This window comes from Streptomyces sp. NPDC004838 (assembly GCF_053600955.1).
In genome coordinates this window covers 324,208-548,000 of sequence record NZ_JBSGAW010000001.1, presented here as the reverse complement: position 1 = coordinate 548,000, position 223,793 = coordinate 324,208, and the positions used below count along the sequence as shown (strand labels likewise).

General features: G+C 70.3%; 187 protein-coding genes, 2 tRNA genes, 4 pseudogenes and 1 riboswitch (1 of these 194 running past the window's edge). Of the genes and pseudogenes, 110 read left to right on the top strand and 83 right to left on the bottom strand.

Going from position 1 to position 223,793, the window contains the following annotated elements; genetic code table 11:
- Positions 1-109: 109 nt before the first annotated feature.
- Complete coding sequence (glpX, locus tag ACWEFL_RS02280) at positions 110-1,141, bottom strand: class II fructose-bisphosphatase (RefSeq protein ID WP_451706128.1); 1,032 nt, start codon at positions 1,139-1,141, stop codon at positions 110-112.
- A gap of 130 nt (positions 1,142-1,271) precedes the next feature.
- On the opposite strand from glpX, the gene ACWEFL_RS02275 reads away from it, so the two are divergent.
- Positions 1,272-1,817: a DUF4245 domain-containing protein gene (locus ACWEFL_RS02275; RefSeq protein WP_451706197.1), complete on the top strand. Its 546-nt coding sequence runs from the start codon at positions 1,272-1,274 to the stop codon at positions 1,815-1,817.
- Between the two features lie 77 nt (positions 1,818-1,894).
- Here the strand turns inward: ACWEFL_RS02275 and ACWEFL_RS02270 are convergent, their stop codons facing one another.
- The 4 genes from ACWEFL_RS02270 to ACWEFL_RS02255 all read right to left on the bottom strand — a co-directional run bounded on the left by ACWEFL_RS02270 (position 1,895) and on the right by ACWEFL_RS02255 (position 5,809).
- The gene (locus ACWEFL_RS02270; RefSeq protein ID WP_451706125.1) at positions 1,895-2,485 is read right to left on the bottom strand and encodes a malonic semialdehyde reductase; all 591 of its coding nucleotides are present in this window, start codon (positions 2,483-2,485) and stop codon (positions 1,895-1,897) included.
- A gap of 155 nt (positions 2,486-2,640) precedes the next feature.
- A complete protein-coding gene (locus tag ACWEFL_RS02265; RefSeq protein WP_451706122.1) occupies positions 2,641-2,880 on the bottom strand; it encodes an exodeoxyribonuclease VII small subunit in 240 nt (79 codons plus the stop codon).
- A 77-nt stretch (positions 2,881-2,957) separates the two neighbouring features.
- Complete coding sequence (gene xseA, locus ACWEFL_RS02260) at positions 2,958-4,166, bottom strand: exodeoxyribonuclease VII large subunit (RefSeq protein ID WP_451706119.1); 1,209 nt, start codon at positions 4,164-4,166, stop codon at positions 2,958-2,960.
- Positions 4,167-4,420: 254 nt separating this feature from the next.
- A complete protein-coding gene (locus ACWEFL_RS02255) occupies positions 4,421-5,809 on the bottom strand; it encodes an APC family permease (RefSeq protein ID WP_451706116.1) in 1,389 nt (462 codons plus the stop codon).
- Between the two features lie 139 nt (positions 5,810-5,948).
- Between ACWEFL_RS02255 and ACWEFL_RS02250 the strand changes: the two genes are divergently transcribed.
- The gene (locus ACWEFL_RS02250; RefSeq protein ID WP_451706115.1) at positions 5,949-6,962 is read left to right on the top strand and encodes a 4-hydroxy-3-methylbut-2-enyl diphosphate reductase; all 1,014 of its coding nucleotides are present in this window, start codon (positions 5,949-5,951) and stop codon (positions 6,960-6,962) included.
- 30 nt (positions 6,963-6,992) lie between these two features.
- Positions 6,993-7,736 carry a polyphosphate--glucose phosphotransferase gene (ppgK, locus tag ACWEFL_RS02245; protein WP_451706113.1) on the top strand — a complete coding sequence of 248 codons (744 nt, stop codon included), beginning with the start codon at positions 6,993-6,995 and terminating at the stop codon, positions 7,734-7,736.
- 400 nt (positions 7,737-8,136) lie between these two features.
- On the opposite strand, the gene ACWEFL_RS02240 is transcribed toward ppgK, so the two are convergent.
- Positions 8,137-8,733 (bottom strand): DUF6542 domain-containing protein, encoded by a 597-nt coding sequence (locus tag ACWEFL_RS02240; protein WP_451706110.1) that lies wholly within the window; start codon positions 8,731-8,733, stop codon positions 8,137-8,139.
- Between the two features lie 243 nt (positions 8,734-8,976).
- On the opposite strand from ACWEFL_RS02240, the gene ychF reads away from it, so the two are divergent.
- Positions 8,977-10,065, top strand: coding sequence for a redox-regulated ATPase YchF (gene ychF, locus ACWEFL_RS02235; RefSeq protein ID WP_451706107.1), 1,089 nt, complete (start codon positions 8,977-8,979; stop codon positions 10,063-10,065).
- A 183-nt stretch (positions 10,066-10,248) separates the two neighbouring features.
- On the opposite strand, the gene ACWEFL_RS02230 is transcribed toward ychF, so the two are convergent.
- From ACWEFL_RS02230 to ACWEFL_RS02210, 5 genes are all read right to left on the bottom strand, one after another.
- Positions 10,249-10,830: a Uma2 family endonuclease gene (locus ACWEFL_RS02230; RefSeq protein ID WP_451706105.1), complete on the bottom strand. Its 582-nt coding sequence runs from the start codon at positions 10,828-10,830 to the stop codon at positions 10,249-10,251.
- A 497-nt stretch (positions 10,831-11,327) separates the two neighbouring features.
- The gene (locus ACWEFL_RS02225; RefSeq protein WP_451706102.1) at positions 11,328-11,912 is read right to left on the bottom strand and encodes a dihydrofolate reductase family protein; all 585 of its coding nucleotides are present in this window, start codon (positions 11,910-11,912) and stop codon (positions 11,328-11,330) included.
- A gap of 84 nt (positions 11,913-11,996) precedes the next feature.
- Positions 11,997-13,091, bottom strand: a complete 1,095-nt coding sequence (locus tag ACWEFL_RS02220; RefSeq protein WP_451706099.1) for an RNA polymerase subunit sigma-70 — start codon at positions 13,089-13,091, stop codon at positions 11,997-11,999.
- 7 nt (positions 13,092-13,098) lie between these two features.
- On the bottom strand, positions 13,099-13,446 hold the full coding sequence (locus ACWEFL_RS02215) for a DUF4326 domain-containing protein (protein ID WP_451706097.1): 348 nt from the start codon (positions 13,444-13,446) through the stop codon (positions 13,099-13,101).
- 280 nt (positions 13,447-13,726) lie between these two features.
- On the bottom strand, positions 13,727-14,845 hold the full coding sequence (locus tag ACWEFL_RS02210) for a pyridoxal-phosphate dependent enzyme (protein WP_451706094.1): 1,119 nt from the start codon (positions 14,843-14,845) through the stop codon (positions 13,727-13,729).
- Between the two features lie 197 nt (positions 14,846-15,042).
- Between ACWEFL_RS02210 and ACWEFL_RS02205 the strand changes: the two genes are divergently transcribed.
- Together ACWEFL_RS02205 and ACWEFL_RS02200 are read left to right on the top strand one after the other, a co-directional pair.
- Entirely contained in the window at positions 15,043-16,626 is a 1,584-nt protein-coding gene (locus tag ACWEFL_RS02205; RefSeq protein WP_451706092.1) for a S8 family peptidase, read from the top strand.
- A 309-nt stretch (positions 16,627-16,935) separates the two neighbouring features.
- Positions 16,936-18,129: a DUF4190 domain-containing protein gene (locus ACWEFL_RS02200; protein ID WP_451706090.1), complete on the top strand. Its 1,194-nt coding sequence runs from the start codon at positions 16,936-16,938 to the stop codon at positions 18,127-18,129.
- Between the two features lie 305 nt (positions 18,130-18,434).
- Here the strand turns inward: ACWEFL_RS02200 and ACWEFL_RS02195 are convergent, their stop codons facing one another.
- Entirely contained in the window at positions 18,435-19,823 is a 1,389-nt protein-coding gene (locus ACWEFL_RS02195) for a glycoside hydrolase family 18 protein (protein WP_451706088.1), read from the bottom strand.
- A gap of 310 nt (positions 19,824-20,133) precedes the next feature.
- On the opposite strand from ACWEFL_RS02195, the gene ACWEFL_RS02190 reads away from it, so the two are divergent.
- The 5 genes from ACWEFL_RS02190 to ACWEFL_RS02170 all read left to right on the top strand — a co-directional run bounded on the left by ACWEFL_RS02190 (position 20,134) and on the right by ACWEFL_RS02170 (position 25,337).
- A complete protein-coding gene (locus ACWEFL_RS02190) occupies positions 20,134-20,886 on the top strand; it encodes a GntR family transcriptional regulator (RefSeq protein ID WP_451706085.1) in 753 nt (250 codons plus the stop codon).
- Between the two features lie 521 nt (positions 20,887-21,407).
- A complete protein-coding gene (locus ACWEFL_RS02185) occupies positions 21,408-21,587 on the top strand; it encodes an SPOR domain-containing protein (RefSeq protein ID WP_451706082.1) in 180 nt (59 codons plus the stop codon).
- A gap of 19 nt (positions 21,588-21,606) precedes the next feature.
- Complete coding sequence (locus ACWEFL_RS02180; protein ID WP_451706080.1) at positions 21,607-22,023, top strand: (deoxy)nucleoside triphosphate pyrophosphohydrolase; 417 nt, start codon at positions 21,607-21,609, stop codon at positions 22,021-22,023.
- A 125-nt stretch (positions 22,024-22,148) separates the two neighbouring features.
- Positions 22,149-22,565, top strand: coding sequence for an ATP-binding protein (locus ACWEFL_RS02175; protein ID WP_451706194.1), 417 nt, complete (start codon positions 22,149-22,151; stop codon positions 22,563-22,565).
- 147 nt (positions 22,566-22,712) lie between these two features.
- Entirely contained in the window at positions 22,713-25,337 is a 2,625-nt protein-coding gene (locus ACWEFL_RS02170; protein WP_451706077.1) for a SpoIIE family protein phosphatase, read from the top strand.
- 316 nt (positions 25,338-25,653) lie between these two features.
- On the opposite strand, the gene ACWEFL_RS02165 is transcribed toward ACWEFL_RS02170, so the two are convergent.
- The 5 genes from ACWEFL_RS02165 to ACWEFL_RS02145 all read right to left on the bottom strand — a co-directional run bounded on the left by ACWEFL_RS02165 (position 25,654) and on the right by ACWEFL_RS02145 (position 31,763).
- A complete protein-coding gene (locus tag ACWEFL_RS02165) occupies positions 25,654-27,576 on the bottom strand; it encodes a TPM domain-containing protein (RefSeq protein WP_451706075.1) in 1,923 nt (640 codons plus the stop codon).
- A 367-nt stretch (positions 27,577-27,943) separates the two neighbouring features.
- Entirely contained in the window at positions 27,944-28,717 is a 774-nt protein-coding gene (locus tag ACWEFL_RS02160; RefSeq protein WP_451706072.1) for a succinate dehydrogenase/fumarate reductase iron-sulfur subunit, read from the bottom strand.
- Complete coding sequence (locus ACWEFL_RS02155; protein ID WP_451706070.1) at positions 28,714-30,669, bottom strand: fumarate reductase/succinate dehydrogenase flavoprotein subunit; 1,956 nt, start codon at positions 30,667-30,669, stop codon at positions 28,714-28,716. Before ACWEFL_RS02155 ends, ACWEFL_RS02160 begins: the two co-directional genes overlap by 4 nt.
- A 1-nt stretch (position 30,670) precedes the next feature.
- Entirely contained in the window at positions 30,671-31,492 is an 822-nt protein-coding gene (locus ACWEFL_RS02150) for a hypothetical protein (protein ID WP_451706067.1), read from the bottom strand.
- A 10-nt stretch (positions 31,493-31,502) separates the two neighbouring features.
- Positions 31,503-31,763, bottom strand: coding sequence for a hypothetical protein (locus ACWEFL_RS02145; RefSeq protein ID WP_451706065.1), 261 nt, complete (start codon positions 31,761-31,763; stop codon positions 31,503-31,505).
- 329 nt (positions 31,764-32,092) lie between these two features.
- On the opposite strand from ACWEFL_RS02145, the gene ACWEFL_RS02140 reads away from it, so the two are divergent.
- The 8 genes from ACWEFL_RS02140 to ACWEFL_RS02105 all read left to right on the top strand — a co-directional run bounded on the left by ACWEFL_RS02140 (position 32,093) and on the right by ACWEFL_RS02105 (position 46,658).
- A complete protein-coding gene (locus tag ACWEFL_RS02140; RefSeq protein WP_451706062.1) occupies positions 32,093-34,939 on the top strand; it encodes an ABC transporter family substrate-binding protein in 2,847 nt (948 codons plus the stop codon).
- Positions 34,940-35,217: 278 nt separating this feature from the next.
- Positions 35,218-37,119, top strand: a complete 1,902-nt coding sequence (typA, locus tag ACWEFL_RS02135; RefSeq protein ID WP_451706059.1) for a translational GTPase TypA — start codon at positions 35,218-35,220, stop codon at positions 37,117-37,119.
- A gap of 1,360 nt (positions 37,120-38,479) precedes the next feature.
- Positions 38,480-39,511 carry an ABC transporter permease gene (locus ACWEFL_RS02130; protein WP_451706056.1) on the top strand — a complete coding sequence of 344 codons (1,032 nt, stop codon included), beginning with the start codon at positions 38,480-38,482 and terminating at the stop codon, positions 39,509-39,511.
- 100 nt (positions 39,512-39,611) lie between these two features.
- On the top strand, positions 39,612-41,405 hold the full coding sequence (locus ACWEFL_RS02125) for an ABC transporter substrate-binding protein (protein WP_451706054.1): 1,794 nt from the start codon (positions 39,612-39,614) through the stop codon (positions 41,403-41,405).
- 107 nt (positions 41,406-41,512) lie between these two features.
- Entirely contained in the window at positions 41,513-42,490 is a 978-nt protein-coding gene (locus tag ACWEFL_RS02120) for an ABC transporter permease (protein WP_451706051.1), read from the top strand.
- 10 nt (positions 42,491-42,500) lie between these two features.
- On the top strand, positions 42,501-43,562 hold the full coding sequence (locus ACWEFL_RS02115) for an ABC transporter ATP-binding protein (protein ID WP_451706048.1): 1,062 nt from the start codon (positions 42,501-42,503) through the stop codon (positions 43,560-43,562).
- 14 nt (positions 43,563-43,576) lie between these two features.
- Entirely contained in the window at positions 43,577-44,683 is a 1,107-nt protein-coding gene (locus ACWEFL_RS02110; RefSeq protein WP_451706045.1) for an ABC transporter ATP-binding protein, read from the top strand.
- 349 nt (positions 44,684-45,032) lie between these two features.
- A complete protein-coding gene (locus tag ACWEFL_RS02105; RefSeq protein ID WP_451706043.1) occupies positions 45,033-46,658 on the top strand; it encodes a peptide ABC transporter substrate-binding protein in 1,626 nt (541 codons plus the stop codon).
- Between the two features lie 272 nt (positions 46,659-46,930).
- On the opposite strand, the gene ACWEFL_RS02100 is transcribed toward ACWEFL_RS02105, so the two are convergent.
- Positions 46,931-49,066, bottom strand: coding sequence for a prolyl oligopeptidase family serine peptidase (locus tag ACWEFL_RS02100; protein WP_451706040.1), 2,136 nt, complete (start codon positions 49,064-49,066; stop codon positions 46,931-46,933).
- A gap of 156 nt (positions 49,067-49,222) precedes the next feature.
- On the opposite strand from ACWEFL_RS02100, the gene ACWEFL_RS02095 reads away from it, so the two are divergent.
- From ACWEFL_RS02095 to ACWEFL_RS02080, 4 genes are all read left to right on the top strand, one after another.
- Positions 49,223-49,420 carry a hypothetical protein gene (locus tag ACWEFL_RS02095; protein ID WP_451706037.1) on the top strand — a complete coding sequence of 66 codons (198 nt, stop codon included), beginning with the start codon at positions 49,223-49,225 and terminating at the stop codon, positions 49,418-49,420.
- Between the two features lie 182 nt (positions 49,421-49,602).
- Entirely contained in the window at positions 49,603-50,493 is an 891-nt protein-coding gene (gene mshB / locus ACWEFL_RS02090) for an N-acetyl-1-D-myo-inositol-2-amino-2-deoxy-alpha-D-glucopyranoside deacetylase (protein ID WP_451706034.1), read from the top strand.
- On the top strand, positions 50,490-50,900 hold the full coding sequence (locus ACWEFL_RS02085) for a DUF6113 family protein (protein ID WP_451706032.1): 411 nt from the start codon (positions 50,490-50,492) through the stop codon (positions 50,898-50,900). Before mshB ends, ACWEFL_RS02085 begins: the two co-directional genes overlap by 4 nt.
- A gap of 373 nt (positions 50,901-51,273) precedes the next feature.
- Positions 51,274-53,460: a hypothetical protein gene (locus ACWEFL_RS02080; protein ID WP_451706029.1), complete on the top strand. Its 2,187-nt coding sequence runs from the start codon at positions 51,274-51,276 to the stop codon at positions 53,458-53,460.
- Between the two features lie 414 nt (positions 53,461-53,874).
- Here the strand turns inward: ACWEFL_RS02080 and ACWEFL_RS02075 are convergent, their stop codons facing one another.
- Entirely contained in the window at positions 53,875-54,756 is an 882-nt protein-coding gene (locus ACWEFL_RS02075; RefSeq protein ID WP_451706026.1) for a transglutaminase-like domain-containing protein, read from the bottom strand.
- Positions 54,757-54,792: 36 nt separating this feature from the next.
- The gene (locus ACWEFL_RS02070) at positions 54,793-55,848 is read right to left on the bottom strand and encodes a GNAT family N-acetyltransferase (RefSeq protein WP_451706024.1); all 1,056 of its coding nucleotides are present in this window, start codon (positions 55,846-55,848) and stop codon (positions 54,793-54,795) included.
- Between the two features lie 114 nt (positions 55,849-55,962).
- Between ACWEFL_RS02070 and fdxA the strand changes: the two genes are divergently transcribed.
- Both fdxA and dapC read left to right on the top strand, forming a co-directional pair.
- The gene (gene fdxA / locus ACWEFL_RS02065; protein ID WP_451706021.1) at positions 55,963-56,283 is read left to right on the top strand and encodes a ferredoxin; all 321 of its coding nucleotides are present in this window, start codon (positions 55,963-55,965) and stop codon (positions 56,281-56,283) included.
- Between the two features lie 199 nt (positions 56,284-56,482).
- Positions 56,483-57,577, top strand: a complete 1,095-nt coding sequence (gene dapC, locus ACWEFL_RS02060; protein WP_451706018.1) for a succinyldiaminopimelate transaminase — start codon at positions 56,483-56,485, stop codon at positions 57,575-57,577.
- Between the two features lie 106 nt (positions 57,578-57,683).
- Here dapC and ACWEFL_RS02055 read toward each other — a convergent pair whose 3' ends face one another.
- Together ACWEFL_RS02055 and ACWEFL_RS02050 are read right to left on the bottom strand one after the other, a co-directional pair.
- Positions 57,684-58,142, bottom strand: coding sequence for an ATP-binding protein (locus ACWEFL_RS02055; protein ID WP_451706016.1), 459 nt, complete (start codon positions 58,140-58,142; stop codon positions 57,684-57,686).
- Positions 58,143-58,438: 296 nt separating this feature from the next.
- Positions 58,439-59,416: a hypothetical protein gene (locus ACWEFL_RS02050; RefSeq protein ID WP_451706013.1), complete on the bottom strand. Its 978-nt coding sequence runs from the start codon at positions 59,414-59,416 to the stop codon at positions 58,439-58,441.
- 254 nt (positions 59,417-59,670) lie between these two features.
- Here ACWEFL_RS02050 and dapE point away from each other — a divergent pair, with 254 nt between their 5' ends.
- Positions 59,671-60,750 (top strand): succinyl-diaminopimelate desuccinylase, encoded by a 1,080-nt coding sequence (gene dapE / locus ACWEFL_RS02045; RefSeq protein ID WP_451706011.1) that lies wholly within the window; start codon positions 59,671-59,673, stop codon positions 60,748-60,750.
- A 71-nt stretch (positions 60,751-60,821) separates the two neighbouring features.
- A complete protein-coding gene (locus ACWEFL_RS02040; protein ID WP_451706009.1) occupies positions 60,822-61,571 on the top strand; it encodes an LOG family protein in 750 nt (249 codons plus the stop codon).
- Positions 61,572-61,749: 178 nt separating this feature from the next.
- On the opposite strand, the gene folP is transcribed toward ACWEFL_RS02040, so the two are convergent.
- Positions 61,750-62,610, bottom strand: coding sequence for a dihydropteroate synthase (gene folP / locus ACWEFL_RS02035; protein ID WP_451706006.1), 861 nt, complete (start codon positions 62,608-62,610; stop codon positions 61,750-61,752).
- 99 nt (positions 62,611-62,709) lie between these two features.
- Here folP and ACWEFL_RS02030 point away from each other — a divergent pair, with 99 nt between their 5' ends.
- Positions 62,710-63,063: a DivIVA domain-containing protein gene (locus ACWEFL_RS02030; RefSeq protein ID WP_451706004.1), complete on the top strand. Its 354-nt coding sequence runs from the start codon at positions 62,710-62,712 to the stop codon at positions 63,061-63,063.
- Entirely contained in the window at positions 63,060-63,653 is a 594-nt protein-coding gene (locus tag ACWEFL_RS02025) for a DNA-3-methyladenine glycosylase I (protein ID WP_451706001.1), read from the top strand. The genes ACWEFL_RS02030 and ACWEFL_RS02025 overlap by 4 nt, the downstream gene beginning before the upstream one ends.
- 144 nt (positions 63,654-63,797) lie before the next feature.
- Here the strand turns inward: ACWEFL_RS02025 and chcB are convergent, their stop codons facing one another.
- Positions 63,798-64,598 carry a 2-cyclohexenylcarbonyl CoA isomerase gene (gene chcB, locus ACWEFL_RS02020; protein WP_451705998.1) on the bottom strand — a complete coding sequence of 267 codons (801 nt, stop codon included), beginning with the start codon at positions 64,596-64,598 and terminating at the stop codon, positions 63,798-63,800.
- Between the two features lie 312 nt (positions 64,599-64,910).
- Here chcB and ACWEFL_RS02015 point away from each other — a divergent pair, with 312 nt between their 5' ends.
- Entirely contained in the window at positions 64,911-65,078 is a 168-nt protein-coding gene (locus tag ACWEFL_RS02015; RefSeq protein ID WP_003966491.1) for a DUF3117 domain-containing protein, read from the top strand.
- Between the two features lie 263 nt (positions 65,079-65,341).
- Here the strand turns inward: ACWEFL_RS02015 and ACWEFL_RS02010 are convergent, their stop codons facing one another.
- Complete coding sequence (locus tag ACWEFL_RS02010) at positions 65,342-66,043, bottom strand: O-methyltransferase (RefSeq protein ID WP_451706191.1); 702 nt, start codon at positions 66,041-66,043, stop codon at positions 65,342-65,344.
- 119 nt (positions 66,044-66,162) lie between these two features.
- Here ACWEFL_RS02010 and sigE point away from each other — a divergent pair, with 119 nt between their 5' ends.
- The 5 genes from sigE (at position 66,163) to ACWEFL_RS01985 (ending at position 71,534) form a co-directional block, all read left to right on the top strand.
- Positions 66,163-66,933 (top strand): RNA polymerase sigma factor SigE, encoded by a 771-nt coding sequence (gene sigE / locus ACWEFL_RS02005; RefSeq protein ID WP_451706188.1) that lies wholly within the window; start codon positions 66,163-66,165, stop codon positions 66,931-66,933.
- Positions 66,930-67,994, top strand: a complete 1,065-nt coding sequence (locus ACWEFL_RS02000) for an anti-sigma factor family protein (protein ID WP_451705995.1) — start codon at positions 66,930-66,932, stop codon at positions 67,992-67,994. The genes sigE and ACWEFL_RS02000 overlap by 4 nt, the downstream gene beginning before the upstream one ends.
- A gap of 90 nt (positions 67,995-68,084) precedes the next feature.
- Positions 68,085-70,088 carry a trypsin-like peptidase domain-containing protein gene (locus tag ACWEFL_RS01995; RefSeq protein ID WP_451705992.1) on the top strand — a complete coding sequence of 668 codons (2,004 nt, stop codon included), beginning with the start codon at positions 68,085-68,087 and terminating at the stop codon, positions 70,086-70,088.
- Positions 70,089-70,244: 156 nt separating this feature from the next.
- The gene (locus tag ACWEFL_RS01990) at positions 70,245-70,691 is read left to right on the top strand and encodes a sec-independent translocase (RefSeq protein ID WP_451705989.1); all 447 of its coding nucleotides are present in this window, start codon (positions 70,245-70,247) and stop codon (positions 70,689-70,691) included.
- A 156-nt stretch (positions 70,692-70,847) separates the two neighbouring features.
- Entirely contained in the window at positions 70,848-71,534 is a 687-nt protein-coding gene (locus ACWEFL_RS01985) for a hypothetical protein (protein ID WP_451705986.1), read from the top strand.
- A gap of 278 nt (positions 71,535-71,812) precedes the next feature.
- Here ACWEFL_RS01985 and ACWEFL_RS01980 read toward each other — a convergent pair whose 3' ends face one another.
- The 3 genes from ACWEFL_RS01980 to ACWEFL_RS01970 are packed head-to-tail and all read right to left on the bottom strand — an operon-like array spanning position 71,813 to position 74,904.
- Positions 71,813-72,946 carry an Mrp/NBP35 family ATP-binding protein gene (locus tag ACWEFL_RS01980; RefSeq protein ID WP_451705983.1) on the bottom strand — a complete coding sequence of 378 codons (1,134 nt, stop codon included), beginning with the start codon at positions 72,944-72,946 and terminating at the stop codon, positions 71,813-71,815.
- 43 nt (positions 72,947-72,989) lie between these two features.
- Positions 72,990-73,574: a DUF1003 domain-containing protein gene (locus tag ACWEFL_RS01975; RefSeq protein WP_451705980.1), complete on the bottom strand. Its 585-nt coding sequence runs from the start codon at positions 73,572-73,574 to the stop codon at positions 72,990-72,992.
- Complete coding sequence (locus ACWEFL_RS01970) at positions 73,567-74,904, bottom strand: magnesium transporter MgtE N-terminal domain-containing protein (RefSeq protein ID WP_451705977.1); 1,338 nt, start codon at positions 74,902-74,904, stop codon at positions 73,567-73,569. Before ACWEFL_RS01970 ends, ACWEFL_RS01975 begins: the two co-directional genes overlap by 8 nt.
- A gap of 201 nt (positions 74,905-75,105) precedes the next feature.
- Between ACWEFL_RS01970 and ACWEFL_RS01965 the strand changes: the two genes are divergently transcribed.
- On the top strand, positions 75,106-75,891 hold the full coding sequence (locus ACWEFL_RS01965) for a hypothetical protein (RefSeq protein ID WP_451705974.1): 786 nt from the start codon (positions 75,106-75,108) through the stop codon (positions 75,889-75,891).
- A 113-nt stretch (positions 75,892-76,004) separates the two neighbouring features.
- Here the strand turns inward: ACWEFL_RS01965 and ACWEFL_RS01960 are convergent, their stop codons facing one another.
- Complete coding sequence (locus tag ACWEFL_RS01960) at positions 76,005-76,517, bottom strand: hypothetical protein (RefSeq protein ID WP_451705971.1); 513 nt, start codon at positions 76,515-76,517, stop codon at positions 76,005-76,007.
- Positions 76,518-76,552: 35 nt separating this feature from the next.
- Complete coding sequence (locus ACWEFL_RS01955; RefSeq protein WP_451705968.1) at positions 76,553-77,668, bottom strand: magnesium and cobalt transport protein CorA; 1,116 nt, start codon at positions 77,666-77,668, stop codon at positions 76,553-76,555.
- Positions 77,669-78,206: 538 nt separating this feature from the next.
- On the opposite strand from ACWEFL_RS01955, the gene ACWEFL_RS01950 reads away from it, so the two are divergent.
- From ACWEFL_RS01950 to ACWEFL_RS01935, 4 genes are all read left to right on the top strand, one after another.
- Positions 78,207-78,851: a suppressor of fused domain protein gene (locus ACWEFL_RS01950; RefSeq protein WP_451705965.1), complete on the top strand. Its 645-nt coding sequence runs from the start codon at positions 78,207-78,209 to the stop codon at positions 78,849-78,851.
- 162 nt (positions 78,852-79,013) lie between these two features.
- Positions 79,014-79,652 (top strand): DUF6758 family protein, encoded by a 639-nt coding sequence (locus ACWEFL_RS01945; protein ID WP_451705962.1) that lies wholly within the window; start codon positions 79,014-79,016, stop codon positions 79,650-79,652.
- Positions 79,653-79,822: 170 nt separating this feature from the next.
- On the top strand, positions 79,823-80,692 hold the full coding sequence (locus ACWEFL_RS01940) for a PHP domain-containing protein (RefSeq protein WP_451705960.1): 870 nt from the start codon (positions 79,823-79,825) through the stop codon (positions 80,690-80,692).
- Between the two features lie 63 nt (positions 80,693-80,755).
- Entirely contained in the window at positions 80,756-81,361 is a 606-nt protein-coding gene (locus ACWEFL_RS01935) for a MarC family protein (RefSeq protein ID WP_451705957.1), read from the top strand.
- Between the two features lie 228 nt (positions 81,362-81,589).
- Here ACWEFL_RS01935 and ACWEFL_RS01930 read toward each other — a convergent pair whose 3' ends face one another.
- The gene (locus tag ACWEFL_RS01930) at positions 81,590-81,742 is read right to left on the bottom strand and encodes a hypothetical protein (protein WP_451705954.1); all 153 of its coding nucleotides are present in this window, start codon (positions 81,740-81,742) and stop codon (positions 81,590-81,592) included.
- Positions 81,743-81,928: 186 nt separating this feature from the next.
- On the opposite strand from ACWEFL_RS01930, the gene ACWEFL_RS01925 reads away from it, so the two are divergent.
- Positions 81,929-82,840 carry an NYN domain-containing protein gene (locus ACWEFL_RS01925; protein ID WP_451706185.1) on the top strand — a complete coding sequence of 304 codons (912 nt, stop codon included), beginning with the start codon at positions 81,929-81,931 and terminating at the stop codon, positions 82,838-82,840.
- Positions 82,841-82,961: 121 nt separating this feature from the next.
- Here ACWEFL_RS01925 and ACWEFL_RS01920 read toward each other — a convergent pair whose 3' ends face one another.
- Positions 82,962-83,846 (bottom strand): alpha/beta fold hydrolase, encoded by an 885-nt coding sequence (locus ACWEFL_RS01920; RefSeq protein WP_451705952.1) that lies wholly within the window; start codon positions 83,844-83,846, stop codon positions 82,962-82,964.
- 187 nt (positions 83,847-84,033) lie between these two features.
- The gene (locus ACWEFL_RS01915) at positions 84,034-86,265 is read right to left on the bottom strand and encodes a DEAD/DEAH box helicase (protein ID WP_451705949.1); all 2,232 of its coding nucleotides are present in this window, start codon (positions 86,263-86,265) and stop codon (positions 84,034-84,036) included.
- Positions 86,266-86,836: 571 nt separating this feature from the next.
- On the opposite strand from ACWEFL_RS01915, the gene ACWEFL_RS01910 reads away from it, so the two are divergent.
- Complete coding sequence (locus ACWEFL_RS01910) at positions 86,837-87,562, top strand: ferritin-like fold-containing protein (RefSeq protein WP_451705946.1); 726 nt, start codon at positions 86,837-86,839, stop codon at positions 87,560-87,562.
- A gap of 150 nt (positions 87,563-87,712) precedes the next feature.
- Here ACWEFL_RS01910 and ACWEFL_RS01905 read toward each other — a convergent pair whose 3' ends face one another.
- From ACWEFL_RS01905 to ACWEFL_RS01890, 4 genes are all read right to left on the bottom strand, one after another.
- Positions 87,713-87,982 (bottom strand): hypothetical protein, encoded by a 270-nt coding sequence (locus ACWEFL_RS01905; RefSeq protein ID WP_451705943.1) that lies wholly within the window; start codon positions 87,980-87,982, stop codon positions 87,713-87,715.
- Positions 87,983-88,366: 384 nt separating this feature from the next.
- A complete protein-coding gene (locus ACWEFL_RS01900; protein WP_451705942.1) occupies positions 88,367-88,594 on the bottom strand; it encodes a DUF3107 domain-containing protein in 228 nt (75 codons plus the stop codon).
- A gap of 466 nt (positions 88,595-89,060) precedes the next feature.
- The gene (locus ACWEFL_RS01895; RefSeq protein ID WP_451705939.1) at positions 89,061-89,708 is read right to left on the bottom strand and encodes a TetR/AcrR family transcriptional regulator; all 648 of its coding nucleotides are present in this window, start codon (positions 89,706-89,708) and stop codon (positions 89,061-89,063) included.
- Positions 89,709-89,888: 180 nt separating this feature from the next.
- Positions 89,889-90,158, bottom strand: a complete 270-nt coding sequence (locus ACWEFL_RS01890) for a hypothetical protein (protein WP_451705937.1) — start codon at positions 90,156-90,158, stop codon at positions 89,889-89,891.
- Positions 90,159-90,299: 141 nt separating this feature from the next.
- Between ACWEFL_RS01890 and ACWEFL_RS01885 the strand changes: the two genes are divergently transcribed.
- The 7 genes and pseudogenes from ACWEFL_RS01885 to moeZ all read left to right on the top strand — a co-directional run bounded on the left by ACWEFL_RS01885 (position 90,300) and on the right by moeZ (position 99,659).
- Positions 90,300-91,265, top strand: a complete 966-nt coding sequence (locus ACWEFL_RS01885) for an alpha/beta fold hydrolase (RefSeq protein WP_451705936.1) — start codon at positions 90,300-90,302, stop codon at positions 91,263-91,265.
- A gap of 9 nt (positions 91,266-91,274) precedes the next feature.
- Positions 91,275-92,768 carry a DUF3152 domain-containing protein gene (locus ACWEFL_RS01880; RefSeq protein WP_451705934.1) on the top strand — a complete coding sequence of 498 codons (1,494 nt, stop codon included), beginning with the start codon at positions 91,275-91,277 and terminating at the stop codon, positions 92,766-92,768.
- 232 nt (positions 92,769-93,000) lie between these two features.
- A pseudogene (locus ACWEFL_RS01875) lies at positions 93,001-94,743 on the top strand (DUF3492 domain-containing protein); the annotation flags it as partial.
- 434 nt (positions 94,744-95,177) lie between these two features.
- Positions 95,178-96,494 carry a hypothetical protein gene (locus tag ACWEFL_RS01870; RefSeq protein WP_451705932.1) on the top strand — a complete coding sequence of 439 codons (1,317 nt, stop codon included), beginning with the start codon at positions 95,178-95,180 and terminating at the stop codon, positions 96,492-96,494.
- Between the two features lie 141 nt (positions 96,495-96,635).
- Positions 96,636-97,613, top strand: coding sequence for an NAD-dependent epimerase/dehydratase family protein (locus ACWEFL_RS01865; protein WP_451705929.1), 978 nt, complete (start codon positions 96,636-96,638; stop codon positions 97,611-97,613).
- Positions 97,601-98,416: a spherulation-specific family 4 protein gene (locus ACWEFL_RS01860; RefSeq protein WP_451705926.1), complete on the top strand. Its 816-nt coding sequence runs from the start codon at positions 97,601-97,603 to the stop codon at positions 98,414-98,416. The genes ACWEFL_RS01865 and ACWEFL_RS01860 overlap by 13 nt, the downstream gene beginning before the upstream one ends.
- 64 nt (positions 98,417-98,480) lie before the next feature.
- Positions 98,481-99,659 (top strand): adenylyltransferase/sulfurtransferase MoeZ, encoded by a 1,179-nt coding sequence (moeZ, locus tag ACWEFL_RS01855; RefSeq protein ID WP_451705923.1) that lies wholly within the window; start codon positions 98,481-98,483, stop codon positions 99,657-99,659.
- Between the two features lie 274 nt (positions 99,660-99,933).
- Here moeZ and ACWEFL_RS01850 read toward each other — a convergent pair whose 3' ends face one another.
- The 3 genes from ACWEFL_RS01850 to ACWEFL_RS01840 form a co-directional block, all read right to left on the bottom strand.
- Positions 99,934-101,526, bottom strand: coding sequence for an alpha/beta hydrolase (locus ACWEFL_RS01850; RefSeq protein WP_451706182.1), 1,593 nt, complete (start codon positions 101,524-101,526; stop codon positions 99,934-99,936).
- A 133-nt stretch (positions 101,527-101,659) separates the two neighbouring features.
- Positions 101,660-103,261, bottom strand: coding sequence for an alpha/beta hydrolase (locus tag ACWEFL_RS01845; protein WP_451705920.1), 1,602 nt, complete (start codon positions 103,259-103,261; stop codon positions 101,660-101,662).
- 326 nt (positions 103,262-103,587) lie between these two features.
- Positions 103,588-106,722 carry a lysylphosphatidylglycerol synthase domain-containing protein gene (locus ACWEFL_RS01840; protein ID WP_451705918.1) on the bottom strand — a complete coding sequence of 1,045 codons (3,135 nt, stop codon included), beginning with the start codon at positions 106,720-106,722 and terminating at the stop codon, positions 103,588-103,590.
- Positions 106,723-106,946: 224 nt separating this feature from the next.
- Here ACWEFL_RS01840 and ACWEFL_RS01835 point away from each other — a divergent pair, with 224 nt between their 5' ends.
- The 5 genes from ACWEFL_RS01835 (at position 106,947) to nudC (ending at position 117,672) form a co-directional block, all read left to right on the top strand.
- Entirely contained in the window at positions 106,947-107,303 is a 357-nt protein-coding gene (locus ACWEFL_RS01835; protein WP_451705915.1) for an MGMT family protein, read from the top strand.
- Positions 107,304-107,494: 191 nt separating this feature from the next.
- Positions 107,495-111,061 (top strand): ATP-dependent helicase, encoded by a 3,567-nt coding sequence (locus tag ACWEFL_RS01830; RefSeq protein ID WP_451705913.1) that lies wholly within the window; start codon positions 107,495-107,497, stop codon positions 111,059-111,061.
- 277 nt (positions 111,062-111,338) lie between these two features.
- A complete protein-coding gene (locus tag ACWEFL_RS01825) occupies positions 111,339-115,100 on the top strand; it encodes a UvrD-helicase domain-containing protein (protein ID WP_451705910.1) in 3,762 nt (1,253 codons plus the stop codon).
- 10 nt (positions 115,101-115,110) lie between these two features.
- Positions 115,111-116,508 (top strand): dipeptidase, encoded by a 1,398-nt coding sequence (locus ACWEFL_RS01820; RefSeq protein WP_451705907.1) that lies wholly within the window; start codon positions 115,111-115,113, stop codon positions 116,506-116,508.
- 252 nt (positions 116,509-116,760) lie between these two features.
- Positions 116,761-117,672 carry an NAD(+) diphosphatase gene (gene nudC / locus ACWEFL_RS01815; RefSeq protein ID WP_451706180.1) on the top strand — a complete coding sequence of 304 codons (912 nt, stop codon included), beginning with the start codon at positions 116,761-116,763 and terminating at the stop codon, positions 117,670-117,672.
- A gap of 60 nt (positions 117,673-117,732) precedes the next feature.
- Here the strand turns inward: nudC and ACWEFL_RS01810 are convergent, their stop codons facing one another.
- Positions 117,733-117,990, bottom strand: a complete 258-nt coding sequence (locus ACWEFL_RS01810; RefSeq protein WP_451705904.1) for a glutaredoxin domain-containing protein — start codon at positions 117,988-117,990, stop codon at positions 117,733-117,735.
- A 291-nt stretch (positions 117,991-118,281) separates the two neighbouring features.
- On the opposite strand from ACWEFL_RS01810, the gene ACWEFL_RS01805 reads away from it, so the two are divergent.
- The 5 genes from ACWEFL_RS01805 to ACWEFL_RS01785 all read left to right on the top strand — a co-directional run bounded on the left by ACWEFL_RS01805 (position 118,282) and on the right by ACWEFL_RS01785 (position 122,243).
- Positions 118,282-120,513, top strand: coding sequence for an ATP-dependent DNA helicase UvrD2 (locus tag ACWEFL_RS01805; RefSeq protein WP_451705902.1), 2,232 nt, complete (start codon positions 118,282-118,284; stop codon positions 120,511-120,513).
- 165 nt (positions 120,514-120,678) lie between these two features.
- A complete protein-coding gene (locus ACWEFL_RS01800) occupies positions 120,679-121,017 on the top strand; it encodes a hypothetical protein (protein WP_451705899.1) in 339 nt (112 codons plus the stop codon).
- Between the two features lie 190 nt (positions 121,018-121,207).
- Entirely contained in the window at positions 121,208-121,576 is a 369-nt protein-coding gene (locus tag ACWEFL_RS01795; protein ID WP_451705896.1) for a WhiB family transcriptional regulator, read from the top strand.
- The gene (locus tag ACWEFL_RS01790; protein ID WP_451705893.1) at positions 121,573-121,896 is read left to right on the top strand and encodes a hypothetical protein; all 324 of its coding nucleotides are present in this window, start codon (positions 121,573-121,575) and stop codon (positions 121,894-121,896) included. The genes ACWEFL_RS01795 and ACWEFL_RS01790 overlap by 4 nt, the downstream gene beginning before the upstream one ends.
- A 146-nt stretch (positions 121,897-122,042) precedes the next feature.
- Positions 122,043-122,243 (top strand): hypothetical protein, encoded by a 201-nt coding sequence (locus ACWEFL_RS01785; RefSeq protein ID WP_451705890.1) that lies wholly within the window; start codon positions 122,043-122,045, stop codon positions 122,241-122,243.
- A 6-nt stretch (positions 122,244-122,249) separates the two neighbouring features.
- Here ACWEFL_RS01785 and ACWEFL_RS01780 read toward each other — a convergent pair whose 3' ends face one another.
- Together ACWEFL_RS01780 and ACWEFL_RS01775 are read right to left on the bottom strand one after the other, a co-directional pair.
- A complete protein-coding gene (locus ACWEFL_RS01780) occupies positions 122,250-123,767 on the bottom strand; it encodes an ABC1 kinase family protein (protein ID WP_451705889.1) in 1,518 nt (505 codons plus the stop codon).
- 63 nt (positions 123,768-123,830) lie between these two features.
- A complete protein-coding gene (locus ACWEFL_RS01775; RefSeq protein WP_451705886.1) occupies positions 123,831-124,985 on the bottom strand; it encodes a ThiF family adenylyltransferase in 1,155 nt (384 codons plus the stop codon).
- A 305-nt stretch (positions 124,986-125,290) separates the two neighbouring features.
- Between ACWEFL_RS01775 and ACWEFL_RS01770 the strand changes: the two genes are divergently transcribed.
- The 4 genes from ACWEFL_RS01770 (at position 125,291) to ACWEFL_RS01755 (ending at position 129,558) form a co-directional block, all read left to right on the top strand.
- A complete protein-coding gene (locus ACWEFL_RS01770) occupies positions 125,291-125,914 on the top strand; it encodes a M48 metallopeptidase family protein (RefSeq protein ID WP_451705883.1) in 624 nt (207 codons plus the stop codon).
- Positions 125,915-126,459: 545 nt separating this feature from the next.
- Entirely contained in the window at positions 126,460-128,103 is a 1,644-nt protein-coding gene (locus ACWEFL_RS01765; protein WP_451705880.1) for a TerD family protein, read from the top strand.
- A 14-nt stretch (positions 128,104-128,117) separates the two neighbouring features.
- Entirely contained in the window at positions 128,118-128,798 is a 681-nt protein-coding gene (locus tag ACWEFL_RS01760; protein WP_451705877.1) for an AIM24 family protein, read from the top strand.
- Between the two features lie 19 nt (positions 128,799-128,817).
- Positions 128,818-129,558 carry an AIM24 family protein gene (locus tag ACWEFL_RS01755; RefSeq protein ID WP_451705875.1) on the top strand — a complete coding sequence of 247 codons (741 nt, stop codon included), beginning with the start codon at positions 128,818-128,820 and terminating at the stop codon, positions 129,556-129,558.
- A 66-nt stretch (positions 129,559-129,624) separates the two neighbouring features.
- On the opposite strand, the gene ACWEFL_RS01750 is transcribed toward ACWEFL_RS01755, so the two are convergent.
- Positions 129,625-130,191, bottom strand: coding sequence for an NUDIX hydrolase (locus tag ACWEFL_RS01750; RefSeq protein WP_451705872.1), 567 nt, complete (start codon positions 130,189-130,191; stop codon positions 129,625-129,627).
- Positions 130,188-131,702 carry a zinc-dependent metalloprotease gene (locus ACWEFL_RS01745; protein ID WP_451705870.1) on the bottom strand — a complete coding sequence of 505 codons (1,515 nt, stop codon included), beginning with the start codon at positions 131,700-131,702 and terminating at the stop codon, positions 130,188-130,190. The genes ACWEFL_RS01750 and ACWEFL_RS01745 overlap by 4 nt, the downstream gene beginning before the upstream one ends.
- A gap of 192 nt (positions 131,703-131,894) precedes the next feature.
- Between ACWEFL_RS01745 and ACWEFL_RS01740 the strand changes: the two genes are divergently transcribed.
- The 4 genes from ACWEFL_RS01740 to ACWEFL_RS01725 all read left to right on the top strand — a co-directional run bounded on the left by ACWEFL_RS01740 (position 131,895) and on the right by ACWEFL_RS01725 (position 135,363).
- A complete protein-coding gene (locus ACWEFL_RS01740; protein WP_451705867.1) occupies positions 131,895-133,022 on the top strand; it encodes an SDR family oxidoreductase in 1,128 nt (375 codons plus the stop codon).
- A 206-nt stretch (positions 133,023-133,228) separates the two neighbouring features.
- Positions 133,229-133,687 carry a molybdenum cofactor biosynthesis protein MoaE gene (locus tag ACWEFL_RS01735; RefSeq protein WP_451705864.1) on the top strand — a complete coding sequence of 153 codons (459 nt, stop codon included), beginning with the start codon at positions 133,229-133,231 and terminating at the stop codon, positions 133,685-133,687.
- Positions 133,688-133,965: 278 nt separating this feature from the next.
- Complete coding sequence (locus ACWEFL_RS01730) at positions 133,966-134,157, top strand: hypothetical protein (protein ID WP_451705861.1); 192 nt, start codon at positions 133,966-133,968, stop codon at positions 134,155-134,157.
- Between the two features lie 117 nt (positions 134,158-134,274).
- Positions 134,275-135,363 (top strand): YlbL family protein, encoded by a 1,089-nt coding sequence (locus ACWEFL_RS01725; RefSeq protein WP_451705858.1) that lies wholly within the window; start codon positions 134,275-134,277, stop codon positions 135,361-135,363.
- 383 nt (positions 135,364-135,746) lie between these two features.
- Here the strand turns inward: ACWEFL_RS01725 and ACWEFL_RS01720 are convergent, their stop codons facing one another.
- Positions 135,747-136,370, bottom strand: a complete 624-nt coding sequence (locus ACWEFL_RS01720; protein ID WP_451705856.1) for a PPA1309 family protein — start codon at positions 136,368-136,370, stop codon at positions 135,747-135,749.
- Between the two features lie 167 nt (positions 136,371-136,537).
- On the opposite strand from ACWEFL_RS01720, the gene ACWEFL_RS01715 reads away from it, so the two are divergent.
- The 4 genes from ACWEFL_RS01715 (at position 136,538) to ACWEFL_RS01700 (ending at position 142,266) form a co-directional block, all read left to right on the top strand.
- A complete protein-coding gene (locus ACWEFL_RS01715; RefSeq protein ID WP_451706178.1) occupies positions 136,538-139,516 on the top strand; it encodes a UPF0182 family membrane protein in 2,979 nt (992 codons plus the stop codon).
- A gap of 143 nt (positions 139,517-139,659) precedes the next feature.
- Positions 139,660-139,733: transfer RNA gene (locus tag ACWEFL_RS01710), tRNA-Met, on the top strand.
- A 194-nt stretch (positions 139,734-139,927) separates the two neighbouring features.
- Positions 139,928-142,081 (top strand): sel1 repeat family protein, encoded by a 2,154-nt coding sequence (locus ACWEFL_RS01705; RefSeq protein ID WP_451705854.1) that lies wholly within the window; start codon positions 139,928-139,930, stop codon positions 142,079-142,081.
- Between the two features lie 111 nt (positions 142,082-142,192).
- Positions 142,193-142,266, top strand: a tRNA-Met gene (locus tag ACWEFL_RS01700).
- Positions 142,267-142,450: 184 nt separating this feature from the next.
- Here ACWEFL_RS01700 and ACWEFL_RS01695 read toward each other — a convergent pair.
- Positions 142,451-142,861, bottom strand: a complete 411-nt coding sequence (locus ACWEFL_RS01695; RefSeq protein WP_451705851.1) for a Fur family transcriptional regulator — start codon at positions 142,859-142,861, stop codon at positions 142,451-142,453.
- Positions 142,862-142,987: 126 nt separating this feature from the next.
- Here ACWEFL_RS01695 and ACWEFL_RS01690 point away from each other — a divergent pair, with 126 nt between their 5' ends.
- Complete coding sequence (locus ACWEFL_RS01690) at positions 142,988-144,457, top strand: catalase (RefSeq protein ID WP_451705849.1); 1,470 nt, start codon at positions 142,988-142,990, stop codon at positions 144,455-144,457.
- Positions 144,458-144,626: 169 nt separating this feature from the next.
- Here ACWEFL_RS01690 and ACWEFL_RS01685 read toward each other — a convergent pair whose 3' ends face one another.
- Together ACWEFL_RS01685 and hisN are read right to left on the bottom strand one after the other, a co-directional pair.
- Complete coding sequence (locus ACWEFL_RS01685) at positions 144,627-145,028, bottom strand: CBS domain-containing protein (RefSeq protein ID WP_451705846.1); 402 nt, start codon at positions 145,026-145,028, stop codon at positions 144,627-144,629.
- 157 nt (positions 145,029-145,185) lie between these two features.
- Positions 145,186-145,986, bottom strand: a complete 801-nt coding sequence (gene hisN, locus ACWEFL_RS01680) for a histidinol-phosphatase (protein ID WP_451705844.1) — start codon at positions 145,984-145,986, stop codon at positions 145,186-145,188.
- Between the two features lie 162 nt (positions 145,987-146,148).
- Here hisN and ACWEFL_RS01675 point away from each other — a divergent pair, with 162 nt between their 5' ends.
- On the top strand, positions 146,149-146,943 hold the full coding sequence (locus tag ACWEFL_RS01675; RefSeq protein ID WP_451705841.1) for a TetR family transcriptional regulator: 795 nt from the start codon (positions 146,149-146,151) through the stop codon (positions 146,941-146,943).
- Positions 146,944-147,042: 99 nt separating this feature from the next.
- On the opposite strand, the gene ACWEFL_RS01670 is transcribed toward ACWEFL_RS01675, so the two are convergent.
- The 4 genes from ACWEFL_RS01670 to ACWEFL_RS01655 form a co-directional block, all read right to left on the bottom strand.
- Positions 147,043-147,366, bottom strand: coding sequence for a DMT family transporter (locus tag ACWEFL_RS01670; RefSeq protein ID WP_389274647.1), 324 nt, complete (start codon positions 147,364-147,366; stop codon positions 147,043-147,045).
- 254 nt (positions 147,367-147,620) lie between these two features.
- Complete coding sequence (gene rsgA, locus ACWEFL_RS01665; RefSeq protein WP_451705838.1) at positions 147,621-148,634, bottom strand: ribosome small subunit-dependent GTPase A; 1,014 nt, start codon at positions 148,632-148,634, stop codon at positions 147,621-147,623.
- A 15-nt stretch (positions 148,635-148,649) separates the two neighbouring features.
- On the bottom strand, positions 148,650-149,972 hold the full coding sequence (gene aroA, locus ACWEFL_RS01660) for a 3-phosphoshikimate 1-carboxyvinyltransferase (protein ID WP_451705835.1): 1,323 nt from the start codon (positions 149,970-149,972) through the stop codon (positions 148,650-148,652).
- 195 nt (positions 149,973-150,167) lie between these two features.
- Positions 150,168-150,908, bottom strand: coding sequence for a M50 family metallopeptidase (locus ACWEFL_RS01655; RefSeq protein ID WP_451705832.1), 741 nt, complete (start codon positions 150,906-150,908; stop codon positions 150,168-150,170).
- Positions 150,909-150,957: 49 nt separating this feature from the next.
- Between ACWEFL_RS01655 and ACWEFL_RS01650 the strand changes: the two genes are divergently transcribed.
- The 8 genes from ACWEFL_RS01650 to def all read left to right on the top strand — a co-directional run bounded on the left by ACWEFL_RS01650 (position 150,958) and on the right by def (position 159,213).
- Complete coding sequence (locus ACWEFL_RS01650) at positions 150,958-151,773, top strand: SOS response-associated peptidase (protein ID WP_451705829.1); 816 nt, start codon at positions 150,958-150,960, stop codon at positions 151,771-151,773.
- A 185-nt stretch (positions 151,774-151,958) separates the two neighbouring features.
- Positions 151,959-152,735 (top strand): alpha/beta hydrolase family protein, encoded by a 777-nt coding sequence (locus ACWEFL_RS01645; protein ID WP_451705826.1) that lies wholly within the window; start codon positions 151,959-151,961, stop codon positions 152,733-152,735.
- A 256-nt stretch (positions 152,736-152,991) separates the two neighbouring features.
- The gene (locus tag ACWEFL_RS01640; RefSeq protein WP_451706175.1) at positions 152,992-153,687 is read left to right on the top strand and encodes a sigma-70 family RNA polymerase sigma factor; all 696 of its coding nucleotides are present in this window, start codon (positions 152,992-152,994) and stop codon (positions 153,685-153,687) included.
- Entirely contained in the window at positions 153,684-154,004 is a 321-nt protein-coding gene (gene rsrA, locus ACWEFL_RS01635; protein WP_451705823.1) for a mycothiol system anti-sigma-R factor, read from the top strand. The genes ACWEFL_RS01640 and rsrA overlap by 4 nt, the downstream gene beginning before the upstream one ends.
- A 222-nt stretch (positions 154,005-154,226) precedes the next feature.
- Complete coding sequence (locus ACWEFL_RS01630) at positions 154,227-155,651, top strand: HD-GYP domain-containing protein (RefSeq protein WP_451705820.1); 1,425 nt, start codon at positions 154,227-154,229, stop codon at positions 155,649-155,651.
- A gap of 317 nt (positions 155,652-155,968) precedes the next feature.
- A complete protein-coding gene (locus ACWEFL_RS01625; RefSeq protein ID WP_451706173.1) occupies positions 155,969-157,171 on the top strand; it encodes an HD-GYP domain-containing protein in 1,203 nt (400 codons plus the stop codon).
- 302 nt (positions 157,172-157,473) lie between these two features.
- Positions 157,474-158,478 (top strand): tetratricopeptide repeat protein, encoded by a 1,005-nt coding sequence (locus ACWEFL_RS01620; protein WP_451705818.1) that lies wholly within the window; start codon positions 157,474-157,476, stop codon positions 158,476-158,478.
- Positions 158,479-158,550: 72 nt separating this feature from the next.
- Positions 158,551-159,213, top strand: coding sequence for a peptide deformylase (def, locus tag ACWEFL_RS01615; RefSeq protein ID WP_451705815.1), 663 nt, complete (start codon positions 158,551-158,553; stop codon positions 159,211-159,213).
- A gap of 76 nt (positions 159,214-159,289) precedes the next feature.
- Here def and ACWEFL_RS01610 read toward each other — a convergent pair whose 3' ends face one another.
- On the bottom strand, positions 159,290-160,258 hold the full coding sequence (locus ACWEFL_RS01610) for a GlxA family transcriptional regulator (protein WP_451705813.1): 969 nt from the start codon (positions 160,256-160,258) through the stop codon (positions 159,290-159,292).
- Between the two features lie 94 nt (positions 160,259-160,352).
- On the opposite strand from ACWEFL_RS01610, the gene ACWEFL_RS01605 reads away from it, so the two are divergent.
- On the top strand, positions 160,353-160,676 hold the full coding sequence (locus tag ACWEFL_RS01605; RefSeq protein ID WP_451705810.1) for a hypothetical protein: 324 nt from the start codon (positions 160,353-160,355) through the stop codon (positions 160,674-160,676).
- 135 nt (positions 160,677-160,811) lie between these two features.
- On the opposite strand, the gene ACWEFL_RS01600 is transcribed toward ACWEFL_RS01605, so the two are convergent.
- From ACWEFL_RS01600 to ACWEFL_RS01590, 3 genes are all read right to left on the bottom strand, one after another.
- A complete protein-coding gene (locus tag ACWEFL_RS01600; RefSeq protein WP_451705807.1) occupies positions 160,812-161,864 on the bottom strand; it encodes a ribonucleotide-diphosphate reductase subunit beta in 1,053 nt (350 codons plus the stop codon).
- On the bottom strand, positions 161,864-164,242 hold the full coding sequence (locus tag ACWEFL_RS01595) for a ribonucleoside-diphosphate reductase subunit alpha (RefSeq protein WP_451706172.1): 2,379 nt from the start codon (positions 164,240-164,242) through the stop codon (positions 161,864-161,866). The genes ACWEFL_RS01600 and ACWEFL_RS01595 overlap by 1 nt, the downstream gene beginning before the upstream one ends.
- Positions 164,243-164,432: 190 nt before the next feature.
- Positions 164,433-164,558: riboswitch (cobalamin riboswitch) on the bottom strand.
- A 588-nt stretch (positions 164,559-165,146) separates the two neighbouring features.
- A complete protein-coding gene (locus ACWEFL_RS01590) occupies positions 165,147-165,911 on the bottom strand; it encodes a GntR family transcriptional regulator (protein ID WP_451705805.1) in 765 nt (254 codons plus the stop codon).
- 434 nt (positions 165,912-166,345) lie between these two features.
- Here ACWEFL_RS01590 and ACWEFL_RS01585 point away from each other — a divergent pair, with 434 nt between their 5' ends.
- From ACWEFL_RS01585 to ACWEFL_RS01560, 6 genes are all read left to right on the top strand, one after another.
- Positions 166,346-167,629 (top strand): extracellular solute-binding protein, encoded by a 1,284-nt coding sequence (locus ACWEFL_RS01585; protein ID WP_451705802.1) that lies wholly within the window; start codon positions 166,346-166,348, stop codon positions 167,627-167,629.
- Between the two features lie 83 nt (positions 167,630-167,712).
- On the top strand, positions 167,713-168,690 hold the full coding sequence (locus tag ACWEFL_RS01580) for a carbohydrate ABC transporter permease (RefSeq protein WP_451705799.1): 978 nt from the start codon (positions 167,713-167,715) through the stop codon (positions 168,688-168,690).
- Complete coding sequence (locus ACWEFL_RS01575) at positions 168,690-169,520, top strand: carbohydrate ABC transporter permease (protein ID WP_451705797.1); 831 nt, start codon at positions 168,690-168,692, stop codon at positions 169,518-169,520. The genes ACWEFL_RS01580 and ACWEFL_RS01575 overlap by 1 nt, the downstream gene beginning before the upstream one ends.
- A 5-nt stretch (positions 169,521-169,525) precedes the next feature.
- Positions 169,526-171,118, top strand: coding sequence for a glycoside hydrolase family 3 protein (locus ACWEFL_RS01570; RefSeq protein ID WP_451705796.1), 1,593 nt, complete (start codon positions 169,526-169,528; stop codon positions 171,116-171,118).
- An 83-nt stretch (positions 171,119-171,201) separates the two neighbouring features.
- A complete protein-coding gene (locus ACWEFL_RS01565; protein ID WP_451705793.1) occupies positions 171,202-172,272 on the top strand; it encodes an SIS domain-containing protein in 1,071 nt (356 codons plus the stop codon).
- 563 nt (positions 172,273-172,835) lie between these two features.
- Complete coding sequence (locus ACWEFL_RS01560; protein ID WP_451706169.1) at positions 172,836-174,326, top strand: sensor histidine kinase; 1,491 nt, start codon at positions 172,836-172,838, stop codon at positions 174,324-174,326.
- A gap of 146 nt (positions 174,327-174,472) precedes the next feature.
- Here the strand turns inward: ACWEFL_RS01560 and ACWEFL_RS01555 are convergent, their stop codons facing one another.
- Entirely contained in the window at positions 174,473-174,730 is a 258-nt protein-coding gene (locus ACWEFL_RS01555; protein ID WP_003953983.1) for a WhiB family transcriptional regulator, read from the bottom strand.
- A gap of 315 nt (positions 174,731-175,045) precedes the next feature.
- Positions 175,046-176,014 carry a diacylglycerol/lipid kinase family protein gene (locus ACWEFL_RS01550; protein ID WP_451705791.1) on the bottom strand — a complete coding sequence of 323 codons (969 nt, stop codon included), beginning with the start codon at positions 176,012-176,014 and terminating at the stop codon, positions 175,046-175,048.
- 395 nt (positions 176,015-176,409) lie between these two features.
- Here ACWEFL_RS01550 and ACWEFL_RS01545 point away from each other — a divergent pair, with 395 nt between their 5' ends.
- Entirely contained in the window at positions 176,410-176,826 is a 417-nt protein-coding gene (locus tag ACWEFL_RS01545) for a hypothetical protein (RefSeq protein ID WP_451705788.1), read from the top strand.
- A 204-nt stretch (positions 176,827-177,030) separates the two neighbouring features.
- On the opposite strand, the gene ACWEFL_RS01540 is transcribed toward ACWEFL_RS01545, so the two are convergent.
- From ACWEFL_RS01540 to ACWEFL_RS01530, 3 genes are all read right to left on the bottom strand, one after another.
- Positions 177,031-177,984, bottom strand: a complete 954-nt coding sequence (locus ACWEFL_RS01540) for an RNA polymerase sigma factor SigF (protein WP_451705785.1) — start codon at positions 177,982-177,984, stop codon at positions 177,031-177,033.
- Positions 177,981-178,394: an anti-sigma regulatory factor gene (locus ACWEFL_RS01535; RefSeq protein WP_451705783.1), complete on the bottom strand. Its 414-nt coding sequence runs from the start codon at positions 178,392-178,394 to the stop codon at positions 177,981-177,983. Before ACWEFL_RS01535 ends, ACWEFL_RS01540 begins: the two co-directional genes overlap by 4 nt.
- 265 nt (positions 178,395-178,659) lie before the next feature.
- Complete coding sequence (locus tag ACWEFL_RS01530; protein WP_451705781.1) at positions 178,660-178,920, bottom strand: UBP-type zinc finger domain-containing protein; 261 nt, start codon at positions 178,918-178,920, stop codon at positions 178,660-178,662.
- Between the two features lie 214 nt (positions 178,921-179,134).
- On the opposite strand from ACWEFL_RS01530, the gene ACWEFL_RS01525 reads away from it, so the two are divergent.
- The gene (locus ACWEFL_RS01525) at positions 179,135-180,736 is read left to right on the top strand and encodes a Na+/H+ antiporter (protein WP_451705779.1); all 1,602 of its coding nucleotides are present in this window, start codon (positions 179,135-179,137) and stop codon (positions 180,734-180,736) included.
- Here the strand turns inward: ACWEFL_RS01525 and ACWEFL_RS01520 are convergent.
- Positions 180,712-181,650 carry a 1-aminocyclopropane-1-carboxylate deaminase/D-cysteine desulfhydrase gene (locus tag ACWEFL_RS01520; protein WP_451705778.1) on the bottom strand — a complete coding sequence of 313 codons (939 nt, stop codon included), beginning with the start codon at positions 181,648-181,650 and terminating at the stop codon, positions 180,712-180,714. The two genes, ACWEFL_RS01525 and ACWEFL_RS01520, sit on opposite strands and share 25 nt — an antisense overlap.
- 380 nt (positions 181,651-182,030) lie before the next feature.
- Positions 182,031-182,624 carry an N-acetylmuramoyl-L-alanine amidase gene (locus tag ACWEFL_RS01515; RefSeq protein ID WP_451705776.1) on the bottom strand — a complete coding sequence of 198 codons (594 nt, stop codon included), beginning with the start codon at positions 182,622-182,624 and terminating at the stop codon, positions 182,031-182,033.
- A gap of 297 nt (positions 182,625-182,921) precedes the next feature.
- On the opposite strand from ACWEFL_RS01515, the gene ACWEFL_RS01510 reads away from it, so the two are divergent.
- The 4 genes from ACWEFL_RS01510 (at position 182,922) to ACWEFL_RS01495 (ending at position 186,675) form a co-directional block, all read left to right on the top strand.
- Positions 182,922-184,355: a family 2B encapsulin nanocompartment shell protein gene (locus ACWEFL_RS01510; RefSeq protein WP_451705774.1), complete on the top strand. Its 1,434-nt coding sequence runs from the start codon at positions 182,922-182,924 to the stop codon at positions 184,353-184,355.
- 200 nt (positions 184,356-184,555) lie between these two features.
- A complete protein-coding gene (locus ACWEFL_RS01505) occupies positions 184,556-185,587 on the top strand; it encodes a family 2 encapsulin nanocompartment cargo protein polyprenyl transferase (protein WP_451706167.1) in 1,032 nt (343 codons plus the stop codon).
- A gap of 222 nt (positions 185,588-185,809) precedes the next feature.
- Positions 185,810-185,962 (top strand): hypothetical protein, encoded by a 153-nt coding sequence (locus ACWEFL_RS01500; protein WP_451705772.1) that lies wholly within the window; start codon positions 185,810-185,812, stop codon positions 185,960-185,962.
- 272 nt (positions 185,963-186,234) lie between these two features.
- On the top strand, positions 186,235-186,675 hold the full coding sequence (locus ACWEFL_RS01495; protein WP_451705770.1) for a DUF6304 family protein: 441 nt from the start codon (positions 186,235-186,237) through the stop codon (positions 186,673-186,675).
- 212 nt (positions 186,676-186,887) lie between these two features.
- Here ACWEFL_RS01495 and snpA read toward each other — a convergent pair whose 3' ends face one another.
- Entirely contained in the window at positions 186,888-187,541 is a 654-nt protein-coding gene (snpA, locus tag ACWEFL_RS01490) for a snapalysin (protein WP_451705767.1), read from the bottom strand.
- A 249-nt stretch (positions 187,542-187,790) separates the two neighbouring features.
- Here snpA and ACWEFL_RS01485 point away from each other — a divergent pair, with 249 nt between their 5' ends.
- A complete protein-coding gene (locus ACWEFL_RS01485; protein WP_451705765.1) occupies positions 187,791-188,750 on the top strand; it encodes a LysR family transcriptional regulator in 960 nt (319 codons plus the stop codon).
- 264 nt (positions 188,751-189,014) lie between these two features.
- Here the strand turns inward: ACWEFL_RS01485 and ACWEFL_RS01480 are convergent, their stop codons facing one another.
- The 4 genes from ACWEFL_RS01480 to ACWEFL_RS01465 form a co-directional block, all read right to left on the bottom strand.
- Positions 189,015-191,051: a peptidoglycan recognition protein family protein gene (locus tag ACWEFL_RS01480; RefSeq protein ID WP_451706165.1), complete on the bottom strand. Its 2,037-nt coding sequence runs from the start codon at positions 191,049-191,051 to the stop codon at positions 189,015-189,017.
- Positions 191,052-191,484: 433 nt separating this feature from the next.
- Positions 191,485-192,039 (bottom strand): NUDIX hydrolase, encoded by a 555-nt coding sequence (locus tag ACWEFL_RS01475; protein ID WP_451705763.1) that lies wholly within the window; start codon positions 192,037-192,039, stop codon positions 191,485-191,487.
- Positions 192,040-192,219: 180 nt separating this feature from the next.
- The gene (locus ACWEFL_RS01470) at positions 192,220-192,639 is read right to left on the bottom strand and encodes a hypothetical protein (RefSeq protein WP_451705761.1); all 420 of its coding nucleotides are present in this window, start codon (positions 192,637-192,639) and stop codon (positions 192,220-192,222) included.
- A gap of 608 nt (positions 192,640-193,247) precedes the next feature.
- Positions 193,248-193,391, bottom strand: coding sequence for a hypothetical protein (locus ACWEFL_RS01465; protein WP_451705759.1), 144 nt, complete (start codon positions 193,389-193,391; stop codon positions 193,248-193,250).
- 137 nt (positions 193,392-193,528) lie between these two features.
- Between ACWEFL_RS01465 and ACWEFL_RS01460 the strand changes: the two genes are divergently transcribed.
- Positions 193,529-194,659: a DUF5677 domain-containing protein gene (locus tag ACWEFL_RS01460; protein ID WP_451705756.1), complete on the top strand. Its 1,131-nt coding sequence runs from the start codon at positions 193,529-193,531 to the stop codon at positions 194,657-194,659.
- A gap of 204 nt (positions 194,660-194,863) precedes the next feature.
- Here ACWEFL_RS01460 and ACWEFL_RS01455 read toward each other — a convergent pair whose 3' ends face one another.
- Both ACWEFL_RS01455 and ACWEFL_RS01450 read right to left on the bottom strand, forming a co-directional pair.
- Entirely contained in the window at positions 194,864-195,394 is a 531-nt protein-coding gene (locus ACWEFL_RS01455; RefSeq protein WP_451705753.1) for an NUDIX domain-containing protein, read from the bottom strand.
- Position 195,395: 1 nt separating this feature from the next.
- Positions 195,396-196,752: pseudogene (locus tag ACWEFL_RS01450) on the bottom strand (tetratricopeptide repeat protein).
- 223 nt (positions 196,753-196,975) lie between these two features.
- On the opposite strand from ACWEFL_RS01450, the gene ACWEFL_RS01445 reads away from it, so the two are divergent.
- The 5 genes and pseudogenes from ACWEFL_RS01445 to ACWEFL_RS01425 all read left to right on the top strand — a co-directional run.
- Entirely contained in the window at positions 196,976-197,725 is a 750-nt protein-coding gene (locus ACWEFL_RS01445; protein WP_451705750.1) for a hypothetical protein, read from the top strand.
- 76 nt (positions 197,726-197,801) lie between these two features.
- Complete coding sequence (locus ACWEFL_RS01440) at positions 197,802-198,713, top strand: phosphotransferase family protein (RefSeq protein ID WP_451705747.1); 912 nt, start codon at positions 197,802-197,804, stop codon at positions 198,711-198,713.
- Between the two features lies 1 nt (position 198,714).
- A pseudogene (locus ACWEFL_RS01435) lies at positions 198,715-199,404 on the top strand (class I SAM-dependent methyltransferase); the annotation flags it as partial.
- Between the two features lie 38 nt (positions 199,405-199,442).
- Positions 199,443-200,021, top strand: a complete 579-nt coding sequence (locus ACWEFL_RS01430) for an HAD domain-containing protein (protein ID WP_451705744.1) — start codon at positions 199,443-199,445, stop codon at positions 200,019-200,021.
- A gap of 118 nt (positions 200,022-200,139) precedes the next feature.
- Positions 200,140-200,454: pseudogene (locus tag ACWEFL_RS01425) on the top strand (tyrosine-type recombinase/integrase); the annotation flags it as partial.
- 7 nt (positions 200,455-200,461) lie between these two features.
- On the opposite strand, the gene sodN reads toward ACWEFL_RS01425, so the two are convergent.
- Positions 200,462-200,857, bottom strand: a complete 396-nt coding sequence (gene sodN, locus ACWEFL_RS01420; RefSeq protein WP_451705741.1) for a superoxide dismutase, Ni — start codon at positions 200,855-200,857, stop codon at positions 200,462-200,464.
- Between the two features lie 152 nt (positions 200,858-201,009).
- On the opposite strand from sodN, the gene sodX reads away from it, so the two are divergent.
- Entirely contained in the window at positions 201,010-201,429 is a 420-nt protein-coding gene (gene sodX, locus ACWEFL_RS01415) for a nickel-type superoxide dismutase maturation protease (protein ID WP_451705738.1), read from the top strand.
- On the opposite strand, the gene ACWEFL_RS01410 is transcribed toward sodX, so the two are convergent.
- The 4 genes from ACWEFL_RS01410 to ACWEFL_RS01395 all read right to left on the bottom strand — a co-directional run bounded on the left by ACWEFL_RS01410 (position 201,333) and on the right by ACWEFL_RS01395 (position 205,073).
- Positions 201,333-201,962, bottom strand: coding sequence for a CGNR zinc finger domain-containing protein (locus ACWEFL_RS01410; protein ID WP_451705736.1), 630 nt, complete (start codon positions 201,960-201,962; stop codon positions 201,333-201,335). The two genes, sodX and ACWEFL_RS01410, sit on opposite strands and share 97 nt — an antisense overlap.
- 362 nt (positions 201,963-202,324) lie before the next feature.
- Positions 202,325-203,086 carry an amino acid ABC transporter ATP-binding protein gene (locus ACWEFL_RS01405; protein WP_451705733.1) on the bottom strand — a complete coding sequence of 254 codons (762 nt, stop codon included), beginning with the start codon at positions 203,084-203,086 and terminating at the stop codon, positions 202,325-202,327.
- Positions 203,083-204,063 carry an amino acid ABC transporter permease gene (locus tag ACWEFL_RS01400; protein ID WP_451705730.1) on the bottom strand — a complete coding sequence of 327 codons (981 nt, stop codon included), beginning with the start codon at positions 204,061-204,063 and terminating at the stop codon, positions 203,083-203,085. Before ACWEFL_RS01400 ends, ACWEFL_RS01405 begins: the two co-directional genes overlap by 4 nt.
- A 26-nt stretch (positions 204,064-204,089) precedes the next feature.
- Positions 204,090-205,073, bottom strand: a complete 984-nt coding sequence (locus tag ACWEFL_RS01395) for an ABC transporter substrate-binding protein (RefSeq protein ID WP_451705727.1) — start codon at positions 205,071-205,073, stop codon at positions 204,090-204,092.
- A gap of 534 nt (positions 205,074-205,607) precedes the next feature.
- On the opposite strand from ACWEFL_RS01395, the gene ACWEFL_RS01390 reads away from it, so the two are divergent.
- From ACWEFL_RS01390 to ACWEFL_RS01375, 4 genes are all read left to right on the top strand, one after another.
- Positions 205,608-206,825 carry an NAD(P)-dependent malic enzyme gene (locus ACWEFL_RS01390; RefSeq protein ID WP_451705725.1) on the top strand — a complete coding sequence of 406 codons (1,218 nt, stop codon included), beginning with the start codon at positions 205,608-205,610 and terminating at the stop codon, positions 206,823-206,825.
- A gap of 368 nt (positions 206,826-207,193) precedes the next feature.
- On the top strand, positions 207,194-208,156 hold the full coding sequence (locus tag ACWEFL_RS01385) for a zinc-binding dehydrogenase (protein ID WP_451705722.1): 963 nt from the start codon (positions 207,194-207,196) through the stop codon (positions 208,154-208,156).
- A gap of 337 nt (positions 208,157-208,493) precedes the next feature.
- On the top strand, positions 208,494-208,703 hold the full coding sequence (locus ACWEFL_RS01380; protein WP_055624179.1) for a helix-turn-helix domain-containing protein: 210 nt from the start codon (positions 208,494-208,496) through the stop codon (positions 208,701-208,703).
- On the top strand, positions 208,703-209,257 hold the full coding sequence (locus ACWEFL_RS01375) for a Clp protease N-terminal domain-containing protein (RefSeq protein ID WP_451706163.1): 555 nt from the start codon (positions 208,703-208,705) through the stop codon (positions 209,255-209,257). Before ACWEFL_RS01380 ends, ACWEFL_RS01375 begins: the two co-directional genes overlap by 1 nt.
- A gap of 172 nt (positions 209,258-209,429) precedes the next feature.
- On the opposite strand, the gene ACWEFL_RS01370 is transcribed toward ACWEFL_RS01375, so the two are convergent.
- Together ACWEFL_RS01370 and ACWEFL_RS01365 are read right to left on the bottom strand one after the other, a co-directional pair.
- Entirely contained in the window at positions 209,430-210,416 is a 987-nt protein-coding gene (locus ACWEFL_RS01370) for a helix-turn-helix transcriptional regulator (RefSeq protein WP_451705718.1), read from the bottom strand.
- Between the two features lies 1 nt (position 210,417).
- Entirely contained in the window at positions 210,418-211,500 is a 1,083-nt protein-coding gene (locus ACWEFL_RS01365) for a DUF4097 family beta strand repeat-containing protein (protein ID WP_451705715.1), read from the bottom strand.
- Positions 211,501-211,672: 172 nt separating this feature from the next.
- On the opposite strand from ACWEFL_RS01365, the gene ACWEFL_RS01360 reads away from it, so the two are divergent.
- Complete coding sequence (locus ACWEFL_RS01360) at positions 211,673-212,503, top strand: hypothetical protein (RefSeq protein ID WP_451705712.1); 831 nt, start codon at positions 211,673-211,675, stop codon at positions 212,501-212,503.
- Between the two features lie 194 nt (positions 212,504-212,697).
- Here the strand turns inward: ACWEFL_RS01360 and ACWEFL_RS01355 are convergent, their stop codons facing one another.
- Complete coding sequence (locus ACWEFL_RS01355; protein ID WP_128557595.1) at positions 212,698-212,877, bottom strand: DUF6104 family protein; 180 nt, start codon at positions 212,875-212,877, stop codon at positions 212,698-212,700.
- A 179-nt stretch (positions 212,878-213,056) separates the two neighbouring features.
- Between ACWEFL_RS01355 and ACWEFL_RS01350 the strand changes: the two genes are divergently transcribed.
- Together ACWEFL_RS01350 and ACWEFL_RS01345 are read left to right on the top strand one after the other, a co-directional pair.
- Complete coding sequence (locus tag ACWEFL_RS01350) at positions 213,057-214,127, top strand: CU044_2847 family protein (RefSeq protein WP_451705709.1); 1,071 nt, start codon at positions 213,057-213,059, stop codon at positions 214,125-214,127.
- Positions 214,124-214,420: a hypothetical protein gene (locus tag ACWEFL_RS01345; protein WP_451705707.1), complete on the top strand. Its 297-nt coding sequence runs from the start codon at positions 214,124-214,126 to the stop codon at positions 214,418-214,420. The genes ACWEFL_RS01350 and ACWEFL_RS01345 overlap by 4 nt, the downstream gene beginning before the upstream one ends.
- 92 nt (positions 214,421-214,512) lie before the next feature.
- On the opposite strand, the gene ACWEFL_RS01340 is transcribed toward ACWEFL_RS01345, so the two are convergent.
- From ACWEFL_RS01340 to ACWEFL_RS01325, 4 genes are all read right to left on the bottom strand, one after another.
- Positions 214,513-218,316, bottom strand: a complete 3,804-nt coding sequence (locus ACWEFL_RS01340) for a multifunctional oxoglutarate decarboxylase/oxoglutarate dehydrogenase thiamine pyrophosphate-binding subunit/dihydrolipoyllysine-residue succinyltransferase subunit (RefSeq protein ID WP_451705705.1) — start codon at positions 218,314-218,316, stop codon at positions 214,513-214,515.
- 284 nt (positions 218,317-218,600) lie between these two features.
- A complete protein-coding gene (locus ACWEFL_RS01335; protein WP_451705702.1) occupies positions 218,601-219,707 on the bottom strand; it encodes a HAMP domain-containing sensor histidine kinase in 1,107 nt (368 codons plus the stop codon).
- Positions 219,704-220,444, bottom strand: a complete 741-nt coding sequence (locus ACWEFL_RS01330; protein WP_451705700.1) for a response regulator transcription factor — start codon at positions 220,442-220,444, stop codon at positions 219,704-219,706. The genes ACWEFL_RS01335 and ACWEFL_RS01330 overlap by 4 nt, the downstream gene beginning before the upstream one ends.
- 91 nt (positions 220,445-220,535) lie before the next feature.
- A complete protein-coding gene (locus ACWEFL_RS01325; RefSeq protein WP_451705697.1) occupies positions 220,536-221,318 on the bottom strand; it encodes a spermidine synthase in 783 nt (260 codons plus the stop codon).
- Between the two features lie 169 nt (positions 221,319-221,487).
- Between ACWEFL_RS01325 and lon the strand changes: the two genes are divergently transcribed.
- A protein-coding gene (gene lon / locus ACWEFL_RS01320; protein WP_451705695.1) for an endopeptidase La crosses the window boundary here: on the top strand, positions 221,488-223,793 show its 5' portion. Its footprint extends 109 nt past the window's final position; 2,306 of the gene's 2,415 nt are visible here — the first part of the coding sequence; the start codon lies at positions 221,488-221,490; its stop codon lies beyond the right edge, outside the window.

The window sequence follows — 223,793 nt, the reverse complement described above, 5'->3', positions numbered from 1 at the left end:
GCCGTTCTGCTGCTGCTCGCCTCGTTCATCATGCTCGCGGCCATGATCATCGCGTTCGCCGGGGCGGACGCCGTCCGGGGCAGAACCGAGCCACAAAAAAGGGAAATCCCTACTGCGCGCGGTCGAAGTCGATCTGGCTGTACGCGCGCAGCTTCGACAGGCGGTGCGTCGAGTCGATCTGACGGATCGTGCCCGACTTCGAGCGCATCACCAGGGACTGCGTGGTCGCCGTCTCGGCGCGGTAGCGGACTCCCCGCAGCAGTTCGCCGTCCGTGATGCCGGTGGCCACGAAGAAGACGTTGTCACCCCGGACGAGGTCGTCGGTCGTCAGGACACGGTCCAGATCGTGGCCCGCGTCGAGGGCCCGCTGCCGTTCCGCTTCGTCCTTCGGCCAGAGCTTGCCCTGGATCGTGCCGCCGAGGCACTTGATCGCGCACGCGGTGATGATGCCCTCCGGCGTGCCGCCGACCCCCATCAGCATGTCGACGCCGGTGCCGTCGCGTACGGCCATGATCGCGCCGGCGACGTCGCCGTCCGAGATGAACTTGATGCGCGCACCGGTCTCGCGGATCTCCTTGACCATGCCCTCGTGACGGGGGCGGTCGAGGATGACGACGGTGACGTCCTCGGGGGACGAGTTCTTCGCCTTGGCGACCCGCCGGATGTTGACCGAAACCGGGGCGTTGATGTCGACGAAGTCCGCGGCCTCCGGGCCGGTGACCAGCTTGTCCATGTAGAACACCGCGGACGGGTCGAACATCGCGCCGCGGTCGGCCGCCGCCAGGACCGCGATCGCGTTCGGCATGCCCTTGGCGGTGAGGGTCGTACCGTCGATCGGGTCGACGGCGATGTCGCACTCGGCGCCGGTGCCGTCGCCGATGTGCTCACCGTTGAAGAGCATCGGCGCTTCGTCCTTCTCGCCTTCGCCGATGACGACGACGCCGTTCATCGAGACGGTGTGGACGAGGGTCCGCATGGCCTTGACAGCCGCGCCGTCCGCGCCGTTCTTGTCACCGCGTCCGACCCACCGGCCGGCCGCCATGGCGGCGGCTTCGGTGACCCTGACGAGTTCCAGAGCGAGGTTGCGGTCGGGGGCCTCGGGGGAGACCTCCAGCTGGGACGGCATGTTGTGCTCGGTCATCGGAGCGCACCTTTCTGTACGACGACGGCCGGATGAGGGTGAGATGACTCTATCCGCAGGTCGACAAAATGAGCAGAGGGGCCCACGTTTGAGCGCGCGTGCCTGATGCGACCATGGGGGCGTGGCAGGTATGCGAGGCAGACAGACCGTACGGGACATGGTGCTGTCGATGGCGGTCATCGGAGCCGTCGTCGCGGTGATCTACATGTTCATTCCGCACGACGAGGATCAGGACCCGATCCGAGCGGTCGACTACCGGGTCGAACTGGTGACGGCCCAGCGGGCCGCGCCGTATCCGGTGCTCGCGCCGGAGGGACTGCCGAAGGGGTGGAAGCCGACCTCGGTCTCGTACGCGCGGGCCGACGGCAACGCCTGGCATCTCGGATTCCTCGACCCGAACCGCGAGTACGTCGCGATCGAGCAGTCGACCCAGCCCAGCGGCAAGTACATCCCGGCGGTCACCCGGCAGGCCGAGAACACCGGCGAGACGCACCTGGTGAACGGCGAGCCGTGGCAGCGCTGGGAGGGTGAGAAGTACGACGCCCTGGTGCGGGTCGCCGAGGACGCGACGACCGTGGTGACCGGGACCGCGCCGCTGGCCAGCCTGACGGAGATGGCGGAGGCGCTGGAGGCCGGGAAGCCGCCGTCGCCCACGCCGTCGCCCACCGGTTCGTAGGGCGTCCGGATTCCGTTACGCGAGCCGGCCGCCGCACTCCTCCGGGTGCGGTGGCCGGCTCGCGCGCCGTCGGACGGTCAGACGGTGGTCACCACGGACTCGTACGGGAGACGCGGCGAGCGCGGGAAGGCGGCGTCGGGGCCCGGCTTGCCGATGTTGACGATCATCAGCGGGGTGTGGTCGCCGTCGAGGAACTCCTTCTGCACGCCGACGGCGTCGAAGCCGGTCATCGGGCCGGCCGCGAGACCGGCGGCGCGGATGCCGACGATGAAGTACGCGGCCTGGAGCGCGCCGTTGAGGCCGGCGTTCTGCTCGCGGACCGGGCGCTCGGAGAAGAACAGCTCCTTGGCCTGCGGGAAGTGGGGGAGCAGCTCGGGGATGTCCTCGTGGAACTCGTTGTCGGCGGCGAGGATCGCCACCAGCGGGGCGGAGCCGGTCTTGGCCTGGTTGCCTTCGGACATGTGCGCCACCAGGCGCTCGCGGGCCTCCCCGGAGCGGACGAGGACGATGCGCAGCGGGTTCTGGTTGAAGGCGGTCGGCCCGAATTTGACGAGTTCGTAGATCGCCTGGACCTGCTCGTCCGTCACCGGCTCATCGGTGAAGGTGTTCGCGGTGCGGGCATCGCGGAACAGGAGGTCCTGGGCGGTGGGGTCGAGGACGAGGGTCATTCTGGCGGTACCTTCCGGGTCTGGAGCGTGGGGGGATCGAACGACGGATCCAACGCGCACCCAGTAGATTAAATTTCAACTATCCGGAAAGTGTGGATCACCTCACAGGGACCCCGGCAGGTGAGAGAAGGCCGGTCCTCCGCCGCCGACCCAGGTCAGTCCTCTTCCTCGCCCGCCTCCTGGCCGCCGTCCCCGCCCGCCAGCGCCGCGTCGAGCCGGGCGCGGGCGCCCTCCAGCCAGTGGCGGCAGACCTTCGCCAGCTCCTCGCCGCGCTCCCAGAGCGCCAGTGACTCCTCCAGCGTGGTGCCGCCGGCCTCCAGCCTGCGGACGACCTCGATCAGCTCGTCGCGCGCCTGCTCGTAACCGAGCGCCGGCCCGTCCGTCTTGGCAGCCATGTGATTCCTTCCTGTGACAGTGATGAGTGGGTTCCGGTGGGCGGGAGGCCCGGCGGGCTCCTCCATGCCCCGGCGGGCTACTCCATGACGCGTACCGCGAACTCGCCCTCGGACACCCTCGCCCGCAGTTCGTCGCCGGCCGTCACGTCCTGGGGCGAGCGCACCACGGCGCCGTCGGCGCGTTGGAGCACCGCGTACCCCCGCTCCAGCGTCGCCGCGGGCGAGAGCGAGACCACCCGCGCCCGTGTGTGGGAGAGCTCCGACTCCGCACGGTCCAGCAGATGCCCCAGCACCCTTCTGCTCCGGGCGGTCAGGGCGTCGATCTCCGCCTCGCGCTCGTCCACCATTCGTGAGGGCCGCTCCATCGACGGGCGGCCCAGCGCATGGGCCAGCCCACGCTCCTCGCGCTCCAGCATCGCCCGGACCGTCCGCAGCGAACGGTCGCGGAGCTGCCGCACCCGGTCCATCTCCTCGCCCACGTCCGGCACGACCTTCTTCGCCGCGTCCGTCGGCGTGGACGCCCGCAGATCGGCCACCAGATCGAGCAGCGGCGAGTCCGGCTCATGCCCGATCGCCGAGACCACCGGCGTACGGCACCCGGCGACGGCCCGCACCAGCGACTCGTCCGAGAACGGCAGCAGATCCTCCACGCTCCCGCCGCCGCGCGCGACGATGATCACATCCACGTCCGGCAGGTCGTCCAGTTCCTTGACCGCCTGGACGACCTGCGACACCGCGTGCATGCCCTGCACCGCGACATTGCGCACCTCGAAGCGGACGGCCGGCCACCGCCGCCGCGCGTTCTCCAGCACATCGCGCTCGGCGGCCGACGCCCGGCCGCAGACCAGGCCCACGCGCTGCGGCAGAAACGGCAGCGGCTTCTTGCGGTCGAGGGCGAACAGCCCCTCCGCGCCCAGCGCCCGCTTGAGCTGCTCCAGCCGTACGAGCAGTTCGCCGACGCCCACCGGCCGTATCTCCGCCGCCCGCAGCGACAGCTGCCCCCGTGGCGCGTACCACTCCGGCTTGGCGTGCACCACGACCCGCGCACCCTCGGACACCACGTCGGCGACGGCGTCGAAGACCTGCCGGAAGCAGGTGACGCTGACCGAGATGTCGTACGACGGATCGCGCAGGGTCATGAAGACGACCCCCTGGCCCGGCCGCCGTGACATCTGGGTGATCTGCCCCTCCACCCAGACCGCCCCGAGACGGTCGATCCACCCTCCGATGAGCCGGGACACCTCGCCGACGGGCAGAGGGGCTTCCGCGGACGTGTTGAGAGCCATACGGGGGAGCGTAACGGCCGGGTACGACAGCGGAAGCCCGGCGCGGCGTCCGCCGTTCCGGCGCTCCACCCCACCAGGCCCCTCGGACACCCGGGTCACGCCCGGCCGCGCGGATTCGGGCCGCCCGCCGGGAAACCGGGAGCCCGCAGGAACGCCGCGGAGCCCGCCGCGGAGCCCGCCGGGGAACACGTCCGGCGGGTTCCCTGGCGGGGTACGCGCTCCGCGCCCGGAACGCGTATCCCGCCCTACCCGCCCTACACAGGCGTGGCCCGCCGCTTCCTCTGCACCGCCAGGACCACCAGTCCCACAGCCAGCCAGACCGCGCCCACCACCTGCGCGGACCCCGCCGCCTCCACGATCACCGCGACCAGGATCGCGGCGCCCACGACCGGCACCACCAGATGGCGCAGCCACTCCGGCCGCCCCTCCATCCGCCGCACCACGAACCACCCGACCACGCTCGCGTGCAGCAGGACGAACGCCGTCAGCGCCCCGACGTCGACCACCGACACCAGATGGTCCAGCCCGTCGGGCCGCCGCGCCGCCCACACCGCCGCGACCAGGGTGACCACGGCCGCCAGCAGCAGCGCCCGGCGCGGAACACCCGAGTCCGTACGGGACAGGGCGCGCGGCAGCCGGCGGTCACGGGCCATCGCGAACAGCAGCCGACCTGCGGCGGCCTGCCCCGCCAGCGCCGCGAACGCCGCGCCGATCGCCTTGCTGACCGCGATCAGATCGTGCAGCCACGCCCCGACCGAGGCGTCCACGGCGTCGTAGAAGGCCGCGCCCTGCTTCTCGGGCCGCGCGGCCAGCTCCGCCGACGACAGCGGTTCCAGCAACGCCACGAGATACGTCTGCGCCACAAAGAGGAAGCCCGCGAGTACCAGGCAGAACAGCACCGCCCGAGCCACCTTCCGCGAACCACCCGTCACCTCCTCGGCGAAGGAGGCGATCGCGTCGAAGCCGAGAAACGACAGCACGGCCACCGACACCGCGCCCAGCACCGCCGCCAGGGAGAACGTCAGATCACCCGTCAGCGGCGAGAGCCAGTCCCGCTGCGCCCCGTTCCGTACGAGCACCGCCACCGCCGACACCATGAACACCAGCAGCACCAGGGTCTCCATCACCAGCACGGCGAAGCCCACCCGCGCGGCGGCCCGGACACCCCAGAGGTTCAGCAGCGTGGTCACCACCACCGCGATCGCGGTCCACACCCACCGGTCCACCTCCGGAACCAGCGCCTCCATCGCGATCCCGGAGAAGAGATACGCCACCGCCGGGATCAGCAGATAGTCGAGCATCGCCATCCACCCGGCGATGAAACCGGGCCCCTGCCCGAGCCCCTTGGAGGCGTAGGCGAAGACCGAACCGGCCTTGGGCGCGACCCGCACCATCTGCGCGTAACTCACCGCGGTGAACGCCATCGCGATCGTGGCCACGGCGTAGACGAGGGCGACGGCACCATGGGATTTCGCGTCGAGGGCGCCGTAGACGCCGACGGGCGCCATCGGGGCGATGAACAGCAGTCCGTAGACGACGAGGTCGCGGAAGCCGAGAGTCCGCCGCAGCCCGCCACCGCCGTCACCTGCGGCGGCTTCCCCGTTCCCGCTGTTCCCCGGCCCCGGGGCGTGCACCGTCGTCATCCGGCCCTCCGTCCGTCGCGTACCCCCGTGTACCCCCGCGCGGCAGCCCGCCGCCGCGCCCGCACGACCACCCGCACGGGCGTCCCGCATCAGTGTTCCCCCAGGTGGTGATCTTCCGCCTCTTCTACGCGGCCTTACGATGGGAGGCATGACTGCTACGCCTCCGGCCCGTCGCGTCCTGCTCGCCGCTCCTCGTGGTTACTGCGCGGGCGTGGACCGCGCCGTGATCGCCGTCGAGAAGGCCCTTGAGCAGTACGGCTCACCGATCTACGTCCGCCACGAGATCGTTCACAACAAGTACGTCGTACAGACCCTCCAGAAGAAGGGCGCGATCTTCGTCGAGGAGACGGCGGAGGTCCCCGAGGGGGCGATCGTCATGTTCTCCGCGCACGGCGTCGCCCCGGTCGTCCACGATGAGGCGGCCCAGCGCAGGCTCGCGACCATCGACGCCACCTGCCCGCTCGTCACCAAGGTCCACAAGGAAGCGGTCCGCTTCGCGAACGAGGACTACGACATCCTGCTGATCGGCCACGACGGCCACGAGGAGGTCATCGGCACCTCCGGCGAGGCCCCCGACCACATCACGCTGGTCGACGGCCCCGACGATGTGGCGAAGGTCGAGGTGCGCGACGAGTCGAAGGTCGTCTGGCTCTCCCAGACCACGCTCTCGGTCGACGAGACGATGGAGACCGTCGACAAGCTGAAGGAGAAGTTCCCCCAGCTGATCTCCCCGCCCAGCGACGACATCTGCTACGCCACCCAGAACCGCCAGATCGCGGTCAAGCAGATGGGCGAGGACGCGGACCTGGTCATCGTCGTCGGCTCGAAGAACTCCTCGAACTCCGTACGGCTCGTCGAGGTCGCGCTGGGCGCGGGCGCCGGAGCCGCCCATCTGGTCGACTTCGCGGACGAGATCGAGGAGTCCTGGCTGGACGGCGTTCACACGGTCGGCCTCACCTCCGGCGCGTCCGTGCCCGAGGTGCTGGTCGAGGGGGTGCTGGAGTGGCTGGCGCAGCGCGGGTTCGAGGATGTCGAGCTGGTGAAGTCGGCCGAGGAGTCGATCACCTTCTCGCTGCCCAAGGAACTGCGGCGCGATCTGCGGGCGGAGGCGTCGGCGCTGATGGCGAAGGCGGCAGGGGCCGTTGACGAGTGACGGTCGGCCGCTGCCCGTAACGTGGGGTCCATGAGCAACGTGTTCGGAGTGGACATCGGTGGATCGGGCATCAAGGGCGCTCCCGTGGACCTTGAGCGCGGCGAACTGACCCAGGAGCGCCACAAGGTACTGACCCCGCACCCGGCGACGCCGGACGCCGTCGCGGACGGCGTCGCCGAGGTGGTGAGGCACTTCGACTGGTCGGGGCCGGTGGGGATCACTTTTCCCGGCGTCGTCACGAGCGGTGTCACCCGCACAGCGGCCAACGTCGACAGGGGCTGGGTCGACAAGGACGCGTCCCGGCTGCTGAGCGACCGCCTCGGCGGTGTGCCGGTCACCGTGCTGAACGACGCGGACGCGGCCGGCGTCGCGGAGATGACCTTCGGCGCGGGCCGGGGCCGCAAGGGCACGGTGATGATGCTGACGCTCGGCACGGGCATCGGAAGCGCGCTCTTCATCGACGGCCGCCTCGTGCCCAACACGGAGCTGGGGCATCTGGAGCTCCACGGCCATGAGGCGGAGAAGCAGGCGTCCACCAAGGCCAAGGAGGACGAGAACCTCAGCTGGCACCACTGGGCCCACCGCGTCCAGAAGTACCTGGCCCACCTGGAGATGCTGTTCTCCCCGGAGCTCTTCATCCTGGGCGGTGGCGTGAGCCGCAAGGCGGACAAGTTCATCCCCCATATCGAGGGCGTCAGGGCGGAGATCGTCCCGGCGGAGCTCCAGAACAACGCGGGCATCGTGGGCGCGGCGATGGCTTCCACGAGCAGATAGGGCGATGGCTCCCAGGAGCGGATAGCCCGAGCGGATAGTCCGAGCGGGTGGCCACGCGCGGTTACGGCGCGTTCGGCGCGGATCCCGCTGCCGAGCGGCGAGCGCCGCGTCGGCGTCCTCGGGCCGTAAGGACATCGCACCAAGCCCGGTCAGCCCGCGCTCAGCCCGAGTGGACAGCCGCGCTCAGCCCGAGCGGACGGCCCCGGAGCCGCCGAGCCACCGCTTCTCCGCTCCGGCCTCCGCGGTCTCCGGCCCGTGGGGTGCGAACGGGAACGTGCCGTGCCACTCGCCCGTAACCCCATGAGCTACGAGCGAGGGCGGGCCCGCGGGAGCCGGGCAGCCGGGTCCGGAACCGGCCCCGGGGACGTGCCGGGGCCGGACCGATCCGGGGCAGAACGCGCTAGCGGCGGAACGACGGCGAATGGGACGGCGGCTGCGCCGAACGCATACGGCGCTTGCGGCGGCCCCTTTCGCGGATCTTGCGGACGCAGGTGATCACGCCCGCCACCAGCGTGCCGCCGTACAGCCAGCCCGCGTGCACCGCCAGCGCCGTCACCACCGCCATGATCTGACCGCCGATCCCGCCCTCGCCGCCCGAGATCGGAATGATCCCGATGGCGAAGGCGATCGGCACGCTGATCGGCGCCGTGACGAGATCCGCCTCGCGGACCCAGAGCGCGGTCAGCGCGCAGACGGGCACGAAGAGCACGCCGTACACGATGGGGGAGCCGTCGAACAGCAGCCAGTCCAGCGAACCGATCACCAGCATGACGGTGACGGCGAAGAGACCGCCGCCGAGCCCGGTCAGCCGGGGGCTGGGCAGCCTGCGGAAGGCCATGACGACGGGCGGCACGGTCCGCGGCGGCCGTGTCGGCCGCACCCCGTACACCGCCGGACGGTCGGCGAGGGCGCTCTGCGGGGAGAGGGGGCCCGGAGGTGAAAGAGGGGCCTGCGGCCGCTGGCGGCGCTTGGGGTGACTCGTCCTTGGCTGCTCCACCCGACCAACGTAGGTCGCGAGTGGGGAGGAATCCGGCACGGGACACGCGTTTTGGATGACCTTGCCGAAGAGTTCGACTCCTCGGCCCCTCCCGTGGCCTCTCTTCGGCCTACCTCGCCCCGTCCTCCCGCCGCGTCGTATGCCGTTACGGCGCGCTTCGGCCGGACCGTAAACTGGGGGATCGGCCCCCGTCCGGCCGGCCGCGAGTCTCATCACTCCTCACCTCATCAGGAAGTCGCCAACGTGTCGCTCACGATCGGAATCGTCGGCCTGCCGAATGTCGGCAAGTCGACCCTGTTCAACGCCCTGACCAAGAACGACGTGCTGGCGGCCAACTACCCGTTCGCCACCATCGAGCCGAACGTCGGCGTCGTCGGCGTCCCCGACCCCCGGCTCGCCAAGCTGGCGGAGATCTTCGGCTCCCAGCGGATCCTCCCGGCGACGGTCGACTTCGTCGACATCGCGGGCATCGTGCGCGGCGCCAGCGAGGGCGAGGGCCTGGGCAACAAGTTCCTGGCGAACATCCGGGAGTCCGACGCGATCTGCCAGGTCATCCGTGCCTTCAAGGACGAGAACGTCGTACACGTCGACGGCAAGGTGTCCCCGAAGGACGACATCGAGACGATCAACACCGAGCTGATCCTCGCCGACCTCCAGTCCGTCGAGAAGGCGCTCCCCCGGCTGACGAAGGAGTCCCGCCTCCAGAAGGACAAGGTCGCCGTCCTCGCGGCGGTCGAGGCCGCGCAGAAGATCCTGGAGTCCGGCGAGACCTTGTTCTCCGCGGGCGTCACCAAGGGCTCCGAGCAGGGCGACCTGCTGCACGAGCTGCATCTGCTGACGACCAAGCCGTTCCTGTACGTCTTCAACGTCGACGAGGACGAGCTGGTCGACGAGGACTTCAAGAACGAGCAGCGGGCCCTGGTCGCCCCCGCCGAGGCGATCTTCCTCAACGCCAAGATCGAGTCGGAGCTGATCGAACTCGACGACGACGAGGCCCTCGAACTGCTCCAGTCGATGGGCCAGGAAGAGCCCGGCCTCGCCACCCTCGGCCGCGTCGGCTTCGACACCCTGGGCCTCCAGACGTATCTGACCGCGGGCCCCAAGGAGACCCGCGCCTGGACGATCAAGAAGGGCGCGACCGCTCCCGAGGCGGCCGGTGTGATCCACACCGATTTCCAGAAGGGCTTCATCAAGGCCGAGGTCATCTCCTTCCACGACCTCGTCGAGACGGGCTCGGTGGCCGAGGCCCGCGCCAAGGGCAAGGCGCGGATGGAGGGCAAGGAGTACGTGATGCAGGACGGCGACGTGGTCGAGTTCCGCTTCAACGTCTGAGCGGATGAAGTGACACCACGCCGCTGACGTGGCAGACGTGCTGGTCAGAAGGGGTCGGGCTACTGGAAGCCCGACCCCTTCGTCGATCCCGTGCCGGACCTGCGCCGGATGCGACCTCAAAGAGGCATACGCGGGCTGCGGAGTCCGACTCCTTTTTCTCCCGTCGTCTCCCGTGCTGACGTCTCAGCTGCTTCGGGGCGGTGTGAGCTTGTCGAGGTCCAGGCTGATCTCGAAGGGCACCGGGCGCTGGAGGGTACCCCGGAAGATGCCGGCGGGCGCGTAGGCGCCAGTCGGTCGGTCGAGTTCGTAGACGTGCACCACGGGTGCCCCGTCCTCGTCCTCGATGCACCAGTAGTGCGGGATGCCGGCTTCCGCGTACTTGCGGAGCTTCACTGTGCGATCGCGGTGTGCGGATTCGGGGGCGACGACCTCGATGACGAGCTGGACGTCCTCCGGTGCGAACCAGGTGCGGTCACCGTCGAAGTCGGCCGTCGTCACCAGCAGGTCCGGTTCGGGACGGTTGCGCGGGTCGAGCTTGATGGTCATCTCGCGGCCGACTCTGCTGTCGGCGGGCACCTGCTCCATGAGCGCGACCGTGAGCATGGTGACGAGGTGGCCGTGCCACCACCTCTGGGGCGACAACATGAAGACGAGGGCTCCATCGATCAGCTCGGTGTGACGGGGTGCCTCGGGGAGGCGGTCGAGGTCCTCCGCGAACCAGCCTTCCGCGCGCGGCGGGCGCATCCAGTCGGGCAGTGCGGTCATGGCTTCACGTTAGCGGCCCACGGCTCAGGCTGGAGAGCCAACGGTCTCGGCCGGATGATATTCCGTGGCTTTCCGTGCTGTGAGCCGTTGGCCCGCCGCAATGCGTGTATCTCGGTCAGTCCTCCCCAGGCCACGATGGGGCCGAGCGGGCCGCGAAGCTCGATGGTGCTGTCGGCCCACCCGTCTCCACGCTGCCTCCTTGTGCTTCGGTCCCTTTCCCTATGCGCACCGACTCGGTGGAACCCGTCCTCCCCCAGAGCCCCCGGGGAGCCGTTGAGCGACGATGCCGATCACGTGCGACGGTTGTGCTCCCGTGCTGATTCGGTGCTGACTCAGCACGCCGGAATCGGCGTTTTAGCAGGTCACGGCGGTGTGGTCAACGTTTCGGTTCAACCGGTGAGCGGATGCAGTAGCGCCGCGTCGGGCGCCTGGCAATCATGCGGGTCGAAAGAGAGGCGGCGCGGTGCGGGCTCGCCGGGCCCGCCCGTCCCGTCCGCTCATGAACCCGCCGCGTACCGGATCAGGAGGTTGTCCGAGCCCTGTGCGGTACGGGTGGACAGGAGCCGCAGCGGAGGGAAGTCGGTCGTGGAGAACAGGGGGGTTCCGGCTCCGAGAGCGACCGGGCCGATCATCAGATGCAGTTCGTCGACCAGACCTGCGGCCAGCAGGTCGTTCCACAGGACACGGCTGCCGAAGGCGAGGATCTCCCGGCCCTCGCTCTTCCTGAGCGCGGTGACCTCCCGGTGCGCGTCGGCCCGGCGCACGATACGGGTGGTGGCCGGCCAGGGGTCCGTCGCCTGTGGTGTGAGGCTGTCGGAGACCACGACCTTCTCCATCGCGCCCATGAGCCGGGAGATCTCCCGCGAGCGCGCGGTGGCGTCCGGGAGGGTGGCCTGCGGCGGCCAGTAGGCCCGGAAGCCCTCGTATGTCCTCCGGCCGAGCAGCAGAGTGTCCGCGGCCTGCATGCGTTCGAGGTTGTGGATGTCGAAGCTCTCGTCCATGGGCATGACCATGACGTCCCCGCCGGGACCCTCGTAGTAGCCGTCCAGCGTGACGATGTTGGTGACGATCACCTTGCGCATGGTGGTGTCTCTCCTCGCGGTTCGCGTGGGCTCCTGCTGTCGCTCACGTCCTCTGCTGAATGAGAGACGGGCGCGGCGCGGAATTCATCGCTCGCCGCCGGGAATCCTCTCGGGGTGCTCTCCCGCGGGGTGCTTCCTGGAGGGGTGTGCTCCGGACTTCTCTTCGGGAAGCTCGGGCGGGAGTCCGAGACGGCGGTGCAGCTCCGGGTCGAGGAAGCCGGTGATCTCCGCGATCCGGCCGGAGCGGACGGTGAGGATGTTGACCGCGCCGATGCGGTACGCCGACGAGCCCCGCTCCCGCAGATAGCAGGCGAACCCCGGCTGGCCGTTCGCCCGCAGCGGCACCAGGCGCCAGGGCGTGGCGAAGACCCGTTCGGTGAGGAACCGTTCCACATCGTCCCGGCCGTCGAACCACGCGGGCAGCGGCGGCATGGTGAAACGCGCGTCCTCGGCGAGCAGCTTCAGCAGCGCGGGCACGTCCGCCCGCTCCCAGGCGGTCATGAACGCGTCCACCAGCTCCCGCCTCCCGTCGTCGCCGAGCGCGGCCAGCTCGGTCTGCTGGGTGCGGTCCGGGGTGAGCGGTCCGACCGTCCTGCGGGCCCGTTGCAGGGCGCTGTTGACCGACACGGGAGTCGTCTCCAGGACGGCCGCGGTCTCGGCGGCGGAGAACTGGAGGACCTCCCGCAGGATCAGCACCGCGCGCTGGGTGCCCGGCAGATGCTGGAGCGCCGCCACGAACGCCAGCTCCACGCTCTCGCGCCGCAGCCAGCTCGACTCGGGGTCGTCCGCCGCGGCGGACGGCTGCTCGTCGTCGGGCCAGGGCTCCAGCCAGACCGGTCCGGTCACCGGTTCTCCCAGGTCCGCCGTGTTCCGGCGCGGCGGACCGTATTCGGGCGACAGCAACCGCCGGGGACGGCGCGCCGCGAGGCGCAGACAGGCGTTGGTGCAGATGCGGTACAGCCAGGCGCGCGGCGAACTGCGGCCCTCGAAGCCGGAGAGCCCGCGCCACGCCCCGATGAGCGCCTCCTGGAGCGCGTCCTCCGCGTCCTGCACCGAGCCGAGCATGCGGTAGCAGTGGGCGTACAGCTCGCGGCGGTGGGCCGTGACCAGGGCTTCGAAGGCCGCCGCATCGCCTCGGCGGGCCGCCTCCATCAGTTCGTCCACCTCTGCGTCGCTCATGAGGGCATCATGCTGGCCGCCGGCCGTGCGGGTCCGGCTCTTCGCCCGGTCCGGCGTCGGCGAGTTCCGCGATCACCTCGGCATGACACTTCAGCGGTACGCACCGGCATCCGAGGCGGTGTCCGCGCGGCGCGGGCAGCATCTCCGGCAGGTCGGGGCGCGACAGCAGACAGGCCCGGTACCGCGTGACGACCTCCTCGCGGGTGCCGTCGGGCCCCGGGTGGTACGGGCACGCCGGCGGGGACTGATCGAGATGCCGGCCGCCCCGGTGCGTCGACCGGCCCACATAGACGACGTCCGCGTACTCCGGATCGTCGCGGTGGCCCTTCAGGTTGACCACGGTGGTTCGCTTCATGGGGTGGATCCTCCGGCCTCCGACGGCTCCCTGCCAGACGGGGCCCACCGGGTGGCGGATCAGGGGCCCGGACCGGTGACCGCCGGGTGGTGGATCGCCCGATGGTGGATCAGAAGAGGGGGCCGGGCCGTTCGGCGGTCCTCCACCGCGGGACGGCGGAGGGGCGCCGGACCATCGGCTGCGGGTCTGCGGGTCTGCGGGTCTGCGGGTCTGCGGGGCAGCCGGGGCGTGGGTTTGTCGGGTGATCAGGGCGCGGGGCTGTCGGGCGACCGGGCCATGGCTACCCGGCAGCCAGCCCCGTCTTCGGGCCCGCGCCGCAGAGCGGCACGACGGCCGTCCCTTCCAGCCGGTCGCCGGCGGCCGCCCAGCAGGCCACGCCCGTCGACTCCACGAACAGGCCACGGGCCGCCAGATCGAGCTGAGCCGACCGGATCTGTTCCTCCGTCACGGTGAGGAAGTGGCCGCCCGACTCGCGTACGGCCCGCAGAATCGCGCGGGCCCGCGGCGGCCTCGGGATGGCGATGCCCTCGGCGAGCGTCGGGCCGCCCGCCGGAAGGTCGTCCAGCAGATCGTCGGCCCCCGCGTGGAAGGCCGCGGCCAGGGGGGCGACCGCCGCCGCCTGGACCGCGACCAGCGCGGGACGGTGGTCGATCAGCCCGTGGCCGTACAACTCCCCGATGGCGAGCGCCGCGCCGAGCAGCAGGGTTCCGTTGCCGACCGGGACGACGATCGCGTCGGGGAGTGTTCCGCCCAGGTCCTCCCACAGCTCGTAGACGTAGGTCTTGGTGCCGTGCAGGAAGTACGGATTGTGGACATGGCTCGCATAGAACGTGCCGGGGGTGTCTGCGGCGGCGCGGGCGGCCGCGGCGGTGGCCTCGCGGTCGCCGGGAACGAGTTCGAGGCGGGCCCCGTGCGCCCGGATCTGCTCCGCCTTCTTCGCCGAGGTGCCCTCGGGGACGTACACCGTGCAGTCGAGCCCCGCCCGCGCGCAGTAGGCGGCCACCGCCGTGCCCGCGTTGCCGCTGCTGTCGGCGATCACCCGTCGGGGCCCCAGCCTCCGCGCCAACTCGGCCAGCATCACCGCGCCGCGGTCCTTGAAGGAGAGCGTCGGCATCAGGAAGTCGAGCTTCGCGGAGACGCTCGGAGTGAGCCGGACGAGCGGAGTGCGGCCCTCCCCGAGGGAGGCGGCGGGGGATGAGAGGGGCAGCGCCTCCTCGTAACGCCACAGCGAGTTCACCCGGCGGGGAAGCTCCGCACGCGCCACCGCGCCCGCCGTGAAGTCCAGGTCCCAGGGCCCGCCGCAGCCGGGGCAGCGCCAGGCCAACTCCTCGACGGAGGAGCGGATCGAGCAGCCGGGACAGTGGTACGGGGGAAGGTGCTCCGGGTTGTTCGAGGTCATGGTCCGTCAGCATGGCAGCCGGAAGGCTTGTATGGCTTCTGTGTTACGGCAACCCCCGGTCCTCTTGTGGGATTCCTATGGATCCGCCAATCTTTCGCTCGGCAGGTGCGGCATGGGCATGGCAGACCTGGTCGCCAGTCATTGTCATGCACCTGCTAATCATCGAAATGCGCAACCGATCGAGGAGGACCCCCCACATGTCGAAGACGCGTATCCCGCGCCGAAGACTCACTGCGATCAGCGCCACAGCCGTCGCCGCCCTGGCGTTCGGCACCGCCTCCGCGCTCCCGGCCGTCGCCGCCGACGCGGCCGACCGGGCCCCGCAAGGCGTTATCGAGAACGCCGGCGCGCCCGGCTCCGTCAAGGACAGCTACATCGTCACCCTCCACGAGTCGGCGGCCGACGCCGGCTCGCAGGAGGGCAAGGCGCTCGCCGCCGAGTACGGCGCGAAGATCAGGAAGACGTACAGCGCCGCCCTCAACGGCTACTCCGTCCAGCTCTCCGAGGCGCAGGCGAAGAAGTTCGCCGCGGACCCGGCCGTCGCGTCCGTCGTGCAGAACCGGATCTTCAAGGCGACCGGCACCCAGCCGAACCCGCCGTCCTGGGGCCTGGACCGGATCGACCAGAGAGCCCTTCCGCTCAACTCGGGCTACACCTACCCGGACAGCGCGGGCGAGGGGGTGACCGCGTACATCATCGACACCGGTGTCCGTATCACCCACAGCGATTTCGGCGGCCGGGCCTCGTACGGCTTCGACGCCATCGACAACGACAACACCGCGCAGGACGGCAACGGCCACGGCACGCATGTCGCCGGCACCGTCGCCGGTTCCGCGTACGGCGTGGCCAAGAAGGCCAAGATCGTCGGCGTACGCGTGCTGAACAACGCCGGCTCGGGCACCACCGAGCAGGTCGTCGCGGGCATCGACTGGGTGACGCGGAACGCCGTCAAGCCGGCCGTCGCCAACATGAGCCTGGGCGGCGGGATCGACACCGCGCTCGACACCGCCGTACGCAACTCCATAGCCTCCGGCGTCACCTACGCCATCGCGGCGGGCAACGACGGCGCGAACGCCTCCAACACCTCGCCCGCGCGGGTCGCCGAGGCCATCACGGTCGGCTCGACGACCACCGCCGACGCGCGCTCCGGCTTCTCCAACTACGGCAGCGTGCTGGACATCTTCGCGCCGGGCTCGTCGATCACGTCCTCCTGGCACACCGGGGACTCGGCGACCAACACCATTTCCGGTACGTCGATGGCCACCCCGCATGTCGCGGGCGCGGCGGCGCTCCACCTCTCGGCCAACAGGACGGCGACCCCGGCGCAGGTCGCCACCGCTCTGACCGGCGCGGCGACGACCGGCGTGGTGACCTCGCCGGGCACCGGCTCACCGAACCGGCTGCTGTACGTCGGCGGCGGCACCACTCCGCCGCCCGGCAAGCGGTTCGAGAACACCGGTGACTACACCATCAACGACAACGCCACCGTCGAGTCCCCGGTCACCGTCACGGGGGTGACCGGCAACGCGCCCGCGGCACTCAGCGTGCCGGTCGACATCAAGCACACCTACATCGGTGACCTGCGCATCGACCTCGTCGCGCCGGACGGGACCGTCTACAACCTGAAGGCGTACGGGACGGGCGGCAGCGCGGACAATGTGATCACCACCTATACGGTGAACGCGTCGTCGGAGACCGCCAACGGCACCTGGAAGTTGAGGGTCGGCGACAACGCCGCGCGGGACGTCGGCAAGATCGACTCATGGGCCCTGCAGTTCTGAGGTCCGGGGTTCCGAGGTCGCGGTCTCGGTGGCCTGGATTTCTAGATCTGAGGATCTGAACTCCTGGACTTCAGAACTCCTGGGGCCATGGGGTCATGGGGTCACGGGGTCATGAGGTCCGGGTCCGAGGGCCGGGATTTCGGATCCGAGGTCTTCCACGGCCTGATTCCTCGCGGAATCTGCTGAGGGGCGGTCGCCTGAGCGACCGCCCCTCTTCCCTTTTGATCACCGATGCGTGTACTCATCAGGGCAACTGTTTGTACGATTCCGCACTGATCCAGACGAGTTCCGACGAGGAGTACCGCACCTGTGGACCCGACACAGCCCGGCGGACAGCAGCCCCAGCAGCCGGACGGGCAGGGCGGACAGCCTCAGCCGTGGGGCGGGCCACCGCCCTTTCAACCGCAGCCGCCTTCGGGGCAACCGCATCCGGCGTATCAGCCGTACCAGCAGTTCCCGCCGTACCCCGTGCCGCCCGTCACGCCCCCGGTGAACGGTTTCGCCGTCGCCTCCCTCGTGACCGGGATCGTCTGCTGTCTGCCGCCGCTCGGACTGTTCCTCGGGCTCACGGCCTTCTCCCAGATCAAGAAGAAGCGCCATCGCGGCAGGGGTCTGGCCGTCGCGGGCACGGTCCTCTCGGCGATCAGCACGCTGCTGGTGGCCCTCGCGATCACGAGCGGTGCGGCGGGAGACGCGTGGACGGGGTTCAGGAAGAGCATGGACGAGGCGTCCCGCTACCGGGCCGTCGCGGATCTCAACAGGGGCGACTGCTTCAATCTGCCCGCCGGCGGGGCTCCGGAGGAGGGGGACAGTACCGAGGAGGTCGAGGTCGTCGACTGCGAGGAACCCCATGAGGCCGAGGTCTCCGGCACCTTCGAACTCACCGGGTACCGGCCGTATCCCGGTGACTCCGCCTTGGAGCCGGTGGTCGAACGCCGCTGCGAGGACATCGAGTTCGCGTACGCGATGGACTTCTGGGAAGTCCCGGACACGGTCGAGCCGTCCTACCTCGTACCGACCCCGGACAGCTGGAAGCTCGGCGATCGGGAGGTCACCTGCGCCTTCTCCACGGTCGAAGGCGATCGGATCACCGGGTCCGTCCGGAGCGACGCGACCAGTCTGAACCAGGACCAGAAGGTGTATCTGAAGGCGGAGGGCGAGGTGTTCCGCGCCGGCTTCGAAGAGCCCGAGAAGCGGTTCAGCGAGGCCCCCGACAGCAACCGTGCCTGGGCCAAGGTGATGTCCACGGCGTACGCGGACATGGGGAGGATGCTGCGCAAGCACACGTGGCCCACGGACGCGGCGAAGTCGGTCACCAAGCGGACCGACGAGTTCGACCGGGTGAGCGCCGAGTGGGACAAGGCGACGAGGGCCGAGGACGAGGCCACATTCCTGGAGCATGTGAGCCGTGCTGCGGGAGCCCTCGATTCCGGTACGGAGATCTCCATCCGGGAGGCCCTGGACCTCCAGACGACCCGTCCCGACTGGGTCGCCGGGCCCTGAGCTTCGCGAGGCCCTGAGCTTCGCCCGGCCCTGAGCTTCCCGAGGCCCCTCGCTTCGCCCGGCCCTGAGCTTCGCGAGGCTCTGGGGTCCGCGAGGCCCTGGGCCGGTGAGGATCGTCAGGCCCCTGAAGGACAGGCGGGGATCGCCGGGGCGGACAGGGAAGAGGCCGGTGACGGGGGCCACCGACAGCCCACCGTGCACCGGCCTCGACCCGGTCGCGACACCGGCCCCTGCCCGGTTCGCGCCCCGTCCGTCGGCGGTGGCCGGTTCCGTCTCGGGACCGGCCACCCTCCTCAGCCTCCGGATCAGTCCCGTGAAAGCCCGCGGTCGACGGCCGTCGTCAGCTCGCCGTCCGCCGTGTCCGCGTCCAGCGACCAGAACATCGCGCCGCCCAGACCCTTGTCACGGATGTACGAGGTCTTGGCGCGCAGCACCTGCGGGTCGTCGTACGTCCACAGGGTGCTGCCGTCGAACAGCCATGCGGAGCCGTTCTCGCGGTACACCTGGTACTGGCCCGAGGCCGCCAGCTTCTTCAGCGCCTTGTAGTCCTCGTAGCCCGCCGCGAACGTCGCCGGAGCCGGCCGTTCCGCCGGCTGGCCCATGCCGTCGCCGCCACCGGTCACCCCGGTCCAGCCCTGCCCGTAGAACGGCATGCCCATCACCAGCTTGTGCGCCGGCGCACCCCGCCGCAGCCAGTCCCGTACGGTCTGGTCGACGCTGAAGTCGTTCTCGGCGTACAGCGCGGACTGCTGGTTGGTGGTCTTCTCGCCGGAGACGTGGAAGTCGTAGCCCTGGAGGTTCACGAAGTCGAAGTCGCGCATGATCTTGCGTACTTCGAAGCCGGCGTCGATCTTCGCGGGCGCGGTCGGCACGTACGCGGACAGGTCGTAGTGCTTGCGCTTGCCGTGCCGCTGCTTCGCCTCGCTCTTCGCGTACGCGTCGAGCTGGACCCGGAACTCCCTCACCAGCGCGGTGAAGTTCTTCTTGTCCTCCGGCCGGAAGATCGTGTCGTCGTCGCCGGACGAACCGGGCCACTCCCAGTCGATGTCGATGCCGTCGAAGAGCCCGGCGGCCGCGCCCGCGCCACCGCGTGCGCCGTCGACGGGGAGGTTGCCCTTGATGTACAGGTCGATGCAGGAGGAGACGAACGCCTTGCGCTTGGCCTCGGTGAGGACGGCGTTCGAGAAGTGGGTGGACCAGCTCCAGCCGCCGAGCGAGATCATCACCTTGAGGCCGGGGTGCCTGGCCTTGAGTTCGCGCAGTTCGTTGAAGTTCCCCGCGAGCTTCTGGTCGGGGGAGTCGGTGACGCCGTCGACCGAGTCGGCGGCGGGCACCGGGCGGACGTAGTCGGCCCAGGAATCGCCTTCGCCCGCGGGACCGCCGATGAAGCACTTGCCGTCCGGGCTGACGTTTCCGAAGGCGTAGTTGATGTGGGTGAGCTTGGCGGCCTGGCCACTGGTGTCCATGTCCTTGACCTGGAAGTCCCGGCCGTAGATACCCCACTGGGTGAAGTACCCGATGCGCTTGTACGCGGGCTTGTCATCGTCGCTGTCGTCACGGTCCGCGGCAGCGGCAGCAGCGGCGGTGGACGAGAGCGATGTGGGGGAGTCCGCCGAGGCGGCGGGGGCGAGAGTGGCGATGAGCGAGAGCGAACCGGCTGCAACAGCCGTCCGGACAAGGCTTCTTCGACGCATGGGGGCTCTCCTGTGCGTGATTCCGGGCGTGCGCGCAGGGGCGTTTACACGCGCAAGCAGCGCACACGTGTCCGTGACAGTTCCGTGAACGGGCGTCGTGCAGCACAGGACGGTATTGGTCTGGACCATTAGAGGTCAATGGTCTCGGGTGGCGAGATCGGAACTACCCGAGGTAACCGGCCGGTCCCGTGGTGGCGAATGGCCGGTTCGAGGTAAGTCGTCACCTTGGGTGATCTTTTGGCCTATGGTTGCGGTCAACAACCCACCGTTGCGACGCTGTTGCTGTCTGTCAATGTGATGGGAGTGGCCAGTGACATTCGGTGAGCAGCCGGCCTATCTACGCGTTGCGAGCGATCTCCGTCAGAAGATCGTCAACGGCTCGTTGCCGCCGCACACCCGCCTTCCCTCCCAGGCCCGTATCCGGGAGGAGTACGGAGTCTCCGACACCGTCGCCCTGGAGGCGCGCAAGGTGCTCATGGCGGAGGGGCTGGTCGAGGGCCGTTCCGGTTCGGGGACGTACGTCCGCGAGCGCCCGGTCCCGCGCCCCATCGCCCGCTCCGGCTACCGTCCCCCGGCCGGAGCGAATCCCTTTCGGCAGGAGCAGGCCGCCGACGGCACTCGTGGTACGTGGGAGTCCAGCAGCGAGCAGGAGGCGGCGAGCGTGGACATCGCCGCCCGGCTCGGTGTGGGGGTCGGCGCACGGGTGATGCGTACGCGCTATGTCTTCCGGGACGGCGGTGAGGCGATCATGCTCTCCACCTCCTGGGAGCCCCTCGAGGTGACGGGCCGCACTCCCGTGATGCTGCCCGAGGAGGGGCCGCTCGGCGGCTGTGGAGTCGTCGAACGGATGGCGGCCATCGACATCGTCGTCGACAACGTCTCCGAAGAGGTCGGGGCCCGTCCGGGGCTGGCGGAGGAACTGCTGACGCTCGGGGGCGTGCCGGGGCATGTGGTCATGGTCGTGGCGCGTACGTATTACGCGTCGGGGCGCGCGGTCGAAACCGCGGACCTCGTCGTCCCCGCGGACCGGTTCCGGATCGCGTACCGCCTGCCGGTGAAGTGAGCCCCGGCAGCCCTTCCGTCCGGGGTGGGAAGGGTGCGCGGGGTCGGTGGCCGCCGCGAGAAGACCGCCGTCTCCGGTCCGAGCCCATGGGGACTGCCTTCCGCAGGGCCGGGCGGGGCCGGTGCGGCCCGAGCCGGACTGTCCGAGGGCGCCGCGCGCGCCCGCCTGCGGGTGGATCCGGCGAGCCGATCAGACGGGCGGGCCGACGGGGCGGCGAGTCGGCGAGTCGGCGAGTCGGAGGGCTGGGGCTCGAGTCGGCCAAGGCCGGGCACAGAAGCCGTCGTTGGCGCGCGTCGTGCGGCTGCGGGCCCGTGGGCGATCGACCGGACTCCGGCCGGGCCTCCCGCCGATGTCCGCCGGCCGCAGGGGGAGTGCGTCCGTCAGCGCGCGCCCCCTCTTTCCTATCTCTTTGTGTAAATTCGTATCCGCTGAGTGAAGGTCAGGCGTAGGCTCCGGCATATGCGTAATGCGGTTTCCCGGCGATCTTTACCGACGTGTGGACCCATCGAGGGAGGGGTGCGATGAACGACAGCAGTGCTGTGCTCCCCTGGCTCGTCATACGCCAGGACGACAACGGCAACCGCTACCGCGTAGGCCGGTACGCCACCGAGGGCGAGGCCAGGCGGATAGCCGACACCCTCGATGTGAAAGGTCACAAGCAGCTGTACTGGGTGGAGCGCATCGACAGAACGACCTCGTGACGCCAGTACGCTCCCTCGTATGACCGATCGTGTTGTGGTGGCCGGGGCCGTGTACGACCGGGGGCGGCTGCTGGCCGCGCGCCGCAGCGCCCCCGCGGAGCTGGCCGGCCGCTGGGAACTGCCCGGCGGCAAGCTGGAACCGGGGGAGCGCCCCGAGGAAGCCCTCGTCCGCGAGCTGCGCGAGGAACTGGGTGTCGAGACGGAACTCCTGGACCGCATCCCCGGCGAATGGCCACTCAACCACGGCTATGTGCTCCAGGTGTGGACGGCCCGCCTGATCTCCGGCGAGCCCAGGCCGCTGGAGGACCATGACGCCCTCCGCTGGCTGGCCCCCGACGAGACCGGCACTGTGGACTGGCTGGACCAGGACCGGCCGGCCGTGGCCGAGGCCGCGCGGCTGCTGGGTCAGGGCTGGTCGGACGGCGTACGCGACTGACGCCTACGCCGTTCGTATCAACGATGCGCCCCTAACCGGTTCCGACGGGATACCTCTAGTCATATTTCGGGTATGTCCTGATTGACCACCCGAAAAGGGATATGGGTCTGCTGCTGGTCCGGGAAGTGAGCGGCGTGATCGACACTGACGGCGCTCGCGCCGAATGGGCCTTCCCCGCCGAGCCCGGTGCCGTACGAGCCGCCCGTCATGCTGTCCGGGACACTCTTCGCGACTGGGGACTGGAACCTTCGGTGCGCGATGTGACGGTGCTCCTCGTCAGCGAGCTGGTGACCAACTCTTTGCGGTACGCCTCCGGCCCCATCGGCGTACGACTGATCCGGCAGGAGACGCGCGACCGCCACCCCGCGCTGCGCGTCGAGGTCTCCGACCCCCTCCCGGATCCCCCCACCGAGCGGATCGCGGCCCCCGGCGACGAGGGGGGACGCGGATTGCAGCTGGTCGCGGGATCCGCCCGCAGATGGGGAACCCGGCTCGACAGCACGGGCAAGACCGTGTGGTTCGAGCTGGCCCTCACTGGTTAAAAGTGTGAAGGGGCAACGATCACGGTCCCGTCGGCGCAAAATGAACGAGACCGTGCTGTGATCGTGAACGCCGTGTGCGTCAGAGCCGTAGTGCTGAATACTGCGGTCATGGCCGGTCCGGTGAGGTGAGCTGGAGGGGACGGTCGCGTGAGCGAGATACCTGGGACGACGGGCGGTGTCGTATGGCAGAGCAGCCCGCCTGGCTCGATCTATGACTACATCAAGGTGGCCTCCTTCTCGATAGGCCCCGATGGCCTGGTCGACCAGTGGAGTCGGCGCGCCGCCGATCTCTTCGGCATCACAGCGGCCGAGGTCAGAGGCAAGGATCCCGTCGAGGTCTTTCTTTCCACGGAATTGCGCCCGCGCGGGCACCGCCACCTGGAGGAGATCCTCGACGGCAAGGAATGGACGGGCCTCGTTCCCTTCCGGATGCCGGACGCGAGCGGAGCCCACGGCGTCGCCGAGGTCTATGTCATGCCGAGCGAGACGGAGACCGGCGAGCGGGCCGCTCTCTGTATCGTCGTGGACGTCCGAGCCCTGCACCGGATCGAGACCGACATCGCCGCCTCGCAGGCGATTTTCGGCCAATCCCCCTTCGGCTTCCTTCTCTTCGGCACCGACCTCAAGGTGCAGCGCGCCAACCGGCGTTTCGCGACCGTCTTCGGCGGGAGCGTCGAGGAACACCGAGGGCGGACCGTATACGACTACCTCTCCCGGTCCGAGGCCGAACGCATGAACGCCTCGCTCCGCCGGGTCCTGGAGACCGGTGAGTCCGCGATTGACCTCCAGCTCATCGGAGCGCCCCCCAACAGCACGGACCGCCGGCACTGGTCCGTCAATCTCTACCGGGTGCACAGTGGGACCGGCCGGCCCATCGGCGTGGCCGGAGTCGGCACGGATGTGACCCGTCGCCATATCGCCGCCCGAGAGGCCGCCAGCGCCCGGCGCAACCTCGCCCTCCTCAACGAGGCGAGCGCCCGCATCGGCAACTCCCTCGATCTGGAGACCACCGCCCGCGAACTTCTCGACGTCGCTGTCCCCGGCTTCTGCGACCTCGCCTCGGTCGACCTCTACCAAGGGCTGCTCACCGGAGACGAGGCCCCGCCCGGACGGTGGGACACCCCGCGCTCCGACGGCTACGCGGGCGGCAGCGCCGAACTGCGCCGGGTCGCCTTCGCCAGCGCCGTGTCCGACTCCCCGCTGATCACCACGCCCGGCTGCGGCTCCCAGGGCAACACCCCCACCGCGGTGGGCGAGGTTCACCGCTACCCCTCCAACTCGCCCTGCGCCAAGGCCCTGCGCACCGCCCGAGTCGAATCCATAGCGGCCGAGGACGGCAGCCTCGTCCAGTCCACGCTCGCCGTACCGATGGTCGCGCACGACGCCGTCGTCGGACTGGTGCAGTTCTCCCGGACGAAGGGGAGCGAACCCTTCGGAGAACGCGACCGGGCGCTCGCCGTCGAACTCGCCGCCCGCGCCGCGGTCTGCATCGACAACGCCCGGCTGTACCGCCGGGAACACGAGCGCGCCCTGATCCTGCAGCGCAGCCTGCTCCCCCCCGGCGACCCCGAAGCCGCCGGCCTCGACATCGCCTGCCGTTACCTCCCCGGCAACACGGCCACGGAAGTCGGCGGGGACTGGTTCGACGTCATCGAGCTGCCCGGCCACCGGACCGCGCTGGTCGTCGGCGACGTCATGGGCCGCGGACTGCGCGCCGCGGTCGCCATGGGCGAGCTGCGCACGGCCGTCCGCACCCTGGCCCTGCTGGACCTCGAACCGGCCGAAGTCCTCTCCGCGCTCGACGAGATCGCCCGGGGCCTCGGCAGCCCCAGCGGCACCCAGCAGGCGTCCCGCGTGGCGCACAAGGACCGCGAGGCGGACCTCTCCGAGGTCTACCTGGCGACCTGCGTCTATGCCGTCTACGACCCCGTGACCCGCCGCTGCACCTTCGCCAACGCCGGTCATCTGCCGCCCGTCCTCGTCGATCCCGGCGAGGAGGCGCTGCTGCTCGACGTCCCGCCCGGAATGCCGCTCGGCGTCGGCGGCGAACCCTTCGAGGAGGTCGAGGTCGAGTTGCCCGAAGGCGCGCTTCTCGCCCTCTACACCGACGGGCTCGTCGAGTCCCGTGACCATCCGCTGGACGAAGGACTGAGGGCCTTCCGCACGGCGCTCACCGCCCCGCCCCGCCCCGCCCGCTCCCTGCCCGGCCGCCTCTCTCCGACGACGGCACCGCACGGCGACGTCTCCCGGTCGCTGGAGGACATCTGTGACCATGTACTGAGCACACTGGACACCCGGCACGGCGAGGACGACATCGCCCTGCTGATGGCACGGGTCCAGGGACTTCCCGCCGAGGCGGTCGGTGACTGGCGACTGCCCCGCGAGCCCCGCTCGGTGGGCCGGGCCCGAGAACTGGCCCGTGCCCTGCTGGTCACGTGGGGCCTCGAAGCGCTCGTGGACACGGTCGAACTGCTCGTCAGCGAACTGGTCACCAACGCCCTCCGGTACGGCGAGGGCGAGATCAGGCTCCGGTTGCTGCGGGATCGCACCCTGGTCTGCGAGGTGTGGGACTCGGGCCTGGTCCAGCCCCGCCGGCGCCGTGCGCGGGACACCGACGAGGGGGGCCGTGGCCTCCAGCTCGTCGGCCTGCTGAGCGCGGCATGGGGCTCCCGTCGGACCCCGCGAGGGAAGACCGTCTGGTTCGAACTCGCCCTTCCGAACGGTGATTCGGCGTCTGAACCCACGGTGGAACAACTGCTGAGCATGTTCTGACCCACCACCCCCAAGCGCTCCGGCCCACAGAAAGCGATCATCTGCCACCAACCCCGGAGCCCCGGACGGAGGGCCCATTCCTGCGCGGCGGCCACAGCCTCCGGGGGGTCCTGCTCCGTCAGCCGCTGATTGCCGATCGTGCCCGCGACCGCCTGCCCCGCCCTGCCGCTGTTGTCCGTATAGTCCCTGGTCGGCTGGTCGAGCGGGGCATCGATGCCGGCCTTCGCCGGCCGGGTGACCCGGTCGAGGACGGTCTGCCCGGTCATCACGCGTCTCCTCGTGGAAACGGTCGTCGTGAGTGCGCCGGGCGTGGTCGTCAGAACCGGCCACCCCCCATACGGCCGCGGGTACTCTTGCCGCCGAAACGACCCGGCCCGCCGTCGAAACCGCCGCCCCCGAAACCTCCACCATGGCTCCCGCCCCTTCCCCCGTCGAACATTCCGCCGAGGATGATCCCGCCGAGCACCGCGCCCCCGAGCCCACCCCCCGCGCTTCCTGCTTCTTGTACACCGCCCGGCCCGAACCGGTTCCCGAATCCCCGCACGTCTTCCTCAGCCAGGTTCTGCGCCTGCCGTGCCAGCGCGTCCGCCTGCAGCACCTCCGCGAGCGCACCTTGCACATCCCTTGAACCGGTCGCCGAACCGGCCACCGGTCCGATCGCCGGACTCGCCCCCGAACCCGAACCTGAATCCGAGCCCGCACCGGCCCCGGAACCAGGACCCGCCTCCGTGGGCTCTTCCGCCCTCGGCAGCCGGCGCTGCGCCTCCGCCAGCCGGGTGCGCGCCTGGCTGCCGACCGCACCCCGGTGCGTACCGATGTAGTCGGCGGCGGCTCCCACAGCGGAACGGGCTCCCAGCGTCGCCCGGTCCAGCCGTGCCCTCGCCCGCCGAGCGGCCTCCTCGATCTCGCGTGACCCGGCCAGTGCCTCTTCCAGCGCGGCGTCCGTCTCCTCGACCCGTCGCAGCGCGTCGATCGGGTTGTAGAGTCCCGACTCCATCCGCCCGCGTACATTCGCCACCACGGACTCGGTGCGGGTGATCCGGCCCCGGAGACGGGCCGTCCACTCCGGCCGCGAAGTCTCGGTCAGCGTGCCGCGGGCCTCCGCCAGATCACTGTCCGTCTCGGTGAGCGCGCCCGGTAGCCTGCCTGCGGCCTCAGCCAGCTCCTGAGCGCGTCGGTCCACCGCCTCGATCAGCTGTGCCGCCTGGGACAGCGCACTCTCCGCCGCCCGTATCTGCACGGCGGCGGTTCCGCGGTCGGACGCCCCGATCGCGGTCCGGGCCCGATCGAGGCCGGTCTTGGCGAAGACCAGCCGGTTCCTGAGCTGCTCGGCGCTGTCGGCGACGGGCCCGGCGGCCGAAGGCGTGTATCTCCGGTGCAGCACCGACAGCGTCGCCTCCACGGTGATCACCCGTCCGTTGAGATCGGCGAAGGCGTTCCGCGCGGTCGCGAGCGCCTGCGGGGCGTTCTGTTCGAGCGCGCGCAGCCGGTCGAAGTCCTCCGACTCCGAGTCCAGTCGCCGATTGGCCTCGGTGCATCGCGCCACGATCTCGTCGAGCATCCGGCGGCGCGTCACGTCGTCCGCCGCGTACGCGTCGTCGAGCTGCTGGCGCAGCCGGAACGCCGTCGTCAGTTCGTTCTTCGCGTAGGCGACCGCGTCCACGAAAGGCTTCGCGGCCTCGTCGCCGAACTGCGCGGTGGCGAAGCCGAGTTCCTCCTGACTGGTCCGCAGGGCGTCATCGGTGTCGACGAGCGCCAGCCGGGCCCGGGCGTCGAGTTCGGACAGAGAGGGCCCGGACGCTGCCACAGGCTCGCCGCCCCATCCTGCCCGCCCACCCTGCGGGGTCGTGCGGGTCCGCATCCGTCTTCTGCGCTTGGCGAAGCTGTACGCGGCGACCGCGCCGGCCCCGACGACGACCGCGACGGGCGGCACCAGGTTCGCCGCTCCCGTGTTCTCCGCCCCGGCGGTGCGGCCGGAGGAGTCCTTTACATATACGGCGGACAGCTGAAGCCGCTCGTCGCCGTAGAGCCGGCCGGGTGATCGGGCGACCTCCGGCCCGCGGTCGCCGGGCGCGTCCACCCGGTCGGTGATCCGACCGTCGCGGGAGAGGGGAACGGGATCGTCGGCGAGGGTGCCCGGAGCGGTACCGCCTGCGAGCACGCCCGGAGCGGCCGGCGCGACCAGCCACCACGCCGCCCCCAGTGCGGCGACGAGGATCCTGGAGGCTATTCGCGTCACATTTGGGAGGCTATGTCCGCCCACACATATGCGCGACCTGGCGTGAAGTCGCCAGAAGATGGTCACTGACAGTGATCGCGCCTACGGTTGAAGAAGCCAGGACACCGCCGGGGGCTGAGTGCCGAAGCGGCCCCGGCCGAGGTCCGTGCGCCCGGCTGGGACTCGGGCGCACGGACGGCACGGCACTAACCGGATGGAGCGTGATGCACGTGATGCGGCAGATGAAACAGATAGAGCAGATAGAACGGACAGGACGGACGGAGAGCACGGAAAGGTGGAGAACGCGGAGAGCGGTGAAGACGTGAAACGCGCAGAGGGCACCGGCTCAGGGGGAGAGCCACGTGCGCGCACAGAGAGTAGCTAGTGGCTAGGACTCGCTCCGACGCGTGATCTTGCTGCCCAGCCAGACCAACGGATCATACTTACGGTCCACCGCCCGCTCTTTCAGGGGGATGAGCGCATTGTCAGTGATCTTGATGCCCTCCGGGCACACCTCTGTACAGCATTTGGTGATGTTGCAGTATCCGAGCCCATGCTCGTCCTGGGCCGACTTCTTGCGGTCGAGACCTGTCTCCGCCGCCGCGTCCAGGGGGTGCATGTCCAGTTCGGCCACCCGCATCAGGAAGCGCGGGCCGGCGAAGGCCGCCTTGTTCTCCTCGTGGTCGCGGACCACATGGCAGGTGTCCTGGCACAGGAAGCACTCGATGCACTTGCGGAACTCCTGGGAGCGGTCCACGTCGACCTGCTGCATACGGTAGTCACCGGCGGCGACTCCCGGCGGCGGTACGAAGGCGGGCACCTCCCGTGCCTTCGTGTAGTTGAAGCCCACATCCGTCACTAGGTCCCGTATCACGGGGAACGCGCGGAGCGGTGTCACGGTGATCGTCTCCTCCCTGGAGAAGACGGACATCCGGGTCATGCACATCAGCCGCGGGCGACCGTTGATCTCGGCGCTGCAGGAACCGCACTTGCCCGCCTTGCAGTTCCAGCGGACCGCGAGATCGGATGCCTGGGTGGCCTGGAGGCGGTGGATGATGTCGAGGACCACCTCGCCGTCATTGACCTCGACGGCGAAGTCCTCCAGCTCCCCGCCGTCCTGATCACCCCGCCACACTCTGAAGCTGGCTTGGTACGAACTCACTCGTAGAGCTCCTCTTCGGCGAGGTACTTGACCAGCTCCTCCTTCTCGAAGAGAGCGAGCAGGTCCGGACGGATGGGGTCGGTCGTCTTCCGTACGAGGGCGATCTGGTCGGCCACCGGATCGGTCGCCGCCAACCCGCCTGTGGGATCGACCAGTTGGCACAGCAGATTGACCCGCCGCCAGTCGCGTTCCATCGTGGGGCAGTCCTCGCGGGTGTGCCCGCCGCGGCTCTCGGTGCGCTCCAGGGCGGCCCGCGCGATGCACTCGCTGACCAGCAGCATGTTCCGCAGGTCGAGGGAGAGGTGCCAGCCGGGATTGAACTGACGGTGGCCCTCGACCCCGGCGCGGCGGGCGCGGACCCGGAGACCGGCCAGTTTCTCCAGCGCCTGGGCCATCTCGCCCTCGCGCCGGATGATGCCGACCAGGTCGTTCATGGTCTGCTGGAGTTCCTGATGGAGGGTGTACGGGTTCTCCGAGGGAGCGCCGTCCGATGGGCCCTCCGCGCTGAACGGCCGCAGTGCCTCCGCCGCTGCCGCGTCGATCTGGGCCTCGTCCACCACGGGCGGAGCGTCGAGCCCGTCCGCGTACTCCGCCGCGTGCAGACCCGCGCGGCGGCCGAAGACAAGGAGATCCGAGAGTGAGTTTCCGCCGAGCCGATTGGAGCCGTGCATACCGCCCGCGACCTCGCCCGCCGCGAACAGACCGGGGACCCCCACCGCGGCGGCGCTGTCGGAGTCGACCGCGATCCCGCCCATCACATAGTGGCAGGTCGGGCCGACCTCCATGGCCTCCGCGGTGATGTCGACGTCCGCCAGCTCCTTGAACTGGTGGTACATCGACGGCAGCCTTCGCCGGATCACCTCGGCGGGCATCCGGGTGGAGACATCGAGGAAGACACCGCCGGCCGGGGAGCCGCGGCCCTCCTTCACCTCGGTGTTGATGGCGCGCGCCACCTCGTCACGAGGCAGTAGCTCGGGCGGACGCCGGTTGTTGTCCGGGTCCTCGTACCAGCGGTCGGCCTCCTCCTTCGTCTGCGCGTACTTCTCCTTGAAGACGTCGGGGATGTGGTCGAACATGAACCGCTTGCCCTCGGAGTTGACCAGCACCCCGCCGTCGCCCCGGACGGACTCGGTGACGAGGATGCCCTTCACCGACGGCGGCCAGACCATTCCCGTCGGGTGGAACTGAACGAACTCCATATTGACCAGCGGCGCACCCGCCAGCAGCGCCAGGGCGTGCCCGTCGCCCGTGTACTCCCAGGAATTGGAGGTCACCTTGAAGGACTTGCCGATGCCCCCGGTGGCGAGGACGACCGCCGGGGCCTCCAGGACGAAGAAGCGCCCGGACTCGCGCTCGTAACAGAAGACCCCGGACACTCTTCCGGCGTCGCCGTCGCTGTCGCCGGGAGCGGTCTCCTTGAGGACGCGGGTGACCGTGCACTCCTGAAAGATCTTCAGCCGGGCCTCGTAGTCCCCGAACTCGGCCTTGTCCTCCTGTTGCAGTGCGACGATCTTCTGCTGAAGGGTGCGGATCAGCTCCAGGCCGGTCCGGTCGCCGACATGGGCGAGCCGGGGGTACTCGTGTCCACCGAAGTTGCGCTGGGAGATCTTGCCGTCGGCCGTGCGGTCGAAGAGCGCACCCCAGGTCTCCAGCTCCCACACCCGGTCGGGGGCTTCGCGGGCGTGCAGTTCGGCCATGCGCCACTGGTTGAGGAACTTCCCGCCGCGCATGGTGTCGCGGAAGTGGACCTGCCAGTTGTCCCGGGCGTTCACATTGCCCATGGAGGCGGCGATGCCGCCTTCCGCCATCACCGTGTGGGCCTTGCCGAAGAGCGACTTGCAGATGATCGCCGTACGGGCGCCCTTCTCGCGGGCTTCGATCGCGGCCCGCAGGCCGGCGCCGCCCGCGCCCACCACCACGACGTCCCACTGCTGGCGTTCGAGTTGGGTCATGTCAGAAGAACCTCGGATCGTCGAAGGCGCCGGATGCGACCAGATAGACGTAGAAGTCGGCCAGCGCGACGCTGATCAGGGAGGCCCAGGCGAGGAGCATATGGCGCTCGTTCAGTCTGCCGACCCAGCCCCACAGCCGATAGCGCACCGGGTGCTTGGAGAAGTGCTTCAGCCGGCCGCCGATGATGTGCCGGCAGGAGTGACAGGAGAGGGTGTACGCCCAGATCAGGGTGATGTTGATCAGGAAGATGACCGTGCCGAGACCCATATGGCCCCATGCGTAGTGCTCGTCGCGGAACGCGAGCACGGTGTCGTAGGTGAGTACCCCGGCGACGGGGATGGCCGCGTAGAAGAAGTAGCGGTGGACGTTCTGGAAGATCAGCGGGAAGCGGGTCTCACCCGTGTACTTCTTGTGCGGCTCCGCGACCGCGCAGGCGGGCGGCGAGGCCCAGAAGCCCCGGTAGTACGCCTTGCGGTAGTAGTAGCAGGTGAGCCGGAAGCCCAACGGGAAGATCAGGACCAGCAGCGAGGGGGACAGGCCCCACCAGCTGCCGAAGATCTCCCAGTTGGGACCGTTCTTCATCGGCTCGCAGTTCTCCGCGAGACAGGGTGAGTAGAACGGCGACACATACGGCGCGGCGTAGTAGTCGGCGTTCGAGAACGCCCGCCAGGTCGAATAGACGATGAAGGCGAGCAGTCCTCCGGCGGTCAGCGCCGGCGACAGCCACCAGCGGTCCGTCCGTAGATGACGGGGGGCGATGGCGGCGCGCGTGGCGCTGTGCACACCCGTATTGATTTTCGGTGGTTCCGTGCCAGTGGACAACGAAGTTCTCCTAGGGAGCGTGCCGGTCTCGGACGCCCAGGCCCTCGTCGTCCGAGTCCGTCCACAGTGCTTGGTTGTACGGAGCATCGGGGATGGTGACCAGCTCCTGGCGTGCTACCGGTTTCCGCCCGGTCGAAGCGGCCGGGCCCGCGCCGCGGTGCTGATCGCCTGCGCCACGGAGCTGATCGACGGTCTGTTCCAGTTCTGCGACGCGCTGAAGCAGCTCGTCGAGGCGGTTCTGGATCGTGGTCAGATCTACCTGCTGGGACATGACTTGCCCTCACTTCCGCAGGGTGCGGTGGCGTCGTTCATGCGCCTGCGAGTGTTGCGCGTCACTTCCCCACTTGTGAAGGGACGTGCAGGGGATTCCCGGCGCATGCGTTGCCTGTGCGCCCCTTGTTGTCTGGTTCTCGCTCTATCCATTTTCACCATGTTTATGGATTTGTGATCTGTTTTCTTATGGTCTGCCTGGGTGACATTGCTGCGGGTCGCGCTGTGTCTGCGCCGCCACGCGCACTCCGTCCACTTCAGTGGTTCGGAATCGGTGTGATCATCTCCAAATTCCGTGAAACGGAATGAACAGGACGAAGAGGTAGACCCATGGCCCAGGCCCGGACCTCCACGACCTTCCGGACCCGGAGGCTCCGCTCGGTAGCGCTGCTCACCAGCGGGGTGCTCACGATCCCCGCCCTGGCCGCGTGCAGCGCGGACGAGTCCGAGAACACCGGCCGGGCCACGGCCCAGGACGTCGCGGCGACCGTGAGAAACCAGGTCGGCAGCGGTGGCACCATGCGCTGGGCGGTCGACGCGATGCCGACCACGCTCAACGCCTACCAGGCCGACGCCGACGCGGCCACGACCCGGATCACCGGAGCCGTGCTCCCTTCCCTCTTCACACTCGACAAAGACGGCCGACCGCAGCGCAACCCCGACTATCTGGAGTCCGCCGAGATCATCGAGCGCGAACCCAAGCAGGTGGTGCTCTACAAGATCAACCAGAAGGCGGTCTGGAGCGACGGCCGGGAGATCGGCGCATCCGATTTCGTCGCTCAGTGGCAGGCGCTCAGGGGGAAGAACAGCGCGTACTGGACCGCTCGCAACGCCGGATACGAACGGATCGAGAACATCCAGAAGGGCGCCAGCGACCTCCAGGTCAAGGTCACCTTCAACAAGCCCTACGCGGACTGGCGGTCTCTCTTCTCGCCCCTGTATCCGAAGGATGTGACGGGGACCCCCAGCGCGTTCAACGACGGGGCCCGCAACACGCTCAAGGTAGTGGCAGGACCGTTTCAGCTGCGGTCACTCGACCGTAAGGGCGGCGAAGCGACCCTCGAACGGAACCCCCATTGGTGGGGTGACCAGGCCAAACTGGAGAACCTGGTACTGACCGCCGTGCCCAGGGAGAAGCGGGCCGCCGCGCTCGCCGGAGGCAGGGTGGACGTGGCCGAGATCGACCGGAGGACCGCGGACCGCATCACCCTCGCCGTACGGAACAAGGGGACCGGCGGCCAGCAGCCCGGCCACGGCCCCGGCGCCGCGCAGCCCCCGTCGGCCGCCCTCAGAGCCTGGGCGCAGGCCAATGGCTCCGATGAGGAGCAGGCGAGGGTCGCGAAGGCCGCGCGGATCCGGACCGCAGAGGCGATCAAGGTCTACGCCGCCGAGCAGGCGGGGCTGCGCGGCTTCGAGGTGCGCAAGTCACTGGAGCCCGCCTACACCCAACTGGCGCTCAACGGCGAGTCCGGGCCGCTCGCCGACGACCGGGTGCGCCGGGCGGTGGCCCGCGCGCTTGATCGCACGGAATTGGCCGAGACCGTACTGCGTCCGCTCGGTCTTCCCGCGAACCCGCCCGGCAGTCATCTGGCGCTGGCGGGCCAGAGCGCGTACACCGACAACAGCGGAGCGCTCGGAGAGCAGAACACCCAGGAGGCCCAGGCACTGCTGGCCGACGCGGGCTGGACGACCGGCGGGGCGCTGAAGAAGCCCGCCCCGGCCAAGGCGGGCGGCGAGGCCGGCGCGACCCCGAAGAACGGAGCCTCCCCCTCGGCCGGCTCGGACGAGAAGGGCGCCACGGACGAAAACAGCGAGAACGGCGCGAACGGCACGGATAGCGCGGACAGCACGGACAGCGCGGACAGTACGAACGATGTGAACAGCACGAACAGCGTGAACGAAACAAGCGGTGCGAACGCGGACGGTACGAACGCGGACGGTGCGAACACGGACGGGAAGAACCAGTCGCAGCGCTCGCAGCCGGACAGTCCGTCCAATGAGGGGCTGTACGTCGTCGGCGACGAGAAGTCGGCCCCCGGCCAGGGCTCCAACGGCTCCCAGATCCTCGCGCCCGCCCCCGTGGTCTTCGAGGACATGTCCCGCCAGCGCCAGGCGGACTCCCCGACCCCCGACGCCGACAAGGACGAGAAGGGGAAGATCGCCGAAGCGAACGCGCCGGCCGGCACCGCCGCCCCCGTCGCCGCGGGCGGACGGCTCGGCAAGGACGGCAAACCGCTCTCCCTCCGCTTCGTCCTCCCCGCCGGCCCCGGCTCCGAGTCACTGCGCGCCGTAGGCGAGAAGATCGCGCGGATGCTGGACAGGATCGGCATCCAGACCCAGATCAGCAAGGTCGCCGACGACAGCTACTTCAAGGACCACGTCGCCTCGGGCAACTACGACCTGGCCCTCTACTCCTGGCCCGCCACCGCCTATCCGGCGACCGACGCCCGCCCGATCTACGCCAAGCCCGAGCCCGCCAGCGACGGCTCCCTGCTGGTCGAGCAGAACTACACCCGTGTCGGCACGGACTACATCGACCAGCTCTTCGACCAGGCGGCCGCGGAGCTGGACGAGGAAGAGGCCCGTGACCTGGTACGCCGCACCGACGCCCGGATCTGGGCCGCCGCCGGGTCCATCCCGCTCTACCAGCGCCCTGAGCTGGTGGCGGCCAAGTCCTCCGTGCTCAACGTCGGGGCTTTCGGCTTCGCCGCTCCCCGCTACCAGGACATCGGCTTCAAGAAGTCGGCCATCCCGAAGGCGGGTCCCGCCCCGGCGACGCCCAGCCCCTCGGCGACGGCGTCCGGTGCTTCCGGGGCCCCAGGCGCCCCCGGCGCGCCCGCCGCATCCGATGCGGCGAGTGAGTCCGGCGCCCCCGCCGCATCCGAAGCCGCATCCGAAGCCGCGAGCGAGTCCGGCACGTCCGACGCATCCGGCACGCCTGACGAGTCCACCGCATCCGACGGAGCGAGCGCGCCCGAGGCATCCGGCGCATCCGATGCGACGAGCGAGTCCGGCACGTCCGACGGGTCCGGCTCATCGGACGGGTCCAGCTCATCCAGCTCATCCGACGGGTCCGGCACGTCCGACGGGTCCAGCTCATCCGACGGGTCCGAGGGTTCCCAGACACCGGACGGTACGGCCGAAGGCACCGACCCCAGCACCTCCGCCGACGAGTAACCGCAGCGGCCTCGCGTAACGCCCACCTCATGTGCCCGCCGGGCTTCCCCGGCGGGCACGATCCTGCCCAGTCCTCCGACCCGGGCACACCCCCCACACCCCACCCGCACCCCGCGGTCCCTGTCTCTCGCACCGGACGAGGAAGCCCGGTATCCCACGGGCCCGTACCATGGGACGAGCCGTGGCGTGTCCGCCGCGGCGGGGCGTACGAGGAATTCGAGAAGGAAACCGCGCCTCACGAACGCCGCATCCCACGATCGAGAGAAGCGCCAGCCAGCATGCCCACGCGCCACGACATCCGTAACGTCGCCATCGTCGCCCACGTCGACCACGGCAAGACCACCCTGGTCGACGCCATGCTGAAGCAGGCCGGAGCCTTCGCCGCCCACCAGCACCTCGACGACCGCATGATGGATTCGAACGACCTGGAGCGTGAGAAGGGCATCACGATCCTCGCCAAGAACACGGCGGTGAAGTACCACCCCAAGGAGGGTGGAGCCCCCATCACGATCAACATCATCGACACCCCCGGCCACGCCGACTTCGGCGGCGAGGTCGAGCGCGGCCTGTCGATGGTCGACGCGGTCGTGCTGCTCGTCGACGCCTCCGAGGGTCCGCTCCCGCAGACCCGCTTCGTGCTCCGCAAGGCCCTGCAGGCCCGCATGCCGGTCATCCTCTGCATCAACAAGACGGACCGCCCGGACGCCCGTATCGACGAGGTCGTCAACGAGACCTACGACCTCTTCCTCGATCTGGACGCCGACGAGGACCAGATCGAGTTCCCGATCGTCTACGCCTGCGCCCGCGACGGCGTCGCCTCGCTGACCAAGCCCGCGGACGGTACGGTCCCCGCCGACAGCGACAACCTGGAGCCGTTCTTCTCCACCGTCCTGGAGACGGTCCCGGCCCCCGAGTACGACGAGTCCGCGCCGCTCCAGGCGCATGTCACCAACCTGGACGCCGACAACTTCCTCGGCCGTATCGCCCTGCTCCGCGTCGAGCAGGGCGAACTGCGTAAGGGGCAGAACGTCGCGTGGATCAAGCGTGACGGGACCATCGCCAATGTGCGCATCAGCGAGCTGATGATGACCGAGGCGCTCACCCGGAAGCCGGCCGAGGTCGCGGGCCCCGGTGACATCTGTGCCGTCGCCGGCATCCCCGACATCATGATCGGCGAGACCCTGGCCGACCCGGAGAACCCGATCGCGCTGCCGCTGATCACGGTGGACGAGCCGGCGATCTCCATGACCGTCGGTACGAACACCTCGCCGCTCGTCGGCCGGGGCGGCACCGGCAAGGGCGCCGACAACAAGGCCGCGGTCAAGGACCGCAAGGTCACCGCGCGCCAGGTCAAGGACCGTCTCGACCGTGAGCTGGTCGGCAATGTCTCGCTCCGTGTCCTGGAGACCGAGCGCCCCGACGCCTGGGAGGTGCAGGGCCGCGGTGAGCTGGCGCTCGCCATCCTGGTCGAGCAGATGCGCCGCGAGGGCTTCGAGCTGACCATCGGCAAGCCGCAGGTCGTCACCAAGGAGGTCGACGGCAAGATCCACGAGCCCGTCGAGCGGATGACGATCGACGTTCCCGAGGAGCACATGGGCGCGGTCACCCAGCTCATGGGCGTCCGCAAGGGCCGGATGGACAATATGTCCAACCACGGCTCCGGCTGGGTCCGTATGGAGTTCGTCGTGCCGTCCCGCGGTCTGATCGGCTTCCGTACGGAGTTCCTGACGAACACCCGCGGCACCGGCATCGCCCACTCCATCCACGAGGGCCACGAGCCCTGGTTCGGCACCCTGACGACCCGGAACAACGGCTCCCTCGTGGCCGACCGCTCCGGCCCGGTCACCGGCTTCGCGATGACCAACCTTCAGGAGCGCGGCGTGCTGTTCGTCGAGCCCGGCACCGAGGTGTACGAGGGCATGATCGTCGGCGAGAACTCCCGCGCCGACGACATGGACGTGAACATCACGAAGGAGAAGAAGCTCACCAATATGCGCTCCTCCAACGCGGATGTCGCCGAATCGATTGTTCCGCCGCGGAAGCTCTCGCTGGAGCAGTCGCTGGAGTTCTGCCGTGACGACGAGTGCGTCGAGGTGACCCCCGAGGCGGTCCGTATCCGCAAGGTGAACCTGGACGCCCGTGAGCGCGCCCGGGCGGCCTCGCGCGCCAAGCACGGCTGATCCGCCCGCACGACTGATCCGCCCGTCCTGCACGGCTGATCCGATCCGTACGGCGGACCCGCCCGCCCTGCACGGCTCGTCCGACCCGCAGGGCGGACCGCCCCGCCGACACGCGCACGCACCACGCCAGAGGGCGCGGCTCCGGAACCGGAGCCGCGCCCTCTGCCTGTGCGGCTGACGGCCCACGCACGGCGCTGACAGCGCGCCGAGGCGCTTGGGGTCCGCAGGACCCACAGAACACGCAGAACACGCAGAACACGCAGAACGCGCGGGAGACGCATCGGGTACGCGCCACCGACGCACGGGCTCCGACACGCGCTGGGACATTTACCCGACACGCGCCTCCAGTCCCCGGAGTACGCCCGCGTGCGCCGAATCGCACCGGCGCGCACACGCCCGGCATGCACCGAAAAGTCGATATCGCGCGACCCGTCGACCGGACCGGGAGACGGAAGCCCCGGTGCGACGCGGCGACCCCGGTACGGCGCAGTGACCCCCGATGCGCCGCGGAAGATCCCGATGCGATAGGGAAGACGCCGGTGTGACGCACGAGACACGAATCGGCTCGGGCGACCCCTGCAAGTTGGGGCCGCCCGAGCCGTTTGCGGCTCTCCGAGCGGTGGAAAACTGTGGGATTGGAGCGTCGGCGCGACCCGGCCGTCAACGGGTTTTCCTGCCCGCCCCGTCCGACTATCGGGCGTAGCTCACCGGAAACCTGTATTAACAGTCCGTTTCGGGGGTGTCTGTCTGCGATCCCTTTGTCCGGATTGTGGTCCCGGGGGGTCCGCTGATGTTGCCAAAACGAGATGCTTTAAGTGTGGTTTACGGCTCGAACTTACCCAATAGTTGGCTTCACTGAGCTCGGGTCAACGGGTCATGCGCTGTGGGGAGCGCCGACTCACGAGCACACGGGGCACATCATCTTCGCCTTCAGGGGTGTTGGCGGATGCGATGTGCCCGCCCTGCATTGAACACACGTGGACTCTTGAGGAGGAACCCATGCGTGGTGCCGTGAGCGCCAGTGGGGCCGAGTCGTCACAGATGACTTGGGTAGTCGGTTTTCAGTGCATTTCACCCGGTCATGCCGCCGGTGGCGGCGGACAGCGACTCTGAGCCCCGGTCAACCGCTCGGCTCGCGCTCCTGAGGGTGAAATCAATCCCTATTGACGACCTTTTGTGCCGATTTGTCCGTGGGTGAACCCACCGGCATGAGGTAGGTACGGCCGTGCCCGTTCGCGGGGCATGGCCGACGCCGGGAATCGTCATGCGGCAGTCCAGACGGTACGAGTGCGTGCACTCGGCCGTCCTCACTGCCGTGCGCAGGACCGCGGGTCACCCGACACCCGTGAATGGACACACCATGACCAGTCCAATCGAGACCGAGGGCGCCGACGCCTCTGTCGCCTTGGACAAGAAGACCGCGACCAAGGCCGAAGCGGCGGACGGCAAGGGCCTCACCGGCCGCTCGCCCGGCCAGCTGATGTGGGCGCGCTTCAAGCGCGACCGCACCGGCGTGGCCTCCGCCATCGTCGTGCTCCTCTATTTCGCCGCCGCGCTCCTCGCCCCGGTGATCTCCGCCCTGTACGGCAAGGACCCGTACACGCTCTACGCGAACGACCGGCCCGAACTACTGGACGACTTCTCGATGCCGACCGGTTCCTTCGGCGGCGTTTCCGGGGAGTTCTGGTTCGGTATCCAGCCCGAACTGGGCCGTGATGTGTTCACGATGCTGCTCTACGGCATGCGGACCTCGCTTCTCATGGCCCTCGCCGTGACGGTCCTGAGCGTCGGCACGGGTGTGATCATCGGCATGGTCGGCGGGTACTTCGGCGGCAAGGTCGACTACTGGCTGGGCCGGACGACCGACTTCTTCCTGGCCTTCCCCCAGCAGCTGTTCTTCATCGCCTTCATGCCCGTCGTGACCGCGATGTTCGTCTCCCCGCAGGACGAGACCCCCACCTATCTGCGCTCGGTCGCGATGCTCCTGGTGCTGTGGTTCCTCGGCTGGATGGGCATGGCCCGTCTGGTGCGCAGCTCCGTACTCTCCCTGCGCGAACGGGAGTTCGTGGAGGCGGCCAAGGTCTCGGGCGCTTCGCGATGGCGGATCGTCCGCAAGGAGATCCTGCCGAACATCGTCACGCCGATCCTGGTGCAGGGCACCTACATCCTGCCCGGCTCGATCCTGACCATCGCCTTCCTCTCCTACATCGGCGTCGGCTTCGTGGAACCGACCCCCGACTGGGGCCGGATGTTCGCCATCGGCGCCGACATCTACGAGCAGGACCCGGCGTTCATGTTCTTCCCGGGCGTCGCCCTGGTGGTTTTCGTTCTCTGCTTCAACCTCCTCGGTGACTCGGTCCGGGACGCGTTCGACCCCAAGACCGGACGGTGACGTCCCTGGGCGGGGGCCGCTGCCGTCCCCCGCGCCGGGCAACCGGATGGTCAGGCAGCTCTTGTTGATTAACAAAGGACAGGTAGGTGCAACGAGCATCATGAAGCCCACTCGATCGCGCTCGGTGCGCGCCATAGTCGTTGCCGCAGCGGCCGGCTCCCTGGCGCTCACCGGCTGCTCCAAGGACAACGGCAACACCAAGGACCAGTCCAAGTCCAAGCAGGACGCCGCCGCTCAGTCGAAGCCGGTCGTCTACGGTGACGCCGCGGCCTCGAACGGACCCGCGGCCGAGGTCCCCGGTGCCAAGCCCGGCGGCACGATCAACGTCTACATGGAGTCCGACCTGAGCCATATGGACCCGGCTCAGATCTACGTCAGCGACGCGGGTCAGTTCTCCAACCTGATCCACCGCGGTCTGACGAACTTCCAGGAGGACGAGGACGGCAACCTGACCGTCGTCGGCGACATCGCCACCGACTCCGGCAAGTCCTCCAACGAGGGCAAGACCTGGACGTACACGCTCAAGGACGGCATCAAGGACCAGAACGGCAACGCCATCACGTCCGCCGACGTCCGCCACACCATCGAGCGGATGTACTCGAAGGTCATCTTCGACGGCCCGACGTACGTCCAGAGCTGGCTCTCCGGCTCCGACTACCGCAAGGCGCTGCCGGACGGTCCGTACAAGGGCAAGCACCTGCCGGACACCGTGCTCGCGACTCCGGACGCGAAGACCGTGGTCTTCAACTTCAAGGAGGCCCAGCCCGACCTTCCCCAGGCGCTCGCCATGGCCGGCTACAGCATCGTGCCGGAGAAGGCGGACACCAAGGAGAAGTACGACAAGGCCCCGGTCGCGCTCGGCCCCTACAAGCTCGCCGAGTACAAGTCCGGCAAGTCCATGACGCTGGTGAAGAACACCAACTGGGACGCGAAGACGGACGCCGTGCGCCACCAGTACGTGGACGGCTACAACTTCTCCCTCACGATCGACCAGGCGAGCCAGACCAAGCGCCTGATCGCCGACAAGGGCGAGGCCAAGAACGCCATCCAGTTCACGGACTCGGTCGACCCGGCCCAGATGCAGACCGTGATCGGCGACGAGGCGGTCAACAAGCGCACGGTCAAGGGCTACCAGCCCTACGTCTGGCAGCTGACCTTCAACCTCGACCGGATCAAGGACAAGAAGATCCGTGACGCCATCACCTACGCCATCCCGAACCAGCGGATGGTCGGGGCCGACGGCGGCAAGTACGGCGGTGAGGTCGCCGGCGGTCTGTTCGCCCCGACCCTGCCCGGCTTCGACCCGGAGTACGACCCGTTCGGCAAGCTGAAGAAGCCCAACGGTGACCCGGAGAAGGCCAAGGCGCTGCTGAAGGAGGCGGGCGTCGCCAAGGGCACCAAGCTCACCTACGCCTACTCCAACACCCCGCGCGGCCAGAAGCAGATGCTCCTCATCAAGGACGCGCTGAACTCGATCGGCTTCGACGTCCAGGCCAAGGAGATCGAGCGCGCGACCTTCTACGAGCAGGTCGGCAAGCTCGACAACCCGTACGACATCTACATGACCGGCTGGGGCCAGGACTGGCCGTCCCCGTCCACGATCGTGACCCCGGTGTACGACGGAACGCTCGTCGCCGACGGCGCCTCGAACTACTCGCACATCAACGACCCGAAGGTCAACGAGGGCATCCAGACGGCCAAGAAGCTGGAGCCGTCGGTCGCGGCCAAGGAGTGGGAGAAGACCCACCACCGGATCGTCGAGGAGATCAACCCGGCTGCCCCGGTCTACTACTCCAAGCAGATCCAGCTGTCCGGCTCCAACGTCGGCGGCGTCAAGTACAGCACCGAGTCGAGCTACATCGACATCAACGATCTGTTCCTGATCAACCCGTAGGACCGACCCACGGCTGACCCGTGGGGGTGCGCGCCAGGCGGAGCGCACCCCCACGGGCCCCACCTCTCGAACCCCGAGCCGCCTTCCGAAGAGAGCAGCCTCACCCGATGCTTCAGTTCCTCATCCGCAGGTTGACGAGCGCCGTCGTCATCATGTTCTTGATCGGCGCCTTCACGTTCTTCCTGTTCTATACGATTCCTCAGGACTTCGCCGAACTGGCCTGCGGGAGGACCTGCACGCCAGACAACATCGCGGTCATCAGGGAGAACCTCGGGCTCGACAAGCCCATCACCACCCAGTTCTGGGAGTTCATGAGCGGCATCGTGACCGGCCGCGACTTCGCCACCGGCCACTGCTCCGCCCCCTGTCTCGGAGTCTCCTTCGACACCCGCGAGTTCGTCTGGGACTCCATCGTCGACCGCTTCCCGCTGACGCTGTCGCTGACGGTCGGCGGACTGGTCATCTTCCTGATCCTGGGCCTCGGCTCCGGCATGCTCGCCGCCTGGAAGCGCGGCACCCCGGTCGACAAGATCGTCAGCGGTTCCTCGATGGTGCTCAGCTCGTTCCAGATCTACTTCCTGGGCCCGATCGTCCTCGGCATCTTCGTCTACGGCCTCGGCTGGATGGAGAACCCGAAGTACGTTCCGTTCCTCGACGACCCGGCCGCCTGGGCCCTGGGCATGCTGATCCCCTGGGCCGTCATGGCGACGATCTTCACCGCCCAGTACACGCGTATGGCCCGGTCGACCATGATCGAGCAGCTTCAGGAGGAGCACGTCCGCACCGCCCGCGCCAAGGGCATGAAGCAGCGGTACGTGTTCTTCCGGTACGCCTGGCGTGGCTCGCTCACGCCCATCGTCACCATCCTGGGCATGGACCTCAGCGCCCTGCTCTCGGGCGCGGTGGTCACCGAGTTCACCTTCGACCTCGCGGGCCTCGGCCGTCTCGCGGTGGATTCCTCGCTCAACAAGGACCTGCCGCTGACCATGGGCGTGATGCTGTTCGGAGCCTTCTTCATCCTGCTCCTGAACATCGTCGTGGACCTCGCCTACGCATACATCGACCCGCGCGTGCGCCTCGCCTAGGAGAACGACCGTGACCACTGAGACCAAGACCGAAGACACACCGGCCCCGACCGGGCCGGGCGCCTTCCTCTCGGTTCGCGACCTGCGGGTGCGGTTCTCCACCGAGGACGGCGTCGTCAACGCTGTCGACGGGCTCTCCTTCGACGTAGAGCGCGGCAAGACGCTCGGCATCGTGGGCGAGTCGGGTTCCGGCAAGTCCGTCACCAACCTGACCATCCTCGGGCTGCACAACAGCAAGACCACCGCCATCGACGGTGAGATCTACCTCGACGGCCAGGAACTGGTCGACGCCCGCGAAAGGGACATGGAGAAGCTCCGCGGCAACAAGGTCGCGATGATCTTCCAGGACCCGCTGACGGCGCTCTCGCCGTACTACACGGTGGGCCGGCAGATCGCCGAGCCGTATATGAAGCACACCGGAGCCTCCAAGAAGGAGGCGAAGGCCCGTGCCATCGAGATGCTGGCCAAGGTCGGCATCCCGCAGCCCGCGACGCGCTTCGGCGACTACCCGCACCAGTTCTCCGGCGGTATGCGCCAGCGCGCGATGATCGCCATGGCGCTGATCTGCGACCCCGACCTGCTGATCGCCGACGAGCCGACGACCGCGCTCGACGTGACCGTGCAGGCCCAGATCCTCGATCTGCTCAAGGACCTCCAGCAGGAGTTCGGCTCGGCCATCGTCTTCATCACCCACGACCTGGGCGTCATCGCCAACATGGCCGACGACCTCCTGGTGATGTACGCGGGGCGGGCGGTGGAGCGCGGCACGGTCCGCGAGGTCCTCCAGACACCCCGGCACCCGTACACCTGGGGGCTGCTCAGCTCGATGCCGCGCCTCGGGGGCGACCTCGACGAGGCGCTCACGCCGATCCCCGGATCTCCGCCGAGCCTCCTCAACCCGCCGTCCGGATGCGCCTTCCACCCGAGGTGCGCCTTCACCGACCAGGTGAGCGGGGGGCGTTGCTCGGCCGAGCGCCCCGAGCTGGCGTTCGGACGGGCTGCCGCGTGCCACCTCTCGGCACAGCAGAAGCAGACCATCTTCATCGATCAGATCAAGCCCCGGCTGGGCTAGGGAGACGCGGACACATGAGCGAGAACGTCACTCTGCCGCTGCAGCAGGGTTCGGAGACCGGCGGGGGCGAGCCACTGCTCACCGTCGAGGGAGTGCGCATGCACTTCCCCATCTACGGAGGGTTCCCCTTCAAGCGCAAGGTCGGCGCGGTCAAGGCGGTGGACGGGATCGACCTCACCGTCCACGGCGGTGAGAGCCTCGGCCTCGTCGGCGAATCCGGCTGCGGGAAGTCGACCACCGGACGACTGGTCACCCGGCTGCTGGAGCCCACCGACGGAAAGATCACCTACGCCGGGCGTGACATCACACACGCCGGCCGCGGGGAACTGGCGCCGATCCGGTCCGAGATCCAGATGATCTTCCAGGACCCGTACTCGTCGCTGAACCCGCGCCAGACCGTCGGCACCATCATCAAGAGCCCGATGGAGGTCAACGGCATCAACCCGCCCGGCGGGCGGGACAACCGGGTCCGCGAACTGCTGGAGACGGTCGGCCTCAACCCCGAGCACTTCAACCGCTTCCCGCACGAGTTCTCCGGCGGCCAGCGGCAGCGCATCGGCGTGGCCCGCGCCCTCGCGCTGGAGCCGAAGCTGATCGTCGCGGACGAGCCGGTCTCCGCGCTGGACGTGTCGATCCAGGCGCAGGTCGTCAATCTGCTCAAGAAGGTCCAGGAAGAGATGGGCATCGCCTTTCTCTTCATCGCGCACGACCTCGCCGTCGTACAGCACTTCTCGCAGCGCGTCGCCGTGATGTACCTCGGCAAGATCGTGGAGATCGCCGACCGCGACTCCCTCTACAACCGGCCCCGCCACCCGTACACCCACGCACTGCTCTCGGCCGTGCCCGAGGCGAACGTGGACAGCGACAAGGAGCGGATCCGGCTCGCCGGGGACGTCCCCTCGCCGATCATGCCGCCGTCCGGCTGCCGCTTCCGCACCCGCTGCTGGAAGGCCCAGGAGAAGTGCGCGACGGAGGAGCCACCGCTGGTGCAGCTCTCCGGCAACCGCGAGGGTCATCTCACGGCGTGCCACTTCCCGGAGGACCCGTCGACCGAGGCACGTACGGAGGACATCGTCCTGGACCCGGCGCTCTCGGCGCTGGAGAACGAGCACGACGGCTGATCCCCGGCCGGATACGAAAGGCGCCGGACGCGCATCGGATCCGTACGGCATCGAACGCGGAGTGGTTCCCCGGACGCCTTGACGGTGTCCGGGGAATTCCCGTTCCGTGCCTGTCCGGCGATCTCGCGGTCCGTCCCGCCGCTCCCGAGAACGCGCCCGCCGGCTGCGCGCTGCCCGACGCCGTCGACGTCATCGGTGAGGGGCGACCCGTGAACGGGGGAAACGACCGGCCCATCCGTATGCCCAAAGCCGCCGTCGGCTCCTCCGGACGGGCGAGCGTGCATGCGTTTTGCCTCGTTATGGGGAGATATTCGGTCCTGGACGGGACTCAGGACCGAGGAGGCAGTACATGCGTGGAGCCACGCACGCCAGAGGAGCTGTATGCGTGCTGGCCGTCGCCCTCACGGTGACGGCCTGTGGAGGCGGCGACGACGGCGGAATCGGCGCCGACGGCATCGTCAGCTCCTCCTGGGGCGACCCGCAGAACCCGCTGGAGCCCGCCAACACCAACGAGGTACAGGGCGGCAAGGTCCTCGACATGATCTTCCGCGGCCTCAAGCGGTACGACCCGAAGACCGGCCGCGCCGAGAACATGCTCGCCGAGAAGATCGAGACCTCCGACTCGACCGACTTCACCGTCACCGTCAAGGACGGCTGGACCTTCAGCGACGGCGAGAAGATCACCGCGAAGTCCTTCGTGGACGCCTGGAACTACGGCGCCAACCTCGAGAACAACCAGAAGAACGCCCACTTCTTCGGCTACATCGAGGGCTACTCCCAGGTCCACCCCGACAGCGGCCCGCCGACCGCCCAGACCATGTCCGGCCTGAAGGTCGTCGACGACAGGACCTTCACCGTCGAACTCACCCAGAAGTTCGCCGCTTGGCCCGACACCCTCGGTTACGCCGCCTTCGCCCCACTGCCCAAGGCGTTCTACGACAACCACGCGGCCTGGCTCTCCAAGCCCATCGGCAACGGCCCGTACACCGTCGACTCGTACACCGAGGGCTTCCGGATGTCGCTCCGCACATGGGACGGATACCCCGGCGACGACAAGGCGGAGAACAACGGTGTCGAACTCAGGGTCTACACCGACAACAACACCGCCTACACCGACCTCGTCGCGGGCAACCTCGACCTCGTCGACGACGTACCCGCCTCCCAGCTCGAGAACGTGCGGGCGGACCTCGGCGACCGGTACATCGACACCCCCGCGGGCGTCATCCAGACCCTCGCCTTCCCCTTCTACGACCCGGCGTGGAACACCCCCGGCGGCGGCAAGGTCCGCACCGGCCTCTCCATGGCGATCAACCGCCGGCAGATCACCGACACGATCTTCCAGAAGACGCGCACCCCCGCCCAGGACTGGACCTCACCCGTACTCGGCGCGGACGGCGGCTTCAGCGACACGCTCTGCGGCGACGCCTGCGCCTACGACCCCGTCCGGGCCAAGAAGCTGATCTCCGAAGGCGGCGGCATCCCCGGCGGCACCATGAAGGTCTCGTACAACGCGGACACCGGCTCCCACAAGGAGTGGGTCGACGCCGTCTGCGACAGCGTCAACAACGCCCTCGGCAACGACAAGGCGTGCGTCGGAAACCCCGTCGGCACCTTCGCCGAATTCCGCGACCGGATCACCCAGTACAGGATGCCCGGCCCCTTCCGGGCCGGCTGGCAGATGGCCTATCCGCTGATCCAGAACTTCCTTCAGCCGCTCTACTACACCAACGCCTCGTCCAACGACGGCAAGTGGAGCAACAAGGACTTCGACAGACTCGTCGACCAGGCCAACGCGGAGAGCGACAAGGCGACGGCCGCGCGGACCTATCAGGACGCCGAGAAGGTCGTACGGGACCAGATGGCGGCCATCCCGCTCTGGTACCAGAACGGCAGCGCCGGGTACTCGCAGCGGATCTCCAACGTCTCGCTCAACCCCTTCAGCCTCCCGGTCTACCACCGGATCAAGGTCGGCTGACGGCGGAGGACGACCGGTCCGGAGCACCCCGCACGCCGGGCCCGACCACTTCCGCCGGCTCCCTGCGCACGGTTTCGCGCCCCGCGTTCACGCCCTGCTTTTACGTGCAGGCAATGTGCCCGTCGCGGATCCGATATACGGACACGGCAGAGTCGGTGCTTACGGCCGTGCGGGTGCCGTAGACCGGCCGGGGTCTCACGCGAACCCCGGCCGGCTTTTTTATTTCGTGGCTCGGTTCTCCCCCGGACTCCGTCCGGGGGAACCCCTCGGCGCTACGTCACCTTCAGGACGCGCTTCAGGAAGGACACCTGGAGCAGGAGCAGGTTCTCCGCCACCTGTTCCTGAGGGGTCATGTGGGTCACCCCGCTCAGCGGGAGCACCTCGTGCTCGCGGCCGGCCGCGAGCAGTGCGGAGGAGAGACGGAGGGCGTGGGCCACCACGACATTGTCGTCGGCCAGCCCGTGAATGATCATCAGGGGCCGCGACGGGTTCTCCAGCGCCGTCAAGCCGTCCTCCGTGACCAGGGAGTTCCGCGCGTAGACCTCCGGCCGCTCCCGCGGGTCACCGAGGTACCGCTCGGTGTAGTGGGTGTCGTACAGCCGGAAGTCCGTCACGGGCGCGCCCGCGATGCCCGCGTGGAAGACGTCGGGGCGGCGGAGAACCGCGAGTGCGGCGAGATAGCCCCCGTACGACCAGCCGCGGATACCGACCCGGCCGAGGTCCAGCGGGAACGACGAGGACAGCGCGTGCAGCGCGTCGATCTGGTCGTCGAGGGTCAGCGGGAAGTCGTCCTTGATCGCCTTCTCCCAGCCGGGAGACCGACCCGGCGCGCCCCGCCCGTCCGCGACGATCACCGCGAAGCCCTGGTCCGCGAACCACTGGGAGGTGAGATACGGATTCCGCGCGGCGAACACCCGCTGGCCGTGCGGCCCGCCGTACGGATCCATCAGCACCGGCAGCGGTCCGTCCGACTCCCGGTACCCGGACGGCATCAGCACGGCGCACGGAATCCGCCGTACCCCCGCCTCGCACAGCCGCGGCCGGGCCGTCAGCACGGGCCGCTCCGCGTGCGAGGCGAGGACGGCGACCGGCTTGCCGTCCCGCAGGACCTGAACCGTCGCGCCGTCGGCGTCGAGACGGGACGACGCGAGTACGGTCACCGCGCCGGAGCGGACCGCCGAGTGAACGCCCGGACCTTCGGAGATCCGTTCGACGCCCAGCTCGTTGACCCGGTAGACATGGATCTCGCCGACCTCGGGCGCCGCGGCCTCCTCACCGGCCGCCGCCGACACCAGGACGTCGTTCTCGCCGATGTCGAGCACGGCCCGCAGCTGAAGCCCGGCCCCGGTGAGCGCGCGGTCGGCGACCGCCAGCACCCGTGCGCCGCCCTCGTCGGCGATGCGTACGAGACGGCCGTCGGGCGCCCACGCGGGCACCCCGGAGAAGAGATCGAGCCATGCGGGATCCTCGTCGACATGGACCGTCCGGGTCGTGCCCGTAGCGGCGTCCACCGCGAGATATCGCTGCGTCCGCTGATCACGGGACTGCACGAGAAGGAGCGGAGCGCCTGCTTCCGACCAGTGCACACGGGCCAGATAGGGATACCGGGACCGGTCCCAGGCGACCTCCGTGCGTTCACCTTCAAGGGTGATGAAGGAGAGACGTACCTCCGCGTTGGGCGTTCCCGCCGCGGGATACGCCATCTGCTGCGGCTCCCGGTCCGGATGAGCGGAGTCGGAGATCCACCAGCGCGACACCTCACGCTCGTCCACGCGCGCGACCAGCAGCCGGTCGGACTCCGGAGACCACCAGAATCCGCGCGCCCGCCCCAGTTCCTCCGCCGCGATGAACTCCGCGATCCCGTACGCGACATGGTCGCCGTCCGGCTCCGCGAGCGCACGGTCGCCGTCGCCCTCCGCGCCGGTGACCCGGAGCGCGCCCCGCGCCGCGTAGGCGATGTACCGGCCGTCGGGGGACGGCCTGGGGTCGATCACCGGCCCCCGTGCCGGGAGTTCACGCGCGGTTCCGGCCCGCAGTTCCGCCGTGAACAGTCGCCCGGAGAGTGCGAAGGCCGCCAACTCGGCCGCCCGGTCCACCGCGTAGCCCACGATGCCCGCCGAACCCTCCCGGCTGCGCTCGCGCCGTGCCCGTTCCCCGGCGGAGAGCCGCTCGTCGCTCCCGCCGAGCAGAATGGCCGGATCCGCCGCCAGCCGCTCCAGGGGCCGCCCCTCGGGACCGTCGAGATCGAGAACCCAGAGAAGCCCGGTGCGATCGGTGCCCGACGCGGACCGGATGAAGACCACCCGCGATCCGTCCGGCGAGACGGCGAAGGACCGCGGTGCGCCGAGCGTGAAGCGCTGGGTCCTGGCGAACTGGCGCGGGAAGGAGAGCTGCATCCTGGACGTCATGTGACCGAACCTAGCGGTCGTGCGCCCCCGTGTGCTGCTGTGCACCGACTGATGCGTTCGTACGGATAGTTATGATCCGTAGCGCAAGGTGGGTATGAACCACCTGGCACATGCAACCTGCCCGTCCCCAACGAATATCCATGGAGGTGAACCGCCGTGGCAACACTTTCGATTTCGGCGGTGGTGCTGCTGGCGATCGTCGTCTTCCTACTGGTCCGGAAGTCCGGGCTCAAGGGTGGGCATGCGGCGGTCTGCGTGTTGCTCGGGTTCTATCTCGCAAGCTCGTCGATCGCTCCCACGATCACCGACCTGACCACGAACGTGGCCGGAATGATCGGTGACATCAAGTTCTGACAGCAAGGCCGTCCCGTCCCCCCGCGCGCCCCCGTCTCCGCACCGCGCGCCCCCTTGCTCAGCGCTTCGCACGGACCGTCCCGTCCCCCCTGAACCCCTCGGCCCGCGGAATCCTGATCTGATGGCCGGGGGACATCTCATTCGAGCACGGCGGCATGCCCTTGCCTCGTAGGCTGTGCTGTATGAAGGATCTTTCCCTCCGTCGTCTGCTCCTGGTGCACGCGCACCCGGACGACGAGTCGATCACGAACGGCGCCACGATGGCCCGCTATGCCGCCGTCGGTGCCCGGGTCACCCTGGTGACCTGCACCCTCGGGGAAGAGGGCGAGGTCATTCCGCCGAACCTCGCGCATCTCGCGTCCGACCGCGAGGACCGGCTCGGCCCTCATCGGGTGGGCGAACTCGCCGCGGCGATGAAGGAACTGGGCGTCACCGATCACCGCTTCCTCGGCGGTCAGGGGCGTTACCGGGACTCCGGGATGATGGGCGTCGAGCAGAACCGCCGCGAGGACGCGTTCTGGAGTACGCCCGTCGACGACGCGGCACCCGACCTCGTCGAGATCATCCGCTCCGTGCGTCCCCAGGTGATGGTGACGTACGACCCTCGCGGCGGGTACGGACATCCCGACCACATCCAGGCCCACCGGGTCGCCATGCGCGCCGCCGAACTGGCCGCCGAGCGGGCCTTCCGCCGGGATCTCGGCGATCCGTGGGCCATCGCCAAGATCTACTGGAACCGGGTGCCGCGCTCGGTGGCCGAGGAGGGCTTCGCCCGCCTCCGGGCCGCGGGCGGGACGGACTTCCCCGGTGTCGCGGAGATCGACGACATCCCCGGTGTGATCGACGACGCGGAGATCACGGCCGAGATCGACGGCGCCGACTACGCGGAGCGGAAGGCGGCGGCGATGCGCGCCCATGCCTCCCAGATCGCCGTCGACGGCCCGTTCTTCGCGCTCTCCAACGAACTGGGTCAGCCGATCTTCGCCACGGAGTACTACCAGTTGGCGCAGGGGGTCTCCGGCGCTCCCTCGGGTGAGCGCGAACGGGATCTGTTCGCCGGGGTGTCCGGATGAGAGGGCAGGACGCCCCCGGTTCCTGGCCGGCGGGGCCCGTCAGGCCGGGCCGGATCGCCGCGTATCTCGGCCTCACGCTGCTCGGCGCGGTGGTGGGCACGGCGGGCTCGCTGGTCCAAGCCGCCTGGTTCCCCGGCGGATTGCTGCTCGCGCTCCTCGCGGCGGCCGGGCTGTTCCACGGCTCGCTGCGGGCCACCGGAACCCAGATCGGGGTCGCGGCGCCCGCCGTGGGCTGGCTGGGCGCGATCCTGGTGCTGAGCACGGGACGGCCCGAGGGCGACGCCCTCTTCGGGGCCGGGATCGGGCCGATCGTGTTCATGCTCGGTTCCATGGCGGTGGCTGTGATATGCGCCACCATGTCGCGTTCCGTGCAACCGGGGGGCGGAACCGGCCGACTTGACAGATAAAGGGCGAGTGAGCCGAAGGGGCGCGCAGGTATCGAAGGGGAGAGCGCGCGGAGGTCCCGAGGTACGAGGGATCGAGCACGGTCGACCGTCGACACACGCTAAAAGCGCCCCGGAGGCAAACCGAGCTCACTAAAAGGGGACCTGTGGGACCCCCGGCCGGACGCGGGTTCCGCGGACCCCTATCGTGGGTCGCCCCGGAGTGTGGAACACCCCCAGCCGGCTCTGTGCCCCACGGTCGACGGAATGGCGCTTTCCACAGTCGCGGGATGAGTGTCCGTGGCGGACAGTATGGTGGTGCGCGCCGCCGAGCCGCCCTTAGCAGCAAGAGCTTCAGTGAGAAAGCGGGCGGCGAAGCCAACCGGGAGATCCTGCTTTGAGTCGTGAAACCGACAGTTCGTCCTCCGGGCCCCAGGGGCGCGGCGGAGCCGCGTACCCCTCGGGGACGCCGCCGTACGGATCGCGCCAGTATCCGTCGCTGCACCCGGGACAGGAAGCCCCTCCGGGCGCGGCGGCCGCCGCCGGTGAGGAGAAGCCGGACGAAGCCAAGTCCGAGCCCAAGACCGAGACGACGCTGACCACGCGGATCCGGATCAACATTCCCGGATCCCGTCCCATCCCACCCGTGGTGATGCGCAAGCCGATGAGCGATGTGGACACCGCCACGCCGTCGGCCGGTGTCCCCGTCGCGCCGGAGGCGGCCGAGAGGGACAGCGAGCGGACGGCCGCGATGCCGGTGATCGGTGGACCGCAGGTTCCCCCACCCGCCGCCGAACCGGTCGGCGATCAGGACCCCGAAGGGAAGGACAAGGAGGCGAGCAACTGGTTCGCCCCCCGTAAATCCTCCCAGTCCGGTACGAATGGGGCGGGGCTGAAGGTTCCCGGCACCCCTGCCGGCGGTGCCGCGACCGGCACTCCGCCGAGAGGCACGCCGGTCGGTTCCACCGCCCCCTTCTTCTCCGAGACCCCGGCGCCCGGTGCGGCGGCCCAGCCCCGCAGTTCGCTCAGCGAGTTCGCGGGCGAGGGCGCGGCTCGGACGGCGGGCGGCCCGAACGGATTCGCGCCCGGCCCCCGGACACCTCCCCTGGGCGTCCGCCCGCCCGCCGGACCCGACGCCGGGCCCGCCGGGCCCACCACGGGACCGGCCCAGGGCAGCATGCCGACGGGAGTGGGACCGGTCGCGGACCGGGCCGCCGCTCCGGGCGCACCGGCCGCCGGACATGGCCCCATGGCCGCGGGCCCCGGAGCGGCCACCGCGCCCCGGCTGTCCGACGACACCGCCGTACTGACACCGCAGAACCCGGCCGTCCATCCCGGCAACGGCTCCGCGCCCGGCGCGGTGGGCCGCCCCGGCCCCGGCGGCAATGTCTCCGGCGACACGCTCACCAGCGGCATCCCGGTCGTCCGGCCCGAGCCCCGCTCGCCGTTCCCGTCCGGGCCCGGCCCCCAGACCCCGCCCGGCGAGGCGGACTTCTCCACCGCGGAATTCCCCGGCGCCCCCGTCGGCGGTCCCGTCGGTCCCGGCCGCGGTCCCTCCGGGCCGGTGCCCCCGGCCGACCGGTCCGCACCGGCCGCCACCCCCGTAGCCGACCGGCCCGCGCCCCCGCAGCCCGCGAAGAAGGGCCGCTCCAAGCTGGTCCTCGCCGGAGCCGGTGTCGTCGTCCTGCTCGGCGTCGCCTACGGCGCGGGCCTGCTGATGAACCACTCCGACGTCCCGAAGAGCACCACCGTCCTCGGCGTCGACATCGGCGGCGGCACCAGGGACCAGGCCGTCGGCAAACTGGAAGGGGCCCTCGGCAAGCGGGCCGCCACGCCGCTCCGGCTCTCGATCGGCGGCAAGGAGGTGGAGCTGGCCCCGGACAAGGCGGGGCTCGGACTGGACAGCCAGGCCACCGTCCGCAAGGCGGCGGGCAGCGACTACAACCCCGTCTCCGTGATCGGGTCGCTCTTCGGCGGCGAGCGCGTGGTCGAGCCGGTGATGCTCGTCGACGAGGAGAAGCTGGGCGTCGCGCTCACCGACCTGGCGGGCACCTCCAGCTCGGCCGTCGAGGGCACGATCGAGTTCAAGCCGGACAAGGTCGTCGCCGTCCCCGGCAAGCCGGGCCAGGCGCTGGAAGTCGGCCGTGCCCTGATCTCGGTCAAGGACGCCTATCGCGCCCAGGTCGAGACCGGCAGGTCGAAAACGGTCGCCCTGCCCGTCACCACCCGTGAACCGACCATCGACCAGGCCGAGATCGACCGGGCGATGCGGGAGTTCGCGGAACCCGCCATGTCGGACCGGATCACGATCAAGGCGGGCGGCAAGAGCATTCAGTTCGGCCCCGCCAGATCGCTGCCGAGGATCCTGTCGATGAAGGCGGTCGAGGGCAAGCTGGTCGAGGTCTACGACAAGAAGGCGATCGACCAACTGCTCGAAGGCGTCTTCAACGGCATTCTGATCACCAAGGGCGACGGGAAGAAACACCAGCTCGGGCCCGACGATGTCGCTCAGGCGATGGGACCGGCACTCCGCGGCGCGACGCCCGCCGACCGTACGGCCGTGATCGAGCTGAACCCCAGCTGACCCCTGCCGCCGTCGGCTGCCGCCGCCATCCGCTGTCGGCGGCGGCGGACTTCCCGCACGTCAATGCGTACGACGCCCGGTTCACTCTTCGGAGGGACCGGGCGTCGGCCATGTCCGGGTGAGGCCCATGTCCCGGCGAGGCCCATGTCCCGGCGAGGCCCGGAGGACGATGTCACCTGGCGTTCCTCCCGGCCCCCTCGCCACTCTTCCCGTCTTCCCGCAGTCCGCCAGGGTGGAGCCCGTACGCATCGGCGGCCTCGGCGACGGAACACCGACCCTCCGGTACCGGTGTCTCGCACCGTCCAGCCAGTGATCCCGCTCCGGCCGAGACCGGGACGGGGAAGGGGGCCGAGACAAGGACCGAGCCGAAGCCGCGCCCACGCCGTGTACGGCACGCCGCAGCGCGCCCCCCGATCAGTTCAGCATCGCCCGCGCCGCCCGCGCCCGCCCCCTGATCGCCTCCGCCGTCGCCGGCTCGACCGCCGCCACCACCTCCGCGTACGCGTCCAGCTCCGCCGCCCCGGCGAGGAAGTCGCCGCGCTGTACGAGCAGTTGAGCCCGCTCATAGCGCAGCCGCGCCGGATGGGAGGGCAGTAGCAGGGACAGCTCGACCGCCCACAGCGCGACGGCCGACTGCTCGGGGCGGGCCGCGGCCCAGGCGCGGATGTTGTTCAGGATCCGTACCACCACCTCCAGCGGAGCCGCGGGCTTCAGCATCGACGGATCCAGCGGCGCGCCCGTCGCACCCGCCACCATCAGCGCCGCGTCGGACCCGGTCAGCACCCGCCCGCCCGCGAAGGGATCCGCGAGCACCTGCCCACCGGACGCGTCACCGGGCTCGCCGGGTTCGCCGGGTTCGTCATCGGCCCCAGGCGGGTCGCCGAACCCGACGACGAAATGACCCGGCAGCGCCACCCCGTACACGGGCGCACCCGCCCGTCTGGCCACCTCCACCCAGACCACCGACAGCAGGATGGGCAGTCCCCGGCGGCGGTGCAGCACCTCGTGCAGCAGCGAGGACTCAAGACGCTGGTAGTCGCCCGCGGTCCCGTGGAAGCCGCAGCGGTCGCCGAGCAGATCCGCCAGCGCCGCCGCCCAGGCGCGCGGGCTCCGCAGTCCGTACGGAAGCAGCCCGGCGAGGCGGTCCAGCTCGATCTGGGCCGCGTCCACCCCCGCGTCGTCCAGACCCGGATCCGCCACCGCGCCCATCAGCAGACAGAGCAGCGAGAGATCGGGCCGCTCGGAACGGGCCTCCTCCGCGAACCGGTTCCTGGGGTCCGCTGATTCGTCGTGCATACGCCACTCGTACCCGTCCGTCCGTGCCCAGTCCACTCATTCCGCCGTCCGCGCCGCCGCCGGTTCACCCCCGTGGTCCGGTTCGTTCGGTTCCGCCCGGTAGTGGTGGTAGCTGTGGTGGGTGGTGAAGCCCATACCCCCGTACAGCGCACCCGCCTCCCGGTTCTCCGCCTCCACCTGAAGCCAGGCCGCCGACGCGCCCTCCTCCAGAGCCCGCCGCGCCAGCGCGGTCATCACCGCCGTGGCCAGGCCCTGCCGGCGGTACGCCGGATCCACCTCCACCGTCATGAACCCGGCCCAGCGCCCGTCCACCACACAACGCCCGATCGCCGCGGGCACCTCACCGGTGCCCGGCACCGAGGCGAACCACACGGAAGGCCCGCTTCCCAGCACCTTCAGCACATGCGGCCCCGGCTCCCCGGACCGCTGGTACCGCAGCAGCCAGCCCCGCCCCAGCTCGTCGAAGGAACGCCCCAGCGCCACCCGTGCCACGTCCGCGTCCAGATCGGCGACGGGCGCCAGGCCCCCGATCCGCACCTCCGCCGAGACCTCACGCGTCCAGCGGCGCGACTCCAGCTCCGCGCAGAGCAGTTCCTGGGTGCCCGCCGCGCCGGTCGCCGCCTGCACATACGCGGGCAGGGAGCGTTCCCCGTACCACATCCGCACCCGGGCGAGGGCCTCGTCCAGCGGCAGCCCCGGATCGCCGAGCGGCAGCACGGAGTTCGCCCGCCGGGTGAATCCGGCGGAGGCCCGTAGCTCCCAGTCCCCGAGCCGCTCGCTCTCCACCGGCTGCCAGGCACGTGCCATCACTCTCGCGAGTTCCCCGAAACCCGCCGCCGGACCCCGGCGGCGGGCCGGCGCGGCGGGCACCACCTTGCCCGCGACCAGCGACGATTCCGCGATACGGACGGTCTCCCCGGTGCGGCGCGTGATCAACAGCACACCTTTGTCCCAGGATGTGAGAACTCCGACCGTGTCGGTGAACTTCTCGCTTCCGCCCCCTGGGTCGGCAAGACGTCGGATTGATACCCGTTTACCCACATCAAGGGGTGTAATACGGACGTCAAGGCGTCCGGCACCGGTGAATTCCACAGCTCTGCGAGCCCCTCATGTTCGGATCGTCTCCAGGAACGGAGATACTAGGGGCGGGCATCGACGACGCCGCGCTCCCGCGCAATGCCAGCCCTACCGAGGAGGAACGACAGCGTGACCTACGTCATCGCGCAGCCTTGTGTCGACGTCAAGGACAAGGCGTGCATCGAGGAGTGCCCCGTCGACTGCATCTACGAGGGCGCCCGGTCCTTGTACATCCACCCGGACGAATGCGTCGACTGCGGGGCCTGTGAGCCCGTCTGCCCCGTCGAGGCGATCTTCTACGAGGACGACACCCCGGAGGAGTGGAAGGACTACTACAAGGCGAACGTCGAGTTCTTCGATGAGCTGGGCTCGCCCGGTGGCGCCTCCAAGCTCGGGCTTATCGAGCGGGACCACCCCTTCGTCGCCGGACTGCCGCCGCAGAACCAGTAGGCGGCCGGACGGCCGAGCATTCCCGGTCCCGTGCGGTCGTCGTCCGTACGGGACCGAGGCGTTTTCCCGCCCGCCTCGCGCGCCGTTTCCCCCGTTTCCCGTTCTTCCGGTCCGTCCGTCCCCTCAGCCCTCGCTGTCCTCGCTGTCCCCGCTGTCCAATCCTGTTCCAGCTCTCTCACGTACCAGAAAGAGAAAGCCCGTGTCCGCAGTCTCTTCGCGCCTTCCCGTCTTTCCCTGGGACAAGCTGGAGCCGTACAAGGCGACGGCCGCGGCCCACTCCGACGGTCTGGTGGACCTCTCCGTGGGCACCCCGGTCGACCCCGTTCCCGACGTGATCCAGCAGGCCCTCGTCGAGGCCGCCGACTCTCCGGGCTACCCGACGGTCTGGGGGACCCTCGCACTGCGGAACGCCCTCACCGCGTGGGTGGAGCGGCGGCTCGGCGCGGTCGACGTCGCGCACACCAACGTCCTGCCCGTCGTCGGCTCCAAGGAACTGGTCGCCTGGCTGCCGACCCAGCTCGGCCTCGGCGCGGGCGACCGGGTCGCCTATCCGCGCCTCGCCTATCCGACGTACGAGGTCGGCGCACGGCTCTGCGGAGCGACCCCCGTCGACTACGACGACCCCACCGCGCTGGACCCGGCCGGGCTGAAGCTGCTCTGGCTCAACTCGCCCTCCAACCCCACCGGGCGCGTACTCGCCAAGGACGAGCTGATCCGTACCGTCGCCTGGGCGCGTGAGCACGGCGTGCTGATCTTCAGCGACGAGTGCTATCTGGAGCTGGGCTGGGAGGCCGAACCGGTCTCGGTGCTCCATCCCGACGTCTGCGGCGGCACATACGAGGGCCTCGTCGCCGTCCACTCGCTCTCCAAGCGCTCCAATCTGGCCGGCTACCGTGCCGCGTTCATCGCCGGTGACGAAGCCGTGCTGGGCGAACTGCTCCAGATCCGCAAGCACGGCGGAATGATGACTCCGGCCCCGGTGCAGGCGGCGACCGTCGCGGCCCTGGGCGACGACGCCCATGTCATGGAGCAGCGGGCCCGTTACGCCGCCCGGCGCACCGCGCTGCGCACCGCCCTCCAGGGGCACGGCTTCCGGATCGAGCACAGCGAGGCGAGCCTCTACCTCTGGGCGACGCGCGACGAACCCTGCTGGGACACGGTGGCGCATCTGGCGGAGCTGGGCATTCTGGTCGCGCCCGGCGACTTCTACGGGACGGCCGGGGAGCGGTTCGTCCGGGTGGCGTTCACGGCGACGGACGAGCGGGTCGAGGCGGCTGTGAAGCGTCTCGGCTGAGCGGACGTACGCCAAGGGCCCCGGGAGCGGAGAAGCTCCCGGGGCCCTTGGCGTCACCGTACGGTCATCGGCCCGGCTGGTCCGGCGGCCAGCCGGAGGCTGTGGGCTAACCGAGCGGCAGGCCCTTCGTGGGCAGCTGGCCGGTGGGGAGGCCGCCGCCGAGCGAGTCGGTCGGCAGGCCGCCGGCGGGTGTGCCGAGGGACTCGGTCGCGGTGCCCGCGGTCTCGCCGAGGACGTTGCCCGCGCTGCCCGTCGCCTCACCGGCGACCTGCTGGGCGGCGGGGGCCGCCGTCCTGCCCGCGCCGCCGACGGCCTTGCTCGCGGCGGGGACGGTCTGCTTCACGGCGTTGCCCCCGGTGTCGCCGGCCAGTTCGGAGGAGTTCTGTGCGGCGCCGTCGACGGTGTCGCTCAGCCCGCCCGCGTCGAGCGCGGTCAGCCCGCCGAGCGGGTTGGCCTGCTGGAGGTCCACGGCGCTTGCGGAGCCGGCCGCACCGACCACGGGAGCGGCACCCGCCGCGATGAGCAGCGCGGCACGGGCGATCCGACGGGTCAGGGGGAGGGACATGATGCTCCTTGAGACGAGAAGACGTTGTCGTGTCCATCGGCGTCTGACCTCCGGACGCAGTGACAACCGCTCGGAGGGTGGGGGAAGTTGCGGTGCCCCGAGGTAAAGAATGCGCAATGCGTCGCATTATCGGTTCGGGACAAAGGCGGATGATCGCCACACCGCCTTGACCTGAGCCGAACCGTCACTTCCCTTTGCTCGCAGGGGATCCGACGATCAGGGCGCGATCGGGTGCCACCATCGGGCGAGGCATTCGGGTGATGTCGGGGAACACTCCTCGCGGGGGAGCGCTCGTATCAGCGTGCGAGCCGGATCCGAACCTCGGCGAGGGGGGACCCGACCGCGGGGACCGTGGAACCGGCCGCGGTCATCGTGTCCGTGGGGTCCTCCGTGCCCTGCACATACCAGCCCTTGATGGATTTCTTGGCGTTCCAGACCCGGCCCTCGTACGACACCTCCTCGATCCGCAGCCCCTCCGCGCGTGCGACCGCCCAGTGGGCCAGCTCCCAGCCGCGTTTCCCGCCGGGGTCGCCGGTCACCGGCACGGACACCTCCAGCGTCTTCGCCGCTCCGGGGTCCTGCGCCGCCCCGGGGTCCTGCGGCGCCCCGGCCGCCTTGGGCAGCACTCCGGGCCCGAACGCCCGTACCAGCTCGGCCCGTACCTTCGCCGGATCGCCCGCCTTCTCCACCCCGCTGCCCGGAGTGCAGGTCAGCGCGGCGTCCGCCCGCCCCGTGAGCGCGGCGGCCAGCAGAGTCGCGTTCGGCTCGTGCTTGGCGTACGCCTGCGGGAAGCCGCTGCGCTGTACGCGCTGGGCGGCCACGGTCAGCGGCAGTCGCGAGTAGCCGGGAACCTCGGCGAGATGCTCGTAGAACTTCCCCGCCGAGTACACCGGGTCGAGGATCTGCGACGGCGTGCCCCAGCCCTTCGAGGGCCGCTGCTGGAACAGACCGAGCGAATCCCGGTCCCCGTGGTCGATGTTGCGCAGCGCCGACTCCTGGAGAGCCGTCGCCAGCGCGATGGTGACGGCGCGTTCCGGCAGCCCGCGCGTGGTGCCCACGGCGGAGATCGTCGCGGCGTTCGCGGCCTGCTCGGTGCTGAGTTCGTACGTCGGGCCGTCCTCGCCCGACATCGCGCGAACCGTGCAACCGGGGGCCGCGGAACGGGTGACGTAATGCACCGCGACATAGCCGGTCAGAGCGAGCAGCACAGCGAACGCGGTCGTGACACGCGGGGAGCGACGGCCGCGCCGGACGGGGGAGGACGTCTCGGACACAAGTCCACCGTACTAGGGCCCCTCGTTCGGATCAGGCCGGGTTCGCACGCCTTCGGCGGCGGGTCCTTTTACGGGACGGCTCTTACCCGGAGCCTCTGCTCAGGTCGTTCACGTAACCCATGAACCGGATTCGCCGAACCGAATTCGCTGAAGTGGGGTCCCTGAAACCTTCCATGTCCCGAGCCGTTCCCTCAGCCCGGCTCCCGGACGGCCGGGCCCGGTGGGCGCGCAGGGGACCGCGCTAAGGTCGACGCATGTCCGACACCGCGCTTGACCTCACACTCGACGCTCCGGCACTCACCGCGGCCCTGGTCGACTTCCCCTCCGTCAGCGGAGACGAGAAGCCCCTCGCGGACGCGATCGAGCGGGCCCTGCGCGGACTGCCCCATCTCACGGTCGACCGGCACGGCAACAACGTCGTCGCCCGCACTCACCTCGGACACGGTGAGCGGGTCATTCTCGCGGGGCACATCGACACGGTCCCGATCGCGGACAACCTCCCCTCGCGGCTCGACGACGACGGGGTGCTGTGGGGCTGCGGCACCAGCGACATGAAGTCGGGCGTCGCCCTGCAACTGCGTATCGCCCGGACGGTTCCCGCCCCCAACCGCGACATCACCTTCGTCTTCTACGACAACGAGGAGGTCGCCGCCCACCTCAACGGCCTCGGACACGTCGCCGAAGCACACCCCGAGTGGCTGGCGGGCGACTTCGCCGTCCTCCTCGAACCCTCGGACGCCGAGGTCGAGGGCGGCTGCCAGGGCACGCTCCGGGTCCATCTGCGGACGGCGGGGGAGCGGGCCCACTCCGCCCGCGGCTGGATGGGCTCCAACGCGATCCACGCCGCCGCCCCGATCCTCGCCCGCCTCGCCGCGTACGAGCCGCGCCGTCCGGTGATCGACGGCCTCGAATACCGTGAGGGCCTGAACGCCGTAGGGATCGAGGGCGGCGTCGCCAACAACGTCATCCCGGACGCGTGCACGGTCGTCGTCAACTACCGATACGCGCCCGACCGCACCGAGGACGAGGCCGTGGCCCATGTCCGCGAGGTCTTCGCCGACTGCGGTGTCGCCGAGTTCGTGGTCGACGACCACACCGGCGGCGCGCTGCCCGGCCTCTCCCACCCCGCCGCGGCGGCCTTCATGAAGGCCGTGGGCGGAAGTGCCCGGCCGAAGTTCGGCTGGACCGACGTCTCGCGCTTCAGCGCGCTCGGAGTGCCCGCCGTGAATTACGGCCCCGGCGACGCGCTCTATGCCCACAAGAGGGACGAACATGTCGCGATCGCCAAGATCACACACTGTGAGCAGCGTTTGCGGGAGTGGCTGACGTCCTGAATTTCCTTCCTTGTCGCCTTCGCCGTCCTACTCTGGCTTCCAGCAATGATGATCGGCGGAGGGAGCAGGCCATGGGCAACCCCGAGGGTTCGCGGGCGCCGGCGGAGCAGCGGCAGGGACCGGTACTACGCCGCAGGGACCAGGTTCAGCCCGGTACGACCGACCAGCGGCTGCTGGACACCGAGGGTGACTCCGAGTGGGTGCACACCGATCCCTGGCGGGTCATGCGCATCCAGTCCGAGTTCGTGGAGGGGTTCGGGGCGCTCGCGGAGCTGCCGAGCGCGATCAGCGTCTTCGGCTCGGCGCGTACCGTCGCCGGCACACCCGAGTACGAGGCGGGCATCCGCATCGGCAAAGCCCTGGTCGGCGCCGGTTTCGCGGTGATCACGGGCGGTGGTCCCGGTGCGATGGAGGCGGCGAACCGCGGGGCGCGGGAGGCGGGCGGGATCTCCGTCGGCCTCGGTATCGAGCTGCCCTTCGAGCAGGGGCTCAATCAGCATGTCGACATCGGTGTCAACTTCCGCTACTTCTTCGTCCGCAAGACGATGTTCGTGAAGTACGCCTCCGGTTTCGTCGTCCTGCCGGGCGGCCTCGGCACCCTCGACGAGCTCTTCGAGGCGTTGACGCTCGTTCAGACGGGCAAGGTGACGCGCTTCCCGATCGTGCTCTTCGGCACGGAGTACTGGGGCGGGCTCGTGGACTGGCTGCGGGGCACGGTCATCGGCCAGGGCAAGGCGTCGCAGAAGGACCTGCTGCTGTTCCACGTGACGGACGACGTGGAGGAGGCCGTGGCCCTCGTGACAAAGGAGACGAGCCGCTGACGCGGTGACCGGGGGACCTCCGCTTCTTCCGCTGTCCGCGGGTCGACGTTCGTGAGGTACGCCTCCGGTCTCGTCGTCCTGCCGGGCGCGGGCCCGGCCGCGGGCGACCGGGCCGTGGCCCCGGCGGACGGCGACCGGAACATAGTCCCGGCTCCGGCTCCGGCTCCGGCGGACGGTGTCACACCAGCCCCCGCCGGGCCACCGTCGGTGGCCGTCGGCCCGCGATCGTGGCGACCATGTCCAGGACCTGCCGCGTCTCCGACACCTCGTGGACGCGGTAGACCTGCGCCCCCAGCCACGCGGACACCGCCGTCGTCGCCAGCGTGCCGATGAGGCGCTCCTTGACGGGGCGGTCGAGCGTCTCGCCGACGAAGTCCTTGTTGGAGAGGGAGACGAGGACCGGCCACCCCGTGTCGACCATCTCCCCGAGGCGGCGCGTCGCCTCCAGTGAGTGGCGGGTGTTCTTCCCGAAGTCATGGCCGGGGTCGATCATGATGCCGTCCCGCCGCACCCCGAGCGCCACCGCCCGCTCGGCGAGCCCGAGCGTCACCCGCAGGATGTCCGCCATGACGTCGTCGTACGTCACCCGGTGCGGCCGGGTCCGCGGCTCCGCGCCGCCCGCGTGGGTGCAGACCAGCCCGGCGCCGTAGCGCGCCGCGACCTCCGCGAGCCTCGGATCGACCCCGCCCCACGCGTCGTTCAGCAGATCCGCGCCCGCTTCGCAGACCGCCTCGCCGACCTCGTGCCGCCAGGTGTCGACGCTGATGACCACGTCGGGGAACCTCCTGCGCACCTCGGCCACGAAGCCGACCGTCCGTCTGGCCTCCTCGGCGGCGGTGACCTCCTCCCCGGGACCGGCTTTCACCCCGCCGATGTCGATGATCGCGGCGCCCTCCGACACCGCCTGCTCGACGCGGTCGAGCGCGGGCGCGTCGAGAAACGTCGAGCCCTGGTCGTAGAAGGAGTCAGGCGTACGGTTCACGATCGCCATGATCACCGGCTCGTGCGCGTCGAATTCGCGCCTTCCCAGCCGCAGCATCAGGGGTTTTCCTCTCGGGTCGTCCGGCTGCGACCCTAACTGTCACACCGGCGTGGCACGATCAGTACGGGATTGTTTTCCGCTCCGGGAGGGTCGCTCGTGTTCTTGTTCTTGCTGATCGCGATGGTCGTGGTCGTCGGAGCGGTCACGCTCGCCGTGGTCGGCGGCGGCGACAGCGCGGCCCTCCCCGAGGCCGCGCCCGAACAGCTGGTGGACCCGCTGCCCCTGACCCGGCCGCTGGGGCGGGCGGATGTGGAGGCGCTGCGGCTGCCGGTGGCCCTGCGGGGCTACCGGATGGCCGACGTGGACGATGTGCTGGGCCGCCTCGGGGCCGAGCTGGCCGAGCGGGACGCCCGTATCGCCGAGCTGGAATCGACGCTGGCCGGTGCGCGGGCCACCGCCGTGAGCAGGGCGGATCTGTTCACCGAACCCGGCGAGGAGCAGGGACGGTGAGCGGGGGGACCGTGGCCGGGCCGGACGGGAAGCTCCGTTGCCCCTGGGGACTGTCCACCGAGGACTACACCGCCTACCACGACGACGAGTGGGGCCGTCCGCTCCACGGGGACGACGTGCTGTTCGAGCGCCTGTGCCTGGAGGCGTTCCAGTCCGGGCTGTCCTGGCTCACGATCCTCCGGAAACGGGAGAGCTTCCGGCGCGCGTTCGCCGATTTCGAGATCGCGTCGGTCGCCGGGTTCACCGACGCCGACAGGGACCGGCTCCTCGCCGACGAAGGCATCGTCCGCAACCGCGCCAAGGTCGACGCGACGCTCGCCAACGCGCGCGTCCTCGCCGACTGGTCGCCCGGCGAGCTGGACGAGCTGATCTGGTCGTACGCGCCCAAGGCGGCGAGCCGCCCGGCACCGCGGACCGTCGCCGACGTGCCCGCGGTCACCGACGAGTCGACGGCGCTCGCCAAGGACCTCAAGAAGAGAGGGCTGCGCTTCATCGGCCCGACGACCGCGTACGCGCTGATGCAGGCATGCGGCCTGGTCGACGATCACCTCGACGGCTGCGTGGCACGCGGAGCGCCCGCCAAGGTCTGACGCCCGCGCCGACGGGCGGCGGTGTCCCGCGCCGGCGGGCGGCAGGTGAAGCGCCGCCGGTGACCGAGGGCGCGGGGACCCGGGCGGAGCCCCGGAGGCACCGCACCAGGTTCCGCGGCGGACCCCCGCCGGGCCCGGTCGCCGCTATCGGCCGAGATACTTCGGCTTCTCCTTCGCGATGAACGCCTGGACCGCGATCTCGTGATCCTCGGAGACCCCTGCCCGCCCCTGCAGCTCGTCCTCCTTGTCCAGCGTCTCGTCCAGCGAGTGCGCGGCCCCGAAGGCGAGCGACTCCTTGATCGCCGCGTAGGCGACGGTCGGGCCCTCGGCCAGCGAGCGGGCCACCGCGGCGGCCTGCGCGGCCAGCTCGTCGGCCGGGACCACCTTGTTGACGAGGCCCAGGTCGTACGCCTCCTGCGCCGAGAACGAACGCGGGAAGAGCAGCAGGTCCGCGGCGCGGCTCGGGCCGATCAGCCGGGGGAGCGTCCAGGACATCCCGGAGTCGGCGGTGAGCGCCACACCCGCGAACGCGGTCGTGAACGTGGCGTTGTCGGCGACGACCCGGTAGTCCGCGGCGAGGGCGAAGCCGAGGCCCGCGCCCGCGGCGACCCCGTTGACCCCGGCGACGACCGGCTTCGGCATCCCGGCGAGGGCCCGGACGATGGGGTTGTAGTGATCCCGCACGGTTCTCAGGGGGTCGCCGTCGCCGGCCGCCTTGCTCTGCGCGAGCTGCGCGATGTGCTCCTTGAGATCCTGCCCCACGCAGAAGGCGCGCCCGGTCGCCGTGAGCAGTACGGCTCGTACGGCGGTGTCCGCGGCGGCCGTCTGAACCGCCTCCCGGAGTGCGACCTTCGCCCCGGTGTCGAGCGCGTTCATGGCCTCGGGCCGGTTGATCGTGATCGTCGCGAGTCCGTCGCTCACGTCGTACAGCACGGAGTCGGCCATGTCGGGTCCCCTTTGCGGCTCTTCGATGGATGTACCAGCTCAGCATGGCGTAGATCCACGAGGCCGGGCATGTGACCTGGGTCAAAGAATCCGGGCTCGCCGATGTCATGCGAGGCGGCGGAGTATCGCAGCCGGATCGCCGAATTGGGTGGTTTTGGGAAAGCGCGTTGCCTAAGCGATGCCGACTGATGTTGGTCATCGGGTCCTACCATGCGGGATAATGACCTGGAAGCAATGTGTTCGATGCCGGTACGCGTTCCTGTCCAGGGGCCGTCGGCGGACGATGAGCTGGTTTCAGGAAGGGGAACGAGCATGGCGGCCATGAAGCCGCGGACGGGTGACGGCCCGCTCGAGGTGACCAAGGAGGGGCGGGGCATCGTCATGCGCGTTCCGCTCGAAGGCGGCGGTCGGCTCGTCGTCGAGCTGACGCCGGACGAGGCCGACGCGCTTGGCGATGCCCTGAAGAAGGTCGTCGGCTGACGCTGAAGTCACCCTTTACTTCATTTCACTGCCCCGGTACTTCAAGGTGCCGGGGCAGTGACGCATTTCGCGGGACTTCAACGGACTTCCCCGTCGGCGCCCCGCACTTCACGGGAGTCGGCGAGACCTCGGGCCGTCCCAGGGGCATCTCGAGAAGCGGGCGGAACTTCACTTCACAAGATCGCGACCGGCCGCGCCGGACGGTGGTTTGCGTCGCTCCGCAATCCGCCGGCCGCTATCCGGCAGCCGCTATCCACCAGCGGTCATCCGCGGCGGACCGCGCAGAGCAGACCGTCGCCCACCGGCAGCAGCGACGGCAGCAGCTCCCGGCTCTCGCGCACCGCGCGCAGCAGTTCCCGCAGGCGCAGCACCTCCGCGGGCTGGACCGCCGAGTCGACCGTGCGACCGCGAGCGAAAACACCTTCGAAGCAGACCAAACCCCCTGGTCGGAGCAGGCGCAACGATTCAGCGAGACACTCCAGGGACTCCATCCGGTCGCCGTCGCAGAAAACGAGGTCGTAACCGCCGTCCGCCAGCCGCGGAAGCACGTCCAGGGCGCGCCCGGGAATGAAACGCGCCCGGTTTCCCGTGAAGCCCGCCTCCCGGAACGCCTGCCGGGCGAACTGCTGCCGCTCGGGCTCGGGATCCACGGTGGTCAGCACCCCGTCGGGCCGCATGCCCTGCAGCAGATAGATCCCCGAGACCCCGGTGCCCGTACCGATCTCCGCCACGGCCTTCGCGTCCGCGGTGGCGGCCAGCAGTCGCAGCGCGGCGCCGGTGCCTGGCGACACCGAGGGGACACCCGACTCCCGGGCCCGGTCACGGGCCCAGCGCAGCGCGTCGTCCTCGGCGACAAAGGCGTCGGCGAACGCCCAGCTTGTCTGCCGATTTGCGGTAATGAGCCTCTCCTGTCCCCGTAGTTGGACGCGACGTCGACTGTATCCGCTGTGCTCGGGAACCCGCAGATGGGACCGTGCGTTAAAGGCAAAGGAGGGGAACAGCGGGGGAGTGCATGGATCAGGGCCGTAAGCAGCATCCAAATTCGCGTAAAGATTCTTATCCGGAGCTAACGGGCGAGGTGGCTATGGTAGGGGCTCCGCTGGACACCACCAGAGCCGACAGGGGAGGTGCGGCTGCACCCGCGGATCGGAGAGGAGTGCTGAGGCGCTTCCTCAGGTCACCGGGTGAGCCGAAATCCGTGACCGACATTGCTGACCGTTCCCCCGCCCCCGACTCCGCAGCTACCGCGACGTTCGCATCGGATGCGGAATCGCAGGCGTGGACACCCCCTTCATGGGAGGAGATCGTCAGCACGCACAGCGGCCGCGTCTACCGTCTCGCGTACCGCCTCACCGGCAATCAGCATGACGCCGAGGATCTCACGCAGGAGGTCTTCGTCCGCGTGTTCCGCTCGCTGTCGACCTACACGCCGGGGACCTTCGAGGGCTGGCTGCACCGCATCACCACCAATCTCTTCCTGGACATGGTCCGCAGGAAGCAGCGCATCCGATTCGACTCCCTGGGCGATGACGCGGCCGAGCGGCTGCCCAGCCGTGAGCCGTCTCCGCAGCAGGTGTTCAACGACACCCATTTCGACGCCGATGTGCAGCAGGCGCTGGACACCCTCGCGCCGGAGTTCCGTGCCGCCGTGGTCCTCTGTGACATCGAGGGTCTTTCGTACGAGGAGATCGCCGCGACTCTCGGTGTCAAGCTCGGCACGGTGCGCAGCCGTATTCACCGTGGCCGGTCCCATCTGCGCAAGGCGCTGCAGCACCGTTCTCCGGAGGCCCGTGCCGAGCAGCAGCGGATGCTGGCGGGCGCGGTCGGACTGGCAGGGGAGGGTGGACTGGCGTGAGCGGCTCAAGCCCGACATCCCCGACCCCCGCCGAGCAGCATCTGGGGGATCGGCTCGCCGCCCTGGTCGACGGTGAGCTGACGCATGACGCCCGCGACCGGGTGCTCGCGCATCTGGCGACCTGTCCCAGGTGCAAGGCCGAGGCCGACGCCCAGCGCAGACTCAAGGACGTCTTCGCCCGTACCGCGCCGCCGCCGCCTTCCGAAGGGCTGCTCGCGCGGCTCCAGGGGCTGCCCGCGGGGCCGGGGCTGGTCTCCGGAGGGGATGACGACGGCCGCGGGGGGCCCTTCGACGGGGGGCGGGTCACCGATGCCGTCTTCGGAGCGCTGAGCCCCTCGGCGGGAAGATCCGGCGACCCTCGCCCGGAGCTGTTCGGATACGTTCCGGGCCGCTGGGGCCACCGCCCCGGCGCGGCGCTGGGAACCGGCGACGGCACCTCGGTGCTGCCGGGCGCTTCGGGTGGTTCGGGTGGTTTCCGTATCCATGAGGTAGGTCGTCAGGAGGCCGAGCGCTCGCCCTGGCGGGGCCGCCGGTTCGCCTTCGCCGCCGCCAGCGCCGTCTCGTTCGCCGCGATCGCCCTCGGCGGTGCGCTCCCCGTGGACTCCTCGGTGCAGCCGACCGCCCGGGGGGCGAACTCGGGGAACAGCAGTGCTCCCGCGCGCGCCGCCGCCACGACGGGAACGGCGAGCGGGAGCGCCGGGACGGGTTTCGGTATCGGTTCCTCGGCCACCACCGCGAGGAGTGGCGCCTCGTCCACCACCGCGAGGAGCACGGAGTACGAGCGCCGCCGCAGCGGAGGCAACAGCCCCACCAGGTCGGACGGCAGGCCCTTCGGCCTTTCCGAGCCCGCTCTGGGGGTCACGCAGGCCCCGCTGAACCTCGCCGCCCAGTCCGCCCCCGCGGTGATCGAGTCCGGTTTCACCCCTCCGCCGCTGATACGTCCCGCGGGCTCGGTCTTCCAGCTCGCGACCGCCCCCGGTCTCACCCCTTCGGCGACATCCGCCCCCTCGCACCTCCTCGCTCCGCCGCAGCACGTTTTCCCCGGCGTGTCCCAGCGCTGACAGCCCTGCGCGGAGATTCGCAAACCTGGTTGAATCTCTGACAGGGCGCACGCAGGGGTGCGCGCCGGGTCGGCAGTCTGCGGGGAGAGCATGGAAGACGGGAAGTCCACCGGACCGACGGCCAAGTGGTGGAGCCGGCCCGACACGGGCCGTGCGGCGCACCCGGAGCCCGAGGCGCGGCAGCCGGAGCCGGAGCGGTTGCCGGGACCGGTGGTGGATCCCGTGTCCACCGAATCCGCCCGGACCGATGGCATACGGACTGATTCCATACGGACAGATCCCGCGCCGACGGAAACCGCGCCGACGGAACCCGCACCCGTCGATCGTGCGCCCGAGGACCGCGTACCCGTGGGCCCCGCCCCCGTGGACGCCGCCTCCCCGCCGAAACCCGCTTCCGCGACGCCGATGACAGGAACCGATCCCACACCGGAGTCGGGGCCCGCGCACCCGGAGTCCGCCGTCACGGACAGCGCGCCGGGGCCGACGGCCGAGCGGACCGGGCCGGAGCCCCTGCACCCGCCCGACCCGTACGGCACCCCGCCCTACGGCGAACCCGGCCCCTGGGCGCCCGCCCCGCCCGTGGAGCGGCCGGTGCCCACCCCCGCCCAGGGCACCCCCGTACCGCCGCGGCACACCGCGTCCGACGGCAGGGGCCAGGCCACGGACGGCGAGGGATTCGCCCCGCCGCCCGCCTATCCGCCGCAAGCCCTTCAGCCGCACCACCCGCATCAGGCCCCGGAACCGGGTCCCGGTTTCCAGCAGCACGGCCCCGCCCACCACGGAGCCCCGCACGACGGGTCCCCGCACCAGGAGTCCCCGTACGCGGGAGCCCAGCACCCGGCCCAGGGTCAGCATCAGACCCAGGGGCATCAGTGGCCCCAGCCGCAAGGCGGCGAGGCGCCTTCGCCCCAGTGGCCGCGGTACGACCCCTGGGGCGTCCCCGGTGCCGCGCCGCTGACCCAGCCCGGCGAACCCGCGCGCAAGAAGAACAGACGCGGCGCGTTGCTCGCCGCGGCACTGCTGCTGGCCCTCGTCTCCGGCGGCATCGGCGGCGGTGTCGGCTCGTACATCGAACGCAACGGCGGCATCGACCGGATCGAGCTGGACCAGACCCCCCGCGAGAACACCGACCGGGCTCCCGACACGGTCGCCGGCATCGCCGCGAGCGCCCTGCCGAGCGTGGTCACCCTGCATGTCGGCGGCGGCGGTCAGCAAGGCACCGGCACCGGCTTCGTCCTCGACCGACGGGGTCACATACTCACGAACAACCATGTCGTCGATCCGGCCGGCGCCTCCGGCGAGATCTCGGTCACCTTCAGCGGCGGCGAAACCGCCAAGGCGGTCCTCGTCGGCAAGGACAGCGGATACGACCTCGCCGTCGTCAAGGTCTCCGGCGTCTCCGGCCTGACCCCGCTGCCCCTCGGGAACTCCGAGAACGTCCGGGTGGGCGATCCGGTCGTCGCCATCGGCGCGCCCTTCGACCTCCAGAACACCGTCACCTCCGGCATCATCAGCGCCAAGGAGCGCCCCATCACCGCGGGCGGCGAGAAGGGCGACGGCAGCGACGTCAGCTACGTCAACGCGCTCCAGACCGACGCCCCGATCAACCCCGGCAACTCCGGCGGCCCCTTGGTGGACACCAAGGCCCGTGTCATCGGCATCAACAGCGCCATCCGCGCCGCCGACACCGGCGGGGGAACCGACCGCGGCCAGTCCGGTTCCATCGGCCTCGGCTTCGCCATCCCCATCAACCAGGGCAAACGGGTCGCCGAAGAGCTGATCAACACCGGCAAGGCCACCCACCCCGTGATCGGCGTCAGCCTCGACATGAAATACACGGGCGACGGCGCGCGCGTCGGCGACGAGAACAAGGACGGATCCTCGTCCGTCGTCCCCGGTGGGCCCAGCGCGAAGGCCGGTATCCGGCCCGGTGACGTCATCACCGAGGTCGACGGCCAGCGGGTCCACAGCGGCGAGGAGCTGATCGTCAGGATCCGATCCCACCGTCCGGGGGATCAGCTGAAGCTGACCCTCGTCCGGGGCGGCAAGGAACGGACGATGACACTGACCCTCGGCTCGGCGAGCGGAACGTGAGCGGTGAACGCGGACATGAACGATGGATGCACGTTGCATTCAACCTGAGATGACCGGTCACGGGCACGTGACTCGTGGAAGCGGTGGCGGGTACGGTGGATCGGGCCCCGAAACCCATCCGACCGGTGGGCCATGGAGAACACGAGGAGCGGCAGGGTGTTCAACGACATAGGCGCACTGGAGTTGGTGACCATCGTGGTGCTCGCCGTGCTCGTCTTCGGCCCCGAGAAGCTGCCGAAGGTCATCCAGGACGTGACGCGCACCATCCGGAAGATCCGTGAGTTCTCCGACAACGCCAAGAACGACATCCGCAGCGAACTGGGTCCCGAGTTCAAGGACTTCGAATTCGAGGATCTGAACCCCAAGACCTTCATCCGCAAACAGCTCAACGACAACGACGATCTGAGTGAGCTGAGGGAACTCCGGGAGTCTTTCGACCTCAAGAAGGAGATCGCCGAGGTCACGGACGCTGTCAACGGGAAGGATTCCACCCATTCGGTCCCGGCGGCGGTCAAGGGCCCCAGCGGGACGCCCGACCTGCTGAAGAAGCGCGAAAGGGCTGCTCAGGACGAGCGTCCGCCCTTCGACGCGGACGCCACCTGAGCCGGATGCCGAGCCCGGTCGCACACGCCACCCGATAGCGGTCAATCCCTGTGAGCCGGGGCCGGGTGGTTATTCTCTCCATCTGTCCGGACGCGAGGACGCCCGAGGGGGGCGGGTCCGCTCCGGACTTCGGACACAGAGGAGGCGGCCGGGTAGATGGAGACGACCAGTCGAACAGCGGCCCAGAGCACGGTCGACGATTCCCCTGCTCAATCCGCTCGACCCACGAACCAGCACGCCGAGGCGGCGGCCCGGAGCCTGGCCGACGGCTATGCCCGTGCCTCGTTCCCGTGGTACGGGCTGGACGAGGCGTTCACCGGCGCACGCCGGCTGATGCATGTCGGCTCGGCCGCCGACGGCGTCGTTCAGCACGGATCGCTGGGGCACGGCGACGAGCCGTCGATAAGGACGGAGACCACGCCGGTGGAGAAGGAGCGCTTCGCCGTGGTCGTCACCGTCGCCGCGAGCCCCGTCCGCCGCAGTGGTGACGGTACGGGGGTGCTGGAGGCCACCACGGTCTCCTCCGCGGCCTGGCTGGCCGGCTCGGGCCTGCTGGCCCAGACCTGGCCGCCCCAGCTCGACCACTCACTGCGGGACGACTGGCTGGACCAGCAGACGGAGACCGCGTTCGAGCTGGCGGACGATCTCGACGGACCGGCCTGGTCCACGCTCTCCCTGCCGGTCGACGGCGAGCCCACGTCCTTCCACTACCGCGAGTCCGAGTTCGGCTGGGTGCTGGCGGGATCGACACCGGCCGGGGCGCACATCGGGGCGTACGGGCGCGGGATGAGCGCGTACGGGCTGGGTTTCGCGGTGGTCCAGGACCTCGGGTCGTACCGCTGAAGGCCCTACCGCTGAGCGCTGAACCGCCGAGGGCCGTACCGCCACGGACTGCACGGACTGCACGGGCTGCACGGACTGCGGGACGGCTCTGAGTCGTATCGGTACGGAGAAAGGCGCCGCGAGGCACCCCTCGGCACGCCCGGCCGGGACCCACGGCCGGTTCCGCCGCACACCGGCGGCCGGCTGCGGTCACCCGTTCCGCGGGCCGCCGGGAGCGCCGGGAGGCGGGTCCGCGACCGGCCGGGGCACGGAACGGGCGTCCGCGCCCCGCCGGTGTGTCAGAACTTGTTCCTCGGGGTGATCCCGAGGCTCATGCCCGAGAGGCCGCGCTGGCGGCCGCCCAGCTTGCCCGCGATGGCGCGGAGCGCGGAACCGGCGGGGGAGTCGGGGTCGGTCAGGACGACCGGCTTGCCCTCGTCGCCGCCCTCCCTCAGCCGTACGTCGATGGGGATGGACCCCAGCACCGGCACATGCGCGCCCGTCGTCTTCGTGAGGCCCTCCGCGACCCGCTGGCCACCGCCCGTGCCGAAGACGTCGACCATCTCGTCGCAGTGCGGACAGGGCAGCCCCGACATGTTCTCCACGACGCCGACGATCTTCTGATGGGTCTGCACGGCGATCGACCCGGCCCGCTCGGCGACCTCGGCCGCGGCCTGCTGAGGCGTCGTGACGACCAGGATCTCCGCGTTAGGCACGAGCTGCGCCACCGAGATGGCGATATCGCCGGTGCCGGGCGGCAGGTCGAGCAGCAGAATGTCCAGGTCCCCCCAGTACACGTCCGCGAGGAACTGCTGGAGCGCGCGGTGCAGCATCGGGCCGCGCCACACGACCGGCGTGTTGCCCGGAGTGAACATGCCGATCGAGATGACCTTCACACCGTTCGCGGACGGCGGCATGATCATGTTCTCGACCTGGGTGGGAAGGCCGTCCGCGCCGAGCATCCGGGGCACCGAGTGGCCGTAGATGTCCGCGTCGACGACGCCGACCTTCAGTCCGTCGGCCGCCATCGCCACCGCCAGATTGACCGTGACGGACGACTTTCCGACACCGCCCTTGCCGGACGCCACCGCGTACACCCTGGTCAGAGAGCCGGGCTGGGCGAAGGGGACCTCGCGCTCGGCGGTCGTGCCGCGCAGCGACGCCGCCAGATCGCGCCGTTGCTCGTCGCTCATCACGTCGAGCGTGACGTCCACGCGCGTGACGCCGTCGACGCGCGCGACGGCCTCCGTGACACTTTTGGTGATCGTCTCGCGCATCGGACAGCCGGAGACGGTGAGGTAGACGGTGACGGCGACCGCGCCGTCCGTCCCCACCTCGATCGATTTCACCATGCCGAGGTCGGTGATCGGTCGGTTGATCTCGGGGTCGTTCACCGTCGCCAGCGCTTCGAGCACCGCGTCTTCCGTAGCCATACCGACGATGGTACGGCGCGGGCCACCGCCCTCGGGCAGCCCGTCAGTGGTCGGCTTCGTCACGCCCCGAGCCGCCGTCGTACGGGAGGGTCGCCCGACGCTCTTCCATGTCTCTGACGAGGTCCTGGAGTTCCGAGCGGATCCAGTCCCTCGTCGCGACCTCGCCGAGGCCCATGCGCAGCGCCGCGATCTCACGGGTCAGATACTCGGTGCCCGCGATGGAGCGTTCGTTCTGTTCGCGGTCCTGCTCATGGGTGACCCGGTCCCGCTGGTCCTGGCGGTTCTGCGCCAGCAGGATCAGCGGGGCCGCGTACGAAGCCTGTAGCGACAGCATCAGCGTCAGAAAGATGAAGGGGTACTCGTCGAAGCGGAGCGCGGACGGCGCGGAGACGTTCCAGACGACCCAGAGGATGATGATCACCGTCATCCAGACGATGAACCGGCCCGTGCCCAGGAAGCGGGCGATCCGCTCCGACAGACGGCCGAACGCCTCGGGGTCGTACTCCGGCAGCACGGTACGGCGGGGCACCTGCGGCATGTCGATCCGGGCGCGGGCGCGCGAGGCGCTCGCCCCGGCGGGCCGCTCCTTCTGCTCGCCGCGCTCGGTCAGCCCGTACTCGTTACCCATGGGCGGACCCGCCCGCGTCCCGGGGCTCGTTCCCGTTCCGGGCCTCCGGGCCCTGCCGTATCTCGGCACTGTTCAGGGCGGACTCCTCGAACTCCGTCTCCCGCCAGTCGCCTGGGAGCAGATGATCGAGTACGTCGTCCACGGTCACCGCGCCCAGCAGCGACCCGCTCTCGTCCACGACCGGCGCCGCGACCATGTTGTACGCGGCGAGATAGCTGGTCACCGCAGGCAGCGGAGTGTCCGGCGCGAGCGGCGGGAGATCGCTGTCCACCACCGAGCCGACCAGGGTGAACGGCGGGTCCCTCAGCAGCCGCTGAAAATGCGCCGTCCCCAGATACTTGCCCGTCGGCGTCTCGTCCGGGGGCCGGCACACATACACCTGCGCGGCGAGCGCGGGCGACAGATCCTCCTGGCGTACGCGGGCCAGGGCGTCCGCGACCGTGGCGTCCGGCCGGAGCACGATCGGCTCGGTGGTCATCAGGCCGCCCGCCGTCCGCTCCTCGTACGACAGCAGCCGGCGCACATCGGCGGCGTCGTCCGGGCGCATCAGGGTCAGCAGCCGCTCCTTGTCCTCCTCGGGCAGTTCGGAGAGCAGATCGGCCGCGTCGTCCGGGTCCATGGCCTCCAGTACGTCCGCCGCGCGCTCGTCCCGCAGTTTGCCGAGGATCTCCACCTGGTCGTCCTCGGGCAGTTCCTCCAGCACGTCGGCGAGCCGGTCGTCGTCGAGGGCGGCGGCGACCTCCGCGCGGCGCTTGGGCGAGAGATGGTGCATCACATTGGCGAGGTCGGCGGGGCGCAGCCGTTCGAAGGTGGCGACCAGGTTCTCCGCGCCCTGGGCGTCCTCCTCCAGCGAGAACCCCGTCACCGCCGACCACGGGACGGTCAGCGTCTCGCCCTTGCGGCGCAGCGCCCCGACCCTGCCCTTCCGTACGAAGACCCGGTCGATCTCCCATTCCCGGCGGGCGGGCAGCCGCCGTACGGACACATCGAGAACGGTGGCCTCCTCGTCCCGGTCCACGAGCCGCACACGCCGGTCCAGCAGTTCGCCGAGGACCAGCCGCTCGGTGGGGCGCTGTTCAAAGCGGCGTACGTTCACCACGCCCGTGGTGACGACCTGGCCCGACTCGATACCGGTGACCCGGGTCATCGGGAGGAAGATCCGGCGGCGGGTGAGCACCTCGACGACCAGGCCGAGAAGCCGGGGCGGGCGGTGGCCCACGCGCAGCATCGCCACCAGATCGCGGACGCGGCCCACCTGGTCGCCGTTGGGGTCGAAGACGGGTACGCCGGCGAGATGGGAGACGAAGACGCGGGAAGTGCTGGCGGCCATGATCCTCTTTCGCGCGGGGCTCTCCGTCGGATGTGTGCCAGGGCTCTTATGTCGGGACTTGGCCGGAGAAAGCCGCTGTTCAGGAGTTTCAGGCTAGCCCGTGCCGATCCGCGCCGCCGATGATCGGCCTCCGGATGGCTGCCGCAGGGGCGCTCGGAGGGCACCGGTACGCTGCCCACAGCCACCCCCCATGAGAAGCAGATGAGAGGCAGTGCGCCGGTGACTCTTCTCCCCTCGGCTCCCCGCGCCCGTCGGGCGGCGCTCGCCGTAGCGCTGTGCGTGGGACTGACCGCAGGGCTGTCCTCCTGCGGTGAGGACCCCGACAAAGGGACCAACGGAATCGGGAAGCTCTCGGCGACCGAGATCGAGGACAAGGCACGGGAGGCGGCGGACGCGGCCGGCTCCGTACGGCTCTCCGGATCCCTCGTGAGCAAGGGCGGCACCTACACGCTGAACATGCGCCTCAAGCAGGACGGCGGCACCGGCTCCGTCACCTCCAAGGACGACACCTTCGAACTGCTGCGGGTCGGCGACGATCTCTTCATCAAGGCCGACGCCGCGTTCTGGATACACCAGGACGAGGACAACAAGAGCGGCGAGCCCACGAGCACCGACACCGAGGCGGCGGGCAAGCTCGACGACAAGTATGTGAAGGTCCCCGAGGGCGATCCCGCGTACAAGCAGTTCCGCGGCTTCACGGACATGGACGTCATGCTCGACGGCTTCCTCGGGATGGAGGGCAAGCTGAGCAAGGGCGACCGGACGAAGGTCGCCGGCATCCGCACGATCAAGGTGAAGGCGGAGAACGGAGACGGCGGCGTCCTGGACGTCTCCCTGGAGGGCGTCCCCTATCCCCTCCAGTTCGCGCGCGGGGGCGGAGCGGGTGTGCTGACGCTGGGGGACTGGGACGTGGACTTCGCGCTGGCCGCGCCGGCGAAGGAGGAAACGGTCGACTACGGCCGCCAGCTCCCTCGGTCGGTCGACTAGGGCCTCCGGGGCCGGTAGCCCCTCCAGGGCCCGCAGGGGGTGCTTGCCGTACGTCGCCGCGTACCCCGCCCGTCCGGTGTTCCGGTGTTCGAGGACGGACCCCGGGGGTGGGGCTACCCGCGCTTCCTCTTGCGGCCCAGCAGCAACCGCGGCAGCGCCGCGGGCGCGGTGTACCGGGTCGTCGCCGCGGTCGGCAGCGGCACGGCCGCCAGTGATGTGTCGGGGTGGGACGTCGTGGAGGACACGGGCTCCAAGCGCAGAACACGGCACTCCCGCGCCCACCTCTCCACCAGAGTGTCCGTGTCGAGCGCGTTCAGGCGCTTGGACTTCAGCTCGGGGGTGACCGAGTCCCACGCCTCGGAGTGGGGCGGGACCTGTGTCACCGAAGCCGTCCAGGCGACGAGACGGCCGCCCTTGTCCTTGCTGCGCACGGTGACCTCGGCCGTGCCGCCGGGCGTGAGGCCGGGCAGGGGCTGCTCACCGGGCCCGTCGCCGACGACGTACACCGCCCCTTCGTGCCATACGTGCCAGAGCGCCCGCTCGACGCCCTCGCCGCGTACCCAGATGAGGCCGGACTTCTTGGTGGCCTCCTCGACGAGGGCTCGGCCGAGCAGGTGTTCTGTCATGGGCGCAGCCTATCCGCAGGGCGCGCGACGCCCGGTTACAGCCAGCCGTTGCGCTTGAGGGTGCGGTGGATGGTGAAGCAGATCGCGGCGATCGCGGTGAGGACCATCGGATAGCCGTACTGCCAGCGCAACTCGGGCATGTAGTCGAAGTTCATGCCGTACACCCCGCAGACCGCCGTCGGCACCGCGATGATCGCGGCCCAGGAGGTGATCTTGCGCATGTCCTCGTTCTGCGCGACGGTCGCCTGCGCCAGATTGGCCTGAAGGATGGAGTTCAGCAGCTCGTCGAAGCCGATGACCTCCTCCTGGACCCGCGCGAGATGGTCGGCGACGTCCCGGAAGTACTTCTGGATGTCGGGGTCGATCAGCCGCATCGGCCGCTCGCTGAGCAGTTGCATCGGCCGCAGCAGCGGCGAGACGGCCCGCTTGAACTCCAGCACCTCGCGCTTGAGCTGGTAGATCCGCCCGGCGTCGGTACCGCGTGAGCTTCCCTTGGAGGGCGCGGAGAAGACGTCGATCTCGACCTCGTCGATATCGTCCTGCATGGCCGCGGCGACCGCGATGTAGCCGTCCACGACATGGTCGGCGATCGCGTGCAGAACGGCTGACGGCCCCTTGGACAGCAGCTCGACGTCCTTCTGGAGGCCGTACCGCAGCGCCCGCAGGGAGCCCTTGCCGCCGTGCCGGACGGTGATGACGAAGTCCCGGCCGGTGAAGCACATGACCTCGCCGGTCTCCACGACCTCGCTGGTCGCGGTGAGTTCGGCGTGCTCGACGTAGTGGACCGTCTTGAAGACGGTGAAGAGGGTGTCGTCGTACCGCTCCAGCTTGGGCCGCTGGTGGGCGTGGACCGCGTCCTCGACGGCGAGCGGGTGGAGCCCGAACTCCGCCGCGATACCGGCGAATTCCTCCTCCGTGGGCTCGTGCAGCCCGATCCACGCGAAGCCGCCGCCCTCCCGCACCCGCAGCATCGCCTCGCGGGGGGTCTGGCAGGCGCCGCTGTCCAGCCGACGCCCGTCGCGGTAGACCGCGCAGTCGACGACGGCGCTGGACGCGGAGGGGTCGCGGGTGGAGTCGTACGAGTTGTAGGGGGCGCTGCTCTTGCGCAGGGACGGGCGGACCGCCGCACGCAGGTCACGGATCATCGACATGGCTTCGGCTCCTCACGGAGAGGCCGTCGGCGAGTGGTGTGGCGCAGCCCGGAATGGGGACGTGGACTCACGTCCGCAAAGCGGGCGGCACCGCGGCATCGCGGTGACGGCGTTCGCTACAGACAGACAGGCAGAGAGGACGTGCTCTTCCGTCGTGCGAAACGCCCCGACGCCGAAAACCCGCATACCGGCATCCGGGCGAACGGAATGCCGTGAGCCCTGTGCGTGAAGGGCTTCAGATCACCAGAGCGGGCTGGTGGCGCCGTACGGAAGAGCGGTTGGTACTGCACGGTCGACTTCGATCCACCGCAGACCCCACCTCCTCCGGCCAGTCCCCCGTAGGGGAGAGACGTGATGTTCGGAACCGGAGGGCAGCGCTTCCGCATGCCGTCCTGTGTGCCGTCCCGACCAGCGGCCAAGACTATCAGCACACAGCGGCCCGGCACCTTGCTTTCGCGGGTTCGGCCCTTCTGTACGTGCTCCGTACGCGATCTGTACGCTTTCCGGCCGCGTTCCACGCGCGCTCTATGCTCGCCGTATGGCAGATGTTCTCGCTCTGGTGGAGGCGCGGCTGTTCACCGCGTTCGGTGAGCCGGACGCCCGCGCTGCGGTGACGTTCCTGGGCACGGACCGTATCGAGGTGCTCCGGTTCCGCGGCGAGGGCATGACGGGTCCGGACGGCGCCGACGCCGGCGCCGGTGTCACGGGCGATGGGGGCGCCGGCATCGTGCGGTACGCCACACTCGGGATGTCGGCCCACCCGATGACCGATCCCGCGGCCGCCCTCGCCGACCCCGTGAAGGGCCCGCGCGCGGAGCTGATCCTCTCGGTGCGCGACGGGCTCGCGGACACCGCCAAGGTGCTGCGGCCTCTCGCCGTACTGGCCGCCTCCCCCCAGGTCGAGGGCGTCGTCGTGGCGCCGGGGGCCTCGCTGGACGTCGGCGAACCGCTCTGGCCCTCCGCGCCCTTCACCTCGGTGCTGGTCGCCGAGCCGGGCGGGCAGATCGAGGATCTGGAACTGGACGACCCCCTGGACCCGGTGCGTTTTCTGCCCCTGCTCCCGATGACGCCGAACGAGGCGGCGTGGAAGCGCGTCCACGGCGCGCGGGAACTCCAGGAACGGTGGCTGGCCCAGGGGACCGATCTGCGCGATCCGCTGCGCGGCTCCGTGGACCTGGGCTGAGACCGCGGACGCCCGTGGTCGCGGGCGGACACCGGCCGGAGCGGAGACCGCTCGCCGGGCCGGTGGGTGGGCGCGGCAGTTATTTTCTCGCGGGCGGGACGCACACACCGGAAGGGTGATCGTCCTTGACGCGGAGACGACCGGGTAGGACCGTTGAGCGCTATGAGGGGCGAACCCAGTTGCCCGAAGTGCGGTGGCCGGGTCAGGGCGCCCGGACTCTTCGCCGATTCCTGGCAGTGCGATGCGCATGGCGCGGTGCATCCGCTGCAGCCGGTGATCCCGCCCAGTGTCGAAGCCTTGGGCGTGGTGGTGCACCGCGCGAGGGTCCCCGTGTGGATGCCGTGGCCGCTCCCGGTCGGCTGGCTCTTCACCGGCGTCGCGTACGCGGGGGACGACCGCAGCGGCGGCCGGGCCACCGCCGTCGCCTGCTCGGGCCCCAGTCCGCTCGGGGGCATCGGTGAACTGCTGCTGATCGCCGAGGAGTTGGGTGTGGGGCTCGGTGCGCGCTACGCCGGCATCGACGGACCCGACCCCGGCCCGTACATCGGTGACGACAAGCCTCCGCAGGTCAAGGTGCTCGCCGCGGGCCGCCCCACTCCGCTCTGGCATGTGCGCGCCGCCCCCGACGACCGCGCGGTCTTCGCGGGCGAGGCACGCGGACTCTGGCTCTGGGCCGTCGTCTGGCCGGAGCAGTCCGGACTGCTGATGTACGACGAACTGGTCCTCACCGATCTGCGGGACGCGGGCGCGGAGGTGGAACTCCTGCCCTGCGGGGCGCTCTCGCCGAGGCTGCTCTCGTAGGGGCGCCCCCCGTACGGGTCCGTACGGCACCGTGCGGACCCGTCGCACGACGGTGCGCACGCGGGGTGCGGTGCCGGTCCGCCGTACGGAAACGGCCGAGCCGAGCCCCGTACGCATGACCGATACACTGGGTCGTCCCCTGTCCACCCGGCCCCCTGGAGTCACGCGTCGTGCGCATCGATCTGCACACCCACTCCACGGCGTCGGACGGTACGGACACCCCCGCCGAGCTGGTACGCAACGCCGTCGGGGCCGGACTCGACGTCATCGCCCTCACCGACCACGACACCACCCGAGGCCACGCCGAGGCGATCGCCGCGCTCCGCACACTGCCCCGGGAACTGACCCTGGTCACCGGGGCCGAGATCTCCTGCGCCCTGGACGGCGTGAGCCTGCATCTGCTGGCGTACCTCTTCGACCCGGACGAGCCCGATCTGCTCCGCGAACGCGAGCTGGTACGGGACGACCGGGTGCCGCGCGCGCGGGCGATGGTGGCCAAGCTCCGGGAGCTGGGCGTTCCCGTCACCTGGGACCAGGTCGCCCGTATCGCCGGGGACGGATCCGTCGGTCGCCCGCACATCGCGACCGCCCTCGTAGAGCTCGGCGTCGTCCCGACCGTCTCCGACGCCTTCACCGAGGAGTGGATCGCCGACGGCGGCCGGGCCCATGTCACCAAGCACGAACTCGACCCGTTCACCGCGGTACGCCTGGTCAAGGCGGCCGGCGGGGTCTCGGTCCTCGCGCACCCGGCGGCCGCCAGGCGCGGCCGTACGATCCCCGAGACGGCGATCGCCGAACTCGCCGCGACGGGCCTCGACGGCGTCGAGGTCGACCATATGGACCATGACGGGCCCACCCGCGAGCGGCTGCGCGCCCTCGCCGCCGACGTCGGGCTGCTGACCACCGGATCCAGCGACTACCACGGCGCGCGGAAGGACGTCCGGCTCGGTGAGTACACCACCGACCCGGAGATCTACGGCGAGATCACGCGACGCGCGACCGGCGCGTTCCCCGTTCCGGGCACGGGCGGACGCGCCTGAGCCGCGCCGCCGTACCCCGTCCGCACTCCCTTCCGCAGTCCTTCTTCCAGCTAGGCCATCACCATGTTCGACGCTGCCGTTTTCGGCTCCCTCTTCCTGACCCTCTTCGTGATCATGGATCCTCCCGGGATCACCCCGATCTTTCTCGCCCTGACGTCCGGACGGCCCGCCAAGGTGCAGCGGCGCATGGCCTGGCAGGCGGTCGCCGTCGCGTTCGGCGTGATAGCCGTCTTCGGGCTCGTCGGACAGCAGATCCTCGACTATCTGCACGTCTCCGTCCCCGCGCTGATGATCGCGGGCGGTCTGCTCCTGCTGCTCATCGCACTCGATCTGCTGACCGGGAAGACGGACGAGCCCCAGCAGACCAAGGACGTCAACGTCGCCCTCGTACCGCTCGGCATGCCTCTGCTGGCCGGGCCCGGCGCGATCGTCTCGGTGATCCTCGCCGTACAGAACGCGGACGGCGCGTCCCAGCAGATCGCGGTCTGGGCGGCGATCTTCGCCATGCACGGGGTGCTCTGGCTGACCATGCGGTACTCGCTGCTGATCATCCGGGTGATCAAGGACGGGGGTGTCGTGCTGGTGACTCGGCTCGCGGGCATGATGCTCTCCGCCATCGCGGTGCAGCAGATCATCAACGGCGTCACCCAGGTCGTCCAAGGGGCGTGAGACACGACCGCGCCCCCGTACGGACGATCCGGACGGGGGCGTATGACCTCTGCCGACGACGCCCCGGTGGCCGTGGACCTTCGCTGGTCCCGGCACGGGCGGCGGTGACGTCCGACGGGTGAGAGAGAGCGGCCCGGGCTGTGTTCGAAGAAGCCGGTTGTATCGGTTGGGAGCCGGGTGTACCGGTTCGAGAGAGCCGGGCGTACTGCTTCGGGGGCCGTGAAGCGGCTATGAAGCCGGCGATTCCGCTGGACGGATGTAGATGCGCTGGCCCGTCGCGGCGGCCTGCTGCACGATCCGGTTGACGGAGGCGGCGTCCACGACGGTGCTGTCCACGGCGATGCCGGTGGCGTCGTCCAGTCGCATGATCTCGAAGCGCACGGCTTCTCCCTTCGTCTGATCCTCCTGCTGGAGAACTGATGGTGATGCGTTCAACTCCCTCTCAACGGAGATGCGCCTTGCAGATATTCCCTACGCTAAGGAAATGTTTGCTTTGTCTAACTACTGGCGGGTGTGTGCCACTGCCCGGAGAATAGGCTCCGTATGAACGACGCAGAGAGCGACGAGATGAACCATCAGCTCACCGAGGCCGGCGCCCAGGACATAGGCGCCCGTATCGAGCGCACCAACGAGCTGCTCCATCGCATGCTCGCCGAGGTGGCCAAGACCCCGTCCACCCACGCCATCTTCGTGGACGCGGGCTACGTCTACGCCGCGGCGGGACTGCTGGTGGCGGGCACGGAGGACCGGCGCTCCTTCGATCTGGACGCCGAAGGGCTGATCGAGGCGTTCATCGACAAGGCCCGCACGATCTTCGCGGACAGCAGACTGCTGCGGGTCTACTGGTACGACGGCGCGCGCCGCCGCATCCACACCGCCGAGCAGCAGTCCATCGCCGAACTGCCCGATGTGAAGGTACGGCTCGGCAACCTCAACGCCAACAATCAGCAGAAGGGCGTCGACTCCCTCATCCGTACGGACCTGGAGTCACTCGCCCGGCACCGGGCGATCAGCGACGCGGCGCTCGTCGGCGGCGACGAGGACCTCGTCTCGGCGGTCGAGGCGGCACAGGGGTACGGGGCACGCGTCCATCTGTGGGGCATCGAGGCGGGGGAGGGCAGCAATCAGGCCGAGCCGCTGCTCTGGGAGGTGGACAGCCAGCGGACGTTCGACCTCGACTTCTGCCGCCCCTACATCACCCGCCGTCCCGTCACCACCTATGAGAACGAGGGCGCGCCGCCGCCGTCCCGCGACGAGGTCCGCTTCGTCGGCGCGCAGATCGCGGCGACCTGGCTGGCGGAGCGGGGGCGTGAGTCGCTGGCGGACCTGCTGCCCGGCCATCCCTATCTGCCGGGGTCGGTGGACCAGGACCTGCTCGTCCAGGCCGAACGGGTGCTCCAGCGGTCGCTGAGGGGACACGCGGTGCTCAGGCGGGCGCTGCGGGACGGGTTCTGGCACCACCTTCAGTCCCAGTACTGATCTCCCGCACGGACGCCGGTGCCCATCCCGCCGAGCGCCGGCCGCGCAGTCGTCCGGTGTACGCGCAGTTGTCCGGTGTAGGGGCCCGGCGGTCAGGACCCGGCGGACGCGTCCGCTCTGCTCAGTGCCGGTCCCAGAATCGCGAGACGGCGGTGGCCGTCTCCTTGGGGCGGTCGGTGTTGGGGGAGTGGCCGGCCCCGGCGATGACGGTCCTGAGCGCCCCGAGCCGGGTCGCCATCTCGTCGAACAGCGGTACCGGCCAGGCGTCGTCCCGCTCACCGCTCAGCACATGCTTGGGCAGCCCGCGCACGGCGGCGAGTTCGTCCACCCGGTCGGGCTCCACGGTCAGCTGCCGCCCGGTGGTGATCAGCTGTACGGGGTTGTGGCGCAGCCAGCGGTCAAGGAGGTCCCGGCGGCCGGTCTCCCCGTCCATGTCCGCGTCCGCGGGCGGGTCGAGGGCCTCCATCCTGGCCCACACCTCTTCCATCCCCATCACCGCGAGCGCGTCGCTCAGCAGCCGTACCTTCTCCTGCTGGGCATGGCAGACCTGGGCGGGTCCGGAGGACATCAGCGTCAGGCTCAGGAACGGCGACGCGTCCAACAGGACGGCGGCGCGGGAGATCTGGCCGCCGAGCGAGTGCCCGAGCAGATGGACCGGACCGTCCCCGCCGACTCCGTCCTCCTTGCGCACGGCCTCGGCCTGGGCGAGCAGATCGCGGGCCAACTCGCCCTGTTCGTAAGCCTGTCGGTCCTCGGGGCCCTCGGTCTCGTACTGTCCACGGCCGTCGACGGCGATCACTCGGTAGCCGGACGCGGTCAGCGGGTCGAGCAGCGCGATGAAGTCCTCCTTGCTCCCGGTGAATCCGGGAATGAGCAGCGCGATGCCTCTGATGCTCTCCGGTCCTGCCTCGGGCCGGGCGTCGAGTACGGCGAAATCCCCCCGAGAGGTGCGAAGGGTCCGGGGACGGGCGCAGGACGGCGGGACGAAGGTCGGTGGGCGGCTCATGTGCTGAGGTTAGCGGCGGTTCGGGGACGGCGCCTTTCGGCGGCGGCCGGCCGCCGCCGACAAGCGCCGGCAGTCGCCGGGACCGCGGGTCGGGACTGCGGGTCCGGACCGCGGGTCGGGACCGTGGCCGGGAACGCCGTCGGCCCGGTCCCCATCCTTGGGGACCGGGCCGACGGGTGGTGGTGCGTCAGCTCTCCGGCTGGGCGGTCGCCTTCACCGTACGGGTACGGCGGCGGGGCTTGGCCTCCGGCTCGGCGGCGGCCTCCGCGACCGGGGCTTCCGCGACCGCGGCCTCCGCGACCGGGGCTTCCGCGGCGGGGGCTTCCGCGACCGCGGCGGACGCGGTCGACTTGACCGCGCGCTTCCGGGTCCGCTTCGGTTTGGCCTCGGATGCGGCCTCCGCCTTCTCCCCGGCCACCGCCGTCTCCGCTGTCTCGACGGACGGGGCCGCCTTGACCGCCTTGACCGCACGGGTCCGCTTCGGCTTGGCCTCCGGTTCGACGCCTTCCGCCGTGTCCACGGCCTTCACCGCGCGCTTCCGCGTCCGCTTCGGCTCGGCCTCCGGGGCGGTGGCCTCGGGTGCGTCGGCCTGGGGGACGGCGACCTGGGGAGCGGTGGCCTTGACCGCGCGCGTACGGCGGCGGGGCTTGGTCTCCACCGCCGCCTCGGCTTCGGGCGCTTCCGCGACGACCGTGGCCGGGATGACCGCCTCGATCGTCTCGACCGTCTCCACGGCCTTGACGGCGCGCTTCCGGGTCCTCTTGGGCTTCGCCTCCGGCTCGGCCTCCGGGGCCGGCACCGGAAGCCGGGCCTCGGCCGGGGCTTCGATCGGGGCCGGGGCCACCGTTTCAGCCGGGGCCACCGCCTTCAGCGCGCGGGTACGACGGCGGCGCGGCTTGGCCTCCACCGCCGCCTCGGTCTCAAGGGCCTCTGCGGCGACCGGCTCGGCGGGCGTGAGTGGCGGCACCGACTCCAGCGTCTCCACCGGAGCGGACGCGCTCGGCGCACCCACCCGCGTGCGGCGGCGACGCCTCGGGACGCGCGGCTCGCCTGCCGCAGGCTCGGCGGCGGGAACCGTAGCGGCGGCCGACGTGTCGGCAGCGGCCGCTCCTGTCCTCTCGGTCGCCGAACCCGACCTGGTACGACGCCGCTGGCGCGGGGTCCTCGTACGCGCCGGGCGCTCCTCCACCGCGGCCCCGGCGCCGGACCTGCCCCGGCCGCGGCCACCCGTCTCGCCGAGATCCTCCACTTCCTCCGCCGCGAGGCCCGCACGGGTGCGCTCGGCACGGGGCAGGACGCCCTTCGTGCCCGGCGGGATGCCCAGCTCCTCGTAGAAGTGCGGCGAGGTGGAGTAGGTCTCGGGCGGGTCGGGGAACTTCAGGTCGAGCGCCTTGTTGATCAGCTGCCAGCGCGGGATGTCGTCCCAGTCGACCAGCGTGACGGCCGTACCCGACGCCCCCGCGCGGGCGGTGCGGCCGACGCGGTGGAGGTAGGTCTTCTCGTCCTCGGGCGACTGGTAGTTGATGACATGGGTCACGCCCTCCACGTCGATGCCGCGCGCGGCGACGTCGGTGCAGACGAGGACGTCCACCTTGCCGTTGCGGAACGCGCGCAGCGCCTGCTCGCGCGCGCCCTGCCCGAGGTCGCCGTGGACCGCGCCGGAGGCGAAGCCCCGGCGCGCGAGCTGGTCGGCGATGTCCGCCGCGGTCCGCTTCGTACGGCAGAAGACCATCACGAGTCCACGGCCCTCGGCCTGGAGGATCCTCGCGACCATCTCGGGCTTGTCCATGGAGTGCGCGCGGTACACGCGCTGGGTGATGTTCGCGACGGTCGCGCCCTCGTCGTCCGGCGCGGTGGCGCGGATGTGCGTGGGCTGTGACATGTAGCGACGGGCCAGACCGATGACCGCGCCCGGCATGGTCGCCGAGAACAGCATCGTCTGCCGCCGCGCGGGCAGCAGCTGGATGATCTTCTCGACGTCGGGCAGGAAGCCCAGGTCGAGCATCTCGTCGGCCTCGTCGAGGACCAGGGCCCGCACCTTCGAGAGGTCGAGCTTCTTCTGGCCCGCGAGGTCGAGCAGCCGTCCGGGCGTGCCGACGATCACGTCGACGCCCTTGCGCAACGCCTCGACCTGGGGCTCGTACGCCCGGCCGCCGTAGATCGCGAGAACGCGCACGTTCCGCACCTTGCCGGCGGTCAGCAGATCGTTGGTGACCTGGGTGCACAGCTCGCGGGTGGGGACGACGACCAGCGCCTGCGGGGCGTCGGTGAGCTCTTCGGGCCGCGCCCGGCCGGCCTCGACGTCCGCGGGGACGGTGACGCGCTCCAGTATCGGCAGGCCGAATCCGAGAGTCTTGCCGGTGCCGGTCTTGGCCTGGCCGATGACGTCGGTTCCGGAGAGCGCGACGGGAAGCGTCATCTCCTGAATGGGGAAGGGGGACAGAATGCCGACGGCTTCGAGGGCCTCGGCGGTTTCGGCCAGGATCCCGAGATCCCGGAAAGTCGTTTGCTGCGTAGTCAGGGTGTTGCCTCTTCTGTGAGACGCGGCGCGAGGCGAACGCTGGGGGTCGTACCGCACCTGGGTACTGGACCGGCCGTGGGTTGGCCGGATGGCGCGGGACCACTGCAGTCGCTCGAGCGCTCGTGCCGCTGAGGGGGCCCCTCATCTGAGGTCGTACGCGCGTGACGGCGCACGATCCGCGAGGGCGGTCGGTTCGGGGAGCCGATCGTGCCACCGACCGGGCATCCTCAAGGGGTCAGAAGGAAATGAATCCCTCAGTCATACACTGTGATCAAACACTGTGATCGCCTACCGAGTGTTATGAAACGCTCAGCAGGCGCATTATCACTGTACCCCGGATTCGCGCATGTGTGTTGACCGATTTCGTAGGAACCGGGGTAACAAAAGGGCGGCCGACGCGCCGGAGCGAGTCCGGAGCATGGCTGACCAGGCCCTTCCGAGGCCCCTATGGCGAGCTATTGTGCGCCTCATGGAGACGCCTGACAACGCCAATGAACACACCGGGATCGCCGCCCAGGACTGGGACACGGCCTCCGCCGACCCGCAGTACCGCGCAGCCGTAGTGGATCTTCTCGGGGCGCTCGCGTACGGCGAGCTGGCCGCCTTCGAACGGCTCGCCGAGGACGCCAAGCTCGCGCCTACCCTCGGTGACAAGGCGGAGCTGGCGAAGATGGCCTCCGCGGAATTCCACCACTTCGAGCAGTTGCGGAACCGGCTCACCGCCGTCGACGCGGAGCCGACCGCCGCGATGGAGCCGTTCGCCAAGGCGCTCGACGACTTCCACCACCAGACCGCGCCCTCCGACTGGCTGGAGGGTCTGGTGAAGGCGTACGTCGGTGACTCGATCGCCAGTGACTTCTACCGTGAGGTCGCCGTCCACCTGGACACCGACACGCGCTCCCTGGTGCTCGCGGTGCTCGACGACACCGGCCACGGCAATTTCGCCGTCGAGAAGGTGCGGGCGGCCATCGAGGCCGACCCCCGCCTCGGCGGGCGGCTCGCGCTCTGGGCACGGCGGCTGATGGGCGAGGCGCTCTCCCAGGCCCAGCGGGTCGTCGCCGAGCGTGACGCGCTCTCGACGATGCTGGTGGGCGGCGTCGCCGACGGCTTCGATCTGGCGGCGGTCGGCGCGATGTTCTCCCGGATCACCAAGGCCCACACCAAGCGGATGGCGGCGCTGGGCCTGGCGGCCTGAGCCACCGCCCCGCCAGGGGGCGGCCGGGTCACGCGGTGACGCGGGCCCGGCCGTGCGCCCGCCGGGCACGGGACGTCCGGGCGGTACGGGCGAAAGCCTCGGCTGGGGCTGGGGCTGGGGCTGGGGCTGGGGTCGGCGCCTGCCGTGCGTTCAGAACGGAAGCGCCCTGCGCAACTGTCGCCCTGACGGCCGCAGCAGCAGCGAGAGCAGTACGGCCCCGATCAGCGCCGAGCCCACCAGCGTCCCCAGGAGATGGCCGGGGCCGAGGGCCACATGCGTCACATAGGCACCGAAGAGAGCGCCCAGCGGGCCGGTCAGGAAGACCACGCGACGTGCCGGGAGGCGGTCGGCGAGATGACGGTCGGCGGCCCAGGCCAGGGCCAGTCCGAGCAGAACCGAACCGAGCGCTTCCAGCAGCATTGCTGATCACCTCGCGGACGCATTCGGGGGCTTCGCGGTCGTAGCCCGTAACTACCCGGCGACCACGGAAAGCAACCCTCCGGCAGCGGACCGGAAAGGGGCCGGGAATCAGACGGTCACGCGCCGGCGAAGACCCCCCGCGTTCACCGGCGAGCACCTTGGCGTCCAGGGGTGGGCGGCGCGTCCGGAGACGGGCGACCCGACGTGCACGGGCCGCACGGGCGAGTGACCGAACGCACGCGAGGTGCACGCGGAACGCGAACCGGTGGCCCGCCCGGAACCCGCCCGGAAGCGGGACGGAAGCGGGACGGACACGTGGAAGGGTCCCGGCGGACATCCACCGGGACCCTTCCACGTAACACCCGCCAGGGGCGTCCTGACGCCCTACAGTGCGCCGAAGCCCACGCGCCGTGCCGCCGGCTCGCCGATCTCGACATACGCGATCCGGTCGGCCGGCACCAGGATCTTGCGGCCCTTGTCGTCCGAGAGGCTGAGCAGCTGCGCCTTGCCCGCCAGCGCCTCACCCACGGCGCGCTCCACGTCCTCCGTGGACTGCCCGCTCTCCAGAACGATCTCCCGCGGCGCGTGCTGCACGCCGATCTTGACCTCCACGGCTATGTCCCTCCGAACGGTCAGTGAGTTGCGCGGTCAGCCGCGCCGTACGCAGAACACACTAGCCGGGCGGAGGGGCTGCTCAGACGCCTCCGGGAAACGCCAGGAGCGAACAGCCGTCACAGAGGGGAGTCGTCGGCGTGGGAGCGATGCCCCACGGGACGCGCGGCCTCACGGGCCCGTCACGGCCGCGGAGGAGCGCCGTGCCCGCGACGGCGTTCGTCAGGTCGCCGTCACACGCCGCAGTCATACGCCGTGGTCATGCTGTGGTCATGCCGTGGTCATGCAGCGCCGGTCCGCATCGAGATCGAGCCGTGTTCATCCGCGCCGGGTCTGGGTCGCGCGGGTCCCCTATGTAGTGCGCGCCGTCCGGCAGTGCGTGCGGCCCGGCCGTCCTGGTGCCGCTCGGCCGCCCCGCGCACCCCCTACCCGCTCGTACCCCGGCCCCCCGGCCCCCTGGTCCCCGTCAGTCGGTTTGCGGCTCCGCGCCGTGCAGCGGGAAGCCCGCGATCCCCCGCCAGGCGAGCGAGGTCAGCAACTGGACCGCGGTCTCCCTCGGAATACGGGATTCACTGGAGAGCCAGAACCTGGCCACCACCTGCGAGACCCCGCCGAGCCCCACGGCCAGCAGCATCGACTCTTCCCTGGACAGATCCGTGTCCTCGGCGATCACGTCGGAGATCGCCTCCGCGCACTGGAGCGACACCCGCTCGACCCGCTCGCGCACCGCGGGCTCATTGGTCAGATCCGACTCGAACACAAGCCGGAAGGCCCCGCCCTCGTCCTCCACGTAAGCGAAGTACGCGTCCATCGTGGCGGCGACCCGCTGCTTGTTGTCGCTCGTCGACGCCAGCGCCGTGCGGACCGCGTGCAGCAGCGACTCGCAGTGCTGGTCGAGCAGGGCCAGATAGAGCTCCAGCTTTCCCGGAAAGTGCTGATAGAGCACGGGCTTGCTGACGCCGGCCCGTTCGGCGATGTCGTCCATCGCGGCCGAGTGATATCCCTGGGCCACGAAGACCTCCTGGGCAGCGCCCAGGAGCTGGTTCCTGCGGGCTCGGCGTGGCAGGCGCGTACCCCGCGGGCGCGCCGCCTCTGTCTGCTCGATGGCTGTCACGCCGCCTCCCAAAATTCGTTCTGTGCGCGGTGAGCGCCGCGCCGCCATCGTACTTTTGGGTAACCCGGCCGCGTGCGTCGCGGACGCAGAATTTCACGGACCGGACACTCGCGGTAGCTCCCTATTCGGAGCCGAATCGACCCCCGTCACCGGGAGTCGATTCGCTCTCACTCACCGTGATCATCGGTAGTCGTCCTCGTCGAGGGCGACCACTCTCGCCTGTTCCACGGCGTCCGCCTCGTTCGCCGTATCCGGATTGATATGCGACAGCGGGTCGTCGCGCTCCGGGCGTACCTCCGTGTGCTGCTCCGCCGCGTCGGCTTCCGGGACCTCCTGGTCGAGTCCGGCGGCCCGGTCGTCCGCGGCCTGATAGTCCTGATCGTCCTCGATCCGGTCGTCCTGGGTCTGCTCGTCGGCGAAAATGTCCGGATCGGTGGGATCGGCAGCCATACGGCACCGCTTTCCCTCGGGGGCGGGAGGGGCCGAGTGGACTCTCCCACTACGAGCGTAGGAGTTACCTGTGCGCGGCGCTACGCGGTCTGTGACGCCGAACACACGGTTTGCGGTGTGATCGTCTCGTAACATTGCCGCATGTCTTCGACCGAGCCGCCGGGTGCCCGCGCCGTCACCGCCGCCGCGTCGCCCGAGGTCGCGGCCGTACGGGTCGCCGAGGGCGAGAAGCTGCGTCCCGTCGCTCTGAACGGGGTCACCCTCAGCGTCAGATCGAGGCCGCCGTCCCGCGGCGGTCTGCCGCCCGCCCTGTACGTGCACGGGCTGGGCGGCTCTTCACAGAACTGGTCGGCCCTCATGCCGCTCCTCGCCGACGTCGTGGACGGCGAGGCGGTCGATCTGCCGGGCTTCGGCGACTCGCCGCCGCCGGAAGACGGCAACTACTCGGTCACCGGGCACGCCCGCGCGGTGATCCGCTATCTCGACGCGGCCGGACGCGGCCCCGTGCACCTCCTCGGCAACTCCCTCGGCGGGGCGGTCTCCACTCGGGTCGCCGCCGTCCGGCCGGACCTGGTGCGCACTCTCACACTCGTCTCACCCGCCCTGCCCGAACTGCGGGTGCAGCGCAGCGCCGTGCCCACCGGGCTGCTGGCCCTGCCCGGAGTCGCCCGGCTCTTCCGCGAGCTCACCAGGAACTGGTCGGCCGAGCGGCGTACGCGCGGGGTGATGGCTCTCTGTTACGGCGATCCGGCGCGGGTCTCCGACGAGGCGGTGCGCCATGCCGTCGAGGAGATGGAGCGGCGGATCCAACTGCCGTATTTCTGGGACGCGATGGCCGGTTCGGCGCGCGGTATCGTCGACGCGTACACGCTCGGGGGCCAGCACGGTCTGTGGCGACAGGCGGAGCGAGTGCTCGCGCCGACGCTGCTGGTGTACGGCGGGCGTGATCAACTCGTCTCGTACCGTATGGCGAGCAAGGCGGCGGGGGCCTTCAGGGACTCCCGGCTGCTGACTCTGCCGGACGCCGGGCATGTGGCGATGATGGAGTACCCGGACACGGTCGCGCAGGCCGTCCGGGAATTGATCGACGACTTCGGCAGGAGCTGATCGGGGCCCGTGGGACGACACAGCCGCAAGAGCCCCGCGCCCAAGGGCCCGGATTCCGGTTCCAGGGCCGTCACCCACGGCGGCGGCACCGGCGCGCGTGAGGCCGATCCGTATGACACGGGCGGTCATCGCGTCGACCCGTACGACACGGGCAGTCACCGGGTCGACCCGTACGACACCGGCAGTCATCGCGTCGATCCGCACGACACGGGGTCCCACGGCCTCGGCGCGTACGGCACCGGCGCACACCCGGTCGTCCCCCGGAGCGCCGAGCACACCGCCACCGGGTACGGCACCCTGCACGCGCGCGGTGGGCACCCCGAGCAGCACGAGGCGGGCGGCGGCTGGGGCACGGGCCCCCTCCCCGCCGGCTACGAGACGAGGCGGAGGACGCCCGTCCAGGCCACCCCGGGGCCCATGGCGACCGGGTCCCGGATACCGGGACCGCGCCAGGATTTCATCCAGGCGTTCGACGGACCGGGGGCCGAACCGACCGGGTCCGCCGATCGGTCGGATCCGTACGCCTCCGTCACGGAGCGGCCGGGTGGACCGGGGCCGGACGACCGTATCGCCGGCGCGGAGCCGGGGGTCCGCTCCGAGGCCGCCGCCCCGCGCGCCGCGTCCCCGGCGGACTCGCCCGAGGATGCCCGGACGGGCTCCGCTTCACCCGCCGAGCAGCGCTCCAAGGGCGGCAGGGGCCGCACTTTCACCGGAGTCGCGGCGGCGGCCGTGACCACCGTTCTCGCCGTCATCGTGGCCGGGCAGGTCGCCACCGACGGCAAGGGCAAGCCCGAGGCGTCCGCCGCGGGCAGCGGCCGGAGCGACGACGACGGCTCCGCCTCCCGTTCCGACGACAGACAGTCGCCCCCGCCCGCACAGAAGAAGGCCGCGACCGCGACCCCCACATACGAGCAGCTGATGGCCACCCGGTTCGCGATGAACCGGGAGCTGACCGCTGACGGCACCTTCGAGGCCGTGCCCGGTTCCGACAAGGCTCCCGGCAAGGGCAACAAGGTCCGCTACCGGGTGGACGTCGAAAAGGGCCTCGGGATGGACGGCGCGCTGTTCGCCGCCGCCGTCCATCGGACCCTGAACGACGAGCGGAGCTGGGCGCGCGGCGGGGCCATGACGTTCGAGCGGATCTCCTCGGGCGAACCGAAGTTCGTCATCACCCTCGCCAGTCCGGGCACGACGGACGTGTGGTGCGCCAAATCCGGGCTCAACACCTCCATCGACAAGGTCAGCTGCGATTCGGCGTCCACGGACCGGGTGATGATCAACGCGTACCGCTGGGCTCAGGGCTCGGGGACGTACGGCCCCGGCGCGATGTTCGCCTACCGCCAGATGCTCATCAACCACGAGGTGGGACACCGCCTCGGGCACGGCCATGTCAGCTGCCGCACCGAAGGCGCGCCGGCGCCGGTCATGCAGCAGCAGACGAAGTCGCTGAACATCAACGGCATCAAGTGCCGGCCCAATCCCTGGCCGTACCCCAAGAACTGAAGCCGGTCCGGTCCTGTCTCTCAGGGGCTGGCCGTAGCCTGACTCGCCGTAACGGAGAGTCCTTTTAGCGCCACAGAACGCTACAGTGGTGCGAAAGTTACGTCTATTCACCCCTTCTGGTGGCGCGACGGACAACCGTCCGTCGTGGGGCCTCCGCACCGGCTTACGGTCGTCCCGCCTCGTGTCGCCGAGCCAACGGTGGCCGCTCACAAGGGAGATCGGGGGTGCGCTCGTGCGGATCGGACTGCTTACGGACGGTGGCTATCCGTATGCGTCGGGTGAGCCGCAGGTGTGGTGCGACCGGCTTGTGCGCGGTCTCGCGCAGCACGAGTTCGACGTCTACGCGCTCAGCCGCGGCGCCCGGCAGGAGAACGGTGGCCTGCTCCCGCTCCCCTCTCACGTACGGCAGGTGCGGACCGCCGCCCTCTGGGCGCCCGCGGACGACGGGCACACCTACGGGCGGCGCGAGCGACGGCGCTTCCTCGGGCACTTCGAGGAACTCGCCGCGTCGATCTGCGCGGCGGAGGACCGGCAGGGGGGCGACGGCTTCGCCGACGGCCTCTACGGCCTCGCGGAACTCGCCCGCGAACACGGCGGGCTCTATGCCGCGCTCCGCTCCGAGTACGCCGTACGGGCCCTTGAATCCGCGTGCCGGGTGCCCGGCGCACGCCGGACCGTGCACTCCGCGAACGTCCCCGACTACCTCGCCTTCGCCGACGCGCTGGAGCGCGCCCTGCGTCCGCTCTCACTGGACTGGTACGGGGACGACCGGCTGGGCGCGGTCGACCTCTGTCATGCCGCGTCGGCGGGATCCGCGGCCCTCCCCGGCCTCTTGGCCAAACGCTTCTTCGGAGTGCCGCTCCTGGTCACCGAGTACGGGGTGCGGCTGCGCGCCCACTATCTCGCGGCGGGCGGCGACGGCGGCGGTGGCCGTGCGGGGGACGGCGGTGGCGGTCCCAGCGGTCCCAGCGGTCCCAGCGGTCCCAGCGGTCCGGTACGGGCCCTGCTCGCCTCCTTCCAGGGACGGCTGGCGGCCGAGGTGTACGCGCGGGCGTCCGTGATCACCCCCGGCAACGCCCACGCCCGACGCTGGCAGGAGAAGTGCGGCGCCGACCGCGCCAAGCTGCGCACGGTCTACCCCGGCATGGCGGCCGACCGTTTCGCGGCGGTGGGGGAGGGGGAGTCCGGCGACCCGCACACCCTCGTCTGGGTCGGCCGGATCGAGCCCGCGAAGGACCTCATCGCGCTGCTGCACGCCTTCGCGGAGGTGCGGAAGGACGAACCGCGCGCCCGGCTGCGGATCTTCGGCGCGCCGGCGAAGGGGCCGGAGGCGGCCACCTATCTCACCCACTGCAAGGCGCTCGCGGCCCAGCTGTTCCCCGACGAGGCCGCCGACGCGCACGCCGTCGGGGACAACCCCGTCTCCTTCGAGGAACTCGGCGGACCCGAGGCTCCCGAACTCGCGGACGCCTACGCGGCCGGCGGGGTCGTCGTGCTGTCCAGCGTCGTCGAGGGCTTCCCGCTCGGTCTGGTCGAGGCGATGTTCTGCGGCCGTGCGACCGTCTCCACGGACGTCGGCGCGGTCGTCGAGGTCATCGGCGGTACGGGGCTCGTCGTCCCTCCGCGCAACCCCCGCGCCCTCGCCGACGCCTGCCTCGCCCTTCTCCGCGACCCGTCCCGCGCCGCCCGCCTGGGCGCGGCCGCCCGTGCCCGTGCCCTCGAACTCTTCGCCGCCGAGCAGAACGTCGCGGCCTTCCGCGAGCTGTATCTGGAGCTGATCTCCCACTCCCCGGTACAGCGGGAAAAGGTGAACGAGGACGGCGAACTCCTCCCCTTCGGCCACCCGGCGGAGGCGCGTGTCCCGGTGGGTCTACGGGGTGCTCGTGCGCACGGCGGCCCGGGGACGGAACCCGTGGACTCCGCGGGCCTCGGCGGGACGGATGGCGTCGAAGCGGGTCCGGCCGCTACGGGCGATCTCGCAGATCCGGGCGCTTCGGGCGCTTCGGGTGGTGGAGGGGGGACCGGTCGTGTGGGCTGCGACCGTTCGGCGGTGGTCGGGGCCGATGCCGGCCGGACCGGAGCCGACTTCGGCCGGGCTCACCGCGCCGAAGCCGGAGCCGCCGGTGACACCGCACACCCGGAATTCCCGGATGCCTCGGATGTCTGGGACGTCCCGGAAGAAGCGACCCGCGTGTACGCCGACCGGGACCCCGCAGACCGCAGGGCGAGCCGTGCCCCCGCCGAGTACACCGAGCACGGCGACCCTGCCCAGTACACCGAGCACGGCGACCCCGCCGAGTACACCGACCCCGCCGAGTACACCGCCTCCGAACACGTGGACCGCGCCGCCCATCGGGACCGAGAGGTCACAACCCCGCCCGTGAGGGCCGCAGAAGGGATGTTCCTCTGATGAGCACCACGCAGATCGACGACGGCGCGTACATCGACGACGGCGCGTACACGGACGGCGCGTACACGGACGGCCGACCGGGGCCCGCCGACCCCGGCGGGCCCCGGATACAGGACGACCCCGGCCGATGGGATCCCCTCACCGAGGGCCGGGCCGGCAGACCCGCCGAGATCTCCGCGCCCGCGCCCGCGCGTCGGCAGCCCGCGCCCCGGCGTGGACCCGCCGATCCCGTACGAGCGCTGATGCACCGGCACCGCGAGCTGTGCGAGCGGGCCGTCGATCCGCTGGAGATCGCGGCGGGCCTGGAGGCCCACGGCGTCACCGACCGCACCGCCGCGCGCTTTCGGCACCGGGACGTCTTCTCCCTCGCCGACGAGCTGTACGCGCGGGTGCCCAGAGGCCAGGAACAGCGGCCCGGCGCATACGTGCATCCGGCCCGGAACACCGGCGGCACCGCCCTCCTCACGGCCCTGCTGCCGGGGGCCCTCGCCGTCCTCACCGTCGCCGGGCGCGAAGCGCTCCACGGCACGCCCCGGACCGCGGCCACCGCACTCGGCGCGGTCGCGGTCGCCGCCGCGCTCATCGGCTGTCTGCGGCACGGACCCCTGCGAGCCCAGGGCCGGACCATCCGTGCCACCGGCCTGTGGACGCTGTGGCTCCTGGCCTTCGCCGCATACGGCGAAGGGCTCCTCGACCAGATCATCGGAGGCGGACCCGACGGCCCGCTCCGGCTGGAACCCGCCCCGCTCGCGGCGCTCGCGGTCGCCGTCGCGCCCGCCGTCTGGTGCGCGCACCTCTTCTCCGTACGGGCACGACGCAGGCTGAACGGGAGCCGGGGGCTCGACGAGTTCGCCTCCGCGACGCGTCCACTGCTGCTCGGGGTCGTCGCGCTGTACACCGCCGCCCTCACCGGCCTGCTCGCGCTGACCGCCCTCGTCCTCCCACGGCGCGCGGCCGACGGCGGGCTCACGTCAGCGGCCGGCCCCGTCACCGCACCCGCCTCCCTGCTCGACTTCGCCGCACCCGCCCTCGCCCTGGGCGTACTGCTCTTCCTGGCCCGGCTGCTGACGGCGCACGGCTTCGCCCGGGCAGCGGCCACCGGGCTCGCCCTCGCCTGCGCCGCCGAAGTCCTGGCGCTCCTCCTCCTGCTGGCCGGACACCTGCCCGGCTGCGCGTTCCTGGCGACCCCGGTGGAGGCCGCCATCGCCACCTGGGGCGCCGGAGCCGTACCCGCCGTCGCCTGCGCGCTCGCCGGGACCGGACTGCTCATCCACGCCACCGCGGCCCTGTGCCGGGCCTCCGCCCATACCGACTGACACGCCACTCCCGCGGAGCCGACACCGCGGGCGCACCCACCCCTGCCGCAGCCGCTGCGGCGACCGCGACACCCCTAGGAGAGACCCCAAGATGATCCGCCAATGCCCAGCTCCGACCCGTCGGCACAGAGGAGCCGCGCGATGAGGGTTCTGCTGCTCGGTGCCAATGGATTCCTCGGCCGCTTCGTCGCCGACAGGCTGCTCGCCGATCCTGCCGTGCACCTCACCGCGCTCGGGCGCGGCGACGACGCCGACGTACGCTTCGACCTCGCCGGGGGCAGCCCCGGCGCGCTCACCCGCTTCCTGAGCGCCGTCCACCCCGGCGTCGTCATCAACTGCGCCGGTGCCACCCGCGGCGGCGCCCGCGACCTGACCCGGCACAACACCGTCGCCGTCGCCACCGTCTGCGAGGCCCTGCGCCGCAGCGGCTGCGGCGCACGGCTCGTCCAACTCGGCTGCTCCGCCGAGTACGGGCCGTCCCAGCAGGGCGCGTCCACCGCGGAGGACGCCGTCCCGCGCCCCGGCGGCCCCTACGGAGTGAGCAAGCTCGCCGCCACCGAACTCGTCCTGGGCTCCGGCCTGGACGCCGTCGTCCTGCGGGTCTTCTCCCCCGTGGGACCCGGCACCCCGGCCGGCTCACCGCTCGGCCGCCTCGCCGAGGCCATGCGCCGCGCCATGCAGTCCGGCGACGGAGAGCTGAAGCTGGGCGGCCTCGGCGTACAGCGCGACTTCGTCGACGTACGCGACGTGGCGCGGGCCGTCCACGCCGCCTCCCTCTCCGCCGCCCAGGGAATCGTCAACATCGGCACGGGCCGCGCGGTACGGCTACGGGACGCGGCGGCGGTCCTGGCCAGGGTCGCCGGATACACGGGCGCGCTCCACGAACTGGACACCCCGCCCGGCAGGCCCGTCGGCCTCGGCGCCCCCACCATCGGAGCGCCCCGGTCGGAATCCGTGCTGGAGCAGCTCGCGGCGGCCCCGGTGCCGTACCCCGACGGCTGCGGCAGCTGGCAGCAGGCGGACATCCGCACCGCCCGCGACCGGCTCGGCTGGCGTCCCCGTATCAACCTCGAAGAGTCACTCGCCGACATCTGGATGGAGGCGGCATGTCGCATCTGACCACGACAGGCGTCCAGCACATCGCGGCCGGTGCCGGGGAGACCCCGCTCACGGGCTCGCACACGGGCTGGGGAAGGCTCGGCATCGGCATCCCGGGCTACGCGCACCCGCTGCTCGCGCCCGGCGAGTGGGCCGAACTGACCCGGCCAAGCACCCCGCTGCACTGGGCCGTGCTCAATGTGTCCAACGGCCCCGGCGAGCTGCCCGACCCGCACTGCCTGGCCGCCGCGGGCCGGCTCCGGAACGCGGGTGTACGCGTCCTGGGCCATCTCGACCTGGCTCATGGCTCGCGCTCCTTCGGTGATCTCGTCGCCGAGGCGCACCGCTACCTGGAGTGGTACCAGGTCGGCGGATTCCTGCTGGACCGCTGCCCCGCGGAACGGGTCGATCTGGCGCCCGTACGGCGTCTGACGGCGGCCCTGGAAGCCGTGCTCGGCGGGGGGCATCTGGTCCTGGGCCATGGCTGCCACCCCCATCCCGGATACGCGGAGGCGGCCCATCAGCTGGTCACCTACTCCGGGCCCTGGACGGAGTACCGCTGGTCACAGGTGGCGCCGTGGACGGCCGACTATCCGCCGGAGCGGTTCGCCCACTTCGTCCACGGCGTGCCCCGCACCCACCTGGAGGAGGCCACCCGTATCGCCCGCTGGCAGGGCGCCGGAACGATCTTCTTCACTGACCGCACCGGCCACCTCGACGAGCCCGAGAAGAAGGCGCGAAACAGAGAAAGTGGGGCATTTGAATCCCTGCCCGGCTACTGGGACGAATTTGTCTCGAGGATCGGACCGGGTGTCTCGGAATGAGGAGGCGCGTGGCAGTGTTACGGAGAGAACAACCGTACTGACATATCGACGCAACGGAGTCCCCGTGTCGCTGCCACCCCTGGTCGAGCCAGCTGCTGAGCTCACCGTCGACGAGGTCCGCAGGTACTCCCGCCACCTGATCATCCCCGATGTCGGGATGGACGGGCAGAAGCGGCTGAAGAACGCCAAGGTGCTCTGTGTGGGCGCGGGCGGCCTGGGATCTCCCGCCCTGATGTACCTCGCCGCGGCCGGTGTCGGCACGCTCGGCATCGTGGAGTTCGACGAGGTCGACGAGTCGAATCTCCAGCGCCAGATCATCCACAGCCAGTCCGACATCGGCCGGTCCAAGGCCGAGTCCGCCAAGGACTCGGTGCTCGGCATCAACCCTTATGTGAATGTGATCCTTCACGAAGAGCGGCTCGAGGCCGAGAACGTGATGGACATCTTCAGCCAGTACGACCTGATCGTCGACGGCACGGACAACTTCGCGACCCGCTATCTGGTCAACGACGCGTGCGTGCTGCTGGACAAGCCCTATGTATGGGGCTCCATCTACCGCTTCGACGGCCAGGCCGCCGTCTTCTGGGCCGAACACGGCCCCTGCTACCGCTGCCTCTACCCCGAGCCCCCGCCGCCGGGCATGGTCCCGAGCTGCGCCGAGGGCGGTGTGCTCGGCGTCCTCTGCGCCTCCGTCGGCTCGATTCAGGTCACCGAGGCGATCAAGCTCCTCGCCGGAGTGGGCGACCCGCTCGTCGGCCGGCTGATGATCTACGACGCCCTGGAGATGCAGTACCGCCAGGTCAAGGTCCGCAAGGACCCGAACTGCGCCGTCTGCGGCGAGAACCCCACCGTCACCGAGCTGATCGACTACGAAGCCTTCTGCGGCGTCGTGTCCGAAGAGGCCCAGGAGGCGGCGGCCGGATCCACGATCACTCCCAAGCAGCTCAAGGAGTGGATCGACGAGGGCGAGAACATCGAGATCATCGACGTCCGGGAGATCAACGAGTACGAGATCGTCTCCATCCCCGGCGCGAAGCTGATCCCCAAGAACGAGTTCCTGATGGGTACCGCACTGGAGAGCCTGCCGCAGGACAAGAAGATCGTCTTGCACTGCAAGACGGGTGTCCGAAGTGCGGAAGTCCTCGCGGTCCTCAAGTCGGCGGGCTTCGCCGACGCGGTGCACGTCGGCGGCGGCGTGATCGGCTGGGTCCACCAGATCGAGCCGAGCAAGCCGGTCTACTGAGCCCCGCACGGTAAGCCGATGAGCCCCGCACGGTAAGCCGACCGGGTCCGCGCCCGGCACGGTGAGCCGACCCGCCATGTGCCGAACCCGGCCGGGTGCACTCGTACAGCCGGTCGGGCAGGCCGGTCGGCTGTGCGGATGCACCCGGCCGTATGCCCCGGAGCCCCGGAGCGCTTCCCCGAGCCCCGGACCTGATCCCAGGTCCGGGGCTCGGGCGTATGGCGTCAGCCGTGGCCGGTGCCGACCCGGCACCGGCCACGCCCGACGCACGGCGCTATGAGCAGGTCTTCCCGTTCGCCGGGACCTTGCCGTTGAGCAGATACGCGTCCACCAGCTTCGTCACACAGTCCGAGCCGCCGTACGCGCCGTGCCCCTCGCCCTTGTTGGTGATCAGCACGCCGACGCCCACGCCCAGCGCATCCGCCATCTTCTTCGCGCCCTCGTACGGGGTGGCCGGATCGCCGGTGGTGCCGATGACCAGGATCGGGGCCGCGCCCTTCGCGGACACGTCCAGAGGCTGCCACTCCCCGGTCACCGGCCAGCCGGCGCACCAGCCGGCCAGATCCCAGGCCAGGAACGGGCCGAAGACCGGCGACACCTTGGTGAAGTCGGGCAGATGGCGGGACCGGACCTCGTCCGCCGTCACCACGCGGCCGGCCGAGTCGGTGCACGATATCGCGCGCTGCGAATGATCCTGGGTGCTGTAGTTGCCCTTCTCGTCACGGCCGTTGTACTGGTCGGCGAGCTGGAGCAGCTTGGCGCCATCGCCGTTCTCGGCGTCGCGCAGCGCCTCGGTCAGGGAGTCCCAGCCGGACTCGGAGTACAGCGGCTGGACTATCCCGATGATCGCGAGGGACTGGGTGAGCCGACGGCCCTCCCCGGCGGGGATCGGTTTGCGGTCCAGACCGTTCAGCAGCTTCACGACCCGGGCGGTGCCGTCCTTCGCGCTGATGTTCCGGCTCTTGAAGTAGTTCTCCAGGGCCCGCTGGAAGCCGACGGTCTGGTGGCGCGCGCCTCCGGCGAAGTCGGCGGTGGGGTCCACCACGGCGTCCAGGACCAGCCGCCCGACCTTGGCGGGGAACAAGTGGGCGTAGACGGCGCCCAGTTCCGTGCCGTAGGAGAAGCCCAGGTAGGAGAGCTTTTCGTCCCCCAGTACCTGGCGGATCAGATCCATGTCGCGGGCCGCGTCCTCCGTGCCCACATGCGGCAGGATCTTGCCCGCCCTCTTGCCGCAGCCCGCGCCGAAGGCGGCGGAGGAGTCGAGGTACGCCTTCTCCTCGGCGGGGGTGTCCGGGGAACTGTCCAGCGCGTGGGCGGCCTCCGTCTGCTCGTCGTCCCGGCAGACCACGCCGGAACTCTCCGCCACTCCGCGCGGGTCGAAGCCCACCAGGTCATAGCGGCTGTTCAGCGTCTTGAAGCCCTCAGCGGCGCGCGGGAGGATGGCGACACCGGAGCCGCCGGGCCCGCCGAAGTTGAAGAGCAGTGAGCCGATGCGCCGGTCGGCGGTCTTCGCCTTGGCCCGGATCAGGGCGATGCCCATGGTCTCGCCCGTCGGCTCGGCGTAGTTCACCGGAGCTTCCACCGTGGCGCACTGCCACTGCCTGCCGGGCTTCTCGGCGTACATTCCGTCGGCCTTCACCGGCGCCTTGCAGCTCTTCCAGTCGAGCTTCTGCCCGGTGAGCGACGCCGGCAGAGCGGTGACCTTCGGCTCCGGCGACGTAACGGCGGGGGAGGAGGGCGCGGCGCTCTTCCCGCTCCCCGAGCCCTTGCCTTCCTCCTTGTCCGGTTCGGTGCTACAGCCCGCGACCGTCCCGGCCAGCAACAACGTTGCCGCGGCCAGCGCCCCCGCCCGTACGCGCAGTTTCATCCTGTCCCCCACCCGTGTCCCTCACCCGTGCCCCCACGGCTTCGATCTTTCCCGACATCCTAGGCGGCGCCACTGACAACACCGCTGGCAGAGGCCCGTTGAGCCACGGCAGAGCCCCTTCAGCTTCCTTGGGCTACAGACAGACCGTCCCGGCGGCCGGAACCTTGCCGTTCAGCAGATAGGAGTCGACGGCCTGCTTCACGCAGGTGCTGCCGCCGTTGTACGCCCCATGACCCTGGCCCTTGTAGGTCAGTTCGACCCCGACGCCGGGCCCGAGCGCCTGTGCCATCGCCTTCGCGCCCGCGTAAGGCGTCGCCGGATCGCCGGTGTTGCCGATGACGACGATGGGCGGCGCGCCCGGCGCGGAGACGTCGGGGGTGGACCAGGTGCCGGGCACCGGCCACTTGGTGCACCCCAGCAGGCCCCAGCCGAGGTAGTCCCCGAAGACCGGCGACACCTTCCGGAACTCCGGCAGCGCCGCCCTCGTCTGCTCCAGCGAGTAGCGGTCCTTGGAGTCGACGCAGCTGATGGCGGAGAAGGCCGCGGACATATTGCTGTACTGGCCGTTCTCGCTGCGGCCGTTCATCGCGTCGGAGAGCGCGAGCAGAAGCGATCCGTCACCGCCGTCCGCTTCGTCGAGGCCCTCCTCCAGCAACTGCCAGAACTCCTTGGAGTACAGCGTCTGCGCGATGCCGTTGGTGGCCTCGGTCTGGGTCAGCACCCGGTCGCCGCCGGTGGGGATCGGCTTCTTGTCGAGCCGGCGGAGCAGGCTCAGGATCCCGTCCTCGATCTCCGCCGCCGTGGTTCCCGTGAGCTGGCACTCGTCGCCCCGGTCCACACAGTCCTGGGCGAAGTTGTCGAGGGCCAGCTGGAAGCCCGCCGCCTGGCCGAGGGACCCCTGTTCGGTGTTCTTCGTCGGGTCGACGACCGCGTCGAAGACCGCGCGGCCGACGTTCTTCGGATACAGGTGCGCGTAGACCCCGCCCAGTTCCGTGCCGTACGAGATGCCGAAGTAGTGCAGCTTCGCGTCGCCGAGCACCTGGCGCATCAGATCCATGTCCCGGGCGGCGTTGACGGTGCCGACATGGGGGAGTTCGGTGCCGGAGTTCTTCTGGCAGGCGTCGGCGTACGACTGGAGGCTCTTGAGGAGCGCCTTCTCCTCGGCGGCGTCGTCCGGCGTCGCGTCCTGGGCGTAGAACTTGTCGAGCCGGGCGTTGTCCTCGCACTGCACGCCCACGCTGCGGCCGACGCCTCGCGGGTCGAAGCTCACCAGGTCGTAGCGCTGGCGCAGGGCCGTGTAGTCGGAGGCTGCGGCCGGAAGCGTGGCGATGCCGGAGCCGCCGGGACCGCCGAAATTGAAGACGAGGGAGCCGATCCGGTTCGCCTGGTCGATGGCCTTGGCCCGGATCAGAGCCAGCTCGATGGTGTCGCCGCCGGGTTTGGAGTAGTCGAGGGGCACGTCCATGAAGGAGCACTCCCAGGCCGTGCCGCCGGGCAGCGGCGACGGCGCGGGCCCGCCGCCCTCGGCCTCCGACGGCGGCGGACACGGCTTCCAGACCAGCTTCTGCGAGGCCAGCTCCTTCGGCGGGCTTCCGGGCGATGACGCGCTCGTCGTGCCGTGGCCCGGATCCTTCCCCTTGCTCTTCTCACCTCCGTCGGAGCAGCCCGCGGCCAGCAGCACGGAGAGGGAGGCGACGAGAGCGGCGGCGCGGGCGGCGGTGGAAGAGATCGGCATGCCGCCATCGTGCGCGGCGGGGGCGGGCCCCGCCCCTGCGGCGGGCCAAGCGGGTGGTTTCCGGCCTGCGACGCCCTGCGACACCCACCCTGCCCGCGTCCCTCCCCGGGCGTCCCTCCCCGGGCGTCGCTTTCCGGCGGGCCCGTCCGCGCCCGTCCCTCCGAGCCGCCGATCCCGGCCGCGGTCCCGATCCCGGCTGCGGTCCCCGGTCGATCCCGATCCCGATTCCGATCTCGATCTCGATCCCGGTTCCGGTTCCGGTTCCGGTTCCGGCGACGGTCCCGGTCCCGGCGGTGGTCGGCGTGCCGGATCCGACCGTGCCCGCCCTACAGGGCGCCCTTCCGCGTCAGCTGGTTGAAAGCGATCCACCCCGGCAGCACCGGCAGCCACAGCGTCAGCATCCGGTACAGCAGCACCGCCGCGGTCGCCACGTCCTTCGGTACCCCGGCCGCGATCAGACCCAGGATCAGGGCTCCCTCGACCGCGCCCACACCACCGGGCGTCGGCGCCGCCGATCCCAGCGCGTTGCCCGCGAGGAAGACCACCGCGAGGCTCGCGTAGCTCAGCGGTTGACTGCCGTCGTTGAAAGCCCGGACCGACGCGTCCAGACACATCACGAAGGCGAAGGTCAGCAGCAGCTGACCGCCGATGCCGGTCACCAGCTTCACCGGCCGCTGGAGCACGTCCAGCATGCGCGGCACCACACCGGCGAACAGCGACCGCAGCCGCGTCGACACGAACTTCCGCAGGAACGGGATCGCGGTCACCACCAGCACCAGCACCGCGACCGTCAGCAGACCCGCGATCACCGTACGGGACGGGCTCAGCGACGGCGTCTTCTCGGTACCGGTGAGATAGCCGAAGGTCAGCAGCAGCAGGATGTGCGCCCCGAGCCCGAAGAGCTGTGCCGCGCCCACGCTCGCCACCGCGAGCCCCGGGCGTACGCCCGAACGCTGGAGGAACCTGGTGTTCAGCGCGACACCGCCGACCGCCGCCGGGGCGACGATCTTCACAAAGGACCCGGCGACCTGCGCCAGGACGGTCCGCGGGAACGGCACCCGCTCGGGCACGAAGCCCAGCAGGCTCATCGCCGCGGCCACATAGCTGAACGCGGAGAACGCCACCGCCGCCGCGACCCAGGCCCAGTGCGCGCTGCCGAAGTCCGCGCCGAGATTGTTGCCCGCGATCTGCGAGAGCAGGAAGTACGCGGCGACCGCGCCCGCGAGCAGACTGACGAGCGTACGGGGTCTGATGCGCTCCAGCCGGACCGGTTCCACCGGCGCCTGCGGCCGGATGAGCAGCACCTGATGGCGGATCTGGGTGAGCAGATCCTCCTCGCGCGCCTCGTCGAGCGCCTCGTCAACCGCCTTCTTGTCGGCCTGCTTCTCCGCCCGCTCCGTCTTGCGCGCGGCCTTGCGGCCGTTCGAGCCGCCCGCCGCCGCGATACGGGCTCGCCGGGCGGCGGCGGAAGCCTCGAGCACCGCGTCACGCTCCCGCTGGGCCCGCTCACGGGCGAGCCTGCGCAGGGTCGCGCGGGTCGACCGGCTCAGCGCGATCGGCTGGAGGAGCGGCAGACAGTCGGCGACCGCGTCGGGCCCGAGCACGTCGAGGGCCGCGGCGACGGCGCGCTCGGCTCCCACCCGCAGACCGATGGTGGTGAGCAACTGGGCGACGTCCATGCGCAGGACCACATCGCCGGCCGCGATCTCACCACCCCGGAGATCGGTGAGGATCACCGTGCCGAAACGATCCACCAGAATTGCGTCGCCCGTCAGCCTGCGGTGCGCGATCCGGCGTGACTGCAGTGCTTTGACCTGCCGGAAGGCCCCGCGCACCACGCTGTCGGTGATGTCATCGTCCTCCATGGCGTCGAGCGAACGCCCGCCCAGGTGCTCGTACACCAGCATCACGGCGTCGGGACCCAGCTCGGAGGTGGCGATCAGCTTGGGGGCGTTGGCTCCGGCGGCGATCGCCGCGTACGCGAGCAGCGCTTCCTGTTCGAGCGCCTGGCGCAGCGACTGGAGGGAGCGGCGGGTGGTGATCGAGCGCAGTGTCAGCCGGCGCCACGCCCGGTAGAAGAAGCCCTGCGCCTGCTGCTCGCGGTCGACGACGGTGACATCGAGCGGCGGCCCGTGCTCCAGGGTGACCAGATAGCGGCGGCCACGGTCGGTCTGCTCGGCCGTCGCTCCGCCGTCGGGGCGGGACGGGAACGCGCCGGGCACATCCTCGGCCCGCATCGCGGTGACCGGGCGGAAGCCGACATGACGCAGCCCCGCCAGCAGGGTCTGGCCGGTGGGCCGGACGTTGGGCGAGCCGACCGCGTACAGCGTTCCGTACGCGACGGTCCAGCCGAGCAGCACGGTGAGGATGATCGAGAACGGTGTCGTGTATCCGGCGACCAGCATCGCGAAGGCGTCGAGCAGCAGTACGACCCACAGGACCACCCGCCATCTGGGTCTGCGGGACATTCCCACGGCGGTCATGTAGGCGATGACGGGTGCGAGATAGCCGTGGACGGGATCGGTCAGCCCGCCGTTGGTCTGCGGCTGGGTGAGCGCGTCCTGGAGGCTGCCGGGGGCGGCCCTGGCGACCCACAGATCGGTGGCGAGGGTGACGCCGTGCGCGAGCACGGCGGCGAGGACGCCGTCGGCGATGCGCAGACCGTCCCGTTTGATCAGCCGTTCGATCGCGAAGGCGACCGGGACGAGGAGCACGGCGATGGAGGAGATCAGCCCGGCCAGCTTCACCAGCAGGTCGGGCGCCTGGCCCGTGCCCTTGCTGATGTCGTGTTCGAGGCCGGTCGTGGTGCCCTGGGCGAAGGCGGCGATGGCGAGCACGACGGCGATGGCGAGGACGCCGATGAGGAAGCGCATCAGATCGGAGGGGCGGTGCACGCGGGCGGCGAGCAGCGGCTCGTCGCCCGAGACCCGGTCGACGCCGCCGACGTCGGGGCCGGGGTTCTCGCACTCGGCCGCGTCCTCGTCGGCTGCGTCCTCGTCGATCGCGTCCTCATCGGCCGCGTCCTTCGGGGGCCGCTGCCGCTCTCCGGCCCCTTCGCCGGCTCCGTCGGCCCGGTCGCCGGGGGGCGTCGGGCGCCTTCCGGCGGGCTTGTCGTTCACCGGTGTCCGGTCCTCGTCGGAGCCGTCCGGACCGGCAGCACCGGGAGTGCCGCCGGTGCCGGCGGCACCGCCGGTGCCGGCAGCGCTGATCGCGGGTTCGGCTCCGTCGCCGGGAGGCGTCGGCGGGTGCTCTCCGGCACCGTCCTCGCGCCCCCGCGCCTCCTCCGCCCGCTTCTTCGGACTCGGCTGCTCCTCGCCGGCTCCGTCTCCGGCTCGCTTGTCCTCGATCGGTTCTCTGTCCTCGCTGGTGGGGGGCTCGCCTCCGGTGGCCCCGGCGGGCGCGCCGGATTCGGCCGGGTCCGGCTCGGTCCCAGGGGCGTCAGCCGTCGTACCAGGCCGCACACCCTGCTCCTTCGCCGTCTCGGTCTCTTCTTGATCTCGTATCACCGGTCACCGTCCGCACGATGGTGGCACGATCGGACGACAGAAGAGGGCATCAGGGTGTATCGCGGGGACGTGAGCTGCGCGATATTTACCTTTTCGCTCCTTCGATGCCGCTCGGGATCCTGTGCCGTTGTCCACAGGAGCCGAGGGCGTTGTCGGTGGTGTACGGCAGGATGGGCCGGATGGAAGAGCTGCCGGATTACGCCGAGCGGGTGCTTGAGGTCGCCGAGCTGATCCCGCCCGGCCGGGTGATGACGTACGGCGATGTCGCCGAGTGGCTGGGCGAAGGCGGGCCGCGCCAGGTCGGACGTGTCATGGCGCTGTACGGCGGGGCCGTGCCCTGGTGGCGTGTCGTGCGCGCGGACGGCGGCCTCCTGCCCGGCCATGAGCTGAGAGCCCTGGCCCGGTACCGGACGGAGGGCACCCCTCTGCGGGAGGCGTCGCGCAGCGCCGCGGGCCATGTGCCGCGTCTCGATATGAGGCGCGCGCGGTGGGACGGCGACGGCGGTGGTGGTGCGGTCGACGACGCTCACATATGACAGTTTCCTGCAATCGGCGGCGGCGCGGGCGGTCCGGGGACCGTACGGATGAGCCGGACCCGATACGGCGGGACAGCGCGCGGAGTGCGACTGGCCCACCATGTCCCCGCCGGGTGCCGGGGTAGCGTCGTCGGCACGCGGCACGGACCGCTCCATCAACACCAGCACACCCACCAGGACCGGCGATCCACGTGAGCTCCTCCTCCACCACCGGGCGTACGCCGTACCCGCGACAGGCACGGCAGGGGGACCCCCCGCGCCCGCACGGGCACAGGGGGAGGACTCCGGGCGCGTACCGGCTGGTGCGTACCCCGCCGGACGATGTGGATCCCCCACTTCTGGACGCGGCGCAGCGCGCGGTGGTTGACCACGACCATGGTCCGCTGCTCGTACTCGCGGGTCCGGGCACCGGAAAGACCACGACACTCGTCGAGGCGGTGGCCGCACGGGTGGCGCGGGGAGCCGACCCCGAGCGGATCCTGGTGCTCACCTTCAGCCGGAAGGCGGCCGTGGAGCTGCGGGACCGGATGGCCCTGCGGCTCGGCGGCGCACGTGGTCCGCAGGCGACGACCTTCCACTCGTTCTGTTACGCCCTGGTCCGCGCGCATCAGGACGCCGATCTCTTCTCCGAGCCGCTGCGTCTGCTCTCGGGCCCGGAGCAGGACGTCGCGGTACGGGAACTGCTCACCGGCCAGATAGACCTGGAGGCCGAGGGCCTCGCCCGCAACCACTGGCCGGACGAGCTGCGGGCCTGTCTGACCACCCGCGGTTTCGCCGACGAGGTGCGGGCGGTGCTCGCCCGCAGCCGTGAGCTGGGCCTCGACCCCGCCTCCCTGGGCCGGTTCGCGGCCCGCACCGGGCGGCGGGACTGGGGGGCGGCGGCCTCCTTCCTCGCCGAGTATCTGGACGTTCTCGACATGCAGGGCGTCCTCGACTACGCGGAACTGGTGCACCGCGCCGTGCTGCTGGCGGAGCGGGCCGTGTCGCCGTACGGCTCGCCGCCGGATCAGCCGTCGCAGGGCCGGTCGGCGGGCCGGCAGGCGTCGGGCAGGTCGTCGTCGGACCGGTCGCCGTCGGACCGGTCGCCGTACGGTCTGCGGTACGACTTCCCGTACGACGCCGTCTTCGTGGACGAGTACCAGGACACGGACCCCTCCCAGATACGGCTTCTGCAGGCAGTCGCGGGCAGAGGCCGGACGCTGGTCGCCTTCGGTGACCCCGACCAGTCGATCTACGCCTTCCGGGGCGCGGATGTGAACGGCATCCTCGACTTCCCGTCCGACTTCCGGCACGCGGACGGCCGCCCGTCGCAGGTGACGGTCCTCACCACGTCCCGCCGCAGCGGGGAACACCTCCTGGAGGCGACCCGCCTCCTGACCCGTCGTATGCCCCTCACCCGTCTCCCGGCCGCCAAAGTCCGCGCTCATCGCGGACTGGAGGCGATCCGTGAGGGCGGCACGGTCGAGACGTACACCTTCCCCACCGCCTCCGCCGAACTCGACAACATCGCCGACATCCTCCGCCGCGCCCATCTGGAGGACGGCGTTCCCTGGAACGACATGGCGGTACTCGTCCGCGCCGGCGCCCGCACCATCCCCTCCATCCGCCGAGCCCTGACCTCCGCGGGGGTCCCGCTGGAGGTGGACGGCGCGGATGTACCACTGCGCCATGAACCGGCGGTGGCTCCCCTGCTGACGGCGCTGCGGGCGGTGGCGACGGCGGCGGTCTCGGCGCGCGGGCCCGCCGCCGCACCGTCCGGCTCGGCGCGAACGGGCAGGGATCCGGGTACGGATTTCGTTGCGGATCCGGGTGCGGAAGCAGCCTCGGACCCGGTCGAGCCCGACGCGCCCGACGCGCCCGCCGTGACGGACGTGACGGACGCGTGCTGGCTCGACACCGAGACCGCCCTCACCCTCCTCGCCTCGCCCCTCGGCGGGATGGACGCCGCAGACCTCCGGCGGCTCGGCCGGGCGCTCCGCGACGAGGAGCGGGCCGCGGGCAACCGCGTTCCGCCGCCGTCGGACCAGCTCCTCGCGCGCGCGGTCGCCGAGCCCGAACGGCTCGTCGCGCACGATCCCTCGTACGCGCGGGGCGCACAGCGGCTCGGCGGGCTGCTCCGCAAGGCACGGGAGCTGCTGGAGGGCGGCGGCACCGCCGAACAGGCCCTCTGGGAACTGTGGGACGGCACCTTCTGGCCCCAGCGACTGGAGGGCGCGGTCCTGCGCGGCGGCGCGGCCGGGCGGAACGCGGACCGGGACCTCGACGCCGTATGCGCGCTGTTCGACACCGCCGCCCGCGCCGAGGAGCGCACCGGCGGCCGGGGCGCCCTCAACTTCATCGAGGAGATCGAGGCCCAGGACATCGCCGCCGACACCCTCTCCGGACGGGAGACCAGGCCCGATGCCGTACGGCTGATGACCGCCCACCGTTCCAAGGGCCTGGAATGGCGGCTCGTGGTCGTCGCAGGAGTACAGGAAGGGCTCTGGCCCGACCTCCGACGGCGTGGTTCGCTCCTGGAGGCCGACCGGATCGGCCGGGACGGACTGGCCGAGCCGCTGACGCCCGGCGCGCTCCTCGCCGAGGAGCGCCGCCTCTTCTATGTCGCGGCCACCCGCGCCCGTGACCGCCTGGTCGTCACCGCCGTCAAGGCGCCCGCCGACGACGGCGACCAGCCCTCCCGCTTCCTCGCCGAACTGGGGGGCGAGCCGAAGGACGTCACCGGCCGGCCCCGCCGCCCTCTCGCCGTCTCCGCGCTCGTCGCGGAACTGCGCGCCACGACCGTCGATCCCCAGTCGTCGCCCGCCCTGCGCGACGCCGCCGCCCGGCGGCTCGCCCGGCTGGCCGCGCTCAGCGACGACGAGGGTCTGCCACTGGTACCGGCCGCGCACCCCCACCGCTGGTGGGGGCTGTACGAGCCGACCCGCAGCCGTGCCCCGCTGCGCGACCGGAACCAGCCCGTGGCGCTCTCCGGCAGCGCCCTGGACCAGCTCGCCAACACCTGTGCGCTTCAGTGGTTCCTGGGCCGGGAGGTGAAGGCCGCCGCCCCCGCCACCGCCGCCCAGGGCTTCGGCAACGTCATCCATGTGCTCGCCGACGAGGTCGCGTCCGGGCGGACCTCCGCCGACCTGGCCGTTCTCATGGAGCGTCTGGACTCGGTGTGGAACGCGCTCGTCTTCGACGCCCCCTGGAAATCGGAGCAGGAGAAGCGCCACGCGCGCGTGGCGCTCGAACGCTTCCTGCGCTGGCATGTGATGGACCGCGGCGGACGCACCGCCGCCGCCACGGAGCAGGAGTTCGACGTCACCCTGGAGGCGGGGGAGTACGAGGTCCGCATCCGGGGCTCCATGGACCGCGTCGAGCGTGACGGCGAAGGACGCGCGTACGTCGTCGACTTCAAGACCGGCAAACAGGCCCCCACCGGCGACGAGGTCGCCCGCCATCCCCAGCTCGCCGTCTACCAGCTGGCCGTGCGCGAGGGTGCGCTCGACGAGGCGTTCGAAGGCCGTCGGCCGGAGTCCGGCGGTGCGGAACTCGTCCAGCTCCGGCAGGCCGCCGCCAAGAAGGAGGGCGGCGAGGAACTGCCCAAGGTCCAGGCGCAGGAACCCCTCTCAGGGGAGTGGGCGGGCGAACTCCTGGCCACGGCCGCGGGCCGTGTCCTCGATGAGCGCTTCACCCCGTCCGCCGGGCAGCACTGCACGCACTGCGCGTTCCGCGCCTCGTGCAGCGCACAGCCCGAGGGCCGCCACGTAGTGGAGTGAGCCCGGGTGGAGTGAGCCCGGACGCTTCCGGAGGGGCGGAGCGGCGGCGGACCGGGCGCGTACGGCATCGGACCGGGTCGTTCCGGGTGGAGGCGGCTTCCGTCGGAGAACGCCGGCGAAGGCAGTCCGACCGCGAAGACGGCCCCGTGGGAGGCCGGTCGGCGAGAGGCCGAACGGCGAGAGGCCGAACGGCGAGACGTCCGCGAGGGCGAGAGCCACGACCGCCGGAGCCCGCCTGCCGAAATCGATGTCAGTGGCGCCCCTTAGCCTCTTCGGTGTGACCCCTCGCATCACCGACCCCGAGCAGCTCAAGGAGCTCCTCGGCATCCCCTTCACTCCGGAGCAGACGGCCTGCATCACCGCCCCGCCCGCCCCGCAGGTCATCGTGGCCGGAGCCGGGTCGGGGAAGACGACGGTGATGGCCGCGCGGGTGGTGTGGCTCGTCGGGACCGGGCAGGTCGCTCCCGAGCAGGTCCTCGGTCTCACGTTCACCAACAAGGCGGCGGGCGAGCTGGCCGAGCGCGTCCGCACCGCCCTCGTCCGGGCGGGGGTGACCGATCCCGATGCCATCGACCCGGACGATCCTCCGGGCGAGCCCCGGATCTCCACGTACCACGCGTTCGCCGGACAGCTCCTCGCCGACCACGGCCTGCGGATAGGGCTGGAGCCCACCGCCCGCCTGCTCGCCGACGCCACCCGCTTCCAGCTCGCCGCCCGCGTGCTGCGGGAGGCGCCGGGGCCGTACCCCTCGCTGACCCGCTCCTTCCCCACCCTCGTCAGCGATCTGCTCGCGCTCGACGCCGAGTTGTCGGAACATCTCGTACGGCCCGCACGGCTCGGCGCGCACGGCGTCGAGCTGCTGCGGGTCCTGGACGGGGCCCCGCTCTCCAACGCCGAGCTGCGCAGGATCCCGGAGGCGGTGGAAGCCCGCCGTGAGCTGCTCGATCTGACCGTCCGCTACCGGGCGGCCAAGCGCGCCCGCGAACTGCTGGACTTCGGCGACCAGATCGCCCTCTCCGCGGAGCTGGCGCTCACCCGTCCCGAGGTCGGGACAATTCTCAGGGACGAGTTCCGCGTCGTCCTCCTCGACGAGTACCAGGACACCTCGGTCGCCCAGCGACTGCTGCTCTCCGCGCTCTTCGGCCAGGGCGCCGGCCATGCCGTGACGGCCGTCGGCGACCCCTGCCAGGCCATCTACGGCTGGCGCGGAGCCTCCGTCGCCAACCTCGACGACTTCCCCGAGCACTTCCCGTACGCGGACGGCCGGCCCGCCTCCCGCTTCTCCCTCAGTGAGAACCGCCGCAGCGGCGGCCGGCTGCTCCAGCTCGCCAATGGGCTCGCCGCCCCCCTGCGTGCGATGCACGAAGGCGTCGAGGCGCTGCGGCCCGCGCCCGGAGCCGAGCGCGACGGATCGGTCCGCATCGCCCTCCTGGCATCGCACACGGAGGAGATCGAGTGGATGGCCGACTCGATCGCCCATCTCGTGCGGACGGGGAAGGAGCCCGGCGAGATCGCCGTCCTGTGCCGTACGGCGGGCGACTTTCCCGAGATCCAGGGGGCCCTGGTGGCGCGGGACGTACCGGTCGAGGTCGTCGGCCTCTCCGGGCTGCTCCATCTGCCCGAGGTCGCCGACCTGGTCGCGGTCTGCGAGGTCCTTCAGGATCCAGGGGCCAACGCCTCTCTCGTACGGCTCCTCACCGGCCCGCGCTGGCGGATCGGCCACCGGGACCTCGCCCTGCTCGGCCGCCGCGCCAGACTGCTCGTCCACCGGGCGTCGCCCGGCTCCGACGACCCGGACGAGCGGCTGGCCGCGGCCGTCGAGGGCACGGACCCGTTCGAGGTCATCTCCCTCGCCGACGCGCTCGACACCTTCCTCGAACCGTCCGGCTCCGGCTCCGGCTCGGGTACCGGCCCCGGTGCCGAAGGCGAGCTGCCGTTCTCGTCCGACGCGCGGATCCGCTTCGCCCGGCTCGCCGCCGAGCTGCGGGAGCTGCGCCGCTCGCTGGCCGACCCGCTGATGGACGTACTGCACCGCGTCCTCGCGACCACGGGCCTCGAAGTCGAACTGTCCGCGTCACCCCACGCCCTGGCCGCCCGTCGCCGCGAGACCCTCGCCAATTTCCTCGACGTCGCGGCCGGTTTCGCCGCGCTGGACGGCGAGGCCACGCTGCTGGCCTTCCTCGCCTTCCTCCGGACGGCCGCGCAGTACGAGAAGGGCCTGGACAACGCCCTGCCCGGCGGCGAGAACACGGTCAAGGTCCTGACCGCCCACAAGGCCAAGGGCCTGGAGTGGGATGTCGTCGCCGTCCCCGGCCTGATCACCGGGCACTTCCCGAACGACCGGGCGCGCGAGGCGTGGACCTCCCATCCCCAGGTTCTGCCGCACGCCCTGCGCGGTGACGCGGCGACGCTCCCGGACATCGGCTCCTTCGACGCGAAAGGGCTGAAGTCCTTCAAGGGCGCGATGAAGGATCATCAGCACACCGAGGAACTGCGCCTCGGATACGTCACCTTCACCCGGCCGCGTTCGCTGCTGCTGGGGTCGGGGCACTGGTGGGGGCCGACCCAGAAGCGGAAGCGCGGCCCCTCGGAGTTTCTGAAGGCGCTGTACGACCACTGTGCGGCGGGTTTCGGCGAGATCGAGGTCTGGGCGGACGAGCCGGAGCGGGACGCGGAGAACCCGGCCCTGCTGAACTCCGCCCCGGACCGCGCCTGGCCGCTGCCTCTCGACCCGGTCTCCCTGGCCCGCCGTCGGGCAGCGGCGGAGACGGTCCTCGCGTACCTCGAGTCGCCGCCCGAGCCGCCCGAGCCGCCCGAGCCGCCCGAGCCGCCGACGGACGCGGAACCGGACGCCTTCCCCGATGAGCCGATCGCGGAGGAGGCCCTTACGGACGTCCCCGAATGGGATGCCTTCCCCGATGAGCCGTATGACCTGTTCCAGTCGGATGACCTGTTTCAGTCGGACGGGCACGAGTACGGGCACGAGTACGAGCCGGGTGACTCCGAATCTCCTGAACCGACTGGTCCCGCGGAGTCGCCCGCCCCAGCCGACCCGACAGAGTCGCCCGAGCAGACGGAGTCACCCGACCCGGCCCAGCCGACCGGGCCACCGGGTCCGACTGGTCCGGACACGCCTCTGAGGCTGCCTCATCAGACCGGCCCGCCCCGCTCCGGAACGCCCGTGGAAGGGCCTGCCGGAACCACTCCGCCGGGTGACCTCACCCCCGAGGAACTCCGCACCATCGCCTCCTGGGACCGCGACCTCGACGCCCTGGCCGGTGAGCTGCGCCGCAGCCGCGCGACCGTCCGCGATGTCGTCGTGCCCGCCTCCCTCACGGCCTCCCAGCTGATGCGCCTCGCCGCCGACCCGGACGGCTTCGCACAGGAACTGGCCCGGCCGATGCCCCACCCGCCGCAGCCCTCGGCGCGCAGAGGCACCCGGTTCCACGCCTGGGTGGAGTCCCGGTTCGAGGAACTGCCGCTGCCTCTGCTCGGCCCCGACGAACTTCCGGGCGGCGATACCGTCACCGACGTGGCGGAGATCGAGGACGAGCGCGACCTCGCCGCGCTGAAGGAGGCGTTCGAGCGGACTCCGTACGCCCGCCGCACGCCGTACCAAGTGGAGTCACCGTTCCAGATCACCCTCGCGGGCCGCGTGATCCGGGGCCGTATCGACGCGGTCTACCGCACCTCCGCCGCCACCCCCGCCTCGGATTCCGCATCCGGCAACGAGTCCGAGTCCGGTAGCGACTCCGATCCCGGCACGGACCCCCGCGCCCCCGAGACGTACGAGATCGTCGACTGGAAGACCAGCCGCGCCATCTCCGCCGACCCACTCCAGCTCGCCGTCTACCGGCTCGCGTGGGCCGAGCAGCGGGGCGTGCCCCTGGAAGCCGTGGACGCCGCGTTCGTCTTCGTCCGCAGTGGAGAGGTCGTCCGCCCCTCGTTCCTCCCCGGCCGGGAGGCCCTGGAGCGCATCCTGCTGGGGCAGCCGGCGTCCGGTGAGACAGCAGCGGAGGGCACGGCCGAGGCCCGTTAGTCTCGTATGCATGAGCGACACCCCGGACAGCGTCGTCCGTACGTACATCGAGCAGCACCGCGCCGCTTTCCTCGGCGACCTCGTGGAATGGCTGCGTATCCCTTCCGTGTCGGCCCAGCCCGATCACGCGGCGGATGTACGGCGCAGTGCCGACTGGCTCTCGGCCAAACTGGCCGAGACGGGCTTCCCGGTCTCCGAGGTCTGGCCGACGGCCGGCGCTCCCGCGGTGTTCGCCGAATGGCCGTCCGGCGACCCGGAAGCGCCGACCGTTCTCGTCTACGGCCACCACGACGTGCAGCCGGCCGCTGCCGAGGACGGCTGGCACACCGACCCGTTCGAGCCGGTTCTCGCCGACGGGAGGCTCTACGCCCGCGGCGCCGCGGACGACAAGGGACAGGTGTTCTTCCACACCCTCGGCGTACGGGCCCACCTCGCCGCCACCGGCCGTACCGCCCCCGCGGTCCATCTGAAGCTGCTCATCGAGGGCGAGGAGGAGTCGGGCTCCCCGCACTTCCGCGAACTCGTCGAGGCACGGGCGGACCGGCTCGCGGCCGATGTCGTCATCGTCTCGGACACCGGCATGTGGTCCGAGACCACCCCCACGGTATGTACCGGCATGCGCGGACTCGCGGACTGCGAGATCCAGCTGTACGGCCCCGACCAGGACATCCACTCCGGCTCCTTCGGCGGAGCCGTCCCCAACCCGGCCACGGTGGCAGCCCGCCTCGTCGCCGCGCTGCACGACGCCGACGAACGCGTCACGATTCCCGGTTTCTACGACGGGGTCACCCCGCTCAGCGACGCCGAGCGCGACCTCTTCGCCGAACTGCCCTTCGACGAAGCGGCCTGGCTGAAGGCAGCCCGGTCGCACGGCACCTTCGGCGAGGCCGGATACTCCACCCTGGAGAGGGTCTGGGCCCGCCCGACGGCCGAGCTGAACGGCATCGGCGGCGGCTACCAGGGCGCGGGCGGTAAGACGATCATTCCGGCATCCGCCCTGCTGAAGATCACGTTCCGGCTGGTCGCGGGCCAGGACCCGGACGCGATCGAGGTCGCGGTCAGCCGCTGGGTCGCGGAACACGTCCCCGAGGGCATCCGTTACGACGTCACCTTCGGAGCCTCGACCCGCCCCTGCCTCACCCCGCTGGACCATCCCGCGCTCCAGTCCGTCGTACGGGCCATGGGCCGCGCTTTCGACGGACAGAAGATCCGCTTCACTCGCGAGGGCGGCTCTGGGCCGGCGGCCGACCTCCAGGACGTACTGGGCGCGCCCGTACTCTTCCTCGGCATCTCCGTACCGTCCGACGGCTGGCACGCACCCAACGAGAAGGTCGAAGTGGACCTGCTGCTCAAGGGCGTGGAGACGGCCGCCCATCTGTGGGGCGACCTCGCCGCCGCCCTCCGCTGATCCGGCCGGTCCGCTGATCCGTCCGTCCGCCGAATCTCGACCCGATCCATCCGGGGGAGTTGCAAGTACGTGAGCACTCATCACCATGACGGCGCAGACCGGCCCAGCGGCCTTACCGCGTCATCCGCCCGCCCGACATCCGCTTCCCCTCCCGCCCCTGTTTCCTCTGGTTCCCTGGGGTCCTCCGGCTCCCCTCCGCTCCCGTCGGCCTCTTCCGGTGGCCCGGTCTCTTCCGGTGGCCCGGCCGGACCGATCGGCCTGACGTCGCCGAGCGGCATCGACCGGGAGGCGCACCACCGTCTCGACGAGGCGTGGCTCGCGGCGGCGTGGAGCCATCCGACGACACGGGTCTTCGTCGTCTCCGGGGGCCAGGCGCTCATCGACGACACACCCGACGGCCGCACCGAACTGGTCATGACCCCGGCCTTTGAAGCACCCCCCACCCAGACCCACCGCTACTTCCTGGGCACGGACGAGGACGGCATACGCTACTTCGCCCTCCAGAAGGACGCCCTGCCCGGCCGGATCGACCAGTCCGCCCGCCCGGCGGGGCTGCGTGAGGCGGGGCTGCTGCTCTCCCCGCGTGACGCCGGTCTGCTGGTGCACGCCGTCGCCCTGGAGAACTGGCAGCGGCTCCACCGTTTCTGCTCCCGCTGCGGCGAACGCACGGTCATCGCCGCGGCGGGCCATGTCCGCCGCTGCCAGGCGTGCGGGGCGGAGCACTACCCGCGTACCGACCCGGCCGTGATCATGCTCGTCACCGACGAGGACGACCGGGCGCTGCTGGGACGCCAGCTGCACTGGCCGGAGGGCCGCTTCTCGACGCTCGCCGGCTTCGTCGAGCCGGGTGAGTCCATCGAGCAGTCGGTGCGGCGAGAGGTCTGGGAGGAGGCGGGTGTCACGGTCGGCGAGGTGGAGTACATCGCCAGTCAGCCCTGGCCCTTCCCGTCGAGCCTGATGCTCGGGTTCATGGCACGGGCCACCTCATCCGAGATCGCCGTCGACGGCGAGGAACTCCACGAGGCACGCTGGTTCTCGCGCGAGGAGCTGCGGGACGCGTTCGAGTCGGGGGAGGTGCTGCCCCCGTTCGGCATCTCGATCGCGGCCCGGCTGATCGAGCTGTGGTACGGCAAGCCGCTCCCGAGGCCGGGCGGCCGCCGCTGAGCCGGGACGCGCCACGGCCCGTCCCGTCGGGGCGGGCCGTGCGGAGCGGGGCCGACGGGATCAGGCGCCGAGAGCCTGCTTGACCTGGGCGAGGCTCGGGTTCGTCATCACGACCTCCGGACCGCCGCCGAAAGGCACGATCTGCAGGGTCGGCACGGTCTGGTTGCCCCCATTCGCCTTCTCGACGAAAGCCGCGGAATGCGGGTCCTGCTCGATGTTGACCTCGGTGTACGCGATGCCTTCTCGGTCCATCTGGCCCTTCAGCCGACGGCAGTATCCGCACCAGGTGGTGCTGTACATCGTCACAGTGCCCGACATCTTCTCTCGGCTCCTCTGTTGTCTCCCTCAGGGGCGTCGTCGCACCCCTGACGAGGCGCGACGCGCAAGGGCTAGAACGTACGTGAAGAGGCCACCATTCCCGCGTCCGGTGGCTGGTGCTCGGTGTCCGGTGTCCGGCGGTCCGCGTTCCGCATCCTGCGTTCCGTTTCCTGCGTTCGGCGTTCGGCTCCGCCGTGCGGCACCCGTGTCCCGTGTCCCGCGTCCGGCATCGACCTGGCCTGTCCCGCGTCGGCCGGGCCCGGCGGGAGTCCCGCATTGGTACGACTATCCATGCTCCCCTGTGGACAACCGCCGCACCCGTCTCTCCGGACCTGGCAGCATGGCGGTGTGACAGCAGCAACGCACTCCTCACTCTTCCCGCAGGTCCCCGAGTCGGCGGACGCGGTGCTCGACGGGCTGGACCCCGAGCAGCGCGAAGTGGCGACCGCCCTGCACGGTCCCGTGTGCGTGCTGGCGGGCGCCGGCACGGGCAAGACGCGCGCGATCACCCACCGCATCGCGTACGGGGTCCGGGCGGGGATACTCCAGCCCGCCAGTGTGCTGGCCGTCACCTTCACCAACCGCGCCGCCGGAGAGATGCGGGGGCGGCTGCGGCAACTCGGCGCGGGCAGCGTCCAGGCGCGGACGTTCCACTCCGCCGCCCTGCGCCAGCTCCAGTACTTCTGGCCGAGGGCGGTCGGCGGTGAGCTGCCCCGGCTGCTGGAGCGGAAGATCCAGCTGGTCGCCGAGTCCGCCGCGCGCTGCCGGATCCGGCTCGACCGCAATGAGCTGCGCGATGTGACCAGCGAGATCGAGTGGGCGAAAGTGACCCAGACCGTGCCCGCCGACTATCCGGCGGCGGTCGCCAAGTCCGTGCGCGACGCCCCTCGTGACCCGGCCGAGATCAGCCAGATCTATGGGATGTACGAGCAGCTCAAGCGCGATCGCGCGGTGATTGACTTCGAGGACGTGCTGCTCCTGACGGTCGGCATCCTCCAGGACCGTCATGACATCGCCGACCAGATCCGCCGTCAGTACCAGCACTTCGTGGTCGACGAGTACCAGGACGTCAGCCCGCTCCAGCAGCGTCTGCTGGAGCTGTGGCTCGGCGACCGGGACAGCCTCTGTGTCGTCGGCGACGCCAGCCAGACGATCTACTCGTTCACCGGCGCCACCCCCGACCATCTGCTGAACTTCCGCGTCCACCACCCCTCGGCCACAGTCGTCAAACTGGTCCGCGACTACCGCTCGACGCCGCAGGTCGTGCATCTGGCCAACGGACTGCTGAACCAGGCCGGCGGCCGGGCCGCCGAGCACCGCCTCGAACTGATCTCCCAGCGGGACCCCGGCCCCGAGCCCGCCTATGTGGAGTACGCGGACGAACCGGCCGAGGCCGAGGGCACCGCCCGCCGTATCCGCGATCTGATCGCCGCGGGCGTCCCGGCCGGCGAGATCGCCGTGCTGTACCGCGTCAACGCCCAGTCGGAGGTCTACGAACAGGCGCTCGCCGACGTCCAGGTCCCGTACCAGCTCCGCGGGGCCGAGCGTTTCTTCGAGCGCCAGGAAGTGCGCGAGGCGGGCGTCGCCCTGCGCGGAGCGGCTCGCGCCGGGGGCAACGACTCCCTCCTCGACGATGTCGAGGACCTTCCCTCCCAGGTCCGCGCCGTCCTCTCCACCAAGGGCTGGACCACCGAGCCGCCCGCCGGCTCCGGAGCGGTGCGCGACCGCTGGGAGTCCCTGGCCGCGCTGGTCCGCCTCGCGGAGGACTTCGCACGGGCGCGGCCCGAGGCGACCCTCGCCGATCTGGTGACAGAACTGGACGAGCGGGCCGCCGCCCAGCACGCCCCCACGGTTCAGGGCGTCACCCTCGCCTCCCTCCACGCCGCGAAGGGCCTGGAGTGGGACGCGGTCTTCCTGGTCGGCCTCACCGAGGGCATGATGCCCATCACCTACGCCAAGACGGATGAACAGGTCGAGGAGGAACGCCGACTGCTCTACGTCGGCGTCACCCGCGCCCGGCTCCACCTCTCCCTGTCATGGGCGCTGTCCCGTGCGCCCGGCGGCCGGGCATCGCGCCGCCCCACCCGCTTCCTGAACGGACTGCGCCCCGGCTCGGCCGCTCCCGGCGTCCGCACCCCCGGTGGGGCGGGCGGAGTCGAGCGCGGCGGCCAAGGCCGCCGTAAGCGGCGCGGGCCCGCACTGTGCCGGGTCTGCGGCACCACGCTCACGGACGCGGGCGAGATGAAACTGATGCGCTGTGAGGACTGCCCATCCGATATGGACGAGGCGCTGTACGAGCGTCTCCGCGAGTGGCGCTCCGATCAGGCGAAGCAACTCGGCCAGCCCGCGTACTGCGTCTTCACCGACAAGACCCTGATGGCGATCGCCGAGGCCGTGCCCGACGACGAGGGAGAGCTCTCCAAGATCTCCGGGGTCGGCGGTCGCAAACTTGAGCGGTTCGGAGCCGATGTCCTCGCCATCTGCGCAGGCCAGGAGCCTGAGTCAGCCCAAGAGGAGGACTGATGCAAACTCGTCCCGAAAATAGTTTGCGCGCGCCCCGACAATCCCCATAGGTTCTTAACCACGGGAACAGGCGCTTCTCTGAAGCCCGGTCTCCGTGTTGTACTTATCCGAATACGTGCGATCGGCCCCGGCCGGTCCTTGAGACGCCGAGAGGAGGCGAGTCCAGTGATCAGCATCAACAACACCAGCTTCATCAGCACCGTGGAACTGACCGATCGCTCGGTCGCCGTCTCCGCCTGCTCGCTCGGCCTCTCCGCTTCGCTCAACGGCACCGGTGTGTCCGGAGTCGTCGGCGCCCCCGTGATCGCTCTGGCGGGACTCCCTGTCCCGACGGCGATGGAACGGCGCGATGAGCGACCGATCAAGGCACTGGCGGCAGGAGTGGCAGCGGCAGAGGCCGAGGTCTATGCCTTTGCGGCAGCCAGTGCCGGTTCCCCGAAGCAGACGCACCACCACACCAAGTGGGCCTTCCGTGGGCTCGAACCCTGGAGTGATCCAGCCTGACGAGATCAGGTCGGCGCCTTCAGGGCCGCGGAATCCCACTCGGGATCCGCGGCCCTTCTGTTTTCCCCGAACAGGGAAACCGGAGCGAAGGGGCCTCGGGACAGCAGCACTCGGTACCAGCCCCCCGGCCCAGCCGGGGGACCGCCAACCGGCAAACAGCCGGACCGACCAGACGAGGAAAGACACCACCGTGCAACTCGAAGCGCACGCCCCGTCCGCACCGCCTTCCCAGACCGTCTCACCGCCTGTCACCACGGAGGACTCCACCTTGACCCCGCTCACCGCGCTGACCGCGCTCGACGACGCCATCGAGAACCTCGGGGTGCCCGTTCCCTGCCGTTCCTACGACCCGGAGGTCTTCTTCGCCGAGTCGCCGGCCGACGTCGAGTACGCCAAGTCCCTCTGCCGCACCTGCCCGCTGATGGCGGCCTGCCTCGCGGGCGCCAAGGAGCGCCGGGAGCCGTGGGGCGTCTGGGGCGGAGAGCTCTTCATCCAGGGCGTCGTCGTCGCCCGGAAGCGGCCGCGTGGCCGCCCGCGCAAGAACCCGGTCTCGGCATGAACGCCATCGGGACCATCGACCGCCCCCACACGCACGATCCCCAGAAGCAGGACCCCATGCCGACCACCACAAGCGAGCCCTCGGGCTCCGCGACCCCAGACGTGACGATCACCGGCGCGAACGCCTCGCGCCAGAACAGGACCCGTGAGATGCAACTCATCCCAGAAGCCATGGCCCGTGCGCATATGCACGATCGCCTGCGCGATGCCGAGAGGGAACGCCGGGCCCTACGCCTGGTCACCGCCCGGCGCATGCAGCGCCGCGCCGAGCGCGCCTCGATGCGCGCCCGCCGCGCGCTGGCCATGGCGGTCATGAACTGACACCTGCGGTGTGAGCCGCAGACGACGCCATCGGCCGGCAGCACCGGCTGACAGCGACCCTCTCACCGCGGGGGCCGGTCCGAACGGACCGGCCCCCGCGGTGCGTTGTTCCGGCACCGGGCATCCCGCGGGGTTATCGTCACGACGTGGACCAGCAGCAGACTCCCCGCCCCGACGGGCAGGTCGCCGAGAGCATCGTGTGTTCCCGCTGCGGCAGGACGGCCGAGGGCACACCGCTCACCTGGACCTGCTCCGTGGAGAACGGCAACCGCCGCTACTTCTGCGACGACTGCGCCCGCGCCAACATCAGGGCCATCGAAGGCCGGCTCGACTCGCCCTGGTGGTGAACAGGCTCATGCCGGGGCCTCCACCGCCGTGCCCCCATCGACGACTTCGCCGCCGACCCCGTACTCCTCGCGGCCTTCGGACCCCTCGCGTTCATCGGACTTTCCGAACCTCCCTGACTTCGCGGACTTTCCGGACTTCACAGACTTCTCGTGCTCATCGGGCTTCTCCGACTCCTCGGGCTCTTCAGGTTCCTCGTACTCCGTGAGGAACCCCGGCAGCCACGCCTCCAACTCGTCCCGCAGCCGCACCGTGGCGTTCAGCTGACACAGCACCCCGATGGTGCTCAGCGTCACCCGGTGGATCAGCAGATACGAGGGCGGCAGATTGAGCTGCTTGCCCAGCTGATGCGCGGGGGAGCGGATATCGGCGATCCGGGCCGCCTGAGCACGCATCCAGCTCCGGGTGAAGGTGAACTCCTCCACCTCCGCGGGTTCGATGATCGGCTGCAGATACTCCAGCACCGCGTCCGGGTCCAGCTCTATCTCCTCCTTGACGAACCCTTCCTCGCGGAGCAGCCCATAGACCTGATCGGCCTCCCCCTCCAACGTCATCCGCAGACACTCGCCGATGGTCTCCGGCAATCCGCCCGGCAGCCTGTCCACCGTGCCGAAGTCCAGCACACCGAGCCGCCAGCTCTCGCCGCCCTCCTCCGGCAGCAGCCGGAAGTTCCCCGGGTGCGGATCCGCGTGCAGCAGGCCCGTACGAGCCGGTCCGGAGAACAGAAAACGGGCCAGCAGCTGACCGGCCCGGTCCCGCTGGGCCCTGGTGCCACCGGAGATCACCTCGGCCAGCGGGATTCCGTCGATCCACTCGGTCACCAGCACCTGATCCGACTGGTGCACCACATCCGGCACCACCACGTCCGGATCGTCCGCGAACTCCGCCGCGTGCTCCCTCTGGGCCCGAGCCTCCAGCCCGTAGTCCAGTTCCTCCGACACCCGGTCGCGAAGCTCGGCGATCAGCGGTTTGATGTCCATCCCCGGGATCAGCGGCCCCAACAGCACGGCGAACCTGCTGAGCTGCGTCAGATCGGACAGCAGCGCTTCCCCGGCTCCCGGATACTGCACCTTCACCGCGACCTCACGGCCGTCGTGCCACACCGCCCGGTGCACCTGGCCGATCGACGCCGCCGCGGCGGGCTTGTCCTCGAACTCCCGGAACAGCTCCCGCCATTCCTCGCCCAGCCGCTCCGCCAGCACCGCGTGGACCGTCCGCGTCGGCATCGGGGGAGCGGCGTCCTGGAGCTTGGTCAGGGCCGCGCGGTAGGGGCCGGCGACGTCCTCGGGAAGCGCGGACTCGAAGACGGACATGGCCTGCCCGAACTTCATCGCACCGCCCTTCAGCTCGCCGAGCACCTTGAAAAGCTGCTCCGCCGTGCGCTGTTGCAGCTCCCGTGCGACGATTTCGGCGGACTTGCCACCTATCCGCTTTCCCAGCCCCCACGTGGCACGGCCGGCGAATCCCAATGGCAGTGCGGCCAACTTGGCGGTTCGGGTGACCGCCTTCCGGGGAAGATCAGACATGCGCCCCTCCATTTCCCAGACAGCTGTGCCGCGTATGCCGGACGGCGGTCGTACATGACGCTGTTACCGGGCCATTGTCTCGTGCGACGGCCCGAAGCCCGAGGTGTCCTCCCCCTCACTTTTTCCCGGTGCGCCGCACGAGCAGTCGGGATGCGGTGCGATCCGCTCCGAGCGCCAGTCCAGCAACGGCAGGGACACCTCCCAGCGCGCCCCCGCGCTCATCGGCAGCTCCCCGTCGAGAAAGGACAGCGCATGGGCCGCCGCCATCCCCGCGACCGCCGTCGCCAACGCGATGTCACAGGCGGGCACCGCGCCACGGCGGCCTCCCGAACGCCACTGCGCCAGCAGCCGGGGCCACCCGGGATCGCGCCCGGTCCGGCCCCGTTCCACACAACCGGCGCAGGCCGTGCCACCCGGCAGCACCAGCGGCCCCACCAGACCTGTCGCCTCGACGACACCCGCGTACAGATGGGGTGTGCCGGTGGCGATCCAGTCCTCGGCGCTCGCGGGGTCGGGAGCGTACGCCGCGAGTCCGTCCCGTGGGCAGACCACGACCAGCGACAGCCCCGGTGTTCCGCCGGCCGATGACTCGGGGACGCCCCCGCCGGCCGACCGGGGCGGGCGCAGGGGCGCGGAGCGGCCCACCAGTTGACGGGCCGCCGCGTCCCGCCGCTCACCGACCGCCTCGGTCGGCAACCCGCCGGGCGACACATCCCAGGGTTCCGCGCATCCGCCGTCCAGCACCTCGACCCGCCCCACACCGGAGGCCGAGAGCAGTGCCGCCACCGTCGCTCCGACCCGCCCCGCACCCCGGATCTGGACGCGCATGGCCCGACGGGCCGCCAGCCGCCGCATCCCGCCACCGGGCTCGGGATGGACCACGGAGAGCGACGCCAGCTCGGGGCGCAGCCGGTCCAGCGCGGCCGTCCTCTTCCGTAACGCATCGGCGGCCGGGCCGCCCGCCTCGGGATCGTCGAGCAGTCCCGCGGCCGTCAGCCGGTTCACCAAGGCGTCCGCCCGGCCGTCCGGCATCCGCATCGCACGCGCCTCCTCGCGCAGCAGCGGCAGCCCGCGGGTGCCGTCGAGCCGTTCGAGCAGGGCGCCGGTCGCGGTGTCCACCGGGCCTACCGCCACCGCGTGCGCCGGGGTCACTCCGAACTGAATGGTCTGTCGATCCCGCCATGCCCGCCGCAGGGCGGGTTTCACCATCGGATGCATTTCCGGTACCTCACTTCTTCCCGTCGATCACATGCCTCTTCGACACGTCGAACATGTACGCGAGACATATGAATGTGTACAGAAAAACGATCTTGTACAGCGGATCCGGAACGGCGTCCCACCCTTGTCTCCGCTGGTCCGACGCGTCGATCTGTTGTCAGATTGCCCGGCTGTGTCGAAGCGGGTGAAAAGTTGTCCACAGCCCTGGGGTATTAGTCGTTCAAATCGTGCGGCCAAGGTGCGGATCAGAGGAGAACCGTTCCGGAGGCAGTGCTTCCCTCGCATTCAGCGGGTAACGTCGGGGCGTGTCCGTCGACCCTTCCCCCCGCGTCGCTGGGGAGACCCCGCCGCACGGTGCGGGAAGCAAGCAGCGCGCCCCGGCAGGCCGCCCGCCCCGCGGAAAGGGGACGAGCGCGGTCGAGGTCCGCAGGAGCGCGCGCCGCAGCAGGACGGTCTCCGCCTACCGGGAGGGCGACCGCACGATCGTCCTGATTCCCGCCCGGATGTCCGAGGCGGAGGAACAGCGCTGGGTCAGCGTGATGCTCGACAAGCTGGCCGCCCAGGAGAGCAAGCGGATCCTCGGCGACAGCGAACTGACCGAGCGCGCGGAGCGCCTGTCCGGGCAGTACTTCAAGGGGCGCGCGAGACCCACGTCCGTGCGCTGGGTGACCAACCAGAACACCCGTTGGGGCTCCTGCACCCCGGCGGAGGGCAGCATCCGGCTCTCGCACCGCCTCCAGGGCATGCCCGAGTACGTCGTCGACTACGTCCTGCTCCACGAACTGGCACACCTGCTGGTGCCAGGGCACGGCCCGCGCTTCTGGCGGCTGCTCGAGGCGTATCCGCGTACCGAGCGAGCCCGGGGATATCTGGAGGGCGTCGTCGCCGTCGACCGGCTTCCGTATCTGCCCGCAGCGGGCGGAGAGTAGCGCTCCGGCGGCGCGGCGGACGGTCCGCCCACAAGACCGCGCTGCTGCCGGTGCCGGTGCCGGTCCGGGTGGTTACCCCGCCGAAGATGCGCCGCTGACGGTGCCGCTGCCGCGCCGAGTCGTTCCGCCGCTGCTGGTTTGAGCCGGTCCGAGCCGGTCCGAGCCGGTCCGACCCGGTCCGAGCCGGTCCGAGCCGGTCCGGGCGCTGTCGGGAGGGCGGAGGAGCGCCGAGGCGGCGGCCGGGTGAGCGTCCCGGAGCGTGCGGCACACCTCCGGAGGGCTTGGTGCGCGTCGCCGCAGAGAGCGGCAGGACGGACGCGAAGGGGCAGTCGGCCAGAGACCGAAGGGTGGCCGGCCGGGAGGCCGGGGTTGCCGCCGCACCGCCACCGGCAGAGCCGTCGAGCGGACGACCAGGCCCTGCCCCGCGTTGATCGCCCCGTACCGAATGTGTCACCAGCCGCTCTCGGCCCTTGGCTCGAAGGCATACCCAGCCGTTAACCTGACGCGACGCATTCACATTTCGGGATGGGGGACGGTCGTTACGCATGGCCAGGGAATTCCAACGCGGCCACAAGGCCAAGATCAGTGATCTCACTCCGGGAACGGATCTGTACGTAGGTGTCCAGATCGCGGCTCCCGGCCTGACGTTCGACATCAGCTGCTTCGGACTCGACGCCGACGAGCGGCTCTCCGACGACCGGTACTTCATCTTCTTCAACCAGCCCAAGTCGCCCGAGGAGTCCATTCAGCTGCTCGGCACGCAGTCCGGCGACACGGAGTCCTTCCGTGTCACTCTGGACCGCATTCCGGCGAACATCCACAAGCTCTCGTTCACCGCCACCATCGACGGCGCCGGACAGATGTCCCAGGTGGGTCCGGGCTACATCCGGATCGTCGCGGGCGGCGAAGAGGTCGTCCGATACGCGTTCACCGGCTCGGAGTTCACCACGGAGCGCGCGGTGATGCTGGGCGACTTCTATCTGAAGGACGTCTGGCGTTTCGCCGCCATCGGACAGGGCTTCGACGGCGGACTTGACGCCCTTCTGAAGAACTTCGGGGGCGAGGTCGCCGAGGAACAGCCCGAAGCGCAGCAGCCGCAGGGCGCCGCGCCCGGATTCGCGCCTCCCGCCCAGGCCGCCGCGCCTCCCGCGTTCGGCGCACCGGCGGCCCCCCAGGCACCGGAGCCCCCGCCTTCCTTCGGCGCCCCGGCCGCGCCCCCGGCTCCCGTCCCGGCCCCCGCACCCCCTCAGCCCACGCCCCAGGCGTACGCACCCCCGCCTGCGGCCCCGACGCCCGCACAGGGCACCGTCCCGCCGCCCGCGCCGTCGCCGTACGGGCAGCCGCCCCAGCCCCCGCAGCCGCAGTTCGGCCAGATTCCGGGACAGGTCCCCGGACAGATGCCGGGCATGGCGCAGCCGCCCGGAGCGCCCGCGCAGTTCGGCCAGCCGGTCCCGGCTCCGTACGGGCAGCCTCCAGGGGCGCCGCAGGGAATGCCGCAGGGCGTTCCCCAGGGTGTCCCCGCGGGCGGCGGCGGTCTTCAGGCGGCCCTCCAGCCCTACCGCGAGACCCCGATCGGGCAGCGCTGGACCCCGCAGAACCAGCAGCTGGTACGGGTCGAGGTGTCCATGGGCGGCACCGGTGTGCTCGCCCGGCAGGGCAGCATGGTGATGTACCAGGGCAAGGTCGACTTCAGCCACAAGAGCTCGGGCGCCATGGGCCGTGCCGTCGGCAACGCCACCGGCCAGGAGATGCAGCTGATGCGCTGTACCGGCCGGGGGCAGGTCTTCCTCGCCGAGGACGGCGCGCATCTGCACCCGATCGAATTGCAGGGCGACGGCATCTGCGTCTCCGCGGAGAACGTCCTCGCGTTCGACGAGTCGCTCCAGTACGAGGTCCGCCGCATCGAGGGCCATGGCATCCCCGGCGGCGCGCTGTTCACCTTGCAGTTCCAGGGCACCGGCACGGTCGTCGTCAAGACCCACGGGACGCCCGTCGTCCTGCCGGTCACCCCGACCACCTTCGCCGACTGCAACGCCATCGTGGCCTGGTCCTCCGCGGCTCAGGTGGTCCTCGCCAGCCAGGTCCGGCTGCGCCGCAACGCGTATCCGGGTCACAGCGGCGAGACGGTCAACCTCCAGTTCCGGGGAGCCCCCGGCAACTTCATCGTCGTCCAGCCCTACGAGGTCTGAGGGAGCCCGAAGAAATGAACCAGCAACTCGCGGGCTTCGCCCCGACCCCCATGGCGGCCAGGATGGAGAACCACGGCCGCACCATGCTCAAGGTCGCCATGGCCACCGGCCAGGACCTGTACGCGCGCACCGGCTCGATGGTGGCCTATGAGGGTTTCATCCAGTACGAGGCCAACCCGCCCGCCGCGCAGCAGGCCCTGGCCCAGTGGGCCACCGGCGAGGGCGCGCCCATCATGAAGTGCGCGGGCGACGGTCTGCTCTATCTCGCCGACTACGGCGCGGACGTCGTCGTCATCTATCTCAACAACGACTCGATCTCGGTCAACGGCAGCAATGTGCTGGCCTTCGACGCACACCTCCAGTGGGGTGTCGAGAAGGTCAAGGGCCTGGCGAAGCTCGCCGGGCAGGGCCTGTGGAACGTGGAGATCGCGGGCACCGGCTGGGTCGCGCTGACCTCGCGCGGCACGCCGATCGTCGTCGACTGCGGACGCGGCCAGGACGAGACGTTCGTCGACCCCGACGCCCTGGTGGCCTGGTCGCCGAATCTCAAGGTGAAGGGCAAGCGCAGCTTCAAGGCGGGCGCTCTCGTCGGGCGTGGCAGCGGCGAGGCGTACCAGATGGCCTTCTCGGGCCAGGGCATCGTCGTCGTACAGCCGAGTGAGGACAACACCGACCGGCTGCGGATCCGGGGCTGAGGGGGAGCGAGAACACACCATGCAGAGCCCACTTTTCAACTACGGGGAGCAGCAGTCCCAGGACCGCTACGTCATCCAGAACCCGCAGCTCCTGAGGGTCGCGCTCAGCGGCAGCGACGACATACTCGCCCGTAAGGGCGCGATGGTCGCCTTCCAGGGACTGGTCGACTTCGACGGCGAGTACACGTCGCCGAACCAGCGCCGGAGGGCTGAGGTGACCGGCGAGAGCCTGGAACTGATGCGCTGTTCCGGACAGGGCACCGTCTACTTCGCCAACATGGCCCAGTACATCTATGTCGTGGACGTCGACCGGGAGGGCATGACGGTCGACAGCTCCTACGTCCTGGCGCTCGATTCGGGCCTGCACACCGAGATCCTCGCGGTGGACAGCGAGTACGGGATCTCCGGGTCCGGGAAGTACCAGCTCAACATCACCGGTCAGGGCAAGGTCGCGCTGATGACCTCCGGCCAGCCGCTGATGCTGCGGGTCACCCCCGACAAGTACGTCAATGTCGACTCCGACGCGATCGTCGCCTGGTCGACCTCGCTGCGGGTGCAGATGCAGGCCCCGACGAACTCGACGAGCGTCAGGACCCGTCGCGGCAGCACCGGCGAGGGCTGGGAGCTGAGCTTCCTCGGTGACGGCTTCGCGCTGGTTCAGCCCAGCGAGGTCATGCCGCCGCAGAACGCGGAGATCGGCGGCGGTCTCCGCGGCCAGTTCGGCGCGGACGGCCGGAACCGGAACAACGCCTGGAGCTGACACTCCAGCGGTACGGGTAAGGGGCGCCCTCCATTGAGGGCGCCCCTTACCCATACCGCGGTACGGCTACAGCACCGCGCGGGTGCGTTCCAGAAGCCGTACGACCGACTCGTCTGCCACGCCGGGCACCTCGTCATAGGTGAACCAGCGCAGATCGAGCGACTCGTCGCTGATCTCCGCGACCGCCCCGGCCGGAGCGAGTGCCGCGTACTGCACATCCAGATGCCAGTTGCACGGTGACGGGATGGGATGGCGGTCGAGCCGCACGGGTCCGCCCGTCCCCGACGGCAGCAGCGTCAGCCCCTGGATGCCCGACTCCTCGGTGGCCTCGCGCAGCGCGGCCAGAGCCAGCGTCGGATCGCCCGGCTCGCAGTGACCACCCATTTGGAGCCACATGCCCAGTTTCTTGTGCAGGGTCAGCAGCACGCGCCCCCGCTCCGGGGCGATGACCAGGGCGCTCGCCGTGACATGACCCGCGGCGCAGGACTTCCAGATCCCGTCAGGGTGGGCGGACAGATGGTCCAGATACAGCTGTCGCAGCCCGTCCTGGTTCTCGTGGTCCTCGTAGTCCTCGATATCTTTGTAAGCCTTGTAGTCCTTCAGCACCAGTACGGCGTCGTCGTACAGGCTCACCGGGCGGAGCCGTCCTCGCCGCCCTTGCGGTCACTGCCGTCCGCTTCGTCCGCTTGGTCCGCTTGGTCCGCTTGGTCCGTTGAGAGTGTTCCGCTCGCCTCGCCCGTGCTGTCCGTACGGGTCCCGCCCTGTTCGCCGGAAGCCTTGTCGCCGGACGCGGCCTCACCGAGCAACTTGTCCAGCTCCGAGAAATCGAGCTGCTCACGGTGGACGAAACCATCCGGGTCGTCGAGATCGGTGGCCGTCGGCAGCATGTCCGGGTGCTCCCAGAGAGCGTCACGGCCGTCCACGCCCCGCGCGTCGGTGAGCGAGGCCCAGAGCCGAGAGGCGTCCCGCAGCCTGCGCGGACGCAGCTGGAGGCCGATCAGCGTGGCGAAGGTCTGCTCGGCGGGTCCTCCGGAGGCGCGCCGCCTGCGCAGGGTCTCGCGCAGGGCTCCGGCCGAGGTCAGCCGGGTCGAAGCGGCCTCGTGCACGACCGCGTCCACCCAGCCCTCGACCAGCGCGAGCGCCGTCTCCAGACGGGCCAGCGCGGACTTCTGCTGCGGCGTGTCCTCCGGCTGGAACATGCCCTGCTGAAGCGCTTCCTGAAGCTGCTCGGGGTGGGTCGGGTCGAACTGGCCGACCACGTCCTCCAGCTTCGACGTGTCGACCTTGATGCCGCGCGCGTACCCCTCGACCGCGCCGAACAGATGCGAGCGCAGCCATGGCACATGGGCGAAGAGGCGCTGATGGGCCGCCTCGCGCAGCGCGAGATACAGCCGCACTTCCTCCTTGGGAACCCCGAGGTCCTTGCCGAGCGCCTCGACGTTCAACGGAAGGAGCGCGGCCTGGCCCGCCGGGCCCAGCGGCAGTCCGATGTCGGTCGAACCGACCACCTCACCCGCCAGCACCCCCATGGCCTGTCCGATCTGCTGACCGAACATCGCGCCGCCCATGGAACGCATCATGCCGATCAGCGGGCCCGCCATGGCCTGCATCTCCTCGGGCAGCACACCGCCCATCGCGGTGCCGACCCGCTCGGCGACCGGGTCGACGAGCTGCTTCCACGCGGGAAGGGTCGCCTCGACCCACTCGGCACGGCTCCACGCGACCGCGGTGCTCGCGCCCGACGGAAGGGAGGTCACACCGTCCAGCCACACATCGGCCAGCCGCAGCGCGTCCTCGACCGCCGTACGGTCCGAGGGGCCCACACTCTCGTCCTTGGTGCCGTCCGCCGTGCCCTGGGAGACCGTCTGGCGGGCGATCTGCTTCGCCATGTCCCAGTTCACCGGGCCGCCCTCATAGCTCAGCATCTGGCCGAGCTGCTGGAAGGCCGCGCCCAGGTCATTGGGGTTCAGGGAACCGAACATGGCGGCGAAGGGATTGTCCCCACCGTCGCCCATGCCGAATCCGAAGGGCTGGGAGGAGCCGCCGGCGCCGTGGCCACCGCCGGCGGGATCCTTCTTCTTGCCCTCGTCGCCGTTCTCCGGCTCCTCCGGCGGAAGGCCGAATCCGAATGGGGTGTCACTCACGGGTTTCCTCGGCTCGTAGGGCCGCCGGCTCCGGCCGACGGCGAATGCCCTGACAACACCACCCAGCGTAGACATCCCGGCCCGCAAATGGGCTCGGTGCTCCATCGGCTCGTGGCCTGCGGCAGGATGGACGCCACCTGGTACGTACGCGTCATTCGCTTACGTACTGAAGACAACCGCTGGAGACGCCCGGTGAGTTCCCCAGATCCGCAGGTTCGCGGAGCGCGAAACCGCTCAACCCCGACGCCCGGCGACGGGCCCGCAGGGCGTGGCCCCGTCGTCGCGGTCACCGGTGCGGCCACCGGCGTGGGCGAACTGCTCGCCCGGCGGCTGGCCGCGTCGGACGAGGTCAGGCGGGTCGTCGCGATCGACGAGCGCCGGGGCGAGGTCCCCGATGCCCTGTGGCACATCCTCGACGTACGAGATCCGGCCATCGCGGACAAGCTCCGTGGAGCCGACGTCGTCGTGCATCTGGCGCTCGACCTCGATCTGGAGAGCGACCCGGCGGCCCGGACCGCGTACAACGTGCGCGGCACCCAGACCGTGCTGACGGCCGCCGCGGCGGCCCAGGTGCCCCGCGTCGTCCTGTGCACGTCCGCCATGGTCTACGGCGCGCTGCCCGACAACGACATCCCTCTCTCCGAGGACGCCGAGCTGCGTGCCACGGCCGAGGCCACCGGGGTCGGCGATCTGCTGGAGATCGAGCGACTCGGCCGTCGCGCACCGCGCGCGCATCCGGGGCTCAATGTCACGGTGGTGAGGCCCGCCGTCCTGGTGGGCGGCACCGACACCGCGCTCACCCGCTACTTCGAGTCGCCGCGGCTGCTGGTGGTCGCCGGCTCCCGTCCCACCTGGCAGTTCTGCCATGTCGACGACCTGGTGAGCGCTCTGGAGTACGCGGCTCTGGAGAAGGTCGAGGGCGAACTGGCCGTCGGCTGTGACGGCTGGCTGGAACAGGAGGAGGTCGAGGAGCTGAGCGGCATCCGCCGGATGGAACTGCCGTCGGCGGTCGCCCTCGGCGCAGCCGCCCGGCTCCACCGGATCGGCCTCACCCCGTCGCCCGCCGGGGACCTGGCCTACACCATGCATCCCTGGGTGGTGAGTGTGAGCCGCCTCCATGACGCGGGCTGGCGTCCGCGGTGGACCAACGAGGAGGTCCTGTCCGCGCTGCTCGAAGAGGTGGAGGGCCGCCATACGGTGGTGGGCCGCCGCCTCGGCCGCAAGGACGCGACCGCGGCGGGTGCGGCGGGCGCGACGGTCGCCCTGCTCGGTACGGCGGCGCTCGTACGCCGTGCCCGCAAGGCGCGCCGACGGCTGTAGGACGCTCCGGGCGGGCAGGCGGATCACGCGGGACGGGGCCGGACCGGACCGGACCGGATCACCCCGGGCCGGGACGGGCAGGGTCGGCGTGAGCGGGGCAAGCCGGTCGGATCCGGTCAGATCTCCATCGCGTGGGGACGGGGCGGGCCGCGAGCGGACGGATCGGGCCGTTCTCCGTTGTCAGTGGCGTACGGCACGATGAGGGCATGACCAGTAGGCACGACCACCCCGGCGAGTCGGCGGCCGATGATCCAGTCCGTCTCGTCGCGATCCGTGACACCCCACTCTCCCTCGACGAGGTCTTCGCCGCCGTCGGTGACGACGCGGCCGGCGGCACCGCGCTCTTCGTCGGCACCGTGCGCAATCACGACGCCGGCTCGGACGTGGACACGCTCGCGTACTCATGTCACCCGACGGCCGAGGCCGAGATACGCCGGATCGCGGCGAAGATCGTCGCGGATTTCCCGGTGCGGGCGCTGGCGGCGGTCCACCGGGTCGGGGAGCTGGCGGTCGGGGACCTGGCCGTGGTCGTGGCGGTTTCCTGTGCGCATCGGGGCGAGGCGTTCGAGGCGTGCCGCAGGCTGATCGACGACCTGAAGGCCGAGGTCCCGATCTGGAAACACCAGCAGTTCTCGGACGGCACCCAAGAATGGGTGGGCGCGTAGCGCCTCCTCTTGGGGTGGTGGTCGGGTGACGGGAGGGCGGGTGGGCGCGTAGCGCCTCGTCCTGGGGTGGTGGTCCGGTGCGGGGTCCTGGGCGGGCACACCGAGACGGGAGCGCGCATCGGGCGGGACGCGGTGGCTGAAACCCGTACACCACCCATGCGCCCCGATTTGCGTAACCGGCCCCCTGCCACGAGCGTTGAACCGGCAGATGATTAATCTGTTGATCACTCAGCTGGTTTCTTCCCGGTTGCGTTCTTTCAAGGGGTAGGGAGGTCGCGATGGCAGCACTCGCCTGGTTGCTGATTCCACTTTTCGCTGCCGTCGGTGCTGCGATATGGGGAGGCTGGGCCTCGCGCAACCGGACGACTGGGGATGTGGCCGAACTCGCCGGCTATGCGCGGTTCCGGGATGCGATGGAGAAGGCCGACTCCGGAAACAGCACACCCCCGGTAGGGAATCCGTTCCGCTGATCACGGCGCCTGATCGTGCGCCGTCGGCCGGCCGCGCCGCGGTGCGCGGTGGCCGGGCGGCCAGGTGCGGTCGGGCCCGGACAGTGCGGTGACAGCCATTTCCCGTACTGTCGTTCCATGCCACGCCGCACCGCGACGATGCTCGCTTCCACTCTGATCCTCGTCGTGCTGCTCTGTGTCGGGATCCTCGTGCCGACGAACTACTCGGAGATGTCGCCCGGCCCCACGGTCAACACGCTCGGGGACGCCGGAGGCGAACCGGTTCTGCGGATCTCCGGCCGGAAGACCTATCCGACGACCGGGCATCTCAATATGACGACCGTCAGGGTCACCGGCGCGGATTACAGGATGAACCTCGTCGAGGCGGTCTACGGCTGGCTGGCACATGACAATGTGGTCGTTCCGCATGACACGCTCTACCCCAAGGGGCAGACGGAGGAGCAGTCGACGCAGGAGAACGCCGAGGAGTTCAGCCAGTCGCAGGAGAGCGCCAAGGTCGCCGCGCTGAAGGAACTGAAGATCCCCGTGCGGTCGCAGGTCGTCGTCGCCGCGGTATTCAAGGACACGCCCGCGAAGGACAAACTGCACGCGGGCGATGTCATCAAGGCAGTGGACGGCACGCCGGTCAAGGTGCCGGGCGATGTCGCGAAGCTGGTGACCAAGCACAAGCCCGGTGAGGACGTCGTCTTCACCATCGTCCCGGCGAAGGAGGCGGCCGCGGCGGAGAAGGCGGGCAAGGAGCCGCGCGTCACCGAGCGGGTCACGATCACCACCGCCGAGTCCGACTCCGGTGACAGGGCGATCGTCGGCATCGAGGCGGGAACGGATCACACCTTCCCGTTCACCATCGACATCAATCTCGCCGATGTCGGCGGTCCGAGCGCGGGCCTGATGTTCGCGCTGGGCATCGTGGACAAGCTGACGCCGGACAACCTGACGGGCGGCAAGTTCGTGGCGGGCACCGGCACGATCGACGATCAGGGGAAGGTCGGCCCGATCGGCGGCATCGTGATGAAGCTGGTGGGCGCGCGGAGCGCGGGGGCGGAGTACTTCCTGACGCCGAGCGACAACTGCGAGGCCGCAGCGGCGGACACTCCCAGTGGTCTGAAGCTGATCAAGGTGAACACCATCGCCGACGCCACCCGGTCGCTGGAGAAGATCAAGTCGGGTGCCACGGAGGACCTCCCGACCTGTGCGAAGAACTGACACGGCTCCCTCGGTGGTCCGCAGCGGGCCGCGGTGGTTCGCTGAGGGAGCGGGCTTCGGGCCCGGTTCAACGTTCCGGTCGTTCCGGTAGCCCGGATTCCCTGCGACAGCGAGCCATGAGCCACGAGCGGTGAGCCGTGAACCGCAAGCCATCGGCCGGCCGGGATCTTCGGCGGCCATGAGCGGAGCCCGGACGGCCGGGCTCGGTCCCGCCCGGCCCCGCCGCCACCCCCCTCAGCCGTTCGGGGGCCTCGCCATGAAAGCGGGAGGGGTCGAGGAGAAGACCGAGAGCCGCCGCCGACGCAGCATCCCGACCCGCCCGACCCGCCCGACCCGCCCGGTCCGCCCCGGTCCGCCGCGCCCCGTCCCGATCCGGACCAGGGCTACGCCTCGAACGTCGCCGACAGCGCCTCCGCCAGCCCCGGAACCAGGTCCGCCCCCGTCAGGACCTCCGTCGGGGAGTCCTTCTCGCGCAGCCGCAGAGCGGACTCACGAGACCCGTCGCGCAGGACCGCCACCGTCATACGGACCTCCTGGCGGGCCGGATGCTCGGTCACCCACTGGGTGAGGGCCTCGTCGTCGAGGCCGTCCGGAACGGATGCTTCCGCGGACGCCGGGAGCATCTGGCGCTCCACGGTCAGGGCACAGCCGGCCACGGCGTCCGGCCAGGCGATCGTGGCGAGGAACTCGTCGAGCGCGGTGCCCGCCGGGATCTCGTCCTGTTCGATCGGGGTCAGCGCAGCCGCCGCGCTCTCGCCGTCGAGGCCGAGCTGCGCCGCGAGCCCCGGCTCCTGGGAGCGCAGTCTGGCCGTGTCGACGAGGGCGAACAGCCGCGCCGGCCGGTCCCAGCCAAGCTTTGACGCGTACTCGTCGATCTCCAGCACGGCCCGGGTCAGCGGGCCGGCGGCGATCGGGCCCGACCCCGGTGTGGCCGGTGCGGAAGACGCAGGGGAAGCAGAAGGGGTGGGAGGAGTGGACGAGGGGGTGGAGGGGGATTCGTTGGACATGCGCAATATCCTGCCTCCTTCCGACCCCGAGGCGGGAACTAGGTAAAGCCTCAGTAAGTTGCACTAGTGGGCTCTACGATCGCTGGGCCCGCTTGACACGACCGTTCGACACGAGTGCGACCGGTCCCACGATCGCGAACTTCGAGGTGCGCACGTTGGCTTTCCAGATGCCGGACCGCGGCGGAGGCCCCCCGACCGGGCCAAGGATCAGAGTGGGTCGGCCGTCCCGGCGAGTCCGTACCCTGCTCATGACACTGGGTGTGCTGGCGGTGCTGGCCATGGCGTTCGTGATGTTCGCCGGGTTCTGGACCGACTGGCTCTGGTACCGCTCCGTCCAATATTCCTCGGTGTTCACCACCACCCTGTGGACCAAGATCGGCCTCTTCGCCGTCTTCGGTCTGCTGATGGCGACCGCCGTCGGTGTGAACATCTGGCTCGCGCACCGGTTGCGCCCGCCGCTCAGCGCGATGTCGCTGGAGCAGCAGAGCCTGGATCGTTACCGGATGGGTATCGCCCCGTTCAAGAAGTGGGTGCTCCTCGCGATCACCGCTCTTGTCGGGCTGATCGCCGGTGCCTCCGCGACCGGCCAGTGGAAGACCTGGCTCCAGTGGGTGAACTCCACGTCCTTCAACCAGAAGGACCCGCAGTTCCAGATGGACGTGTCGTTCTACGCGTTCGAGCTGCCCTGGTACCGGTTCCTGCTCGGCTTCGGCTTCGCGGCCGCGGTGCTCTCGCTGATCGCCGCCGCGCTGACCCACTATCTGTACGGCGGGCTGCGGATCACCAGCCCCGGCGCGCGGGCGACCGCCGCGGCCACCGGGCATCTGTCGGTGCTCCTCGGTCTCTTCGTCTCGCTGAAGGCCGTGGCGTACTGGCTCGACCGGTACGGCCTCGCGGTGAAGTCCAGCGACTTCAAGGCCACCGGGAACTGGACCGGCCTGCGGTACGTCGACGCGAACGCCTATCTCCCGGCCAAGACGATCCTCTTCTGCATCGCCGTCATCTGCGCGCTGCTCTTCTTCGCGACGCTCTGGCGCCGCACCTGGCAGCTCCCCGTGATCGGCTTCGGCCTGATGGTCCTGTCGGCGATCCTCATCGGCGGCCTGTACCCGGCCATCGTGCAGAAGTTCCAGGTCCAGCCGAACGAGCAGGCCAAGGAGAGCCCGTACATCCAGAAGAACATCGATGCCACGCGCAAGGCGTACGGCATCGACAAGGCCGAGCCCGAGGACTACTCGGGCCAGGGCGACCCGGCCCGGAAGGCCCAGCAGCGGGCCGCCGCCACGACCGCGGCAAGCTACCGAGTGGTCGACTCGAACGTCGTCTCGCCGGCCTTCCAGCAGCTCCAGCAGGAGCGTAAGTACTACCAGTTCCCGTCGACCCTGGACGTCGACCGGTACCCCGGCCCCGACGGCAAGCCCCAGGACACGGTCATCGGTCTGCGCGAGCTGAACATCGAGGGCATCCCGGACCGGAACTGGATCAACGACCACTTCACCTACACCCATGGCTACGGCGCGATCGCGGCCAAGGGCACCAGCGTGGTCACCGACCCCAACAAGGGCACGGCGGTCGGCTCGCCCGACTTCACCGAGTCCGGAATGCCGACCTCCGGCCAGCTCGACGACTCCTATGAGCAGCGGATCTACTACGGCGAGAAGACCGAGCAGTACTCGATCGTCGGCGGCCCGCAGAAGGAACTCGACTACGAGGCCAGCACCGGACCCACCAAGTACACGAGCTATGAGGGCAAGAGCGGCGTCAGCCTCTCCAGCCCGCTGAACCGTGCCGCGTACGCGATCGGTTTCGGCGAGCCCAAGATCCTGTACTCGGGAGCCGTCGGCGAGGGTTCCAAGATCCTCTACAACCGTACGCCGAAGCAGCGGGTCGAGGCCGTCGCGCCCTGGCTGACGATCGACGGCGACGCCTACCCCGCGGTGGTGAACAAGCGCATCCAGTGGATCGTGGACGCGTACACCACCACCAACGGTTATCCGTACGCCTCGCGGACGACGCTGGGGGACACCACCACCGACTCGCTCACCACCAACCAGCGCGCGGTCGTCGCCCAGCAGAACCAGGTCAACTACATCCGCAACTCGGTGAAGGCCACCGTCGACGCGTACGACGGCTCGGTCAAGCTCTACCAGTGGGACACCGAGGACCCGGTGCTCAAGACCTGGATGAAGGCGTACCCCGGCACGGTGAAGCCCAAGGGTGACATCAGCCCGGAGCTGAAGTCTCATCTGAGGTACCCGCAGGACATGTTCAAGGTCCAGCGCGAGCTGCTGACCCGGTACCACGTCACCGAGCCCGACCAGTTCTACAGCGGCAGTGACGCCTGGCAGGTGCCGGACGATCCGACGAACAAGAAGGCCAGTGCGGTCCCGCCGTACTACCTGAGCCTGAAGATGCCGAACGAGACGGAACAGAAGTTCTCGCTGACGACGACGTTCACCCCGGCCGGACGCCCCAACCTGGGGGCGTTCATGGCGGTCGACGCCGACGCCAACAGCAAGGGATACGGGTCGATCAGACTCTTGAGAGTCACCGGGACGGTTCAGGGGCCGTCCCAGGTCCAGAGTGAGCTGAACGGTGTGCCGGAAGTCGCCACCTTCGTACGGGACCTCAGAGGCACCGACTCGGACATTGAGTACGGAAACCTGCTGACGATTCCCCTGGACGGAGGATTCCTGTACGTCGAGCCGGTGTACGCGCGCGGTGGCAGTGCCAACTATCCGCTGCTGAGGAAGGTCGCCGTCGCCTACGGAGGCAGCAAACCGGTCTTCAAGGACAGTCTGACGGAGGCGCTCGACGCGGTCTTCACCCAGAGCGGTCAGCAACCACCACCGCCGACGACCACACCACCGGGCGACGACACCGCCACGCCACCGCCCGCGACTCCGCCGGCGACGGGTGACGCGGCGGTGAAGGCGGCCATCCAGGATGTGCTCACGGCATACGACGAGGTCAACGCGGTGCTGAAAAAGGACCCGACGGACCGCGAGGCGGTCGGCCGGGCGGAGGACAAGCTGGACACGGCACTGGAACGGCTCGCCGCCGCCCAGGGCAAGCCGAATCAGTCCCGGTCGGGTTCGTCGCCGCCCACGAAGTCGCCGTCGCAGTCCCCATCGCAGTCTCCGTAGAGAGAGCGCGGTCTCCGCGGGGTGAGTCCCGCAGGGCGATCGCGGGACTGTTCTGCGGCCTCCGGAGCGTCGACCGCTCCGGAGGCCGCAGCGGCACTGAGCAGGCAACATCCCATTCCGTGATAGTGTTTGGGACACAACGGCGCGGGGTGGAGCAGCTCGGTAGCTCGCTGGGCTCATAACCCAGAGGTCGCAGGTTCAAATCCTGTCCCCGCTACTTCATCGAAGAGGGCCCGGATCCTTGAGGATCCGGGCCCTCTTCGCGCGTCATGGCGGGAACTACACGGGGCACGGGGCGAGTTGAACAGAAGAGTGTTTGACTTATCTCTCTGTGGGCATGTCGACAAAACGCTGAAGTGACCTCACGGGCTGCGATATACCAGATGTGAGCAGGTTGCGGGTGGTGCGACGATGGACTTTATGGGGGACAGGGCGACTCTGTTGGAGACAGGGCGGTTTGTGCAGCGATATGCCGGAAACGCAGCAGAAGCGATGAAAGCTGCCGCCGCCGGCACGGTCGACGCCACCGCCGACGCGATCGCGGGCACGGCCACTGATTTCGCGGGCACGGCCACTGATGCTGACACGGGTACTAACACGGGCACGCTCACGGGTCAGAACTCTGGTGCTGCCGCTGGTGCCGGTGCGAATGTTGATGCCGTGGAGACCGCTGGGGCTGAAGCGCGCCACCGTCGCGCCGCCGACGGTGGCGACACCGCGTCCATGAGCGTGCTGGGCGCACTGCTCCTGCGCCGCGGCGACCTCGAAGGCGCGGAGCCCTATCTGAGGGCCGCGACCGCCGACGGCGACCGCGCGGCGGCCAACAACCTGGGCGTCCTCCTGCATCAGCGCGGCTACACGGAGGAGGCGGCCGGATGGTGGCGTATCGCCGCGGTCGCCGGGTCCGCCGCCGCCGCGCACGCCCTGGGGCGTCACTTCCGCGAGCGCGGCGACGAGCCGGCCGCCGAGTACTGGCTGCGCCAGTCCGCCGAGCAGGGCCACCCCCTCGGGGCGTACGCCCTCGCCGATCTGCTGGAGCACCGCAGCGATGTGGGTGCGGAGCGCTGGCTGCGCGCCGCCGCCGAGCAGGGCCACCGTGAAGCCGCGTACCGGCTCGCCCGCGCCCTGGAGGACCGGGCGGCCGACGAGGCCCGCCGGTCAGGGCCCGCGAGCCGGGGTCTCCCCGGCCGCGGTCTCCCGGGCCGTGGCGTCGTCGGCCGTGGCGCACTCGGCGGGGCCGTCGGCGACGCCGGGACCGATCGGGCGGGCGGCGACGATGCCGACGTCGGCGCCCGTGGCCTCATCGGTGAGGACTCCGGCGGCCCGGCCGACAGCCGGACGGCCCTCAAGCAGTCCTCCCTGGACGAGGCCGCCCAGTGGTACCAGCAGGCGGCTGCCCGCGGCCACCGACGGGCCGCACTGCATCTCGGCGCGATCCTGGAGAAGCGCGGCGAGCTGAAGGAGGCCGGGCGCTGGTACCTCACCTCCGCCAAGGACGGCGAGGCCCGTGCCGCCTGCGCCCTGGGATTCCTGCTGCGCGACGCGGGCGACGAGGAGAGCGCCGCGGTCTGGTGGCTGCGCGCCGCCCAGGAGGGTGACGGCAACGCCGCCAACGCCCTCGGAGCGCTCCACGCGGCCCGCGGCGAGCAGCAGACCGCCGAGCGCTGGTACCGGGCCGCCATGGACGCGGGCGACGTGAACGGCGCGTACAACCTGGGGCTGCTCTGCGCCGCCCAGGACCGCAACGCACCGGCCGAGCAGTGGTACCGCCGAGCGGCCTACGCCGGGCACCGCGAGGCCGCCAACGCGCTCGCCGTCCTGCTCCTCCAGTCCGGCGACGCCACCGGAGCCGAGCCCTGGTTCTCCAAGGCCGCCGAGGCCGGCAGCGTCGACGCGGCCTTCAACCTCGGCATCCTGTACGTCGGCCGGGGCGACGACCGCACGGCGCTGACCTGGTACGAGCGCGCCGCGGCCGCCGGGCACACCGAGGCCGCGCTCCAGGTCGGCATCGCACGGCTGAGGGACGGCGACGATCAGGCCGCCGAGCGTCATCTGCGCTGCGCTGCGGGCGGCGGCAGCGCCGAGGCGGCCTTCCGGCTCGCCAGCCTGCTGGACGCGCGCCAGCCGCCGCCCGGGCCGCCCGCACTCGGCGAGCCGATGGCGGAGAAGACCGAGTGCGAGGAGTGGTACGAGCGGGCCGCGGAGCAGGGGCACCGCCGTGCGCAGGTACGGGTCGGAATGCTCGCCGCCGCCCGCGGCGACCTCGCCGACGCGGCCCGCTGGTACCGGGAGGCCGCCGAGGCGGGCAGCCGCAACGGCGCGTTCAACCTCGGACTGCTGCTGGCGCGCGAGGGCAATGAGCGCGAAGCCGCCCACTGGTGGACCCGCGCGGCCCGTGCGGGACACGGCCGGGCCGCCCTCCGGCTGGCGCTCCTCGCCGCGCGCCGGGGCGAACTGGCCGAGGGCAAGCGGTGGTGCGCCCGTGCCGTCGAGCTGGGGCCGGCGGAGGTCGCCGAGCGCGCCGCCCGGCTGCGGGAGGCGCTGCACCAGGAGCTGACGGCGTAGCCGGGCGGGCTGGGGTGGGGTGGGGTGTTTCGCCGTCGCGCCCCAGGTCGGCCCAGGTCGCCCCAGGGATTTGCACCGGTCGGTCGGGTCCCGTACTGTTGGGGCCATCGACGCGGGGTGGAGCAGCTCGGTAGCTCGCTGGGCTCATAACCCAGAGGTCGCAGGTTCAAATCCTGTCCCCGCTACTGAAGCGAAGGCCCGGATCCATCAGGATCCGGGCCTTCGTCGTATGCGTAGGGCTGTGCGGCCGGGTGGCCGCGCGACTGAAGGCGATGTACGGGTGCGTACGCGAGCCGCGGTAGCCCCGCGACCGCCCCGCGACCCCGCAGGGTGGACGGCGCATCACACCGCGTGCCGGTGAAACGCCCGCTACGCGCAGGACGGACAGATACCCCGGTACGTCACCTCGACGTTCGACACCGTGAAGCCGAAGCGCTCGGAGTCCGGCAGATCCGCCAGCGGATCGCCCGCGGGGTGTACGTCGCGGATCGCGCCGCACTTGGCGCAGACCAGGTGGTGGTGGGGCCGGTGCGCGTTCGGGTCGTACCGCATGGCGCGGCGGTCCGTGGCGACTTCCAGCACCTCACCGAGGGTGACCAGCTCGCCGAGGGTGTTGTAGACGGTCGCGCGCGAGATCTCGGGCAGCCTCATCACCGCCCGTGCGTGCACCTCGTCGGCCGTCAGATGGACGTGATCGCCGTCGAGGACCTCGGCCACGACACGCCGCTGGGCGGTCATCCGCCAGCCGCGTCCGCGGAGTCGTTCCAACAGGTCACTCATATGGACCAGCCTAACAGTGGCGGGAGTCGGATCCCGAACGGGTGTGACTTTGGATGAGCGCTTGACTTAGACAAAGTCCATCGTAGGATCGTGATCGGCGAACGCCAAGGGACAGAACACGCAGGGATGACGCAGGAGGCGCACGTGACGCAGGGACCGCTCACCACGGAGGCCGGAGCGCCGGTCGCCGACAACCAGAACAGCGAGACGGCGGGCGTCGGCGGTCCGGGTCTCGTTCAGGACCAGTCGCTTCTGGAGAAGCTCGCGCACTTCAACCGGGAGCGCATCCCGGAGCGCATCGTCCACGCGCGGGGCGCCGGGGCGTACGGCACCTTCACGCTGACCCGCGATGTGTCCCAGTGGACGCGCGCCAAGTTCCTCTCCGAGGTCGGCAAGGAGACGGAGACCTTCCTGCGCTTCTCGACCGTCGCGGGCAACCTCGGCGCGGCGGACGCCGTGCGCGACCCCCGCGGCTTCGCGCTGAAGTTCTACACCGAAGAGGGAAACTACGACCTCGTCGGCAACAACACCCCGGTGTTCTTCATCAAGGACGCCATCAAGTTCCCGGACTTCATCCACACCCAGAAGCGCGACCCGTACACGGGCTCCCAGGAGGCCGACAACGTATGGGACTTCTGGGGTCTGTCACCGGAGTCGACCCACCAGGTGACCTGGCTCTTCGGCGACCGCGGAATCCCCGCCACGCTGCGCCACATGAACGGGTACGGATCGCACACGTTCCAGTGGAACAACGAGGCCGGCGAGGTCTTCTGGGTCAAGTACCACTTCAAGACCGACCAGGGCATCAAGAACCTCACCCAGGCCGAGGCCAACGTCCTCGCGGGCGAGGACCCGGACAGCCACCAGCGCGATCTGCGCGAGGCCATCGAGCGCGGTGACTTCCCGTCCTGGACCGTGCAGGTGCAGATCATGCCGGCGGCCGAGGCGGCGAACTACCGCTTCAACCCCTTCGACCTCACCAAGGTCTGGCCGCACGAGGACTACCCGCCGATCGAGATCGGCAAGCTGGAGCTGAACCGCAACCCGGAGAACATCTTCGCCGAGGTCGAGCAGTCCATCTTCAGCCCCGCCCACTTCGTGCCGGGCATCGGCCCGTCCCCGGACAAGATGCTCCAGGGCCGGCTCTTCGCGTACGGCGACGCCCACCGCTACCGCGTCGGCATCAACGCCGACCATCTGCCGGTGAACCGTCCGCACGCCACCGAGGCGCGGACGAACAGCCGGGACGGCTATCTGTACGACGGCCGCCACAAGGGCGCGAAGAACTACGAGCCGAACAGCTTCGGCGGCCCGTTCCAGACGGACAAGCCGCTGTGGGCGCCGATCCCCGTCACCGGTGCGACCGGCAACCACGAGGCCCCGAGCCACGCCGAGGACAATGACTTCGTGCAGGCGGGCAACCTCTACCGGCTGATGTCGGAGGACGAGAAGTCCCGTCTGATCGAGAACCTCTCCGGGTTCATCGCGAAGGTGTCGCGCGACGACATCGCCGAGCGCGCGATCAACAACTTCCGGCAGGCGGACGGCGACTTCGGCAAGCGGCTGGAGGCGGCGGTCCAGGCCCTGCGCGGCTGACGGCGGTCATCGCGGTACTCGCTTGATACCGGGGCCGGAGCCCCGTCGTGATACGACGGGGCTCCGGCCCTCTTGCGTGCGCGTGAGTCACGACGGTCTGCGGATCACGAGCCGCGAGCACCCGGTGAGCGGGTTGGCGCCGGGTGCGCAGGAGCGGGGTTCCGGCCGGTCAGCCGACCAGTGTCGACTGATGGCGCCGGACCGGAGCCCAGCACCGGATGATGTCGCGTACGGAGACGATGCCGACCGGCCCTTCGCCGTCCAGCACGATCAGATGCCGGAAGCCGCCGTGCGACATGGCCTCCGCGGCCTCCTGAAGAGTCCACGAGGGTGCGGCGAAGACGACGTCGGTGGTGGTGTGGGCGCCGGCGGTCTCCCGGTCGGGGTCCTGCCCCGCGCCTACGGACGTGAGGATGTCGCGCTCGGTCAGAATGCCCATGCCTACGGCGTCGGTGTCGAGAACGACAGCCGCGCCGACCCGGCGGGCCGCCATCAGCCGTGCGGCCTGGCGGAGCGTATGCGCGGGCCCGATGGTGAGGACCACCGTGCTCATGGCGTCACGGACGAGCATGGATGGAGCCACCTCCTTGAAGGATCGGTTCTTCGAGAACCGATTCACAAGTTCACAAGTGGGGTAACTCTCAGAGTCGCAGTCCTGGGGGGAGGCAGCAAGAGGGCAGGAGTGGCTCATTCCGTGACGCTCTGTGCCCAGTGGGCCGGGAGGGACGTCAGCGGCGCCGGTTGAGGTAGCCGAGCAGCTCTTCGTGGAGCAGTCCGTTGGACGCCGCCGCGTTCCCGCTGTGCGGGCCGGGACGGCCGTCGAGGCCGGTGAACGAGCCGCCCGCCTCCTGAACGACGATCGCGGTGGCCGCCATGTCCCACAGCGACAGCTCGGGCTCGGCGCAGATGTCGACCGATCCCTCGGCGACCATCATGTATGGCCAGAAATCGCCATACCCACGGGTACGCCAGCAGGCGCGGGTGAGGTCGAGGAAACCGCCGAGACGGCCCTGCTCCTCCCATCCGCTCAGTGACGAGTAGGCGAAGGAGGCGTCCGGGATCGCGCTCACCCCTGACACCTTGAGCCTGGTCGCCGAGCTGAGCGAGCGCCCGGTGTACGCGCCGCCGCCCTGCGCCGCCCACCAGCGCCGCCCCAGCGCCGGAGCGGAGACCACTCCGACGACGGGCTGGTAGCCGCCCTCGCCCTGCACCATGAGCGAGATCAGCGTCGCCCAGACCGGTACTCCGCGTACGTAGTTCTTGGTGCCGTCGATCGGGTCCACCACCCAGCGGCGGGGGCCCGTGCCCTCGATGCCGTACTCCTCGCCGAGGACGGCGTCGCGCGGACGGGCCCGCTGGAGCTGTCCGCGGATCAGTTCCTCGGCCGCCTTGTCGGCCTCGCTCACCGGTGTCATGTCCGGCTTGGTCTCGACCTTGAGGTCCAGAGCCTTGAACCGGTCCATCGTGGCGGCGTCGGCCGTGTCCGCGAGGACATGGGCGAAACGCAGATCGTCGAGGTAGTCGGGCATGAGCGTCACTCTATCCGGGCTTCTCGGAGCGGCTCGGCGGACGGCTCCGGCGGGCCGCCGACGAGGCCCCGGCCGCCCGGATGACCCGGCGTCACGGCTCTTGACACGTCAAGGCCACGCGTCAACTCTGTGCGAAGTGCCCTGCGGCCCGGGGAGGCGATGTTGCCTACAGCACGAGAGTCCCTGCTGAACGCCGCTCTGGCGGCACTCGACGAACTGCCCTGGTCGGGGGTGCGGATGGTGGATGTCGCCGCCGCCGCGGGCGTCTCCCGGCAGACCCTCTACAACGAGTTCGGCGGCAAGGACGGGCTCGCCCGTGCGCTGGTGCGGCGGGAGGCCGACGCGTATCTCCTCGGCGTGGACCGGCTGCTGTCCGACCCTCACGGCAACGGGCCCGCCGACGGCCGGCGAGCCCGGCCGGCCTCCCTTCCCACTGCCCGGACCCGCGCTCCCGGAGTTCCCGCCCGTCCAGCCCGCCCCGGATTACCCGAACCCCCGGCCGTTTCCCCCGTCACCCCTCCCGGTCCGGCCGGATCCGATGAGCGGCTGGTCGCCGTCGCCGAGTGGACCGTGGGCCAGGCGCGGTCCAGGCCGCTGCTGCGCGCCCTGCTGACCGGTTGCTGGGGCGACCGTCTGCCCGCCCCCAAGCCCGCCGGACTCGATGTACCGCGGACGGGGGCACCCGCCCAGCGCCGGGCGGACGCGGGCTCCTTCGAGCCTTGCGACGTGGTCGCGGCGGTACGGGACCGCTCGCTGGCCGCACTGGGGAGGGGGCGGCGCCACGACCGTACGGACGAGGACCCGGCGGAACTCGCCCACCGATGCGAGCTGGCCGTGCGGCTCGCTCTCTCCTATGTCGTCGCGCCCGGCGGGGGAGAGCGGGAGACGGGGGAGGGCATCGGCCCTCTCGTCCGTACGGCCATGGGCGTCCCGGACGGCACGGCCGATCCTCCGTGAGCCGACCCCGGTGGAGCCGGCCTTCAGCACGACTGACCTTCACGGCGACCGACCTTCAGGCGGACCGCCCCTTTCAGGCGGCGGACCAGCGGACGGGTCTCAGTGGGCCGAGCCCGAGAGCTGCAGACCGATGACGCCCACGATCACCAGTGTGATGGAGACGATTTTGAGCGTGGAGACCAGATCGCCCAGGAAGACCATTCCGTAGATCGCGGTGCCGGCCGCGCCGATGCCCGTCCACACCGCGTACGCGGGGCCCACGTCGAGCTTTTTCAGCGCCAGCGTCAGCAGCCCGAAGCTGCCGAGCGCGAAAGCGGCGAACGCGATCGTCGGCCAGAGCCGGGTGAACCCGTGCGAGAGCTTGAGACAGACGGCGAAACCCGTCTCCAGAATTCCGGCGACCACCACCAGCAGCCACGCCATCGTACGGCCTCCCCATCAGTCGGTGACTGCTTCGTCGGACTTGGTGCGATTATGCACTTACCAACATCCGTACGCCGCAAACGTGCCCGAATCACTCGACTGCGCGTCGCCGTGGCCCCAGCGGCATCCCGAACCTCGCGCGGCGGCTGTCCGGCCGCCGGTCGTCGCTGGTCAGCGTCGGCGGACCGTCGATCGGCAGCCCCCGCACCGCAGTTGGGCCCGAGCCCTGGATACGGGCCGGGGTCGGCGGCCGGTCAGTCGCCCTCGCGCCGCTCACGGGTGGAGAGCAGCCGCCGCAGTGAGTAGAGCCGTGCCGGATCGGCGTGTCCCTCGGCGACCCAGGCGTCCAGTGCGCAGTCCGGCTCGTCGTGGCTGCACGCGCGCGGGCAGTTCTCCGTGCCCGGGACCAGGTCCGGGAAGGCGAGGATCACCCGTGACGGATCGACATGGTTCAGACCGAAGGACCGGATTCCCGGAGTGTCGATCACCCAGCCGCCCTCCTTGCCCGCGAGGGGCAGGGCCAGCGCCGACGTCGTGGTGTGCCGTCCGCGTCCGGTCACCGCGTTGACACGGCCGGTCGAACGTCGGCGGTCCTGCGGCACCAGCGCGTTCACCAGCGTCGTCTTGCCGACCCCCGAGTGTCCGACGAACGCCGTGGTCCTGCCCGTCAGATGCTCGTTCACCCGGTCGGCGGCCACTCCGTCCACGAACTCGTCGCGTGTGGTGACGACATGGGGGACGCCGAGCGCCCCGTACATCTCCAGCAACTCGTCCGGGGAGGCGAGATCCGATTTGGTCAGGACGAGCAGGGGCGTCAGCCCGCCGTCGTACGCGGCGACCAGGCAGCGGTCGATCAGCCGCGGACGCGGCTCGGGATCGGCCAGGGCGGTGACGATGGCGAGCTGATCGGCGTTGGCGACGACCACCCGCTCGTACGGATCGTCGTCATCGGCCGTACGGCGGAGCACGGACGTCCGGCTCTCGATGCGCACGATGCGCGCCAGTGTGTCCTTGGCGCCGGACAGATCGCCGACGAGGGAGACGCGGTCGCCGACGACGGCGGCCTTCCGGCCCAGTTCGCGGGCCTTCATCGCGACGACGACCCGGTCCTCGACGAGGCAGGTGAGCCTTCCCCGGTCGACGGTGAGGACCATGCCCTCCGAGGCGTCCTCGTGCTTGGGGCGGATGTTCGTCCTCGGCCGGTTGCCCTTGCGGTTGGGGCGTACGCGGATGTCGTCCTCGTCCGGGTTCTTGCCGTAGCGCCGCATCGCCTCAGACCCCGTTCAGCTTTCCGCTCCGAGCATGGTGGTCCACATCCGGGGGAAATCGGGCAGGGTCTTCCCGGTCGTCGCGACGTTCTCGATCTCGACGCCCTCGACGGCGAGACCGATGACGGAGCCCGCCGTCGCCATCCGGTGGTCGTCGTACGTGTGGAAGACGCCGCCGTGCAGCGGGCGCGGACGGATGTGGAGTCCGTCCTCGGTCTCGGTCACATCGCCGCCCAGCTCGTTGATCTCCTTGGTGAGCGCGGCCAGCCGGTCCGTCTCATGGAGGCGCAGATGGGCCACGCCCCGCAGCGTGGAGGGCGAGTCGGCGAGGGCGGCGACCGCCGCGATTCCGGGGGTCAGCTCGCCGACCTCGCCGAGATCGACGTCGATGCCGTGGATACGGCCCGTCCCGGTGAGCGTCAGACCCAGATCGGTCAGCTCGCAGGAACCGCCCATCTCGGTGAAGATACGGCGCAGCGCGTCACCGGGCTGGGTGGTGTGCTCGGGCCAGTCGGGGATGGTGACCCGGCCGCCGGTGATCAGCGCGGCGGCCAGGAACGGCTGGGCGTTCGACAGATCGGGCTCGATGGTGACATCGCGGCCGAGTAGGGCGGAGGGGGAGACCCGCCACACATTGGGCTCGCCGCCGGTCTCCGGCTCGTCGACCTGCGCGCCGACCGCGCGCAGCATGTCCACGGTCATCCGGATGTGCGGCATGGAGGGGAGCCGTCCGCCCACATGGCGTACCTCGACGCCCTGGTTGAAGCGGGGTGCGGAGAGCAGCAGCGCGGAGACGAACTGGGAGGACGAGGAGGCGTCGATCTCGACCGGGCCGCCGTCGAGCGCGCCGCCGCCGTGCACCGTCAGGGGGAGCGCGCCGCGGCCGTTGTCGTCGATGCGGGCGCCGAGCACACGGAGCGCGTCGATCACACCGTGCAGCGGGCGTTCATACGATCGGGGGTCGCCGTCGAAGCGGACGGGTCCGTCGGCGAGGGCGGCGACGGGCGGGAGGAAGCGCATCACGGTGCCGGCGTTGCCGACGTCGACGGTGGCGGGGCCGTGGAGCCCCGCGGGGATGACCCGCCAGGTCTCGCCCTCGCCGTCGGGGCCCACTCCCTCCTCGATGCCTACGCCGAGGGCGCGCAGCGCCTCCGCCATCAGCAGGCTGTCGCGGGAGCGCAGGGGGCGGCGCAGCCAGCCGGGCTCGGCGGCGAGGGAGGCCAGTACCAGGGCTCGGTTGGTGACCGACTTCGAACCGGGCACGGTCACCGTCGCTTCGACGGCTCCGGACGCGAAAGGGGCGGGCCAGAGAGGGAGGTGCACGGAGGCTTCGGTCATGGCCAACACTTTAGTGGCTCCGCGGGGCCCCGGATCTTGATCAAATACGCCGAAACCGGGGCGTAACCGATGAGTGGTAGTGGACCCCTGGCCGATGGTTCACGGATCGGCGCATGGATCGGTTCACGGATCGGTTCACGGATTGGTTCACAGGACGGTTCAGGTATTCGTTCAGGGATCGGTTCAGGGATCGGTTCACAGATCAAGCAGCCACCGGCCGCCGCCGATCAGCGAGCAGAGCGACATCGCGTGGAAGAGGAACAGCCACATCGCGGGTGGCACATGGGTGAGCCGGGCGAGCTGGTCGGCGTCCGAATCCGGGGCTCCGCCGTGCCGGCGCTTGGCCTGGAGTTCGAAGACCGGCCGGACGCCGCCGAGCAGCAGGAACCAGACCGCCGCGTACGCGAAGGCGGCCTGCACCTCGGGGTCGGCCAGCCAGGAGACGAGGACGAAGGCCGCCCCCGTGATGATCATGGTGAGGGCGCCGTACGCGTTGCGGATCATCAGCAGCATCGCGAGCAGCAGGGCGGTGGCCAGCCACAGCAGCAGGGTGATGCGGTCGTCGGCGAGCAGCCACGCGCCGCCGAGGCCCAGCAGGGGAGGGGCGGTGTAACCCGCCGCGGCGGTGAGGATCATGCCGATGCCGGTCGGTTTCCCGCGGCTCACGGTCAGGCCGCTGGTGTCGGAGTGCAGCCGTATGCCCTCCAGGCTGCGGCCGGTGAGCAGGGCGACCAGGCCGTGGCCGCCCTCGTGGGCGATGGTGACGGCGTTGCGGGAGAGCCGCCACAGGGGGTGCGGGACGACGGCCGCGAGCGCGAGGGCCGCCGTGGCGATCACCAGCCACTGTTCGGGCGGGGTCTGGGTGCCGATGACGCGGTCCCAGAGGTCGCCTATGGAGGCGCTGCCGGAGGTAGAAGCGGAATAATTCCTATCCATTTCTGGGGCGACTCCTTGGGCGGCGGACGGGAGTGGCAGTGTGGCACTTATGTGTGGACGGTATGCGGCGAGTCGGAACCCGGAGGATCTCGTAGGACTCTTCGGGGTCCGGAAATGGGAGCCGGAGGAGACGCTGGCACCCGACTTCAACGTGGCCCCGACCAAACAGGTCCACGTGATTCTCGAACGCCCCTTGAAAGACGCGGACGACCCGGAACCGGTTCGCCAGCTGCGCACCCTGAGATGGGGGCTGGTCCCGTCCTGGGCCAAATCGCCCGAGGGCGCGGCCCGCATGATCAACGCGAGGGCGGAGACGGTCCACGAGAAGCCGTCCTTCCGCCGTCCCTTCGCCGCCCGGCGCTGCATCCTTCCGGCGGACGGCTATTACGAGTGGGTGACCGCCGCCGAGGAGCGCGAGCTGGAAGAGAAGGGCAGAAAGAAGCGGCCCCGGAAGCAGCCGTACTTCGTGACGCCCGCCGACGGGTCGGTGTTCGCCATGGCGGGGCTGTACGAGTTCTGGCGCGACCGGACGCTTCCCGAGGACCATCCGCAGGCGTGGTGGGTGACGTGCACGGTCATCACCACGGAAGCGGAGAAGGGGCCGCTGGGGGTGGCTCCCGCCGACGGCCCCCGGTCGCTGTCCGAGATCCACCCCCGGATGCCGCTGATGCTGATGCCCGACCGCTGGGACGCCTGGCTGGATCCGGCCCGTACGGACATCGAGGGTCTGAAGTCGCTTCTGACCCCGCCGCCGGAGGGCCTGATGAGGGCCTATCCCGTCACCACGGCGGTCAGCAATGTCCGCAACAACGGCCCGGAACTGCTGACGGAGCTGGAGGGCCCGGAGGAGGCCACCCTCTTCTGACCGTCCTGACCGTCCTGACCGTCCTGACCGTCCTGACCGTCCTGACCGTCCTGTCGAGCGGCGACCGCCCCGGAGGGCCGCTCAAGGAGGCGCGTCCCCTCGGGAGCACGGCACGCCCGCGTACGCGCCCCCGCCCGGACGGGACGTCCGCGCGGCAGGATTGAGGGGTGAGCCACAGTGACCCCATGAAGACCGGAACCGGGACCGGAGCCGAGGCCGGGGCGGACGTCCGGACCAGGACAGCGGCTGGGACAGAGGCCAGGACAGAGGCCAGGACAGAGGCTGGGACGGACATCGAGACGCACATCCGAACCGGGAAAGCGACCCAGACCGAGATCGAGACCGAGGCCGGGACCGCACGCGTCACCTGGTGTCCGGCCGAGCCGGGGAAGGAACCGTGGGCGCTGCTCGCCCTGGGGCACGGCGCCGGGGGCGGTATCGGGGCGCGGGACCTCGTGGGGATCGCCGCGGCGCTGCCGGGGGACTCGGTGGCCGTCGCGCTGGTGGAGCAGCCCTGGCGGGTGGCGGCAAAGAAGGTGGCCCCGGCGCCGAAGACCCTGGACGCCGCTTGGCACGGCATCTGGCCCGTACTGGCCGGACGGGGACTGCCCGTCATCGCGGGCGGGCGCAGCGCCGGCGCGCGGGTCGCCTGCCGCACCGCCGCGGAACTGGGGGCCGCCGGGGTACTCGCTCTCAGCTTCCCGCTGCATCCGCCCGGCAGACCCGAGAGGTCACGGGCGGAGGAACTGCTCGGCAGCGGGGTGCCCACGCTCGTCGTCCAGGGCGGCAACGACCCCTTCGGGACGCCCGGCGAGTTCCCGGACGGGACGTACGAGATGGTGGAGGTCCCGTACGCGGATCATGGATTCGCCGTCCCCAAACGCTCGGGGCTCACCGAACACGACACCGTGACGACAATCACCGACGCGGTGCGCGCCTGGGCGGCGCGGCTCCGGGAATGACGCGGCTTCCGGTTCTGTTGTCTCGGATGTCACACGTCACCAGCAGAGCATGGAGTAGGGAGTCCCTCGCATGGGTTCGACCATCTGCCCCCGCCGTACGCACGCCGCTGACCTGGAGTGGTCCGTGCTCGCGGCGGCCCGTACCGCCCCTGAGCGGGCGAAGGGCGGAGCCGGTCGACAGGAGCCGTCCGCCGATGGTCGACTATTCTCCGATTCGAGCGGGTCCGCATTCGGTCTCGCGACATCGTTGGAGGAGGTGGGTCCGGTCACTGGGACCGACGCAGGGACCGACGACGGCCGGGCGGCCGGAGCTCAGGCAGAGGCGGCGGCAGCCGAGCGGCCCGCCGAGTCGACCGCCGAGCGCAATGCCCGCTTCGAGCGGGACGCCCTCGGGTTCCTCGACCAGATGTACTCCGCGGCGCTGCGTATGACGCGCAACCCGGCGGACGCCGAGGATCTGGTGCAGGAGACCTATGCCAAGGCATACGGGTCGTTCCACCAGTTCCGCGAGGGCACCAACCTCAAGGCGTGGCTCTACCGGATCCTCACGAACACCTTCATCAACTCGTACCGCAAGAAGCAGCGTGAGCCTCAGCGCAGCGCCGCCGAGGAGATCGAGGACTGGCAGCTGGCGCGCGCCGAGTCGCATATGTCGACCGGGTTGCGCTCGGCGGAGTCGCAGGCCCTCGACCATCTGCCGGACTCGGATGTGAAGTCGGCGCTCCAGGCCATTCCCGAGGAGTTCCGGATCGCGGTCTATCTCGCGGACGTAGAGGGCTTTGCGTACAAGGAGATCGCGGACATCATGGGTACACCCATCGGGACGGTGATGTCCCGCCTGCACCGGGGCCGTCGCCAACTGCGCGGCATGCTGGAGGACTACGCCCGTGAGCGCGGACTCGTCCCGGCCGGTGTGGGGGAGTCGAACGAAGCGAAAGGCTCGGGCTCATGAGCTGCGGAGAGCCGCACGAGACGGACTGCTCTGAGGTACTCGACCACCTCTACGAGTTTCTCGACCGTGAGATGCCCGACGCCGACTGCACCAAATTCGAGGTGCATTTCGAGGAGTGCTCTCCCTGTCTGGAGATGTACGGCCTGGAGCAGGCGGTGAAGCAGCTCGTCAAGCGCTGCTGCGGCTCGGACGACGTGCCGACCGATCTGCGCTCCAAGGTCATGGGCCGTATCGATCTGATCCGTTCCGGGCATACCGTGCCCGATGAGGATCTGACGGTCGGCGGGGCGGAGCCCCAGGGGCTCGCACAGGAGTAAGGGCCTGATCCGGCGAACTGCCTCCAGAGGGCGGTTTCCATACGCGCGAAGGGCGCGCCGCGTTCCCGGCGGCGCGCCTTTCGCATGTCCGTATTCACGGGATTCACTGCTCCATTCGCCTGTCCGCATTCACCCATATGTGCGAACCTGCGGTTAATCCGATACTCCTCACTTCTCCACTCGTTAGCGTGACGCCCGGTGGGAGATTGAGGGGGCGGGGCTGTGAGGTCCGTACCGGCGACAGCACACGCGTACATATGCTGCGCGCTGCTCGGCGCCGCGATATGCGCGCTGCCGGCCCTCCGTGAGGACGCCGGCTGGAGCACCGCGGGACTCCTCGCCGGGCTCTACGTCCTGTGCGAACTGCCCGCCCGCCGCCCGCGCACCGGTGACGCCCTCCCCATGGGCCCCGGATCCTTCTTCCCGGTGCTGCTCGCCGCCGCCTTTCTGCTGCCGCCAGCGGTGGCCGCGCTCGTCGCCGTGCCGGGCGCGCTGCTGGGACGCGTGGACCAGCGCCCGGCCGGCCTCTGGCGGAGCTGGCGCGCCGCCCGGCTCGCGCTCGCGACCTGGGCCGCCGCGCGGACGTACGCCCTGATCGGATCCGGCAGCGGCTCCGGACCGCCCGACTTCCCGTACGCGCTGCTGCCGGCCGCGGCCGGGGCCCTCGTCTTCTGTCTCGTGCTGACCGCGCTCGAAGCCGGAATCCTCGTCATCGCCGATCGGCTGCCCCCGCGCACCGCCTGGCGCGGACCGCTCGCCCGCTCGCTGGTGCCGCATCTCGCGCAGGGTCTCGCCGGACTGATGATGGCCGTGCTGTGGCGCGGCCCGTACGGCCCGGTCTCCGCGGTCTTCGTGCTGCCGCCGGTGTATCTGTCGTGTCGGCTCTTCGCCCGGTACCACCGTGAGAGCACGGCCCACGAGGCCGCCATCCGCGCCCTCGTCCAGGCCGTCGGCCTCAAGGACCGGTACACCCGCGGACACGGCGAGCGCGTCGGACAGGCGTCGGTGCTCATCGCGCGCGAGTTGGGCATGGACGAGGAACGGGTCGAGAGGGTCCGGTTCGCCGGGATCCTCCATGACGTGGGCAAGCTCGGGGTGCCGACGAGGGTGCTGCGCAAGGACGGGCCGCTGACGCCCGAGGAGCGCCGCGTGATCGAACGGCATCCGGAGCACGGCCATGAGATCGTGCGCGGCATCGGCTTCCTCGGGGAGGCGCGGGCGGGGATCCTCCACCATCACGAGCGGCTGGACGGTACGGGGTACCCGTACGGGCTCGCGGGTGAGCGGATTCCCGAGTTCGCGCGGGTGGTCGCGGTCGCGGACGCCTTCGACGCGATGACATCGACCCGTTCCTACCGGCGGGCGCGGACCGTGGAGGCGGCGCTGGAGGAACTGGAGCGGTGCGCGGGCACCCAGTTCGACCCCCGGATGGTGACGGCACTCGGCCGGGCGCTGAAGCGGCACGGCTGGGCCACGGACGTCACCTCCGACGACGAGACGGTCTTCCACCTGCCGCCGCCCCCGCCCTTGCCCGCACCGCCCTCACCCGCCGCGCCCGGCCGCGGAATCCCGTCTCAGGCGGTCCCGCCGGCCCAGATCCACGCGAGCGCCAAACCGGAGGGCGGCGCACCGGGCGGTACGGCATGACGGCGGACCGGCGCGAAGCCGCCCGCCGGACCGGGAAACCCCGCCGGACCGGGAGAGCCCGTTGGATCGGGAGAGCCCGTTGGATCGGGAGAACCCTTTGGACCGGGAGAGCCCCCTGGGCCGGGAGAGTCCCCTGGGCCGACAGAAGACGCCGGGCCGGGGAAGCCCACGGGAGCCGGGACTCCCACCGGCCCGACACGTCCCTCCGCCGGGCCGGGAAACCCCGCCGAAGCCCGGACCTGCACCCCTCCCGAGTCCCCCACCCGGCCGGAGCCGCACCGCGGACCCGCGCCCCCGCCTCCCCAGCTCTCCTCGTCCTGCTGCACACCGCCGCGGCCGCCCTCGCCTGCGCCGGCGTCGCCGCGACCCTGTGGCGCGGCCTGGACCAGCCCGGCAACGCCCTCGCCTTCGGCGCACTCATCGCCATCGGCGAAACGATTCGCTGGGGCGTGATCCCCGGCGAACGGGAGCCCGCGCCGCTCGGAGCCGCCGGGGCGCTTGCGTACGCTCTCCTCGGCGCGTGCGGGGGCGTGGCCACCACTCACAGCGTCCTCCAGGTCGTCGCGGTCGTCGCCGTGGCGACCCTGGCCGGGGCCGTACCGCGGCTGGTGCGCGGGCGGGGGTTCCCGTCCGACCGCGTCGTACGGAGAGTGCTGACCGCCGGATTCGCCGCCGTCTGCTTCCAGCCGCTCTCCAACTCGGGCGAACCGGACCACTGGGCCCGAGGGGCCGCCTACGCCCTCCTCATCCTGGTCCTGCTGATGCTCACCGCCCTCGGCGACGCCGTGCTCACCGCTGCGCTCCGGCGTGCCCGCACCGGGTTTCCGTACGCCCCCCTCCTCCGCGACGAACTGCGGTCACTGCGCGGCATCGGCTCCGCCGTCTGCTCCGCCGGAGCCGTGATCGCGCTCGCCGTCGCCACCGCCGGACTGTGGGCGCTGCCCGTCTTCTGTGTCCCGCTGCTGCTCACCCACGTATCGCTGCGGCGGTACGCGGCCGTCAAGGCCACCTACCGGCAGACCATCGCCTCCCTCGCCCGGTCGACCGAGATCGCCGGATACACCCGGCCGGGCCATGCCCAGAGAGTCGCCGGGCTGAGCCGCGCCGTGGGACGGGAGCTGGGGTTGTCCGGACCCGATCTGACCGTCCTGGAGTACGCGGCGCTGATGCACGACATCGGCCAGCTCTCCCTGGTCGACCCCGTGCCCGACGGGGCCACCGCGCTGCTTCCCCAGGCCGAGCAGCGCCGTATCGCCCTGCTCGGCGGTGCCGTCGTCCGCCGGGCCGGCGTCCCCGCGGCGGTCGCCGTCGTCGTGGAGCGGCAGGCCGATGCCTACCGTGAGCAACCACTCGCGGCCCGGATTGTCCGTACCGTCAATGCATACGACGATCTGACCGGGGGAACCGGAGCACATGTGGGGAATGCGCTCGAGGCCCTGGAACAGCTCCGGCTCTCCACCGGGCAGGACCATCAGCCGGAGGTCGTCGAATCCCTCGCCAGGGTTCTGGCGGGGGCGTAGTTTACGGGTCCGGGCCCTGTTCCCCCTGGGTAACCCACCGGTAATGAGTCAGCTTTCCGCGCGGCATGGTTGGATGCGAAAGAGGACCCGGAACAGTGCCGGGCGGTAACACCGGCACCGTCGAGCGGATGGACCGGTGCCAGCGGAAAACCCCGAGAACACCGGAAACACCGAGAACAGGGAAACACCGAGAACACGGAAACACCGGCGGGCACCACCCGAGACGACAGAAGCACCAGAACCATCGGCGACAGAGGCAGCGTTCCGGGAGAAGTGCCCCGAGCGACCGGCAGGCGGGAATCGTGAGGATCTTCGGGAAGGTACGGCATCGGCCATCCGCCTCGTGGCGGCAGGCCACCGACCGCGCGTTCACGCTGATCGGCGACGGCCGGTACGAGGACGCGGGCGCGCTGCTGACACGGGCCGCGGATCTGGAGCCCTGGCTCTCCGAGTCCTGGTTCAACCTGGCGCTGCTGCACAAGTTCCGGCACGACTGGGAGCAGGCGCGGGCCGCGGGCCTGCGCGCGGTGGCCCTGCTGGACAAGGAGACGGGCGCCCCCGACTGGTGGAACGTCGGCATCGCCGCCACCGCGCTCCAGGACTGGCCGCTGGCCCGCCGCGCCTGGCAGGCGTACGGGCTCAGGGTTCCCGGCATGCCCGCCCGTGGCGGGGGACTGGGCGCGGGCCCCGCCGGCGAGCCCATCGGCATGGACCTCGGCAGCGCGGCCGTACGGCTGTCGCCGGAGGGCGAGGCCGAGGTGGTGTGGGGGCGCAGACTGGACCCGGCCCGGATAGAGGTGCTGTCGATTCCGCTGCCGTCCTCCGGCCGCCGCTGGGGTGAGGTCGTCCTCCACGACGGTGTGCCGAACGGCGAGCGGATCACCTCGGCCGGGCCCTCCTACCCCGTCTTCGACGAGATCGAGCTCTGGGCGCCCTCGCCCGTGCCCACCTGGGTGGTGCTGCTGGAAGCCGCCACCGAAGCCGACCGGGACGCCCTTGAGCAGCTCGCCTCCGACGCCGGTTTCGCCGCCGAGGACTGGTCCTCGTCCGTACGGCTGCTCTGCCGGGCCTGTTCCGAGAGCCGGATGCCCAGCGCCGAGGGCGAGGGCGAGCACCTCGACCCGCACGATCACAGCGAGCCCGGCCACCCCGGCCCGCTCGGCCACCGCACGGCCGGAGACCTCTGGTCCCCGGAGCGTGAATGCGGCATCGCCGCCCCCGCCGGCCTGGTCCGCGGACTCCTCGACGGATGGGTCGCCGACAGCCCGGACAGCCGCGAGTGGCGGGATCTCGAAGAAGTCTGCTGAATCCTGCCCGTAGGCTGTACGGACACATCGTGACCATCCCCCCCGTGGTAATCAGGAAGGCGTACGGCTGACATGGCCTCGCAGCAGTCGCAGCAGGAGACGGACCAGCAGGTCGACGACCGGATCGTCGTGGACGACGAGGGATTCGTCGTGGACACGGAGGACTGCGAGGCGCGGGAACTCGCCTACCGCGAACGCGGCACCTCCCGCCCCATCACGGTCGTCGGCAACCCCGTCCTCCACAAGGAGTGCAAGGACGTCACGGAGTTCGACGACAAGCTGGCCGTGCTGATCGACGACATGTTCGCCAGCCAGCGGACCGCCGAGGGCGTCGGCCTGGCCGCCAACCAGATCGGGGTCGATCTCAAGGTCTTCGTCTACGACTGCCCGGACGACGACGGCACACGCCACCTCGGCGTCGTCTGCAACCCGGTGCTGGAGGAGCTGCCCGCCGAGCAGCGCGTCCTCGACGAGTCCAACGAGGGCTGCCTCTCCGTCCCCACCGCGTACGCGCCGCTGGCCCGCCCCGACTACGCGGTCGTGCGCGGCCAGGACGCCAAGGGCAATCCCATCAAGGTCCGTGGCACCGGATACTTCGCCCGCTGCCTCCAGCACGAGACGGACCATCTGTACGGCTACCTCTACATCGACCGGCTCTCCAAGCGCGACCGCAAGGACGCGCTGCGGCAGATGGAGGAAGGCACCCCGCGCTACGAGGTCGTGCCCAACAGCTGAGCACGCCGCCGACCCGCCGGCCCGTCCGGTGCGTAAGCCCGTCGGTGCGCGGGTCGGCCCGTGCGCGGGCCACGGTTCAGACGGACTCCTGGGCCGGGCCCCGGAACGTACGACGGTACGCGTTCGGCGTCGTGCCCAGCGTCCGCAGGAAGTGGTGGCGCAGCGTGGCCGCGTTGCCGAAGCCGCTGCGGCCTGCGATCGCGTCGATGGTCTCCTCCGTCTGCTCCAGCAGTTCCTGGGAGAGCAGCACCCGCTGGCGCAGCAGCCAGCGGTACGGGGTCGTGCCCGTCTCCTGCTGGAAGCGGCGGGCGAAGGTGCGGGACGACATATGGGCCCGTTCCGCGAGCTGGTCGACGGTCATCTCACGGTCCAGATGGCGTTCCATCCAGCTCAGCACCCCGCCCACGGTGTCGCACCGAGTGTGCGGCAGGGGCCGTTCGATGTACTGCGCCTGGCCGCCGTCGCGGTGCGGAGGCACCACCATGCGGCGGGCGATGTAGTTGGCCACCTTGGGGCCGTGTTCCTCGCGGATGAGGTGGAGGCAGGCGTCGATCCCGGCGGCCGTGCCCGCCGAGGTGATGACCGGGCCCGTGTCCACGTACAGCACATCGGGATCGACGACGGCCAGCGGGAAGCGCTCGGTCAGTTGCTCCGTATGCATCCAGTGCGCGGTGCAACGTCGGCCGTCGAGGAGGCCCGCCGAGCCCAGCAGGAACGCCCCGGAGCAGACGCTCAGCACCCGCGCTCCCCGGTCGACCGCCCGGCGCAGCGCCGCCAGCAGTTCGGCCGGGTACTCGCGGACGACGAAGGAGTCGCCGGCGGGGACCGCGATCAGATCCGCCGTCTCCAGCCGTTCCAGGCCGGTCGGGGTGCCGATCGTGAACCCGGCACGGGTGTCCAGCACCGGGCCCTCGGCGGAGACGGCCGCGAAGTCGAAGTGGGGCATTCCGTCCGCGGTGCGGTCGATGCCGAACACCTCGCACAGCACGCCGAGTTCAAAAGGGTTCACGCCGTCGAGCAGCACGACGGCCACGTTCTCGAGCATGGGACGAGTGTCGCACGGGCTTGGCAGTAATTCGATGGTTCACGGCAGTCCTGCCACTGACGCGGTGGGGGTGGAAAGGGCGACAGTGGAGGACATGAACACCTTCCTCGCCGCACTCGCCGTCATCGCCCTCGGGGGCGTCGTCCTCCTTCCGTCCCTGCTCGGACACGCCCGTGACCGTGCGGTGGATCGCCAGTTGCGCGCGGCGGAGCGGGGTGATCCCGTCCGATCGAGCCGGGAGTCCCCGGCCCGCCGTACCGTCCACCCCGGCAGTGCCTCGATCGCGGGCCCGGCCCGGCGCGGCAGGACCGGCTCCAGGACCAGCCCTCGTACCGTCGCGTCCGCGGAGCGCGCGCCGAGCGCCGCCGAGGGTCCCCGGCTGGACGGGGTGAGCAGGGTCGGCAGCATGAGCGGGTGAGCCCCCGCGGCCCCCCGTGAGCGGCGTGGTCCGCCCCGCGACCCGTCCCGGCCCCGGGCGGACTCCCCCGAGGCAGGGACGGTACGAGCCCCCGTGAGCGCCGTCGAGGTACGACGGCGCTCACGAGCCGGCGGATCAGAAGTCGTCGTCGAAGCCCACCGACCCCTCCACGGCCACCTGGTACGCCGACGGGCGGCGCTCGAAGAAGTTGGTCAGCTCCTGGACGCCCTGGAGCTCCATGAAGGAGAACGGGTTCTCGGAGCCGTACACGGGCGCGAAGCCCAGCCGGGTCAGCCGCTGGTCGGCGACGCACTGGAGGTACTCGCGCATCGACTCGGTGTTCATGCCCGGCAGCCCGTCACCGCACAGATCGCGGCCGAACTGCAGCTCCGCCTCCACCGCCTCCTTCAGCATGTCCGTGACCTGCTGATGAAGGGCGTCGTCGAACAGCTCCGGCTCCTCCTTGCGGACCGTGTCCACGACCTCGAAGGCGAAGTTCATGTGCATGGTCTCGTCGCGGAACACCCAGTTGGTGCCGGTGGCCAGACCGTGCAGCAGACCGCGGGAGCGGAACCAGTACACGTACGCGAACGCGCCGTAGAAGAACAGCCCCTCGATACAGGCCGCGAAGCAGATCAGATTCAGCAGGAACCGCCGCCGGTCGTCCCGCGACTCCAGCCTCTCCACCTTCTCGACCGAGTCCATCCAGCGGAAGCAGAACTGCGCCTTCTCACGGATCGACGGGATGTTCTCGACGGCCGCGAAGGCCGCCGTACGGTCCTTCGGATCGGGGAGATAGGTGTCGAGCAGCGTCAGATAGAACTGGACGTGCACCGCCTCCTCGAAGAGCTGACGGCTCAGATACAGCCGCGCCTCCGGGGAGTTGATGTGCTTGTAGAGCGTCAGGACCAGGTTGTTGGCGACGATCGAGTCGCCGGTCGCGAAGAACGCGACCAGCCGGCCGATCAGATGCTGCTCACCCGGTGTCAGCTTGGCGAGGTCGGTCACATCGGAGTGGAGATCGACCTCCTCCACCGTCCAGGTGTTCTTGATCGCGTCGCGGTAGCGCTCGTAGAAGTCCGGGTAGCGCATCGGACGCAGGGTTAGCTCGAAACCCGGGTCCAGGAGATTCTTGGCGTCGGAGCCGGTAGGGCTGGTGGAGCCGGTGGTACTGGTGGAGCTGGGCATTACTGGCACGCCTCGCAGGACTCGGGGTTTTCGAGGGAGCAGGCGACGGCGTCTTCCGGCGTCGCCTGTACGGGGGAGGGGGCGGGGGCCGACGTGCCGCTCGCCGCGCGGGCGATCCTGGTGGCCGGGCGGGACCGCAGGTAGTACGTCGTCTTCAGCCCCTTCTTCCAGGCGTACGCGTACATCGAGCTGAGCTTGCCGATGGTCGGCGTCTCCAGGAACAGATTCAGCGACTGCGACTGGTCCAGGAACGGAGTGCGGGCCGCGGCCATGTCGATCAACCCGCGCTGCGGGATCTCCCATGCCGTCCGGTACAGCTCACGCACCTCGGCCGGGATCCAGGAGAAGCCGGCCACCGAGCCGTTGGCGTCGCGCAGCGCCTCACGGGTCTGCGCGTCCCAGACGCCGAGGCGCTTCAGCTCCGCGACCAGATAGGAGTTGACCTGCAAGAACTCGCCTGACAGGGTTTCGCGCTTGAAGAGGTTGGAGACCTGCGGCTCGATGCACTCGTACACACCGGCGATCGAGGCGATCGTCGCGGTGGGCGCGATGGCGAGCAGCAGGGAGTTGCGCATCCCGGTGGCGGCGATCCGCTCGCGCAGGGCGGCCCAGCGCTCCGGCCAGTGAGGCTCGACGCCGTAGTGGTCCGGGTGCAGGACGCCACGCGCGGCACGGGTCTTCTCCCAGGCGGGGAGCGGGCCGTTGCGCTCGGCCAGCTCCGCGGACGCCTCGTACGCGGCGAGCATGATCCGCTCGGCGATCCGGGTGGAGAGCGCCCGCGCCTCGGGGGAGTCGAACGGCAGCTTCAGCTGGAAGAAGACGTCCTGAAGGCCCATCGCGCCCAGGCCCACCGGCCGCCATCTGGCGTTGGAGCGGCCGGCCTGCTCGGTCGGGTAGAAGTTGATGTCGACGACTCGGTCGAGGAAGGTCACGGCCGTGTGGACGGTGGCGTCCAGCCGCTCCCAGTCCAGTTCCTCGCCATCGGAGGCCCCGTTCACGAACGCGCCGAGGTTGACCGACCCGAGGTTGCAGACCGCCGTCTCCCCGTCGTCCGTGACCTCAAGGATCTCGGTGCAGAGGTTCGACGAGTGGACGGTGTGGCCGGGCTCGGCGGTCTGGTTGGCCGTGCGGTTGGCGGCGTCCTTGAAGGTCATCCAGCCGTTGCCGGTCTGCGCGAGGGTACGCATCATCCGGCCGTACAGCTCTCGCGCGGGCACGGACTTGCGGGCCAGCCCCCGGGCCTCGGCGGCGCGGTACGCGGCGTCGAACTCGTCGCCCCACAGATCGACCAGCTCGGGCGTGTCCGCCGGGGAGAACAGCGACCACTCGGTGTCGGCTTCCACGCGCCGCATGAACTCGTCCGGGATCCAGTGCGCGAGGTTCAGATTGTGCGTACGCCGCGCGTCCTCACCGGTGTTGTCGCGCAGTTCGAGGAACTCCTCGATGTCCGCGTGCCAGGTCTCCAGATAGACGGCGGCGGCCCCCTTGCGCCGGCCCCCCTGGTTCACGGCGGCGACCGACGCGTCCAGGGTCTTCAGGAACGGCACGATGCCGTTGGAGTGCCCGTTGGTGCCGCGGATCAGCGAACCGCGGGCGCGGATGCGGGAGTACGAGAGCCCGATGCCGCCCGCGTGCTTGGAGAGCCGCGCGACCTGGTGGTACCGGTCGTAGATCGAGTCCAGCTCGTCCAGCGGCGAGTCCAGCAGATAGCAGGAGGACATCTGCGGGTGGCGGGTGCCGGAGTTGAAGAGCGTGGGCGAGGAGGGCAGATAGTCGAGCCGGCTCATCAGCCCGTACAGCGCCAGGACTTCGGCGAGCGCCCGGTCCGACTCGTCCTCGGCGAGGCCGCAGGCGACGCGCAGCATGAAGTGCTGAGGGGTCTCGATCACCTGACGGGTGATCGGGTGGCGCAGCAGATAACGGCTGTAGAGGGTCCGCAGGCCGAAGTAGCCGAAGCGGTCGTCCGCGGCCGGGTCGACCGCCGCGTCGAGGCGGTCGGTGTGCAGGGCGACGAACGCGGCGGCCCGGTCGGCGATCAGGCCCTCGGTGTGGCCCACGGCGACCGAGGCCGAGAACGACACCGAGCCCTGGCTCGCGGCCTCGGCCGCGATCGTACGGGTCAGCAGCCGGGCGGCGAGCCGGGAGTAGGCGGGGTCCTCGGAGATCAGGCCCGCAGCGGCGTCGGTGGCCAGCTGGTGGAGTTCGGCCGCGTCCGATCCGGCGTGGCGTCCGCGCAGCGCGGCGGCGGCGACGCGGCCGGGGTCGGTGTCCGGCAGATCGGCGGTGAGTTCGGTCAGGGTCCGCAGCAGTGCGGTACCCGGGCCGTCGACCTGGCCGGGGACCCGCTCGGACACCGGTCCGGGAACCTGCCCGGACACGGGTCCGGGAGGGGTCTCGGAGGTGCCTGAAGCCGGATCGGCTGGCGCGATGGTCACGTGGTGCTCTCCCTCGCTCGGCTAGCGGGCCGGCGGGGAGCGGACAGAGCCGGGTGTGCCCGCGGCAGGGCAGCACTCACGGCGTCCACCGGCCCAACCGCGAGGCCCGGACGTCTGGGCACCCGGGTCGGACGAGCCGGGTGCGCTGTCGGCAGTCGGCCGGACTCGCCAGGCGTGACAAAGCACGCCGAAGCACACCGTTGCGGGACAGTTCCGGATTCACACCGGATTCCTCTGCAGCGACAGCGAGATGAGCATACATGTGGGGGCGCTTCCCGGAAGTACCCACCAGATGTTGTGTCGTGCGGTTGAGTTGTCTGTCGCGAAAGGGGGCTGCCCCTGTCCGTCACCGCCCCTTGCGCGGTACGGGAACGGGCCCGTGACGGCGGCCCTGAGCGCCCGTATGAGAACACTCACAACGCGGCCCGGCGCGAGCCCAAAAAAGAGCGGCCGAGTGAGCTGGAGGGGCGCGCGGGTGTCGAGAGGGAGAGCGCGCGGAGGTCCCGAGGTACGAGGGATCGAGCACGGTCGACCGTCGACACACGCTGAGAGCGCCCCGGAGGTGAACGAGCCCAAAAAGAAGGGGCCGAGTGTGCTGGAGGGGCGCGCGGGTGTCGAGAGGGAGAGCGCGCGGAGGCCGTGAGGTACGAGGGATCGAGCACGGTCGACCGTGGACGCACGCTCAGAGTGCCCCGTGGGGCCCCCGGACGGCGTCCGGGGGAGAACCGAGCCCCAAAAAATACAGACGGGCCGCCGCACCCGCTTGGTGCGGCGGCCCGAGGTGAACCCGTCGTGAATCGGCCCGTGGTCGGCCCTTGGTGAATCGGCCTGCTGAGATCCGGCCCGTTCAGCCGGTCGGGCGCTGAAGCCTCGCGACGAACTTGTACCGGTCGCCCCGGTACACCGACCGTACCCACTCCACCGGTTCGCCCTGCTTGTCCAGCGAGTGCCGCGAGAGCATCAGCATCGGCAGCCCCACATCCGTACCGAGCAGACCGGCTTCCCTCGGCGTCGCCAGCGAGGTCTCGATCGTCTCCTCGGCCTCGGCGAGGTGGACGTCGTACACCTCCGCCAGCGCCGTGTAGAGAGAGGTGTACTTCACCAGACTCCGGCGCAGCGCCGGGAAGCGCTTGGCCGAGAGATGGGTCGTCTCGATGGCCATCGGCTCGCCGCTCGCCAGCCGGAGCCGTTCGATCCGCAGCACCCGGCCGCCGGTCGAAATGTCCAGCAGTCCGGCCAGGGTGTCATCGGCCGTGACGTATCCGATGTCGAGGAGCTGCGAGGTCGGCTCCAGGCCCTGGGCCTTCATGTCCTCGGTGTACGAGGTGAGCTGAAGGGCCTGCGAGACCTTGGGCTTGGCCACGAACGTGCCCTTGCCCTGGATCCTCTCAAGCCGGCCTTCGACGACCAGCTCCTGGAGCGCCTGACGGACCGTCGTACGCGATGTGTCGAACTCCGCCGCGAGCGTGCGCTCCGGCGGTACGGGCGTGCCCGGCGGCATCGTCTCCGTCATATCGAGGAGATGACGCTTCAAGCGGTAGTACTTGGGCACCCGCGCCGCGCGGACGCCGGGTCCGCCCTCGGTCTCCGTGTTTCCCCCGTCGGTGGCCATGGCCCGCCTCCCAGGCTGTCCTGCTGCCGTCACCGGCTCCTCCGTTAATAGCGGCTCATATCGTGGCACGGGCCGGTCCGGGGGAGTGCGACCCCTCCCCTCGGGGTTCTTTCCAGTCGGACACCACTGCTTCTTATACACCGTTGGTACTAGGGTTGGTCTAGTCCAGGAGTCGGCATTCCTCCTGGCGACGCGTAGGTCCCCTCCGGGTGGTCCTTCGGCGTGGGCGGATTCCGGCCGTCCGGATCCTGCCCAGATGTCGGTCCGGTAACGGACTGGACGGCCTGGTTTATCGAGCCTTGACAGTCCTAAAGGTCTAGGCCAAGCTCCCGGTACTGGTCTAAACCATTAAAGGCCAGGTCCCAGCCCCAGGCAGTACTTCCCGTATGTCTCGTGGTGGGCGGGGGTGATCAGGCATCCCTTAGGAGGGTGGCGTGAAGCGCAAGCTCATTGCGGCGATCGGTGTCGCGGGCATGGTGATCAGTTTGGCCGCGTGTGGCTCGGACGACAAAGACGGGGACAAGGGGAGCGAGTCCAAGGGGCCTGACAGCTTCAAGGGCCAGACACTGACCTGGTGGGCCATGGACGGCTCCACGCCGGACGCCTGGCTGGCGGAGCTGAAGGCGGAGTTCGAGAAGAAGACCGGTGCGACGCTCAAGTTCGAGGAGCAGCAGTGGAACGGTATTCAGCAGAAGCTGACGACCGCCCTCTCCGAGGACAACCCGCCGGACGTCTTCGAGATCGGTAACACCCAGACCGCCGCCTACGCCAAGACGGGCGGTCTCGCGGACCTCGCCGACGTCAAGACCGCGGTCGGCGCCGACTGGGCCGAGAACTTCAACGAGGGCGCCGTCGTGGACGGCACGCAGTCCGCCGTTCCCTGGTGGTTCGCCAACCGCGTCGTGATCTACAACAAGAAGGTCTTCGCGGAGGCCGGCGTCACCGCCCCGCCGAAGACCCGCGCCGAGTTCTACGCCGCGCTGGACAAGATCAAGGCGAAGGGCAAGGAGCCGATCTACCTGCCCGGCCAGAACTGGTACCACTTTGTCGGCCTCGTCATCGGCCAGGGCGGGGAGCTCATCAAGAAGGACGGGGACAAGTGGGTCTCCAACCTGGAGGACCCGAAGGTCCAGGCCGCGGCCCTGGAGTACAAGAAGCTCCAGGCGTACTCCAAGGCTCCCAAGGACAAGGACGAGGCCACCCCGCAGCAGGCCGACGTCTTCGCCAAGGGCAATGTCGGCGCCTTCATCGGCATGGGCTGGGAGGCCGGTACGGCCATCAAGGCCAACGCGGCCATCGAGAAGGACCTCGGCTACTTCACCATTCCGGGTGAGACGGCCGACAAGCCCGAGGGCGTCTTCCTCGGCGGCTCCAACCTCGCCGTCGCCGAGCGCAGCAAGAACAAGGAGCTCGCCAAGGAGTTCCTGAAGATCCTGCTCTCCGACCGGTTCGAGGGCGGCCTCGCCAAGGCCAGCGGCGTCATCCCGAACAAGGAGTCGCTGAACAACAACCTGGTCGGCAACGCCGTCGCCGAGGCCGCCGCGCCGTCCGCCAAGGTCGGCGGCACCACGCCGCTGATCCCCGAGTGGGCCGCGGTCGAGAACCCTCCGAACCCGATCAAGACCTACCTCACGGCGGTCATGAACGGTAAGTCGCCGGCTGACGCCGCCAAGCAGGTCGAGGGCGAGTTCAACAAGCGCCTGGCACAGAAGCAGTAATTGTGTACGCGGTCGGGGCGGGTCTGATGACCCGCCCCGACCGCCGACTGCGTTTCCGTAGCGCCTAGGAAGAGATGGCGAGCATGACCGTGCAGACCGAACGGCCGCCTTCCGGCCCGACGGAGGTACACCACCCCCCCGTCGAGGGCAAGGGCAAGCCCTCAGCGTCCCGTAAAGCGGGCGCCCTTCTGCCCTATCTGCTGTTGCTTCCCGCTGTTGCCGCCACCCTGGTGTTCCTGGGCTGGCCGCTGATCAACAACGGGTTGCTGTCGTTCCAGAACCTCAATATGAGACAGCTGATCCAGCGTCTCACCGAGTGGAACGGGATCGACAACTACCAGGAGATCCTGGGCGGTTCGGACTTCTGGCGGGTGACCGGACGCTCGATCCTGTTCACCGCGGCCAACGTCGTCCTGATCATGATACTCGGCACGCTGGTCGGTCTCCTGCTCGCGCGTCTCGGCAAGCGGATGCGCGTCACCCTGCTGATCGCGCTCGTCCTCGCCTGGGCCATGCCGGTCATCGCCGCCACCACCGTCTACCAGTGGCTGTTCGCCCAGCGGTTCGGCGTCGTCAACTGGGTCCTCGCACAAATCGGCTTCGAGTCGATGGCCGACTACAACTGGATGGGCAGCCAGTACTCCACGTTCTTCGTGGTCCTCGTGCTGATCGTGTGGCAGTCCATTCCCTTCGTGGCGATCAATCTGTACGCCGCGACCACCACGATCCCCAAGGAACTGTACGAAGCCGCTTCGCTGGACGGCGCGGGCGCGTGGCGGAGCTTCACCTCCGTGACCATGCCCTATCTGCGGCCGTTCCTCTACGCGACGACGTTCCTGGAGATCATCTGGGTCTTCAAGGCGTTTGTCCAGGTCTTCGCGATCAACTCCGGCGGACCCGACCGCCTCACGGAGATCCTTCCCGTCTACGCGTACGTCGAGGGCATCGGCAACCAGCACTACGGCATGGGCTCCGCGATCGCCATGCTCACCATCGTGATCATGCTGCTGCTGACCGCGTACTACCTCCGGATCGTTCTCAAGCAAGAGGAGGACGAGTGATGAAGCGGTCTCTGCTCGGCCGTATCTGGCCCAACGCGACGGCCATTCTGCTCGCCATCGGCTTCGTGTTCCCCGTGTACTGGATGTTCGCCACGGCGTTCAAGCCGACGCCGGACATCGTCGCGGAAACCCCCGTGTGGTTCCCGACCAACGCCACGTTCCAGCACTTCGAGCGCGCGGTCTCGGCGGACGGCTTCTGGACCTTCGTCCGCAACTCGTTCACCGTCACCGTCCTCGCGGTGGTCTTCTCCCTGATCATCGCGCTGGCGGCGTCCTTCGCCCTCGCCCGTATGCGGTTCAAGGGCCGGCGCGGCTTCGTCGTCGGCTTCATGGTCGCCCAGATGGCGCCCTGGGAAGTCATGGTCATCGCGATCTACTTCATCGTGCGTGACGCCGACATGCTCAACAGCCTGGTGCCGCTGACCTTGTTCTACATGGTCATGATCCTGCCCTTCACCCTTCTCACGCTCCGCGGCTTCGTCGCCGCCGTGCCGAAGGACCTGGAGGAGTCGGCCATGGTCGACGGCTGCACCCGCCGGCAGGCGTTCATGAAGGTGATCCTGCCGCTGCTCGCACCCGGGCTCATGTCCACCTCGATGTTCGGCTTCATCACGGCCTGGAACGAATTCCCCATGGTCCTGGTGCTGAACAAGCAGGCGGACTACCAGACGCTCCCGCTCTGGCTGTCCGGCTTCCAGTCGGTCTTCGGCAACGACTGGGGAGCCACCATGGCCGCGTCCACTCTCTTCGCCATCCCGATCCTGATCCTCTTCGTCTTCCTGCAGCGCAAGGCGGTCAGCGGTCTCACGGACGGCGCGGTGAAGGGGTAATTCCTGTGACTTCTCCGACCAGTGACCTCCGCGCAACCGACCGGCTGAGCAGGGACGCACTCGCCGTCCTCCAGCCCGGCTTCCCCGGCACCACGGCACCCGACTGGCTGCTCCGCCTGATCGGCGAGGGCCTCTGCGCCGTCGGTCTGTTCGGCCGCAACATCTCCACCCCCGAGCAACTGACCGCGCTCACCACGCAGCTCAGAGCGGTCCGGGCCGACCTCCTCGTCGCCATCGACGAGGAGAGCGGCGACGTCACCCGGCTCGAAGTGCGGGACGGGTCGTCCTTCCCCGGCAACTACGCGCTCGGCCAGGTCGACGACACGGACCTCACCCGCGACGTCGCCCGCGAACTCGGCCGCAGGCTCGCCGAGTGCGGAGTCGACCTCAACTGGGCTCCGTCCGCCGACGTCAACTCCAACCCGGACAACCCGGTCATCGGCGTCAGGTCCTTCGGCTCCGACGCCAAGCTCACCGCCCGGCACACCGTCGCGTACATCGAAGGACTCCAGTCCTCCGGCGTCGCCGCGTGCGTCAAGCACTTCCCCGGCCACGGTGACACCAACGTCGACTCCCACCACGCGCTGCCCCGCATCGACGTGGGTCTCGACACCCTGCACGCCCGCGAACTGCTGCCCTTCCGCGAGGCCATCGCGGCGGGCTCCAAGGCGGTGATGAGCGCGCACATCCTGCTGCCCGCACTCGACCCCGACCGTCCCGCGACCCTGAGCCCGCAGATCCTCACCGGTCTGCTCCGAGGGGAACTGGGCTTCGACGGACTCATCGTCACCGACGGCATGGAGATGCAGGCCATCTCCGCGGTCTACGGAATCGAACGCGGCTCCGTTCTCGCGCTCGCCGCCGGCGCCGACGCGATCTGCGTCGGCGGCGGTCTGAACGACGAGGAGACCGTACTGAGCCTGCGCGACGCGATCGTCCAGGCGGTACGGGACGGCGACCTCCCCGAGGAGCGGCTGGCCGACGCGGCGGCGCGCGTGCGCGCCCTCGCCGGCTGGACGCGACGCGCTCGGCGGGCCGGAGCGGAGGCGGGCGCGGAAGAGCAGGAGGGGACCGCGCCCGGCACCGGACTCACCGGCCCGTCCGGTCTTCGGGACCAGGCGGACCTCGAGGGCATCGGGCTGGTCGCCGCACGGCGGGCGGTACGGGTGACGGAGGGCGACCAGCCCTACGAGCCCATCACCGCCGGACCGTACGTCGCCGTGTTCGCCCCGGTCGCCAACATCGCCGTCGGCGACGAGACCCCGTGGGGCGTCGCCGGTGAACTGGCCGCGCTGCTGCCGGACACCGCCACCCACGCCTACAGCGACTCGGCCGAGACATCGGCGCTGGTGGGGGATGTGCTGGGGGCGGCGGCAGACCGTAGGATCGTCGCAGTGGTACGCGATGTCCACCGCCACCCCTGGATGGCGGCGGCCCTCGACGCGCTGATCGCCGCCCGGCCGGAGACGGTCGTCGTCGAGATGGGCGTCAACCGGGCCGAGCCGAGGGGCGCGCTGCACATCGCGACCCATGGCGCCGCCCGGGTCTGCGGGCGGGCCGCCGCGGAAGTCATCACCGGCAAGGGAGCCGGGGCCTGACCGACGCGGACCGTACCGTGCCGGGGCGCTCCGAGCGCCATCCCGTGCCCCGGCACACGGATCGCCCGTTGGAGGCAGCCAGCATGTCCGCCACGCACTCGGCCGAACAGAGCGAACGTCCGGGCCGGATCATGTCCGGCGAGATGGCGGAACAGCCCGCGGTGCTGCGGCGCATCCTGGAACAGGGTGCGCCGCGCATCCGTGAGACGGCGTCGGCGATCGCGGCCCGCGGCCCGCGGTTCGTGCTGCTCACGGCACGCGGCACCTCCGACAACGCCGCGCTGTACGCGAAGTATCTGCTGGAGATCCGGCTGGGCCTGCCGTGCGGGCTGACCTCCATGTCCACGACGACGGCGTACGGGGCGCGGCCCGATCTGCGCGACGTCCTCGTGGTGACGGTCAGCCAGTCGGGCGGGTCGCCCGACCTGGTGGCGTCCACCCGGGCCGCGCGCGACGCGGGCGCGATCACCCTCGCGGTGACCAACAACCCCGACTCCCCGCTCGCGGCCGTCTCCGAGTTCCACATCGACATCCTCGCCGGGCCGGAGAAGGCGCTCCCCGCGACCAAGACGTACACCGCGTCCCTGCTCGCGCTCTACCTCTTCGTCGAGGGCCTGCGCGGCGGTGACGGCTCAGCGGCGAAGGTCCTGCCCGGCCTGGCGTCCCAGGTCCTCGCCCGCCAGGACGAGGTGCGGCAGCTGGCGTCCCGCTACCGCTTCGCCGAGCGCATGGTGATCACCTCGCGGGGCTACGGCTATCCCACGGCGAAGGAGGCGGCGCTCAAGCTCATGGAGACGAGCTACATCCCGGCGCTGTCGTACTCCGGCGCGGACCTGCTGCACGGCCCGCTGGCGATGGTCGACAACATCTCCCCGGTCATCGCGGTCGTCCCCGACGGCAAGGGCGGAACGGCCCTCCAGCCCGTCCTGGACCGGCTCCGCGGCCGGGGCGCCGACCTGGTGGTCATCGGCTCCGCCGCCGAGGTGGCGACGGCGTCCGCCGGCTTCGCCCTCCCCACGGACGGGGTCGCCGAAGAACTCCAGCCCGTCCTGGAGATCCTCCCCCTGCAACTCCTCGCCTACGAGGTCACCATCGCCAGGGGCCAGGACCCGGACGCGCCGCGCGCCCTCGCCAAGGTCACGGAGACCCGCTGAGGGACCACGACCCGCTGAGAGACCACGCCGGATCGCCCGCTGAGAGACCACGCCGGATCCGATCGCGCTGTCCGGCCCCGGCGTCCGTGAAGAACGGCGACCGCGGGTGGCTCAACGGACGCCGCGGGTGGCTCAACGGACGGCGACCGCCGTGGTGAGGACCGCGATCGTCCGGGTGGCCTGGGCGGCGGCAAGGAGTCGGTCGGGCCTTCGAGGCCGGAGCGCGGGCGCCGAGGCCGCGCATACCCGCGGGCCGCGGCGCCTGACGGGACCCTCAACCCGTCCGGCACCGCAGCCCGGAGTGCTCCGGCCGGGCGGGTGTGCGGGCCCGCGCGGCCGTGGGGGAGGTCGCGACGCAGTCAGGGCAGAGAGCGCCGGTTCCTCGTTCCACCCACCTGTGCGGGGAGGGTGGAAGCTCTTTCACTCGTTAATTGTGGACTAGACCATTCACGGATGTCCATCCATCTGCACACCTCAGTTTGAACTCTCATTTTTCACCACGAGCCTCATCCACCCCAGGTTCACCCGCCTTCACCGCAGGTACGCTCGCATATGTGCCCTCCATGAACGACCTCGTACGCCAGCACAGCGCCCTCAGCGACTCCGATCTCGAGTGGCTCCATCTGCTGGTCTCGGAGTGGCAGCTGCTCTCCGACCTCTCCTTCGCGGATCTCGTCCTCTGGGTCCCCACCCGCGACGGCGCCCGCTATGTCTCCGTCGCCCAGATGCGGCCCAACACCGGCCCCACCTCCTACCAGGACGACATGGTCGGCCATCTCGTCCCCCGTGGCCGCCGCCCGCTGCTCGACGCCGCACTCGACGAAGGCCGGATCGTGCGCGAGGGCGACCCCGAGTGGCGCGAGGAGGTGCCGGTACGCGTCGAGTCCATCCCTGTACGCCGTGAGGGCCGGGTCCTCGGCGTCATCGCCCGGAACACCAATCTGCTGACCGTACGGACCCCGTCGCGGCTGGAGCTGACGTATCTCCAGTCCGCCTCCGACCTCGCCCAGATGATCGCCGCCGGATCCTTTCCCTTCCAGGGGCAGCAGGTCGACATGGACGCCTCCCCGCGCGTCGGCGACGGCCTGATCCGGCTCGACGCGGACGGGATCGTCCAGTACGCGAGCCCCAACGCCCTCTCCGCGTACCACCGGCTCGGTCTCGCCTCCGATCTCGTGGGGCACCACCTCGGGCAGGTGACCGCCGAACTCGCGCCCGCCCGAGGTCCCGTGGACGAGGCCATGGTCAAGCTCGCCAGCGGTTACGCGCCCCGCGAGACCGAGGTGGAGGGCAACGGCGGGGTGATCCAGCTGCGGGCCATCCCGCTCAAGCCCAAGGGCACCCGCATCGGCTCCCTCGTACTCCTGCGGGACGTCACGGAACTCCGCCGCCGCGAGCGGGAGCTGATCACCAAGGACGCCACCATCCGGGAGATCCATCACCGGGTGAAGAACAACCTCCAGACGGTCGCCGCCCTGCTGCGGCTCCAAGCACGCCGGATGGACTCCGTCCGCGGTCGGGAAGCGCTCAACGAGGCCGTACGGCGGGTCGGCTCGATCGCGATCGTCCACGAGACGCTCTCGCAGAACCTCGACGAGCGGGTCGAGTTCGACGACATCGCCGACCGGGTCATCGCGATGGTGGCGGAGATCTCACCGGGCAAGGTCGACTGCCGCCGCACGGGCCGGTTCGGCATCCTCGACGCCGAAGTGGCCACCCCCCTCGCCATGGTGCTGACCGAGGTGCTCCAGAACGCGCTGGAGCACGCCTTCCCGGCCGGCGAACGGGGTTCGGTGGAGGTCTCGGCCGTACGGGGTGTCACGACCGCACGGAGCGAGCCGCCCATGACCAGCCGGCTGCTCATCACCGTGCAGGACGACGGCCGCGGACTGCCCGAGGGCTTCGACCCCCAGCGCACCGGGAATTTGGGACTGCAGATCGTACGAACCCTTGTGGAGGGCGAGTTGGGCGGAACCTTCGACATGATCCCGGTCACGGAGCCGGGCCGCGGCACCCGTGTCGTACTCGACGTCCCGGTGCGCGCCCAGAAATAGCTCAGGGACACAGCAGCGAGCCCCGGAACGCGGTACGTTCCGGGGCTCGAATGCTGTGGGGTACTGCTGCGCGCTGCGGCTCGGAGGCGGTGAGTGCGTACTCGCTGTACGCGCCGCCGGATGCCTCAGGCTTGTCGCGGTGGCGATCAGGCGCTGGCGTTACGCGCCCGGTTGCGAGCGGCGCGGCGCTTCATCGCGCGGCGCTCGTCCTCGCTGAGGCCACCCCAGACGCCGGAGTCCTGGCCGGACTCGAGCGCCCACTGCAGGCACTGCTCCATGACGGGGCAGCGACGGCAGACGGCCTTGGCTTCCTCGATCTGCAGCAGCGCAGGACCGGTGTTGCCGATGGGGAAGAAGAGCTCGGGGTCTTCCTCGCGGCAAACGGCGTTGTGACGCCAGTCCATGGCTGCTACCTCTCCTTGGTATGACTTGCTGTTGCTTGTGAATGTGAACGCTTTCACGAATCCCCCCAAGAGGGAAGGGACGGCAGCCAAACGCGTTGGCGTGGTCCTGGTTTCAAGGAGGGGTTCCGGCGGTCTGCGGCCCAGTTCTGCGGGCCGTCCCTACCGCCATGAAGAGATTCGCAAACCTCGGCGGCGGATACAACCCCTTCTGGAAAGTTTTTTTTGATTCCTCGGTGTCGACTAGGTCACAGCCGTACTTCCAAAGGGTGGATGCCAGTCCGTACGTTCGAGATAAAGGCCATTAGGCCCTTCTACTCACACAATCACACGCAGTGCATGGCGTACGCCTGTGAACGTCACGCTCGTGCGCAGTCCGAGGTGGTCACCGTCCATCTGAAAGGGGAGCGGGACCTTCGAATTCAAGGTGAAGTCGGTCATGTCGTGGAGCGTGACCGCGTGCTTGCCGCGAGGGCCTCTTTCGGGGCTCGACCGCAGCAGCTGGGTGGCGTAGCGGGCGACGGCGGCGGGCGACAGCCGGGAGAGTCCGAGCACGTCGAGACCGGTGTCGAAGGACGCCTGCGGAGAGGCGTAGATCGGACGGTTGCCCAGGTAGGTCCAGGGTGAGGCGTTCGACACTATGGAGACGACGAGGTCGGCGACCGGGTCGGCGCCGGGGCGCTCCAGGGTGATCGTGCCCTGCCGGCGGTGGGGGTAGTCCAGGAACTGGCGGACCACCTGCCGTACATACAGAGGATGCGTCGAACGCTTTCCGAGTTCCCGCTGCTGTTCGACCCGGCCGATCACACTGGCGTCGAATCCGAATCCCGCGCAGAAGGTGAACCAGCGTCCGGGAACGTGCTCGTCCCCGGTTCCCTGAGCGCCGGAGGCGAAACCCAGCCCGACCGTGCGTTCGCTCTGCTGGCTCAGGGCGTCGAGGATCGCGCCGGTCGCCTCCACGGCGTCATTCGGCATCCCGAGCGCGCGGGCGAAGACATTCGTCGATCCGCCGGGGACGACGGCGAGGCGGGGGAGACGGTCGGGGTCCGGTCCGTGGTGGAGCAGTCCGTTGACGACTTCGTTGACGGTTCCGTCGCCGCCGAGGGCGACGACGAGGTCTATGTCCTCGCCTTCCGCGGCCCGCCGTGCGAGATCCCGTCCATGGCCCCTGTACTCGGTCGTCACGGCCTCCAGCTTCATCTCGCTGGCGAGCGCGTGGATGAGTACGTCGCGGGTGCGGGCACTGGTGGTGGTTGCCGCCGGATTGACCACGAGGAGTGCACGCATGGGGTGCAGCGTACCCACCCGGTGATACCGGGCCCAGTCCCAGGGTCGGTGGCACGGGGCGCTCGGGGACCGTCCGACGGGCGGGGCCGCCGCGTCGCCCGCACGGCCGGGAGAACGGCGCGGCAGGGCCGCCGACGACCGCGGGGCCGGCCTGCCCGGTGCCTGTCGGGTGCTCCCCGGGGCACCCGACGGGGCGGGGCTCCCCGCCTGCCCGCGGGGCTGTCCGCCGACGCGTGCCCGGCCTGTCCGCCGACCGGTCCCCCGCCCGTCTGCGGGCTGTTCGCCGCTGCGCTCCCGCTGGCCTCGCCGCCGGCTCACAGCCGGAGGGCGGGCGCTCGGACTCCCCCGGGGACCTGGCTCGGCTCGGGTGGGCGCGTGACGGCTACCCTTCTGGGGTGAGTACCGACCAGACGCCCCGTCCTGCCCGCCTGACCGCCGCGGCGGCGGTGTCCGGCCTGGAGGGCCTGGCACTGGTCTCCTACGGCGTCTACCTGCTCGTGATGGGACTGCTGGGCCGCCCGGAGAGCCCCTCCCAGGCCGAGATGGGCGGGGTCACCCTGATCGCGCTCGGCGTCATCCCGTTGATCGCGGCCCGCGGCCTTCTGATGTGCCGCAGTTGGAGCCGGGGCCCCGCCCTGATCACACATCTGATGGCCCTGATCCCGGCGTGGACGCTCCTGCGCTCCTCGGGCGCGCTGATCCCGCTGGGGATCCTCGTGGGGGCGGTGGCCGTGACGGGCCTGGTGCTCGTCGTGAACCAGACCACGACGCGGGCGCTGGGCATCCGCGGTCCCGGGCCCCGGGACGCGTAACCTCACGCCCGGACCCTCCGCCGCGCCAGGCTCCCGCACCGCCCGGACCCCCCCGTGGAGAAGCGACGGAGAGCGGGCCGCAGGGCCCGCCCCCGAACGCCACCCGGTCGGTGACGTCACCCGCGTGGGCAGAAGAACGCCTTCGTCCCCCGGCCCACCACGCCGTCGCTCCTTCGGTCGGGTCGTCCGGTCAGGTCGTCCCGGTCACTCCTCCACCAGCAGCTTCTCCCGCAGCTGTGCGAGCGTCCGCGCCAGCAGCCGGGAGACGTGCATCTGGGAGATGCCGACTTCCTGCGCGATCTGCGACTGGGTCATATTGCCGAAGAAGCGGAGCAGGAGGATGCGCTTCTCCCTCGGGGGAAGGTCCTCCAGAAGCGGCTTGAGGGACTCGCGGTACTCGACCCCCTCAAGAGCCTCGTCCTCCGCTCCGAGCGTGTCGGCGACCGCAGGCGACTCGTCGTCCGTGTCGGGAACGTCGAGGGAGAGCGTGGAGTAGGCGTTCGCGGACTCCAGCCCCTCCAGCACCTCCTCCTCCGAGATCCCGAGGCGCTCGGCCAGCTCATGGACCGTGGGCGAGCGGCCGTGCTGCTGGGACAGCTCGGCGGTCGCCGTCGTCAGGGCGAGCCGCAGCTCCTGAAGACGGCGCGGCACCCGGACCGCCCAGCCCTTGTCGCGGAAGTGGCGCTTGATCTCGCCGACCACCGTGGGCGTCGCATAGGTGGAGAACTCCACACCACGCTCCGGATCGAACCGGTCCACCGACTTGATCAGACCGATGGTCGCGACCTGGGTCAGATCGTCCAGCGGCTCACCCCGGTTCCGGAACCGCCGTGCGAGATGCTCCACGAGCGGCAGATGCATCCGCACCAGCTGATTGCGCAGCTCCGCCCGCTCCGGCGAGCCGTCCGGCAGCTTGCGCAGCTCGATGAACTTCGCGCGCGCCCCGCTGCGGTCGTGTGGATCGTGCTGCTTCTGCTCTTGCACGTGCTCGCTCATCTGGGCCGCCTGCTCCGCCGCCGCCGCCGCTGTCTGGCCGTCGCCGTCCGGTCCGTCCACCGGGTGCGGCCGGGCCTGCTGCTCCGGGATCTCCTGCACCGCGGGTGGTTCGTTCCGCACCGGACCGTCCTTGTCCCACACCGGACCGCCCCCGTCCCTCACGCCGGCCCGGGTCCCGCGCCGCGCTGTTTGTACAGGCTGATGGTGACCGTACGATCCTCGGCGACCGAGGAGTCGACCTTGCCCGCCAGCGCGGAGAGCACCGTCCACGCGAAGGTGTCGCGCTCCGGCGCCCGGCCGTCGGTCGTCGGAGCGGAGACCGTGACCTCCAGCGAGTCGTCGATCAGCCGGAAGACACAACTGAGAACGGAGCCGGGCACCGCCTGCTGGAGCAGGATCGCGCACGCCTCGTCCACCGCGATCCGCAGATCCTCGATTTCGTCGAGGGTGAAGTCCAAGCGCGCCGCGAGGCCGGCCGTGGCCGTACGCAGCACGGACAGATAGGCACCCGCAGCGGGCAGCCGGACTTCCACGAAGTCCTGGGTCCCGGGCTCGCCTGCGATCTGGGACACCCTCACCTCCAAGGTGACACAAGCTCTTTCGGGGCTCCGGGAGAAGAGGCCCCCGGAGCCGTCGGTACGCAGTCTGTGTGTAGCCGGTACTTGCCCGGCGACGCTATCGCGATCCATGGTGCCCTGTCGCAGGACCCCCGAAGGTCACTGTCACTCATGGTAGGCATATGAGTACACACAGTGGCTAGGGGTCTGCCGGGCCCAATTGAGGGGAAGCGACGGAGGGTTGTCGTACCCACGCTTCAAACGAACCAATCCTCGCGTTTCAGACGAGCGAACCGTCCGCGAAACACCACTGCCAGCTCTCTCCCGGCTCGAAACTCCTCATCACCGGATGCCCTGTCTCCGTGAAGTGCGACCGGGCGTGCTGAAGGGGCGAGGAATCGCAGCACCCCACGTGGCCGCAGGTCAGACAGAGCCGGAGATGCACGGGCTCGGTGCCCGCGCGCACGCACTCGGAGCAGGTCTCCGACAGTGCCGAGGGCTCCGGGCGGGGCAGTACTGCTGCATGCGGACACTCGCTCATGATGGCCAGGTTACGTCCCCGGCGGCGGACCTTCGCGGCGGCGGACCGGGCGGACTTGCGGGAACGGACGGACGCGCGGGAACGGACGGACGCGCGGGAACGGACGGACGCGCGGGGTCGGAGGGCCGACCGGACCCGCGGGGCCGCGAGACCGACGGGCGTACGGACATCACAGCCGTACCGACATACGGATACACCGACACGAGGAGCGCTTATGGAGGCATTGCCACTGGTGGCGCTGGTCGCGGTCAGCGCCGCGATCGCCGGGGCCGCCCGCAGGACCCCGGTAGCGGCCCCGCTGCTCCTGGTCGCCGCGGGGCTGATCGCCGCGTACATCCCCGGCGTGCCCGACTACACGCTCGACCCGCACATCGTCCTGCCCCTGGTGCTGCCGCCCCTGCTGCACACCGCCGCCCTGGACAGCTCGTATCTCGATCTGCGGGCGAACGTGCGACCCGTGGCGCTGCTCTCGGTCGGATACGTCCTCTTCGCCGCGGTCGCGGTCGGCTATCTCGCCTATCTGCTGATCCCGGAGCTGCCGTTGACGGCCGCGCTGGTGCTGGGCGCGGTCATCGCGCCCCCCGACGCCGTCGCCGCGACCGCGATCGCCCGGAAGCTGGGTCTGCCGAACCGGATCACCACGATCCTCCAGGGCGAGTCCCTGGTGAACGACGCGACCGCGATCACCGCCTACAAGGTGGCCGTCGCCGCGGCCATCGGCGCGGGCGCGAGCTGGGCCGGGGCGTTCGGGGAGTTCGCCGTCGCGGCGCTCGGCGGCGTCGCCGTCGGACTGCTGCTGATGGTCCCGATCCACTGGCTGCGGACCCATCTGACGGAACCGCTCCTCCAGAACACCCTCTCACTGCTCATCCCCTTCATCGCCTACGCCGCCGCCGAGCAGGTGCACGCCTCCGGGGTGCTCGCCGTGGTCGTCGTCGCGCTCTATCTCGGCCACCGCTCCTGGCAGGTCGACTTCGCGACCCGGCTCCAGGAGGGCGCGGTGTGGAAAATGGTCGCTTTCATTCTGGAGTCGTCTGTCTTCGCCCTGATCGGGCTCCAGCTGCCGCATGTGCTGAAGGGGCTGGGTGAGTACGGGGTCGGCGCGTCGCTCGGGTACGCGATCGCGGTCTTCGTCCTCGTGGTGGCGGTCCGGTTCGTCTGGGTCTTCCCGGCGACCTTTCTGCCGCGCAGGCTGTCCGCGCGGATCAGGGAGCGCGAGCCGGGCGTCGACTGGAAGGCGCCGGTGATCGTCGGCTGGGCCGGGATGCGCGGCGTCGTCTCGCTGGCGATCGCCTTCTCCATCCCCGTGGTGACGGCCGCCGGGCAGCCCTTCCCGGCTCGGGACCTGGTGCTGTTCCTGACCTTCACCACCGTGATCGGCACCCTGGTGGTGCAAGGGCTCACCCTGCCGGCGCTGATCCGCGTGCTTCGCCTGCCCCAGCGCGATCTGTACGCCGAGACCCTGGCCGAGGCGCAGGCTCAGAACGAGGCGTCAGGGGCCGCGGACCGGCGGCTCGGCGAACTGCTCGCTGATGAGCGCAACGCCCTGCCGGAGCCGCTGGCGGACCGGCTGCGGACGGTCATGGAGCGGCGGCGGAACGCCGTGTGGGAGCGGCTCGGGACCGTGAACGTGGAGACCGGGGAGTCGGCGGACGTCACCTACCGGCGGCTGGCCAGGGAGATGATCGGGGCCGAGCGCGAGGTCTTCGTCCAACTGCGCGATCAGCGCCGGATCGACGACGAGATGATGCGCACGCTGCTGCGCCGACTTGATCTGGAGGAGGCCGCCGCCTACCGGGAGGACGACCCGTCCTGATCCCAGGCGCCCGGCCGGCCGGTGACGACCGCGGCGACTGAGGTGCCGGGGGCGAAGGCGCCCTCGGCGGCGAGAACGGTCAGTCCGTAGAGCATTTTGGCCACATACAGCCGCTCCACGGGCAGCTGGTGGCGGTCTTCGAACTCATCGGCGAATGCGTGGAGTTCCGGGGTCGTCCGGGCGTATCCGCCGAAATGGAAGCGTTCGTCCATGGACCAGTCGCCGACGCGCCCGCCGAAGGCTTCGTGCTGGAGGCGGGCCGTGTCCGAGGCGAGGAATCCGCCCCTGAGCACGGGGAAGCCGATGGCCCGCTGTCCGGGTGCGAGGCCCGCCGCCAGCCCGGCGAGGGTGCCTCCGGTGCCGCAGGCGACGGCGACGGTGTCCGCGCGGCCGTGGAGCTCTCGGCCGAGACCGGCGCAGCCGCGGGCGGCGAGGGCGTTCCTGCCGCCCTCGGGGACGACGAAGACGCTGTCCGGCCGCTGTCCCGCCAGGGCGAGTATGTGGGCGAGCACCGTCGGCTCGTGCTTTTCCCGGTACGTCGTGCGGTCCACGAACACCAGGCGCATGCCGTCCTCGGCGCACGCGGCGAGGGAGGGGTTCAGCGGGCGCGAGGCCAGCTCGTCGCCGCGGACGACGCCGAGGGTCGCCCGGCCGAGCAGCCGGCCCGCGGCGGCCGTCGCCCGCAGATGGTTGGAGTAGGCGCCGCCGAAGGTCAGCAGCGGTCGCCCGGCCGCGGCGCGCAGATTGGGCGCGAGCTTGCGCCACTTGCCCGACAGGTCGGGGTGGATCAGATCGTCGCGCTTGAGCAGCAGGCGTACGCCGTGGCGGGAGAAGCGCTCGTCCTCGACCGGCTGGAGCGGCGACGGCAGCCGGGGCCGCAGGGCGGCGGTGGGGTCGAGCGCTTCCGGAGGCATGTCGCCATTGTCTCCGTGACGCCGCGCGGCCCGCTCGGGCGGTCACCTGTCGCTCGGGCGGCCCTTTCCGGCCGGGCGGATCGCCGCGCTCGGGCGGGCCGGCGCGTCGGTCGGGTGTCTCCTCGGTGAGTGCGCGGGGCTGCGCGGGCCGGGTTGGGCGTCTCCTTGGCGGGTGCGCCGCCGGGTCGCGCTGTGTGGGTGCTGCGTCGGATGGGTTGGGGTGTCTTCTTGGCGAGTGGGCTGAAGGGGCGCGCGGGTGTCGAAAGGGAGAGCGCGCGGAGGCCGTGAGGAACGAGCGGTCGAGCACGGTCGACCGTCGACGCACGCTCCAGCGCCCCGTGGGGGTCCCCCCGGGCGGAGTCCGGGGGAGAACCGAGCCCTCAAGAATTCAAGCGTTCCGCGATGCGGGCGCGCATGGAGGCCATGGTGAAGCCGCGGGGGTCGATTTTGCCGGGCTGCCATTCGAGGTGGCCGATGACGGAGCGCGCCGACCAGCCGTGGACGCGGCATATCGCGGCGGACGCCTTCTCGATGGCTTCGAGCTGGACGGCGGGCCAGGGATCGCGGCCGTCGCCGAGGTTCTCGCACTCGAAGCCGTAGAAGTGGCGGTTGCCGTCGGTCGTGCTCTCGTTGTCCGGGGGGAGCGGCTTCTCCGCGACGACGGCGCGGAGCACGTCCGGGTCGCCGCCGCCCGCGTGGTTCGCGCGGCCGTAGCCGACGAGATGGACGGTGCCGTTCTTGGCGATGACGCCGTGGCAGAGCGGGCCGGGCAGATCGGGGCGGCCGTCACGGCAGAGTGCGACGGTTCCCCTGGTTCCCTTGGTGACCGTGTGGTGGATCATCACGCCGTGGACGGGGCCCCACGGGCCCCTGTGGTTGCGGTTGTGCGTGCGCCAGTCGCCGACCTGGACGACTTCGAGTCCCTCGGCGCGCAGCGCGCCGAGGAACCTTTTCGCGGACATGGGTGAGGACATGACCGGCTCCCTGGGATGCGAGGAGATGTGAGGAGATGTGAGGAGGTGCGAGGAGATAGGGCGCGGAATATTCCGTAGCAGCGCTTTTACCCCAACTGCCGTGGCTGGGTGGACTGTTCGGGAAATGTGCGATCCGATTCGGTCAGCTCCGGTGGAGCCGCGTGGCGGATTGCCAAATTCCGCGCGCTGTGCCCCGCCCGTGCCGAACTAGTCCCATCCATTTGTGTAATGGCGGCGGGACTCTGGGTGCTGGAAGGCTTTCTCTCGCAGGTCAGACCATGATCGAGAGGGAGTCCTATGTCGGTTGGTTCGGTCGGTTCTGTCGGTGACGAAGTGCGGGAGCAGCAGGCGTCGCAGCAGTCACAGCAGCAGAGCCTTGGCACCGCCGCTGCGCGGAACCTCGCGACCACCACCAAGTCGGTGCCGCAGATGCAGGAGATCACCTCACGGTGGCTGCTGCGCATGCTGCCGTGGGTGCAGGTGCAGGGCGGCACCTACCGGGTGAACCGCCGCCTGAGCTACTCGGTCGGCGACGGCCGGGTGACCTTCGTGCAGACCGGTCAGCGCGTGACCGTGATTCCCGGGGAGCTGTGCGAGCTGCCTGCCCTGCGGGACTTCGGCGACGAGGGCGTCCTCGCAGAGCTGGCGAACCGCTGTGAGCAGCGGGAGTTCGAGGTCGGCCAGGTGCTGGCCGACGCGGGCTCGGCGGCGGACCGTGTCTTTCTGCTCGCCCACGGCAAGGTGGAGCAGATCGGCACCGGACCGTACGGCGACGAGGCGGTCCTCGGTGTGCTCGCCGACGGGGCGTACTTCGGCGAGCACGCCCTCGTCGACGGCCAAGCCTCCTGGCAGTACACCGTCCGCGCCGCGACCGCGTGCACGGTTCTGGTGCTGACCAGGCACGATGTGCTGAACCTCGCGGAGCGGGCCGACTCGCTGCGGGCGCATCTGACGGAGCTCGCGTCCATCCCCCGGCAGCGGACCAACAAGTACGGCGAGGCGGCGATCGATCTCTCCGCCGGTCATGTCGGCGAAGCCGTCGTCCCCCACACCTTCGTCGACTACGAGGCCGCGCCGCGGGAGTACGAGCTGAGCGTCGCCCAGACCGTGCTGAAGGTCCACAGCCGGGTCGCCGACCTCTACAACCAGCCGATGAACCAGACCGAGCAGCAGTTGCGGCTCACGGTCGAGGCGCTCCGTGAGCGCCAGGAGGACGAGTTGGTCAACAACCCGGAGTTCGGGCTCCTGGCCAACTGCGACTACGGGCAGCGCCTCCAGCCGCACGACGGCGCGCCCGGCCCCGACGACATGGACGAGCTGCTGTCGCGTCGGCGCGGATCGAAGCTGTTCCTCGCCCATCCCAAGGCCATCGCCGCCTTCGGCCGCGAATGCAACCGGCGCGGGCTCGTCCCCGAGAGCGTGGAGATCGGGGGCAGCCATGTCCCGGCCTGGCGCGGGGTTCCGATCTTCCCGTGCAACAAGATCCCGGTCACCCAGGCCCGGACCACCTCCATCATCTGTATGCGTACGGGCGAGGAGGAGCAGGGCGTCATCGGTCTCCAGCAGTCCGGCATCCCCGACGAGATCGAGCCCAGCCTCTCGGTGCGCTTCATGGGCATCGACGAGCAGGCGATCATCTCCTACCTGGTCACGGCGTACTACTCGGCCGCGGTACTGGTCCCCGACGCGCTCGGTGTCCTGGAGAACGTGGAGGTGAGCCGCTGGACCTGAGTTCGCACCGAGCGCCGGGGGCGCGTCGCCGTCCCACGCCCCCGGCCCATGCGCCCGGTCCGGGAAGCGGCCTCATGCACCCGGTCCCGGACCTCCGGCCCGTACATCCGGTCCCTCCCTCAGTCCCCTCCCAGAACTCCGGCCCGTGCATCCGGTCCCGCTCATCTGAACCGACCCCGGAAAGGACCGTCCAGTTGACCATGTCGGAGGCCGTCGAGGGCCGTGAGGCCATCGCCCTTCTGGAACGCACCCGTGCGGTCGTCGATCCCCGGCTGCGCGCGACCGTCGAGTCCCTGCCCGGCTCCCTGCGCCGTGTCGCGATGTACCACTTCGGCTGGGAGCACGCCGACGGAACCCCGGCCACGGGCTCCGCGGGCAAGGCCATCAGACCCGCGCTCGTCCTCGCCGCGGCGACCGCGATGGGCGGGGACCCGCACACGGCGGTCCGGGCCGCCGCCGCGGTGGAACTGGCGCACAACTTCACCCTGCTGCACGACGATGTCATCGACGAGGATCCCACCCGCAGGCACCGTCCCACCGCCTGGACGGTCTTCGGCACCCCCGACGCCATCATCGCCGGCGACGCCCTGTTCGCTCTCGCGCTGAAGCTGCTCGCCGAGGACCGCCACCCCGCGGCGGCGGCGGCCTCCGAACGGCTATCGGCCTGTGTGATCGAGCTCTGTGCCGGACAGCAGGCGGACTGCGCGTTCGAGGAGCGCGCGCCCCAAGACGTCTCCCTCGACGAGTGCCTCGGCATGGCGACCGCCAAGACGGGGGCCCTGCTGGGCTGCGCCTGCGCCCTGGGCGCGCTGTACGCGGGGGCGGGGGAGGAGGCGACCGCCGCCATGGACGCCTTCGGCCGGGAGGCCGGACTGGCCTTCCAGCTCATCGACGATCTGATCGGGATCTGGGGAGACCCCGGCCGTACGGGCAAGCCGGCCGGGGCCGATCTCGCCGCGCACAAGAAGTCCCTTCCCGTGGTGGCCGCCCTGACCTCCGGAACCCCGGCGGGGGCCGAGCTGGCCGAGCTGTACCGCGGTCCGATGACCGGGACGGCGGTACAGCGCGCCGCCGAGGCCGTGGACCGCGCGGGCGGACGGGACTGGGCACAGCTCCAGGCCGCGGACCGGATGGCACGAGCGGTCCATGAGCTCTCCCGCGCGGTCCCGGATCTGGGGGCGGCGGGCGATCTGCTCGCCCTGGCGGAGTTCGTCACCCGTCGCACCTGCTGAAAGCAGTCGGTGTCAGCCGTCACCGTTACCGTCACCGCCGCCGTCGGCGGACGGCGCCCGGCGGCAGTGGACAAGACGGCTCGGGAAGTCGGGCCGCCGGGGCTGTGGGGTCGGCCCGCGCCGCCCTACTCTGGAGGTATGGACAGCGAGCGACGTCGGACCGTCCTCAGCCCACAGGCCGAGTTCCGGTGCCCGGCGTGTGGAGAGCCTGTCGGTACCGTCATGAAACGACGTAAGACGCTCGGAGCGTTCGTCCCGTGCTGGGGCCCCGGTCCCTGCCGGAACACGGCATGCGCCGAATGCTCCGAGTACACGGCGGCGCGGCCGGGACAGCAGGACGAGGAGCCCCCGGCGGCGACCGCCGACACCACCTGAGCGTCCGCCGGACCGTCCGCCGGGGCCGGACCGTACGCACATCCCCGGACCGGGCGAGCCGTGGTGGTCGGTGGTGACCGTACGAGCGGACGGCACCGGTCGGGCGTTTTCCGGTCAGGCCGACACCGGCGGGACGAGCGGTATGCCCGAGGTGCCCCGGAGCGCGCGCCAGAGGCTCTCGGGACCTCTTTCGCAGGTCATGGGTGTGCATTTGCACCAATGAGGCATCCCGGATGTCCGCCGGAGGCCGCCGTACCGCTACAGTCCGCGCCATGTCATCGGAGTCGACTGAAGTCTGGGCGGGCTGGTACCGCGATCGGCGTGGCGCGGAAGCGGTCACGATCGCGGCGCGCGGACGGCAACTGTGCACGCGCGTCAGGGGTGTTGAGTACGAAGGGGCGGCGTTCGCCGCCCTGGAGGCCATCGGAGTCGAGGGAGTGCTCTCGTCCTGCGTACTGGAGTGGGACATGCCGCTGCCCGTCCACGCGGAGGGCGAGCTGCACCGGGCCACGCTCAGCTGTCTGCTGACGCTTGGTGAGCCGCAGCCGGACGGGTCGCTCGACCGGGCGGACCTCAATCTCACGCTGCACTACCGCGGAGCGGCGTTTGAATCCGGGGTCGCCGGGGGTGACTTCGACGACGCCCTCGACCGGCTCCAGAAGCAGCTGCCGTTCGGCGCCGAGCTGGGGGTGCGCACACCGGCCGACGTATGAACGAGGCCGACGGCGCGGAGCAGAGGAGGCGTCCCGCCGATCGTACGGCGGGACGCCCCCGTGTCACGGGCCGGGCATCCGGCCGGGCCCCGGACTCGCCGGGAAGCCGGACCACCGGCCCGTGACCGGGTCGCCGGGCCTCCCGGTGCGGCTCCTCGCGAGGCCCCGGCCGTCAGGCACCTTGACGACGGCCCTCAAGGCATGCCGGAACGTCAGCCGACGCGGGCGGTGGCAGCGGCCAGAGCGCGGGCCCACAGGGAGTTGACCCGTGCGCGCTCACGCGCGTTCGGGGTGTCGTTCTGACAGGACGGGCCGGGCCCGCCCCCCGACATCAGCTCGCTGCACGGCCCCCGGTAGTTGTCCGGCAGGCCGAGCACATGCCCGGTCTCGTGCGAAGTGACGCGGTTCGAGTTGTACTGCTGGTTCTGCCGGTAGTCGAGGAAGATATAGCCGCGACCCCGGCCGTCCGTGCTCGCGAACGAACCACGCGGGTCATTGCCCTCGCGGTAGGTGAAGTCGGGCCGGCTGCCTTCCTGGAGCCGGACATTGCTGACGGAGCTGTTCCACACCTGGGTACTGCGGGCTATCTGGCTGCGGAAACTGGGTGCGGCGGCGGCACTGTAGGTGACCGTGACCGCGAGGGCGCTCGGGTTGGCGGCCCGCTTCTCGGCCACCGACTTCAGCACGGCGTCGAAGAACGCCCTGGTCGCCTTGGCGTCCTCGGCGGATCCTTCATAGGCGGCGTACGACGGCTGGGCGGCTGCCGCGGGGGAGTCGGCGGCCGAGGCGGTCGCGGGGACGACGCCGAGCGCGGCGGCGAGGCCGAGTCCGAGTGCCGCGGAGAGAACGGTTCGGGGGTGACGCATGGGGGGCTCCTTACTCGTCCGATGAACGGTTCGGTACCGAGGAGTTTCGGGGAGCCACCCCCGCTCGCGGATGATGCCAACCGCCGATAGCGCCGGCGCATCACCCCCGCCCGCGCCTCCGTCCGTTCCCCGTTTCCCGTTCGCCTCCCGCCACCCGGTCCGGGCAATTCCGTTTCCTGTCCCTCTCCATCCCGCTGTGCCCGAACTGTGTGTCTGGTGTGGCAGTTGGCGCCGCCCTACCCTCAGCACATGGAGCTCGAGGTGAGGCACCTCCGCGCCCTGTGCGCCATCGCGGACACGGGCAGCCTGCACAAGGCCGCCCGTCGGCTGGGCGTCAGCCAGCCGTCCCTCACGACCCAGCTGCGGCGGATCGAGCACTCCCTCGGCGCGGAGCTGTTCGCACGGGAGCGCACCGGCTGCCGGCCTACACCCCTGGGTCGTGCCGTACTGAGCCGGGCCCGCCCGCTGGTGGCCGAAATGGCCGCCCTCGTCGCCGAGGCCAAGGCCACCGCCGCGCGGGCGGGCGGCCCCCGGCTGCGGGTCGGCTCCACCGCCAGCCGCGCCCTGCCGGGCTGGCTCGGCAGACTCCGTCGGCGGCTGCCCGGCACCGATATCTCACTCCACATGGACGTCTCCGCGAACGCGCTGCTCAGAATGGTCGCCGCCGGGCAGCTCGATGTGGCCTTCGTCCATGAGGTGGAGGGCTGCCCGCTGATGGTGCCCGACGGTCTGTCCGTACGCGTACTGCTGGAACGCGAGCCGCAGTTCGTCTCCATGGCGAGCGGCCATCCGGCCGCCGCGGCACCCGTCGTGGATCTCGCCGATCTGGCCGAAGACCGATGGATCGTCGACCCCACGGTGGACGGGGAATGGGACGGCCTGTGCCGCGTCCTCGCCGCCGCGGGGATCAACCCACCCGTACTGCACGGCGATTACCACACGGCAGCGGCCCTGATCGCCGTCGGCGAGGCCGTCGCGCCCTGCCAGCCGACCTCCGACCCACGCGACGACATGGCGATCCGCCCACTGCGCGGCGACCCGCTCGCCGTACGCCTGTTGCTGTTCACGCCGCCCGGCTCACGGGAGCTGCACACGGCGGTGTACGCGGAACTGGAGGCGGCCTACCAGGAGGCGGTGTCGCGGGCGGCGGCGTACCGCCAGTGGCTGGCTCGGCAGAAGAGCCCACTGCTGCCCGCACAGGCGGTCTGACGTCCGTCCGACGCCCCGCCGCGCACACCCGCCGGCCTCGCTCGGGCGTACGCTCCTGCGTCACCCGCCTCTGACGCTCTCTCAGGGGGACGGTTCCGTACGGCTACGGGGCGCGAGCGGCCGCGGGGAGCGGCGGCGCGGGGCGTGACAGCGCCGTGCCCGGCCTCCCGGAGTGTGGGAGGCCGGGCACGGGTCTTCCGGTCGGGCCGGGCCGGGACATCACGGCACGGCGCGGACCCGGCGGACCGGGCGGGTTGCCGTGGGCTACTTGAGGTAGACCAGCCCGTCGGTGGTGACGGTGGGCCGCTTGGCCGTGCCGACGATCACGATCTTGACGGTGTGCTTGCCGCTGGTGGCCCACTTCTGGGTCCAGATCGCGTCACGGTACTTCGTCGTGGCGGACTTCAGGTCGACCATCTTGACCAGCCTGCCGTCCACATAGATGTTCGCCTGTCCCGAGGTCGACGCGCGCGACACCACCCAGGCCGCCGAGCGGCCGGTGAAGGTCCAGGTCAGCGAGGCGTTCTTGGCGGCGCTGCTGTACGACTTGCCGCCGAGGTAGCTGCTGGAGGACTTGGTCGACCAGCTTCCGGTCTTGACCGCCTGGTTCTCCTGGAGGATCACCGGGGTGCCGCTGACCGAGGCCGCCGCGGTGTTGCCCGCCTGGTCGTACGCGGTCATCGACCAGTTCGTGGCCACGCCCGGCTTGGCGGAGTGGGCGGCGCTGGTGACGGCCGGACCGTAGGTCCTGGCGAGCGGGGCGGTGAGCCGCACCTCCTTCAGCGCGGCGTTGTCGGCGGCCTTCCACGACAGTGTCACCGGGACGGCCGTGGCGTTCACGGTGCCGGTGTTCAGTGCCAGACCGGGCGCGGTGGTGAAGCGGGGCGCGGTGGTCTCGGCGATGATCGTGGCGGCCGGGGACGTCGTGGTCTTGCCCGACACATGCGTGGACCGGACCTGCACCTTGTGGGTACCCGGGGTCAGCGTGGCCTTGGCGGAGGTGGCGGTGCCCGGGGTCGTGGCGACGACCTTCCCGTCCACCAGGAGTTCGTGCTTCGAGATGAACGAAGTCGGCGTGGTGGCCGTCCAGTTCACGGTGACGGCGGCCTTGGTGTAGTACGTGGAGCCGGTCAGGCCCGCGCCGGAGACGGACTTGACGGCGAGTCCGGCGACGGCGCCGCCCGCGAGGTTGCGGATCGTCGAGAGCTGGCCGTAGAGCAGTCCGCCGGGGCACTCGGTGGCGTAGCCGTCGCGGTGGCCGTGAATGGTCTTGAAGCTCAGCTGGGCGCCCTTGTTCCAACTCGGGCGGGTGGCGCTGGTGCCCGCGGCGCCCGCTGTGAGGACGGTGTCGCCGGTCGGGTCGACTCCGTACTGTCCGAGCTTCCACGCGGCGATCCGGGCGACCGAGTTCAGCGCGGACTGGGAGGGAGCGGCGGAGGTGTAGGTGCCGAGCACGGCGATACCGGTGGTCTCGTTGTTGAAGCCGTAGGCGTGCGCTCCCACCACCGGCCGGTCGACACCGCCCTTGCGGCCCTCGTAGATGGTGCCGCACTTGTCGACGAGGAAGTGGTAGCCGATGTCTTTCCACCCCATCGACTTGACGTGGTACGCGTAGACGCCGCGGACCATGGCCGGAGCCTGGGCGCAGGTGTAGTTGTTGCTCTCGGCCGTGTGGTGCACCGTCACGGCCTTGATCTTCTCGTCGGGGAGGTACGTGGGACCTTCGGGGCTGATGGTCTCGTCGGCGCCCCAGCCGGAGCGCATGGTGATCGGCGGCCGCGGAGCGGTGGACGGCGGGGCCGGGGGCACGGTCTCCGTCGGTGCGGCGGCCGGCGGCGGTGCCGCGGGCGGGGTGGTGGTCGGGGCCGTGGCGCTCGGCGTCTCGGACGGCGGCTGCGACGACGTGCTCGCGGAGGACGAGGGCTCCGTGGGCGTGTTGGGGTCATCGGTGGCGGCCGACTCGCTGCCGCTGGGCGACGGGCTCTCGCTCTCGGCCGGCAGCGCGAAGGCGGCGGGCTCTATCCCCGAGACCTTCCCGGTGCCCGGGTCGACCATGTCCAGGCGCAGACCGCGGGGCAGCTTGACCACCTCGCCGCCCGCCGTGGCACGCGCCTCCACGCCGTCGGAGGGGCCGACCCACGCGGGCTCGGTGCCGCCTCGTGAGGCGCTGGATTCGCCCACTCCGCCGTCCCCGTCCAGTTTCAGCCAGTCGGACCAGGCACCGGACTCGGAGTCCCTCGTCCGGACCTCGATGGTTCCGGTGACCCGTGCGGAGGGATCGGTCCAGGTGACGCCGAGCATGCTGAACGGCTCGGTGTCCCGCTTTCCGAGCGTCGCGGAGCCGCCGTCGCCGCCGATCTTCAGCTCTGCGGCCTCGACGCGGCTCTTGGCGGGCCCGGACTTTCCGTCGCCCGAGGAGCCGTCGCCGCCCGGAGCGCCGGCCACGCTCTGCACCACCAGGACTCCGGCGACGCCGGCCGCCACGACGGCACCCGTACCCCACCAACGACGAGCGCTTGAACCGGCCCGCACGACATCCCCCCCAAGGGAACGAAGAGAAAATTGATGCTCAATGAAACCACTGTCGTGCAAGTTACCCGAGTCGTTTATCGCGGTCGCTGTAAGGGTATGATCATTTGCCGAATCGATACTGAACATCACGTGAAGTCAAAGAGCATCAGCCATGGACCGGTGCTTCCGGTGGCCCATGGCTGATGTGCTCGGCGCTCCCGCGTCAACTGCCGTGCTGGTCAGTGCCCTTGGTGGCTTCGTCCAGCAGCAGATAGAGCAGCCCGACGACGCTGCCGCCGCTGACGATCTCCCGCCGGTCGATCATTCCCCGGATCTCCGCCAGCGGGATCCACTCGATCCGGTCGGTCTCGTTCACCTCGACGGGCGGCCCGGTGTAGACCGCGCCGTCGGCGCGGAAGACATGGTGCTCGGAGTTGGTGATTCCGTTGGCGGGCTGTGAGTAGACCAGTGGCTTCATCGCCTCCACCCGCCAGCCGGTCTCCTCCTCGACCTCCCGGGCGGCCGTCTGTTCGGGCGTCTCACCCGCTTCGATCAGCCCCATGGGCAGCTCCCAGCCCCAGGTGTCGGTCACGAACCGGTGCCGCCACATCATGAGCACCCGCTGCCGGTCGTCGATCACGGCGGCGACCGCCAGATGCCGTATCCGCACGACATGGTGTTCAAAACGGTGGCCGTCCGGCTGCTGAACGTCCACCAGCCACAGGTTGACCCAGGGGTTGGTGTAGATCTGCCGTTCCCCGTGAACGGTCCATCGCATGAGCCCAACTCCTCTGCGCTGAAGGGGACTCCACCATGCCACCTCGGCAACCGCCCACCTGCGACTTCTCGGGGCTTCACCCTCTGGGGGCCCGCGGGCGCCTCGGTGGGCCGCGGTCTTCGCGAGCGGCACGTCCCGTGCCCGCGGCGCGGCCGCGCGCCGCGCTCGGGACGCGTCCCGTCAGCGGCAGTGCTCGGTGCTGGGGTTGTGGTTCGAGACGCTGACGTTGCCGGAGTAGATCCATCCGTAGTACGTGACGCCGCTGACCTTCACCGCGATGTGGTACCAGCGGTTTCCGGCGTCGTTGACGGTGGAGCAGTGGATGCTGAAGTGCGTTCCCGAGGGCAGTGTGCGGTGGCCGGCGCAGCTGGAGGTGGGCTCATGGCGGATGGGGTGCGAGCCGCCGACCGTGACGCCGGTGCCGTTGGAGTCGTAGTCGTCCCAGGGCGTGACGGCGGGGCAGTTCAGGGCGACGCTCGGTGCGCCGGGCGCGCTCGGCGTTCCGGACGTCGCGCCGGCGACGGGAGCCGCCAGGAGCAGAGTGCCCAGGAGGGTCGTCGCTATGACGCCGGCCTTGGCGGCGCGGGTGCGCTTTGACATGAATCCTCCGCTTTGGATGGGGTGTGCGTTCGACACCTCAGACAGTAGGGAGCCGGAGGAAGGCTGTCCTTACCGCCGAGTGCCAGGTGCCTCGCACTCGGTGCCAGCGGCCGCGCGCCGGACGTACCGCCCGTACGTGATCTCCCAGATGTACCGCCCGCATGTGATCTCTGCGAGGTCCCGGAGCCACCCAAACGGAAAGGGGTCCGGCGGTATCAACCGTCGGACCCCTTTCAGACGCCCATGACCTGCGAGAACTCCGCGCACGCGGACAGGTGTAGAGGGCATGTGGATCAAGCCTTCTTGGTCTCCTGGTAATGGGCCGGGTCGGTGACCTGCGGCGATGGCGGCTGTAGGTCGCTGACCTGGTCTTTTGTTGTTGGGTGGCGATGGGGTGCGACGGTCGTGATCTGGTGTCCTGCGGACTGTGTGCGGACTGGTGCGGGACCGCGCGCGAGCGTGGGAGCCACCGGGAGTGAGTCGTTGAGGTAGCTCGTGGTGCTCGTGCACCGGCTGGCGGAGGTTCAGTACGTCGTCCGATGCATTGGTCTCCTCGGTATACCGCACCGGATGCAGCTGCCTTCCTTCGGCGGCCAAGACCGCCACGGTCAGGAACGCCGTATGGCTCCCGACGCGAACAGCTGGACCAGGGTCGAGGAGAGGCGGCCGGGGGTGGGGTTGACGTTTGTTGGGACCTCGCCGTCGAAGAGGGCTTCGAAGTCGGGGTACTCGGGGGCGGTGCTCTCGGGCAAGGGGGGGCACGGCTTCAGCGGAGTGGAGCCGCCGGCCAGCAGCCTCGCTCCTGCCGATTTGATCAGGATCGGAAAATGCGTGCAGTCGCTACCGTCCCGAGTTAATGTACAGCAGAACTCACGCCAGAGGGACCATCATGCTCGGAAAGTTCAAACGTACTCGTCACATCGACGGCGATTTCCTCACGCGCGCAATCGAAGATGCTGTGCTGGACCAGATCCGAAAAGGTTTGGATCCTGAGCGCGTCAGCGACCTGATTTCCACTGCGGTCCCCGATTTGATTGACGAACTGGCGCCTCATTTGGCTGCTGCGATGATAAAGGACAAGCGAACGCTCCGAGCGAATAAGCGCATAGATCGTCGGTTCGATCGGAGACTTCAGAAGAAGTGGGGTAAAGCCTTCGATCTTTACTGGGTCCTCCATTCGGTGTGTGCCGACTTGGGTGAGAAGGAAGCGCACATGAAGAGGGAGAACCTGACGCCCGCTCAGGAGCACACGCTGGAAGCCCTCACGGGTCTTCATGTCACTGCTTGCCGCGTAGCAGGTGAGGTTCTTACCCTTCTCTCGCATGGGCATCCAAGGGGAGCCATGGCGCGATGCCGCACGCTTCATGAGACGGCTGTCATCGCTTGCGTGATTGCAGACGCAGCCGCCGACCCTGACCATCATGACCTCGCCGAACGATTTCTTGATCACGAAATCGTTGGATTGAGGCGTGACGCTCTCCAGTTCCAAATGGATCACGCGACTCTTGGCGAGGAGCCGCTTGAGAAGGCGTACGTTGACGAACTCGAAAGGCGATACGCTGAAGTGCTCGCGAAATATGGGCAGAGCTTCAAGCGTGATTACGGATGGGTCAAGAGATTTTCACCGGACGATAATCTTCGCAAGCTGGAGGAGAAAACCTCCCTGAGTCATGTGCGCCCCTATTATCAATGGGCAAGCAGTGAGGTGCATTGTGGTGCCAGGGGGCTCGGCCAGAACTTCATAGAATACCGAGGGCTTGTTCTGCGAGACGCCGGAAAGGTTAATGTAGGGCTTATCGATCCGGCGATCATGGCGCTCAAATCGTTGATTCAGGTTACGTTCTCCCTTGCGGCTAGCGGAGCTCCGGAAGGCCCGGATATTGAGGCGCTTCTTTGCGTGCGGGCGATTGAGGAAATGAGGTCGGCTTGTTCGCGCGCCTTTGAGGATGCCCAAGTCGAGATTGATCGTGCCGAGGAGCGAATTGTGAAGCGCATGCGGAGGGAGAATTTCAGCCGCTGACTGGCGGCGTCTGCTTGCCACTGGCTTTGTGTCGGGTGGGCACGGGGTCAGTTTGGCCAAGCTCGCACCGGCGTCCTCGACGAGGGGTTCTGCTGTCCTCCCCTCATGCATGCTCTGCTGAGAATGGGATCGCCGCCCCACCAGGAGGCGGGTCAAATGGGTGCAGGGCCGCCCTGGCGACTGGTCGCGCAGCAGTTGACGCTTCTAATGCCAGCCGTCGAGGGAGACCTCCGGTCCTCCCGTGAGGTATCGGTGAAGGGCGCTTGAAGTCGTGTCGACGAAATTCTCGGGTACTGCGTCGGCGTCGACCCAGCGGACCTGGGAGTGCTTGCGGGGTTCGCGGTTTTCGGGTTCGCCGGTCCATTCGTGGGCGGCGAAGACGACGGTGAGGAAGCCGTTGGGGGCTTCGACGCCCCAGGCGCCGTGGATGATGTGCGCGACCTTGAGGGACTCGGGCTTCACCGTGAGGCCGGTCTCCTCGTAGAGCTCGCGGACCGCGGTTTCGGTGATGGGCTCGCCCGGTTCGCTCTTGCCGACGGGGAGGTCCCACATGCCCTGGGCGAACTTGGCGTTCTCGCTGCGCTGGAGGAGGACGACGCGGTTGGTGGCCTTGTCGTGGACGATGACTGCGGCGACCAGCAGGGTCATGGATTCGAGCGCCGGCTTGAGGGCCTTCGGCTGGTCGTCGGTCTGCTGGGTCACAGTGTTCCCTTCGTCGGACGGGTTGTCGGGCATGTTAGGCGAGCGCCTCGCGGGCGCGGCGGGCGAGATCGGCGGCGCCGGGAACGCGGCGGCGCTGGTAGACCGCGAGGGTGGAGCGGATGGAGGTGATCGCCTTGCGGGTGCGGTCGGAGGTCATGCCCTCCATGGAGGACCAGAGCTTGGGTCCAGGCGGCGACGGCCTCGTCGGCGCGGGCCTGGGCGGCGAGGCCGTCGCCGAGGTCGGCGTGGGTGAGCGCGTGGACTCGCTTGTACTTCTCGGGGTCCCAGCGGGTGAGGGCGTCGCGGTGCTGTTGTTCGGTGCCGATGTGGTCGGCGAGGTCGGTCAGAGTGCGGGCGGTGTGGCTGGCCACGGTACCGGCGGCGGGGCCGCTCACGCGGGAGTAGCTGGGCTGGGGGTCATCGTCCCGTAGGAGTGCGTCCTCGGCGGCGAGCAGGGCGCGAGCGGCCTGGGGGTTCTCGTTCACTGCGGCGTAGGCGCGGGCGTGGGTGATGTGGAGGAGGGCCTCGGTCTGGCCGTCGACGTGGCCGAGACCTGTGCGTAGGGCGCCTTCGACGAGGTCGACGCAGTGGTGGGGCTGCTTGAGGCTCAGGGCCTGGTGGGCGAGGGCGCGCATCATCCAGGCGGCGTGGCCGTGGGGGTCGGCTTCACAGGCGAGCTTGTAGCCGACCTGGTAGTAGCGCTGGGCGGCGCCTTCCTGGCCGAGGTCGTGGTGCTTCCACCCTGCGAGGTAGGCGAGTTCGGCGACAGCTCCGAACGCGGCCCGGCGTAAGGCTTCGCTGGGGAAGCGTCCGCGCAGCATGGGAGCGGCGGTATCGGCGAGGTACGCGGTGACGGTGGTCAGGCCGTGCCCGCCGCCGAGGCGCTCGTCGGCGGCGCTGAAAGCCGCAGTGATCTGGCGTACGACGTCCACGTCCTCCGCGCCGACCAGAGACGTGCCGGTGCGGGCGCGGAGCAAACGGGCGGTGGCTTCGTGGTCGTAGCCGAGCGGCATGGCGACGCCGGCGGTGGTGAAGGTCGCGACGGCGAGGAAGCGGCGTCGCTCGACGTCGGCCCGGCCCAGCTCTGTGACGGCGAGGACAGGGTCGACGTCCGTCTGCTGGTCGACCTCGCCGACGTGGAGGCCGATCTCGGTCTGCGTGATCGTGCGCCCCGTTCGGCGGGACAGCGCCTCGGCCAAGTACTGGCCTACCCGGCCCGACGGGGCACGGGTGCCGTTCACCCAGTGCGAGATGGCCGATTTGTTCGTCTGGAGGATCTCGCCGTTCTCAGCGGCCACGCGCCGCACGTCTCTTGCGAGGGCCTCGTAGGTGCAGTCGACCGCCGCGATGACGTCGCGCAGACGGGAGTTGGGGTCTCTCTGCGCCGCCACGATCGCCTCCGCCTTGGAGCTGTAAACCGCGTATACCGCTTCAACTGCCTTCCACCGTACCCACTGAGCGTGACCGACGGTTCACTTATCAGCAGCCGCCCGGAACGGCGCGACCGTGATCCAGGCTTCCCCTTGGTCCGGGCGGCACCCCGAAGTTCCGTACGCCCACACCGGGCTCGGGCATTCCTGTGCCCGGACCCGGCCGATCAGAGACGGAGACACGGTGACCACCATCGATACCACGGCCAATACGGTCGAGCTGCCCGAGGCGTTCGACCCGCGCTGGAGCCGCCTGCCCGGCATCCAGGTCGACGGCCGGCGCATCACGATCGACCCGGCCGAGTACTTCTTCCGCTTCGAGTCGAACACCTGGCTCGTCGCCGACTGGGAGCTGGTCAAGTCCCAGCTCCTGGACGTCGACGAGACGACCGAGAGTGCGGTCGAGCAGCTCGCGCTCGACTTCGTCAAGCAGCACGGAGAGTCCACCTCCGACGCGGCCCGCGTCCTGGCCACCGCGTACGAGGTGTACGCGTACCTCTTCCGCGACGAGCACCTGGCTAGCCTCGGCCTGCCGCAGATCACCGCCGAGCACCTGCGGATGCTCCGCGAGGCGGCCACACTCATGGCGCTCAACAAGGTCGAGCTGGACGGGCACATCTCCAACGTCGGCCCGTGCTGGTTCTTCCCCGCCGCCACTTCCGTCGTCTTCGACCTGAACGACGAGATGGGCGGGATGCTCGACGAGGTCTATCACGGCGGGTGGTTCAACGAGCACCGCCGGATCGAGTCCATCAAGGCCCACGCCGCGCTCGGCGGTCGGCTCGTGCACGGCTGCCAGTCCGTGCCGGACCAGTCCGGTGGCGTGGTCGCCCCCTACGGTGCCTCGATGGCGAACTTCCGTAGCGACCTCGCCGCGTTCAAGGCGGGCTGGATCGAGCAGGTCTACGCCCACCGCGTGAACCCCGCCGCGTAACCCACCCGATCAGGCTCCGGGGCGGGCCGGTATCTCTCGCCCGCCCCGGACGCCACCATCTCCCCGGAGCCCTCCCGTGACCATGAACCCCAGCGCCGAACTCCTCGACAACCTGCTCACCGCGACCGGCCAGATCACCACCGTACGGGAGGAGGTACGCGTGTGGTCCATGTCCGGCGTCGAGCGCGTGGCCTTCCCAGACGGCACCACGGCCATCTTCAAGTACGCCAAGAAGCCGTTCGACTGCGAGGACCAGGCCCTCCGCCTGGCCCGTACCCTCGGCGTACCCGTCCCCCAGGTCCACGCCTCCGCCGTCCTGGACGGCTGGCTCGGCATGCTCATGGAGGACCTCGGACCGTCCGTCCGCGAGGCCGACGACCTCGACGGCGTCGCCGCGGCCGTGATCCTGCACGGCACCCGTACGGCTCCGCCCTTGCCCGTCCTCGACCAGAACCGGCTGCGGACGCTGCCGGCCAGGGCGCTGGAGCATCTCGAACGGCTGCGCAAGGCCGACCGGTGGCAGGACGCCGACGACGTCGAGGACGCGCTCGACCGGATCGCCCAGGCCGCCGAGGCCCGCTCGGCCGGAGCGACGATGGCGCCCTTCGGCTGGGTGCACTCCGAGTTCCACCCCACCAGCCTCCACATCGGCGAGCGCGGCTGGCGGCTGCTCGACTTCGCCCGCGCCTTCACTGGCCCCGGCCTGCTCGACCTCGCCAGCTGGCACGGCACCATCGATCCCCCGCACCCCGTGCGCCTGCGCGTCTTCCTGGAGCAGTACGTCACCGCCGGCGGCACCCCCGACGCCCTCGCCCCGCGCGGCGGGCTCACCGCCGAGAACTGGGCCCTGGGCTGGCACCGCATGTGGGCCGTCGAGTGGTTCATGGAGCAGTCCGTCCGCTGGATCAACGACCCGGCAACCGACCCCGCCTACATCAAGGCTGTCCGCCGCCACCTCACCGACGTCCTCCACCTCCTGGAGATCTGACGTGCTCGCCCAGGCATCCCCCTGGCACGCCCACGCCGTCCAGCGCACTGCCGCCGGACTCGCCGAACCTCTGGCCGTACCAGCCCGGATGGAATGGACCACGCGGCCCGGCCAAGGGCCGGGAGCCGAGATCCTCGGCCCCGACCTGCGCGGCAAGCCCCTCCTGGAACTCGGCTGCGGCCCCGGCCACAACGCCGCCCACCTCGCCACCCGCCATGGCGCCCGTATCACCGGCGTCGACCTGGTCGACCTCCAGGTCCGCCGCGCCCGCTCCCACTACGGACGGCTGAACAACCTCACCTTCGTCGCCGGCCACGCCCTGCACTACCTGCACGCCACCGACGAGCAGTTCGACGCGGTCTACTCCGTCTTCGGCGCCGTCGGGCTCGTCGCGCCCGAGCTCCTGCTCCCGGCCATTGCCCAACACCTCACGCCCGGACGAGTGCTCGCCTTCTCCGTCCCCCACCCGCAGCGCGGGGGTCACAGCCCCTCCGGCGACGATCGGCCCCGCCGCGACTTCGTCACCCTCCCCGACCGCACCCGGCTCCCCATTGCCCGCTGGGAGTTCGACACCGACCGCTGGGAGAGGCACCTCAGCCGGGCCGGCTTCTGGCTCACCTCGGCCCAGGAGTTCCACGACCCCCGCAAGGGCCCCTGGCCCACCACCCTGCTGATCCGCGCCCGCAAGCTCCGACCAGCCATTCGCCCCGGCTTCCCTTGGAGGAACCGATGCGCTCGCCCTACCTGCTCCTTGACATCGACGGCGTCCTCATACCCTTCCCCGACGAGCACGGCTCGACCCCGGCCACCCATGCCCGCCACGACCTCGTCCCTACTGGCCGCAGCGCCGACAAACCGGTCACCGTCTGGCTCAACCCCGACCACGGCCTCGCGCTCATGGACGTGATCAGTGCGGGTCTTGTCACGCCGGTCTGGTGCACCAGCTGGCGACAGGACGCCACCACCCTCATCGCTCCGCTTCTCGGCCTTCCGACCCTGCCGTACGTCGACCTGCCGCGCCCCCAGATCACCACCAGCCACCCCAACGGCTACCTCTGGAAGCGCGACCACGTCGACGCCTGGCTGGGCGATGCCCCCGTGGTCTGGATCGACGACGACTTCACCAGCCTCGACCATGAGTGGGCAGTGGAGCGCACCGCCCGCGGAACGGCGACCCTCCTCGTGCAGCCCGACCCGCACCTCGGGCTGCAGCCCGAGCACCTGACCGAGGTGACGAAGTGGGCCGCGCAGTTGCCCACAGCCCGCGGGGTGTGTCTGAGAGTTCCGTACACGCCCCCTGACGACTGATGTTCTCGCTGCCACGAGCAGAGGGAGGAGTGGCCACTAGGCCAACATCCAGAAGCGCCCCAACGGCAAACGGCGGGCCCGCTACCGCGACCTCGACGGCAAGGAGCACGCCCGCCACAGGGCGCTCCAGGCGGAGGAGGGAGAGGCGGCCGAGCGCGAGGGGCGCAAACCCGTCGAGCTGCAGCACATGGTGACCCACGACCTGTGGCACTTCTGCGCCTCCGCGCTCGTCGCCGGCGGAGCGAGCGTCAAGCAGGTTGAGTCGGTCCTCGGCCACGCGTCCGCCGTCATCACGCTGCGGATCTGCGTGCACCTGTGGCCGGGCGAAGAAGACCGCACCCGGGCCGTCATGGACGCCGTGCTCGGCGGACTGCGGACCGGGTGCGGACCGGAAGACCATGCGAACAAGGAAACCGCAGGTCAAACGGCGTGATCGAAGATCAAGCCTTCTTGGTCTCCCAGAAGATCTTGTCAATCTGCGCGATGTAGTCCAGCGCCTTCTGGCCCGTCGCCGGGTCCGTCGAGCCCTTGGCCGCGGAGAGCGCCTTCAGCGCGTCGTTGACCAGCTGGTGCAGCTCGGGGTACTTCTCGAAGTGCGGGGGCTTGAAGTAGTCGCTCCAGAGCACCGAGATGTGGTGCTTGGCGAGCTCCGCGCGCTGCTCCTTGATGACAGTGGCGCGGGCCCGGAAGTGCGGGTCCTCGTTGGCCTGGTACTTCTCCTGGACGGCCTTGACCGATTCCGCTTCGATGCGGGCCTGGGCCGGGTCGTAGACACCGCAAGGGAGGTCGCAGTGGGCGCTGACCTTCACTTTGGGGGCAAACAGGCGGGAGAGCATGGAGCTGTCCTTCCTCGTGATCGTCTTCTCAGGTGGGACATTACTCCGTGAGAGACCCGATTTCGCGAGTGCCCCCTGGGGCTTAGGGCAAAAGTCTGGGGTCACCATGGGACTCGTGGTGGAACGTACGGTGGGACCCGGAGGTGTGGCGGATGACTGAGCAGGGGCGGGAGCCGACAGCGCCGTTCGGCATCGCGGAAGTGACCGGTCCTTCCATGTACCCGACCCTCAGACAGGGAGACCGGCTGCTCGTGCGGTACGGGGCCGCCCTGAAGCCCGGGGACATCGCGGTGCTGCGGCATCCCCTTCAGCAGGATCTGCTCATCGTCAAACGACTGGTCGAGCGGCGCGAGGGCGGCTGGTGGGTGCTCGGGGACAATCCGGGGGCCGAGGGGGACAGCCGGGTCTTCGGCACGGTGCCCCATGAGCTGCTGCTCGGCCGGGTGCGCGGCCGGTACCGGCCGCTCGAACCGGGTCAGCGCTCGGTGCGCGCGATCGCGTCCTGGGTGTTCTCCGCGGTGCGGCCCGTGGTCTGGGACCGCTCCGTCTCCAGGCGCTTGCGGGCGCGGTAGGCGGCCACATTGGCGCGGGTCGCGCAGCGGTCCGAGCAGTAGCGGCGGGAGCGGTTGGTCGAGGTGTCCAGATAGGCGTTGCGGCAGGGGGGCGCCTGGCACAGGCCGAGCCGGTCCACCCCGTACTCCGTCAGATGGAAGGCCAGCCCCATGGCGGCGATCGCCGCGTATCCCGCTGTCGCGTTCGAGGGGTGGTCGGCCAGGTGCATATGCCACTTGGGTCGGCCGTCTTCGTCGCGGAAGTCGTGGCCGGAGACCTGCGGGCTGACCGGGAACTCCAGCAGGAGCGAGTTGAGCAGGTCGACGGCGTGCGTCTCGTCGCCGGAGTCCGCCGCGGCGAAGACGCCCCGCAGCCTCGCCCGTACCGAACGGAAGCGTGTGACATCCGCCTCGGTGGCGCGGCGCGCGGCCTGTCCGGAGGGGCCGAACAGCTCACGGACGGCGTCCACCGAGGTGAGGGAGTCCTTGTTGCGGGCCGGCTCCTCGGTGTTGACCAGGCGCACGGCATAGTCCGAGTAAAAGGCTAGCTCCACTTGTGGTCCTTACCGTGACGGTCTGGAGTCGACCTACCGTGGGTAACAGCCGACGCTGCTTTCAGGGTATTACGAAGCAGGGGGTTTCGTGCTGAAGGCGGGGACGGGACGGGTGAGCGGCCGGTAGAGCGCGGGACATGGCCGGGACCGTCCTCGGCCCCGAACCACCGGTCCTCGGCCCCGCCGACGGCGGGATGGCGGCCCTCGATGTGCGCGTCGGCGTGCGCGTCGGCTTCGAGGACACCGTCGGCGCCGGCCGCTACGAGAAGGCGTCGGCCTCCACGAGAAGGCGTCGGCCTCCACGAGAAATGGGCGAGAGCGGTACGGATCGGGATCCGTACCGCTCTCGCCCGCCGCCCGTACTACAGCACCTTCGACAGGAACGACTTCGTCCGGTCGTGCTGAGGGTTCGTCAGGACGTCGCGGGGGTGGCCCGACTCGACCACCATGCCGTCGTCCATGAACACCAGCGCGTCGCCGACCTCGCGCGCGAAGCCCATCTCGTGCGTGACGACGATCATCGTCATGCCGTCCTCGGCGAGAGAGCGCATGACGTCCAGCACATCGCCCACCAGCTCCGGGTCCAGCGCCGAGGTCGGCTCGTCGAAGAGCATCAGCTTCGGCTCCATCGCCAGGGCGCGGGCGATCGCGACCCGCTGCTGCTGGCCGCCGGAGAGCTGGGCGGGGTAGTTCCCGGCCTTGTCGGCGAGGCCCACCCGGTCCAGGAGCCGTTCCGCGCGGGCGCGGGCGACCGCCCTGGATTCGCTCTTGACCTGAATGGGCGCCTCCATGATGTTCTCGACCGCCGTCATATGGGGGAAGAGATTGAAGCGCTGGAAGACCATGCCGATGTCCCGGCGCTTCAGGGCGACTTCGCTGTCCTTCAGCTCGTACAGCTTGTCGCCCTTCTGCCGGTAGCCGACGAGTTCGCCGTCCACGTACAGCCGTCCGGCGTTGATCTTCTCCAGATGGTTGATGCACCGCAGGAAGGTCGACTTGCCGGATCCGGAGGGGCCGATCAGACAGAAGACCTCGCGCGGGGCCACTTCGAGATCGATGCCCTTGAGGATGTGGGCCGGGCCGAAGGACTTGTGGACGCCCTCGGCCTTCACCATCGCGCTCATCGGACACCTCCCGGAGTACGCCCGCCGAGGCCGGCGAGATTGGCGCGGACCCGCTGCCACGGGGTGGGGGGCAGGCTGCGCTGCGAGCCGCGCGCGTACCGCCGCTCCAGGTAGTACTGGCCCACCGTGAACACGCTGGTCATCACGATGTACCAGATCGAGGCGACGAAGAGCATCTCCATCACCGCATAGGACGTGGAGCCGATCTGCGAGGTGGAGCGGAGCAGTTCGTTGTAGGTGACCGCGTAGACCAGCGACGAGGTCTTGAGCATGTTGATGAACTCGTTGCCCGTCGGCGGGATGATCACGCGGAGCGCCTGCGGGAGCACGATGCGGCGCATGGTCTGGGACTGCTTCATGCCGAGGGCGTGGGACGCCTCGCTCTGGCCCTCGTCCACCGAGAGGATGCCCGCGCGGCAGATCTCCGCCATGTACGCGGCCTCGTTGAGGCCGAGGCCCAGCAGGGCGCACATGAACGGCGTCATGACGTCGGTCATCTCGTCCCGGTAGATGCCCGGGATGTTCAGATAGGGGAAGATCAGCGCCAGGTTGAACCAGAGCAGCAGCTGGACGTAGACCGGGGTGCCCCGGAAGAACCAGATGTACAGCCAGGCGACCCAGCTGATCACGGGGTTCTTGGAGAGCCGCATGACGGCGAGGAGCACGCCGAGCACCACGCCGAGGACCATCGCGAGGATGCTGATCAGCAGGGTGCGGCCCGCGCCCGCGAGGACGGTGTCGTCGAACAGCTTGTCGCCGACCGCTTTCCACTGGATGTCGGCCTGCGAGAACGCGTAGAGCAGACCGGCCAGCAGGACGGTGACCACGACACCGCTGATCCAGCGGCCCACATGCCGGACGGGGATGGCCTTGATCGATTCGGGCGGGAGCCCGCCGGGCCCCGCGGGGGCGTCGGTCTCCTTGGAGATCGACACCCCGGCGGGCACTTTGTCGGAGATGTCTGAACTGTCAGTCACGGTGACTGCCCTTCAGGTGGCGATGGTCACTTGCCGCCGTTGATCGCGGCCTTGTCGATCGCCCCGCTGGTGGCGCCCCACTTCTCCAGGACCTTCATGTACGAGCCGTCCGCGATGATCGCGTCGACCGCCTCCTTGAGCGCGTCGCGGAGGCCGGTGTTCTCCTTGCTCACGGCGATGCCGAACGGCCCGGCGTCGACCTGCTCGCCGACGACCTCGAACGCGTTGCCGCCATCCGCCTTGCGGGACAGGTCGAGGGCGACGGGGTAGTCGTTGACGCCCGCGGCCGCGCCGCCGGACTTCACCCGGGTCTGCGCCTCGGTGTCGTTCTCGAAGGACTCGATCTTGACTTCCGGCTTGCCCGCGTCCTTGCACGCCTTGGACTGGGTCTGGAGGGCCTTCTCATAGGTGGTGCCGCGCTGGACGGCGGCGGTCTTCCCGCACAGGTCCTCGATGGACTTGATGCCCTGCGGGTTGCCCTTCTTGGTGTACACGGCGGTGCCGGCGATGAAGTAGTCGACGAAGTCGACGCCCTTGCCGAGCTTCTTGCCGTTCTCGTCCAGGCCCTCCTGGCGCTGCTTGTTGTCCGTGATGGACGACATGGCGGCGTCGTGGCGGCCGGAGTTCAGGGCCGTGATCAGGCCGTCGAAGGAGCCCGAGGTGAACTCGATCTTCACCCCGAGCTTCTTGCCCAGCTCGGCGGCGATGTCGGGGTCGACGCCGACGATCTTGCCGTTCTCCACGGACTCCATCGGTGCGTACTCGGCGTTCGTGCCGAACTTGAGGACGCCCGCCTTCTGGTACTTCTCCGGAAGCTTGCCGAAGAGGGGGGCGCTGTTCGACGTGCTGTCGCCACTGCCCTCCTTCTTCGATCCGCTGTCGGTCTGGTCGCCGCACGCGGTCAGCAGCAGGGAGCCGGCGACCGCGATGGCACCGACCGCGGCGAACCGGGAGGTAAGGGACTTCCGGAGCTTTGACGCCGTCGTGCTGCGCGTGGTGCTTGCCGTCATGTTCGGGATCCTCCGGAGTGTCAGAGAGCTGCCGTTTCCAGTTGATGTCCTGGCCACGTACCACCTGTTCGGCGGTCGCCACCTTGTGTGTTTTCGGCATCTTGCCATTCGGACTGGCCCATTCAGGTCCCCGAGCATGTCAAAATCGGATAACGGGGCACCCCCCGACCTCCCTCGGGCCGGTACATCACGACCGGACCTTTCACGGGAATGTTGCCTTCTTGCCGGAAGATCTATGGCACGCAGTGCCATGCGTGGTTGCTTTTCGGGGCATATAACCGTTGTGTCCTGACATTGAGTGACGATTCACGTCACAGCCGGGATATGGACTCGTCGTCAGCGGCCACGTTCGGGTAAGAAGGACTCTTGCACCCCTATCAGGGGGCTCAGGGCGCGTGTGCGGCGCGCCCGCGCGTATGCGCTTCCTCCGCCCGGCGGCCCGCCCGCCGGGCGGACCGCATACGCGGCGCCCGCCCACCCCTCCTCAACCAGGAGTGGAAACCCTCAATCGATGAAGACTTAAGGGGTCAACCCATGGCAGCGGAGATCGTCAATCCTCGCAGCGACAGCCGGAACGGCACGGAGAGCGCTCCCGACGAGCCCTTCGATCCCGCCTTCGCGCTGCATCGCGGCGGCAAGATGGCCGTTCAGGCCACAGTGCCGGTGCGGGACAAGGACGACCTGTCCCTCGCGTACACCCCCGGCGTCGCCAAGGTGTGCAGCGCCATCGCCGAGCAGCCGGACCTGGTCCACGACTACACGTGGAAGTCACAGGTGGTCGCCGTGGTGACCGACGGCACAGCGGTGCTCGGGCTCGGCGACATCGGCCCGGAGGCGTCACTCCCCGTGATGGAGGGGAAGGCGATCCTGTTCAAGCAGTTCGGCGGTGTGGACGCGGTGCCGATCGCGCTCGCCACGACCGACACGGACGAGATCGTCGAGACCGTGGTGCGCCTCGCGCCGTCGTTCGGCGGTGTCAACCTGGAGGACATCTCCGCGCCGCGCTGCTTCGACATCGAGCGCAAGCTCCAGGAGCGGCTGGACATCCCCGTCTTCCACGACGACCAGCACGGCACCGCGGTCGTCACCCTCGCGGCCCTGCGGAACGCGGCGAAGCTCACCGGGCGCGGTCTCGGCGAGCTGCGCGCGGTGATCTCGGGCGCGGGCGCGGCCGGTGTCGCCATCGCGAAGTTCCTGCTGGAGGCCGGTCTCGGCGATGTGGCGGTCACCGACCGCAAGGGTGTCGTCAGCCAGGACCGCGACGACCTGAACCCCGTGAAGCGTGAACTGGCGGAGATCACCAACAAGGCCGGGCTGACCGGTTCGCTGGAGACCGCCCTGGCCGGTGCGGATGTGTTCATCGGCGTCTCGGGCGGCACGGTGCCGGAGGAGGCCGTCGCCTCGATGGCCCCCGGCGCCTTCGTCTTCGCCATGGCCAACCCGGACCCCGAGGTCCACCCGGACATCGCGCACAAGTACGCGGCCGTGGTGGCGACGGGACGCAGTGACTTCCCGAACCAGATCAACAATGTGCTGGCCTTCCCGGGCATCTTCGCGGGCGCTCTCCAGGTGCGGGCGTCCCGGATCACCGAGGGCATGAAGATCGCCGCCGCGAACGCGCTGGCGGACGTCGTCGGCGATGAGCTGGCCGCCGACTACGTCATCCCCTCGCCGTTCGACGAGCGGGTGGCCCCGGCCGTCACCGCTGCCGTCGCGGCGGCCGCCCGCGCCGAGGGCGTCGCCCGGCGCTGAGGCGCCGCCGCCGTACCGGACCCTGGCCACCGCGACGGGCCCCGGCCGCCGCGCCGGATGCCGCCCGCGCAAGGGTGAAGATGCCGTTCGGCAGCCGCGTCCGGGCTGTCGACGGCCGGGGCAGGGCCTCGCCGGCCGTCCCGGCCGGGTGGCTGAGACCAGGAGACCGGACGGCGGCCGTTGCACAGCAGTGCGTGGCAGGCGGGCCGTGTCGCCCTTCCGGAGTTTCCGGAGGAGGGGCGACACGGCCCGCTTTCCCGTGGTGCCCGAGACCGCGGGCCACGGCGGCGCAACGCCTTCGGGACGCGTCGCGTGTCACACCCGTGATCGGTTCCGCCGCCGAGCGATGCCGTCCTATGGTCAAGGTCATGTTCGCCGCCTACGCAGCCAGAATCGACCGTGACAACCCGCTCGACGGCCTTGAGCTGGGCGAGCGCCCGGTGCCCGAGAACCGCCCCGGCTGGACCACCGTCACCGTGAAAGCCGCCTCCCTCAACCATCACGACCTCTGGTCCCTCCGGGGCGTCGGCCTTCCCGAGGAGAAGCTGCCGATGATCCTCGGCTGCGACGCCGCGGGGATCGACGCCGACGGCAACGAGGTGGTGCTCCACTCCGTCATCGGCCAGAGCGGGTACGGCGTCGGCGTCGGCGAGGGGCGCTCCCTCCTCACCGAGCACTATCAGGGCACCTTCGCCGAGCAGGTCACCGTCCCCGCGTGGAATGTGCTGCCCAAGCCGAAGGAGCTGAGCTTCGAGCAGGCCGCCTGTCTGCCGACCGCCTGGCTGACCGCGTACCGCATGCTGTTCACCAACGCGGGCGTACGGCCGGGGGACTCCGTGCTCGTCCAGGGCGCGGGCGGCGGCGTCGCGACCGCGGCGATCGTCCTCGGCAAGGCGGCGGGGCTGCGGATGTACGCCACCAGCCGTGACGAGGCCAAGCGCCGGCGGGCGGTCGAGCTGGGCGCGGAGGAGGCGTACGAGCCGGGGGCACGGCTGCCCCGGCGCGTGGACGCCGTGATCGAGACGGTCGGAGCGGCGACCTGGTCCCACTCGGTGAAGTGCCTGCGGCCCGGCGGCACCCTGGTGATCTCCGGCGCGACCAGTGGCGACCGGCCCGCGCATGCCGAGCTGACCCGGATCTTCTTTCTGGAACTCAAGGTCGTGGGCTCGACGATGGGGTCCAAGGACGAACTGGAAGACCTCCTCTCCTTCTGTGCGGCGACCGGGGTACGGCCGGTGATCGACCAGGTGCTTCCGCTGGACCGGGCGCGGGAGGGGTTCGAGCGGATGGCGGGCGGCGACTTGTTCGGCAAGATCGTGCTGACTCCCTGATCCGGTCGGTCTGAGTTCCGGTCCGGGGTTCGGTTGGTCTGAGTTCCAGGGTCTGGTTGGTCTGGCTGGTCTGGGTCCCGGTCCGGGGTTCGGTTCGTTTGAGTTCCGGTCAGGTTTCCCTGTCTGCTTCTCGGCTGGCTCCCTGGCTGGTTCCTCGCTTCCTCGGTCTGGTTACGGCCTGCTGTCCCCGTTTCCTCGGTTCGGTCCTGCCTCCTTCCTTCCGTCCTGCCTTCCATTCTTCCTTCGGTCTTCTCCCGAGCCCGCGGTTCTTCGAGACTACGGAGCATTTCGTCAACTGTGGTTGACTGTGGATAACTGTCAATGTAAATTGACACTCATGACTGAGGCAACCGATCTCGCCGAGCGCGCGGGCGACCGCGACCCGCGGGTCGGGCTGCGAGCAGTCGCCGCACTGCGGCGACTGCTCGAACAGCTCGAAGCCGTGCAGGTGCGCAGCGCGCGCAACCAGGGCTGGTCGTGGCAGGAGATCGCGGCCGAACTCGGTGTCAGCCGGCAGGCCGTACACAAGAAGCACGGGAGGCGATGATGTTCGAACGCTTCACGCGGGACGCCCGGGATGTGGTCAAACGGTCCGTCGTCCACTCCGAGCGGGCGGGCGCGGACTCCGTCACCGAGGAGCATCTGCTGCTGGCGATGCTGGATCAGGAAGGGACACGGGCGGCCTTCGCCTTCGCCGCGCTCGGCGTCATCGACCGCCGTGAGTCCGTCGAGAGCGCGCTCTGCGACGCGCGCCGACGCGCCGGGATCTCCAAGTCGGAGGCGGACGCGCTCGCCGGGCTCGGGATCGACGTGGGCGAGATCGTCGCACGCGTCGAGGAGGTGCACGGACGGGGCGCGCTCCGGCAGGGTCGTCCTTCCCGCCACTGGTGGTCGGGCCGCCGGCCCTTCACCCCCGCCGCGAAGGACACCCTCGTGAGTTCTCTGCGCATCGCCACCGGCCGCGGCGACCGCGTCATCGGCGGCGAGCACTTCCTTCTCGCGCTGACCGTCCGGCCGGGCGTGGTGTCGGAGGTGCTGGCCGAGCACGGAGCGACGTACGAGTCGGTGAACCGGGTGATGTACGGCGGCTCCGGCGACTGACACGGGGCCGCGCTGATCGCGCGGTGGAGGCCCGCAGGAGACGGCTCCGTGTAACGGCTCCGTATATCCGTATAAGCGACATGCGTGATTCCGCGGGCAGGGGCCGCGGATGGCCGGTACGGACCCGGCCCAGGGGGCGAGTCCGTACCGCTCATATCGCGCGTCCCGCCGGTCAGGCGTCCTTGGTGTCCTTCGGGCTCAGCAGCAGCGCCGCGATGTGCGCCGCGGCGGTGGAGAGATGGCGACGGGCCTCGCCGAGCTGGGATTCCGTGACGCCGTTGTCCCGTGCGGCGTCCCGGATGTCGTCGCGGAAGCGGTCGAGCAGACGGTCGAGATCGCGGGCCGGGTCACCCGAGGAGTGGGAGTCGGCGGACCACTCAGGGGCGGGGCCGGGGCCGGGGGCCGCGTCGGGCGCGCGCTTGGGCGTGGGCTCGGGCGTGGACTCCGGCTTGGCGTGGGGAGGCCAGCCGGTACGGGCCAGGCCGCTCAGCTGGGTGGACAGCTCGGTGAGGCCCTCACGGACACCCGTGGGCCAGTCGCCCCGGCTGAAATGGCCCTGCACCTGCTCCTGAACCTGCCTGGCGATGCGCTGCATCTCGGTACGTGCCATGTCCTGCGCCTCCTTGGCCTGGCGACGGGCCTGCTGTGCGTCCTCGCGGGCCCGGCGGGACTCGTCCTTCGCGCGGCGGGCCTGCTCCTGCCACTCATGGGTGACCTTGCGCCACTCCTCCTTGGCCGACCGCCACGAATCGTTCTCCTTGCCGGGCGACGTCCGCGTCTCCGACGCCGCGGCCCGCATCTCGCTGCGCAGTTTGCCCGCCGCGCCGCGTACGTCGTCGCGGATCTCCGCGGCGAGTTCGGAGACCGATTCGAGGATCTCCAGCTCCAGATCGGCCAGTTCACCGCTGCGTCCGGCCAGTTCCTCCCGGCCGGCTTCGGTGATCGAGTAGACCTTGCGGCCACCCTCGGTGGCATGGGTGACCAGCCCCTCGGCCTCCAGCTTGGCCAGCCGTGGATAGACGGTGCCGGCGGAGGGCGCGTACAGACCGTGGAAACGCTCCTCCAGCAGTCTGATCACCTCGTAGCCATGGCGCGGAGCCTCGTCCAGAAGCTTCAGCAGGTACAGGCGCAGACGGCCGTGGGCGAAGACGGGTGGCATGTCAGAGCACCTTTCCTGCGGAGCCGGACGCATCGGTCGAGCCGGACGCATCGGCCGAGCCGGGTGGACCGGCTGTATCGGGCGCGTTGGGTGAATCGGACGCGCCGATGGAGGGGCCGTCGAAGGAGGAGCCGTCGGGCGACGGGCCGTCGGCCGTGGAAGGGTCCGCTGTGGAAGAGTCCGCCGGTGAAGCGTCGGTGGGGGGAGCGCCGGATGCCGCGACTTCCCATGAGGGGTCGTCGGCGAGGTCGTCGGCCGGGGACGGCCTCCGCAGCAGCGCGATCGAGCCGGAGACGGTCGTCGCCGTGAGTGCGCCCGTGCCCGCGCCGAGGGTTCCGGTGATCTTCTTCGAGCCCCACTGCCCGCTGACCCGCAGATCGTCGAAGGCGTTCGAGAGGGCGCCGCTCGCGGTCTCCGCCGTGATCCGGGCGTCCGTCGGATGCGGCAGCCGGATCGCGACCTCTCCCGAGACCGTGTTGAGCCTGAGATCGGTCGGCTTGGCCTCGCCTTCCCTTTCGGGAGAGGTGAGATCGACGAGCATGTCGCCGCTGACCGAGTCTGCCCGTACGGACGTACCGGAGCCCTCGATCACCGTCAGATCGCCGGATACGGAGTTGTAGCGCAGATCGCCCGTGACGGACTGCGCCTCCAGGCTCCCGGATACGGTGTCGGCGCGGACCGCTCCGGAGAGCCGTACGAGCGTGGTGTCACCGCTGACGCCCCGGACGGTCGTGGCCCCCTGTATGCCGGAGATCACCGCTCCCGCGCCCACGACGCCGACTTCGACGGACGCTTTCGAGGGGACCGCGAGCGACACGATCGCATCGCGGTTCCAGCCTTTGCGGTCGAGCCATTTCAGCCATCCCGTCCAGGGCAGGTCCTCGTACGCGACCGTGAGCTGGGAGCCCTCCTGGGTGATGATCAGCGGCGGGCCTTCGATCCGGGCGACCTCCAGACGGGCGGAACCTTCGTCCGTCCCCACGACGTTCACCGTTCCATTGACGATGCGCACACTGAGCGCGGTCACAGGGGCGTCGAAGGCGAGCTTGCGCGGCTCTGAGACCTCCCACGTCGACTCTGCCATGACGCTGACCTCCCGGCTGGGCCATCTCGACCGTGACGCAACATATCGCGTCTTGCTGTCAATACGATATATCGCGAATGAGGGATGTCAAGCCTGTTGACGGCCCCTTCGATTGATGGGCGGGGCATCGATATCCGGCCATATCGGGGCTAAATGGCCTAGCGTTGGGCATATGAACGCGACACCCGTGGGCGCCTTGCTGCTCTGCCGGGCCGAGCCTTCCTCGGTGCATTCTCCGGCTCAGCTCCTGCGCGAACAGCAGCTCCTCGCTCCGGCCGGAGACACATGGAGCGTCCTCGTCCCCGAGGGGGCGGCCTGGCATGAAGGCGAACCCGTCGACCGGGTCCTCGCGGGCTGGGCCGTCGCTCTCGCCGTGGCCGTGGGGGCGGGCCGGCCGGTCGTCGCCCTGTGGTGGGACGGGGACCGTGCCGGGTTCACCCTCGCGTCCGGGTTCCGCAGGCCCGTCGGGTACGTATGGCTCGCGGACGGGACGCCGGCCGGGGAGGACGAGGCGATGCGGACGTTCGCGTCGCGGCTCGGGCTCGATCCCGTACTCGACGTACAGGCTCTGGAGCCGCTCACCCGGCCCGATTCCGATGCGGACGCGCTCACCCGGCTGATCGGCCTCACCGCCGTTCTGGCCAGGGCCGGGCTGGAGCTGCCGCCCGGACTCACTCCGGGCGGGACGGCCGATGGGCTCTGGTCCGCCGCCCGGGTGCTGGGCGCCGAGCCGGTGGAGTGGGCGGGCTGGCGCGATGCCGTACGGACCGAACTCCACGCGGTCGAGGAGAGCCTGGACCACTGGCTGCGCGGGCCACGGAAGCCGGCCCTGCCGAAGATCCTGGCCGTCGCCCAACTGGGGGCGGGGGTGCCGCTGGCGGCCTGGGGGCTGCGGCGGCGGGGTGCGGGCTGGGTTGTGGCGGGCTCGGTGCTGATCGCGCAGGGGGCGCTCACTCTGGCGTACGAGCGGAGGCGGGCGCGGGGCGCGGGGCGGGACGGGTGAGAGGCGAGGCGTGACAGGCGAGGTGCGACGGCTGACGGCTGACGGCTGGCGTGTGAGAGTCGGCAGGTGGGGGCGGTCATGGTCGATGGTCGCCGGTTCGGTGCGCGGCGGCGGGCGGTGGCCGTCGGTGGTCGACCGTCGGCGGCGAATGCGGCTCGTCGCCGCCCGTAACACGGCCTCGCGCTCCGTCTTCGTCAGTCTTCGTCTTCGTCGTCGAGCCGCGCCAGCCAGGTGGCCAGCCGCTCCACCGGGACCTCGAAGTCGGGATTGAGGTCCACGAACGTGCGCAGCTGCTCGGCGAGCCACTCGAAGGTGACCTCCTCCTCGCCGCGCCGCTTCTCCAGTTCTTCGATGCCGCGATCGGTGAAGTACAAGACATGCTCCAGGGAGGGATGGGGACTACCCCATCAGATTACGGCGACTCGGTGCATCCACTTCCGCGGGCCGGAAGAAGCTGCTTCGCAACCGGATGGGCAGTAACGTCGTCGCCACTCGCACACCGCCCAAGTGGACTGGTACCGGGGAGAGTTGACCGTGCAGAACGGGGGATTTCGTGAGTGGTCGCGTCCAGCGGATCGAACTGCCCGGGGGAGCGGTCGTGCTCGCCCGGCTCTCCACCCCCGAAGGGGGGTACGGAGAGGACGACGAGGATGTGGGCTTCGTCGAGAACGCGACCGCCAAGGTCCACCAGCTGGAGCGGCTGATCTCCGAAGTGGGTGCTTCCGTGCTGTCGGCCGCCGCGGCCGCCGGGCCCGATGAGGCCAGCGTCTCGTTCGGGGTGGAGCTGACCGCCAAGTCGGGTGCGGCGCTCGCCGTGCTCGCGGCGGGGGAGGCCAAGGCGTCCGTACAGGTGACGCTGACCTGGCAGCTCAAGGAGCAGCCGCGGGGAGAGGAGGGGACGGCGGTACGGGTACGGCAGGATGCGCGGGTCCCGGCGACCCCGGCAGCCGACGGGGGTCCCGGTCACACGGGTGACCCTGCGGCGCAGGCGTCGGGACCCGCGTCGGCGCGGGTACCGTCGGCCCCTGGAGCCGTGTCGCCTCCGGAGGCTCAGACGACTCGGACAACTCAGACGACTCAGACGGCTCAGGCCGGCCCGGCCGCTCGGACTCGCCAGGGGCCCCTGTCCGGCCCCGGCGTCCCGCCCGTCCAGTCGGCCCCGGAGCCCGAGGCGGCCCCGGCGGCTTCGAGGGTCCCGTCGGGGCGTCATGCCCGAGCGACCCCAGGGCCAGGGCCGCAGACTCCCGGAGCCGCGCAGCCCTGGGCGGCGCCCATACCCGCGCAAGGCACCGATGGCCCGCAGGACCCGCAGCCCCCGCAGGACCCGCAGTTCTCGGAGGCGCTGAGGTCGCGGCACGCCCGGCTGGCCGAGGCGCTCCGGCATCGGCACGGCCGCTCGCACCCGGAGGACCGGCAGCTCCAGCCGCCCCCACGGCCTCCGGAGCACCCGCCCGCGGACCCGGCACCGCCACGAAACCCGCCCACTCCGGCCGCCCAGACCCCAGGCTCCCCCCAGACCACCGAGGCCGCCCAGACCCCCCGCCCCACCCCGGAGCCCCCACCGCGCCCTCCCCACCCCCCGGTCCCTCCCCAGCCGCCCGCCTCCACCCCCGTCGCCCCATGAGTCCCGCCGCCTCCGACCCGGTCATCGACGCCCTCACCCGCGCGGCGACCGTGTATCTCACCTCCGCCGACGGCCCGCCGGACGAGACCGCCATGTGGGGCGCGGGGCGGCTGGCGAGGACGGCGGGAGCGGGGAGTACCGGGGGACCTGCCGGTGCTCCGGGCTCTGGGGGAACCGCCGGTCCTGGAGGAACCGCGGATTCCGCAGGGGCGGAGCGGGCGCGGGAGGAGCGGAGAGCGGTGCGGTTGATGACGGCGGGCGGCGACCACGAGGACGATCCGGCCCGGCCCTGACCGCCCGGTCGGGCGCTCGCCGGAAAGCGCGAGGGCCCGGTCCCCCCGCGTCGCGCGGGGGGACCGGGCCCAGGACAGAGCCGTCGAAGCCGTTACGCGTCGAAGACCTCGTTCACCAGCTGCGTCTGCTCCGCCTGGTGACGCTTGGCCGATCCCACCGCGGGGGACGAGCCGTGCGGCCGGGAGATCCGGCGCAGGCGCTCGCCGTGCGGGACGTCCGCGCCGACCGCCAGGTCGAGGTGGTCGATCAGGTTGAGCGCGATGAACGGCCAGGCACCCTGGTTCGCCGGCTCCTCCTGCGCCCACAGGTACTTCTCGGCGTTCGGGAACTTGGCGATCTCGGCCTGGAGTTCCGCGCCCGGCAGCGGGTACAGCCGCTCCAGCCGGATGATCGCCGTGTCCGTGATGCCGCGCTTCTGCCGCTCCGCGTCGAGGTCGTAGTAGACCTTGCCCGAGGTGAAGACGACCTTGCGCACCGCCGCCGGGTCCACCGACTCGTCGCCGATGACCGGGCGGAAGCCACCCGTGAGGAACTCCTCCACCCGCGACGCCGCCGCCTTCAGACGCAGCATCGACTTCGGCGTGAAGACGATCAGCGGCTTGTGGTGCGGGTTGTGGACCTGCCAGCGCAGCAGGTGGAAGTAGTTCGACGGCAGGGTCGGCATCGCGACCGTCATGTTGTTCTGCGCGCACATCTGGAGGAAGCGCTCGGGGCGCGCGGACGAGTGGTCCGGGCCCTGGCCCTCGTAACCGTGCGGCAGGAGCAGGGTGACGCCGGACGTCTGGCCCCACTTCTGCTCGGCGGAGGAGATGAACTCGTCCACCACGGTCTGCGCGCCGTTCACGAAGTCGCCGAACTGCGCCTCCCACATGACCAGCGACTCGGGCCTCGCCAGGGAGTAGCCGTACTCGAAGCCCATCGCCGCGTACTCGCTCAGCAGCGAGTCGTAGACGTTGTAGCGGGCCTGCTCGTCGGTCAGGTACAGCAGCGGGGTGTAGTCCTCGTTGGTCACCTGGTCGACCAGTACCGCGTGCCGCTGGCCGAAGGTGCCGCGCCGGGTGTCCTGGCCGGAGAGCCGGACCGGGGTGCCCTCCATCAGCAGGGAGCCGATGGCGAGCGTCTCGCCCATGCCCCAGTCGATCGTGCCGTCCTCCACCGACGCCGCGCGCCGCTGGAGCTGCGGCATCAGCCGCGGGTGGACGGTGATGTGGTCGGGGATGTTGACCTGGGACTCGGCGATCCGCTTCACGACCTCCTGGGAGACCGCGGTGGTGACGGCGACCGGGAACTCGGCCTGCGCGTCCGGGACCTGCGCCGGAGCGGGCTGGCTGGTGGCCTCGCGGACCTCCGCGAACACCTTCTCCAACTGCCCCTGGAAGTCCTGGAGCGCCTGCTCCGCCTCTTCCAGCGTGATGTCGCCGCGGCCGATCAGCGACTCGGTGTAGAGCTTGCGCACCGAGCGCTTCTTGTCGATCAGGGCGACCATCTGCGGGTTGGTGAACTGCGGGTTGTCGCCCTCGTTGTGCCCGCGGCGGCGGTAGCAGATGAGGTCGATCACGACGTCCTTGTTGAACGTCTGGCGGAACTCGAACGCGAGCCGTGCCACACGGACGCACGCCTCCGGGTCGTCGCCGTTCACATGGAAGATCGGCGCCTCGATCATGCGGGCCACATCGGTCGCGTACATGGACGAACGCGACGACTCCGGGGCGGCGGTGAAGCCGACCTGGTTGTTGATGACGACATGGACCGTGCCGCCGGTGCGGTAGCCGCGCAGCTGGGACATGTTCAGCGTCTCGGCGACGACGCCCTGGCCCGCGAAGGCCGCGTCGCCGTGCAGGGCGACCGGGAGGACGGTGAAGTCCGTACCGCCCTTGTTGATGACGTCCTGCTTGGCGCGGGCGACACCTTCGAGGACCGGGTCGACGGCCTCCAGATGGGAGGGGTTGGCGACCAGGGAGACCTTGATCTGCTCGCCGTCGAGACCGGTGAAGGTGCCCTCGGCGCCCAGGTGGTACTTCACATCGCCGGAGCCGTGCATCGACTTCGGGTCGAGATTGCCCTCGAACTCGCGGAAGATCTGCGCGTACGACTTGCCGACGATGTTCGCCAGAACGTTCAGCCGGCCGCGGTGGGCCATGCCGATGACGACCTCGTCGAGGCGCGATTCGGCCGCCGAGTCGATGACCGCGTCGAGCAGCGGGATGACGGACTCGCCGCCCTCCAGCGAGAACCGCTTCTGGCCGACGTACTTGGTCTGGAGGAACGTCTCGAACGCCTCGGCCGCGTTCAGTCGGCGCAGGATCCGCAGCTGCTCCTCGCGCTCCGGCTTGGAGTGCGGGCGCTCGACGCGGTCCTGGATCCACTTGCGCTGCTTGGGGTCCTGGATGTGCATGAACTCGATGCCGGTGGTGCGGCAGTACGAGTCGCGCAGGACGCCCAGCACCTCACGGAGCTTCATCAGCGTCTTGCCGGAGAAGCCGCCGACCGCGAACTCGCGCTCCAGGTCCCACAGGGTGAGGCCGTGCTCGGTGATGTCGAGGTCGGGGTGCTTGCGCTGGCGGTACTCCAGCGGGTCGGTGTCGGCCATGACATGGCCGCGGACCCGGTAGGAGTGGATCAGCTCGAAGACGCGCGCCGCCTTGGTGACGTCGTCGTCGTGCGAGGCGTCGATGTCCTTGAGCCAGCGGACCGGCTCGTAGGGGATGCGGAGCGCCTCGAAGATGTCGTCGTAGAAGCCCTCCTCGCCGAGGAGGAGGTTGGCGACGATCCGCAGGAACTCGCCGGACGCGGCGCCCTGGATGACGCGGTGGTCGTACGTCGAGGTCAGCGTCATGACCTTGGAGATGCCCAGCTTGTTCAGGGTGTCCTGCGAAGTGCCCTGGAACTCGGCCGGGTAGTCCATGGAGCCGACGCCCATGATGACCGACTGGCCGGGCATCAGACGCGGCACGGAGTGGACGGTGCCGAGGCCGCCGGGGTTGGTCAGCGAGACGGTGACGCCGGTGAAGTCGTCCATCGTCAGCTTGTTGTTCCGGGCGCGGCGGACGATGTCCTCGTACGCCTGCCAGAACTCGAAGAAGTTGAGCGTCTCGGCCTTCTTGATGGCCGCGACGACGAGCTGGCGGTCGCCGTTCGGCTTCACCAGGTCGATGGCGAGGCCGAAGTTGATGTGCTCCGGCTTGACCAGGGTCGGCTTGCCGTCCTTCTCCGCGTAGGAGTGGTTCATCGTCGGCATGGCCTTGAGGGCCTGCACCATCGCGTACCCGATGAGGTGGGTGAAGGAGACCTTCCCGCCACGGGCGCGCTTGAGGTGGTTGTTGATGACGATGCGGTTGTCGAAGAGCAGCTTCACCGGGACGGCCCGCACGGACGTGGCCGTGGGCATCTGCAGCGAGGCGTTCATGTTCTTCGCGACCGCGGCGGAGGGACCGCGGAGGGGGACCAGCTCGGGGCCGCCCTCGGTGGGCGCGGCGACGGGCGCCGCCTTGGCCGCCGGGGCGGGCCGGGGCGCGACCGGTGCCGGTGCCGGTGCCGGTGCGGGCTTGGCCGGCGCGGCCGGCGCCGGGGCCACCCGCTGGGGAGCGGGAGCCTGGGCCGGGGGTGCGGCGGCCGGTGCCGGCGCGGCGGGGGCGCTCGCGGGGGCCGCGGGCGCGCTCGCCGGGGGAGCGGCGGTCGCCGCCGTGGTGGGGGCGTCCTCGGAGCTCCCACCGCCCGGCTTGTAGTCGGCGAAGAAGTCCCACCAGGCGCGGTCGACCGAATCGCGATCCTGGAGGTACTGCTGGTAGATCTCGTCGACGAGCCATTCATTGGCGCCGAACGCGGCGGCAGGGTCCTGGCCCTGCGCGCCTTGGTCGGTTGACAGGCTCGCGTTACTGGGGGACTGAGACGACACGGCGGCAACCGCCCTCTTCCGCTTCACAAGGTGATGGACAGCGGAAATAAAGGCTACGCCTCAATGGCCGGGAGATGCAGGCCGGGACTGTCTTCGTCGCGCAAGTCACACCGAAAGATGTGTTTCATGGCTAGGAATGGCGGGAAACAAGCACAGTTCGCCCATGTGTGGGTACGACAGACCGTCGCCACAACCCCCTACTGACCAGTAGGAACGGGTCGGCGAGCCGGATGGCTGCCCCATACCTTGATAGGTACACGCAAAAAGGCCGCTTCGCTTCGACCCTACGTCAAACTTCTCTGCGCCGGGATTCCCGGCAGAGTCACGAGGATCCGGCAGCCCCGAGCCGATTCGGCGACCCCGATCCCGCCGCCGTGCAGATCCACGGCCCACCGGGCGATCGCCAGGCCCAGCCCCGTGCCGCCGTCACTGCCCTTCCCGTGCGGAGAGGCGACATTCCCCCGGTTGAACCGCTCGAAGACCTGGCGGCGCTCCTGCTCCGGGATGCCCGGCCCCTCGTCGACCACTTCCAGGTCCAGCGACTCCGGCTGCGAGCCCCGCCGGGCCCGTACCGTCACCCGGCCGTGCGGCGGCGAGTGCTTCACCGCGTTGTCGATCAGATTGGCCACGACCTGGTGCAACCGCTCGGTGTCCGCGTGCGCGGTCAGCTCGGGCGGCGACACGTCCAGATGCAGATGCACGTCCGTACGGGTGTGATGACCCGACCCGGAGGCGAGCCGCCGGTGCGACCCGGCCAGGTTCGCCTCCTTCAGCACCCCGGAGAGGTACGGCCACACCTCGAAGCGCCGGGCCCGCAGCGGTACGACACCGTTGTCCAGCCGCGACAGGTCCAGCAGCGTCTCCACCAGCCGCCCCAGCCGCTCCGTCTGGGTCAGCGCCGTGCGCATCGTCTCCGGATCGGCCGCCGAAACCCCGTCGACGACGTTCTCCAGCACGGCCCGCAGCGCCGCGATCGGGGTGCGCAGCTCGTGCGAGACGTTGGCGACCAGCTCCTTGCGGCTCCGGTCCACCGCCTCCAGATCGTCCGCCATACGGTTGATCGTCGAGGCGAGATCGCCCAGCTCGTCCCGGCGGCCCGCACCGCGCACCCGGCGGGTGTAATCGCCATGCGATATCCCCTTCGCCACCGTGTTCATCTCGTCCAGCGGCGCGGTCAGGCCATGCGCGAAGAACTGCGTGATCAGCAGGGTCGCTATCACCGAGAAGACGGTGATGAAACGCACCTCGGTCGAGGTCCGCAACGCCACCAGCAGCAGACCCGTGGTGATGAAGACCGAGACGACGACGAGCACGCCGAGCTTCGTCTTGATCGAGATGGAGACGGTCCTTCCCGCCCGCCCGGCCCGCGCCTCGCAGCTCGGCCGCCTCATGGCGCGGGCGTCTCCAGCGCGTATCCGACCCCGTGGACCGTACGGATCCGCTCCGCGCCGATCTTCCGCCGCAGCGCCTTGATATGGCTGTCCACGGTTCTGGTGCCGGACGCGTCCGCCCAGTCCCACACCTCCGCGAGCAACTGCTCGCGGGAGAGGACCGCACGGGGCGTGTTCGCCAGGCAGACCAGCAGATCGAACTCGGTCGGCGTCAGATGGACGTCCTCGCCCCGGACCCGTACCCGCCGCTGGGCGTGATCGATCTCCAGCTCACCCAGACGGAGAATCCCGCTACGGGGTGTCACCGCCGCCAGCGCCGCCCGCTCCACCCGGCGCAGCAGCACATGCACCCGCGCCGCCAGCTCCCGCATGGAGAACGGCTTGGTCATATAGTCGTCCGCGCCGACGCCCAGCCCCACCAGCATGTCGGTCTCGTCGTCACGCGCGGTCAGCATCAGCACGGGAACCGGGCGCTGCGCCTGGACCCTGCGGCAGACCTCCAGACCGTCGAAGCCGGGCAGCATCACATCGAGCACCATCAGATCCGGCTGCCACGCCTCGGCCGCGTCCACGGCCGCCGGGCCGTCGACGGCCGTCTGCACCAGGAAGCCCTCCGCCCGCAGCCGCGCGGCGATGGCGTCGACGATCGTCGAATCGTCCTCGACGACCAGCACCCGCCGCTGGGCGCCGGGTGTGGCCGCGACGCCATTGTGGGTGGTGGTGTGTGTCTGTTCCATCGCCCGCCCCTGTAAGCGCTCTCGGGAGATTCACGCTCGTTGTAGATCCGGTGTGTAGCTCAGCACAGTAGAGGCACGTCCCTGGTCGAGGCTACGCAGGCCGAACGGCGAGGTGGACCACGTCGGGTACGCCCCGGGCAACCCTCACCTCTTCGGTTCTTACCCCGCTGAACCCGGCATTCCGCAGTGCCTCCTCGAATGCGGACGAGGGCTGCGCGGACCATACGGCGAGCACTCCGCCGGGCCTCAGCCGCCTTCGGCAGAGCGCGAGTCCGGCCGGTGCGTACAGAGCCTCGTTGTCGTCGGTGACGGTCCAGTCGGGACCGTTGTCGATATCCAGACAGAGTGCGTCATAGAGGTCGTCCGTGTCACGGAGATGAGTGAGAAGGTCCTCGCGCACGATCACACTGCGGGGGTCGGCGAGCGCGTCGCGGGAGATACGGGCGAGGGGCCCGGTCATATGCCAGTCGACGATCGCCTCTTCCCTCTCGACGACGGCGATGCGCCCCCAGTGGGGGCCGGCCGCGGCGTGGGCGAGGGAGAACCCGACACCGAGTCCGCCGATGAGGAGGGCGGGGGGATGCGGCAGGGGTTCCACGGGGCTTTCGGTCGGGTCTTCCGTCGGGCTTCCCGATGGGCGGTTTTCGGACGTTCTCGCCGCGGCGGAGGTGGTGAGCGCGGCGTACGCGGCATCGATCAGCAGCCGCTCCGAGCGGCCGTCCGAGGTGTCCATCAGGAAACACCCGTTGGCGATGATCTCGTGGTGATCGCCGCGCTCCCGCAGGACGACCTCCCCATAGGGCCCATGGCGTCGGTCGATGGTCCGGGCTGTCGTCACGGCGGGCCTCCGGTCGGGGGTTCGGGTCCGGCTCATGGCCACGGTAGGCCGTTCGCGGAGCGGTCTTCGGTCGGGTGTCGCCCCGGAAGTGAACCGAGCCGCAGAACAAGGTGTGATCGCTCAGAGCGAACAAGGGCCGGGGAACAACTCGCGGCTCCCGTGCATTGAGTCCACATAGCTCAACTTCACTGCCTAAGGGGAGATCATGGCTGCTGAGTCCCAAGCGTTCACACCGTTGACCCTGCCCGTGCTGCCCCTCGACGACGAGGTCGTGCTGCCCGGAATGGTGGTGCCGCTGGACCTGACCGACGCGGAGGTGCGGGCGGCGGTGGAGGCCGCGCAGGCCGCCGCGCGTTCCTCCGGTGCAAGCAAGCCGAAGGTGCTGCTTGTTCCTCGGGTGGACGGGACGTACGCCGCGACCGGTGTGCTCGGGACCGTCGAGCAGGTCGGACGGCTCTCCGACGGCGATCCCGGCGCGCTCATCCGCGGCCGCAGCCGGGTGCGGATCGGCGCCGGCACCACGGGACCCGGTGGCGCTCTCTGGGTCGAGGGGACCCGTGTCGAGGAGACCGTGCCCGACCCTCTTCCCGGTCAGATCGCCGAGCTGGTCAAGGAGTACAAGGCTCTCGCCACAAACTGGCTGAAAAAGCGCGGTGCCTGGCAGGTCGTCGACCGCGTCCAGCAGATCGACGACGTGTCCCAGCTCGCCGACAACTCCGGATACTCGCCGTTCCTGACCACCGCCCAGAAGATCGAGCTGCTGGACACCGGCGACCCGGTGGCCCGGCTCAAGCTCGCCACCGAGCAGTTGCGCGAGCACCTCGCCGAGCAGGACGTCGCCGAGTCCATCGCCAAGGACGTCCAGGAAGGCGTGGACAAGCAGCAGCGCGAGTTCCTGCTGCGCCGGCAGCTCGAAGCCGTACGCAAGGAACTGCGCGAGCTGAACGGCGAGGCGGAGGGCGAGGAGTCCGACGACTACCGCTCCCGCGTGGAAGCGGCCGATCTGCCGGGGCATGTGCGCGAGGCCGCCCTCAAGGAGGTCGAGAAGCTGGAGCGCTCCAGCGACCAGAGCCCCGAGGGCTCCTGGATCCGCACCTGGCTGGACACCGTTCTCGAGCTGCCGTGGAACGAGCGCACCGAGGACGAGTACGACATCCGGGGCGCGAAGAACGTCCTCGACGCCGAGCACGCGGGCCTTCAGGACGTGAAGGAACGGATCACCGAGTACCTGGCGGTGCGCAAGCGGCGCGCCGACCGGGGGCTGGGCGTGGTCGGCGGGCGGCGCGGGGGCGCGGTTCTGGCGCTCGTCGGCCCGCCCGGCGTCGGGAAGACCTCACTCGGCGAGTCCGTCGCGCACGCGATGGGACGCAAGTTCGTCCGGGTCGCGCTCGGCGGTGTCCGGGACGAGGCGGAGATCCGCGGCCACCGGCGTACGTACGTGGGCGCGCTGCCCGGCCGGATCGTGCGGGCGGTCAAGGAGGCCGGGTCCATGAATCCGGTGGTCCTCCTCGACGAGATCGACAAGGTCGGCTCGGACTTCCGGGGAGACCCGGCCGCCGCCCTCCTCGAAGTGCTGGACCCCGCGCAGAACCACACCTTCCGCGACCACTACCTGGAGGTCGAACTCGATCTGAGCGACGTCGTCTTCCTGGCCACCGCGAATGTGCTGGAGGCCATCCCGGAGGCCCTGCTCGACCGGATGGAGCTCGTCAGGCTCGACGGCTACACCGAGGACGAGAAGGTCGTCATCGCACGGGACCACCTGCTGCCGCGTCAGCTGGAGCGGGCGGGCCTGGAGGCCGGAGAGGTCGTCCTGGACGACTCGGCGCTGCGCAAGCTGGCCGGCGAGTACACCCGCGAGGCCGGCGTCCGTAACCTGGAGCGCTCGATCGCCAGGCTGCTGCGCAAGGTGGCCGCCCAGCACGAACTGGGCGACCAGGAGCTGCCCTTCACCATCGGGGCCGAGCAGTTGCGCGGTCTGATCGGGCGGCCGCACCACGTTCCCGAGTCCGCGCAGGACCCGGCCGAGCGCCGTACCGCCGTGCCCGGCGTCGCCACCGGTCTCGCGGTCACCGGCGCCGGCGGAGACGTCCTCTACGTCGAGGCGTCGCTCGCCGACCCGGAGACGGGCGCCTCGGGGCTGACCCTCACCGGCCAGCTCGGCGATGTGATGAAGGAGTCGGCGCAGATCGCGCTGAGCTTCCTGCGCTCGCACGGGGCGGAGACCGAACTGCCGGTCGCCGATCTCAAGGACCGGGGGGTGCACATCCACTTCCCGGCCGGCGCGGTCCCGAAGGACGGGCCGAGCGCGGGCATCACGATGACGACGGCCCTCGCCTCGCTGCTCTCCGGACGGCTGGTCCGTACGGATGTGGCGATGACGGGTGAGGTGTCGCTGACCGGGCGGGTGCTGCCCATCGGCGGTCTGAAGCAGAAGCTGCTGGCCGCGCACCGGGCGGGCATCACGACGGTCGTGATCCCGAAGCGGAACGAGGCGGACCTGGACGACGT

What these genes read in the sequence shown, in the direction of transcription:
- glpX (WP_451706128.1), bottom strand. Translation starts at nt 1,141, where the DNA reads ATGACCGAGCACAACATGCCGTCCCAGCTGGAGGTCTCCCCCGAGGCC.
- ACWEFL_RS02275 (WP_451706197.1), top strand. Translation starts at nt 1,272, where the DNA reads ATGCGAGGCAGACAGACCGTACGGGACATGGTGCTGTCGATGGCGGTC.
- ACWEFL_RS02270 (WP_451706125.1), bottom strand. Translation starts at nt 2,485, where the DNA reads ATGACCCTCGTCCTCGACCCCACCGCCCAGGACCTCCTGTTCCGCGAT.
- ACWEFL_RS02265 (WP_451706122.1), bottom strand. Translation starts at nt 2,880, where the DNA reads ATGGCTGCCAAGACGGACGGGCCGGCGCTCGGTTACGAGCAGGCGCGC.
- xseA (WP_451706119.1), bottom strand. Translation starts at nt 4,166, where the DNA reads ATGGCTCTCAACACGTCCGCGGAAGCCCCTCTGCCCGTCGGCGAGGTG.
- ACWEFL_RS02255 (WP_451706116.1), bottom strand. Translation starts at nt 5,809, where the DNA reads ATGACGACGGTGCACGCCCCGGGGCCGGGGAACAGCGGGAACGGGGAA.
- ACWEFL_RS02250 (WP_451706115.1), top strand. Translation starts at nt 5,949, where the DNA reads ATGGGAGGCATGACTGCTACGCCTCCGGCCCGTCGCGTCCTGCTCGCC.
- ppgK (WP_451706113.1), top strand. Translation starts at nt 6,993, where the DNA reads ATGAGCAACGTGTTCGGAGTGGACATCGGTGGATCGGGCATCAAGGGC.
- ACWEFL_RS02230 (WP_451706105.1), bottom strand. Translation starts at nt 10,830, where the DNA reads ATGACCGCACTGCCCGACTGGATGCGCCCGCCGCGCGCGGAAGGCTGG.
- ACWEFL_RS02225 (WP_451706102.1), bottom strand. Translation starts at nt 11,912, where the DNA reads ATGCGCAAGGTGATCGTCACCAACATCGTCACGCTGGACGGCTACTAC.
- ACWEFL_RS02220 (WP_451706099.1), bottom strand. Translation starts at nt 13,091, where the DNA reads ATGAGCGACGCAGAGGTGGACGAACTGATGGAGGCGGCCCGCCGAGGC.
- ACWEFL_RS02215 (WP_451706097.1), bottom strand. Translation starts at nt 13,446, where the DNA reads ATGAAGCGAACCACCGTGGTCAACCTGAAGGGCCACCGCGACGATCCG.
- ACWEFL_RS02210 (WP_451706094.1), bottom strand. Translation starts at nt 14,845, where the DNA reads ATGACCTCGAACAACCCGGAGCACCTTCCCCCGTACCACTGTCCCGGC.
- ACWEFL_RS02205 (WP_451706092.1), top strand. Translation starts at nt 15,043, where the DNA reads ATGTCGAAGACGCGTATCCCGCGCCGAAGACTCACTGCGATCAGCGCC.
- ACWEFL_RS02195 (WP_451706088.1), bottom strand. Translation starts at nt 19,823, where the DNA reads ATGCGTCGAAGAAGCCTTGTCCGGACGGCTGTTGCAGCCGGTTCGCTC.
- ACWEFL_RS02185 (WP_451706082.1), top strand. Translation starts at nt 21,408, where the DNA reads ATGAACGACAGCAGTGCTGTGCTCCCCTGGCTCGTCATACGCCAGGAC.
- ACWEFL_RS02180 (WP_451706080.1), top strand. Translation starts at nt 21,607, where the DNA reads ATGACCGATCGTGTTGTGGTGGCCGGGGCCGTGTACGACCGGGGGCGG.
- ACWEFL_RS02155 (WP_451706070.1), bottom strand. Translation starts at nt 30,669, where the DNA reads ATGACCCAACTCGAACGCCAGCAGTGGGACGTCGTGGTGGTGGGCGCG.
- ACWEFL_RS02145 (WP_451706065.1), bottom strand. Translation starts at nt 31,763, where the DNA reads ATGTCCCAGCAGGTAGATCTGACCACGATCCAGAACCGCCTCGACGAG.
- ACWEFL_RS02140 (WP_451706062.1), top strand. Translation starts at nt 32,093, where the DNA reads ATGGCCCAGGCCCGGACCTCCACGACCTTCCGGACCCGGAGGCTCCGC.
- typA (WP_451706059.1), top strand. Translation starts at nt 35,218, where the DNA reads ATGCCCACGCGCCACGACATCCGTAACGTCGCCATCGTCGCCCACGTC.
- ACWEFL_RS02130 (WP_451706056.1), top strand. Translation starts at nt 38,480, where the DNA reads ATGACCAGTCCAATCGAGACCGAGGGCGCCGACGCCTCTGTCGCCTTG.
- ACWEFL_RS02125 (WP_451706054.1), top strand. Translation starts at nt 39,612, where the DNA reads ATGAAGCCCACTCGATCGCGCTCGGTGCGCGCCATAGTCGTTGCCGCA.
- ACWEFL_RS02120 (WP_451706051.1), top strand. Translation starts at nt 41,513, where the DNA reads ATGCTTCAGTTCCTCATCCGCAGGTTGACGAGCGCCGTCGTCATCATG.
- ACWEFL_RS02110 (WP_451706045.1), top strand. Translation starts at nt 43,577, where the DNA reads ATGAGCGAGAACGTCACTCTGCCGCTGCAGCAGGGTTCGGAGACCGGC.
- ACWEFL_RS02105 (WP_451706043.1), top strand. Translation starts at nt 45,033, where the DNA reads ATGCGTGGAGCCACGCACGCCAGAGGAGCTGTATGCGTGCTGGCCGTC.
- ACWEFL_RS02100 (WP_451706040.1), bottom strand. Translation starts at nt 49,066, where the DNA reads ATGACGTCCAGGATGCAGCTCTCCTTCCCGCGCCAGTTCGCCAGGACC.
- mshB (WP_451706034.1), top strand. Translation starts at nt 49,603, where the DNA reads ATGAAGGATCTTTCCCTCCGTCGTCTGCTCCTGGTGCACGCGCACCCG.
- ACWEFL_RS02085 (WP_451706032.1), top strand. Translation starts at nt 50,490, where the DNA reads ATGAGAGGGCAGGACGCCCCCGGTTCCTGGCCGGCGGGGCCCGTCAGG.
- ACWEFL_RS02075 (WP_451706026.1), bottom strand. Translation starts at nt 54,756, where the DNA reads ATGCACGACGAATCAGCGGACCCCAGGAACCGGTTCGCGGAGGAGGCC.
- ACWEFL_RS02055 (WP_451706016.1), bottom strand. Translation starts at nt 58,142, where the DNA reads ATGTCCCTCCCCCTGACCCGTCGGATCGCCCGTGCCGCGCTGCTCATC.
- dapE (WP_451706011.1), top strand. Translation starts at nt 59,671, where the DNA reads ATGTCCGACACCGCGCTTGACCTCACACTCGACGCTCCGGCACTCACC.
- ACWEFL_RS02040 (WP_451706009.1), top strand. Translation starts at nt 60,822, where the DNA reads ATGGGCAACCCCGAGGGTTCGCGGGCGCCGGCGGAGCAGCGGCAGGGA.
- folP (WP_451706006.1), bottom strand. Translation starts at nt 62,610, where the DNA reads ATGCTGCGGCTGGGAAGGCGCGAATTCGACGCGCACGAGCCGGTGATC.
- chcB (WP_451705998.1), bottom strand. Translation starts at nt 64,598, where the DNA reads ATGGCCGACTCCGTGCTGTACGACGTGAGCGACGGACTCGCGACGATC.
- ACWEFL_RS02015 (WP_003966491.1), top strand. Translation starts at nt 64,911, where the DNA reads ATGGCGGCCATGAAGCCGCGGACGGGTGACGGCCCGCTCGAGGTGACC.
- sigE (WP_451706188.1), top strand. Translation starts at nt 66,163, where the DNA reads ATGGTAGGGGCTCCGCTGGACACCACCAGAGCCGACAGGGGAGGTGCG.
- ACWEFL_RS01995 (WP_451705992.1), top strand. Translation starts at nt 68,085, where the DNA reads ATGGAAGACGGGAAGTCCACCGGACCGACGGCCAAGTGGTGGAGCCGG.
- ACWEFL_RS01985 (WP_451705986.1), top strand. Translation starts at nt 70,848, where the DNA reads ATGGAGACGACCAGTCGAACAGCGGCCCAGAGCACGGTCGACGATTCC.
- ACWEFL_RS01980 (WP_451705983.1), bottom strand. Translation starts at nt 72,946, where the DNA reads ATGGCTACGGAAGACGCGGTGCTCGAAGCGCTGGCGACGGTGAACGAC.
- ACWEFL_RS01975 (WP_451705980.1), bottom strand. Translation starts at nt 73,574, where the DNA reads ATGGGTAACGAGTACGGGCTGACCGAGCGCGGCGAGCAGAAGGAGCGG.
- ACWEFL_RS01970 (WP_451705977.1), bottom strand. Translation starts at nt 74,904, where the DNA reads ATGGCCGCCAGCACTTCCCGCGTCTTCGTCTCCCATCTCGCCGGCGTA.
- ACWEFL_RS01965 (WP_451705974.1), top strand. Translation starts at nt 75,106, where the DNA reads ATGAGAGGCAGTGCGCCGGTGACTCTTCTCCCCTCGGCTCCCCGCGCC.
- ACWEFL_RS01960 (WP_451705971.1), bottom strand. Translation starts at nt 76,517, where the DNA reads ATGACAGAACACCTGCTCGGCCGAGCCCTCGTCGAGGAGGCCACCAAG.
- ACWEFL_RS01955 (WP_451705968.1), bottom strand. Translation starts at nt 77,668, where the DNA reads ATGTCGATGATCCGTGACCTGCGTGCGGCGGTCCGCCCGTCCCTGCGC.
- ACWEFL_RS01950 (WP_451705965.1), top strand. Translation starts at nt 78,207, where the DNA reads ATGGCAGATGTTCTCGCTCTGGTGGAGGCGCGGCTGTTCACCGCGTTC.
- ACWEFL_RS01945 (WP_451705962.1), top strand. Translation starts at nt 79,014, where the DNA reads ATGAGGGGCGAACCCAGTTGCCCGAAGTGCGGTGGCCGGGTCAGGGCG.
- ACWEFL_RS01935 (WP_451705957.1), top strand. Translation starts at nt 80,756, where the DNA reads ATGTTCGACGCTGCCGTTTTCGGCTCCCTCTTCCTGACCCTCTTCGTG.
- ACWEFL_RS01925 (WP_451706185.1), top strand. Translation starts at nt 81,929, where the DNA reads ATGAACCATCAGCTCACCGAGGCCGGCGCCCAGGACATAGGCGCCCGT.
- ACWEFL_RS01920 (WP_451705952.1), bottom strand. Translation starts at nt 83,846, where the DNA reads ATGAGCCGCCCACCGACCTTCGTCCCGCCGTCCTGCGCCCGTCCCCGG.
- ACWEFL_RS01915 (WP_451705949.1), bottom strand. Translation starts at nt 86,265, where the DNA reads ATGACGCTTCCCGTCGCGCTCTCCGGAACCGACGTCATCGGCCAGGCC.
- ACWEFL_RS01910 (WP_451705946.1), top strand. Translation starts at nt 86,837, where the DNA reads ATGGAGACGCCTGACAACGCCAATGAACACACCGGGATCGCCGCCCAG.
- ACWEFL_RS01905 (WP_451705943.1), bottom strand. Translation starts at nt 87,982, where the DNA reads ATGCTGCTGGAAGCGCTCGGTTCGGTTCTGCTCGGACTGGCCCTGGCC.
- ACWEFL_RS01890 (WP_451705937.1), bottom strand. Translation starts at nt 90,158, where the DNA reads ATGGCTGCCGATCCCACCGATCCGGACATTTTCGCCGACGAGCAGACC.
- ACWEFL_RS01885 (WP_451705936.1), top strand. Translation starts at nt 90,300, where the DNA reads ATGTCTTCGACCGAGCCGCCGGGTGCCCGCGCCGTCACCGCCGCCGCG.
- ACWEFL_RS01870 (WP_451705932.1), top strand. Translation starts at nt 95,178, where the DNA reads ATGAGCACCACGCAGATCGACGACGGCGCGTACATCGACGACGGCGCG.
- ACWEFL_RS01865 (WP_451705929.1), top strand. Translation starts at nt 96,636, where the DNA reads ATGAGGGTTCTGCTGCTCGGTGCCAATGGATTCCTCGGCCGCTTCGTC.
- ACWEFL_RS01860 (WP_451705926.1), top strand. Translation starts at nt 97,601, where the DNA reads ATGTCGCATCTGACCACGACAGGCGTCCAGCACATCGCGGCCGGTGCC.
- ACWEFL_RS01850 (WP_451706182.1), bottom strand. Translation starts at nt 101,526, where the DNA reads ATGAAACTGCGCGTACGGGCGGGGGCGCTGGCCGCGGCAACGTTGTTG.
- ACWEFL_RS01845 (WP_451705920.1), bottom strand. Translation starts at nt 103,261, where the DNA reads ATGCCGATCTCTTCCACCGCCGCCCGCGCCGCCGCTCTCGTCGCCTCC.
- ACWEFL_RS01835 (WP_451705915.1), top strand. Translation starts at nt 106,947, where the DNA reads ATGGAAGAGCTGCCGGATTACGCCGAGCGGGTGCTTGAGGTCGCCGAG.
- ACWEFL_RS01820 (WP_451705907.1), top strand. Translation starts at nt 115,111, where the DNA reads ATGAGCGACACCCCGGACAGCGTCGTCCGTACGTACATCGAGCAGCAC.
- ACWEFL_RS01810 (WP_451705904.1), bottom strand. Translation starts at nt 117,990, where the DNA reads ATGTCGGGCACTGTGACGATGTACAGCACCACCTGGTGCGGATACTGC.
- ACWEFL_RS01805 (WP_451705902.1), top strand. Translation starts at nt 118,282, where the DNA reads ATGCTCCCCTGTGGACAACCGCCGCACCCGTCTCTCCGGACCTGGCAG.
- ACWEFL_RS01790 (WP_451705893.1), top strand. Translation starts at nt 121,573, where the DNA reads ATGAACGCCATCGGGACCATCGACCGCCCCCACACGCACGATCCCCAG.
- ACWEFL_RS01780 (WP_451705889.1), bottom strand. Translation starts at nt 123,767, where the DNA reads ATGTCTGATCTTCCCCGGAAGGCGGTCACCCGAACCGCCAAGTTGGCC.
- ACWEFL_RS01775 (WP_451705886.1), bottom strand. Translation starts at nt 124,985, where the DNA reads ATGCATCCGATGGTGAAACCCGCCCTGCGGCGGGCATGGCGGGATCGA.
- ACWEFL_RS01765 (WP_451705880.1), top strand. Translation starts at nt 126,460, where the DNA reads ATGGCCAGGGAATTCCAACGCGGCCACAAGGCCAAGATCAGTGATCTC.
- ACWEFL_RS01760 (WP_451705877.1), top strand. Translation starts at nt 128,118, where the DNA reads ATGAACCAGCAACTCGCGGGCTTCGCCCCGACCCCCATGGCGGCCAGG.
- ACWEFL_RS01755 (WP_451705875.1), top strand. Translation starts at nt 128,818, where the DNA reads ATGCAGAGCCCACTTTTCAACTACGGGGAGCAGCAGTCCCAGGACCGC.
- ACWEFL_RS01735 (WP_451705864.1), top strand. Translation starts at nt 133,229, where the DNA reads ATGACCAGTAGGCACGACCACCCCGGCGAGTCGGCGGCCGATGATCCA.
- ACWEFL_RS01730 (WP_451705861.1), top strand. Translation starts at nt 133,966, where the DNA reads ATGGCAGCACTCGCCTGGTTGCTGATTCCACTTTTCGCTGCCGTCGGT.
- ACWEFL_RS01725 (WP_451705858.1), top strand. Translation starts at nt 134,275, where the DNA reads ATGCCACGCCGCACCGCGACGATGCTCGCTTCCACTCTGATCCTCGTC.
- ACWEFL_RS01720 (WP_451705856.1), bottom strand. Translation starts at nt 136,370, where the DNA reads ATGTCCAACGAATCCCCCTCCACCCCCTCGTCCACTCCTCCCACCCCT.
- ACWEFL_RS01715 (WP_451706178.1), top strand. Translation starts at nt 136,538, where the DNA reads ATGCCGGACCGCGGCGGAGGCCCCCCGACCGGGCCAAGGATCAGAGTG.
- ACWEFL_RS01705 (WP_451705854.1), top strand. Translation starts at nt 139,928, where the DNA reads ATGGACTTTATGGGGGACAGGGCGACTCTGTTGGAGACAGGGCGGTTT.
- ACWEFL_RS01695 (WP_451705851.1), bottom strand. Translation starts at nt 142,861, where the DNA reads ATGAGTGACCTGTTGGAACGACTCCGCGGACGCGGCTGGCGGATGACC.
- ACWEFL_RS01690 (WP_451705849.1), top strand. Translation starts at nt 142,988, where the DNA reads ATGACGCAGGAGGCGCACGTGACGCAGGGACCGCTCACCACGGAGGCC.
- ACWEFL_RS01685 (WP_451705846.1), bottom strand. Translation starts at nt 145,028, where the DNA reads ATGCTCGTCCGTGACGCCATGAGCACGGTGGTCCTCACCATCGGGCCC.
- hisN (WP_451705844.1), bottom strand. Translation starts at nt 145,986, where the DNA reads ATGCCCGACTACCTCGACGATCTGCGTTTCGCCCATGTCCTCGCGGAC.
- ACWEFL_RS01670 (WP_389274647.1), bottom strand. Translation starts at nt 147,366, where the DNA reads ATGGCGTGGCTGCTGGTGGTGGTCGCCGGAATTCTGGAGACGGGTTTC.
- rsgA (WP_451705838.1), bottom strand. Translation starts at nt 148,634, where the DNA reads ATGCGGCGCTACGGCAAGAACCCGGACGAGGACGACATCCGCGTACGC.
- aroA (WP_451705835.1), bottom strand. Translation starts at nt 149,972, where the DNA reads ATGACCGAAGCCTCCGTGCACCTCCCTCTCTGGCCCGCCCCTTTCGCG.
- ACWEFL_RS01655 (WP_451705832.1), bottom strand. Translation starts at nt 150,908, where the DNA reads ATGGATAGGAATTATTCCGCTTCTACCTCCGGCAGCGCCTCCATAGGC.
- ACWEFL_RS01650 (WP_451705829.1), top strand. Translation starts at nt 150,958, where the DNA reads ATGTGTGGACGGTATGCGGCGAGTCGGAACCCGGAGGATCTCGTAGGA.
- ACWEFL_RS01645 (WP_451705826.1), top strand. Translation starts at nt 151,959, where the DNA reads ATGAAGACCGGAACCGGGACCGGAGCCGAGGCCGGGGCGGACGTCCGG.
- rsrA (WP_451705823.1), top strand. Translation starts at nt 153,684, where the DNA reads ATGAGCTGCGGAGAGCCGCACGAGACGGACTGCTCTGAGGTACTCGAC.
- def (WP_451705815.1), top strand. Translation starts at nt 158,551, where the DNA reads ATGGCCTCGCAGCAGTCGCAGCAGGAGACGGACCAGCAGGTCGACGAC.
- ACWEFL_RS01610 (WP_451705813.1), bottom strand. Translation starts at nt 160,258, where the DNA reads ATGCTCGAGAACGTGGCCGTCGTGCTGCTCGACGGCGTGAACCCTTTT.
- ACWEFL_RS01605 (WP_451705810.1), top strand. Translation starts at nt 160,353, where the DNA reads ATGAACACCTTCCTCGCCGCACTCGCCGTCATCGCCCTCGGGGGCGTC.
- ACWEFL_RS01600 (WP_451705807.1), bottom strand. Translation starts at nt 161,864, where the DNA reads ATGCCCAGCTCCACCAGTACCACCGGCTCCACCAGCCCTACCGGCTCC.
- ACWEFL_RS01590 (WP_451705805.1), bottom strand. Translation starts at nt 165,911, where the DNA reads ATGGCCACCGACGGGGGAAACACGGAGACCGAGGGCGGACCCGGCGTC.
- ACWEFL_RS01580 (WP_451705799.1), top strand. Translation starts at nt 167,713, where the DNA reads ATGACCGTGCAGACCGAACGGCCGCCTTCCGGCCCGACGGAGGTACAC.
- ACWEFL_RS01575 (WP_451705797.1), top strand. Translation starts at nt 168,690, where the DNA reads ATGAAGCGGTCTCTGCTCGGCCGTATCTGGCCCAACGCGACGGCCATT.
- ACWEFL_RS01565 (WP_451705793.1), top strand. Translation starts at nt 171,202, where the DNA reads ATGTCCGCCACGCACTCGGCCGAACAGAGCGAACGTCCGGGCCGGATC.
- ACWEFL_RS01560 (WP_451706169.1), top strand. Translation starts at nt 172,836, where the DNA reads ATGAACGACCTCGTACGCCAGCACAGCGCCCTCAGCGACTCCGATCTC.
- ACWEFL_RS01555 (WP_003953983.1), bottom strand. Translation starts at nt 174,730, where the DNA reads ATGGACTGGCGTCACAACGCCGTTTGCCGCGAGGAAGACCCCGAGCTC.
- ACWEFL_RS01550 (WP_451705791.1), bottom strand. Translation starts at nt 176,014, where the DNA reads ATGCGTGCACTCCTCGTGGTCAATCCGGCGGCAACCACCACCAGTGCC.
- ACWEFL_RS01530 (WP_451705781.1), bottom strand. Translation starts at nt 178,920, where the DNA reads ATGAGCGAGTGTCCGCATGCAGCAGTACTGCCCCGCCCGGAGCCCTCG.
- ACWEFL_RS01525 (WP_451705779.1), top strand. Translation starts at nt 179,135, where the DNA reads ATGGAGGCATTGCCACTGGTGGCGCTGGTCGCGGTCAGCGCCGCGATC.
- ACWEFL_RS01520 (WP_451705778.1), bottom strand. Translation starts at nt 181,650, where the DNA reads ATGCCTCCGGAAGCGCTCGACCCCACCGCCGCCCTGCGGCCCCGGCTG.
- ACWEFL_RS01515 (WP_451705776.1), bottom strand. Translation starts at nt 182,624, where the DNA reads ATGTCCTCACCCATGTCCGCGAAAAGGTTCCTCGGCGCGCTGCGCGCC.
- ACWEFL_RS01510 (WP_451705774.1), top strand. Translation starts at nt 182,922, where the DNA reads ATGTCGGTTGGTTCGGTCGGTTCTGTCGGTGACGAAGTGCGGGAGCAG.
- ACWEFL_RS01505 (WP_451706167.1), top strand. Translation starts at nt 184,556, where the DNA reads ATGTCGGAGGCCGTCGAGGGCCGTGAGGCCATCGCCCTTCTGGAACGC.
- ACWEFL_RS01500 (WP_451705772.1), top strand. Translation starts at nt 185,810, where the DNA reads ATGAAACGACGTAAGACGCTCGGAGCGTTCGTCCCGTGCTGGGGCCCC.
- ACWEFL_RS01495 (WP_451705770.1), top strand. Translation starts at nt 186,235, where the DNA reads ATGTCATCGGAGTCGACTGAAGTCTGGGCGGGCTGGTACCGCGATCGG.
- snpA (WP_451705767.1), bottom strand. Translation starts at nt 187,541, where the DNA reads ATGCGTCACCCCCGAACCGTTCTCTCCGCGGCACTCGGACTCGGCCTC.
- ACWEFL_RS01485 (WP_451705765.1), top strand. Translation starts at nt 187,791, where the DNA reads ATGGAGCTCGAGGTGAGGCACCTCCGCGCCCTGTGCGCCATCGCGGAC.
- ACWEFL_RS01480 (WP_451706165.1), bottom strand. Translation starts at nt 191,051, where the DNA reads ATGCTCGGCGTCACCTGGACCGATCCCTCCGCACGGGTCACCGGAACC.
- ACWEFL_RS01475 (WP_451705763.1), bottom strand. Translation starts at nt 192,039, where the DNA reads ATGCGATGGACCGTTCACGGGGAACGGCAGATCTACACCAACCCCTGG.
- ACWEFL_RS01470 (WP_451705761.1), bottom strand. Translation starts at nt 192,639, where the DNA reads ATGTCAAAGCGCACCCGCGCCGCCAAGGCCGGCGTCATAGCGACGACC.
- ACWEFL_RS01460 (WP_451705756.1), top strand. Translation starts at nt 193,529, where the DNA reads ATGCTCGGAAAGTTCAAACGTACTCGTCACATCGACGGCGATTTCCTC.
- ACWEFL_RS01455 (WP_451705753.1), bottom strand. Translation starts at nt 195,394, where the DNA reads ATGCCCGACAACCCGTCCGACGAAGGGAACACTGTGACCCAGCAGACC.
- ACWEFL_RS01430 (WP_451705744.1), top strand. Translation starts at nt 199,443, where the DNA reads ATGCGCTCGCCCTACCTGCTCCTTGACATCGACGGCGTCCTCATACCC.
- sodN (WP_451705741.1), bottom strand. Translation starts at nt 200,857, where the DNA reads ATGCTCTCCCGCCTGTTTGCCCCCAAAGTGAAGGTCAGCGCCCACTGC.
- sodX (WP_451705738.1), top strand. Translation starts at nt 201,010, where the DNA reads ATGACTGAGCAGGGGCGGGAGCCGACAGCGCCGTTCGGCATCGCGGAA.
- ACWEFL_RS01405 (WP_451705733.1), bottom strand. Translation starts at nt 203,086, where the DNA reads ATGAGCGCGATGGTGAAGGCCGAGGGCGTCCACAAGTCCTTCGGCCCG.
- ACWEFL_RS01395 (WP_451705727.1), bottom strand. Translation starts at nt 205,073, where the DNA reads ATGACGGCAAGCACCACGCGCAGCACGACGGCGTCAAAGCTCCGGAAG.
- ACWEFL_RS01390 (WP_451705725.1), top strand. Translation starts at nt 205,608, where the DNA reads ATGGCAGCGGAGATCGTCAATCCTCGCAGCGACAGCCGGAACGGCACG.
- ACWEFL_RS01385 (WP_451705722.1), top strand. Translation starts at nt 207,194, where the DNA reads ATGTTCGCCGCCTACGCAGCCAGAATCGACCGTGACAACCCGCTCGAC.
- ACWEFL_RS01380 (WP_055624179.1), top strand. Translation starts at nt 208,494, where the DNA reads ATGACTGAGGCAACCGATCTCGCCGAGCGCGCGGGCGACCGCGACCCG.
- ACWEFL_RS01375 (WP_451706163.1), top strand. Translation starts at nt 208,703, where the DNA reads ATGTTCGAACGCTTCACGCGGGACGCCCGGGATGTGGTCAAACGGTCC.
- ACWEFL_RS01370 (WP_451705718.1), bottom strand. Translation starts at nt 210,416, where the DNA reads ATGCCACCCGTCTTCGCCCACGGCCGTCTGCGCCTGTACCTGCTGAAG.
- ACWEFL_RS01365 (WP_451705715.1), bottom strand. Translation starts at nt 211,500, where the DNA reads ATGGCAGAGTCGACGTGGGAGGTCTCAGAGCCGCGCAAGCTCGCCTTC.
- ACWEFL_RS01360 (WP_451705712.1), top strand. Translation starts at nt 211,673, where the DNA reads ATGAACGCGACACCCGTGGGCGCCTTGCTGCTCTGCCGGGCCGAGCCT.
- ACWEFL_RS01345 (WP_451705707.1), top strand. Translation starts at nt 214,124, where the DNA reads ATGAGTCCCGCCGCCTCCGACCCGGTCATCGACGCCCTCACCCGCGCG.
- ACWEFL_RS01335 (WP_451705702.1), bottom strand. Translation starts at nt 219,707, where the DNA reads ATGAGGCGGCCGAGCTGCGAGGCGCGGGCCGGGCGGGCGGGAAGGACC.
- ACWEFL_RS01330 (WP_451705700.1), bottom strand. Translation starts at nt 220,444, where the DNA reads ATGGAACAGACACACACCACCACCCACAATGGCGTCGCGGCCACACCC.
- ACWEFL_RS01325 (WP_451705697.1), bottom strand. Translation starts at nt 221,318, where the DNA reads ATGAGCCGGACCCGAACCCCCGACCGGAGGCCCGCCGTGACGACAGCC.